Annotated in this window: 215 protein-coding genes, 6 tRNA genes, 1 other RNA gene and 1 riboswitch (2 of these 223 only partly in view); of the genes, 130 read left to right on the top strand and 92 right to left on the bottom strand. The window is 62.7% G+C overall.

From position 1 onward, the window contains the following. The 4 genes from GR138_RS06085 to GR138_RS06070 all read left to right on the top strand — a co-directional run. Positions 1 to 747 carry the 3' portion of a sensor histidine kinase gene (locus tag GR138_RS06085; protein WP_160857725.1) on the top strand. It extends 723 nt beyond the left edge of the window, so 747 of the gene's 1,470 nt are visible here — the last part of the coding sequence; the start codon falls outside the window, past its left edge; the stop codon is at positions 745 to 747. 132 nt (positions 748 to 879) lie between these two features. Further along, positions 880 to 956 (top strand) — tRNA-Arg (locus GR138_RS06080). Between the two features lie 86 nt (positions 957 to 1,042). Next, a complete protein-coding gene (locus GR138_RS06075) occupies positions 1,043 to 1,525 on the top strand; it encodes an SRPBCC family protein (RefSeq protein ID WP_160857724.1) in 483 nt (160 codons plus the stop codon). A gap of 164 nt (positions 1,526 to 1,689) precedes the next feature. After that, complete coding sequence (locus GR138_RS06070) at positions 1,690 to 2,925, top strand: alpha/beta hydrolase (RefSeq protein ID WP_160857723.1); 1,236 nt, start codon at positions 1,690 to 1,692, stop codon at positions 2,923 to 2,925. 51 nt (positions 2,926 to 2,976) lie between these two features. On the opposite strand, the gene GR138_RS06065 is transcribed toward GR138_RS06070, so the two are convergent. Both GR138_RS06065 and spdA read right to left on the bottom strand, forming a co-directional pair. Continuing rightward, complete coding sequence (locus tag GR138_RS06065; protein ID WP_160857722.1) at positions 2,977 to 3,612, bottom strand: DUF1236 domain-containing protein; 636 nt, start codon at positions 3,610 to 3,612, stop codon at positions 2,977 to 2,979. A 124-nt stretch (positions 3,613 to 3,736) separates the two neighbouring features. Then, positions 3,737 to 4,543 carry a 2', 3'cyclic nucleotide phosphodiesterase SpdA gene (spdA, locus tag GR138_RS06060; RefSeq protein ID WP_160857721.1) on the bottom strand — a complete coding sequence of 269 codons (807 nt, stop codon included), beginning with the start codon at positions 4,541 to 4,543 and terminating at the stop codon, positions 3,737 to 3,739. Positions 4,544 to 4,747: 204 nt separating this feature from the next. Here spdA and GR138_RS06055 point away from each other — a divergent pair, with 204 nt between their 5' ends. Then, a complete protein-coding gene (locus tag GR138_RS06055; RefSeq protein WP_160857720.1) occupies positions 4,748 to 5,782 on the top strand; it encodes a proline racemase family protein in 1,035 nt (344 codons plus the stop codon). Between the two features lie 54 nt (positions 5,783 to 5,836). Here the strand turns inward: GR138_RS06055 and GR138_RS06050 are convergent, their stop codons facing one another. After that, a complete protein-coding gene (locus GR138_RS06050; protein ID WP_160857719.1) occupies positions 5,837 to 6,871 on the bottom strand; it encodes a tetratricopeptide repeat protein in 1,035 nt (344 codons plus the stop codon). A 186-nt stretch (positions 6,872 to 7,057) separates the two neighbouring features. Between GR138_RS06050 and GR138_RS06045 the strand changes: the two genes are divergently transcribed. Then, the gene (locus tag GR138_RS06045) at positions 7,058 to 7,696 is read left to right on the top strand and encodes a FecR family protein (RefSeq protein ID WP_160857718.1); all 639 of its coding nucleotides are present in this window, start codon (positions 7,058 to 7,060) and stop codon (positions 7,694 to 7,696) included. Here the strand turns inward: GR138_RS06045 and GR138_RS06040 are convergent. From GR138_RS06040 to GR138_RS06030, 3 genes are all read right to left on the bottom strand, one after another. Next, positions 7,693 to 9,534 (bottom strand): CHASE2 domain-containing protein, encoded by a 1,842-nt coding sequence (locus GR138_RS06040; RefSeq protein ID WP_420853624.1) that lies wholly within the window; start codon positions 9,532 to 9,534, stop codon positions 7,693 to 7,695. The genes GR138_RS06045 and GR138_RS06040 overlap by 4 nt on opposite strands. Positions 9,535 to 9,558: 24 nt before the next feature. After that, a complete protein-coding gene (locus GR138_RS06035) occupies positions 9,559 to 10,263 on the bottom strand; it encodes a Crp/Fnr family transcriptional regulator (RefSeq protein WP_160857716.1) in 705 nt (234 codons plus the stop codon). A 118-nt stretch (positions 10,264 to 10,381) separates the two neighbouring features. Continuing rightward, positions 10,382 to 10,570: a hypothetical protein gene (locus GR138_RS06030; protein WP_160857715.1), complete on the bottom strand. Its 189-nt coding sequence runs from the start codon at positions 10,568 to 10,570 to the stop codon at positions 10,382 to 10,384. Between the two features lie 197 nt (positions 10,571 to 10,767). Between GR138_RS06030 and GR138_RS06025 the strand changes: the two genes are divergently transcribed. From GR138_RS06025 to GR138_RS06010, 4 genes are all read left to right on the top strand, one after another. Continuing rightward, positions 10,768 to 11,211 carry a DoxX family protein gene (locus tag GR138_RS06025; RefSeq protein WP_160857714.1) on the top strand — a complete coding sequence of 148 codons (444 nt, stop codon included), beginning with the start codon at positions 10,768 to 10,770 and terminating at the stop codon, positions 11,209 to 11,211. A 130-nt stretch (positions 11,212 to 11,341) separates the two neighbouring features. Beyond that, a complete protein-coding gene (locus GR138_RS06020) occupies positions 11,342 to 12,040 on the top strand; it encodes an orotate phosphoribosyltransferase (RefSeq protein WP_160857713.1) in 699 nt (232 codons plus the stop codon). Between the two features lie 66 nt (positions 12,041 to 12,106). Further along, a complete protein-coding gene (locus GR138_RS06015; protein WP_160857712.1) occupies positions 12,107 to 13,036 on the top strand; it encodes a carbohydrate kinase family protein in 930 nt (309 codons plus the stop codon). Between the two features lie 50 nt (positions 13,037 to 13,086). Further along, positions 13,087 to 14,172, top strand: a complete 1,086-nt coding sequence (locus tag GR138_RS06010; RefSeq protein WP_160857711.1) for a glycosyltransferase family 4 protein — start codon at positions 13,087 to 13,089, stop codon at positions 14,170 to 14,172. Between the two features lie 2 nt (positions 14,173 to 14,174). On the opposite strand, the gene pgi is transcribed toward GR138_RS06010, so the two are convergent. Continuing rightward, a complete protein-coding gene (pgi, locus tag GR138_RS06005; protein ID WP_160857710.1) occupies positions 14,175 to 15,800 on the bottom strand; it encodes a glucose-6-phosphate isomerase in 1,626 nt (541 codons plus the stop codon). Between the two features lie 116 nt (positions 15,801 to 15,916). After that, positions 15,917 to 17,617 carry a long-chain-fatty-acid--CoA ligase gene (locus tag GR138_RS06000; protein WP_160857709.1) on the bottom strand — a complete coding sequence of 567 codons (1,701 nt, stop codon included), beginning with the start codon at positions 17,615 to 17,617 and terminating at the stop codon, positions 15,917 to 15,919. Positions 17,618 to 17,927: 310 nt separating this feature from the next. On the opposite strand from GR138_RS06000, the gene GR138_RS05995 reads away from it, so the two are divergent. The 3 genes from GR138_RS05995 to GR138_RS05985 all read left to right on the top strand — a co-directional run bounded on the left by GR138_RS05995 (position 17,928) and on the right by GR138_RS05985 (position 20,073). Further along, the gene (locus tag GR138_RS05995) at positions 17,928 to 19,118 is read left to right on the top strand and encodes an AI-2E family transporter (RefSeq protein WP_160857708.1); all 1,191 of its coding nucleotides are present in this window, start codon (positions 17,928 to 17,930) and stop codon (positions 19,116 to 19,118) included. Between the two features lie 58 nt (positions 19,119 to 19,176). Then, positions 19,177 to 19,695: a hypothetical protein gene (locus GR138_RS05990; protein ID WP_160857707.1), complete on the top strand. Its 519-nt coding sequence runs from the start codon at positions 19,177 to 19,179 to the stop codon at positions 19,693 to 19,695. Between the two features lie 141 nt (positions 19,696 to 19,836). Beyond that, positions 19,837 to 20,073: a DUF4189 domain-containing protein gene (locus tag GR138_RS05985; protein ID WP_160857706.1), complete on the top strand. Its 237-nt coding sequence runs from the start codon at positions 19,837 to 19,839 to the stop codon at positions 20,071 to 20,073. Positions 20,074 to 20,137: 64 nt separating this feature from the next. Here GR138_RS05985 and GR138_RS05980 read toward each other — a convergent pair whose 3' ends face one another. After that, a complete protein-coding gene (locus GR138_RS05980) occupies positions 20,138 to 21,034 on the bottom strand; it encodes an omptin family outer membrane protease (protein WP_276508776.1) in 897 nt (298 codons plus the stop codon). Between the two features lie 244 nt (positions 21,035 to 21,278). On the opposite strand from GR138_RS05980, the gene GR138_RS05975 reads away from it, so the two are divergent. Beyond that, complete coding sequence (locus GR138_RS05975; protein ID WP_246200311.1) at positions 21,279 to 22,688, top strand: hypothetical protein; 1,410 nt, start codon at positions 21,279 to 21,281, stop codon at positions 22,686 to 22,688. Between the two features lie 110 nt (positions 22,689 to 22,798). On the opposite strand, the gene GR138_RS05970 is transcribed toward GR138_RS05975, so the two are convergent. Then, positions 22,799 to 22,874 (bottom strand) — tRNA-Thr (locus GR138_RS05970). A gap of 126 nt (positions 22,875 to 23,000) precedes the next feature. After that, complete coding sequence (locus GR138_RS05965; RefSeq protein ID WP_160857704.1) at positions 23,001 to 23,963, bottom strand: NAD(P)H-dependent flavin oxidoreductase; 963 nt, start codon at positions 23,961 to 23,963, stop codon at positions 23,001 to 23,003. A gap of 466 nt (positions 23,964 to 24,429) precedes the next feature. On the opposite strand from GR138_RS05965, the gene GR138_RS05960 reads away from it, so the two are divergent. Continuing rightward, complete coding sequence (locus GR138_RS05960) at positions 24,430 to 25,575, top strand: biotin transporter BioY (RefSeq protein ID WP_160857703.1); 1,146 nt, start codon at positions 24,430 to 24,432, stop codon at positions 25,573 to 25,575. Between the two features lie 12 nt (positions 25,576 to 25,587). On the opposite strand, the gene ppk2 is transcribed toward GR138_RS05960, so the two are convergent. Next, complete coding sequence (gene ppk2 / locus GR138_RS05955) at positions 25,588 to 26,469, bottom strand: polyphosphate kinase 2 (protein ID WP_160857702.1); 882 nt, start codon at positions 26,467 to 26,469, stop codon at positions 25,588 to 25,590. A 144-nt stretch (positions 26,470 to 26,613) separates the two neighbouring features. Between ppk2 and phoR the strand changes: the two genes are divergently transcribed. The 7 genes from phoR (at position 26,614) to phoB (ending at position 34,430) form a co-directional block, all read left to right on the top strand. After that, positions 26,614 to 27,915, top strand: coding sequence for a phosphate regulon sensor histidine kinase PhoR (gene phoR / locus GR138_RS05950; protein WP_160857701.1), 1,302 nt, complete (start codon positions 26,614 to 26,616; stop codon positions 27,913 to 27,915). A 189-nt stretch (positions 27,916 to 28,104) separates the two neighbouring features. Continuing rightward, complete coding sequence (locus GR138_RS05945; RefSeq protein ID WP_160857700.1) at positions 28,105 to 29,139, top strand: substrate-binding domain-containing protein; 1,035 nt, start codon at positions 28,105 to 28,107, stop codon at positions 29,137 to 29,139. Between the two features lie 174 nt (positions 29,140 to 29,313). Beyond that, positions 29,314 to 30,798: a phosphate ABC transporter permease subunit PstC gene (gene pstC / locus GR138_RS05940; protein ID WP_160857699.1), complete on the top strand. Its 1,485-nt coding sequence runs from the start codon at positions 29,314 to 29,316 to the stop codon at positions 30,796 to 30,798. Continuing rightward, complete coding sequence (gene pstA / locus GR138_RS05935) at positions 30,795 to 32,123, top strand: phosphate ABC transporter permease PstA (protein ID WP_202402532.1); 1,329 nt, start codon at positions 30,795 to 30,797, stop codon at positions 32,121 to 32,123. Before pstC ends, pstA begins: the two co-directional genes overlap by 4 nt. 14 nt (positions 32,124 to 32,137) lie before the next feature. Next, on the top strand, positions 32,138 to 32,953 hold the full coding sequence (gene pstB / locus GR138_RS05930; protein ID WP_160857698.1) for a phosphate ABC transporter ATP-binding protein PstB: 816 nt from the start codon (positions 32,138 to 32,140) through the stop codon (positions 32,951 to 32,953). Between the two features lie 50 nt (positions 32,954 to 33,003). Next, positions 33,004 to 33,732, top strand: coding sequence for a phosphate signaling complex protein PhoU (gene phoU, locus GR138_RS05925; RefSeq protein WP_160857697.1), 729 nt, complete (start codon positions 33,004 to 33,006; stop codon positions 33,730 to 33,732). 14 nt (positions 33,733 to 33,746) lie between these two features. Next, on the top strand, positions 33,747 to 34,430 hold the full coding sequence (gene phoB, locus GR138_RS05920) for a phosphate regulon transcriptional regulator PhoB (protein WP_160857696.1): 684 nt from the start codon (positions 33,747 to 33,749) through the stop codon (positions 34,428 to 34,430). A gap of 132 nt (positions 34,431 to 34,562) precedes the next feature. Here the strand turns inward: phoB and GR138_RS05915 are convergent, their stop codons facing one another. After that, positions 34,563 to 35,099 carry a GcrA family cell cycle regulator gene (locus GR138_RS05915; protein ID WP_160857695.1) on the bottom strand — a complete coding sequence of 179 codons (537 nt, stop codon included), beginning with the start codon at positions 35,097 to 35,099 and terminating at the stop codon, positions 34,563 to 34,565. A gap of 424 nt (positions 35,100 to 35,523) precedes the next feature. Here GR138_RS05915 and GR138_RS05910 point away from each other — a divergent pair, with 424 nt between their 5' ends. From GR138_RS05910 to GR138_RS05900, 3 genes are all read left to right on the top strand, one after another. Continuing rightward, positions 35,524 to 36,714 (top strand): aspartate aminotransferase family protein, encoded by a 1,191-nt coding sequence (locus GR138_RS05910; RefSeq protein WP_160857694.1) that lies wholly within the window; start codon positions 35,524 to 35,526, stop codon positions 36,712 to 36,714. A 27-nt stretch (positions 36,715 to 36,741) separates the two neighbouring features. Next, complete coding sequence (gene argF, locus GR138_RS05905) at positions 36,742 to 37,653, top strand: ornithine carbamoyltransferase (protein ID WP_160857693.1); 912 nt, start codon at positions 36,742 to 36,744, stop codon at positions 37,651 to 37,653. Positions 37,654 to 37,846: 193 nt separating this feature from the next. Then, positions 37,847 to 38,839, top strand: coding sequence for an Hsp33 family molecular chaperone (locus tag GR138_RS05900; RefSeq protein WP_160857692.1), 993 nt, complete (start codon positions 37,847 to 37,849; stop codon positions 38,837 to 38,839). A gap of 185 nt (positions 38,840 to 39,024) precedes the next feature. On the opposite strand, the gene apaG is transcribed toward GR138_RS05900, so the two are convergent. Continuing rightward, complete coding sequence (apaG, locus tag GR138_RS05895) at positions 39,025 to 39,417, bottom strand: Co2+/Mg2+ efflux protein ApaG (RefSeq protein WP_160857691.1); 393 nt, start codon at positions 39,415 to 39,417, stop codon at positions 39,025 to 39,027. Between the two features lie 123 nt (positions 39,418 to 39,540). Then, positions 39,541 to 40,725, bottom strand: a complete 1,185-nt coding sequence (locus GR138_RS05890) for an O-succinylhomoserine sulfhydrylase (RefSeq protein WP_160857690.1) — start codon at positions 40,723 to 40,725, stop codon at positions 39,541 to 39,543. A gap of 43 nt (positions 40,726 to 40,768) precedes the next feature. After that, positions 40,769 to 40,847: riboswitch (SAM riboswitch) on the bottom strand. Positions 40,848 to 40,926: 79 nt separating this feature from the next. Between GR138_RS05890 and GR138_RS05885 the strand changes: the two genes are divergently transcribed. Both GR138_RS05885 and GR138_RS05880 read left to right on the top strand, forming a co-directional pair. Continuing rightward, a complete protein-coding gene (locus GR138_RS05885) occupies positions 40,927 to 42,033 on the top strand; it encodes a 2'-deoxycytidine 5'-triphosphate deaminase (protein WP_420853623.1) in 1,107 nt (368 codons plus the stop codon). A gap of 201 nt (positions 42,034 to 42,234) precedes the next feature. Next, a tRNA-Gly gene (locus tag GR138_RS05880) sits at positions 42,235 to 42,308 on the top strand. A 109-nt stretch (positions 42,309 to 42,417) separates the two neighbouring features. Here the strand turns inward: GR138_RS05880 and GR138_RS05875 are convergent. After that, on the bottom strand, positions 42,418 to 44,361 hold the full coding sequence (locus GR138_RS05875; RefSeq protein WP_160857688.1) for a glycosyltransferase family 2 protein: 1,944 nt from the start codon (positions 44,359 to 44,361) through the stop codon (positions 42,418 to 42,420). Positions 44,362 to 44,418: 57 nt separating this feature from the next. Between GR138_RS05875 and GR138_RS05870 the strand changes: the two genes are divergently transcribed. After that, positions 44,419 to 45,297 carry a transporter substrate-binding domain-containing protein gene (locus GR138_RS05870; protein WP_160857687.1) on the top strand — a complete coding sequence of 293 codons (879 nt, stop codon included), beginning with the start codon at positions 44,419 to 44,421 and terminating at the stop codon, positions 45,295 to 45,297. Between the two features lie 20 nt (positions 45,298 to 45,317). On the opposite strand, the gene GR138_RS05865 is transcribed toward GR138_RS05870, so the two are convergent. Both GR138_RS05865 and GR138_RS05860 read right to left on the bottom strand, forming a co-directional pair. Continuing rightward, positions 45,318 to 45,980, bottom strand: coding sequence for a S24 family peptidase (locus GR138_RS05865; protein ID WP_160857686.1), 663 nt, complete (start codon positions 45,978 to 45,980; stop codon positions 45,318 to 45,320). A gap of 94 nt (positions 45,981 to 46,074) precedes the next feature. Further along, on the bottom strand, positions 46,075 to 46,980 hold the full coding sequence (locus tag GR138_RS05860; protein WP_160857685.1) for a DMT family transporter: 906 nt from the start codon (positions 46,978 to 46,980) through the stop codon (positions 46,075 to 46,077). Between the two features lie 198 nt (positions 46,981 to 47,178). Between GR138_RS05860 and GR138_RS05855 the strand changes: the two genes are divergently transcribed. The 4 genes from GR138_RS05855 (at position 47,179) to GR138_RS05840 (ending at position 51,171) form a co-directional block, all read left to right on the top strand. Further along, positions 47,179 to 48,060, top strand: a complete 882-nt coding sequence (locus tag GR138_RS05855; RefSeq protein ID WP_338091042.1) for a DMT family transporter — start codon at positions 47,179 to 47,181, stop codon at positions 48,058 to 48,060. Positions 48,061 to 48,175: 115 nt separating this feature from the next. Then, positions 48,176 to 49,672, top strand: a complete 1,497-nt coding sequence (locus GR138_RS05850) for a sensor histidine kinase (RefSeq protein WP_160857683.1) — start codon at positions 48,176 to 48,178, stop codon at positions 49,670 to 49,672. Further along, positions 49,669 to 50,115, top strand: coding sequence for a response regulator (locus tag GR138_RS05845; protein WP_069060116.1), 447 nt, complete (start codon positions 49,669 to 49,671; stop codon positions 50,113 to 50,115). Before GR138_RS05850 ends, GR138_RS05845 begins: the two co-directional genes overlap by 4 nt. After that, entirely contained in the window at positions 50,116 to 51,171 is a 1,056-nt protein-coding gene (locus tag GR138_RS05840) for a sensor histidine kinase (RefSeq protein WP_160857682.1), read from the top strand. Between the two features lie 79 nt (positions 51,172 to 51,250). Here GR138_RS05840 and GR138_RS05835 read toward each other — a convergent pair whose 3' ends face one another. Beyond that, positions 51,251 to 51,427, bottom strand: coding sequence for a hypothetical protein (locus GR138_RS05835; protein ID WP_160857681.1), 177 nt, complete (start codon positions 51,425 to 51,427; stop codon positions 51,251 to 51,253). Positions 51,428 to 51,589: 162 nt separating this feature from the next. Here GR138_RS05835 and GR138_RS05830 point away from each other — a divergent pair, with 162 nt between their 5' ends. Then, complete coding sequence (locus GR138_RS05830; RefSeq protein WP_160857680.1) at positions 51,590 to 52,018, top strand: VOC family protein; 429 nt, start codon at positions 51,590 to 51,592, stop codon at positions 52,016 to 52,018. Here the strand turns inward: GR138_RS05830 and GR138_RS05825 are convergent. Genes GR138_RS05825 through GR138_RS05800 form a run of 6 tightly spaced genes read right to left on the bottom strand, consistent with a single transcriptional unit; the run spans position 52,015 to position 58,424 of the window. Next, entirely contained in the window at positions 52,015 to 52,449 is a 435-nt protein-coding gene (locus GR138_RS05825) for an SAM-dependent methyltransferase (RefSeq protein ID WP_160857679.1), read from the bottom strand. The genes GR138_RS05830 and GR138_RS05825 overlap by 4 nt on opposite strands. 16 nt (positions 52,450 to 52,465) lie before the next feature. Further along, a complete protein-coding gene (locus GR138_RS05820) occupies positions 52,466 to 54,676 on the bottom strand; it encodes an FAD-dependent oxidoreductase (protein WP_160857678.1) in 2,211 nt (736 codons plus the stop codon). A 12-nt stretch (positions 54,677 to 54,688) separates the two neighbouring features. Next, positions 54,689 to 55,087, bottom strand: a complete 399-nt coding sequence (locus GR138_RS05815) for a YbaY family lipoprotein (RefSeq protein ID WP_160857677.1) — start codon at positions 55,085 to 55,087, stop codon at positions 54,689 to 54,691. A 2-nt stretch (positions 55,088 to 55,089) separates the two neighbouring features. Next, positions 55,090 to 56,298 (bottom strand): acetyl-CoA C-acetyltransferase, encoded by a 1,209-nt coding sequence (locus GR138_RS05810; protein ID WP_160857676.1) that lies wholly within the window; start codon positions 56,296 to 56,298, stop codon positions 55,090 to 55,092. 57 nt (positions 56,299 to 56,355) lie between these two features. Continuing rightward, complete coding sequence (locus GR138_RS05805; protein ID WP_160857675.1) at positions 56,356 to 56,595, bottom strand: hypothetical protein; 240 nt, start codon at positions 56,593 to 56,595, stop codon at positions 56,356 to 56,358. Positions 56,596 to 56,627: 32 nt separating this feature from the next. Continuing rightward, on the bottom strand, positions 56,628 to 58,424 hold the full coding sequence (locus GR138_RS05800) for an acyl-CoA dehydrogenase C-terminal domain-containing protein (protein WP_160857674.1): 1,797 nt from the start codon (positions 58,422 to 58,424) through the stop codon (positions 56,628 to 56,630). 512 nt (positions 58,425 to 58,936) lie between these two features. Between GR138_RS05800 and GR138_RS05795 the strand changes: the two genes are divergently transcribed. The 3 genes from GR138_RS05795 (at position 58,937) to GR138_RS05785 (ending at position 65,003) form a co-directional block, all read left to right on the top strand. Beyond that, a complete protein-coding gene (locus tag GR138_RS05795; RefSeq protein ID WP_160857673.1) occupies positions 58,937 to 62,830 on the top strand; it encodes a peptidoglycan-binding protein in 3,894 nt (1,297 codons plus the stop codon). A gap of 455 nt (positions 62,831 to 63,285) precedes the next feature. After that, complete coding sequence (locus GR138_RS05790; RefSeq protein WP_160857672.1) at positions 63,286 to 64,212, top strand: TSUP family transporter; 927 nt, start codon at positions 63,286 to 63,288, stop codon at positions 64,210 to 64,212. Further along, positions 64,209 to 65,003: a TIGR02186 family protein gene (locus GR138_RS05785; RefSeq protein ID WP_160857671.1), complete on the top strand. Its 795-nt coding sequence runs from the start codon at positions 64,209 to 64,211 to the stop codon at positions 65,001 to 65,003. The genes GR138_RS05790 and GR138_RS05785 overlap by 4 nt, the downstream gene beginning before the upstream one ends. Here GR138_RS05785 and GR138_RS05780 read toward each other — a convergent pair whose 3' ends face one another. Further along, positions 65,004 to 65,510 carry a winged helix-turn-helix transcriptional regulator gene (locus GR138_RS05780; protein WP_160857670.1) on the bottom strand — a complete coding sequence of 169 codons (507 nt, stop codon included), beginning with the start codon at positions 65,508 to 65,510 and terminating at the stop codon, positions 65,004 to 65,006. A 114-nt stretch (positions 65,511 to 65,624) separates the two neighbouring features. Here GR138_RS05780 and GR138_RS05775 point away from each other — a divergent pair, with 114 nt between their 5' ends. Together GR138_RS05775 and GR138_RS05770 are read left to right on the top strand one after the other, a co-directional pair. Next, on the top strand, positions 65,625 to 66,179 hold the full coding sequence (locus GR138_RS05775) for a dihydrofolate reductase family protein (protein ID WP_160857669.1): 555 nt from the start codon (positions 65,625 to 65,627) through the stop codon (positions 66,177 to 66,179). A gap of 117 nt (positions 66,180 to 66,296) precedes the next feature. Then, complete coding sequence (locus GR138_RS05770; RefSeq protein ID WP_160857668.1) at positions 66,297 to 67,514, top strand: PQQ-dependent sugar dehydrogenase; 1,218 nt, start codon at positions 66,297 to 66,299, stop codon at positions 67,512 to 67,514. A gap of 11 nt (positions 67,515 to 67,525) precedes the next feature. Here GR138_RS05770 and pdeM read toward each other — a convergent pair whose 3' ends face one another. From pdeM to GR138_RS05745, 5 genes are all read right to left on the bottom strand, one after another. Next, positions 67,526 to 68,251: a ligase-associated DNA damage response endonuclease PdeM gene (gene pdeM, locus GR138_RS05765; RefSeq protein WP_160857667.1), complete on the bottom strand. Its 726-nt coding sequence runs from the start codon at positions 68,249 to 68,251 to the stop codon at positions 67,526 to 67,528. A 13-nt stretch (positions 68,252 to 68,264) separates the two neighbouring features. Continuing rightward, entirely contained in the window at positions 68,265 to 70,784 is a 2,520-nt protein-coding gene (locus tag GR138_RS05760; protein WP_160858065.1) for a ligase-associated DNA damage response DEXH box helicase, read from the bottom strand. A gap of 97 nt (positions 70,785 to 70,881) precedes the next feature. Then, positions 70,882 to 71,130, bottom strand: coding sequence for a hypothetical protein (locus GR138_RS05755; RefSeq protein WP_160857666.1), 249 nt, complete (start codon positions 71,128 to 71,130; stop codon positions 70,882 to 70,884). 12 nt (positions 71,131 to 71,142) lie between these two features. Next, positions 71,143 to 71,778 (bottom strand): DUF6198 family protein, encoded by a 636-nt coding sequence (locus tag GR138_RS05750; RefSeq protein ID WP_160857665.1) that lies wholly within the window; start codon positions 71,776 to 71,778, stop codon positions 71,143 to 71,145. Between the two features lie 53 nt (positions 71,779 to 71,831). After that, positions 71,832 to 72,776: a class I SAM-dependent methyltransferase gene (locus tag GR138_RS05745; RefSeq protein WP_160857664.1), complete on the bottom strand. Its 945-nt coding sequence runs from the start codon at positions 72,774 to 72,776 to the stop codon at positions 71,832 to 71,834. Between the two features lie 144 nt (positions 72,777 to 72,920). Here GR138_RS05745 and GR138_RS05740 point away from each other — a divergent pair, with 144 nt between their 5' ends. The 4 genes from GR138_RS05740 to GR138_RS05725 are packed head-to-tail and all read left to right on the top strand — an operon-like array spanning position 72,921 to position 75,407. Beyond that, positions 72,921 to 73,187, top strand: a complete 267-nt coding sequence (locus tag GR138_RS05740) for a DUF6460 domain-containing protein (protein WP_160857663.1) — start codon at positions 72,921 to 72,923, stop codon at positions 73,185 to 73,187. Positions 73,188 to 73,189: 2 nt separating this feature from the next. Then, positions 73,190 to 73,681, top strand: coding sequence for a CAP domain-containing protein (locus GR138_RS05735; RefSeq protein ID WP_160857662.1), 492 nt, complete (start codon positions 73,190 to 73,192; stop codon positions 73,679 to 73,681). 33 nt (positions 73,682 to 73,714) lie between these two features. Then, a complete protein-coding gene (locus GR138_RS05730; protein WP_338091041.1) occupies positions 73,715 to 74,035 on the top strand; it encodes a putative quinol monooxygenase in 321 nt (106 codons plus the stop codon). 10 nt (positions 74,036 to 74,045) lie between these two features. After that, the gene (locus GR138_RS05725) at positions 74,046 to 75,407 is read left to right on the top strand and encodes an MATE family efflux transporter (protein WP_160857661.1); all 1,362 of its coding nucleotides are present in this window, start codon (positions 74,046 to 74,048) and stop codon (positions 75,405 to 75,407) included. Positions 75,408 to 75,424: 17 nt separating this feature from the next. Here GR138_RS05725 and GR138_RS05720 read toward each other — a convergent pair whose 3' ends face one another. The 3 genes from GR138_RS05720 to GR138_RS05710 form a co-directional block, all read right to left on the bottom strand. Continuing rightward, on the bottom strand, positions 75,425 to 75,769 hold the full coding sequence (locus tag GR138_RS05720; protein WP_160857660.1) for a DUF2934 domain-containing protein: 345 nt from the start codon (positions 75,767 to 75,769) through the stop codon (positions 75,425 to 75,427). A 135-nt stretch (positions 75,770 to 75,904) separates the two neighbouring features. Next, the gene (locus GR138_RS05715) at positions 75,905 to 76,990 is read right to left on the bottom strand and encodes a quinone-dependent dihydroorotate dehydrogenase (protein ID WP_160857659.1); all 1,086 of its coding nucleotides are present in this window, start codon (positions 76,988 to 76,990) and stop codon (positions 75,905 to 75,907) included. After that, positions 76,990 to 77,337 carry a DUF952 domain-containing protein gene (locus tag GR138_RS05710; protein ID WP_160857658.1) on the bottom strand — a complete coding sequence of 116 codons (348 nt, stop codon included), beginning with the start codon at positions 77,335 to 77,337 and terminating at the stop codon, positions 76,990 to 76,992. The genes GR138_RS05715 and GR138_RS05710 overlap by 1 nt, the downstream gene beginning before the upstream one ends. A 108-nt stretch (positions 77,338 to 77,445) precedes the next feature. Here GR138_RS05710 and GR138_RS05705 point away from each other — a divergent pair, with 108 nt between their 5' ends. Next, entirely contained in the window at positions 77,446 to 77,874 is a 429-nt protein-coding gene (locus GR138_RS05705; RefSeq protein ID WP_069060090.1) for a hypothetical protein, read from the top strand. Positions 77,875 to 77,949: 75 nt separating this feature from the next. After that, positions 77,950 to 78,603 (top strand): response regulator, encoded by a 654-nt coding sequence (locus tag GR138_RS05700; protein WP_160857657.1) that lies wholly within the window; start codon positions 77,950 to 77,952, stop codon positions 78,601 to 78,603. 2 nt (positions 78,604 to 78,605) lie between these two features. Here the strand turns inward: GR138_RS05700 and GR138_RS05695 are convergent, their stop codons facing one another. After that, positions 78,606 to 82,106: a hybrid sensor histidine kinase/response regulator gene (locus GR138_RS05695; RefSeq protein ID WP_160857656.1), complete on the bottom strand. Its 3,501-nt coding sequence runs from the start codon at positions 82,104 to 82,106 to the stop codon at positions 78,606 to 78,608. Between the two features lie 186 nt (positions 82,107 to 82,292). Here GR138_RS05695 and mscL point away from each other — a divergent pair, with 186 nt between their 5' ends. Further along, positions 82,293 to 82,733, top strand: a complete 441-nt coding sequence (gene mscL / locus GR138_RS05690; protein WP_160857655.1) for a large conductance mechanosensitive channel protein MscL — start codon at positions 82,293 to 82,295, stop codon at positions 82,731 to 82,733. Positions 82,734 to 82,781: 48 nt separating this feature from the next. On the opposite strand, the gene GR138_RS05685 is transcribed toward mscL, so the two are convergent. The 5 genes from GR138_RS05685 to GR138_RS05665 form a co-directional block, all read right to left on the bottom strand. Then, on the bottom strand, positions 82,782 to 83,669 hold the full coding sequence (locus GR138_RS05685; RefSeq protein ID WP_160857654.1) for a hypothetical protein: 888 nt from the start codon (positions 83,667 to 83,669) through the stop codon (positions 82,782 to 82,784). Between the two features lie 203 nt (positions 83,670 to 83,872). Further along, positions 83,873 to 85,480 (bottom strand): 5-guanidino-2-oxopentanoate decarboxylase, encoded by a 1,608-nt coding sequence (locus tag GR138_RS05680; protein WP_160857653.1) that lies wholly within the window; start codon positions 85,478 to 85,480, stop codon positions 83,873 to 83,875. Next, complete coding sequence (locus GR138_RS05675) at positions 85,477 to 86,667, bottom strand: pyridoxal phosphate-dependent aminotransferase (RefSeq protein WP_160857652.1); 1,191 nt, start codon at positions 86,665 to 86,667, stop codon at positions 85,477 to 85,479. Before GR138_RS05675 ends, GR138_RS05680 begins: the two co-directional genes overlap by 4 nt. Positions 86,668 to 86,698: 31 nt before the next feature. Beyond that, on the bottom strand, positions 86,699 to 87,337 hold the full coding sequence (locus GR138_RS05670; RefSeq protein ID WP_160857651.1) for a TetR family transcriptional regulator C-terminal domain-containing protein: 639 nt from the start codon (positions 87,335 to 87,337) through the stop codon (positions 86,699 to 86,701). 22 nt (positions 87,338 to 87,359) lie between these two features. Then, on the bottom strand, positions 87,360 to 88,238 hold the full coding sequence (locus tag GR138_RS05665) for a dimethylarginine dimethylaminohydrolase family protein (RefSeq protein ID WP_160857650.1): 879 nt from the start codon (positions 88,236 to 88,238) through the stop codon (positions 87,360 to 87,362). Between the two features lie 214 nt (positions 88,239 to 88,452). Here GR138_RS05665 and GR138_RS05660 point away from each other — a divergent pair, with 214 nt between their 5' ends. The 9 genes from GR138_RS05660 (at position 88,453) to GR138_RS05620 (ending at position 96,937) form a co-directional block, all read left to right on the top strand. Continuing rightward, the gene (locus tag GR138_RS05660) at positions 88,453 to 89,226 is read left to right on the top strand and encodes an ABC transporter ATP-binding protein (protein WP_160857649.1); all 774 of its coding nucleotides are present in this window, start codon (positions 88,453 to 88,455) and stop codon (positions 89,224 to 89,226) included. Positions 89,227 to 89,254: 28 nt separating this feature from the next. Further along, positions 89,255 to 90,037, top strand: a complete 783-nt coding sequence (locus GR138_RS05655; protein WP_160857648.1) for a transporter substrate-binding domain-containing protein — start codon at positions 89,255 to 89,257, stop codon at positions 90,035 to 90,037. A gap of 70 nt (positions 90,038 to 90,107) precedes the next feature. Then, complete coding sequence (locus GR138_RS05650) at positions 90,108 to 90,836, top strand: ABC transporter permease (RefSeq protein ID WP_160857647.1); 729 nt, start codon at positions 90,108 to 90,110, stop codon at positions 90,834 to 90,836. After that, positions 90,836 to 91,654 carry an ABC transporter permease gene (locus GR138_RS05645; RefSeq protein WP_160857646.1) on the top strand — a complete coding sequence of 273 codons (819 nt, stop codon included), beginning with the start codon at positions 90,836 to 90,838 and terminating at the stop codon, positions 91,652 to 91,654. Before GR138_RS05650 ends, GR138_RS05645 begins: the two co-directional genes overlap by 1 nt. A 14-nt stretch (positions 91,655 to 91,668) precedes the next feature. Next, positions 91,669 to 92,838, top strand: coding sequence for a M20 aminoacylase family protein (locus GR138_RS05640; RefSeq protein ID WP_069060078.1), 1,170 nt, complete (start codon positions 91,669 to 91,671; stop codon positions 92,836 to 92,838). Positions 92,839 to 93,387: 549 nt separating this feature from the next. Then, entirely contained in the window at positions 93,388 to 93,657 is a 270-nt protein-coding gene (locus tag GR138_RS05635) for a hypothetical protein (RefSeq protein WP_160857645.1), read from the top strand. A 231-nt stretch (positions 93,658 to 93,888) separates the two neighbouring features. Beyond that, on the top strand, positions 93,889 to 95,307 hold the full coding sequence (locus tag GR138_RS05630) for a cytochrome ubiquinol oxidase subunit I (RefSeq protein ID WP_160857644.1): 1,419 nt from the start codon (positions 93,889 to 93,891) through the stop codon (positions 95,305 to 95,307). Beyond that, positions 95,297 to 96,301 carry a cytochrome d ubiquinol oxidase subunit II gene (gene cydB / locus GR138_RS05625; RefSeq protein WP_160857643.1) on the top strand — a complete coding sequence of 335 codons (1,005 nt, stop codon included), beginning with the start codon at positions 95,297 to 95,299 and terminating at the stop codon, positions 96,299 to 96,301. The genes GR138_RS05630 and cydB overlap by 11 nt, the downstream gene beginning before the upstream one ends. A gap of 336 nt (positions 96,302 to 96,637) precedes the next feature. After that, on the top strand, positions 96,638 to 96,937 hold the full coding sequence (locus GR138_RS05620) for a chorismate mutase family protein (RefSeq protein ID WP_160857642.1): 300 nt from the start codon (positions 96,638 to 96,640) through the stop codon (positions 96,935 to 96,937). Between the two features lie 3 nt (positions 96,938 to 96,940). Here GR138_RS05620 and galE read toward each other — a convergent pair whose 3' ends face one another. Further along, positions 96,941 to 97,933 (bottom strand): UDP-glucose 4-epimerase GalE, encoded by a 993-nt coding sequence (gene galE, locus GR138_RS05615; RefSeq protein WP_160857641.1) that lies wholly within the window; start codon positions 97,931 to 97,933, stop codon positions 96,941 to 96,943. A 104-nt stretch (positions 97,934 to 98,037) separates the two neighbouring features. Between galE and GR138_RS05610 the strand changes: the two genes are divergently transcribed. Then, a complete protein-coding gene (locus GR138_RS05610) occupies positions 98,038 to 98,565 on the top strand; it encodes an AAA family ATPase (RefSeq protein WP_160857640.1) in 528 nt (175 codons plus the stop codon). A gap of 6 nt (positions 98,566 to 98,571) precedes the next feature. Here the strand turns inward: GR138_RS05610 and GR138_RS05605 are convergent, their stop codons facing one another. From GR138_RS05605 to GR138_RS05595, 3 genes are all read right to left on the bottom strand, one after another. Continuing rightward, positions 98,572 to 99,753: a pyridoxal phosphate-dependent aminotransferase gene (locus GR138_RS05605; RefSeq protein WP_160857639.1), complete on the bottom strand. Its 1,182-nt coding sequence runs from the start codon at positions 99,751 to 99,753 to the stop codon at positions 98,572 to 98,574. A 295-nt stretch (positions 99,754 to 100,048) separates the two neighbouring features. Next, positions 100,049 to 101,278, bottom strand: a complete 1,230-nt coding sequence (locus tag GR138_RS05600) for a tyrosine-type recombinase/integrase (RefSeq protein ID WP_160857638.1) — start codon at positions 101,276 to 101,278, stop codon at positions 100,049 to 100,051. Positions 101,279 to 101,281: 3 nt separating this feature from the next. Further along, on the bottom strand, positions 101,282 to 101,776 hold the full coding sequence (locus GR138_RS05595; RefSeq protein WP_160857637.1) for an Arc family DNA-binding protein: 495 nt from the start codon (positions 101,774 to 101,776) through the stop codon (positions 101,282 to 101,284). A gap of 108 nt (positions 101,777 to 101,884) precedes the next feature. Between GR138_RS05595 and GR138_RS05590 the strand changes: the two genes are divergently transcribed. The 5 genes from GR138_RS05590 to GR138_RS05570 all read left to right on the top strand — a co-directional run bounded on the left by GR138_RS05590 (position 101,885) and on the right by GR138_RS05570 (position 103,883). After that, a complete protein-coding gene (locus GR138_RS05590) occupies positions 101,885 to 102,082 on the top strand; it encodes a DNA-binding protein (RefSeq protein WP_160857636.1) in 198 nt (65 codons plus the stop codon). Positions 102,083 to 102,256: 174 nt separating this feature from the next. Further along, positions 102,257 to 102,694, top strand: a complete 438-nt coding sequence (locus GR138_RS05585) for a hypothetical protein (RefSeq protein WP_160857635.1) — start codon at positions 102,257 to 102,259, stop codon at positions 102,692 to 102,694. Further along, positions 102,691 to 103,023 carry a hypothetical protein gene (locus GR138_RS05580; RefSeq protein ID WP_160857634.1) on the top strand — a complete coding sequence of 111 codons (333 nt, stop codon included), beginning with the start codon at positions 102,691 to 102,693 and terminating at the stop codon, positions 103,021 to 103,023. Before GR138_RS05585 ends, GR138_RS05580 begins: the two co-directional genes overlap by 4 nt. Next, on the top strand, positions 103,010 to 103,198 hold the full coding sequence (locus tag GR138_RS05575; protein WP_160857633.1) for a hypothetical protein: 189 nt from the start codon (positions 103,010 to 103,012) through the stop codon (positions 103,196 to 103,198). The genes GR138_RS05580 and GR138_RS05575 overlap by 14 nt, the downstream gene beginning before the upstream one ends. A 163-nt stretch (positions 103,199 to 103,361) precedes the next feature. Further along, the gene (locus GR138_RS05570; RefSeq protein WP_160857632.1) at positions 103,362 to 103,883 is read left to right on the top strand and encodes a hypothetical protein; all 522 of its coding nucleotides are present in this window, start codon (positions 103,362 to 103,364) and stop codon (positions 103,881 to 103,883) included. 175 nt (positions 103,884 to 104,058) lie between these two features. On the opposite strand, the gene GR138_RS05565 is transcribed toward GR138_RS05570, so the two are convergent. After that, a complete protein-coding gene (locus tag GR138_RS05565; RefSeq protein WP_160857631.1) occupies positions 104,059 to 104,397 on the bottom strand; it encodes a hypothetical protein in 339 nt (112 codons plus the stop codon). Positions 104,398 to 104,564: 167 nt separating this feature from the next. Here GR138_RS05565 and GR138_RS05560 point away from each other — a divergent pair, with 167 nt between their 5' ends. From GR138_RS05560 to GR138_RS05545, 4 genes are all read left to right on the top strand, one after another. Continuing rightward, positions 104,565 to 105,794: a hypothetical protein gene (locus GR138_RS05560; RefSeq protein WP_160857630.1), complete on the top strand. Its 1,230-nt coding sequence runs from the start codon at positions 104,565 to 104,567 to the stop codon at positions 105,792 to 105,794. 360 nt (positions 105,795 to 106,154) lie between these two features. Beyond that, positions 106,155 to 106,814, top strand: coding sequence for a hypothetical protein (locus GR138_RS05555; RefSeq protein ID WP_160857629.1), 660 nt, complete (start codon positions 106,155 to 106,157; stop codon positions 106,812 to 106,814). Positions 106,815 to 106,822: 8 nt separating this feature from the next. Then, the gene (locus GR138_RS05550; protein WP_160857628.1) at positions 106,823 to 108,082 is read left to right on the top strand and encodes a plasmid recombination protein; all 1,260 of its coding nucleotides are present in this window, start codon (positions 106,823 to 106,825) and stop codon (positions 108,080 to 108,082) included. After that, on the top strand, positions 108,075 to 108,461 hold the full coding sequence (locus tag GR138_RS05545) for a putative Ig domain-containing protein (RefSeq protein WP_160857627.1): 387 nt from the start codon (positions 108,075 to 108,077) through the stop codon (positions 108,459 to 108,461). Before GR138_RS05550 ends, GR138_RS05545 begins: the two co-directional genes overlap by 8 nt. A 68-nt stretch (positions 108,462 to 108,529) precedes the next feature. Here GR138_RS05545 and GR138_RS05540 read toward each other — a convergent pair whose 3' ends face one another. The 6 genes from GR138_RS05540 to GR138_RS05515 form a co-directional block, all read right to left on the bottom strand. After that, positions 108,530 to 108,880 (bottom strand): hypothetical protein, encoded by a 351-nt coding sequence (locus tag GR138_RS05540; protein ID WP_160857626.1) that lies wholly within the window; start codon positions 108,878 to 108,880, stop codon positions 108,530 to 108,532. Positions 108,881 to 109,134: 254 nt separating this feature from the next. Next, positions 109,135 to 109,362 carry a hypothetical protein gene (locus GR138_RS05535; protein ID WP_160857625.1) on the bottom strand — a complete coding sequence of 76 codons (228 nt, stop codon included), beginning with the start codon at positions 109,360 to 109,362 and terminating at the stop codon, positions 109,135 to 109,137. Positions 109,363 to 109,601: 239 nt separating this feature from the next. Next, positions 109,602 to 109,904 carry a hypothetical protein gene (locus tag GR138_RS05530; RefSeq protein WP_160857624.1) on the bottom strand — a complete coding sequence of 101 codons (303 nt, stop codon included), beginning with the start codon at positions 109,902 to 109,904 and terminating at the stop codon, positions 109,602 to 109,604. Beyond that, the gene (locus tag GR138_RS05525; protein WP_160857623.1) at positions 109,904 to 110,218 is read right to left on the bottom strand and encodes a hypothetical protein; all 315 of its coding nucleotides are present in this window, start codon (positions 110,216 to 110,218) and stop codon (positions 109,904 to 109,906) included. Before GR138_RS05525 ends, GR138_RS05530 begins: the two co-directional genes overlap by 1 nt. A gap of 207 nt (positions 110,219 to 110,425) precedes the next feature. Further along, a complete protein-coding gene (locus GR138_RS05520) occupies positions 110,426 to 111,187 on the bottom strand; it encodes a hypothetical protein (RefSeq protein ID WP_160857622.1) in 762 nt (253 codons plus the stop codon). 126 nt (positions 111,188 to 111,313) lie between these two features. Further along, positions 111,314 to 111,946, bottom strand: coding sequence for a recombinase family protein (locus tag GR138_RS05515; protein WP_160857621.1), 633 nt, complete (start codon positions 111,944 to 111,946; stop codon positions 111,314 to 111,316). A 211-nt stretch (positions 111,947 to 112,157) separates the two neighbouring features. On the opposite strand from GR138_RS05515, the gene GR138_RS05510 reads away from it, so the two are divergent. Both GR138_RS05510 and GR138_RS05505 read left to right on the top strand, forming a co-directional pair. Next, positions 112,158 to 113,180, top strand: coding sequence for an SIR2 family protein (locus GR138_RS05510; protein WP_160857620.1), 1,023 nt, complete (start codon positions 112,158 to 112,160; stop codon positions 113,178 to 113,180). A gap of 6 nt (positions 113,181 to 113,186) precedes the next feature. Continuing rightward, entirely contained in the window at positions 113,187 to 114,929 is a 1,743-nt protein-coding gene (locus tag GR138_RS05505) for an ATP-binding protein (protein ID WP_160857619.1), read from the top strand. Between the two features lie 112 nt (positions 114,930 to 115,041). Here the strand turns inward: GR138_RS05505 and GR138_RS05500 are convergent, their stop codons facing one another. The 12 genes from GR138_RS05500 to GR138_RS05445 all read right to left on the bottom strand — a co-directional run bounded on the left by GR138_RS05500 (position 115,042) and on the right by GR138_RS05445 (position 126,281). Further along, positions 115,042 to 117,636, bottom strand: a complete 2,595-nt coding sequence (locus GR138_RS05500) for a DEAD/DEAH box helicase (protein ID WP_160857618.1) — start codon at positions 117,634 to 117,636, stop codon at positions 115,042 to 115,044. Positions 117,637 to 117,639: 3 nt separating this feature from the next. Then, complete coding sequence (locus GR138_RS05495; protein WP_160857617.1) at positions 117,640 to 119,799, bottom strand: site-specific DNA-methyltransferase; 2,160 nt, start codon at positions 119,797 to 119,799, stop codon at positions 117,640 to 117,642. A 475-nt stretch (positions 119,800 to 120,274) separates the two neighbouring features. After that, positions 120,275 to 120,350, bottom strand: a tRNA-Phe gene (locus tag GR138_RS05490). A gap of 174 nt (positions 120,351 to 120,524) precedes the next feature. Next, positions 120,525 to 120,734 (bottom strand): DNA gyrase inhibitor YacG, encoded by a 210-nt coding sequence (gene yacG / locus GR138_RS05485; RefSeq protein WP_160857616.1) that lies wholly within the window; start codon positions 120,732 to 120,734, stop codon positions 120,525 to 120,527. Position 120,735: 1 nt separating this feature from the next. After that, positions 120,736 to 121,356: a Maf-like protein gene (locus tag GR138_RS05480; protein WP_069060069.1), complete on the bottom strand. Its 621-nt coding sequence runs from the start codon at positions 121,354 to 121,356 to the stop codon at positions 120,736 to 120,738. A 79-nt stretch (positions 121,357 to 121,435) separates the two neighbouring features. After that, positions 121,436 to 121,654, bottom strand: coding sequence for a translation initiation factor IF-1 (gene infA, locus GR138_RS05475; RefSeq protein ID WP_069060068.1), 219 nt, complete (start codon positions 121,652 to 121,654; stop codon positions 121,436 to 121,438). A gap of 145 nt (positions 121,655 to 121,799) precedes the next feature. Continuing rightward, complete coding sequence (locus GR138_RS05470) at positions 121,800 to 122,261, bottom strand: arsenate-mycothiol transferase ArsC (RefSeq protein ID WP_160857615.1); 462 nt, start codon at positions 122,259 to 122,261, stop codon at positions 121,800 to 121,802. Positions 122,262 to 122,265: 4 nt separating this feature from the next. Next, positions 122,266 to 122,742 (bottom strand): UPF0262 family protein, encoded by a 477-nt coding sequence (locus GR138_RS05465; RefSeq protein WP_160857614.1) that lies wholly within the window; start codon positions 122,740 to 122,742, stop codon positions 122,266 to 122,268. A gap of 4 nt (positions 122,743 to 122,746) precedes the next feature. Then, a complete protein-coding gene (hisD, locus tag GR138_RS05460; RefSeq protein ID WP_160857613.1) occupies positions 122,747 to 124,045 on the bottom strand; it encodes a histidinol dehydrogenase in 1,299 nt (432 codons plus the stop codon). 47 nt (positions 124,046 to 124,092) lie between these two features. Further along, positions 124,093 to 124,530 (bottom strand): DUF2948 family protein, encoded by a 438-nt coding sequence (locus GR138_RS05455; RefSeq protein ID WP_160857612.1) that lies wholly within the window; start codon positions 124,528 to 124,530, stop codon positions 124,093 to 124,095. A 101-nt stretch (positions 124,531 to 124,631) separates the two neighbouring features. Then, on the bottom strand, positions 124,632 to 125,924 hold the full coding sequence (gene murA / locus GR138_RS05450; RefSeq protein ID WP_160857611.1) for a UDP-N-acetylglucosamine 1-carboxyvinyltransferase: 1,293 nt from the start codon (positions 125,922 to 125,924) through the stop codon (positions 124,632 to 124,634). A gap of 168 nt (positions 125,925 to 126,092) precedes the next feature. Continuing rightward, the gene (locus tag GR138_RS05445) at positions 126,093 to 126,281 is read right to left on the bottom strand and encodes a hypothetical protein (protein WP_069060062.1); all 189 of its coding nucleotides are present in this window, start codon (positions 126,279 to 126,281) and stop codon (positions 126,093 to 126,095) included. Between the two features lie 145 nt (positions 126,282 to 126,426). On the opposite strand from GR138_RS05445, the gene GR138_RS05440 reads away from it, so the two are divergent. From GR138_RS05440 to GR138_RS05395, 10 genes are all read left to right on the top strand, one after another. Further along, positions 126,427 to 126,501, top strand: a tRNA-Thr gene (locus tag GR138_RS05440). A gap of 242 nt (positions 126,502 to 126,743) precedes the next feature. Beyond that, positions 126,744 to 127,901, top strand: coding sequence for a fumarylacetoacetate hydrolase family protein (locus GR138_RS05435; protein ID WP_160857610.1), 1,158 nt, complete (start codon positions 126,744 to 126,746; stop codon positions 127,899 to 127,901). Between the two features lie 3 nt (positions 127,902 to 127,904). Continuing rightward, positions 127,905 to 128,372 carry an Lrp/AsnC family transcriptional regulator gene (locus tag GR138_RS05430; protein WP_160857609.1) on the top strand — a complete coding sequence of 156 codons (468 nt, stop codon included), beginning with the start codon at positions 127,905 to 127,907 and terminating at the stop codon, positions 128,370 to 128,372. A 162-nt stretch (positions 128,373 to 128,534) separates the two neighbouring features. Continuing rightward, positions 128,535 to 131,996 (top strand): indolepyruvate ferredoxin oxidoreductase family protein, encoded by a 3,462-nt coding sequence (locus GR138_RS05425; RefSeq protein WP_160857608.1) that lies wholly within the window; start codon positions 128,535 to 128,537, stop codon positions 131,994 to 131,996. Between the two features lie 38 nt (positions 131,997 to 132,034). After that, positions 132,035 to 133,183, top strand: a complete 1,149-nt coding sequence (locus GR138_RS05420; RefSeq protein WP_202402551.1) for an isovaleryl-CoA dehydrogenase — start codon at positions 132,035 to 132,037, stop codon at positions 133,181 to 133,183. Continuing rightward, on the top strand, positions 133,183 to 134,790 hold the full coding sequence (locus GR138_RS05415; RefSeq protein ID WP_160857606.1) for a carboxyl transferase domain-containing protein: 1,608 nt from the start codon (positions 133,183 to 133,185) through the stop codon (positions 134,788 to 134,790). Before GR138_RS05420 ends, GR138_RS05415 begins: the two co-directional genes overlap by 1 nt. 11 nt (positions 134,791 to 134,801) lie before the next feature. Next, positions 134,802 to 135,185: a RidA family protein gene (locus GR138_RS05410; protein WP_160857605.1), complete on the top strand. Its 384-nt coding sequence runs from the start codon at positions 134,802 to 134,804 to the stop codon at positions 135,183 to 135,185. Between the two features lie 15 nt (positions 135,186 to 135,200). Then, complete coding sequence (locus tag GR138_RS05405; RefSeq protein ID WP_160857604.1) at positions 135,201 to 137,186, top strand: acetyl-CoA carboxylase biotin carboxylase subunit; 1,986 nt, start codon at positions 135,201 to 135,203, stop codon at positions 137,184 to 137,186. Continuing rightward, positions 137,183 to 138,058: a hydroxymethylglutaryl-CoA lyase gene (locus GR138_RS05400; protein WP_160857603.1), complete on the top strand. Its 876-nt coding sequence runs from the start codon at positions 137,183 to 137,185 to the stop codon at positions 138,056 to 138,058. Before GR138_RS05405 ends, GR138_RS05400 begins: the two co-directional genes overlap by 4 nt. Positions 138,059 to 138,097: 39 nt before the next feature. Beyond that, positions 138,098 to 138,898 (top strand): crotonase/enoyl-CoA hydratase family protein, encoded by an 801-nt coding sequence (locus GR138_RS05395; RefSeq protein WP_160857602.1) that lies wholly within the window; start codon positions 138,098 to 138,100, stop codon positions 138,896 to 138,898. Positions 138,899 to 139,066: 168 nt separating this feature from the next. Here the strand turns inward: GR138_RS05395 and pbpC are convergent, their stop codons facing one another. Further along, positions 139,067 to 141,151 carry a penicillin-binding protein 1C gene (pbpC, locus tag GR138_RS05390; protein WP_160857601.1) on the bottom strand — a complete coding sequence of 695 codons (2,085 nt, stop codon included), beginning with the start codon at positions 141,149 to 141,151 and terminating at the stop codon, positions 139,067 to 139,069. Positions 141,152 to 141,164: 13 nt separating this feature from the next. Beyond that, a complete protein-coding gene (locus GR138_RS05385; protein WP_202402550.1) occupies positions 141,165 to 146,615 on the bottom strand; it encodes an alpha-2-macroglobulin family protein in 5,451 nt (1,816 codons plus the stop codon). A gap of 519 nt (positions 146,616 to 147,134) precedes the next feature. Here GR138_RS05385 and GR138_RS05380 point away from each other — a divergent pair. Then, positions 147,135 to 148,079, top strand: coding sequence for an AEC family transporter (locus GR138_RS05380; RefSeq protein ID WP_160857599.1), 945 nt, complete (start codon positions 147,135 to 147,137; stop codon positions 148,077 to 148,079). A 66-nt stretch (positions 148,080 to 148,145) separates the two neighbouring features. Here the strand turns inward: GR138_RS05380 and GR138_RS05375 are convergent, their stop codons facing one another. Further along, positions 148,146 to 148,889 (bottom strand): c-type cytochrome, encoded by a 744-nt coding sequence (locus GR138_RS05375; protein ID WP_160857598.1) that lies wholly within the window; start codon positions 148,887 to 148,889, stop codon positions 148,146 to 148,148. Positions 148,890 to 149,041: 152 nt separating this feature from the next. On the opposite strand from GR138_RS05375, the gene GR138_RS05370 reads away from it, so the two are divergent. After that, positions 149,042 to 149,797, top strand: coding sequence for a 3-deoxy-manno-octulosonate cytidylyltransferase (locus GR138_RS05370; RefSeq protein ID WP_160857597.1), 756 nt, complete (start codon positions 149,042 to 149,044; stop codon positions 149,795 to 149,797). 15 nt (positions 149,798 to 149,812) lie between these two features. Then, positions 149,813 to 150,664 (top strand): prephenate dehydratase, encoded by an 852-nt coding sequence (locus GR138_RS05365; RefSeq protein WP_160857596.1) that lies wholly within the window; start codon positions 149,813 to 149,815, stop codon positions 150,662 to 150,664. Positions 150,665 to 150,692: 28 nt separating this feature from the next. Here the strand turns inward: GR138_RS05365 and GR138_RS05360 are convergent, their stop codons facing one another. Continuing rightward, the gene (locus GR138_RS05360; RefSeq protein WP_338091040.1) at positions 150,693 to 151,346 is read right to left on the bottom strand and encodes a TetR/AcrR family transcriptional regulator; all 654 of its coding nucleotides are present in this window, start codon (positions 151,344 to 151,346) and stop codon (positions 150,693 to 150,695) included. Between the two features lie 73 nt (positions 151,347 to 151,419). Between GR138_RS05360 and GR138_RS05355 the strand changes: the two genes are divergently transcribed. Further along, positions 151,420 to 152,193, top strand: a complete 774-nt coding sequence (locus tag GR138_RS05355; RefSeq protein WP_160857594.1) for an SDR family oxidoreductase — start codon at positions 151,420 to 151,422, stop codon at positions 152,191 to 152,193. Between the two features lie 50 nt (positions 152,194 to 152,243). On the opposite strand, the gene nudC is transcribed toward GR138_RS05355, so the two are convergent. After that, entirely contained in the window at positions 152,244 to 153,218 is a 975-nt protein-coding gene (gene nudC / locus GR138_RS05350; protein ID WP_160857593.1) for an NAD(+) diphosphatase, read from the bottom strand. Continuing rightward, positions 153,215 to 153,652: an HIT domain-containing protein gene (locus GR138_RS05345; RefSeq protein WP_202402530.1), complete on the bottom strand. Its 438-nt coding sequence runs from the start codon at positions 153,650 to 153,652 to the stop codon at positions 153,215 to 153,217. Before GR138_RS05345 ends, nudC begins: the two co-directional genes overlap by 4 nt. Positions 153,653 to 153,740: 88 nt before the next feature. Here GR138_RS05345 and ffs point away from each other — a divergent pair. The 4 genes from ffs (at position 153,741) to GR138_RS05325 (ending at position 156,763) form a co-directional block, all read left to right on the top strand. Further along, an RNA gene (gene ffs, locus GR138_RS05340) (signal recognition particle sRNA small type) lies at positions 153,741 to 153,837 on the top strand. Between the two features lie 44 nt (positions 153,838 to 153,881). Then, entirely contained in the window at positions 153,882 to 155,768 is a 1,887-nt protein-coding gene (locus GR138_RS05335) for a DNA polymerase III subunit gamma/tau (RefSeq protein ID WP_160857591.1), read from the top strand. Positions 155,769 to 155,793: 25 nt separating this feature from the next. Further along, on the top strand, positions 155,794 to 156,117 hold the full coding sequence (locus GR138_RS05330; RefSeq protein WP_069060033.1) for a YbaB/EbfC family nucleoid-associated protein: 324 nt from the start codon (positions 155,794 to 155,796) through the stop codon (positions 156,115 to 156,117). A 34-nt stretch (positions 156,118 to 156,151) separates the two neighbouring features. Further along, entirely contained in the window at positions 156,152 to 156,763 is a 612-nt protein-coding gene (locus GR138_RS05325; RefSeq protein ID WP_160857590.1) for a LysE family translocator, read from the top strand. Here the strand turns inward: GR138_RS05325 and GR138_RS05320 are convergent, their stop codons facing one another. Further along, positions 156,764 to 157,375 (bottom strand): MOSC domain-containing protein, encoded by a 612-nt coding sequence (locus GR138_RS05320; protein WP_160858061.1) that lies wholly within the window; start codon positions 157,373 to 157,375, stop codon positions 156,764 to 156,766. It abuts the gene before it with no gap. A gap of 56 nt (positions 157,376 to 157,431) precedes the next feature. Between GR138_RS05320 and recR the strand changes: the two genes are divergently transcribed. Continuing rightward, positions 157,432 to 158,037 (top strand): recombination mediator RecR, encoded by a 606-nt coding sequence (gene recR / locus GR138_RS05315; RefSeq protein ID WP_160857589.1) that lies wholly within the window; start codon positions 157,432 to 157,434, stop codon positions 158,035 to 158,037. Between the two features lie 16 nt (positions 158,038 to 158,053). Next, on the top strand, positions 158,054 to 159,301 hold the full coding sequence (locus tag GR138_RS05310; protein ID WP_338091050.1) for a lytic murein transglycosylase: 1,248 nt from the start codon (positions 158,054 to 158,056) through the stop codon (positions 159,299 to 159,301). Positions 159,302 to 159,304: 3 nt separating this feature from the next. On the opposite strand, the gene GR138_RS05305 is transcribed toward GR138_RS05310, so the two are convergent. Continuing rightward, complete coding sequence (locus tag GR138_RS05305) at positions 159,305 to 160,933, bottom strand: MFS transporter (protein ID WP_160857588.1); 1,629 nt, start codon at positions 160,931 to 160,933, stop codon at positions 159,305 to 159,307. Positions 160,934 to 161,180: 247 nt separating this feature from the next. Between GR138_RS05305 and rimP the strand changes: the two genes are divergently transcribed. From rimP to GR138_RS05250, 11 genes are all read left to right on the top strand, one after another. Beyond that, entirely contained in the window at positions 161,181 to 161,789 is a 609-nt protein-coding gene (gene rimP / locus GR138_RS05300) for a ribosome maturation factor RimP (protein WP_160857587.1), read from the top strand. A 134-nt stretch (positions 161,790 to 161,923) separates the two neighbouring features. Beyond that, on the top strand, positions 161,924 to 163,522 hold the full coding sequence (gene nusA, locus GR138_RS05295) for a transcription termination factor NusA (protein ID WP_160857586.1): 1,599 nt from the start codon (positions 161,924 to 161,926) through the stop codon (positions 163,520 to 163,522). Positions 163,523 to 163,589: 67 nt separating this feature from the next. Further along, the gene (locus GR138_RS05290; RefSeq protein WP_246200307.1) at positions 163,590 to 164,243 is read left to right on the top strand and encodes an RNA-binding protein; all 654 of its coding nucleotides are present in this window, start codon (positions 163,590 to 163,592) and stop codon (positions 164,241 to 164,243) included. Positions 164,244 to 164,347: 104 nt separating this feature from the next. Beyond that, complete coding sequence (gene infB, locus GR138_RS05285) at positions 164,348 to 167,005, top strand: translation initiation factor IF-2 (RefSeq protein ID WP_160857584.1); 2,658 nt, start codon at positions 164,348 to 164,350, stop codon at positions 167,003 to 167,005. 72 nt (positions 167,006 to 167,077) lie between these two features. Continuing rightward, on the top strand, positions 167,078 to 167,488 hold the full coding sequence (gene rbfA / locus GR138_RS05280) for a 30S ribosome-binding factor RbfA (protein ID WP_160857583.1): 411 nt from the start codon (positions 167,078 to 167,080) through the stop codon (positions 167,486 to 167,488). A 108-nt stretch (positions 167,489 to 167,596) separates the two neighbouring features. Further along, positions 167,597 to 168,532, top strand: coding sequence for a tRNA pseudouridine(55) synthase TruB (gene truB, locus GR138_RS05275; RefSeq protein ID WP_160857582.1), 936 nt, complete (start codon positions 167,597 to 167,599; stop codon positions 168,530 to 168,532). Between the two features lie 226 nt (positions 168,533 to 168,758). Continuing rightward, positions 168,759 to 170,411, top strand: a complete 1,653-nt coding sequence (locus GR138_RS05270) for a sensor histidine kinase (RefSeq protein ID WP_246200306.1) — start codon at positions 168,759 to 168,761, stop codon at positions 170,409 to 170,411. Between the two features lie 40 nt (positions 170,412 to 170,451). Then, the gene (locus GR138_RS05265; protein WP_160857581.1) at positions 170,452 to 170,790 is read left to right on the top strand and encodes an SH3 domain-containing protein; all 339 of its coding nucleotides are present in this window, start codon (positions 170,452 to 170,454) and stop codon (positions 170,788 to 170,790) included. A gap of 163 nt (positions 170,791 to 170,953) precedes the next feature. Then, positions 170,954 to 171,223, top strand: coding sequence for a 30S ribosomal protein S15 (gene rpsO / locus GR138_RS05260; RefSeq protein ID WP_160857580.1), 270 nt, complete (start codon positions 170,954 to 170,956; stop codon positions 171,221 to 171,223). A 343-nt stretch (positions 171,224 to 171,566) separates the two neighbouring features. Beyond that, positions 171,567 to 173,708, top strand: a complete 2,142-nt coding sequence (pnp, locus tag GR138_RS05255) for a polyribonucleotide nucleotidyltransferase (RefSeq protein ID WP_160857579.1) — start codon at positions 171,567 to 171,569, stop codon at positions 173,706 to 173,708. A gap of 91 nt (positions 173,709 to 173,799) precedes the next feature. Beyond that, positions 173,800 to 174,816, top strand: a complete 1,017-nt coding sequence (locus tag GR138_RS05250) for a class I SAM-dependent methyltransferase (protein ID WP_160857578.1) — start codon at positions 173,800 to 173,802, stop codon at positions 174,814 to 174,816. Positions 174,817 to 174,929: 113 nt separating this feature from the next. Here the strand turns inward: GR138_RS05250 and GR138_RS05245 are convergent, their stop codons facing one another. Next, positions 174,930 to 175,388 (bottom strand): Lrp/AsnC family transcriptional regulator, encoded by a 459-nt coding sequence (locus tag GR138_RS05245; RefSeq protein WP_160857577.1) that lies wholly within the window; start codon positions 175,386 to 175,388, stop codon positions 174,930 to 174,932. A 130-nt stretch (positions 175,389 to 175,518) separates the two neighbouring features. Between GR138_RS05245 and GR138_RS05240 the strand changes: the two genes are divergently transcribed. Continuing rightward, positions 175,519 to 176,121, top strand: a complete 603-nt coding sequence (locus GR138_RS05240; RefSeq protein WP_160857576.1) for a LysE family translocator — start codon at positions 175,519 to 175,521, stop codon at positions 176,119 to 176,121. A gap of 67 nt (positions 176,122 to 176,188) precedes the next feature. Beyond that, the gene (locus tag GR138_RS05235; protein ID WP_160857575.1) at positions 176,189 to 176,416 is read left to right on the top strand and encodes a hypothetical protein; all 228 of its coding nucleotides are present in this window, start codon (positions 176,189 to 176,191) and stop codon (positions 176,414 to 176,416) included. Between the two features lie 50 nt (positions 176,417 to 176,466). On the opposite strand, the gene fabI is transcribed toward GR138_RS05235, so the two are convergent. From fabI to fabA, 3 genes are read right to left on the bottom strand one after another with little or no spacing between them, the layout of a single operon-like run. Further along, entirely contained in the window at positions 176,467 to 177,273 is an 807-nt protein-coding gene (fabI, locus tag GR138_RS05230; RefSeq protein WP_160857574.1) for an enoyl-ACP reductase FabI, read from the bottom strand. 5 nt (positions 177,274 to 177,278) lie between these two features. Further along, complete coding sequence (gene fabB, locus GR138_RS05225; protein WP_160857573.1) at positions 177,279 to 178,502, bottom strand: beta-ketoacyl-ACP synthase I; 1,224 nt, start codon at positions 178,500 to 178,502, stop codon at positions 177,279 to 177,281. 53 nt (positions 178,503 to 178,555) lie between these two features. Next, positions 178,556 to 179,071 (bottom strand): 3-hydroxyacyl-[acyl-carrier-protein] dehydratase FabA, encoded by a 516-nt coding sequence (gene fabA, locus GR138_RS05220; RefSeq protein ID WP_160857572.1) that lies wholly within the window; start codon positions 179,069 to 179,071, stop codon positions 178,556 to 178,558. A 313-nt stretch (positions 179,072 to 179,384) separates the two neighbouring features. Between fabA and irrA the strand changes: the two genes are divergently transcribed. Beyond that, on the top strand, positions 179,385 to 179,804 hold the full coding sequence (irrA, locus tag GR138_RS05215) for an iron response transcriptional regulator IrrA (protein WP_160857571.1): 420 nt from the start codon (positions 179,385 to 179,387) through the stop codon (positions 179,802 to 179,804). 7 nt (positions 179,805 to 179,811) lie between these two features. Here the strand turns inward: irrA and GR138_RS05210 are convergent, their stop codons facing one another. Continuing rightward, positions 179,812 to 180,447, bottom strand: coding sequence for a TRIC cation channel family protein (locus tag GR138_RS05210; protein ID WP_160857570.1), 636 nt, complete (start codon positions 180,445 to 180,447; stop codon positions 179,812 to 179,814). A gap of 148 nt (positions 180,448 to 180,595) precedes the next feature. On the opposite strand from GR138_RS05210, the gene GR138_RS05205 reads away from it, so the two are divergent. Beyond that, positions 180,596 to 181,069 carry a hypothetical protein gene (locus GR138_RS05205; RefSeq protein ID WP_160857569.1) on the top strand — a complete coding sequence of 158 codons (474 nt, stop codon included), beginning with the start codon at positions 180,596 to 180,598 and terminating at the stop codon, positions 181,067 to 181,069. A gap of 2 nt (positions 181,070 to 181,071) precedes the next feature. On the opposite strand, the gene GR138_RS05200 is transcribed toward GR138_RS05205, so the two are convergent. Further along, on the bottom strand, positions 181,072 to 181,863 hold the full coding sequence (locus GR138_RS05200; RefSeq protein WP_160857568.1) for an ElyC/SanA/YdcF family protein: 792 nt from the start codon (positions 181,861 to 181,863) through the stop codon (positions 181,072 to 181,074). A gap of 37 nt (positions 181,864 to 181,900) precedes the next feature. Continuing rightward, positions 181,901 to 183,070 (bottom strand): TMEM43 family protein, encoded by a 1,170-nt coding sequence (locus GR138_RS05195; protein ID WP_160857567.1) that lies wholly within the window; start codon positions 183,068 to 183,070, stop codon positions 181,901 to 181,903. A gap of 171 nt (positions 183,071 to 183,241) precedes the next feature. Here GR138_RS05195 and GR138_RS05190 point away from each other — a divergent pair, with 171 nt between their 5' ends. After that, positions 183,242 to 183,511, top strand: coding sequence for a DUF2934 domain-containing protein (locus GR138_RS05190; protein WP_246200305.1), 270 nt, complete (start codon positions 183,242 to 183,244; stop codon positions 183,509 to 183,511). Positions 183,512 to 183,551: 40 nt separating this feature from the next. Here GR138_RS05190 and GR138_RS05185 read toward each other — a convergent pair. Then, positions 183,552 to 183,627, bottom strand: a tRNA-Ala gene (locus GR138_RS05185). 146 nt (positions 183,628 to 183,773) lie between these two features. Further along, complete coding sequence (locus GR138_RS05180) at positions 183,774 to 184,166, bottom strand: TIGR02300 family protein (protein ID WP_160857565.1); 393 nt, start codon at positions 184,164 to 184,166, stop codon at positions 183,774 to 183,776. Positions 184,167 to 184,424: 258 nt separating this feature from the next. Here GR138_RS05180 and aroA point away from each other — a divergent pair, with 258 nt between their 5' ends. The 4 genes from aroA (at position 184,425) to rpsA (ending at position 189,042) form a co-directional block, all read left to right on the top strand. After that, a complete protein-coding gene (aroA, locus tag GR138_RS05175; RefSeq protein WP_160858055.1) occupies positions 184,425 to 185,780 on the top strand; it encodes a 3-phosphoshikimate 1-carboxyvinyltransferase in 1,356 nt (451 codons plus the stop codon). Positions 185,781 to 185,788: 8 nt separating this feature from the next. Then, positions 185,789 to 186,592 (top strand): hypothetical protein, encoded by an 804-nt coding sequence (locus GR138_RS05170; protein WP_160857564.1) that lies wholly within the window; start codon positions 185,789 to 185,791, stop codon positions 186,590 to 186,592. Next, complete coding sequence (cmk, locus tag GR138_RS05165) at positions 186,589 to 187,221, top strand: (d)CMP kinase (RefSeq protein ID WP_160857563.1); 633 nt, start codon at positions 186,589 to 186,591, stop codon at positions 187,219 to 187,221. Before GR138_RS05170 ends, cmk begins: the two co-directional genes overlap by 4 nt. A 114-nt stretch (positions 187,222 to 187,335) precedes the next feature. Next, positions 187,336 to 189,042: a 30S ribosomal protein S1 gene (gene rpsA / locus GR138_RS05160; protein WP_160857562.1), complete on the top strand. Its 1,707-nt coding sequence runs from the start codon at positions 187,336 to 187,338 to the stop codon at positions 189,040 to 189,042. 77 nt (positions 189,043 to 189,119) lie between these two features. Here rpsA and GR138_RS05155 read toward each other — a convergent pair whose 3' ends face one another. Then, positions 189,120 to 191,066, bottom strand: a complete 1,947-nt coding sequence (locus tag GR138_RS05155; protein ID WP_160857561.1) for a hypothetical protein — start codon at positions 191,064 to 191,066, stop codon at positions 189,120 to 189,122. Between the two features lie 389 nt (positions 191,067 to 191,455). On the opposite strand from GR138_RS05155, the gene GR138_RS05150 reads away from it, so the two are divergent. After that, the gene (locus GR138_RS05150) at positions 191,456 to 192,838 is read left to right on the top strand and encodes a nicotinate phosphoribosyltransferase (protein ID WP_160857560.1); all 1,383 of its coding nucleotides are present in this window, start codon (positions 191,456 to 191,458) and stop codon (positions 192,836 to 192,838) included. A 57-nt stretch (positions 192,839 to 192,895) separates the two neighbouring features. Then, positions 192,896 to 193,231, top strand: coding sequence for a DUF6665 family protein (locus tag GR138_RS05145; protein ID WP_160857559.1), 336 nt, complete (start codon positions 192,896 to 192,898; stop codon positions 193,229 to 193,231). A gap of 3 nt (positions 193,232 to 193,234) precedes the next feature. On the opposite strand, the gene GR138_RS05140 is transcribed toward GR138_RS05145, so the two are convergent. From GR138_RS05140 to GR138_RS05130, 3 genes are read right to left on the bottom strand one after another with little or no spacing between them, the layout of a single operon-like run. Further along, positions 193,235 to 194,485, bottom strand: a complete 1,251-nt coding sequence (locus GR138_RS05140; protein WP_160857558.1) for a hypothetical protein — start codon at positions 194,483 to 194,485, stop codon at positions 193,235 to 193,237. Between the two features lie 49 nt (positions 194,486 to 194,534). Continuing rightward, positions 194,535 to 195,407: a DUF817 family protein gene (locus GR138_RS05135; RefSeq protein ID WP_160857557.1), complete on the bottom strand. Its 873-nt coding sequence runs from the start codon at positions 195,405 to 195,407 to the stop codon at positions 194,535 to 194,537. A gap of 8 nt (positions 195,408 to 195,415) precedes the next feature. Further along, a complete protein-coding gene (locus GR138_RS05130; RefSeq protein WP_160857556.1) occupies positions 195,416 to 196,042 on the bottom strand; it encodes a ribonuclease D in 627 nt (208 codons plus the stop codon). Between the two features lie 110 nt (positions 196,043 to 196,152). Here GR138_RS05130 and GR138_RS05125 point away from each other — a divergent pair, with 110 nt between their 5' ends. Further along, positions 196,153 to 196,431, top strand: coding sequence for a hypothetical protein (locus GR138_RS05125; RefSeq protein WP_160857555.1), 279 nt, complete (start codon positions 196,153 to 196,155; stop codon positions 196,429 to 196,431). Positions 196,432 to 196,485: 54 nt separating this feature from the next. Beyond that, entirely contained in the window at positions 196,486 to 197,517 is a 1,032-nt protein-coding gene (locus GR138_RS05120) for a hydroxyacid dehydrogenase (RefSeq protein ID WP_160857554.1), read from the top strand. 55 nt (positions 197,518 to 197,572) lie between these two features. Here the strand turns inward: GR138_RS05120 and GR138_RS05115 are convergent, their stop codons facing one another. The 3 genes from GR138_RS05115 to GR138_RS05105 form a co-directional block, all read right to left on the bottom strand. After that, positions 197,573 to 197,827 (bottom strand): GlsB/YeaQ/YmgE family stress response membrane protein, encoded by a 255-nt coding sequence (locus GR138_RS05115; RefSeq protein WP_160857553.1) that lies wholly within the window; start codon positions 197,825 to 197,827, stop codon positions 197,573 to 197,575. 95 nt (positions 197,828 to 197,922) lie between these two features. Further along, on the bottom strand, positions 197,923 to 199,215 hold the full coding sequence (rhaI, locus tag GR138_RS05110) for an L-rhamnose catabolism isomerase (RefSeq protein WP_338091039.1): 1,293 nt from the start codon (positions 199,213 to 199,215) through the stop codon (positions 197,923 to 197,925). A gap of 7 nt (positions 199,216 to 199,222) precedes the next feature. Next, complete coding sequence (locus GR138_RS05105) at positions 199,223 to 201,322, bottom strand: bifunctional rhamnulose-1-phosphate aldolase/short-chain dehydrogenase (protein ID WP_160857551.1); 2,100 nt, start codon at positions 201,320 to 201,322, stop codon at positions 199,223 to 199,225. 221 nt (positions 201,323 to 201,543) lie between these two features. On the opposite strand from GR138_RS05105, the gene GR138_RS05100 reads away from it, so the two are divergent. The 20 genes from GR138_RS05100 to visR all read left to right on the top strand — a co-directional run bounded on the left by GR138_RS05100 (position 201,544) and on the right by visR (position 221,890). Beyond that, a complete protein-coding gene (locus GR138_RS05100; RefSeq protein WP_160857550.1) occupies positions 201,544 to 202,356 on the top strand; it encodes a DeoR/GlpR family DNA-binding transcription regulator in 813 nt (270 codons plus the stop codon). Between the two features lie 35 nt (positions 202,357 to 202,391). Then, on the top strand, positions 202,392 to 203,378 hold the full coding sequence (gene rhaS, locus GR138_RS05095) for a rhamnose ABC transporter substrate-binding protein (RefSeq protein WP_069059991.1): 987 nt from the start codon (positions 202,392 to 202,394) through the stop codon (positions 203,376 to 203,378). A gap of 223 nt (positions 203,379 to 203,601) precedes the next feature. Beyond that, on the top strand, positions 203,602 to 205,098 hold the full coding sequence (locus tag GR138_RS05090) for a sugar ABC transporter ATP-binding protein (RefSeq protein WP_160858053.1): 1,497 nt from the start codon (positions 203,602 to 203,604) through the stop codon (positions 205,096 to 205,098). Then, positions 205,095 to 206,078 (top strand): ABC transporter permease, encoded by a 984-nt coding sequence (locus tag GR138_RS05085; protein WP_160857549.1) that lies wholly within the window; start codon positions 205,095 to 205,097, stop codon positions 206,076 to 206,078. The genes GR138_RS05090 and GR138_RS05085 overlap by 4 nt, the downstream gene beginning before the upstream one ends. Next, positions 206,071 to 207,075 carry an ABC transporter permease gene (locus GR138_RS05080; RefSeq protein WP_160857548.1) on the top strand — a complete coding sequence of 335 codons (1,005 nt, stop codon included), beginning with the start codon at positions 206,071 to 206,073 and terminating at the stop codon, positions 207,073 to 207,075. Before GR138_RS05085 ends, GR138_RS05080 begins: the two co-directional genes overlap by 8 nt. A 2-nt stretch (positions 207,076 to 207,077) precedes the next feature. Continuing rightward, positions 207,078 to 207,392 carry an L-rhamnose mutarotase gene (rhaM, locus tag GR138_RS05075; RefSeq protein WP_160857547.1) on the top strand — a complete coding sequence of 105 codons (315 nt, stop codon included), beginning with the start codon at positions 207,078 to 207,080 and terminating at the stop codon, positions 207,390 to 207,392. Between the two features lie 4 nt (positions 207,393 to 207,396). Next, complete coding sequence (locus GR138_RS05070; protein WP_160857546.1) at positions 207,397 to 208,767, top strand: FGGY-family carbohydrate kinase; 1,371 nt, start codon at positions 207,397 to 207,399, stop codon at positions 208,765 to 208,767. 550 nt (positions 208,768 to 209,317) lie between these two features. After that, complete coding sequence (locus tag GR138_RS05065; protein ID WP_246200304.1) at positions 209,318 to 210,919, top strand: globin-coupled sensor protein; 1,602 nt, start codon at positions 209,318 to 209,320, stop codon at positions 210,917 to 210,919. Positions 210,920 to 211,048: 129 nt separating this feature from the next. Next, positions 211,049 to 211,348, top strand: a complete 300-nt coding sequence (locus GR138_RS05060) for an STAS domain-containing protein (protein WP_160858051.1) — start codon at positions 211,049 to 211,051, stop codon at positions 211,346 to 211,348. Then, positions 211,345 to 211,710 carry a chemotaxis response regulator CheY1 gene (gene cheY1, locus GR138_RS05055; protein WP_069059983.1) on the top strand — a complete coding sequence of 122 codons (366 nt, stop codon included), beginning with the start codon at positions 211,345 to 211,347 and terminating at the stop codon, positions 211,708 to 211,710. Before GR138_RS05060 ends, cheY1 begins: the two co-directional genes overlap by 4 nt. A 23-nt stretch (positions 211,711 to 211,733) precedes the next feature. After that, positions 211,734 to 214,019 (top strand): chemotaxis protein CheA, encoded by a 2,286-nt coding sequence (locus GR138_RS05050; protein WP_160857545.1) that lies wholly within the window; start codon positions 211,734 to 211,736, stop codon positions 214,017 to 214,019. A 4-nt stretch (positions 214,020 to 214,023) separates the two neighbouring features. After that, positions 214,024 to 214,488: a chemotaxis protein CheW gene (locus GR138_RS05045; protein WP_160857544.1), complete on the top strand. Its 465-nt coding sequence runs from the start codon at positions 214,024 to 214,026 to the stop codon at positions 214,486 to 214,488. After that, positions 214,485 to 215,390: a protein-glutamate O-methyltransferase CheR gene (gene cheR, locus GR138_RS05040; protein ID WP_160857543.1), complete on the top strand. Its 906-nt coding sequence runs from the start codon at positions 214,485 to 214,487 to the stop codon at positions 215,388 to 215,390. Before GR138_RS05045 ends, cheR begins: the two co-directional genes overlap by 4 nt. Then, entirely contained in the window at positions 215,387 to 216,442 is a 1,056-nt protein-coding gene (gene cheB / locus GR138_RS05035; RefSeq protein ID WP_160857542.1) for a protein-glutamate O-methylesterase CheB, read from the top strand. The genes cheR and cheB overlap by 4 nt, the downstream gene beginning before the upstream one ends. Continuing rightward, positions 216,442 to 216,831, top strand: coding sequence for a response regulator (locus tag GR138_RS05030; protein ID WP_069059978.1), 390 nt, complete (start codon positions 216,442 to 216,444; stop codon positions 216,829 to 216,831). The genes cheB and GR138_RS05030 overlap by 1 nt, the downstream gene beginning before the upstream one ends. Then, positions 216,828 to 217,382: a chemoreceptor glutamine deamidase CheD gene (gene cheD, locus GR138_RS05025; protein ID WP_069059977.1), complete on the top strand. Its 555-nt coding sequence runs from the start codon at positions 216,828 to 216,830 to the stop codon at positions 217,380 to 217,382. Before GR138_RS05030 ends, cheD begins: the two co-directional genes overlap by 4 nt. Before the next feature lie 100 nt (positions 217,383 to 217,482). Further along, positions 217,483 to 217,872 carry a chemotaxis protein CheT gene (cheT, locus tag GR138_RS05020; RefSeq protein WP_160857541.1) on the top strand — a complete coding sequence of 130 codons (390 nt, stop codon included), beginning with the start codon at positions 217,483 to 217,485 and terminating at the stop codon, positions 217,870 to 217,872. Positions 217,873 to 218,139: 267 nt separating this feature from the next. After that, positions 218,140 to 219,834 carry a flagellar basal-body MS-ring/collar protein FliF gene (gene fliF / locus GR138_RS05015; protein ID WP_160857540.1) on the top strand — a complete coding sequence of 565 codons (1,695 nt, stop codon included), beginning with the start codon at positions 218,140 to 218,142 and terminating at the stop codon, positions 219,832 to 219,834. A 557-nt stretch (positions 219,835 to 220,391) separates the two neighbouring features. Continuing rightward, positions 220,392 to 221,135 carry a transcriptional regulator VisN gene (gene visN / locus GR138_RS05010; RefSeq protein ID WP_160857539.1) on the top strand — a complete coding sequence of 248 codons (744 nt, stop codon included), beginning with the start codon at positions 220,392 to 220,394 and terminating at the stop codon, positions 221,133 to 221,135. 11 nt (positions 221,136 to 221,146) lie between these two features. Further along, on the top strand, positions 221,147 to 221,890 hold the full coding sequence (gene visR, locus GR138_RS05005) for a transcriptional regulator VisR (protein WP_160857538.1): 744 nt from the start codon (positions 221,147 to 221,149) through the stop codon (positions 221,888 to 221,890). Between the two features lie 42 nt (positions 221,891 to 221,932). On the opposite strand, the gene GR138_RS05000 is transcribed toward visR, so the two are convergent. From GR138_RS05000 to GR138_RS04980, 5 genes are all read right to left on the bottom strand, one after another. Then, positions 221,933 to 222,376, bottom strand: coding sequence for a hypothetical protein (locus tag GR138_RS05000; protein ID WP_160857537.1), 444 nt, complete (start codon positions 222,374 to 222,376; stop codon positions 221,933 to 221,935). Between the two features lie 5 nt (positions 222,377 to 222,381). Further along, positions 222,382 to 223,461, bottom strand: coding sequence for a flagellar biosynthesis protein FlhB (gene flhB, locus GR138_RS04995; RefSeq protein WP_160857536.1), 1,080 nt, complete (start codon positions 223,459 to 223,461; stop codon positions 222,382 to 222,384). Positions 223,462 to 223,572: 111 nt separating this feature from the next. Continuing rightward, entirely contained in the window at positions 223,573 to 224,613 is a 1,041-nt protein-coding gene (fliG, locus tag GR138_RS04990) for a flagellar motor switch protein FliG (RefSeq protein WP_160857535.1), read from the bottom strand. 28 nt (positions 224,614 to 224,641) lie between these two features. Further along, positions 224,642 to 225,229, bottom strand: coding sequence for a flagellar motor switch protein FliN (gene fliN / locus GR138_RS04985; protein ID WP_160857534.1), 588 nt, complete (start codon positions 225,227 to 225,229; stop codon positions 224,642 to 224,644). A gap of 62 nt (positions 225,230 to 225,291) precedes the next feature. Further along, a protein-coding gene (locus GR138_RS04980) for a FliM/FliN family flagellar motor switch protein (RefSeq protein ID WP_160857533.1) crosses the window boundary here: on the bottom strand, positions 225,292 to 225,440 show its final stretch. 796 nt of this gene lie beyond the right edge of the window; only the last 149 of its 945 coding nucleotides appear in the window; its start codon lies off the right edge, out of view; it ends in the stop codon at positions 225,292 to 225,294.

Raw genomic sequence — 225,440 nt, 5'->3', positions numbered from 1 at the left:
CTCGCCGCCATGCAGCAGACGCTGCAACGCACGCTGAAGGAACAGAAGAACCTCGCCGATCTCGGCCTCGCCGTGTCGAAGATCAACCACGACATGCGCAACATCCTGTCCTCCGCCCAGCTCATGTCCGACCGCCTGTCGGATGTCGATGACCCGGTGGTCAAACGTGTCGCACCGAAGCTTTTGCGCAGCATCGACCGGGCCGTGGGCTACACCAACGAGGTGCTCTCCTACGGCCGCATGCGCGAGCCGGAGCCGCGCCGCCGCTTCGTGGCGCTGCGCCCGCTGGTGCAGGAGGTCTCGGAGGTGTTGGCCCTCGATTCGCGCGGCGATATCGAGTTTACGCTTCAGGTCGAGCCAGGCCTTCAGGTCGATGCCGATAGCGAGCAGCTCTTTCGCGTCATCCACAATCTCTGCCGCAACGCTGTGGAAGCACTTTCGCAGGGCAATGGCGTCGAGCGGCGCACCGTCCTGGTCACCGGTCTGCGCACCGGCAGCGTCGTCTCCATCGCCATCGACGACAACGGCCCCGGCATGCCGGCCAAGGCCCGCGAAAACCTTTTTGCCGCCTTCCGCGGTTCCGCGCGCTCTGGCGGCACTGGGCTTGGCCTGGCCATCGCGCGTGAACTCGTGCTTGCCCATGGCGGCACGATCGCGCTGGTCGAGAAGGTGACGCCGGGAACGCTCTTCCGCATCGAACTCCCGGACCGCCCCGTCCCCCTCGACGCCTTCCGCCACCGCGCCTAACCCCGGCATTCCGGGCGGGATGTGACGGCACGATGAAAAAAGTACATTTTTTCTCAGAAAGACGCTTGCAATAAACCGGCGCACCCTTTAGGAACCGCCTCGCAGCCGGGCAGTAAACACCCCGTTGCCAGCGCACCCGTAGCTCAGCTGGATAGAGCACCAGACTACGAATCTGGGGGTCAGGAGTTCGAATCTCTTCGGGTGCGCCATTTCTTTCCCAATCCCATTCTCGACCTGTTAGTGTGCCGCGACAGCGTGCCTGGTGGTTGGCGTCGCTGCCCGGGTGGAGAGCGACTTGTCTTCGACTGCGCAAACACGGGTTGATCGTGCCTCGCGGGTTATTGCGGCGCCGGCGCTTGCGCTCTATCGAGCCCTTGTCGATTCGGTCGCCCTTGCCGTCTGGCTGCCGCCGGAGGGCATGACGGCGCGGGTCGAGGTGTTTGATGCGCGCGAAGGCGGGCGCTTTCGTCTGGTGCTCGTCTATTCCGAGCCGGGCGCGGGCAAAAGCGCGGCCGACAGCGATATTGTCGAAGGTCGGTTTGTCGTGCTGGTGCCAGGTGCGCGTGTCGTTCAGGATATCGACTTCGTTTCTGACGATCCGGCTTTTGCCGGGACCATGCGAATGACCTGGTCTTTCACGCCCCATCCCGGCGGTACGCTAGTCGCGATTGCCTGCGAACATGTGCCGACAGGCATTCGGCCGGAGGATCATGACGTCGGTCTGCATTCCAGCCTCGATAATCTCGCGGCCTATATGCGCGGGCGAGCAGGGACCTGAGCAGGGTGAACGTGGCGGATATGACACGCGCTGTCGCCTCTGATCCTTGCCCCGACGTTCCTGCCGCCTCGCGTCCCTTCAAAACCATCCGCCACTCGGCTAAGCAAGCAGGAACGGTGTCTCCATAGCGCCGGCGAAACAGGAAGAGCGGAAGGAAGCGGGACATGATGAACCGCGCATTGCGTCGCGTGGTGCTCGCCGGATTGCTGGTGCTGGCGAGCTGTGCCGGACGGCCGGAAGGCGTGCTGGTGCCGAGCGGCGAGACACCGGCAGGGGTCTCGACCGTCGATCTTTTGGTCGCCACCACGCGCGCGCGGTCCAGCGAGCCGGGCGTGCTGTTTTCCGGTGAGCGCGGCTCCGATCTCCTGATGAACGACATCGTCGTCTCCATCCCGCCGGAAGACAAGCGCGAGGTCGGACAGGTGCAGTGGCCGGAGAAGCTACCCGCCGACCCGATGAAGAACTTCTCGACCGTCAGCGTGACGCCGGTCGAGGGTGCCAAGGCCGGCGGTGCCTGGCTTGACCAGAACCTGCCGAAAAGCCGGCGCGTACTCGTCTTCGTGCACGGCTTCAACAACCGGTATGAGGATGCGGTCTACCGTTTCGCGCAGATCGTGCACGATTCCAAGACGGACGCCGCACCGGTGATCTTCACCTGGCCGTCGCGCGCCAGCATCTTTGACTATTCCTACGACAAGGAAAGCACGAACTACTCGCGCGATGCGCTCGAGGAGTTGCTGCGGGCGGCGGTCAATTCGCCGAAGGTCGGTGAGATCACCATCATGGCCCATTCCATGGGGACGTGGCTCGCCGTCGAAACGCTGCGCCAGATGGCGATCCGCGACGGGCATGTGCCGAAGAAGATCCAGCAGATCATCCTGGCCTCGCCCGACCTCGACGTGGACGTCTTCGGCCAGCAGTTTCGTGCCCTTGGCAAGGACAAGCCGAAATTTACCCTGTTCGTTTCGCGCGATGACCGGGCGCTGACACTCTCGCGCCGCATCTCCGGCAATGTCGACCGGCTCGGCCAGATCAATCCGGCGGAGGAACCCTACCGCTCGATGCTGGAAAAGCAGGGCATCACCGTGCTCGACCTGACAGCGCTGAAATCCGGCGACCGCCTCAACCATGGCAAATTTGCCGAGAGCCCCGAGGTCGTGCGCCTCATCGGCAATCGCCTGATCGATGGGCAGGCGGTCACGGATTCGCAGGTCGGTTTCGGTGAGCGGCTCGGCGCCGTCGCACTCGGCACGGCGCAAACGGTGGGCAGTGCCGCGAGCATCGTGGTGTCCACGCCGATCGCCGTCTTCGATCCGGTGACGCGCAAGAACTACGACGATCAATGGCGGCGCTTCGGCAACGCCGTCGAAGATACGACGACGACCGCCGTCGGGCAATAAATAAAAAGACGGCCCGTGCGGGCCGCCTTGCCGTTTGGTCGTGCCGGGTGATTAGCGGACCCAGATCACTTCACGGGTGCCGCGGTCCACGAGAACCGGACGGTCCTGGACATAGATGTAGCCGTAGTTCGGGTTCTCCGGAACTTCGACGATCTGCACGGTGTCCGGGATCACGACCCCGGCCTCGACCGGGCCTTCCAGCATCACCGGCTCAAGCCGGTTGCGTTCGACATAGGTGATGGTCGTTTCCGGGATGTCGGAAGAAATGCTTGCCGTCGTCTCGACCTCCGGCGCGTAGATCACCTGGCGGCTGTCGGTCCGCACGATCACCGGGCGGTTGTCGATATAGACATAGGCGAGATCAGGGTGATCGGGGATCGGTGTCAGCGTGACGGTGTCGTCGAAGCGCGTATCGGCGGTCACCTGACCGTTCAGGACGACCGGCGGTGTCGGGTTTTCCATCACATAGGTGCGGGCGTCATTCGGAACAGCGGCCTCGGCGCCGATGGCGAAACCGGCCACACCGCCGATAATGGCACCGGCCGGGCCGCCGACGACGGCACCTACGGTTGCACCGGCAGCGCCGCCGGCGGCACCGCCGAGAACCTCCTTGTCACCATCGTCCGCCTGGGCAACGGTGGCGCCGATGAGTGCGAGGGCCGCACCAGCCATGAGAATCTTGCGCATGTCTTTCTCCTTCGAAAGTTGGGTTTCCCACCCCTTCGGCGGAGACAACGTGACATGGCTGGCTCTGTTCCGCCCCACCAGCGGCGCGGCATGTCACGTTGTGTAACGCGCGTTAACCTGTTTCTCAGGCGATTTCCGATTCGCGTTTTGCGATTTCGTAGTCCTCGTGGTGCACCTGCAGGCCGTCTTCCGTGACGACGACGATGCCATAGGCGGCCGGTTCATCGACCGCGAGCGAGGCGTTCGGCGCATCGAAAGGCATCGGCTGCTGGTGCACAGGGCTCTTGAAGATCGAGAAGGGAATGCCGCGATGCGAGCCGCCGATCGTGCGGTGCACATGGCCGGCGAAGATGTGGCGGACATTGCCGTGTTTCAGCACGAGATCGTAGAAGGCGTCCTCATTGCCGAGCCGGATCGCATCCATGCCGCTAAAACCCGTCTTGTGCGGCGGGTGGTGCATGAAGAGGAGGACCGGCAGGCCATTCGCGCTCGCAAGCGTGCGGTCGAGCCAGGCGAGGCGCTTTTCGCAGAGATAGCCGGCATGGCTCATTGGATAGTCGTAGGGTGGCGCAAACAGCGTGTCGAGCAGCACGACGCGGCAATCGTCAAAGTCGATTGCCTGCTGGACGAAGCCGTCCTCGTCCGGCGTCACCTGGGTAAAGGTTTCGAGGAAACGGTCGCGATAGTCGTGGTTGCCGATGGTGATCGCCGCCGGTGGCGTGAGCAGAGAGAGCAGGTCGCGCAGGCGTTCATAGGACTGGGTGTCGGCGCGGTGCGTCAGGTCGCCGGTAAAAATCACCCGGTCGGCATCCGCATGGTAGCGGTTGACGTGCTCAATGCCGGCACGCAGCCGGTGATAGGGATCGAGGCCGATGATCGTCGAGCCCTCGGGCACCATGTGCAGATCGGTAAAGACAATGAGTTTGGTCATGGAAAGGTCTCTTGGCGGGGTGATGTTTCGCGCCCCAGGAACGTTTGGGCCGAAAGCCAGTCGTAGCGCGCAATCCTGTCGCATGAAAAGCAGTTGGAACGCATGACAATCTGATATATCAGAAAGACGAAGCCAATCGATCCCCGGCACGGGCCGCGCGGGACAGAAAGAGCCGGCAAACCGGCGCAGACGGAGCACGACGACATGAGATGGAAGCGCACGATCCAGCTGCTGGACGTTCATTGCGAGGGCGAGATCGGCAAGGTGGCGATCGGCGGCGTGCCGAAGATCCCCGGCAACACGATCGCCGAGCAGCTCAACCACATCAACACGGTCGATGACAGCCTGCGCCGCTTCCTGTGCCTGGAACCGCGCGCGGCGGCGACCGGCTCGGTCAACCTCCTGGTGCCGGCCAAGCGCCCGGAAGCCGATGCCGGCTTCATCATCCTCCAGGCCGACCAGGCGCACGCCTCCTCCGGCTCCAACTCGATCTGCGTCACCACGGCGCTGCTGGAATCCGGCATCGTCGAAATGAAGGAGCCGGAAACCATCGTCGTGCTCGACACGGCCGCCGGCCTCGTCAAGGCGACTGCGACCTGCCGCGACGGGCGTTGCGAGAAGGTCAAGCTCACCATGGTCCCGTCCTTTGTCGAGGCGCTGGATGTGGAGATCGACACGCCGCATTGGGGCCGCGTGCGCTTCGACATCTCCTATGGCGGCATCTTCTATGCGCTCGTCGATGTCGACCAGATCGGCACGAAGATCGAGAAGGCCAATGCGCGCGCTTTGGTCGACGCCGGCATGGCGCTGAAGGACCTAATCAACAAGTCGATGAAGGTCGTGCACCCGGAAATCCCGGAAATCAGCGGCATCGCCTATGTCATGTTCCGCGATCGCGATCCGGATGGCCTCGTGCGCACCGCCACGACCATGTGGCCCGGCCGCGTCGACCGTTCGCCCTGCGGCACAGGAAATTCCGCCAATCTGGCGACGCTGCACGCCCGCGGCCTGGCCAAGGTGGGGGATACGTTCCGCTCGCGCTCGATTATCGGCTCGGAATTCGAGGTGGGGCTGGACGCGGAAACCGTGGTTGCGGGCCGCAAGGCCATCATCCCCACCATCACCGGTCGCGGCTGGACCTTTGGCCTGCACCAGATCGCGCTCGACCCGACGGATCCGCTGGCCAACGGTTTTGCCATGACCGACACCTGGGGTCCGCAGGCCGGCGAGATCAGCTGAAGCAGGAAAAAAGCTCCAAAGCGGCAACACGCCGCTTTGGAACCGCGTCAGGGCTTATTTCGCCGCGTAATGCTTTTCGATGGCGCCCAGCGTGATCGGATCGATCTCCGCATTGCCGGCCGCGTCGATCAGGTCGCGCTCGACCAGAACCCGCTTGATGGCGAGGCGGGCATCGGCGCTCAGCTGTTCCGGCTGGTCGCGCAGGATGACTTCGAGATCGACGTCGCGCATCTCGAAGGCGGCAACGAGACTGTTGACCGCCTGCTCGATGTTCTTGACGATGCCGGTGCCGCTTTGCTGCATGAGGCCGAATTTTAGCTTGCCATAGCTGTCACCCTGATCGGCGGCCTGCTTGAAGTAGCCGGCTGCGGCCGTGAGATCCTGCTCGACGCCCTCACCGGATTCCAGCATGAGGCCAAGATTGATCATCGCATCGATGCTGCCGCCTTTCGCCGCAAGTCCATAGAAGGCTGCGGCCCGCGCGTTGTCCTCATCGACCAAGCTGCCGTCGTCGAGCAGTACGCCGAGATTGAAGGCCGCGGTCTCGTCGCCGGCCGCAGCCGCCTTGTCGAACCAGCGTGCCGCTTCCGCGCCGTTGATCTCCGTGCCGATGCCGTCGCGATAGGCGACGCCGAGATTGTAGGCGCCCAGCGTGTCGCCCATTTCCGCAGCCTTCTTGTAGTGGCTGAATTCGGCGGCGGGGTCGCCGCGCTTGCCGAGCATCGCACCGTAATTGACCATGGCCACGGTATGGCCAAGGGCTGCGGCCTCTGCATAGAGCTTCATGGCATCGAGGTCCTGGCCGGCGCGCTCCAGCGCACGGGCCAGCTGGAACGCCATGCGTGCGCCGCCGCCGGCATTGTAGGCCTCGCGGCAGGCGGAAAGGGCGGCACCGATCTTGATATCCGCCAGCGCGACCGGCGCGAAAGCCTTGTTGCGCGTGCTGTCGTACTGGCTGCCGGCATTCCGGTCGCACTGGGCCTCGATGGAAAGCGTGTTCGCCTGGGCGCCGCTTGCGGCACCAATAAGAAGGACCGCGAAGAAAAGGGCGCGGCCAGCCGTCTTTATACCTGTGGATCGTGTGATCATGATCCGTCTCCCTTCGTTGAATGACCGCACCTTAGACGACTGGCGCAGACAGGCTGTTTCCACGGGAACAGAGGGAAGGGCGGGAGCGGCGCATAACAGATGCAGCACAGGCGGCTTGTGCGATTGACGAGCCGACCCTATCAGTTCAAATCCATCCGACGGGTCATCCCGTGCGAAAGGTGTGTCATGCGAACGCTCAACTCTCTCCGTCCGGTCACTCTCAGCCGCAGGCTGTTCATAGCGGGCAGTGCACTGGCGCTGACGGGCATCGGCATCCGCGCGACGCAGGCCAATGCGATCATCGGCAAGGCGGTGGAAATCACCGGTGAGGTTACCCGCAAGCAGGAGGATCATCTGGAAGGCCTGAAGGCCGGCGCCAGCCTGATGGACCACGATTTCGTCAAGACCGGTGCCAAGAGCTTTGCCTCATTGGAACTCGGCGATGACACCAGCCTGTTGCTCGGCAGCGACACGGAGCTGCTGATCGACACCTTCATCGCCGGGCAGGGCGGCACGATCGAACTTGGCACCGGGCAGATGGTCTTCGACCGGCCGGAGGGTCTTGCCAAGATCGACCTCACCATGCGCACCGCCTTCGGCATGATCGGCGTGCGCGGCACGAAATTTTTCGCCGGTCCCAGCCGCGGCGTCTTCGGCGTCTTCGTCGAACACGGCCTTGTCGAAGTCACCGGTGGTGGCGTGACGCGCCAGGTCGGCCGCGGCCAGGGCGTCGATATCGCCACGCCGGGTGCGGCGCCGAGCGAGGTCGCGCAATGGGGTGGCGCCCGCATCCGCGAGGCCTATGCGAGCGTCGGTGTCCGCTAGTCGAAGGTAAACAGCTCGACCTGGCCGAAGCCGCGGATTTCGTGGCTGCCGATGGCGCGCAGCGGTCGTGTCGTCTCGCGCGCCGCCTGTGGGCCGACGCAGATATGCGTCCCTAGAAACTTGTTGGCATCCTGAAGACGCGCGGCGAGGTTCATCGAATCGCCATGCGCCGTGTAGTCGAGCTTGCCGCCGACGCCCACTTCTCCCAGCACCACCATGCCTGTCTCGATACCGATGCGCGTGCGGCCGAATTCCTGTTCGACGAAGGTCGGGCGGCGGCGCATCTCTTCCGTCAGCGTGCGGATCTCGTCCGCGCAGGCGAGCGCCTTGTCCACATGGTGGTCGAGATCATCCGGCGCGTTGAAGAGCGCGTGCACGGCGTCGCCCACCACCTTGTCCACCATGCCGCCATGGCGAGCGACGAGCGCGTTCACCTCGGTGTAGTAGACGTCCAGCAGCTTGACGAGGTCATGCGGGCCGAGCCTTTTTGACAGCGTGGAAAAACCCTCGATGTCGGTAAACACCGCCGTCACCTGGCGCTCCTCGCCGGCCACGCGCCCAAGGTCCGGGTTGTCGATATAGCGCGAGACGACGGATTGCGGCAGATACTGCGCGAAACGCTGGCGGGCGGTGGCTTCGGCGCGGCGCACATGGGCGAATTGCAGGAGACCGGTAACGAGCGCCGCCGTCGCGACGATCAGCGACACGCCGACCGCATCGGAGAGCAGCGCCGTCTGCATATAGAGCAGGGCCGACGCGCCGAACACGAGGCCGACCAGCCCGAGACCGGCCATTGCACCCCAGAGCGGACGAAGCCGTGCCGCCGCGAGCGCCGCCGCCGCCCCTGCCGCAAAGGCCAGGCCCGCTTCGATCGGGATGAGGCCGGTATCGCGCATCGGGATGTGGTCGGTCAGGATGGAGTTTGCCACGTCCGCATGGATCTGCACGGAGGGTTCGAGTGTCATGGAGGCGCTGGTCCTCAGCCCCCCGAGATTGGGCAGGCTGCTGCCGATCAGCACGACCTTGCCGGCGATCCTGTCCGCGGGAACCCGGCCCCCCACGACATCCGCGGCGGAAAAGGTGCGCGCGCCAACCGTGTCGGCGCTGCTCGCCACGAAGCGCAGGCTACCGTCGTCGTCGAGCCGCAGGATACGGGAATCGTGCCGCACCCAGGCGGGATTGCCGCCGAGAACCGGTGCGCGTGCGCCGGCCGCCAGTCGCGCCGCCTCGACGCCGAGCGATGGATAGGCCGCATTGCCGAGGATCGCATAGGCCTGCACGCGCCGCACGACGGCATCCTCGTCGCCGACCAGGAAGGCTGCCGCGGCCGCCGTCGCCTTGTCCTGCAGGAAGGCGCAGGAGCTTTCCGTGCCATCGATGAACCAGAGGTCCGGGATGCTGACCGGCCGTTGCAGGGCGAGCGCGGGAACCGGATGCGGCGCCCCGTCCGTCGCTTCTCCGATGAGGAAGCCGAGAATGGTCGGCGTCTTGCCGATGGCGCTGGCCAGGGCGGCATTGGCGGGCTCATCCGCTGCGCAATCGGTGGAGAAGATGAAGTCGAAGGCGATCGCCGTCGGTTTGGCAGCGGCAAGCTGCTCGATCAGCGCCGCCGTCTGCGCGCGCGTCCAGTCCTTGTCCGGCACGCTCTGGAAGGCCTTGCGGTCGATATCGACCACGACGATGCGGTCGCTCTGGAGGGCGGGCACTGTTTGCGTCAGCGCATCGAAATAGTATTCACGCTGCTGCTCCAGCGCCGTCTCGCCGAGAGAAAACAGCGCCAGCGCGCCGGCCAGGCTGGCCACGAGGCCGGCGATGAGTGGTCTGTATTTCTTGGCGATCATGGGGCCGCTCCCGATGGCGGCCTAGTCGTCATCCGGCTCGGCGATGCCGTAGAGCCGGCCGATATGGCAGTGGATGATGCCGTCATTGCGCCGGATCGCGCCGGCCTCCTCCAGCGCCAGGATCGAGCGGTTGATCTTCGGCCGGCTGGCGCCGACGATGCTGGCGATTTCCGTCTGGCTGAGCGAGAGCTGGAGGTTCGCGCTGTCGGGCAGTTCCTCGCCGTGGATGTTGCGCAGTGTCGCGAGGAAGAAGCGGGCGACGCGGGCATCGAGATCGTAGAGCGCGATGGTCTCGAGCTGCTCCGTCGTTTCGCGTAGCTTGGTGCAGAGATAGTGGATGATCGCCTGGGCGGCCGTCGGATTGCGGGTCAGGATGTCGAGAAAATCGCGCTTGGAAATGACATAACCTTCCGTCGCCACGACGGCGGTCGCATCCGCCGAGCGGGGCTGGCCGTCGAGCAGCGCCATTTCACCCAGGATCGAACCGGCTTCGAGCTGGCGCAGCGACAGTTCCTTGCCCTGCGGCGTGATGAGCGACAGCTTGATGCGGCCGGAGACGAGCACGATGAGATAGGTGCCCTCGTCGCCGCGCTGGAAGATCACCGTGCCGGGCGACCATTTGCGCCAGGTCGCAATGCCGGCGATCTCGCCCAGCGTTTCCTTGTTGAATCCCTCGAAAATCGGGAAAGAACGCCAGAACGCGGCACTCTTGTTGATCTCGTTCATATCCGGTTCCCCCGACCGCCGCAGACGAAACAAACACGCGCCGCTCGGCCGAAATCTTCGCCCACCCGCCGTGCGCTTGCAACAGAAAAGAACGGAGAGCTTTGGGCCGGTCTTGCCGTTACTGGCAGATCCGCACGCGCTTGCTGATCGCCTTGCCATGCTGGTCCGTCGTCTGGACGCGCTTGGTGATGCAGGTCTGCGGATCACGGCCATCGGTGCCGTGCGTCACGGATAAGCCGGCATGACCGGTCGCGGTGAAGGCGAGGGAGGCGGCGGCAAGCGCGAGGGCGAGGAGATAATGGCGCATGAGGGATCCGGGGAGGAGGAGGGGCGGGCTGCGGTGATCCTCTTGTGGCACGGTCCGGATCGCCCCTCTGTTCCGCCGGGAACAGGAGTGTCGTTCACAAAAAGCGAACGATCTGTATCCCGATCGCCCGTCTAGTTTGACGACGGAAAACTGATATCTCTCTGCCAACGCAAACAGCCAAGCCTCAGGAGCTTATCATGCAACAGAACGCCGTCGTCCTTGTCGGACGCATCCTTCTCGCCCTCATGTTCATCACGTCCGGTTATCCGAAGCTCATCGATCCGTCGGGCACTGCCGGCATGATCGCCGGTGCCGGCCTCCCGGCCGCAACCGCCCTTGCGTACCTCGCCGGTCTCTTCGAGCTCGTCGCCGGCCTCTTCATCCTCGTCGGCTTCCAGACGAAGATCGCCGCCTACCTTCTCGCTGCCTTCAGCGTCTTCACCGCGCTCGTCTTCCATAGTGGCGCGATCAACGTTCCGGACTTCCCGGAAGGCGCAAACGGCCTGCTCACCCTCTTCAACGGCCTGATGATGTGGAAGAACATCACGATCGCCGGCGGCTTCCTCGTGCTCGCCGCCTTCGGCCCGGGCGCCTTCTCGATCGATGCCCGCTCCGCTGCCGGCAAGACCGTTGCCGCCTAAGCGCGCAAAACTCTGATCCTCCAGAAACCCTTCCCGGCCTCCGGGGAGGGTTTTTCGTTTCCGGCCTGCTGGAAAGCCGTCCCTCTTGCTGCTATGCGCTCGGATAAGACAGCCACGTGGAGAGACGCCGATGTTTTCCAATTCCTTTCCGGACAAAGATGTGATGGCGGAGCTGATGGCCCGCATGCTTTGGGAGATCAAGGCGGTGCATTTCCGCCCGGAAGAGCCCTACAAGCTCGCCTCCGGCATGGCCTCCCCGGTCTATATGGATTGCCGCAAGCTGCTCTCCTACCCGCGCATCCGCTCGGCGATCATGGATTTCGCCGCCGCGACCCTCACCCGCGAGGCCGGCTTCGAGCGCTTCGACGTGATCGCCGGCGGCGAGACGGCCGGCATTCCTTTCGCCGCCCTCCTGGCCGACCGTCTCGGCCTACCGATGATCTACGTGCGCAAGAAGCCGAAGGGCCATGGCCGCAATTCCCAGATCGAAGGCGTGATGCAGGAAGGCGCGCGCGTGCTCGTCATCGAGGACCTCGTGACGGTCGGCGGCTCGATGTTCACCTTCATCGATGCGATCCGCGCGGCGGGCGGTGTGGTCGATCATGGCATGTCGCTGTTCTACTACGGCATCTTCAAGGAAGCCGAGGCCCGCTATGCGAATGGCGGGGTAAAGCTGCACCACGTCGCCAACTGGCGGAACGTGCTGGCGGTTGCGAAGGCGGAAAAACTCTTCGATGATGCGACGCTCGCCTCGGTCGAATCCTTCTTCGATGCGCCGCTCACCTGGTCGGCGGCTCATGGCGGCGTCGCGGAACTGCCGACGTCGTAAAAGGCTCTGGCGCTTTCCGGCGCGATCGTTTAAATCGATTGAAAGTCCGCTTGGGAGGAAATGCTGATGATCCTGTGTTGTGGTGAAGCCCTGATCGACATGCTGCCGCGCACATCGACGCTCGGGGAGGATGCCTACGCCCCCTATGCCGGCGGGGCGATCTTCAACACGGCGATCGCGCTTGGCCGCCTCGGCGTGCCGACCGGCTTCTTCACCGGCCTTTCCGACGATATGATGGGCGACATCCTGCGCAAGACGCTGGGGGAAAGCGGCGTCGACTACAGCTACTGCGCGACCCTCTCGCGCCCGACCACCGTCGCCTTCGTCAAGCTCGTGCACGGCCATGCCACCTACGCCTTCTACGACGAGGGCACCGCCGGCCGCATGATCACCGAAGCCGAGCTTCCGGCTCTGGGCGATGCGTGCGAGGCGCTGCATTTCGGTGCGATCAGCCTGATCCCGGAACCCTGCGGCTCCACCTATGAGGCGCTTTTGAAGCGCGAGCACGACAAGCGCGTGATCTCGCTCGACCCGAACATCCGTCCCGGCTTCATCAAGGACAAGGACGCCCATATGGGCCGCATTCGCCGCATGGCGGCGATGGCGGATATCGTAAAATTCTCCGACGAGGACCTCGCCTGGTTCGGCCTCGAGGGCGACGAGGACGCGCTTGCCCGCCACTGGCTGCACCATGGTGCGAAACTCGTCGTCGTGACGCGTGGCGCGGAGGGTGCAGTCGGCTATAGCGCCAACCACAAGGTCGTGGTGCCGAGCGAACGCGTGAGCGTGGTCGACACGGTCGGTGCCGGCGATACGTTCGATGCCGGCGTGCTCGCCTCGCTGAAGATGCAGAACCTGCTCACCAAGGCGCAGGTGGCCAAGCTGAATGAAGAGCAGATCGCCAAGGTGCTGGCGCTCGGCGCCAAGGCCGCCGCCGTCACCGTCTCGCGCGCCGGCGCAAACCCGCCCTGGGCGAAGGAAATCGGGCTGGCGTAAGCTCCTGGAGGCCTTCATTCGCCTGTCATCGCTGCATGGTCAAAGGGGCCATGCTCGATCACACCACCCCAGATTCGCTCGCCGCCGCCCGTTCCGATGGACGGGCTCCCACCATTCTTGTCGTGACGGATGCCTGGCGCCCGCAGTTGAACGGCGTCGTGCATACGCTCGAGGAACTCGCCCGCTCCATGGCGGAGGAGGGCATCGACGTCGTCTTTCTGACGCCGCAGGAGTTCACGACGGTGCCGCTGCCGTCCTATCCGGAAATCCGGCTCGCCATCACCTCGAAGCGCCGGGTGCTGGCCGAAATGGAGAGGATCGCGCCGGACTATATCCACATCGCTACCGAAGGCCCGCTCGGCATGGCGGCGCGTAGCGCCTGCCTCGAGCGCCGGCTGCCCTTCACCACGGCCTATCACACACGGTTTCCCGAATTCATCAGCGCCCGCCTGCCCATTCCCGAAAGCGTCAGCTACTGGTGGCTGCGCCGTTTCCACAATTCCGGCAACGGCATGATGGTGGCAACCAAGTCGCTGGGGGCCGAAATGGCGGCGCGGGGCTTCGTGCGCATCAAGCGCTGGTCGCGTGGAGTCGATACCAAGCTGTTCGATCCGGCCAAGCGCCGCGATCTCGGCCTGCCGCGCCCGATCTTCCTGAATGTCGGCCGCGTTGCGGTGGAGAAGAACCTGCCCGCCTTTCTCGGCCTCGATCTGCCGGGCAGCAAGGTCGTCGTCGGCGACGGGCCGGACCTGGCGATGCTTCGCCAGCGTTATCCCGACGTGCACTTCCTCGGCCGCAAACTCGGCGAGGATCTGGCCTCCGTCTATGCTTCAGCCGACGTCTTCGTCTTCCCGAGCCGCACGGATACGTTCGGCAATGTCATGCTGGAGGCGCTGGCCAGCGGTGTTCCGGTTGCCGCCTTCCCGGTCACTGCGCCGCGAGACGTGCTCGGCGAGGCCGGGGCGTTATCGGAAAACCTGCGGGAGGCAGCATTTGCCGCGCTCGGCATCCCGAAGGACATCGCACGCGACCGCGCCATGACCTATAGCTGGCGCGCCTGTGCGCGCGAATTCCTCGGCAACCTCACCCGCGTGCCGCGCGGTGCTTTCGCGGCACGCCATCTCAGCCTGCGCTGAGCTTACTTCGCAGCCTTCAGCAGCGCGGCAACCAGGCCGGCCGTCGATGAATCGTGGCCATCGGCACTTTCCTTGCCTTCGACGACCGGCAGCAAGCCCGTCGCCAGTTCCTTGCCGAGCTCCACGCCCCACTGGTCGAACGAATTGATGTTGAAGAGCACGCCTTCGACGAAGACGCGATGCTCGTAGAGCGCAACCAGCCGGCCGAACGAAAACGGCGTCAGGCTGTCATAGACCATGGTGATCGACGGGCGGTTGCCGGAAAACACGCGATGCGGCGCGATCTTGTCGGCCTTTGCCTCGTCCATGCCCTTGGCGGTCAACTGCGCCCTGGCTTCCGCCAGCGTGCGGCCCTTCATCAGGGCTTCTGACTGCGCCAGGCAGTTGGCGATCAAAAGCTGATGCTGGTGGCGCAATTCCTTCTCGTGGCCGTTCGCCGCGATCATGAATTCGGCCGGGATGATCGTCGTACCCTGGTGGATGAGCTGGTAGAAGGCGTGCTGGCCGTTCGTGCCGGGCTCGCCCCAGACGACGGGGCCGGTCTGGCCCTCGACCGGCGTCGAATCCATGGTCACGGACTTGCCGTTCGATTCCATGTCGAGCTGCTGGAGATAGGCGGGAAAACGCGACAGGCGCTGGTCATAGGGCAGGATGGCGCGCGACGGATAACCGAGCACGTTGCGGTGATAATAGCCGATGAGCCCGAGCAGCATCGGGATGTTCTCGCGGACCGGCGCCGCGCGGAAATGATTGTCGACGGCGTGGCCGCCGGCCAGGAACTCGGCAAAATTTTCCTTGCCGATGGCGATCATCAGCGGCAGGCCGATCGCCGACCAGATCGAATAACGCCCGCCGACCCAGTCCCAGAAACCGAAGACACGCTCGGCGCCGATGCCGAAGGCCGAAACCTTGTCGAGCGCCGTGGAGACCGCGCAGAAATGGCTGCCGACCGCCGCATCGCCCAGTGCATCGGCGATGAATTTGCGCGCGGTCGCGGCATTCGTCATCGTTTCGATGGTCGTGAAGGTCTTGGACGCGACGATGAACAGCGTGGTTTCGGCGTCGAGCAATTTCAGCGTATCGGCAATGTGCGCGCCGTCGATATTCGAAACGAAGTGAAGGTGCGGGCCATCGTGGAAAGGGGCCAGCGCCAGCGTTGCCATGACCGGGCCGAGATCCGAGCCGCCGATGCCGATATTGACAACGTCGGTGATCGCCTTGCCGGTGGCGCCCTTCAGCGAACCCGAGCGGATGCCGTCGGCAAAGGCGCCCATGGCGTCGAGCACACCGTTGACGTCGGGCATGACGTTCTTGCCGTCGACCAGCACGGGCGTGTTGGCGCGGTTGCGCAACGCCGTGTGCAGCACGGCACGCTCTTCGGTGATGTTAATGATCGCGCCGGCGAACATCGCGTCGCGCTTTTTCTCGACGCCGGCATCCTTGGCCAGCGCTTCCAGCCCGTCGAGCACGGCATCGTTGACCGCGCATTTCGAATAATCGAACAGGAAATCGTCGAGTTTGGCACTGTAGCGGGAGAACCGCTCGGGGTCGGCCGCAAAGGCGGCTCTGATGTCTGTGGCGTTGGTATCGCGGGCGATGGATTTCAGCTTTTCGACAAGCGCGTTCATCGGCGTCTTCCTTGGCTTTGGACGATGCCGGCTAGCTAGTCGCTTTGGCATGTGCAAATCAAGACCGCAAACGCGACTCGCCCGAAAAAATTAAATCGGTTTAACCGGGGCTGGCATCAGCCCCGGAGATCCTTGCGCAGAATCTTGCCGACGTTCGATTTCGGCAGCTCGGTGCGGAACTCGATGAATTTCGGCCGCTTGTAATTGGTCAGGTTTGCCGCGCAATGCGCCTTCACGTCCGCTTCGGTAAGCGCCGGATCCTTCTTCACGACGAACAGTTTTACCGCCTCGCCGGAATGTTCGTCCGGCACGCCGATCGCCGCGCATTCGAGAATGCCGGGATGCGACATCGCCACTTCCTCGATCTCGTTGGGGAAGACGTTGAAGCCGGAAACGAGGATCATGTCCTTCTTGCGGTCGACGATCTTGGTAAAACCTTCCGCCGACATGAAGCCGATATCGCCGGAGCGGAAGAAGCCGTCCGGGGTGATCGCCTTGGCCGTCTCGTCCGGCCGCTGCCAGTAGCCGGCCATGACCTGCGGACCGCGGATGCAGATCTCGCCCACTTCGCCAAGCCCCAGCGTCCTGCCGTCGTCGTCGCGGATTTCGATATCCGTCGAGGGCAGCGGCAAGCCGATCGTGCCGGTGAATTCCGCGCGGTCGAAACGGTTGGCGGTCGCCACCGGCGAGGTCTCCGACAGGCCATAGCCCTCGATGACGGCGCAGCCGGTCATCTTCTGCCAGCGTTCGGCGACGGGTCGCTGCACCGCCATGCCACCGCCGAGCGTCAACAGCAGGTCGGACAGGTCGAGCTTGGCGAAGTCCGGGTTGTTCATCAGCGCATTGAACAGCGTGTTGAGGCCTGGGAAGATGTGGACGCGGTATTTCCCGAGCTCCTTGACGAAGGCGGGAATGTCGCGCGGATTGGCGATCAGCACATTGTGGCCGCCGAGCGCGATGCCCATCAACCCGTTCACCGTCAAGGCGAAGATGTGGTAGAGCGGCAGCGCGCAGATGAAGACGAGCTGGTCCGGCCGTTTCTTCAAATGGAAGATCGGCTCGATCCACAATTTGATCTGCTCCATGTTGGAAAGCAGGTTGGCGTGGGTGAGCGTCGCACCCTTCGACACGCCCGTCGTGCCGCCGGTATATTGCAGGAAGGCGGTATCGCCCGGCGCAACGCTGACGGGCTTGATGGTGTCGCGCGCGCCTTCCGCCATCGCCTGCTTGAAGGGGATATGGCCCGGCAGCGACCAGGCGGGCACCAGCTTCTTCACCTTGCGCACGACGAGATTGACGATCAGGCCCTTGAGGCCGAGCATGTCGCCCATCGTGGTGACCACGACGTGCTTGACCGCGGTGCGCGCAACGACCTGCGCGACGGTGTTGGCAAAGTTTTCCAGAACGAACAGCGCCTTGGCGCCGGCATCCTTCAACTGATGCTCGAGTTCGCGCGGCGTATAGAGCGGGTTGACGTTCACCACGACGAGGCCTGCACGCAGGATACCGAAGATGATCACCGGGTTCTGCAGGATGTTCGGCATCATCACCGCGACGCGGTCGCCCTTTTCAAGGCCACGTGCCTGGAGCCAGGCAGCGATGCTGCGGGTTGCGGCCTCGAATTCGCGGAATGTCAGCGTCTTGCCCATGCTGGTGAAGGCGGGGCGGTCGGCAAATTGGGCGCAGCAGCTTTCCACCATCGCACCGATGGACGGATAGCCGAGCGGCGCGATATCGCCGGCCATGCCCTCGGGATACGAGGCAAGCCAGAAGCGGCCGGACGGCTGCGTGGAAGGGTCCTGAACTGTGACCGACATGCGTGCTCCTCCTCATTGGGCGCGGGCATCATCCGTCCCGCCGGCACCGAAGGTTCCTCCAACCGTTCGATGCGGACAAGATATGCTTTTAGCATGCGCCATCAAGACACATGGCTATATTACATTGACGTAAACGTCAACAATCTGCCGTCCGCCTCGCTATAGCTTTTGCGTAAGCCGCGGCAATCGCTGGCCCTGCGGCGTCTCATCGCGCTTTGGTCTAAAATATCACGTATATGTTTAACAATCTTGGAGTACAGCTTATCTAGGCAGTCTCGGCTGGACGACGGCCGCATTGGAGTGAACGCGCTTGCTGCATTCGGAACACCGCAGAAATGAGCCCCGGTTTCTCGGCGCTGCCCGCCCGAGCAGCGTCGCGCTCATATCGCCGATCTCGGCCGCGCGCTGGCTCCTCGTCCTCGTCGTCTTCGCCGGCATCTACTTCTTCCATGGCTTCGTCGTGCCGGTGCTGGCGGCCCTCGTCATCGCCTTTGCCAGCTGGCCGCTCTATTCGCGCCTGCTGGCGCAGGTAAACGGCAACCGCACACTCGCGGCCTCCATCGCCATTCTTCTCATTCTTGCGTTCATCATCGGGCCGATCATGATCGCCTCGACCTATGCCTTCCACGAAATCCGCGACTGGATCGGCTGGGCCGTGGAGACAAACCGCACCGGGGCGGTAACGCCGGACTGGATCCGCGCGCTGCCGGTCGTCGGCGGCTGGCTCGACATGCAGTGGACGCGCTTCATCGATCATCCGGGCGCCATTGGTGAGCTGACCCAGATCGTCAGCGGCGCCAATATCGGCAATATCTATCGCGTCGCGCTCGCCGCCGGCGGCAAGGCCTTCGGCCTTTTGCTCGCCATGCTCTTCATGCTGATCGCGCTGTTCTTCATCTACCGCGACGGCCAGTCCTTCGCCGGCCAGGTCGATCGCCTCGGCGAGCGCATCCTGCCGATGCGCTGGGAGCGCATTTCCCGCATCGTGCCGGCGACAATCAGTTCCACCGTCACCGGCATGACGCTGATCGCCATCGGCGAAGGCATCGTTCTCGGCGTCGCCTACTGGATTGCCGGTGTGCCATCTGCAGTCACGCTTGGCGTGCTGACCGGCATCATGGCGCTCTTTCCCGGCGGCGCGCCGCTCTCCTTCACGCTCGTCTCGGTCTATCTCGTCTCTAGCGGCTCGCCTGTAGCCGGCCTCGCGCTCTTCATCTGGGGGTCGGTCGAACTCTTCATCGTCGACAAGACGTTGCGGCCCCGCCTCGTCGGCGGCCCGATCAAGCTGCCCTTCCTGCCCACCTTCTTCGGCCTTATCGGCGGCGTGAAGACCATGGGCTTCCTCGGCCTCTTCATCGGCCCGGTGCTGATGGCGCTGCTCGTCGCAATCTGGCGGGAATGGATCCGCGAAGTCGACACGACGGAATCGCCGTCGCCGATCATTCTCGATCCCCATGCGGCACCGCAGGGCCAGGCCGATCAGGAGCGCAATGTCGGCTGAGCCGACGCCTCTCGACTCACGGCTGTGGATGAGCGATTGTCTCAGTGAGGGACAATCAATGCGCATCTTCGGCATCATCGCGGCAATATCGACGCTCGCCATGGCCACGCAGGTCGCGGCGCAGGATTTCGATGCCAGCGGGCCGACGGGGCCACGCGTCAGTCAGAATGAGGCCCAAGCCGAAATCGACCGCCTCAAGGCCGTGATCCGCGAACTGGAACGCGAGATTTCCCGGCTTCGCGACAATGCGTCGACAGCAGAGAGCGTGCCGCAGAAGGATAGTCTCATTGGCACGTGGCTCGGCGGCGTCTCCTGCGGTCGCCGCCAGTTCTCGGTCACCTTGTCGGTCGGCGAGCAGTTCGGCAGGGTGGCCAAAGGTTCGTTCGCCTTCACCGGTGCGGGAACGGGAACCGACGAAGCGCAGATAAGCCCCATGCCGACCGACGATGCACCCGATTCCTACATCATCGTCACCGCGAAGGCGAATACGTACGATTATGTCGTCAAGATTGCCGCCGACACGATGTCCGGCAAATCCACGAGCAGAAACTGCACGATCCGTTTGGAGCGTGAGTGAACCCTTTCCCCAGCGGCACCTGCGCAGGGCCAAGTCGATGATCTCTTCCCCACCCGGCGTTGCTGCTTGCGGCCTTGCTAAGATTGGCGCGCGTGCCATAGGTTGCCCCCGCGCATTCGCGCATTTTTGGGGGATTAAAACATGACGACCACATTGCGGACAGGGCTTGCTGCCCTCGTCCTCGCGACTGCCTTTACCGCATCCACCACCTCGGCGCTGGCTTGGGGCTGCATCGCCGTCTCCGAGGAGGGCAGCTACGGCTACAGCTACAGCTATGATGACGAGGGTGACGCGCGCGAAAAGGCGCTGACCGAATGCGCGAACCGCACCACGGAAGAATCCGTGTGCGAGATCACCGAATGTGACGAAAACGACTAGGGAACCTGCGCCCGGAAAGCCCGCCGAACCGGCGGGCTTTGCCCCGGCTGCCGTTCTGCGTGGGTTAGAACTGGCCGCGAAGGCCGACTTGCAGCGACATCGTCTTGAAGGAAGCGCCGGCAGCATCCCTGTAGAGGGTCGCGATGCCGGTGGATGTGTCCGTCGAGGTCAGGTCGCCGCGTTTGCGGAAGACATTCTCGAAATTGCCGGCGAGGTAGATCGAAGCCGTCTCCGTCAGCCGATAGTCGATGGCCGCATTGAGCATAAGGACCGGTGCGGCCTTCATGTCGCCGAGCGACCGGGTGCTGGTGAGCCAGTGGTTGTCCGTGTCGTCGATACCGACCGTCATACCGCCTTTGACGCCGCCAGACAGGGTCAGTCGGTCGATGCTGGTCGAGCCATCGAAGCCGAGGAACAGCGTCGGTATGTTCTGCTGGTAGGTAATGCCGCGCAGGCCATCCGGGATCTCGCCAATATCGTTGCGGAAGCCCCCATCACTGTAGATGTATGAGCCACCGAAGGCGTCCCAGCGCACCTGGCTGTATTTGATGCCGCCGCCGAAGCTGACAGTGCTGCGCTCGTCGGCGAAGACGTTCCGGCCGATTTCGAATGTCCCGCTGAAATAATAGTCGAGGCGTGTGTCGGGGTGAATGGAGCGATCGCTCCAGCCATCCATGCTCTGATCGACGGCATAACCCGGCACCCAGTCATAGTCGACCATGTGGCCATCGCCGCCAAAGCCGAAGTCGAGCTTGCCCTTGACGTGCCAGTCGCTGCCGAGGTCAGCGCCGGCCGCCACCGTGTAAAGGACGACCCCGTTGCTCTCCCAGTCGAGCTGGCTCGCTTTGTCGTTGCCCAGATAGACGTATTCGTGGGCTTCGATGGTCATGAGACCGACGCCACCGGACAACCAGAAACTACCGTCAGCAGAACGTACAGCGGCATCGCCTGCATGCGCCATGGACGTGCCAAGCGCCAATGCCACCAGCGCAGATCGAAGTATCGGAAAATTCATATGTGACCGCCCCGGAGCAAGAACAGGCCTGTTTCTGCCATAGTCGGAGTGAGTCGTAACCGCGTGAATTATCTGAAGTTGAGAATACGGAGCCTCGTTGCAAATCGGCACTAGTGGTTGCTGCTCACGTTGAGGACAAAAGCGTGCACTCCAGCGAACGCGCTGGTTCCCGCGCACGCTGCGACGTGCTATGCGCCCGGCCTGCCAGCTGATCCGGCAGCCGCAATTCCGACCCAAAAACCTGTTCGATGCCCTCGGCATGTCGTCGGCCGGGACCGATACAACGATGCCGAAGGGCGTGCCGGCTTCCGACGACTGTAAACTTGACGACGAGACGCACCATCCACTGATCACCGGCTCCACCGCGTCGGCGGCATTTGGCGAACGCGATCTGCCAACCAACCATGCTCTCGGCGCGGAGCAGCCGCAGGACAATATGACAAAAGCAATAAACCGACGCGTCGTGGTGCATTTTCCCGGATTCGAGCCCATGACCGCCCGGGCACATCACGGCCGCTTCAAGCGATCCGTTCAATTTTCCTCCAAGGTCTGGGCGTATACCGCGGACGTATCGCCGCTCGCCGACGAAGATGTCAGTCCAAATTTCACGGTCTCAAGCGATGTCGAGGGCTGGAAAACATCCACGACCGTCCACCTGTGCGATCACAAAGCATTGCTCGAACGCCTGACCGAGAAACCGATCCTGCACCGTATGCTGGCGGGCTTTCTCAGCGCCGCCCAGGTCGTCTTCTATGGCGCGGCGGCCGGCTACTTCCGCCACGCATGGCGGTTCGGGTTGTTCTTCGTATTTCCCTTCCTGTTGATGGGCCTCGCACTCGCTGCCTGCCTCTTCGTGGCGGCGACCCCTTTCTGGCTGGATCTGCGCCCCTGGCACTATGGCTGGAGCATCCCGCTCGCCTGGCTGTGTTTTCACTACGTGCTCTTTCCGCTTTCCGAGCGGTTTCTCATCCTTCATCTCTTTGCCGACTGGCAACTGGCCGTGTCGGCCGCCCGCCTTGACGATCCTGACCTCGCCATATGGTTGGAGCAAAGCGCTGTACGGCTCGCCAAGGCGCTCGACGAGCCCGCCGACGAATATGTCATCAGCTCCCACAGCATGGGCTCGACGCTTGCAGCCCATGTCTTCGGAATGGTGCTGGAAAACAATCCAGCACTCATGGCCGGAAAAAAGGTCGTCTTCCTCACCCTCGGGGGGGCGATCCTGCAATGTGCGCTTCTCAGGCCTGCGGCGAGGCTGCGCGCGAGAGTGGGAGCGATAGCGCGCATGCCCGACGTGTCCTTCGTTGAAGTGCACTGCCTGACCGACGTGATCCATTTCTACAAATGCCCGGTCGTCTCCCTCTGCGGGCACCCGGATGCCCCCCAGGCGGAGCAGATGTATATCCGCGTGAAGCAGCTCCTCGAGCCCGAGCGCTACAAGCGAATCAAGCGCGACTTTCTCCGTGTCCATCGCCAATACGTGCTTTACGGCGACAGGCGCGGCACCTTCGACTTCAGCCTTCTCACCGTTAGCCCCTTTCCGGCACACCGGACGGATGACGTTTCGAAGCGAGACTTCACGACGCTGGAACAGGGCTGAACGCGTAAGCGCGGTGTCATCGCGCCTTTCGCGTTCCATCAAGACGCAGCTCGTCACCTGCACCAGTCTTTGAAAGGTGCGGCATAGGGCATCGGGATTTTCAAGGGAAATGGTGCCGCTTACGTGACTCGAACACGTGACCCCGTCATTACGAATGACGTGCTCTACCAACTGAGCTAAAGCGGCCTTCAAACGATCCCGAAGCGCGTCGGGACCGGAATTGGTGCGCTGATAACCGCAATGGGAAGAGATTTCAAGCGGGGAGTTTCAACTTCCGCATTTTTCCCGGTGCGATTCTTCGCCGTGCAGCGTTCAGGTGGCGGCGATGCGGTGTTTTGCGGCGCTGTATTCGCGCTCCAGCCGGGCGACGAGATGTTCGACGGGCGCGACCTCCTTGATGGCGCCGATACCCTGGCCGCAGCCCCAGATGTCTTTCCAGGCTTTGGCGCCGGTCGTTGCCGCTTCGAAGTCCATCTTGGTCGGGTCGGCTTCCGGCAGATGCTCCGGGTCCATGCCGGCGGCGGTGATGGAGGGTTTCAGATAGTTGCCGTGGATGCCCGTGAAATAGTTGGAGTAGACGATGTCCGCGGAGGCGCTGTCGACGATCATCTGCTTGTAGGCGTCGCTTGCGCGCGCCTCGGTCGTGGCGATGAAGGGCGAGCCGATATAGGCCATGTCGGCGCCCATCGCCTGAGCCGCGAGGATCGCGCCGCCGGTGGCGATCGCGCCGGAGAGGAGGAGGGGCCCGTCGAACCATTCGCGTATTTCCTGGACCAGCGCGAACGGGGAGAGCGGGCCGGCATGGCCGCCGGCGCCCGCCGCGACGGCGATCAAGCCGTCCGCGCCCTTGCGGATCGCCGAATTGGCATGCCGGTTGTTGATCACGTCATGCAGCACGATCCCGCCATAGGAATGGATCGCGGCGTTGACCTCCGGCACGGCGCCGAGCGAGGAGATCACCACGGGGACCTTGTACTTCACGCACATCATCAGATCGTGCTCCAGCCGCTTGTTGGAGCGGTGGACGATCTGGTTGACGGCGAAGGGGGCGGCGGGGCGGTCGGGGTTTTGCGCGTCGTGCGCGGCGAGACCTTCGGTGATTTCCGCCAGCCACTCGTCGAGTTGCGATTCCGGACGCGCGTTCAGCGCCGGGAAGGCGCCGATGACGCCGGCCTTGCACTGTGCGAGGGTCAATGCGGGATGCGAGACGATAAAGAGCGGCGCGCCGACGACGGGCAGGCGCAGCTTGTCCTTGAGGATCGCGGGCAGGGCCATGGTGGAAGTCCAGTCCAGTTTTGACGTTTACGAAAACGTCAAAACTATATCAGCGGGATTTCTCTCTGAAAAGGGGTGGCGAGACCAAGGGCAAAGTATCCGGCTGCGCGCCGGGAGATGCCGGCCGTATCGATTTTTCCGGGGAGTTTTTGGGGGCGCGCGACGTTTCGAAAATCCCGCCGTGACCACAGGAATTCCCACCGACCGTCCGTCGCCACGTGTCCGGGAGGCTTCAAGGCGCTCGATGATCAACGGCGCTGATCGCCGTGCTGGCCGGGCCTGCGGGCCGATTTGGTGGCCTTCCCCTGAGGCTTATCCCCGGCGGCGCTTGGGCAGTTTCGGCCGGAAGACTTGCGCAAAGCCCCGGCAAACGTTACGCAAAAGCTAACAAAGACTGGAACGTAGGGCTCTTTCTACAGATGTATCGTGACGGCCGCGTCAGGCGGCTCCCGCAGAAGGGGTGGATGTGAGCGGACTGGAAACGGCAATCAGAAACGCGCTGGCGCGTTCCGAACGCGCCAATGCCGAAGTTCGGGCGCGCATCTACCAGTCGGCGCGCAATGCGCTGGAAGCGGGCCTGCGCAAGCAGGAAATCAACGATCCCGAGACGATTGCCACACAACGCCACCGGCTCGAAGCGACCATCCACGAGATCGAGGCGGAAGAACGGGCACAGCTCGCGGCAGCGCCCGCACAGGATGTTCGTGTGGAGCCCGTCATCGAGGCGCGTCCGGAGCCGGTGCTAAGCGCCGAGCGGGAGGTACGCCCCGAACCGACGCTCGACGCCGAACCGCGCATCGACGCGCATCAGCCGGCAGCGACAGGCGATTTCGGCGCCATTCGCCCCGAGCGTGCCGATGGTTTTGCCAAAAGCACCAAGACGACGGCATCCGCAAGCGCCGCGGCAACCAGCGAAGCTTCGGATTTCCGCCCGGAACGCGTCGCCAAGGCGCGCAAGCGTCGTGGCCGGGTTTTTTCGTTCCTGCTCGTCGTCGCAACGCTGATCGCGGCCTTCGGCGCACTCGCCTGGTGGGTTGAGACGAGCGGGCTTCTCGACGAGTTGCGGAATAGCAGGGATGGCTCGACGCCGCCGGCCACCGTTTCCGGCGAGGATTTTTCCGGCGAGGATCCGATCAAGAAGGCGCTCGATACGCAGAGCCGCTTCTCCTCCGACTGGCGGGCGATCTTCTCGCCGGCCGATACGGCAAAACTTTCGGCGGGTTCGGCCGGCCGTTTCGAGGCTGTCAGCACCAATGACGGTCCGGCGGTGCGTGTCACCTCCACCAATGCCGAGCGCGACGGTTCGGTGCTGATCGAGGTGTCGCCGGACGTGCTGGGGGAAATGGGTGGCAAGACCTCGACGGTTGCGCTGACGCTGCAATCCGTCAACGGCAAGCCGATCCAGGTCTCGGTCGAATGCGACTTCGCGACGATGGGCGGCTGTGGCCGCCATCGTTTCACGGTGTCGGAGCGCACCGACATCCTGTTCCAGGTGGAGTTCGACCGTTCGCTCTCGCCGAGCGGAGCGGGGCATCTGGTGCTGAACAGCGACATGACGGGTGGGGATGCGGCCGTGAACCTCTATGCCGTCCGCATCCTGCCGGGCGAATGAGCCTCCAGGTCCCTATTTGACGAAGCCGGGACCTGATCCGACAATCTTGTCGTCGATCTTGCCGATCGCTTTCTCGTCCTTGCCCTCGTAGTCGAGCGTCGTCAGGATGTGCCGGATCAGGTTGATGCGCGCGCGGCGCTTGTCGTTGGCGCGGATCACCGTCCAGGGCGCCCGGTCGGTATGGGTCGCCTTCAGCATGCGATCACGCTTTTCCGTGTAATCGTCCCACTTGTTGAGCGCGGCGATGTCCATCGGCGAGAGCTTCCAGACCTTCAGGGGATCGTGCCGGCGATCGTGGAAGCGCTTCAGCTGCATCTCGCGGCCGATATTCAGCCAGAACTTGAAGAAATGGATGCCTTCGGAGGCGATCATCTTCTCGATGCGCGGCGTCGCTTTCAGGAATTTCTCGTATTGTTCCGGCGTGCAGAAGCCCATGACCGGCTCGACGCCGGCGCGGTTATACCAGGAACGGTCGAACAGCACGAACTCGCCGGATGTCGGAAAGGTCGCGACATAGCGCTGGAAATACCATTGGCCTTGTTCCGTCTCGGTCGGCTTGGTCAGCGCGACGATGCGGGCGGAACGCGGGTTCATGTTGGACATGGTGGCGTGGATGGCGCCGCCCTTGCCGGCCGCGTCGCGTCCCTCGAAGATCGCCATGATGCGCGCGCCGGTCTTCTGCTGCCAGAACTGCACCTTGACCAGTTCGACCTGAAGGGCTTCGAGCGCTTCTTCATACTCGTCTTCATCGAGTTTCTTGTCATAGGGAAAGTCGTCAGACTGGAATGCCTCCTTGTCGATCCAGTCGGGAAGTTTTGGATCGTCGATATCGAAGACCCGCTTCTTACCGTCAATATCCAGCTCCACAGCCCGGCTTTCGGCCTTTTCCACCATCGTCCACTCCTTCAGAAACGGTTGCGACGCATGCCGCGGACCTCAGAGGTGGCCACAACCGGATTGCGAATTCAAGCGCACCGTGGAAAACATGTCATGAAGTCGCGCTATCCATGGAGAATCGATGGAGGTGCGGAGGATACGATGCTTGCAAGGGAATGGGTGGCTGTGACGGATCAGCGGACGAGCCTCGGCTGGCTGACGGCGCAACTGTGGGGTGAGCGCGTTCTCATCGCGTCGGCCGTTTTCGTCGGCTTCATGATGTGGCTTGCCGGCCTCCATCTCGGCTGGGTGTCGTTCGCCGTCCTCCTGCTCATTATCGCCGGCCTCCTGCGCGTGGAGCGTCGGGTGGTCGAGGCCAGCAGCGCGGCGGTGACCGGCCTCGCCGTTCCCGTTCCCGTGCAGCCGGCCGTCGAGCCAGCCTCAGCCGCCGACGATCTCACGCCCATTGCCGCCGTTCTCGGCGCGCTCGATGCGCCGGCGCTGCTTTTGTCGGCGCGCGAAACGGTAAAGCTTCAGAACCGTGCGGCGGAGTCCATCTTTGGCCCGATTCCGCAAGGCAGCGATCTCGCCGGCCGAATTCGTGCGCCCGGCATTCTCGACATGGTGCGCGATGCCATCGGTTCCGGCCAGCCGCGCGAGACGGAGCATGCCGAGCGCCTGCCGTCCGAGACGGTGTATGTCGTGCGCATCGCCCCGCTTGCCGGCCCGACGACGGAGCCGCTGTGGCTGCTGACCTTTCGCGACGTCTCCCATGCGCGCCGCATCGACCGCATGCGCTCCGACTTCATCGCCAATGCCAGCCATGAGCTGCGTACGCCGCTTGCCTCGTTGCGCGGGTTCATCGAGACCCTTCAGGGACCGGCCAAGAACGACGTCAAGGCGCATGAACGGTTCCTCGTCATCATGCACGAGCAGGCGACGCGCATGAGCCGCCTCGTCGATGACCTTCTCTCGCTCTCCCGCCTCGAGCTGCGCTCGAACCTTGCGCCGGAACAGACGGTCGATCTCGCGCCGTTGCTCGGCCATGTGCGCGACAGCCTACAGCCGCTGGCGTCGGATCTTGGGGTCGAAATCAACCTCGATCTGCCAAAACATCCCGTCCTTGTTCCGGGCGACCGCGACGAATTGGTCGAGGTTTTTGAAAATCTCATCGAAAACGCCTGCAAATATGGCCAGGAGGGCAAGCGCGTGGACGTCGTGCTCTCCGGAGGCGGCGACACGCCCGTCGAATTCAGCGTCACGGACTATGGCCCCGGCATCCCGCCGGAGCATGTGCCGCGGATAACCGAACGTTTCTATCGGGTTAACGTCGAGGCGAGCCGTTCCAAGAAAGGCACAGGTCTTGGCCTGGCGATCGTCAAGCACATCCTCACCCGCCACCGTGCCCGCCTTGTGGTGAAGTCCGAAGTGGGCAAGGGGACGGTCTTTACCGTCAAGTTCTGACACAAAAAGTCGTACTTCTTTTGCATTGATTGAAATTACGTAATAATTTCAGGCGCTTGATGTGTCACAAATGTTTCGTCAAACTGACATAAAAGAGAGGGCGATCGGGGTTTAGAGAAGAGCCGCCGGTCAACGGCAGAGAGCGCAAGAACAGCGCTTCCCATATATGTCCTCTTCGGGAGAACCCAGATGAAATCTCTTAAGCTCACTGTTGCGGCGCTTGTTGCTTCCGCCGCTTTCGCAGGCGTTGCCGTTGCGCGCGACCAGGTCCAGATCGCCGGCTCCTCCACCGTTCTTCCCTACGCCAAGATCGTCGCTGAGACGTTCGGCGAGACCTTCCCTGACTTCAAGACCCCGATCGTCGAATCCGGCGGCACGGGCGGTGGTCTCAAGGAATTCTGCAAGGGCGTCGGCCCGGACACCATCGACATCGCCAATGCATCGCGTGCGATGAAGGCTGACGAAGTCGAAGCCTGCAAGACGGCCGGCGTAACGGAAATCCAGGAAGTAAAGATCGGCTACGACGGCATCGTCTTCGCAACCGACGCCGGCAATGCCGACCTGAAGCTCGAGCCGAAGGACCTCTACCTGGCGCTCGCCGCTGAAGTTGTCGTCGATGGCAAGCTGGTCGCCAACCCCTACAAGAAGTGGTCGGAAGTCAACGCCGCTCTGCCGGAAGCTGAAATCGCCGCCTACATCCCGGGCTCCAAGCACGGCACGCGCGAAGTCTTCGAAGAGAAGGTCCTCGCTCACGGCTGCAAGGACTCCGGCGCTCAGGACGTCATTAAGGCTGCTATCGCCGACGCCAAGGAACAGCTCGCAAAGTGCGTAGCCGTTCGTAAGGACGGAATGGCTGTCGACATCGACGGCGACTACACGGAAACGCTTGCCCGTATCGCTGCCAACAAGTCCGGTATCGGCGTGTTCGGCCTGTCCTTCTACGAAAACAACGCCGACAAGCTGAAGGTCGCCACCATCAACGGCATCGTTCCGTCGACGGAAACGATCGCTTCCGGCGAATACCCGGTCTCGCGCCCGCTGTTCTTCTACGTCAAGAAGGCACATCTCGGCGTTATCCCGGGCCTGAAGGAATATGTCGAGTTCTTCACGAGCGACGACATGATTGGCCCCGACTCCCCGCTGGCTGAATACGGTCTCGTCTCGGCACCGGACGCAGAGCGCGAAGAAATCCGTAAGGCTTTCGTCGACGGCAAGATCATGTAATTCGACTTGGCCGGCGCGGCATTTCCTTGAGAAACACCGCGCCGGCCGCTCCCTATCGGGCGGCCTTTCGCCCACGTCATATTCTTCGACCGGGAATGGGGCGCCTTGTCGAACGGTCGGGGCGGGCGATTTTGCGCGTCCAGGGCGGATGATCTCGCCGGGAGAATTTCCTAAATGAGTATTTCCTTTCTTTTGCTCATCGTCGCCATCATCGGCGTGGCGGGCTATCTGATCGGCAGCTGGCGCGCCAACGCGCTTGCCGGCGGCAAGCTTTCGAGCCTGCATTCCCGGCCAGGCTATTACGGCTCCTACGTTGCCGTATGGTCCATGCTTCCTGCGGTCGTCGTTCTCCTGGTCTGGATCGTCGCCAGCCCGATCTACATCAGTTCGACCGTCCGCGCCGGCTTCCCCGAAGAGGTGAAGGCGACGTCGCAAGCTGAGCAGAACCTCGGCTACAACATGATCAGCGCCATTGCGCGGGGCCTGAGGGTCCTGGCGCCGGAAGAGCGCGAAGCGATTTTCAAGGACGGCAGCACGGCCCGCACTGTGCTCGCCGGCAAGGGCGTGCCGCTCGCCGCCGATCCTGCACCCTATATGCTGACCTCGGCCGACAGCCTCAATCGCATGTCGCAGGCGAGCAGCACCTTCCTGGCGATCGTCGTGGTCCTCACGGCTCTGGCCGGGGCGGTTTTCTCCTACCGCGTGATCGCGCCAAAGTTCCGCGCGCGCAACCGCGTCGAAGGCGTCATGCTGGTTGGTCTCATCGCCGCATCGTCGATCGCCATCCTGACGACGGTCGGCATCGTGGCCTCCATGCTGACGGAAGCCGTTCATTTCTTCAACAGGGTTCCGGCCTGGGAGTTCTTCTTCGGTACGGTCTGGGATCCGCGTTTTGCCGCCGCCGGTTCGACGGATTCGTCCGGCCAGTTCGGCCTCATCCCGCTGCTCGCCGGCACGCTCTATATCGGTTTCGTCGCCATGCTGGTTGCCGTACCGGTCGGTTTGTTCGCGGCGATCTACATGTCGGAATACGCCTCGCGTCATGTCCGTTCGGTCGCAAAGCCGCTGCTTGAGGTGCTGGCCGGCATTCCCACCATCGTCTACGGCTTCTTCGCTCTCGTGACGGTGGGTCCGTTCCTGCGCGACCTTTCCGCCCAGCTGAGCGGTCTCGTTACCGGCGATTATTCCAACTTCATCCAGGCACAAAGCGTACTGACGGCGGGTTTCGTTATGGGCATCATGTTGATTCCCTACGTCTCGTCGCTGTCGGACGACATCATCACGGCCGTGCCGCGTGCCCTGCGTGACGGTTCGCTCGGCCTTGGTGCCACCCGCTCGGAGACGATCAAGCGCGTCATCCTGCCGGCCGCGCTGCCGGGCATCGTCGGCGCGCTCCTGATGACCGCCTCGCGCGCCGTCGGCGAAACGATGATCGTGGTGCTTGCGGCCGGTGTGGCTGCCCGTATACAGATCAACCCCTTCGAGCCGATGACGACCGTGACGGTCAAGATCGTCAGCCAGCTGACGGGCGATCTCGAATTCACCTCGCCTCAGACGCTGGTGGCCTTCGCGCTCGGCATCACGCTGTTCGTCATCACACTTTGCCTCAATATCTACGCCCTCTATATCGTGCGCAAATACCGGGAGCAGTACGAATGAGCCAGGTCTCCACGAGCCCTTCGATGGCCGCCCTTGGCGCCACCGCCAAACCCGAACGCCGCGATATCGGCCTGCGCGGTCGCTATGCCGCCGAACGCCGCTTCCGCCTCTACGGCATGGCCGCAATCGCTTTTGGCCTTGTCTTCCTGTTCCTGTTGCTGTTCTCGGTGGTCTCCAAGGGCTACACCGCATTCCAGCAGTCGATGATCACCATTCCGGTCGAGTTTTCGGAACAGATCATCGACAAGGACAACGAGCGTGCCACCAATCCGCAGAAGCTGGTCTCGGCCAACTATCCGGTCGTTGCCCGCAATGCGCTTGCCAAGGTGCTTGGCGTCAGCGAGGACGATCGCCAGGGCCTGCGCGCCATCAACGGCATGATCTCGGACAGCGTCCGCACGCAGCTCCGCGATCTTGTCACGGCCGATCCGTCGATTATCGGCACCACCCGGACTGTGAGCTTCCTGGCGCACGGCGATCTCGATTCCGCCTTCAAGGGGCAGATCGATCTTTCGGTTGCCGAGAACAACCGCAAGATTTCGGACAAGCAGATCGGCTGGATGAACCAGCTCGCCGAAAGTGGCGCGCTTGCCAAGCACTTCAACACCGGCATCTTCGTCAACGGCGCGTCGAGCCGCCCGGAAGCCGCTGGCGTTGGGGTTGCTGCCGTCGGCTCCCTCTACATGATGCTGATCGTGCTCGTACTGGCGCTGCCGATCGGCGTCGCGGCCTCGATCTACCTCGAGGAGTTTGCGCCGAAAAACCGCTTCACGGACCTTATTGAGGTCAACATCAACAACCTCGCTGCCGTACCGTCGATCGTCTATGGTCTGCTCGGTCTCGCCGTCTTCGTGAATTTTGCCGGCTTTCCGCGCTCGGCATCGCTTGTCGGTGGTTTGGTGCTGACGCTCATGACGCTGCCGACGATCATCATCGCGACGCGTTCCGCGCTGAAAGCCGTGCCGCCGTCGATCCGAGCCGCGGCGCTGGGCCTTGGCGCCTCCAAGATGCAGACTGTATTCCACCACGTGCTGCCGCTCGCCATGCCTGGCATCCTCACAGGCACGATCATCGGCCTTGCGCACGCGCTCGGTGAAACGGCACCGCTGCTGCTGATCGGCATGGTCGCTTTCGTCGCCGATATTCCTTCGACGCCGCTCGAGCCCGCAACGGCCCTGCCGGTGCAGATCTACATGTGGGCGAACGAGGCGGAGCGCGCCTTCGTGGAGCGCACGTCGGGAGCGATCATCATCCTCCTCATCTTCCTCATCCTCATGAATGTGGGTGCAATCCTGTTGCGCCGCCGTTTTGAACGGCGCTGGTAGAAGGTTATAGACAGATGAACATCATGTCAGAAGCAGCAGTCGAGAAAGCGCTGGACAAGAAAATGAACGACATTTCCTACAAGATGATCGGCAAGGACGTTTCGGTCTATTACGGCGACAAGCGCGCGCTCTACGACGTCAACCTCAATGTCCGCGAAAACACCGTGACCGCCCTCATCGGTCCGTCGGGCTGCGGCAAGTCCACGTTCCTGCGGACGCTGAACCGCATGAACGACACGATCGAAGGCTGCCGCGTCACCGGCCGCATCACACTCGATACGGATGATATCTACGATCCGAACATCGACGTGGTGGAACTGCGCGCCCGCGTCGGCATGGTCTTCCAGAAGCCGAATCCGTTCCCGAAATCGATCTACGAGAACGTCGCCTATGGCCCGCGCATCCATGGCCTTGCCAAGGCGAAGGCCGATATGGACGGGATCGTCGAGTCCAGCCTGCAGAAGGCCGGCCTCTGGAACGAGGTGAAGGATCGCCTTCACGAAGGCGGTACCGGCCTCTCCGGCGGCCAGCAGCAGCGTCTGTGCATCGCCCGCGCCGTCGCCGTCAGCCCGGAAGTCATCCTGATGGACGAGCCCTGCTCGGCGCTCGATCCGATCGCGACGGCCAAGGTCGAAGAATTGATCCACGAGCTGCGCGCCAACTTCACGATCGTCATCGTGACGCACTCGATGCAGCAGGCGGCCCGCGTTTCGCAGCGTACCGCCATGTTCCACCTCGGCAACCTTGTCGAGGAGAATGACACCGACAAGATGTTCACCAACCCGGATGACCAGCGCACGCAGGACTATATCATGGGCCGCTTCGGCTGACGTTGCCGTCGCCAAAGCCCTGAAAACCCGAGCGCATTAAGGACAGAACCATGTCATCGACCCATATTGTCTCGATCTATGACGAAGAATTGAAATACCTCTCCCGCCGCATCTCTGAGATGGGCGGCACGGCCGAGCAGATGGTCGCGGATTCCGTCCGTGCGCTCGTCACCACCGATGGCGCGCTGGCGCAGAAGGTGATCTCGGAAGACGTCATCCTCGACAATGCCGAACGCCAGATCAACGAGAAGGCGATCGTCACCATCGCCAAGCGCCAGCCGATGGCGGCGGACTTGCGCGAAATCATGGGTGCGATCCGTATCGCCGCCGAACTGGAGCGCGTCGGCGATCTCGGCAAGAACACCGCCAAGCGCGTCATCGCCGTGCAGAGCTCCGGCATGCCGCGCACGCTCGCCCGCGGCCTCGAGCACCTGGCCGAACTCACGCTGATCCAGCTCAAGGAAGTGCTCGACGTCTACGCGACCCGCTCGGTCGAGAAGGCCAAGGCGATCCGCGAGCGCGACGACGAGATCGACGCGATCTACACGTCGCTGTTCCGGGAACTCCTGACCTACATGATGGAAGATCCGCGCAACATCACGCCCTGCACGCACCTCCTGTTCTGCGCCAAGAACATCGAGCGCATCGGCGACCACGCGACCAACATCGCGGAAACCATCTACTACATGGCGACCGGCTCGCAGCCCGAGGGTGAACGCCCGAAGGACGATACCACGACGTCGGTCGTCACTGCCGACGTAACCGACGCCTCCGAGTAAGGAGTTTCCCCTCCATGGTGCCCAGAATTGCCGTCGTCGAAGACGAGGAGGCGCTCAGCGTCCTCCTGCGCTACAATCTCGAGGCCGAAGGTTTTGAGGTCGATACGATCCTGAACGGTGACGAGGCCGAGGTCCGTCTGCAGGAGCGCCTGCCGGACCTTCTTATCCTCGACTGGATGTTGCCGGGCGTTTCGGGCATCGAGCTGTGCCGGCGGTTGCGCCAGCGTCCGGAAACCGAGCGTCTGCCGATCATCATGCTGACGGCACGCGGCGAGGAGAGCGAGCGCGTGCGCGGGCTCGCGACCGGCGCCGACGACTATGTTGTCAAGCCGTTCTCGACGCCGGAACTCGTCGCCCGCGTTCGCGCCATGCTGCGCCGGGCCAAACCCGAGGTCGTCTCGACGGTGCTGCGCTGCGGCGATATCGAGCTCGACCGCGAGACTCATCGTGTGCATCGCCGTACCCGCGAAGTCCGCCTCGGCCCAACGGAATTTCGTCTGCTGGAGTTCCTGATGACCTCGCCCGGCCGCGTCTTCTCGCGCTCTCAGCTTCTCGACGGCGTCTGGGGCCATGACATCTATGTCGACGAACGCACCGTCGACGTGCATGTCGGGCGCCTGCGCAAGGCGCTCAACTTCGCCAATATGCAGGACGTCATCCGCACTGTCCGCGGTGCCGGCTATTCGCTGGAAACCTGAGCCAGATGTTTCCTCCCAAGGACGGAAATGGGCCCTTCGGGGCCTGTTTGCGTTTTGGAGCCTCGCGCCTGCCTCACCAGCCAAAGAAAAGGGCCCCTTCGGGCCCTCATCGCATTCCGTTTTTCGCGTCTGCTAGCGCATCCGGCGCCGTTCGGCGGAAGGCTGGTAGGCCAGGCGCTGGTGGTAGGTGCAGTAGGGCGAGTTGTCCGGGGACTCGTTACCGCAGAAATGGAAGTCGTCGTTCAGCGGATCGCCGATCGGCCACTTGCAGGTGCGCTCGGTGAGCTGGGTCAGTTCCAGCTTACGCGACATCGGCACGACCACCTTGTTGCCGTTGGCGGGAACCGGCAGCTGTTCGATCTGTGCGTCAAAATCGGCGTCGATGTCTTCCTTGGCGACGATCGCACCAGCCGGGCGCGCCGCAACGCGGGCGGGGACCGGACGGGCCGCGAAGTTCGAGGGCCGCGGCGTTGCAACGGCCGGGCGCTTCGGGCGGGCGGCGCTCGGTGTGCCGCCGGCCTTTGCGCGACCCGGTAGGTTCAGCCGGTGCACCTTGCCGATGACGGCGTTGCGGCTGACGCCGCCGAGCTGTGCTGCGATCTGGCTCGCGCTCAGACCTTCGCTCCAGAGCTTCTTGAGTTTCTCGACCCGCTCGTCTGTCCAGTTCATCTTCTCGTCTCCGTTCGACGCTCGCGATGCGGGAATCCCTCATCGCGTTCCGGATGGGTCCGGAACTTGAACGCCCTAACTCTTTTGGTGACTAGTTCCGCCGCTTGCAGTCTAGTAATTGGTCTTTAACCTAGAGTTCGGGGGACTCTGTGACAAGAGTCGCAGGAATCGGTGCGAATCGATTTCGGAGTTTTCCCCAACTTGCTGCCCTGGTGTGACTCAAGAGCGACACCTTGCGCGCGTACCGTGAATCCTCACGTTGCGGTAGGTTCAGCGGCATTTCAGACGCGCATTTCATTGACATTGCAGGGGGAAATGCCGATAGTGCGGCATGCCGCCGAAAGGCGGTTTTTGATTTTTCCGGAGCCTGGAAAAGTCAAGTCGTAAACGAATCTTTCCGCATCTCTTTTGGAGGATCCGCGCCATGGCCGATGCCGCGCCGCTCTATGAAACCTATATGCGTGCGCCGCTCCGGTTCACGCGGGGGGAGGGCGTCTGGCTGATCGCCGAAAATGGCGAGCGATATCTCGATTTCGCCGCCGGCGTCGCCGTCAATTCGCTTGGCCATGCGCATCCCCATCTCGTCGCGGCCCTGAAGGATCAGGCCGAAAAGGTTTGGCACCTGTCCAACCTCTACGAGGTTCCGGGCCAGGAAAGCCTCGGTCGCCGGCTGACGGAAGCCACCTTCGCCGACAAGGTGTTCTTCACCAATTCCGGGGCGGAAGCGCTGGAATGCGCGATCAAGACCGCGCGCCGCTACCATTTCGCCAATGGCCACCCTGGCAAGTTCCACATTATCACCTTCGATGGCGCCTTCCATGGCCGCACGATCGCGACGATCGCCGCCGGCGGGCAGGAGAAGTACATCGAGGGCTTCGGCCCGAAGGCGCCCGGCTTCCTCAAGGTTCCCTTCGGCGACCTCACCGCCGTCAAGGATGCGATCACCGAGGAAACGGCCGCCATCCTGATCGAGCCCGTGCAGGGCGAGGGCGGCATCCGCCCCGTTCCGAAGGAGTTCATGCAGGAACTTCGCCAGCTCTGCGACGAATACGGCCTGCTGCTGATCCTCGACGAAGTGCAGTCCGGTGTCGGCCGCACGGGCCGCCTGTTCGCCCATGAATGGGCGGGCATCACGCCGGATATCATGGCGGTCGCCAAGGGCATCGGCGGTGGCTTTCCGCTCGGTGCATGCCTTGCCACGAACGAGGCGGCCGCCGGCATGGTCGCCGGCACGCATGGCTCCACCTATGGCGGCAACCCGCTCGCCATGGCCGTCGGCAATGCCGTGCTCGACGTCGTGCTGGAAGACGGGTTCCTCGATCACATCCGCGACGTTGCCCTCGTCTTCCGCCAGGGCCTTGCAGCACTCAAGGACCGTTTCCCCGAGATCATCGAGGATGTCCGTGGTGAAGGCCTGATGCTCGGCATCAAGGCAAAGATCCCTGTCGCGGATCTGCTGAAGGCCGTGCGCGCGGAACAACTGCTCGCCGTGCCCGCTGGCGACAATGTGCTGCGGCTGCTGCCGCCGCTCACCGTGACAGCGCAGGAGGCACGCGAAGGGCTCGCCCGCATTGAGCGCGCAGCCGAAAAGCTGACGGCGGCGAAGGCCGCATAAGCAGGACCGGGACAGACAGGACATATCATGGCCAAGCATTTTCTCGACCTTTCCGCCGTTTCGGAAAGCGATCTCCGCGTCATCATGGACGATGCGCACACGCGAAAGGCCGCCCGCAAGGCCGGCACGGAAGAAAAGCCGCTCGCCGGCAAGATGCTCGCGATGATCTTCGAGAAGCCCTCCACGCGAACGCGCGTCTCCTTCGATGTCGGCATGCGCCAGCTCGGCGGCGAGACGCTGTTCCTGTCGGGCACGGAAATGCAGCTCGGCCGCGCCGAGACAATCGGCGACACGGCCAAGGTCCTGTCGCGCTATGTCGATGCCATCATGATCCGCACGACGGACCATAACCGTCTGCTGGAGCTTGCCGAACACGCCACCGTGCCTGTCATCAACGCGCTGACGGATCTCACGCATCCCTGCCAGATCATGGCTGACATCATGACCTTCGAGGAGCATCGCGGCTCGACGAAGGGCAAGACCTTCGCCTGGACGGGTGATGGCAACAATGTGCTGCATTCCTTCGTCGAGGGCTCGGCCCGCTTCGGCTACACGATGAAGATGGCCGTGCCGATGGGCTCGGAGCCGGACGACAAGATCCTCAATTGGGCGCGCGACAACGGTGGCAACATCCTGCTCGGCCATGATCCGGACGCCATCGTCGATGGTGTCGATCTGGTCGTCACCGACTGCTGGGTCTCGATGAACCAGGAACACCGTGCCCGCGGCCACAACATCTTCCAGCCCTACCAGGTCAACAAGCAGCTGATGGCGCGGGCGAACGACGATGCACTCTTCATGCATTGCCTGCCGGCGCATCGCGGCGAGGAGGTCACCGATGAGGTGATCGACGGCCCGCAGTCGGTGGTCTTCGACGAGGCGGAAAACCGCCTGCATGCGCAAAAATCGATCCTTGCCTGGTGCCTGGGCGCCGTCTGACGGCCGTCTTGAAAAACACGGCGACCGACACGATCTAGGGGCCATCACGAAGCGCTGAAGGGCGCTTTCTCTGGCGCATGCCCGCCCGGTATGGAATGATCGGGCAATAGCGCTGAATCACGGTAGAATGCCGGTCGAAAGCAGCCGGGCCCATGGCCCGGTGGCTTCCCGGTGTGCAAGGAGCAGAATGATGATGGCTGACAACGCCCTGAAACTCGGTGAGCTCGGTTATTCCGGCGACGACCATATCCTGCCGTTTCAGGTGGAGGGTCTCGACGTGCGCGGCCGTGCCGTGCAGCTCGGCCCGATGCTCGACGGTATTTTGGGCCGGCACGATTATCCCGCGCCCGTCGCGCGCCTGCTCGCCGAGGCGATTACGCTGACCGTCCTGCTCGGCACGTCGCTGAAGTTCGAAGGCAAGCTGATCGTCCAGACGAAGAGCGACGGCCCGGTCGACTTGCTTGTCGCCGATTTCTCCGCACCGGAAAACGTGCGCGCCTATGCCCGCTTCAACCAGGCAGCCCTCGATGCTGCCATCGCCGCCGGCACGACGGAGCCGCACGAATTGCTCGGCAAGGGCATTCTGGCCTTCACGATCGACCAGGGTGCGCACACGCAGCGCTACCAGGGCATCGTGCCGCTGGATGGCGAGACGCTGGAAGAGATTGCCGGCGTCTATTTCCGCCAGTCGGAACAGATCCCGACCAGGGTGCGCCTTGGCGTCGCCGAACTCTTCGACCGCGACGAGGCGGGCAAGGCACGCCATCGCTGGCGGGCCGGCGGCATGGTCGCACAGTTCCTGCCGCAGGCGCCGGAGCGCATGCGCCAGGCCGACCTGCCGGGTGGCGATGGTGACGATGTCGGCCACAAGATCGATGACGACGACAACTGGGCCGAAGCCAAGGCGATGGTCGAGACGATCGACGCCGACGAATTGACCGACCCGACTGTCGGCACCGAGCGGCTGCTGTTCCGTCTCTTCCACGAGCGCGGCGTGCGCGTCTACGAGCCGCAGCGGGTCTTCGACCGCTGTTCCTGCTCGCGCGAGAAGCTGAAGAGCGTGATTGCGGGCCTCAGCGCCGAGGACATCGCGCACACGGCGGATGACAAGGGCGAGATCGCGGTCACCTGCGAGTTCTGCTCGACGACTTACCGCTTCGAAGCGGCGGAAGTCCTGCCGCAGTAAGGCAGCGCATGCCCCTCATCCGGCTGCCGCCACGTTCTCCCCGCGAGCGGGGAGAAGGGAAGGATGCGAGGTTTGGCCTTGCTCTGAAGGATGATGTCAGGAAAACAGATCGGTTTTGCCCCTTCGCCCCGCTTGCGGGGAGAAGGTGGCCGGCAGGCCGGATGAGGGGGAAATCCCCGCGTCGCTCAGTTCAGCGTGCGCGGTTGCCCCGGTGTATCCAGCGAAAAGGCCGGAATGGCGACGTCGAAGGCTTCGCCATTCTCCGCTTCCATGTGGTAGCGGCCGAACATGATGCCCGATGGCGTTTCCAGCGGGCATCCGGAGGAATATTCGTACGTATCACCAGGACGCAGCGTCGGTTGTTCGCCGATGACGCCGGGGCCGTTGACCTCGTCGACCTGCCCGTTCTGGTCGGTGATGTGCCAGTAGCGCGTCATCAGCCGCACGGCGATGTCGGAATGGTTGGATATGACGACCCTGTATCCCCAGACATACCGGCTGTCGTCGGGGTCTGATTGGTCGGCCAGATAATACGGCTCGACGGTCACTTCGATGTCGCGGGTCAGCGCACGATACATAGGCAAGCCTTGAACTGATTAGCTCCTGCTATTCTACAGGATTGTGGTTTCGTCAAGGATAAGCAAAGAGGCACCGGCCTCGTCGGCCGGTGCCTCCGCATTTGTCCGTTCTGTAAGCCGCGATCAGGCATTGACCTTGGAGAGCGCGCGCGAAAAATCCTCGAGCAGGTCTTCGCTGTCCTCGATACCGGCGGAAAAGCGAACCGTGCCGGCCGACATGCCGAGCTCGGCGCGTGCCTCGTCCGTCAGGTTCTTGTGCGTCGTCGTCGCCGGATGGGTGATCAGGCTCTTGGCGTCGCCGAGATTGTTGGAGATTTTTACGACCTCCAGTGCGTCCTGCAGCGCGAAGGCCGCTTCCTTGCCGCCCTTCAGTTCGAAGCAGACGAGCGTCGAGCCGCCCGTCATCTGCTTGGCGACGATATCGGCCTGCGGATGGTCCTTGCGGCCCGGATAGATCACGCTGGCGACCTGCTTCTGCTCGGCGAGGAAATCGGCGATGCGGCTGGCATTCTCCGTCTGCTGCTTGACGCGCAGCGGAAGGGTTTCAATCCCCTTCAGCAGCGTCCAGGCATTGAACGGCGACATGGCCGGGCCGGTGTGGCGGAAGTAGTCATGCAGATGTTCGTTGATCCATTCCTTGTCGGACAGCACGACGCCGCCGAGGCAGCGGCCCTGGCCGTCGATATGCTTGGTGGCGGAATAGACGACGACATGCGCGCCAAGCTCCAGCGGCTTCTGGAAGAGCGGGGTTGCAAACACGTTGTCGACGACGACCTTGGCGCCGATCTGGTTGGCGAGCTTCGCCACGCCGGCAATGTCGATCACTTCCAGCGTTGGGTTGGTCGGGCTTTCGAGGAAGAACACTTTTGTGTTCTTCTGAATGGCCCTTTCCCAATTGGAGAGGTCGCGGCCATCAACCAGCGTGCATTCGATGCCGTATTTCGGCGCGAGCGTCTCGACCACCCAGCGGCAGGAGCCGAAAAGCGCGCGGGCCGCGACGATATGGTCGCCGGCCTTCAGCTGGCAGAGGATCGCGGCCGTCACGGCTGCCATGCCCGAGGCGGTGGCGCGGGCATCTTCGGCACCTTCCAGCAGGCACATGCGCTTTTCGAACATGTCGTTGGTCGGGCTGCCGTAACGGGCGTAGATGAAGCCGTCCGTCTCGCCCTTGAAACGGGCTTCGGCCGCAGCCGACGTGTCGTAGACGAAACCCTGCGTGAGGAAGATGGCTTCCGCGGTTTCGCCGTGCTGGGAGCGGGTGGTTCCGCCGTGAACGAGTTGGGTGGCAGCGCGCCAGGACTTGCTCATGTGATCGTCGCCTTCAAACAAAAAAACCGGCCGCAAAAGCAGGCCGGTTTCAAACCCGGCCTTTTTAGCTACTTGTTTTACGTGGCTGCAAGCCGGCCGGCCAAATCACCACGGGATAACCTTGTTATTACTGCGCGGCCGTGCTTGCGTCAATTGCCGGCATTTGGTTTTGTGCGGGCCTTCTCACGGGACGGTATGATGATGGCTTCTGCGGTGCGCAGCACGGGCATTCTGGCGGACACCGCCATTCGCGGCTTGTTCGACAGCGGACGGCTGAAGAGCGAGGCGTCTCTCGACGACGACCAGATCCAGCCGGCAAGCCTGGACCTGCGTCTTGGCGCGGTGGCCTTTCGCGTGCGCGCCAGTTTCCTGCCCGGCCCGGCCCATCTCGTCGCCGACAAGCTCGATCGGCTGAAACTGCACGTCATCGATCTGTCCGAGGGTGCGGTGCTCGAGACGGGCTGCGTCTATATCGTGCCGCTGATGGAAAGCCTCGACCTGCCGGCGGAACTCGCCGCCTCGGCAAACCCGAAAAGCTCGACCGGTCGCCTCGATATCTTCACCCGCGTCATCACCGATCGCGCGCAGGAATTCGACAAGATCCCGGCGGGTTACTCCGGTCCGCTCTATCTCGAAATCTCGCCGCGCACCTTCCCGATCGTCGTGCGCCGCGGCTCGCGCCTGTCGCAGATCCGCTTTCGCAAGGGCAAGGCGCTGCTCGGCGAGAGCGAACTTTTGGCGCTGCATGTGAGCGATACGCTGGTTGCCAGCGAAACGCCGAATGTCTCCGGCGGCGGCATTGCACTGTCGATCGACCTCAAGGGCACCGGACCGGATGGCCTGATCGGCTACCGCGGCAAGCACCACACCTCCGTCGTCGATGTCGATCGCAAGAACCAGCACGACATCTTCGATTTCTGGGAGCCACTGTTCAGCCGCGGCCGCAACGAACTGATCCTCGATCCGGACGAATTCTACATCCTCGTCTCGCGCGAAGCCGTGCACGTCCCACCGCTCTATGCCGCCGAAATGACGCCCTTCGACCCGCTCGTGGGCGAGTTCCGCGTGCATTATGCCGGTTTCTTCGACCCTGGCTTCGGCCACGCCCCGGCCGGCGGTTCCGGTAGCCGCGCCGTGCTCGAAGTGCGCAGCCACGAAGTGCCCTTCATCCTCGAACACGGCCAAATCGTCGGCCGCCTCGTCTATGAACACATGCTGGACACGCCGGAGGGCCTCTACGGCTCCGGACTCGGATCGAACTACCAAGCGCAAGGGCTGAAGCTCTCGAAGCATTTTCGCGTCGGGTGAAGCTGCTCGCGAAGGCCTTTCTGTCGCGTGCCTTTATGCGACTTATTCGCCCGACAAAGCCTCTGACCTGTCAGGCGGCGTTCGGCGGAATTCCGGATGCCATCGGAGCGTGAAGCTCTTTCGCCTCGATTAGGTGGTGCCGCGCTCCTCCGCTTGACACGCCCCGCGAACTGTTGAATGACTGCGCCATCGCGCTGCCCTGCGGGTATGATGTAATGGTAGCCTGTCAGCTTCCCAAGCTGAACGCGCGGGTTCGATTCCCGCTACCCGCTCCAGCCCGATTTTTCTGGATATCGCGCGACATTTAAGCCGATCCTGTTTCGGACGATTCTACAGGAAGTTTTACAGCTTCCATTCTTGTTGTGGCCCTGTCTGCATTTTCCCTTAAACAGTTCCGGTTGCTGATGGGCTCTCTGGCGCCGGTTGCGTCGGGCGATGGGTCGTTTTGTTCCAGAAGAAGGGGTTGCTGCGCAGTTCGCCGACCGCGCGCCATGCTGCCCGGGAGACGAGCAGCCAGTAGACGGGTGTCATCGTCCAGCGCCAGCCGACTGCAGCCCGCTGCTGGGGTGTCATGCCTCTGCGGCCGAGCGCTATGAAGACGGCGTAGCTCCCGAAAATGTTGATGATGTCCATCACAAAGAGGGTGAGGTGAAGCGGCCCGGCAAGGTAGGCCTGTTGGGAGGCGAGCTGCCAGGCGATGAGGCCGAGATAGCCGACAATCAGCGGGTGGGCCAGCGATGACAGAATAAGCCCGCCGATCAGCACCTGGAAGACAAGGTAGGGCCCCAGCCCCATGTCCCGTACGACCTGTGCGGGTTGGCGCATCAGCACCAGCCAGGTTTGCAGCCAGCCCTTGAACCATCGTGTGCGCTGGCCGAGCCAGGCCTGCACCGTGGTGGGCGCCTCTTCACAGGTCGGCCGGCTGATCGTGCCGCAGCGATATCCCAGCCGGTAGAGCCGAAGGCCCAGATCGGCATCCTCCGTCACATTGTAGGGATCCCATCCGCGCACCTGCTTTAGAACGCGGGTGCGAAAATGGTTCGACGTACCGCCAAGCGGCATCGGCAGGCGGGCGGCGGCAAGACGCGGCAGAAGCACACGGAACAGCCCGGCATATTCCAGGGCGAAGAGCGCGCTCAGCCAGCTCTCGCGTGCATTGGTGATAACGAGCGGCGCCTGCAAGCAGGCGACATCCGGCGAGCCGGCCTCGAATGTGCGCCAGGCTTCTTCGAGCTGCAGAGGGTCGATCCGGTCCTCGGCATCGTAGATCACCAGATAATCGCCGCGCGCCGCGCCGAGCGCATAAGACAGCGCTTTCGGCTTTGTACGGGGGTGACCGGGCGGGACTTCGACCACCTCGTATTGCCGACCGAGGCGGATGGCGGCAAGCGCATCGAGCGTTTCCTGGTCGTCGGCCTCGCAGATCAGTTTGATGTCGAGACAGGCGGCCGGCCATTCCAGCCGGTTCAGCGTGTCGATGAGTTGCGGCACAACGGCGGCTTCCCGGTAGAGCGCGACGAAGACGGAGTAGACGGGGCGCCGAACCGCCGGCGGGCGGGGAAGGGGTCGGTTTCCGGTGCGTTTGCCGGCGCGCAATGCTGCCAGGCGAATTGAAAACGACGCGAAGAAGAAGAAGCTGAGCACGATATGCAGCAGGAGCAGCGCGATCTCCGGCTCGGCGATGGTCAGCACAAGCATGATCGACAGCGCCGCGCCGGTATAAAATCCCTGCTGTCCCCACAATGTGATACGGGCGCTCGCCTCGGGCATGCCGCGATAGAGCTGGTCGACCGTCTCGCGAAGGCGCCGCTTGTGGCCAGCCTGCCACAGCGCGGCACGCAGGGCGGTGGGCGTGGTGGCCGCCAGCATCGAGCGCAGGGCGGGAGAGAAATGCAGGCTTTCGCCCAGATAGCTGAGCCTTTCGGCGCTTGGCACGATCACCGTGAGGGGCGCGCGGGTGGGGTGGCGAACGCGGACGATCGTTGGCTCGATCAACTGCGTGTCGGCGTCAGGCAGATCTTCGATCTGCTCTGGATCCAGGTGCGGCAGGAACGGCAGGTCCAGGATTTCGGCGAGCGCTTCATAATATGTTGCCTCGCACACCGCGCCGCTGGCGAGGAGTTCGGCCTCAAGCGTCGTTCCATGCCGGCCCGCCTGCACCAGCATCGTCGAGATCAGCGTTTTGGAAAGACCCAGCCTGCGGAAGAGGCGGGCTTCCGACATCAGACGCGGGGGAACATGCAGTTCGGCCTGTGGCGCCGGGCATACGGGCGCGATGCCGATTGCAGTGGCGAAAGCGACGTCGTCGGGATATTCTGCCAATCGCATGCAGCCACCACTGCCGTGCAAACGGCAGCGCCCTATTGAAACCCCAAGTTGATTGTAATGGTGTACAACGGAATTTCATCCTTTAAATTACACTGGCTTCTTGCGCTTTGCCTGTTGATAGCGGTGGGCCCGCCGGGTGCTGCCGCGCAGGAACGGCCGTCGGTCGATCTGCCGATCCTCTTTGACACGCGTGAACGCATCGCCCGCCCGGACCTTTCGGGGATCGTCCGTCTGCGCTTTCTGACCACCGTGGATTTCCCGCCGTTCAATTTCATCGACCAGACAGGCAAGCTCGCCGGCTTTCACGTGGATCTCATTCGTGAAATCTGCCGCGAACTCGCCCTGACGGACAAATGCCAGGTCCAGGCCGTGACTTTTCCGGAACTGGAGAAGGCGCTGGTCGACGGCAATGGCGAGGCGGTCGCCGCGGGCGTGGCCGTCACGGCAGCGCTGCGGGAGCGTTTCGTCTTTTCCCGGCCGTTCATGCGCCTGCCCGCCCGCTTCGCGGTGGCAAAGAAGACAGCGCCGGCCGATGAGACAGCCGCGGCGCTCTATGGAAAACGGGTGGGTGTCATCGCCGGCAGCGCGCATCAGGCGATGCTGGGCACGTTCTTCCCGCGCATTCAGCCGGAGGCGTTTCCCGATCGTGCGGCGCTGTTTTCCGCCATGAAGGATGGCAAGGTGGAGGCCGTCTTCGGCGATGGCCTGCAACTGGCCTTCTGGACGAACGGGACGGATTCCGCCAATTGCTGCCGCCTCTTTGACGGTCCCTACCTGTCCGAACTGTTTCTCGGCGAAGGATTGGCCATCATGGTCCGCAAGGAGGACGCCGTGCTGGCCGAGGCGATCGACCATGCGCTGCTGGCCCTGTCGCGCAACGGCCGCTTGCAGGAAATCTACCTGCGGTATTTCCCGATCAACCTCTACGGCGGCTGAGTGAGGGTTTTTCCAGCCGGTTACTGGCTCGCCCAGATGATGCGGGCGATCCAGTCGATATCGTCCATCTCGAAGTTGCGGTTCGGGTGCTCCGGATTCAGCGAGACGAGCTCGATGGTGCGCGGGCTCTGGCGGTGCAGCACCTTGGCCATGACCTCGCCCTCCCGGGTCTTCACGACGACGCGGTCGCCGCGCCGCACCTGCGCACCCGGCTCGACGATCAGCACGTCGCCGTCGCGATAGAGCGGCATCATGCTGTCGCCCTGCACCTCAAGCGCATAGACGCCCGCCTTGCGGTCCGGCGAGGCGGGAAATTCCACCACGTCCCAGCCCTGACCAGCGGGAAAGCCGCCGTCGTCGAAAAAGCCGCCGGCGCCTGCCTGAGCGAAACCGAGCAGGGGAATGGTGCCGATCTGGGGAGGAAAACTGTCCTGCGGCAGAACGGCCTCGCGCACCGCATCGGTGTGCGTGAAGAACTCGTCAATGGAGGCGCCCGTCGCGTCGAGCACCTTGGCGATCGATTCGGTCGAAGGCCAGCGCTGGCGGCCGTCCGTGCCCTGGCGCTTCGATTTGTTGAAAGACGTCGGATCAAGCCCGGCACGGCGGGCAAGCCCGGACGGGGAGAGTCGGTTGCGTTCGGCAAGGGCGTCGATCGCGGCCCAGATCCGGTCATGGGAGAACATGTTGTAAAACCCTGCCAAGGCGGCGGACCGGCCAGTGCCGGTCCGATTGATCGGAAGCATAGCCAAGGACGGTTTGCGAGTAAAGAAAAAAGGATTATTTTCCTGTATCGTTTTCCGCCCGATTTTCGGCTGCGCGCCGCCGCGCCACGACGCTTTCGCGCCAGATGGTGAAGATGCCGGCGGCAACGACGATGACGGAGCCCAGAACCATATTGAAGTTCAGCGTTTCGCCGAAGATGCTGACGCCGATAATCGCCGCCAGCACGACCTGCAGATAGGTCAGTGGCTGGACGGCGGCGGCGTCGAGCAGGTCGTAGGCCCGGATCAGGAAATAGTGGCTCGACATGCCGGTGATGCAGAGCAGCCCCATCCAGAGCCAGTCGACAGGGGCAAGATTGGTCCAGAAGAAAGGGCCGACGAGGGAGATTGCCGCAGCCCCCGCCACGCCGGTGTAGAAGAAGCTTGTCGAAGCCGTGTCATCCCGGCTGACAAGGCGCGTTGCGATCACATAGAGCGCAAACATCAATGCAGAGACGAGCGGCAGCAGAACGGGGAGGTCGAAGTCGCTGCCGGCGGGGTTAAGGATGACCAGCACGCCACATAGGCCGACGCCGATCGCTGTCCAGCGCCGCCAGCCGACACGCTCGCCGAGCAGCGGCATCGAAAGCAGCGCGACGAAGATCGGCCCCGATGCCAGGAGCGCCTGCGAATGGGCAAGGCCAACGATGGTGAAGGCGGTGATGGTGATGACAATCTGGACGGCGAGAAGAATGCCGCGCAGGATTTGCAGGACCGGCCGTTTCGTCGCCGCCACGACTTTCAGGCCGCCCGGGCTGCGCGCGCCCAATGCCATGACGAAGATGGCAAAGGCCCAGAAGCGCAGCATCGCGATGAAGACAGGCGGATAGGCGCTGCCGAGATGTTTAGAGATGGCGTCCTGCAGGCTGAAGATCAGGATCGCCAGCAGCGTGAAGCCGTAGCCGAGTCGTTTGGAATCCATGGTCCGCGCATATACCCGTCCCGCCCTGCTTGCACGTGCAAACTTGCGCCTCACCGGACTTTTCGTGGTGGTTTACGCGGCAAGGCGCAAAGAGGGAGAAAAATTTCCTACCCCCTGATTTCCAGCCACTTTCGCGGCGGCGAACGGCGCGCTATCAAGGCGCAGGCGCGCTTTCGCTGCGCCGTCGAGGTTCATCCCGTGCACAAGACTGTTTCTTCCGGCATTTTGTTGACGTCGTTTGCCTATTTCCTGTTTTCCGTGCAGGACGCTTCCGTCAAATGGCTCGTGGTGGCCCTGCCGGTCTGGCAGATCCTTTTCGTGCGCAGCGTCACGATCTTTTCGCTCTGCTTCGCCTTCGGTGGGCCACCGGTCCTCAAGGCCGCGTATCGTTCGCCGGTGCTGAAGCCGCTCTTCCTGCGCAATCTCCTGCTGCTGGCAGCCTGGCTTTCCTACTATACGGCGGCACGCGATCTCGGGCTCGCCGAGTTGACGACGCTGTACTACGCCTCGCCGGTCGTCATGACGATCCTGTCCGTACCGATCCTCGGCGAGAAGGTGCCGGGCTATCGCTGGCTTGCCGTTGCGACCGGTTTCGTCGGCGTGGTCATCGCCTGCGGAGTTGCGGTCAAGGGGCTGGAACTGTCGCTGCCCGTCTATCTCGCCCTGCAGGCCGCCATCTTCTGGGCGATCGCGACGGTGCTTCTGCGCAAGACGGCGCTGCAGGAGCGCACGCAGGTGCAAATGGTCATATCGAGCGGCCTGTTCGTCCTCTACACCGCCCTGGTCGTGCCCTTCGTCTGGCAGCCGATATCGTCCCTCGACCTCGTGTTGATGGCGGGAACGGGCGTGCTTGCCGGTATTGGCCAGTTTGCCCTGTTCGAGGGCATGCGCCGGGCGCCCGTCTCGGTGCTGGCGCCGTTCGAATATTCCTCGCTCATCTGGGCCTTCGGGCTCGGTTATCTCATCTGGAGCGACGTGCCCGGCTCGAATGTCTTTGTCGGTGCTGCGCTGATCGTTTCCGCTGGCTTGATCATCATCGCCACCGAGCGTTTTCGTGCCCGTTTCGGGGTGCCCACATGAGCGCTAAGTTGCGAAACAACCAAAAGAATCCTTGATTTTCGTTTTTCGTCGGTTGCGTACACACCGCATGACGATATTGTCGCCGTCGAGCTGGCAGCTTTAACCGGGGGGTGGAATGCCAATATCGAACGCCGCATTCGTGCGGTCGACCATCATCCTGTTGGTAGCAGGCATGATCGCGTTGCTCGGCATTGTCGGCACGTCGCTTTGGCTTGTCAGCAAGGTGCAGACCTATTTTGCCGAACTGGTCGATGTGCGTGAAGTGCGCAGCTCCGCCGCCGATCTGTTGTCCACGCTGAAAGACGCCGAGACGGGCCAGCGCGGTTTCGTCATCACTGGTGAGGTGAGTTTCCGCGAGCCCTATGATGAGGCATTGAAGGCCGTGGCCGAACGGCAGCGGCTGCTTGGCGAAAAGGCTGCCGGCTTTCCCGCCTATGCCGAGCGTATCCCCGAGATAAATCGCCTCGTTGCCGACAAGCTCGCGGAGCTTGCCGAAACGGTTGTTGCTGTCGAAAGCGGGCAAGCGGCGAATGCCGTCACGCTCGTCAAAACCGACCGTGGCCGCCTGCTGATGGATCAACTCCGTGACCAGCTCGGTGACATCATGGCCGACGCGGATCGCCGCCTGGAAGCGGGCGTGATCGACACGCTGTGGTCAGCCGGTGCGCTCCGATGGACGACGGTCATCGGGGCGATTGCCATCATCGCCGTGCTGGGCGGCGCTGCGGTCATCGTTGCGCAATATACCCGCGACATCGTCGTCGCGCGCCGCGAGGTCGAGACGCTGAACGCCACGCTGGAAAAGCGCGTCGACGAGCGGACGGAGGAACTGATCCGCGCCAACCAGGAAGTGCAGCGTTTCGCCTATATCGTCACGCACGATCTGCGCGCGCCCCTCGTCAACATCATGGGGTTCACCAGCGAGCTGCAGGCCTCGCTTGCCGCCATCCAGGGCTACGTGCTGGCCGACGAAAAGCCGCCAAGCGTCGATGATATCCTCGAGGCACGTCGCGCCGTCTCCGAGGATCTGCCGGAGGCAATCGGCTTCATCCGCTCCTCCACCAAGAAGATGGACGGGCTCATCAATGCCATCCTGAAGATTTCGCGCGACGGGCGACGCGAACTCAAGATCGAGCGCGTCGACATCAAGACGCTCATCGAGACGGGGGCCGCAGCGGTCAATCACCAGGTCAGCGAATCCGATGGCGAGATCACCATCGATGAAAAACTGCCCACCGTCATTTCCGACCGGCTGTCGCTCGAGCAGGTGTTCGGCAACCTCTTCGACAATGCCATCAAATATCAGTCGCCGGATCGGCCGCTGCGCATTTCCGTCACGGCGCGCAATGCGGGCCGGGCCGGTTTCTATATCGAGTTCACCGACAATGGCCGCGGCATCGCGCCGGAGGATCACGAGCGGGTGTTCGAACTGTTTCGTCGCTCCGGCACGCAGGATCGGCCCGGTGAAGGCATTGGCCTGGCGCATGTGCGTTCACTGATGCGCAATCTTGGTGGTGATATTGTTGTCAAATCCGAACTCGGGCAGGGGACGACCTTCGTGCTTCGTCTGCCGCCCGACCTCAGCAAAGTTGTCAGGAGTATGCAGGCATGAACGGACTGGGCAAGGAAGTCACCATCGTCATGATCGAGGATGATGAGGGCCATGCGCGCCTCATCGAGAAGAATATCCGCCGCGCCGGCGTACACAACGAGGTCGTGCCCTTCACCAACGGCACGGAGGCCCTCGATTTCGTGCTCGGCAAGGATCGCTCGGGTCTTGCCAGCGCCGGACGGTTCCTGCTCATCCTGCTCGACCTAAACCTGCCGGACATGTCGGGCATCGATATCCTGCAGAAGATCAAGACCAACACCCACACCAAGCGCCTGCCGGTCGTCATTCTCACGACGACGGACGACGAGCGGGAAATCCAGCGCTGCTACGATCTCGGTGCCAATGTCTACATCACGAAGCCTGTCGAATACGAGAGCTTCGCGCATGCGATCCGCCAGCTCGGCCTGTTCTTTTCCGTGATCCAGATTCCCGAGACGCAGTAAATGAAGGAAGGCCCCGTCCGCATTCTCTATATCGACGACGACCCGATCCTTGCCCGGCTCGCCGAGCGGGCGCTTGGCCGTCTCGGTTACGAGGTGTCGCATGCGGAGGACGTGGAGCGGGGCCGCGCGCTTTTTGCCGAAGGTGGTTTCGATGCCGTCGTGCTGGACCATTTCCTGAAATCCGGCACGGGCCTGTCCTTCCTCATGGAGCTTGCGGATGCGCCCGGCGCCGTTCCGGTCGTCTATGTGACGGGGTCCAGCGATGCCCAGGTTGCCGTCGAGGCGCTGAAGGCCGGAGCGGCGGACTATGTCATCAAATCCGTCGGTGACGACTTCATGCCGCTGCTCGCCAACGCGCTCGGCCAGGCGCTGGAGAATGCGGAACTGAAACGGGCAAAGCAGAGGGCCGAACAGGAAATCCGCGCCGCCAAGGAGCGGGCCGAAGTGCTGCTCGCCGAGGTGAACCACCGTGTCGGCAATTCGCTGGCGCTCGTCGCGGCCCTGATCCGGCTGCAGATGTCGAGCGCATCCGACGCGGCGGTGAAGGACGCGCTCGCCGAAACGCAGGCCCGCATCACCGCCATCGCCGGTATTCACCGTCGGCTCTATACGTCCGAGGATGTGCGCAACGTCGACATGGGCGCTTATCTCTCGACGCTGTTGTCCGAACTCGACACCTCGATGAAGAGCCAGAGCCGGAACGTGCGCCTCAACCGCATGCTGGAGCCGCTGCATATCCCGACCGACCGCGCCGTCTCGCTCGGCGTGATCGTCACCGAGCTCGTCACCAATGCCTTCAAATACGCCTATGGCGAGACGGGCGGCGAGGTGCGCGTCGGCTTCACCCGGCTCGATGCGCAAAACGCGCTGCTCTTTGTCGAGGACGATGGCATCGGCTGGCGCGGCGAGGGGCCTGTGCGCGGCACCGGCCTTGGCTCCAAGATCATCGGCGCGATGGCCGGCAGCCTCGGCGCCAAGCTGGAATATGCCGCGCGCGCTGCCGGGACACGGGCAGAGCTGCTGGTCCGCATGGGAGACGCCACCCGCCCGGCGTGAGTTTTGTTTGCCGCGCAAGCAAACGACCCGGATGCAGGGGAACATCCGGGCCGTCCTGGGAGGTCAGTGACGATGCGGCTTACTTGCAGACCTTGATCCGCTTGATGATGACATTGCCGTAGTAGTCGTAGGACTTGATCTTCTTGATGAAGCAATAGGGCTGGTAGTCGTAGCTGTAGTAGCCGGCCTGCGAGGGAGCGGCGAAGGAAACCGCGGCAACGAGGGCAACGGTGGCGGAAACGATGAACTTGCGCATGGGGTCTCTCCTGATCTCTGGTTGGGGATGAGCCTCTCTCATCCAGTGATCAGACTGTCCCACATCGCCTTCCATCGCGCTGTTCCGTATGGAACAGGCGCCGTTGACGCGCGGCGCGGCTGACCTAGCTAGAGGGTTTTCATCGTCAAAGGAGCGTCAGGCATGGAAACGCAGGAACTCCATCGCGGTCGTCTCATCGACCATATCCAACTCGTCGTGCACAATCTGGCCGCAAGCCGCCGCTTCTACGAAGCGGTTTTCGACGCGCTGAAAATTCCGATAGCCGGCACGGGTGCGGATTATTTCTGGGCGGATGAGGTGTTCATCTCGAGCATCGACAGCGAAGCGGCGGCCGGAAAGCTGACCGGGCGGCACCACCTGGCCTTTCAGGCCGCGGACAAGGCCATGGTCGAAGCGTTCCATGTGGCTGGCCTGGAGGCCGGCGGCAAGGACAATGGCGGACCGGGCGAGCGGCCCTACCATCCCGGATATTTCGCCGCCTTCCTCATCGATCCCGACGGCAACAATATAGAGGCGGTCTATCACGGCGATGCGAAACGCAGCACGCCGTCCGTGAAGATCACCTTCTAGGCGTCGTCGAGCGCAACGGTTTTCAGCGGCTTGCCGCCATCGATGAAGAGCTGTCCGCTGGCCACAAGGGCTTTTGCGATCCGAGCCCGGGCAAGTCGACCGGCCTCGGGATGGCGCCTGTCAAGCGCGCCGACACGGATGGCAACGGCAAGATCGAACGGCACTTCGCCGGGTTCGAGCACGAAATCTTCGGCGGCGACGCAGCGATAGGCGAGGCAGCCAGAGGCGATTTCGGCTTCCGACCCGGCAACGGCCTGCCGGATCGCGGTTTCGGAACGGTCGATCGCCAGGACGTGTCCGTCGCCGATGCGGCGGGCGATCTCACGGGCCATGGCGCCCGGGCCGCAGCCGATTTCGAGAACGCGTTGCCCCGGTTTAAGGGGCAACGCTTCGATGATTTCCAGGAGACGGGCCGAGAGGTCCCGCGTCATGGCCGGGAAAGGCGGCTCAGGCCGCCTTCTTCTCCTGCGGGGCGAAGCGGCTGTAGAAGGTCTCGCCCTTGGCGGCCATGTCCTTCAGCAGCGGCGTCGGCTGGAAATGGCTGCCGTATTTCGCGGCAAGCGTTTCGCACAGGTCCACGAACGTCTTCACGCCCATGCCGTCGATATAGGACAGCGTGCCGCCGGTATAGGGCGCAAAACCGAAGCCGAGGATGGAGCCGACATCGGCCTCGCGCGGGTCGGTGACGATACCCTCTTCCATGGTGCGGGCGGCTTCCAGCGCGATGGTGACGAGCAGGCGCTCCTTCAGCACCTTGACGTCGACATCCTCCGCTTTCTGCTGCGGGTAGAGGTCCTTCAGGCCCGGCCACAGCTTTTTCTTAGCCGGCTTCGGCGGGTAGTCGTAGAAGCCCTTGCCGGCCTTGCGCCCGAGGCGGCCTTCGCCTTCGACCATCTTCGTCACGAGTTCCATGTGGCGCGGATCGACCGACTGGGGGCCAAGATCGGCGATGGAGGCCTTGAAGATCTTGTAGGACAGATCGACGGCGACCTCGTCGTTGAGCGACAGCGGGCCGACCGGCATGCCGGCCATCTTGGCGGCATTCTCGATCATCGCCGCCGGCACGCCTTCGATCAGCATGTCATAGGCCTCAGCCATGTAGCGGAAGACGCAGCGGTTGACGTAGAAGCCGCGCGTGTCGTTGACGACGATCGGCGTCTTCTTGATGGCGGCGACATAGTCGAGTGCCGTGGCGAGCGCCTTGTCGCCCGTCTCCTTGCCGAGGATGACTTCGACCAGCATCATCTTGTCGACCGGCGAGAAGAAGTGGATGCCGATGAACTGGTTCGGGCGCTTGGAATTCTTCGCAAGACCGGTGATCGGCAAGGTCGAGGTGTTGGAGGCGAAGATGGCGTCCTCGCGCAGCACGGCCTCGATCTTTTCCGTGACCTCCTTCTTGACGTTCCGGTCCTCGAAGACGGCCTCGATGACGAGGTCGGCATCGGCGAGGCTGGCATAGTCGGGTGTCGGCGTGATGAGGGAGAGCAGCTTTTCGCCATCCTCCTTCGACATGCGGCCCTTGCCGATAGCGCCGGTGACGAGGCCCTCGGAGTGTGCCTTGCCCTTGTCGGCGGCCTCCTGGTCGCGGTCGATCAACACGACCGGAATGCCCGCAGCGGCGGTGACGTAAGCGATGGAGGCGCCCATGAAGCCGGCGCCGACGACGGCGACCTTCTTGATCTCCGACTTCGGGACGCCGGCCGGGCGGCGTGCGCCCTTGCCGAGCTCCTGCATGGAGATGAACAGCGACCGGATCATCGAGAAGGCTTCGGTCGTCTGGAGGATATAGGTGAAGTAGCGCTGCTCGATCTTCAGGCCCGTCTCGAAGGGCACTTGCAGGCCTTCATAGACGCATTTCAGGATGGCGAGCGCGCCCGGATAGTTGCCGGCGGTCTCGCGGCGCAGGATTGCCGGTGCCGCTGGCCAGAGCTGGGCCGAAGCGGGCGTCCAAATGCCGCCGCCGGGAGCCTTGAAGCCCTTTTCGTCCCACGGCTGGACCGGCTTGAGGCCGTCCTTGATCATCTGCTTGGAGGCCGGGATGAGCTGGTCGGGCTCGACCACCTGGTGCACGAGGTTCATCGCCTTGGCGCGGGCGGCCGTCAGCGACGAGCCGGTCGTCATCATCTGCAGCGCGTCCTGCGCATTGGCAAGGCGCGGCACGCGTTGGGTGCCGCCAGCGCCCGGGAAGATGCCGACCTTGACTTCAGGCAGGGCGATCTTGACGGACTTGGCATTCGAGGCAACGCGGCCGTGGCAGGCGAGCGACATTTCAAAGGCGCCGCCCATGCAGGTGCCGTTGATGGCCGACACCCAGGGCTTGCCGCAGGTTTCGAGCTTGCGGAACAGCCAGGTCATGCGGCCGGTGGCTTCGAACAGTCTCTGCACGGCGGTCGCGGGATCGGTCGCGCGTGCGTCCTTCAAGAGGTCGAAGCTCGCCTTGATCATGGAGAGATCGGCGCCGCCGGAGAAGGAGGACTTGCCGGAGGTGATGACCACGCCCTTGACGGCGCTGTCTGCCACGACCTGGTCGATGATGGTGTCCAGCTCGTCCATCACCTCGATGGTGAAGACGTTCATCGACTTGTCGGGCATGTCCCAGGTGACCAGAGCAATGCCGTCGGCGTCGGTCTCGATGGTGAAATTCTTGTATGCGCTCATGGGTTCTCCCCCTCAGTAGAGAATGGGTTCGATGTGCAGCGAGGCTTTGCCTTCGCCGCCATACGCCTGTTTCGTCGTGTTGATCGCAATGAGCCGGCCGTCACGCTCGAGGCGGATGGTGAAGCCCGGTGCGACCGCCTTGCGGAGCGCCGAGCGATTCACCCGCATCGAAAAGCGGATGGAATGCCGATTGCCCCTGCTGATGACTGTGGTCTGAGCGATGCGCTGCGCCGGGGCATCCATGATGCCCTGCTCCTCCAGCCGGATCGTTAGCCGGCCAACAGGAACGGGACCGCTCGCCACATTGGTGACAGTGCCCGACAGGACGAAGCGATCACCGGCCTCGGCGGAGGAGGTGATGAGACCTGCCCCGATGAGGGTGAGGAAGCTGCGGCGGGTCGGGTTCGCCATGGTCAGACCCGTTCGATGATCGTCGCCGTACCCATGCCGGCGCCGATGCAGAGCGTGACGACGGCGGTGTTGAGGTCGCGGCGCTCCAGTTCGTCGAGCACGGTGCCGAGGATCATCGCGCCGGTCGCGCCGAGCGGATGGCCCATGGCGATGGCGCCGCCGTTGACGTTGATCTTGTCGTGCGGGATGTCGAAGGCCTGCATGTAGCGCAGAACCACGGCGGCGAAGGCTTCGTTGAGCTCGAAAAGGTCGATGTCGGAAAGCTGCATGCCGGCACGGGCGAGCAGTTTTTCCGTGACGTCGACCGGGCCCGTGAGCATGAGCGCCGGATCGGAGCCGATATTGGCGAAGGCCTTGATGCGGCCGCGCGCCGTCTTGCCGAGGATGTTGCCGCCCTCCTTCGAACCGAGCAGCACGGCGGCGGCGCCGTCGACGATGCCCGACGAGTTGCCGGCGTGGTGCACGTAGTTGATGCCTTCGATTTCCGGATGGGCCTGGATGGCGACGGCTTCGAAGCCGCCCATTTCGCCGGGCATCTGGAAGGAAGGGTTGAGCGAGGCGAGCGCCTGCATGTCGGTGCCGGGGCGCATGTGCTCGTCATGGGCGAGGATCGTCAGGCCATTGATATCCTTCACCGGCACGACGGCGTTCTTGAAATAGCCCTTTTCCCAGGCGTGCGCCGCGCGCTTCTGGCTCTCGACGGCATAGGCGTCGACGTCGTCGCGGGAAAAACCGTATTTGGTGGCGATCAGGTCGGCCGAGACACCCTGCGGCATGAAGTAGGCCGGGAAGTTGACCGAGGGGTCCATGAACCACGAGCCGCCCGACATGCCGAGGCCGACGCGGGACATGCTCTCGACGCCACCGGCGATGACGATATCGTCCGCACCCTGGGCGATCTTCGCCGCACCAAGGTTCACGGCATCGAGACCGGAGGCGCAGAAGCGCGACAGCTGGATGCCCGGCGCCTTGGTCGAATAGCCGGCCTCGAAGGCAGCGGCCTTGGGGATGACCGAGCCGGCATCCATGACGGGATCGACGCAGCCCATGACGATGTCGTCAACCTTTGTCGTATCGAGCCCGTTGCGGTCGCGCACCGCTTCCAAAACCTTGGCGGCGAGACGGACGGACGGCACTTCGTGCAGCGAACCGTCCTTCTTGCCGCGCCCGCGCGGGGTGCGCACATGATCGTAGATGAAGACGTCGGTCATTTCAGTTTCTCCTCACTGCGGCCATTCGGTCGCTATCGGTGCAGGCGCACCCGAAATTCACTTTAAGGTCCACTTGCCTCGCCGATCATCTTCGGCAGAGACAAGCCGTCCCTTCTTTCTCAACTCGGTCGCCGCCCATCGCATGTCATATTGCCATGAATAGAACAGTTCGCTTTCGCGAAGTTCCTTTTCGTGGTGCGACCAAATGTGTTGTGCGACGAAGAGGATCGAAGCCGTGCCATTGTTGGCTTTAAGAGCTTCGACCACCCAATCAGTCAGATCAGCTTTCGTTGCCATTTCTCCCCCCGAAGATGCGGCTTACTTGTGCTTCAGAACGCCTCTGCCGCCAGTTCCATCGTCGTGTCCGCACCGGCCTCGATGCGGGTCTTGCGCAGAGCGGTTTCCGGCATCAGGCGCTCCATGAAGAACTTTGCCGTGGTGAGCTTGTTCTTCAGGAAATCCTCACGCTCGCCCGCACCGTTTGCAAGGCCTTCCTCGGCCGCCTTGGCGATCTTGGCCCACATGTAGCCGATGACGACGAGGCCGAAGAGGTGCATGTAATCGGTCGAGCCGGCGCCGGCATTGTCGGGCTTGGCCATGGCGTTCTGCATGAACCACATGGTTCCGGCCTGCAGGTCGTTCAAGCCCTTCTTGAGGCTCTTGGTGAAAGCGGAGAGCTTTTCGTCATTGCGGTTCTCCTCGCAGAAATCGCCGATTTCCTTGAAGAGGGCCATGACGGCGCGGCCGCCATTCATGCCGAGCTTGCGGCCGACGAGGTCGAGGGCCTGAATGCCGTTCGCGCCTTCATAGATCATGGCGATGCGCGCATCACGCACATACTGGCTCATGCCATGTTCTTCGATATAGCCGTGGCCACCAAAAACCTGCTGGGCCATGACGGCGTGGTCGAATCCCTTGTCGGTCAAGACGCCCTTGAGGATCGGCGTCATCAAGCCGAGGATGTCGTCGGCGTCCTGGCGTTCCTTTTCGTCCGTGGCGCGGTGGGCGATGTCGGATTTCAGCGCGGTCCACAGCGTGAAGGCACGACCGCCCTCGGTCCAGGCCCTGATGGTCATCAGCGTGCGACGGATGTCCGGGTGCACGATCAGCGGATCGGCCTTGCCGCCCGGGTTCTTGACGCCGGAAAGCGAGCGGCCCTGCAGGCGCTCGCGGGCATAGCTGGCGGCGTTCTGGTAGGCGACCTCGGCAATCGACAGGCCCTGCAGGCCGACGCCGAGACGGGCCTCGTTCATCATGACGAACATGGCGTTGAGGCCCTTGTTCTCCGCGCCGATGAGGAAGCCCTTCGCTTCGTCATAGTTCATGACGCAGGTGGCGTTGCCGTGGATGCCCATCTTGTGTTCGATCGCGCCGCACGAGACGCCGTTCTTGTCGCCCGGCGTACCGTCGTCCTTGAGCAGGAACTTCGGCACGATGAAAAGCGAAATACCCTTCACGCCCTCCGGTGCGCCCTCAATGCGGGCGAGCACCAGATGCACGATGTTCTCCGACATGTCGTGGTCGCCGGCGGAAATGAAGATCTTCTGGCCGGAAATCTTGTAGGAACCGTCGCCCTGCGGCACGGCCTTGGTGCGCAGCAGGCCGAGGTCGGTGCCGCAATGGGGCTCCGTCAGGTTCATCGTGCCGGTCCAGGTGCCTTCCACCATCTTCGGCAGATAAGCGGCCTTCTGTTCGTCGGAGCCGTGCACGAGGATCGCGGCGATCGCGCCCTGCGTCAGGCCCGGATACATGGTGAGCGCCATGTTGGCAGACGACATGTATTCGCCGACGGCGGTGTGCAGCACATAGGGCAGGCCCTGGCCGCCGAATTCTTCCGGCACGGCGAGGCCCATCCAACCGCCCTGGCGGTAGAGGTCGTAGGCTTCCTTGAAACCCTTCGGCGTCTTCACGGTCGCGTCGTCGTTGCGCACGCAACCTTCCTGGTCACCCGAAAGGTTGACCGGGAACAGCACTTCCTCGGCGACCTTCGCGGCCTCGCCGGCAATTGCCTCCACCATGTCGCCCGTCGCGTCGGCGAAGCCGGGCAGGTTGTTGTACCGCTCCAGCGCCAGAACGTCGTTCAGGATGAAAAGCGTGTCATTCACAGGGGCCTTGTAGATCGGCATTTTTCGCGTTCCTCACCTATCCCGCGGACATGAGTCCGGTCCTTGGAGCGGGATACTATAAAACTTTGACGTTTGCGTAAACGTCAAAACGCAAACGGCCGCGAATTTTTCCTTGGGGCGAATGGACTGTGAGGTGGGCGGTGCGCGCGACCGCGCTGGATATGCCTCCCATCGACGACCGCGGCTGTGCCGCAACCGGTCGTCTTTCCCTCCAAAGAGCATTCTATGAGCAAATCGTTAAAAAAATTCCGGGGCGGTTAACCCCTTGTTTACCACGTTTCATGAATTGTGGCGCTTGAGGGCGTGGGATCGGGAATCATTCGTTTCCCCCTGTGAACCCCGGGCGGCAGGTCCGGATTAGACAGGGACGATGCTGTTTCCCCACTGCGCATGCGGTGTTTGACGGCGGTCAAGAAACCTCCCGCCGAAATGGAATTAAGGGCGCAGCCGGGCGGCAGTGCCTTCAAGGGTATCTCCCGGCAGGCCGGACGGCCGCCAAAGTGAGGCGAAAGATGAACGGATCGCGAAACCCGCAACGCCCAGGCGAAAGATCCTCGCTGGATGCGCTCAATCGCACGATCGAAGGGCTCGAGGCCCGCATCGAGGGACTGATGGCGACCGGTCGCGACACACGCGGCCGCGGTGAGGAGCGTCTTGCGCCGCGCGGCGAACAGGCGCGTTACGAACCCACGCGCACCATCCCGCTGCGGGACGACCCGGTCTCCGAAATCATGCAGCGCCAGCGCGCCATCGAAGGCGGTCGTGATCGTGTCGCCCAGCGTGTCGAGCGTCGCCCGGTTTCCGGCGATCATTATGCTGCGGCCCAACAGGCCCATGCCGCCTATGGCGGCCACCAGGCTGCCGCGCCCGCCCGCGCCGAAGGGTCCGTCGAGGACATTGCCAAGGCGCTCGTTTCGCTGCGCCAGGACCTGAAGAAGGACATTGCCGACGGGCTGGAGCGCGAGATGCAGTCGCTGCGCTCGGAAATCCGCGGCATCCGCCAGACGGCCGAAGGCCGCGGCAACAATGATGACCTGCGCGAGGAGCTGCTCAGGCTCTCCACCGGCATCAACCAGCTCGGCCGCCAGTCTGGCCAGACGGAAGGGCTGCGCGTCGAGTTCGACGAACTGCGTTCCGTGCTCGACGGGCTTGCCCGCGAGGATTCGGTTCGCCGCATGGAAGACCGCTGGACGGGCGTCGAAAAGAAGCTCTCGGCTTTCGACCAGACCCGCGACGACGAACTGGTGGCGCTTGCCTATCGGCTCGATGAATTGAAGAACCAGATCGGCGCGGTCAGCGCCACGCCGGCGATCCACGCGCTGGAAGGCAAGATGGAGACCATTGCCCGCGCCATCGACATGCTGGCGCGCCAGGCCAAGCCGGAAGACAGCCGTTTTGCTTCCGCCGTCACAACGCAGTTCGAAGGACTGGATGCGCGCCTCGACGAAATCAGCCGCGCGATTGCCGCCGCCGGCCGCATGCAGCAGTCGTCTGCCGCCGACAACCCCATGATGCAGCGTCTCGAAAGCCGCATCGCCGACCTTGCCGGTCAGCTCGACGTGATCGCCCACCGCCCGGCGCCCGTGCAGGAACAGGGCCTTGGCCTGCGTCTGGATGCGCTCGCCGGCCGCATCGAGGAACTGTCGAACGAGCGTGCGGCGCTGCGTCTCGAAGAGCGCATCGAGCAGCTTTCGCTGATGCTGGAACAGAGCCAGCAGGCCGCTCCCGTCCGCGAAAACGAAGACCTTGCTCTCTATCTCTCCGACATTTCCCGCAAGATCGACGCCCTCGACCAGGGCAGCGTCAACGACCAGCTGGCCGAACGCCTGGACGCACTCGCTCGCCGCATCGACGGCCTCGACACGCCGGTCGGCTCGCCATTCCAGGAGGATCGCTTCTCGCATATCGAAGGCCGGCTCTCGGCCATCGCCGATCGGCTGGATGCGACCCGCGTCGCGCCTGCCGGCGACCAGGAAGCGTTGCGCGGCCTCGAGGCGCAGATCGCCCATCTGTCCACGCTGATCAGCACGCCGTCTTCCACGGTCGCCGCCATGCCCAACGAGTTCGAGAGCCGTCTGGCGACGATCGAGGACTACATGGCGACCAATGACGAATATATCGTCGAGGCCGCCCGCCAGGCCGCCGAAGCGGTGATGGAAGCCTATCGCCATGCCGGCCCCGCGGCATCCGCCTCGACTGACATGGACGCGATCGCCGGCCTTGCCGACGACCTGCGCGCGCTGGAAGAGCTGACCCGCTCGAGCGAGGACCGCACCGCCCGCACCTTCGATGCCCTGCACGACACGCTGGTGCAGATCGCGGGCCGCCTGGAACAGCTCGATGCGCCGCGCGAAACCTTCGGCCGCCGTGAGACCGCGCTCCCGCGTGCAGAAATGCCACGCGCCGACATGCCGGCCATGGATTTCGGCCGCGCCGCCGAGTCCGCCACCAACGCGTACGGTAACGACTACCCTTTTGACGACGACGGCTTCGGCTCGCGCGAGACCCGCCAGGCCGAAGTCGAGGAGCCGCGCGAGGAAAGCCGCTACGCCGAGATCGAGGTCGAGAACATCCCCGTGCCGGAGCGCCCGGAGCTGGAAGAGACCGTCGTGGAAGAGGCAGCCGGCCTTGCGAAGGACCAGCCCGCCGGCGCCCAGCCCAAGGTCGGCCTGCTGGCCGGCCTGAAGCGCCGCCTCGTGCCGGGCCGCAAGGACGCCACGCCACCAACCGAGCGCCGCCAGATCGATCCGACACCCTCGATCGATCCCACCGACGAGCTGGCGCCGGAAGAAGCGAACCAGTTGCTGGAGCCGGGCTCCGGCGTGCCTGACGTCCGCCGTATCCTGGAGCGCGTGCGCGCCGGTCAGGCCTCGGGCAATCGTCCGACAACGGGCGTCGATGGCGACAAGGCAGCCCAGCAGATCGCCGCCGCCCGCCGTGCCGCAAAGGTTGCCGCCGAGGAAACCGACGCGATTTCCCGCGTTGCCCCGGCCAAGAAGGACGACAAGGTGGCGAAGGGCGAAAAGCCGGCCTCCGCCCTGTCGCGTCACCGCCGGCCGATCCTGCTTGCCGTCGGCGCCGTGCTTCTGGCGATCATGTCCTATCCGCTGGTCAGCACGCTGGTGACGGGCGACGAGGCTCCTGTTGTCGTCGAGCAGACCGTGATCGACACGAACGAGACCGCACCGGTCGAAACCACGACCGGCTCGGGCGAAGCCGTGACCGCCAACACCGCCGCTGCACCGGTTGCCGGCGAAGAGGCGGTGACCGATCCGACCCCTGCCGAGGGCGCGGACGAGCGCGGCCTTTCCGGCACCGAGACGCAGCAAAGCACGGAGACGGATCCTGTCATCGAGACGCCGCCGACACATACCTCGGCAACCGGCTCCGACGCCCTGACGGCTCCGGCCACGACCGACGGCAATGCGACGGCAGGTTTCGAGCCGGTCACGACGCCGGAAGCCGAGCCGCTTGCGGACACCAAGGACACCGGCGCTGCTGCCGAGACCGCACCGGTCAACCAGACCCAGACGGCGGCGATCGTCGTTCCGGACGTCATCACCCCGGCCTCGCTCTCCAAGGCGGCGACCGAAGGCGATGCGCTGGCACTGTTTGAGATCGGCGCGCGCTATACGGAAGGCCGCGGCGTGGCGATGGATCTTGCGGAGGCAGCCCGCTGGTACGAGCTGTCCGCCGCCCGTGGCTTTGCACCGGCGGAATATCGTCTCGCCAACCTTTATGAAAAGGGCCAGGGCGTCGAGCGGGACCTTGCCCGCGCCCGTGAACTGTACGAAATCGCCGCCAACAAGGGCAATGCGAGCGCCATGCACAACCTCGCGGTTCTGCTCGCGACCGGCATCGGCACGGCGCAGCCAGACTTCGACGGTGCGGCAAAATGGTTCCAGAAGGCATCCGAACTCGGTGTCCGCGACAGCCAGTTCAATCTGGCGATCCTCTATGCGCGCGGCAACGGCGTGAAGCAGGACCTGGAAGAATCCTACAAGTGGTTCGCCATCGCCGCCCGCGACGGTGACAAGGACGCCGCGGAAAAGCGCGACGAAGTGGCGAATGCCATGCGGCCGGAACAGCTGACGAGCGCCAAGGCGAAGATGGAGCTTTGGAAGCCGCAGCCGCTCGACGAGAAGACCAACTCCGCCGACCTGCCGGACGAATGGGTCGGCAAGCCGACGAAGACCGCCAGCGTCGACATGAAAAAGGCGATCCGCAACATCCAGGCGATCCTCAACAACAACGGCTTCAACGCCGGCACACCCGACGGCGCGATGGGCAAGAAGACGGTCGCCGCCATCAAGTCCTTCCAGAAGTCGGTGGGCCAGAAGGAAACCGGCGAGATCGATGATGCGCTGGTGACGGAATTGCTGAAGCGCAACAAGCAGCCGAGCTGACGTTCAAGCGCCGGGGAGCCGCGAAAGCGGCCCTCCGGTTGACCTGACCATACCCCCCACGGGCATGACGCTCCCCACAGCACCGCGTGTCGTTAATGATACGCAAAGGTCGCTGTGGCATTTTGTATGCGCTGCACGTCTTATCCTTAAATCGGCCCTGATTACGGGAATTATGCAGTAGAAAAATTATGTGTCGCCCCAAGATGATACGCGTCCGTCAGACGTCTTATCCTAGAGGGTGGCAACGGCGCGCCGCATTGGCGGCGCCGATTGACCGATCCTTGCGCGATGCAAGGCGCGACCGGCCGATGGAGGGGGCCTCCCTTCCCGCGGCGCGGCGCTTCCGTGCATCCGCAGCTTGCCGATGAGGTGCCTCGTCGGGAGGCAATGAAGGTGAATGCGACTGCGAGAATAAGTCCGCGCGTGCGGGAAAAATTGCCGATCGGGGTATTGTTGTGACTGTATATCTGCCCATTGCAGAGCTCTCGGTGAATATCTTCATCATTCTCGGCATGGGCGCGGCCGTCGGTTTCCTGTCCGGCATGTTCGGGGTGGGCGGCGGCTTCCTGATCACGCCGCTTCTGATCTTCTACAACATCCCGCCGATCGTTGCCGTGGCGACGGGCGCCAACCAGGTCGTCGCCTCGTCGGTCTCGGGCGCGCTCTCGCATTTCCGGCGCGGCACGCTCGACATCAAGCTCGGCACCGTGCTGCTTGCGGGCGGCCTTGCGGGTGCCACCGTTGGCATATGGATCTTCGCGCTGTTGCGCAGCGTCGGCCAGCTCGATCTCGTCATTTCGCTGCTCTATGTCGTGCTGCTCGGCACGGTTGGCACGCTGATGCTGCTGGAAAGCATCCGGGCGCTGCGCCGCGCGGCCACCAACCAGCCGGTCTCGCTGCGCCGCCCCGGCCAGCACAGCTGGGTGCACCGCCTGCCGCTGAAGATGCGTTTCAAGAAGTCGAAGATCTATCTCAGCGTCATTCCGGTGGTGGGCCTCGGCTTCGGCATTGGCATCCTGACCTCCATCATGGGTGTCGGCGGCGGCTTCATCATGGTGCCGGCGATGATCTATCTCTTGCGCATTCCGACCAATGTGGTTGTCGGCACCTCGCTGTTCCAGATCATCTTCGTCACCGCTTATACGACCGTCGTGCAGGCGACGACCAACTATTCGGTCGATATCGTGCTGGCCTTCATCCTGATGGTGGCGGGCGTGATCGGCGCGCAATATGGCGTGCGGGTCGGCCAGCGGCTGCGCGGCGAACAGTTGCGCGCGCTGCTGGCGCTGCTGGTTCTCGCCGTCGGCGCCCGCCTTGCGATAGATCTCGTCGTCACGCCGCGGGATCTCTATTCCGTGGTCAGCGAGGGGGTCTATCGATGAGAGCGATCCCCGCCCTTCTGCTGGCGCTTGGTCTCGCCTTTCCCGCCGCCGCCCAGGTGCTGGAAGACAGGCCGGTGGAGTTTCCCGAAAAGCTCGAAATCGGCATTTCGACGGACGAGATCGCCATCTCCTCGGATTTCCGCGGCGCCGACCTGACGATCTTCGGCGCGATCGAAAGCTATGATCCCGCCCTGCTGACCCAGGGCAAATACGACATCGTCGTGGCGCTCGAAGGACCGAAGGACAACAATACGGTGCGCGTGAAGGAGCGCGTCTTCGGCATCTGGGTCAACCGCCGCTCGATGACCTTCGAACTGGTGCCGGAATCCTATTCACTGTCGAGCACGCGCGATGTCGAGACGATCGCCGAGCCTGCCATGCTGAACGGCGTGGGTGTCGGCATCCAGCATATCCGCCTGTCGCCGGTCGGCTATCTCGGCGACGGCAGCAATCTCACCGAATTCCGCGACGCTTTCCGCAGACTGAAGGAGAGCGGCGGGTTCTACCAGAAGGATCCGGGCGGCGTGCAGTTCATCAGCGCCAGCCTGTTCAAGGCGACGGTGAAACTGCCGGCAAGCGTGCCGAACGGCACCCATGTCGTGCGCGCGCATCTGTTCCGCGACGGCGTGTTCATTGCCGAAAAGGCGTTGCCGCTCAGGGTGATGAAGACCGGCATCGAGCAGATGATCTCCAATGCCGCCTACAACAACTCGCTGGCCTACGGCGCGTTTTCCGTCTTCCTCGCCCTTGTCACGGGCTGGCTCGCCAGCGTCGTCTACCGCAAGGATTGATCAGCCCGCGGCCTGCGCCCGCATTCCGGCCACGGTCGCCTCATAGGCGGCCTGCAACTCGCTGAAGACCGAGCGGGCGGGTGGCGGCGTGCCCAGATGGATGGCGCGCAGCTCCTCCATGAAGGCGTCCCACATGGCCGGCCCGCCATCCTCCAGCAGTTCGGCACGGATCGACAGGTCCTCCGTCACCGGCAGGAAGCGCCGGCCCCAGGCGCCCATCATGGCGAAGACCGGCACCAGCGCGACACCCATTTCCGTCAGGCTGTAGAGTGCCTTCTGCTTGTGGCTCGGATCATCCGCCTTGCTGATCAGGCCTTCGTCGACAAGCCGCCGCAGCCGGTCCGCCAGGATATTGGAGGCTATGCCTTCCTCCGATTTCGTCAGCAGTTCACGGAAATGGCGGCGGTTGCCGAACATCATGTCGCGCAGGATGATCAGGCTCCAGCGGTCGCCGAGGATTTCCAGCGTCAGGTTGATCGGGCAGCCGGAACGGTGGGTGTCTTTCATCATAATCTCCAAAACCGCTTGCAGAATACAAGCGGTTTTGCTATTCATCAACCAGTTGCAAATCGCAACTGGTTAGAGGTGGCGTGGCATGCGCCCGCAACGGAGGACATGCAGATGGCAAAGCTAATCGTCTGGAACCTCGTGACGCTCGACGGCTTCTTCGAGGGTGAGAAGAAATGGGACCTCGACTTCCACAACCGCGCCTGGGGGCCGGAACTGGAAAAGCTCAGCAGCGACTTCGGCAGATCCGCCGGCCTGCTCGTCTTCGGCCGCGTGACCTATGAAGGCATGAAGGTCTATTGGACGACGGCGGAGGACGAGGGCGAGGTAAAGGCATACATGAATGCCCTGCCGAAGCTTGTTGCCTCGCGCACGGTCACCTCGTCCGACTGGAACAACACGGAAGTGACGGCCGACATTGTCGGTGAACTCGCGAAGCGCAAGCAAGCGCTCGACAAGACGATCTATGTCTTCGGCAGTGCCGACCTGACGGATTCGCTGTTGAAGGCCGGGCTCGTCGACGAGGTGATGCTGGCGATCGTGCCGGTGCAGCTCGGCAAGGGCACGCCCTTCTTCAAGGAAGGCGACCGGCGCGATTTCGACCTCGTCGAGGCCAAGCCGTTGTCGAACGGTGCAATTCTCGCACGCTATGCGCCGGCGAGCGCCTGATAAACATTTCTTGAAGAGATGTGTTGAAACAAATCTCGGTGTTGACCCTTTGCGGCGCTAAGGCGGGTTGTGACGCGCAACCCGCCGTCTCGTTTGCGATCGAACAAGGGAACCCACATGCGCACGAACACATGTCTCGCCGGAACCATGCTCGCCGCCACGCTTCTGGCTGCTCCCGCTTTCGCCCAGACGGCAAAGACGGCCGAAACCGAAAATGCCAATGCACCGGACCAGACGCCGGCCTTTGAAAACCAGACGCGTGCGGCCCTTCCTGATGTCGTGCCGCAGATTAGCGTCGATGTCGTGGCGGATGGCCTGCCGCATCTCTGGTCCATGGAATTCCTGCCGGACGGCCGCATTCTGGTGACGACCAAGGGCGGCGCCATGCATGTCGTCTCGCAGGAAAACGGCGAGGCGAGCCCGCCGATCGAGGGCGTGCCGGCGGTGATGTCCGAGGGGCAGGGTGGTTTGCTCGACGTGGCGCTGGCGCCCGATTTCGAAAGTTCGAGCCGCATCTATTTCTCCTTCTCCGAGCCGCGCGAGGGCGGCAACGGCACGTCGGTCGCCTCGGCGCGGCTGACCGAGGAGGAGGGCAAGCTGGCGCTCCAGGACGTGAAGGTCATCTTCCAGCAGATGCCGACCTATGACGGCGACAAACATTTTGGCTCGCGGCTGATCTTCGGGCCGGAGGGACAGCTCTATGTCACGGTCGGCGAGCGCTCGGACCGGGAGACGCGCGTCGGCGCGCAGGATCTCGGCAGCGGCTTCGGCAAAGTTTTCCGTATCGATGCGGAGGGCAAGGCGCTATCGGACAATCCCTTCGCCAAGCAGGAAGGCGCGCTGCCGGAAATCTGGAGCTATGGCCACCGCAACCTGCAAGCCGCGACGCTCGATGGTCAGGGACGACTGTGGACCGTCGAACATGGGCCGAAGGGTGGCGACGAGCTGAACCGCCCGGAAGCGGGCAAGAACTACGGCTGGCCGAAGGTGACCTACGGTATCGAATATAGCGGCGGCCCGGTCGGCGAGGGCATCACCACGCTACAGGGCACCGAGCAGCCGGCCTATTACTGGGATCCGGTGATCGGCCCCTCAGGCATGGCCTTCTACAACGGCGACGCCATCCCCGAATGGAAGGGCGCTTTCCTGATCGGTGGCCTCGTCAGCCAGGGCCTCGTCGTGCTGCATATGGAGGGCGACAAGGTGGCGCGCGAGGAGCGGGTGCCGCTCGACGCCCGCATTCGCGACGTGAAGGTCGCGCCGGACGGCACGGTGTTTGCTGTGACGGAGCAGCGCGGTGGCGAGTCGACGATCCTGCGGCTGGTGAAAAGCTAAACGGCGACGCCTCAGCCGATCAGGTTGGCGAACCGCACCGAATAGATGCGGTCACGGCCGAGCATGTGGGCGACGAGGCTTGGCCGGTTGAAGAGGCCGGTCATCGCCTTGTGGCGCAGGTCGAGGCCGCCGGTCATGAGGCCGAAGGCGGGCATCAGCAGCCGCCGCCCGTCCGTCGCGAAACAGGGGCGGCGCACCGCCTTCTCGCGGCGGATGACGGTGGCGGCAGGATGCAGATGTCCGGCGATCTCGCCGGCGGGGGAAATCAGCGATGGCTCATGGCGGAAGGCGAGGCCGGCATAGTGCAGCTCATCGGCCGATTGGCCGGGCAGATCCACCGTGCCATCCGGATCGTGGTTGCCGTTGATCCAGATCCAGTCGCGCCCGCGCGCCAGTTCCGCGATCTTGCTGCGGAAGACATCCGGCAGATGGGCCGAGCCGACGCGGTCGTGAAAATTGTCGCCGAGGCTGACGACGATGGCCGGATCGTGCCGGGTGATGACGGCTTCCAGCACCTTGAGCGTCGCGAGCGTGTCGTAGGGCGGCAGCATCATGCCCCGGCGCGCGAAGGCGGCGCCCTTTTCGAGATGCAGATCGGAGACGACGAGCAGTCGGGTTTCCGGCAAGTAGAGCGCGCCGAGCGGATCGCACACGGCCTCGACGCCGGCGACGACGGTGCGCGCCGAGACGGCGCCGAAATCCTGTATGTCAATCGATGCCAGAGCCAGCCTCTGCATGCGCGTTCTATTCCTAAATCTGTGTCTCGCCCATCGCCTCGGCGATCAGGTCGTCTGCCGCTTCCGCCAGCAGCGAATCCTGCGCCTCGCCTGCCACCGGCTCCTTGCCGATTTCCAGCATGATCGGCACGGCGAGCGGCGAAATGCGGTCGAGCCGCCGATGCGTGATGTGGCCTTTGATTCGCATCAGCATATCGCCCAATCGCTGAATATCCAAAAGCCCGGCCGCTGCATCGTTGCGCGTCGCTTCGAGCAGGATGTGGTCCGGCTCGTGGCTGCGCAGCACGTCGTAGATCAGGTCGGCGGAGACGGTGACCTGCCGCCCGGTCTTTTCCTTGCCCGGATGGCGCTGCTCGATCAAACCGGCAATCACGGCGCAATTGCGGAAGGTGCGCTTCAGCATGAAACTTTCGTCGAGCCAGGCCTCCAGATCGTCGCCCAGCATGTCCTCGTCGAAGAGGTTTTCCAGCGACGGGCGTTCGACGGCGAACGAATAGCCGAGATCGTCGAGCGCCCAGACGGCGAGCGAATAGTCGGTGGCGACGAAGCCGAGCGGCCGGCGGCCGGCGCGCTCCAGCCGGCGCGTGAGCAGCATGCCGAGGGTCTGGTGCGCCAGCCGCCCCTCGAACGGATAGGCGACCATGTAGTGCCGGCTGCCGCGCGGAAAGGTTTCGATCAGCAACTCGTCGCGCTTCGGCAGCGCGGAAACGTCGCGTTGCAGGGCAAGCCAGTCGCGCACCTGTTCGGGCAGCGCGCCCCAGCGCTGCGGGTCGTCCAGCATCGAGCGCACCTGATCGGCGAGATAGGTCGAGAGCGGGAATTTGCCGCCGGCATAGGCGGGCACCTTCGGGTCGAGCGAGAAGGCCTGGGAAACGAGGCATTCGTTCTCGCGGATGCCCTCGAAGCGCAGCACCTTGCCGGAAAACAGGAACGTGTCGCCGGGCGCCAACATTTCGAGGAAATATTCCTCCACCTTGCCAAGCGACGCGCCGCCGCGGCCGACGGCGCCGCGCGCGCCGCGCTTGACCATGCGCACGTTCAGCATCGGCATTTCGACGATCGTGCCGAGGTTGAGGCGGTATTGCTGCGCGACTTGCGGGTTGGAGATGCGCCAGAGCCCGTCGATCGTCTTGCGGATGCGGGCGTAGCGTTCGTAGGTTTTCAGTGCATAGCCACCGGTGGCGACGAATTGCACGATGCGGCCGAATTTTTCGCGGGCAAGCCTTGTATAGGGCGAGGCGGAGATGACCTCGGCAAAGAGCGCATCCTCGTCGAACGGCGCAGCACAGGCCATGCCGAGCACGTGCTGGGCGAGCACGTCGAGCGTACCCTCGCCGACCGGCGGCGTGTCCTGCGCGCCGAGATAGTTGGCGTCGAGCGCCGCCTGGCACTCCATCACCTCGAAACGGTTGGCGGGAACGAGGATGGCGCGGCTCGGCTCGTCCATGCGGTGGTTGGCGCGGCCGATGCGCTGGGCCAGCCGCGAAGCTCCCTTCGGCGCGCCGACATGGATGACGAGGTCGACGTCGCCCCAGTCGATGCCGAGGTCGAGCGTCGAGGTGGCGACGACGGCGCGTAGCCGGTTTTCCGCCATGGCGGCCTCCACCTTGCGGCGCTGGCCGACATCAAGCGAGCCGTGGTGCAGCGCAATCGGCAACGTGTCCTCATTGATGCTCCAGAGTGCCTGAAAGAGGATTTCCGCCTGGCTGCGCGTGTTGACAAAGAGCAGTGCGGTGCGGTGCGCCTTGATTGCCTCATAAACCTCCGGCATGGCGTATTTCGCCTGATGGCCGGACCACGGCACGCGCTCCTCGCTCTTGAGGATGGTGATGATCGGCTTTGCCCCACCCGGTGCCGTGACGAGACCGGCGTGGTTTTCCCTGTCCGGCGACTGTGCGACAAGCCAGCGGCGCAGATCCATCGGCTCGGCGACGGTGGCGGAAAGCCCGATGGTGCGAAGGTCCGGCGCGAGGCGGCGCAGCCTTGCGAGGCCGAGCGACAGCAGATGGCCACGCTTGGAGGTGGCGAGCGAATGCAGCTCGTCGAAGATCACGTATTTCAGGTCTTTGAAGAAGCGCTCCGCCTCGCCGTTGGCGATGAGGAGGGCGACCTGTTCTGGCGTCGTCAGCAGGATGTCGGGCGGATTGAGCCGCTGCCGCTGGCGCTTGGCCTGTGGCGTGTCGCCGGTGCGGGTCTCGACGGAGATCGGCAGGCCCATGTCCGAAACGGGCTTCATCAGGTTGCGTTCGATATCGACGGCAAGTGCCTTGAGCGGCGAGATATACAGCGTGTGGACGCCGGTGAAGGCGCTGCCGGGCGGGATTTTTCCGCGGCGCGTCAGGTCGGTCAGGGCAGGGAGGAAGCCCGCCAGCGTCTTGCCGGCGCCGGTGGGAGCAATCAGCAGCAGGCTCTCGCCGGCCGTCGCGCGGGCCAAAAGCTCCATCTGGTGCGCGCGCGGCTGCCAGCCCTTGGCCGCAAACCAGTCGGCGAAGGGGGAGGGAAGGAGGTGGAGGCCGGCGGCAGAATCGATGATGCTCACCGGGCTAAGCTAGTCGTCGCCGGGGGAATGTGAAGCAGTCGCCCGAAAAATAGCTGACGGCCGCAAGCCCATGCTGACGGAGCGACGGCGGTCAGTCGCGAAACGCGAGGATCACCATGAAAATCGGCGTGCCGATCACGGTGCCCGCGATGGAAAACAGCGGCCCGTAAATCAGCGCGCTCAACGGAATGCCGGAAAGGCACGTCGCAACGCCGTCGTTCAGGCAATTGTATGGCCCACCTTCGAAGATGCCATAGACCGGCAGAAACAGTCCGGCCACGATCAGGCTGGTTACAAACGACAGCACGGCGGACAGCAGGAGGCGGCCAAAGGTCTTCATCTCTCAGGGCCGTCACATGGCGATATAGCGGTCGGCGCGGTGGTTGACGGTGAGGAAGAGGTTCAACACCACGGCGCCGACGACCGAGCAGAGCACGATGAAGGGCGGGGCGACCAGGAAGGCGGCGACCAGCACGAAAAGGTCGAAGGCGAGCTGCACGAGGCCGGCGCGGATGCCGAAGCGCTCCTGCAGATAGACCGCGAGCACGCCGACCCCGCCGAGGCTGGCGCGGTGACGGTAGAGGCCGAGCAGGCCGAAACCGAGCAGGATGCCGGCCAGCACCGCCGTCCACATCGGATCGATGCTCTCGATGCGCACGAAATGCGGCTGCAGCTCGGTGATGGCGGAGGTGAGGGAGACGGCGATGATCGTCTTGATCGTGAAGGCCCAGCCGAGGCGCTTCAGCGCCAGCACGTAGAAGGGGATATTCACGACGGTGTAGAACAGGCCGAAGCTGTAGCCGGTGAGATAGTGCAGGATGAAGGCGACGCCGGCCGTGCCGCTCGCCACCAGCCCGGCGCTGCTCATCAAGGCAAGGCCGAGGGCGGCGATCATACTGCTGGCGAAGAGGCCTTGCGCATCTTCCAGCGGGGTATGGCGGGTCGGGGTGGGGTTCCAGAAGCCGAAACGCCGCTTATCAACGTCCATGCCTGATCTCCGGTGGTCTGTGTGTTGTATCGGGTCGCGCCGTCCGTGCAAGCCTATCCCTGCCGCCGCGCGAGGAAGAGCAGACCGTGCACCGGCTGACCGGCATCGCGCCGGATGACGCTTTTTTCGAGCGCGACGAAATCAAAACCGGTTTCCGCCATCCGCCGGCGGATGAAGGTTTCCGGATGCGCATACCGCAGCGACGGGCGCAGCAAAGGGGCATCGGCTTCACCGCCATCCTCGACCGAAAAGGCGAAGAGACCACCAGGTTTGGTGAGGAGCGCAGCACTCGGGAAAACCTCCGCCAGATCGCCGAGATACATCAGCACGTCGGCGGCGCTGACGAGGTCGGCGCGCGCTTGCCCCGCGTCATCGGCGAACAGGCCGCTTATTTTTGCCGGGAGTGACAGGTCGGCCTGTGCCAGACGGTCGTAGACCGCTTTGTCCTGTGCCTTGGCCAGCATGCCGGCGGAAAGGTCGAAGCCTTCGAGGCGGCCGGCATGGGCGCGGATTTCTGCGCCGAACAGGCCGGTGCCGCAGCCGATATCCGAGACGAGGTCGAAATGGGCGTTTTCACCCGCATGTTTGCGCACGAGCCGGGCCAGCGTCTGCGGCACGGTATAGTCCAGCCGCTCGACGAGGGCCGTGTCGAAGCGGTCGGCGTAGTCGTCGAAGAGGCGTTCGACATAGGAACTCGGGGGCGTGGCGGGTGCATCTTTCGCGCCGAGCACGGCGAGTTTCAGGCCAGCGCCGAAAATGTCGGTCGGGTCGAGAGCCACGACTTTTTCGAGTGCGAGGGTCGCCGCCTCCTTGCGGCCTGATTTTTCGGCATATTCGGCGAGCCGGAACCAGCCGGCGGCCCAGGTCGGCACCTGTTCGAGCGCCTGTTCCATGACCTCGTGCGCCTCCGCGAACTCGCCCGATTCCGCAAACATGCGGGCGTAGTCGGCGCGGCGGTCGGCGATGAGATCGCCGGAGGAGAAATGCGGGCTCGTCATGGGTGCTCGAAAATGGGGAAGCTGGCGCAGCTACATGGCAGGGCCGCGGCAAAAGGCAAGCGAATTCTCAGGGCGCCGCCTTTGCTTGCGGTAGAGGGGCTGACCGCTTATCTGAAGGAATACGAGTTTTTGGAGAATCAGCGGATGTCGAATGGCGTGAACGGGTTTCTGGGCGATAGCCCCCTGCGCGTGCTCATCAAGCTCCTGATCCTGTCGGTGGCCGTCGGCTTCCTGATGTCGATCTTCGGGCTCTATCCGGATGACATTCTGTTTGCCGTGCGCGATTTCTTCCTCGATCTCTGGAACACCGGCTTCAAGACGCTCGGTCGTCTCGGCGATTACCTGCTGCTTGGCGCCGTCATCGTCATCCCGGTCTTCATTCTCATCCGTCTCTTCAGCTACCGTCGTTGAACATGCTGTTTTCCCGCCGATCCTTGCTTGCCGCTTCCGCGGCGACCGTCGCAGCGCTTGCTGCGGGCTGCTCCACCACCGGCGTTTTGAGCCCGTCGGCCGGCACCGGAAGCGACCAGACGCCGGCCTCGCTTGCGCTTGTCAACAAGCTCAGGGCCGATCGCGGCGTGCCGGCGCTCGTCATCGACAAAGCGGCGCAGCAGGCGGCGATGGACCAGGCGAGCCGGATGGCCTCTGCCGGCAAGATGGAGCACAATATCGGCTTCGGCGCGAACTTCGCCAAACGCATGAAGGGCATGGAGGTGGCGCTGCCGGCTGCGGAAAACATCGCCGCCGGACAGGATAACGCGACGGACGCTTTCGATGCTTGGTACCGGTCGCCAAAACATCTGGAAAACATGCTTGGGACGCGCTTCCGGGGTCTCGGCGTTGCGGTCGTTTCCAATCCGGCAACCGGCAACCGGCCTTATTGGGCGATGGTGCTGTCGGGCTGAGTTTGCCCATATTCATAGCCAAGAGAGGGACGCGTGGAGCGAGGTCGAGATCAGCGGATTGTCCGGATTGCCGAACTCGAGATCGATCCCGCTCAACTCGACGCGTACAACGCCTTGCTTGCGGAAGAGATCGAGGCTTCCGTTCGCCTCGAACCGGGCGTCCTGATGCTGCACGCGGTGGCGCTCTTCGAAGCGCCGGAGAAGATCCGGCTGCTGGAAGTCTATGCCGATGAAAACGCGTATCAGGCCCATCTCGCCACGCCGCATTTTCAGAAGTACAAGATGCTCACGGCCTCCATGGTCCGTGCGCTCCGCCTCGTGCCGGTGACGCCGATCCTGATGAGCGCCAAGTAGAGGGCAGGGCATGAGCGCTACGGCAGCAGGCGAGAACGAGGGGGCAGGCCCCTTCGAGGTGACGCATCGGCTGGTGCTGGCGATCGCCATTCCCATGACGCTCGGCTTCCTGACGACGCCGCTGATCGGGCTCACGGATACCGCGGTTGCCGGCCGGCTCGGCTCGGCGGACGCCCTTGCCGGCCTGGCCATCGGTGCGGTGATCTTCGATCTTCTGCTTGGCAGCTTCAATTTCCTGCGGGCCTCCACCACCGGGCTCGTTGCACAGGCTTTCGGCCGCGGCGACCGGCGCGAGGAACAGGCGGTCTATTGGCGCTCGCTCATCATCGCGCTCTGTTGCGGGCTTGCCATTACGCTGCTCTCGCCATTGCTTTTGTCGGCCGGGCTCGTCCTGATGGCGCCGTCGCCGGGCGTGGCGGACGTGACATCGACCTATTTCACGATCCGCGTGCTGTCCGCCCCCATGGCGCTCGCCAACTATGCGCTGCTCGGCTTCGTGCTGGGGCGCGGGCAGGGCATGACGGGGCTGCTGCTGCAGGCGATCATCAACGGCATCAACATCGTGCTGTCGATTGGGCTTGGCCTCGGGCTAGGCTGGGGCATTGCCGGCATCGCCTGGGGCACCTTTGCCGGCGAGACGATCGGCATGCTGGCAGGCCTGCTCATCGTCGTGTCGCGCTTCGACCGCGCCCATCGTCCCGCCCGGGCCGAGATCTTCTCGCGCGACCGGCTGCGGGCGCTGTTTTCGCTCAACCGGGATATCATGATCCGCACCTTCGTGCTGATCGGCGCCTTCGCCATCATGACCCGCATCGGTTCGTCCATGGGGCCGCTGGTGCTTGCCGCCAATGCGGTGCTGATGAACATCTTCCTTGTTGCCGGCTATTATCTCGACGGCCTCGCCAATGCGGCGGAGCAACTTGTCGGCCGGGCGTTCGGTGCGAATTTCCGGCCGGCTTTCGACCGCGCCGTGAAGCTCACCATGTTTTGGTCGTTCGGGCTCGGCGCGATCACGACGGCCTTGTTCCTTGTGTTCGGCGCGGACGTGATCGGCCTGCTGACGACAACGGAAAGCGTCAGGACGGAGGCGGCAAAATACCTGCCCTGGGCGGCACTGACGGCGATTACCGGGGCGCTGGCCTTCCAGATGGATGGCGTGTTCATCGGCGCGACCTGGTCGTCGGCCATGCGCAACATGATGCTGGCAGCCTTTGCCGGCTATCTGGTGGCACTCGCCCTTTTCGTGCCGCTCTTCGGCAATCACGGGCTCTGGCTGGCGCTCAATCTGTTTTTGGCGTTCCGAGGAGTTTTTCTTGCTCTTCGCGTGCCGGCGCTGACGGCGCAGCAGTTTTCCGAGACGGGCCGGAGCTAGGCTCCGACCCTGGCCGTTCAGAACGGTTCGTCAAGCTGGGCGTCGATATCCCGCGCATCCAGCGGCTTTTTCACCTGTCCCGGCTTCAGCCGGACGATACGGTCGGGATTTTCTGCCGTCGGATTTTCCGGCACGGTTCCGGGTGGAAGCGCGTTGAGGGCTATGTCGGCCTTGCTCGTGCGTTCCATGGCCTGGCCCGAAGGCTGGTCCCGGCGCTGCGCAAGGCCGATTGCCTCGCCGTCCTCTTCCTGAATTTCCGCACGGGCGCGCAGCCAATGCGAATATTCCCGGCCTTCCGGGCGACCTTCCTCTTCCCAGATGTCGTGGGCTCTTTGCCGGATCCGTTCGTCGTGATCATCCATCCTATCGTCCCTTCCCGGCCTTTTCGGCCGTTTGAGGCGGGATCGGTGCAGGCTACCGTCGATGCGAATCGGCTTTTGCCGAACACTCCACCCGCGAGAAAGGAACCCGCACGGCGGCCTTTGGTTCCCTTGTGATCAGAGGGGACGGTCCGCCCAATGGCCAGTGCGCGTGCCGCGCAGCGCGGAAATCGAGGCGATCTGTTCGCGATCACAAAGGCGCGAGAGACCGTTCACGATCTCGCCCGGCAGGGTGGGGCCGGCATAGACCATGCAGGAATAGAGCTGCACGAGGTCCGCACCGGCGCGGATCTTTTCCGCCGCCGTCTCGGCCGAGGAGACGCCGCCGACGCCGATGATCGGCAGGTTTTCGCCGACGCGCCTGCGCATCTTGGCGAGCACGACCGTCGATTTTTCGAAGAGCGGCTTGCCGGAAAGACCGCCTGCCTCGCCGGCATGGCTGGTATTGCGCAGGCCGGCGCGCGACAGCGTCGTGTTGGAGACGATCAGGCCGTCGAGCGGATGGGCAAGGGCGACTTCGGCGATGTCGTCGAGGCCATCCTCCGTCAAGTCCGGTGCGATCTTCAGGAAGACCGGCACCTGGCGTCCGCTGCGGGTCGCTTCCTCGGCGCGGGCGGCCAGCACCGCGGAAAGCAGCGCATGCAGGCTATCCTTCGCCTGCAGGTCGCGCAGGCCCGGCGTGTTGGGCGAGGAGATGTTGGCGGTGAAGTAGCGGGCGACGTCGTAGAAGGTGCGGATGCCGGCGACATAGTCGGCGACGCGGTCGGTACTGTCCTTGTTGGCGCCGATATTGACGCCGATCAGCGCATCGCGCTGGCAGGCCTTCAGGCGTTCGAGCGCTGCCGCATGGCCGGCATTGCTGAAGCCGAGGCGGTTGATGACGGCGTCGTCTTCCACCAGGCGGAAGATGCGCGGCTTCGGATTTCCCTCCTGGGCGCGGGGCGTGACCGTGCCGATTTCCGTGAAGCCGAAACCGAGCCGCAGCAGGGCTTCGGGCACTTCGGCATTCTTGTCATAGCCGGCGGCCATGCCGATCGGGTTGGGAAAGGTGAGGCCAGCAATGGTCTGTGCGAGGCGCGGATCGGCCTTGGCCGGGCAGGCGGGCACGATGCCGGTCTTCAGCGCGGCAATCGACATTCCGTGCGCGGTTTCCGGGTCGAATAGGAAGAGGCCCTTGCGGCCAAGGGTCGAAAGCAGCGACATCAGAGGGGCATCTCCGGAAACTGGTGGGTGCCGTCGGGGCCAAGCGGCAGGGGCTTTTCCCACAGCACGGCGAACAGCGGCAGGGTGGCATAAAGGTGCGGGAAGAGATCGCCACCGCGCGATGGCTCGTAGACGAGTTTTTCGCCGAGGGAGCCGCCATCAACGGCGATGAGGAGAAGATCGCTCTGCCCGGCGAAATGACGGGCCGCTGTTTCCCGCGCCTGGGCGGCGGTGGAGAAATGGATGAAGCCGTCAGCGAGGTCGATCGCGGCGCCCTCGAAAATCCCGGTCTCCCTGGTTTTTTGCCACAGACTTGCCGGAACGATCTTGTAGATTGTTTTGGCCATCTCGCCCGTTTCTCCCAAGGCTACCGCATTCAAGGGTAGCGCTTGCCGCAAAGAACGGCGAATGTCCACCGGCGACAGGCCCGGAAACCGGCTCTTGGAGGATTTTGCATGCGAATTTGCTCTCTGCCAGTGATTGTCGCCGCCACCCTTCTGGCGGGGTCCGCCCATGCCGAGGGCGAGGGGCGTTATCGCATGGAGAAGACCGAGGGCGGTTTTGTCCGCCTCGACACCACGACCGGCGAGGTTTCGTTGTGCCGCGAGCAGGATGGCCAGATCGTCTGCCGCATGGCCGCCGACGAGCGCGCGGCGTTCGAAAAGGAACTCGATCTGCTCACCAAGCGCGTCGAAGCCCTCGAAAAAGGCGGTGCAACCGCACTGAGCGATGCAAAACCCGCACTACCGACGGATGAAGAGATTGACCGGACGATGAGCATCATGGAAAAGATGATGCAAAGGTTCATGGGCATCGTGAAAAACCTGGAGGACGGCGAGGAGGAAACCGCCCCCGGGAAGGACACGATCCCGCAGAAGACCTGACGGAGCAACCCGCGCCGGCCGAGACCGTGCTGCCTGCCTCCGTTACGAGGTCCATATACTCTTGGGAGGGAGCGCATGGCATCGGCACTCACGATCATCATAGCGGATGACCATCCGCTGTTCCGCGGTGCGTTGAAACAGGCGCTGACCGGAATGGATGGCAATCCCGATATCGTCGAGGCGGGGGATTTCGAGGCGGCGCGCAAGGCGGCCGAGAGCAATCCCAATGCCGATCTGCTGCTGCTCGACCTCGCCATGCCGGGCGTCAGCGGCCTTTCCGGCCTTATCTCGCTCAGGGCGGAGTTCCAGAGCCTGCCGGTCGTCATCGTTTCGGCAAGCGACGACCCGGCTACCATCCGCCGCGCGCTCGATCTCGGCGCCTCCGGTTTCATCTCCAAGTCGGCCTCCATCGAGGACATCCGCGAGGGCATCAGCCTGGTGCTGGAGGGCAATATCTATACGCCCGGCGGCTATGTGCGCGGTCCGGAGCAGGACAGCGAGGTGGCGGATCTCATCGCGCGGCTGCGCACGCTCACCCCGCAGCAGTCCCGCGTGCTCGCCATGCTCGCCGAGGGCCTGCTCAACAAGCAGATTGCCTACGAACTCGGGGTCTCCGAGGCGACCATCAAGGCGCATGTCTCGGCGATCCTCCTGAAACTCAATGTCGACAGCCGCACCCAGGCGGTCATCCAGCTCGGCAAGATCGGCGCCGCACAGGCGGCGGCCTGATCCTATTCCGCGGCCTCGCGCTGCATTGTCGAAAGCTGCGTCAGCCAGGCCCGCATGGATGCGGGGCGGACAGGCTTGTTCTGCACGATGATATTGTCGCGCTCGGCCTCGGCACGCACATCCGGCGTGCGGTCGGCGGTGACCAGCAGGGCCGGCACCTCGCGACCGAGCGCCGCACGCAACTTTCCGATCGCCGCAATCCCGGTGCCGTCGCCGAGGTGGTAGTCGGCAATCACCGCATCGACTGGGGGCGCACCGCTTGCGACCATAGCCTCGACCGCCGCAACCGATTCCGCCAGTGTGACCGTGCAGCCCCAGCCGGACAGCAACAGCCGCATGCCGTCGAGGATTTTCGGCTCGTTGTCGATGCACAGCACACGAAGCCCCTTCAGCGGCTCATCGCTCACGGGCACCCCCGCGGGTTTGTCAGCGACGTGGCGGCTGGCGGCGGCGTCGATTGGTGCGCGCACCTTGAAGCTGGTCCCGCGACCCGGCGTCGATTGCAGCTCGACCGGGTGGGAGAGGACACGCGAGATGCGGTCGACGATGGAGAGACCGAGTCCTAAGCCCGGCGCCGTGCGCGCGCCTTCGTCGAGACGGGCGAATTCCTTGAAGACGGTACGGAACTTCGATGCGGGAATGCCGATGCCGGAATCGAGCACCTGGATGAAGGCGTGGCCGCCCTTGCGCCGCACACCGACCAGCACCTTGCCGGAATTGGTATACTTGATGGCGTTGGAGACCAGGTTCTGCACGACGCGGCGCAGCAGGTTTGGATCCGTGCGGATGGCGAGCGACGAGGGGAGCACCGTGAACTTGAGGTTCTTCGCCCGCGCCATCGGAGCAAAGTCGGTCTCGATGCGCTTCAGCAGATCCTTGAGCGGGACCGTCTGCACACGCGGCTTCATCGCCCCCGTATCGAGGCGGGAAATGTCCAGCACCGCACCGAGGATCGCTTCCACCGATTCCAGCGAGGAATCGATGTTGTGGATCATCTCGCGATTTTCCGTTTCGCCGAGCCGCTCGACCAGCGAGGAGGAGTAGAGGCGCGCCGCGTTGAGAGGCTGGAGAATATCGTGGCCGGCAGCGGCGAAGAAGCGCGTCTTGCCGATATTGGCTTCTTCCGCCGCAGCGCGTGCCTCGGCAAGCTCGGTGTTGACGCGGGTGAGTTCGACGGTGCGCTGTGCGACACGCTGCTCCAGCGTTTCGTTGACCTGCTTCAGCGCCCGGTCGGCCGCCACACGATCGGTGATGTCGGTATAGGTGGAAACAAATCCCTTTTCCGGCATGGCATTGGTGCGGATTTCGACGATGCGCTCGCCACCGCCGAGCACCAAGGCAAAGGGCTCGTCAAACGTCATGGTGCGGGTAATCGCCGATTCTCGATCGGTCTCGGCGATGTCGCCGCGCTCGACGAGGATTTCGACGATGTCGGAGAGCGGAAAGCCGACCTGGCCGACATATTCCGGCAAATCGAGCAACTGGCGGAAACGGCGGTTCCAAACGGTGAGGTTGCCGGCGCTGTCGAAGACGGCGATGCCCTGGTCCATCTGGCCAAGCGCGGTCTGCAGCATGTCCTGATTGTATTGCAGCGCTTCGCTGGCCTGGTCAAGCAGCCAGTCGGTATCCGTCGGCGTGTCATCGATGCGCTGGAGCACCAGCGAGAGCACGAGGCGGGCGGACGAAGAGCCGATGGCACTGCCGAGCAATTGTTCCGAGAAATGCACGATGGCGGCGTCCGCCGGCGCATTGTCCTCCAGCCAGCGGCCGACCTGCCGCTCATAGGTGTGGAAGGAGCGTTGCATGCGCTCCTCGCCGAGATATTTGGCGATCGTGGTCTTGAGGTCGCGCACGGTCACCTTGGTGCGGCGGCCACGGAAGGCGCGCTCGAGGCGCGGTTTCGAGCGGATGAAGGTTCCGGCCTGCAGGCGTTCCAGCGAGGTCGGATTGCGCGTCAACGAGCCGATCACATAGGCGCCTATATTGACCATCATGGCGAGCAGCGTCGCATTGACCAGCGGATCGGCCGCCTCGCCGGTGAAGATGGTGGAGCCGGGAAACAGGAAGCCGAGCACGGTTTCGGCGACATAGGCGTTGTCGGCGACGCCGATGCTCGGCAGGAAGAGCAGATAGGCCCAGACGACGAGGCCGCAGATCATGCCGGCCATGGCGCCGCGTGCATTGGCATTGCGCCAGAACAGGCCGCCCAGCAGCGCCGGCGCCACCTGCGCCACGGCGGCAAAGGCCAGCAGGCCCATCGAGGCGAGGCCGGCATTCGCCGTCGCCGCACGATAATAGGCATAGCCGAGCAGCAGCACGAAGAAGATGGCAAGGCGGCGGATGCGCAGCAGCATGCGCGAAAGGTCTTCCTGCTGCTCGACCCCGCCGATGAGGTTGCGGCGCAGCACCACCGGAATGACGATGTCGTTCGACACCATGATCGACAGCGCCACCGAGGCGACGATGACCATGGCGGTCGCCGCCGAAAAGCCGCCGATGAAGGCCACCAGCGTCAGCACCGGCTGGTCGAGCGCGACGGGCAGGGTCAGCACGTAGAGATCGGGATCGCCCGTGCCATTGAAGGTCAGCACGCCGCCGATGGCGACGGGCAGCACGAAGAGGTTGATGGCGATGAGATAGAGCGGGAAGAGAATGCCCGCCGTGCGCAGCTCGCCGGCCGTGCGGTTTTCCACCACTGTGACGTGGAACTGGCGCGGCAGCATGACGATGGCGAAGGCGGAGAGCGTAATCAGCAGGATCCAGCGCGCGATCGGCGTCTCGTAGGTCAACGCCTGCATCATACGCTCGTTTTGGGATGCGCGCTGCCAGAGGTCGCCCGGGCCGTCGAACATCACATAGATGACGTAGAGGCCGACCGAGGCGATGGCGATGAGTTTGACCAGCGATTCCATCGAAATGGCGAGAATGAGGCCGTCCTGGTGCTCGGTCGCGTCGGTGTGGCGGGTGCCGAAGACAATGGCGAAACAGGCGAGGAACAGCGTTACCACGAGTGGCAGGTCGATGAGCCCGCCCGAGGCCGCGATGCCGAAACCGGTCGTATCGACCATGGCTGAGACGGAGCTGGAAACCGCCTTCAGCTGCAGTGCGATATAGGGAATGTAGCCGATCAGCGAAATGAGGGCGACGACGGCTGCGACGCCCGGATTCTTGCCGTAGCGCGCGGCGACGAAGTCGGCAATCGAGGTGAGGCGTTCGGATTTGGCGAGCGTGACGATGCGGCGCAGAAGCGGCATGCCGAGCGTGAACATCACGATCGGGCCGATATAGATGCCGAGGAATTCGAGGCCATGGGTGGTGGCGAGACCGACCCCGCCGAAATAGGTCCAGGACGTGCAGTAGATCGCCAGGCTCAGCGCATAGACCAGCGGCCGGCCCTTCGATGTGTGCCCGGAGCGTTTGGCCTTCCGGTCGCCGTAACTTGCGACCGCGAAGAGCAGGAGCAGGTACGCGAGCGCCAAGGCGAATATCAGCGAACCCGGCATGCTTCCTCCCGCAGTCCTTCGGCCGTCTTCCGGCAGAATAGGCCAAAGCGGTGCGGAAGGAAATTGCAGCTAAGGTAGGGTCCCGAAGACACCTTGTGTAAACCCGTAAATATTGATTGGATTGCAGTTTCCTCTTGCGAAAAACTAAACTAGTTTGCTTTTGCGTCGCAGCAAAAGGAGACCCTCATGCTCAATGAGTTCAAGGCGTTCATCGCCCGCGGCAATGTCATGGACCTCGCCGTGGGTGTCATCATTGGTGCAGCCTTCAACAAGATCGTCGAATCCATCGTCAACGATCTCGTCATGCCGATTGTCGGTGCCCTGACGGGTGGCGGTTTCGACTTTTCCAACTACTTCATTGCACTGTCGGGCAATGTGACGGCGACGTCGCTTGCGGCGGCCCGCGAACAGGGTGCGGTCTTTGCCTATGGCAGCTTCATCACCGTCCTGATCAACTTCCTGATCCTCGCCTGGATCATCTTCCTGATGATCAAGGGCGTGAATCGTATGCGTGCGTCGCTGGAGAAGGAAAAGGCTGCCGGTGCCGCCGAACCCGCGCCGCCGCCGGAAGACGTGCTGCTTCTCACCGAAATTCGCGATCTGCTGAAGAGCCGCCCAGCCGTCTGAGGCGCTGCTCTCCCGTTTTCGAACGAAAGGCCCGGCTCGCCGGGCCTTTTATTTTACGGGCCATCCCTTCAGGCGGGCGCGCTTGATCGTGGCAAGCAGGGCTTCCTCCGGAGAAAGTCCCAGGCGCTCGGAGCGTCGCAGCAGCCAGCCGGCATGAACGAGGCGGATTTCGACGGGAACACTGTCGATACCGAGGGCAAGTGCTGCCGCCATGCGGTGCTTGCCGCTGGTGTGGCGCACAAGGCGTCCGCTGGCATCGATCGCAACGCCGATGTCGCGTTCGGCGAGATCCTGCCACAGCGAACGTGTCCAGCGGTGCCATTGGCTGGTCTGGTCCTTCAGGCCGAGATCACCACGCGGCACGATCCCATTCTCCTCGATGTTCTCGATAAGGGCGAGATAGTACTCGAAGTAGCTGTCTAGCTTGTCGATCGTATTGATGGTCACGCGATTTCGCCGCACCGCTACGCCGCTGTTGATGTTGTCGGCATAACGGCGATAGCAGAGGCCTTCGCGAAAATTCCGACGCAGCTGGCAGATCTCCACGATTTCCTCATGGGAGAACGATCTGTTGATCGGCTGCAGGATCGGTCTCCAGTCGCCGCCATCGAGAAAATGCCGGCCGATCCACCGTGGACGGTTGCCGTCGAAAAAGTTGTCGCGCAGTCGCGTGCGCACGATTTTCGGATCGATCGTTAGGAACAGGGCATCGCCAAAATGGAAGTGGCTCTGCGCGGCGGACAATCCCGACCCGCCTTCCGTGGCGAGGCGTGCGACGGTGCGGTTGAAGCGGCTGGTAAAACCGGACCGGGCCGCCATAAAGTCATGCACCGGTATCCAGTCGAGAAAACGCTGGGCAAGCGACGGCGACGGCGGCCGCATGTCGGGCGGCAGCCGTTTGTAAACCGGTCCTGGAAACGTGTATTGGTTGGCCACCCCTGTATCCGACTTGCTTTCGATTACCGCGCGCGCGGTTGGGCGGCAGACAATGCCGCATCCATGACAAATAAAACACGATTTGCAAAGGCGCAGGTGAGCCCGCCAACAGGGTTTCCCGCGCTCATGGGTCACTCCAGAGGGCGCGTGCGCACTTTCACGGACGGCAGCCGTACACTGCTGCCGTCAACGGAGGGGAGAGACTACGCCGTCGCTCCGATTGTTTTCGTCTGGTGGATTTCGACGAGGCTCGGGCCCGTCCGAGCCGCGGCCCGCTCCAGGGACGCCGGGAGATCGCGCACGTCGGCCAGGCGTTCGGAGGGCAGGCCGTAGGCGGCGCCGATCGCGATGAAATCGGGTGCCGAGGGTTTTACTCCCTCCGGCGTGATGCCGGCATCGACCATGTAGTTCTCGATCTCCTGGTAGCCGTCATTGTTCCAGACAAGGAAGACGACGCAGGCTCCCGCATCCACCGCCGATCCGATTTCCGAAAGCGAGAATTGCAAGCCGCCATCGCCGACGAGGCAGATGACCGGTGCATCGGGTTCGGCGAGGGCTGCGCCCACGGCCGCCGGCGGCGCGAAACCGAGTGCGCCATAACCGGTCGCTGCGTTGAACCAGCTGCGCACACGCGGCGCATCGCAATAGTAGTTGCCGGCATAGACGGCCTGCGTGGAATCGCCGACGATGATCGCCTTCGGCAGCGTTTTCCAGATCGCATCGATGACGCGCACTTCCGACTGCATTTTCGCCGTCAGCTCGTTCCAGGCGTTTTTCCGCACGGTCTCGGCACGCGCCGCGCCATTGCTGATCGGCTTGTGGCCCTCGAGGAAACCCAGCATGCCGGCTGCTGCCGTCTTGGCGCTGGAGAAGATCGACAGGGCGGATTGCGGCGTGCGGGCAAGCTGGGCGGCGTCGATATCGATGCGGATCAATGTCTTGAGGCGCGGGAACCCGCCATCGACATTGATGTCGTAGTCGGTCGGACCGAACTCCGTGCCGAAGGCGACGACGAGATCGGCATCGGAAAGAAGCCGCCGCACGGCCTTCAGGCTGGGGCTTGCCGGGATGCGTAGCGGATGGCCGCCGAGCAGACCGCGTCCATTGACCGTGGTGACGACGGGCGCACCGATGCGCTCGGCGAGTTCACGGATTTCCTCTTCCGCCGTGATCGCGCCGCCACCGGCAAGAATGACGGGGCGGGATGCGTTGGTGCAGAGGATCGCGGCACGCTGAAGCGTTTCGGCATCGGCGCGCGGTCGGGTCGCGACGGTCGCGGGAAAGCTGCCGGTCTCGATGGGTTTTGCCATCACGTCGGTCGGGATTTCGATATGCACCGGGCCGGGCCGACCGGAGAGCAGAACCGCGAAGGCGCGCTCCACGACGAGCGGCAGGTCGGCGGGGTTGAGTAGCGTGTGCGAATAGAGCGCCAGCGTCTTCATCATGCCCTGCTGGTCCGGCAGTTCATGCAGCAGGCCACGGCCATGGCCAAGCGAATCGCGCCGGTTGACGCCAGAGATGACCAGCATCGGCACGGAATCCTGCCGCGCCTGCGCCATGGCGGTGATCGTGTTGGTGAGGCCGGGGCCGGTGATGACGAGGGCAACGCCAGGCTTGCCCGAGACGCGAGCATAACCGTCGGCCATGAAGCCGGCGCCCTGTTCGTGGCGCGGCGTGATGTGGCGGATTTTTGAGGCGGCGAGCCCGCGATAGAGCTCGACCGTATGCACGCCCGGAATGCCGAAAACCACCTCGACGCCATTGGCTTCGAGCAGGTCGACGAGAACTTCGCCTACGGTTTTCGTGGTCATGCGCGGCGCTCCTTGGGGCTTGCGGATCGGGCGGCGAGCGCTGCGATGCGCCGGCAGGCCTCGTCGATATGGTCGTCGGGCACGGTCAGGCTGAGGCGGATATAGTCTGCCGCCGCGTCGCCGAACGACGATCCCGGCATGACGGCGACCAGTTCCTCGCGCAGCAGCGCCCAGGCGAAATCCTCACCGCTCAGGCCTGTTCCCGCGACGTCTACGACGATGAACATGCCGGCTTCCGGCGGCAACGGCACGAGACCGGGAGCCTTGGCGAGCGCCGTGGCGAACCGGGTGGCGCGCCCCTGGTAAATCCGGCGCATCGTGGCGGCGGTGGTGATCGGGTTGTCGAGCGCATAGGCTGTCATGTCGGCGATGAAAGGCTGGCCGCCGAACAGCATGGTTTCGGATACCGAAAGCAGTCGCGTGCAGAATTCAGACGGCCCGATCGCCCAGCCACTGCGGAAGCCCGGTGCGGCATGGGATTTCGAGATGGAAGAGACGACGATGGTGCGCTCGGCGAGGTCCGGATTGTCGAAGGGCGAGGCAAAGGCGGCGCCAAAGACGAGCTGTTCGTAGACCTCATCGCAGACGATCCAGAGATCATGTTTGCGGCAAACGGCACCGATCTCGGCGATTTCTTGCGCGCTCAGCACCGCGCCGGTGGGGTTGTGCGGCGTGTTGAGCAGCAGCGCGCGGCATTCGGGCGTGATCGCGGCCTCAAGATCGGCGGCCTTCATGTGGAAACCGTTTTCCGGGCGCAGCGGTACAACAATATGCTCGGCGCCAGTGGAGCGGATGACGCCTTCGTAGGTGGCATAAAGCGGGTCGCCGACGAGCACGGTATCGCCCGCCTCGACGAGGCCGAGCATGACGGCGAAGAGGGCGGTCTGGGTACCCGGGAAACACAGCACGTTTTCGGCGGTCACATCGCTGCGGCGCTTGCGGTATTTTCGCACGAGGGCGTCCACGACGGAGGGCTCTCCCCGGCCGTTGGAATAACGGTGGCGGCCCGCCTGCATGGCGCGCACGGCCTCGGCGAGCAGCATCGGGTCCGGGGCGACATCCGGCTCGCCGATGGTGAGCTCGATGATGGCCTTGCCGTCCTTCTTCATCCGCCGGGCTTCGGCATGGATGGCCCATTTTTCCGAGCCGAGATTGGCAAGCCGGTCTGTGATGGAAGCGTAGCGCATGGCCGTCCTCTGCATTTCAATTGGGTGTGGTTTAGCGATCGGCGCTCGCAGCGTCGACCGGCCTGAGGGGTAATCCAAGCAGGGTTTCGATCGAGGTCAGGGCGACCTCGACAAGTTCGCTCTCCCCGAAAAGTTCGCCGGCGAGGCAACCCTCCAGCCAGAGGCCATCGAGCAGCCCGTTGACGGCGATGGCGAGCTTGCGGCAGCGCTCCGGCGAGGCATCCGCGCCGCGGGCAGCGAGGAAATCGGCGAGCAGGCTTTCGAGCGCGTTGCGAAAGCTCAGATAACCTTCCCGGTGGATCGCGGCGAGTTCGGGATCGACGCTGACCCGGCTGATGAACGAGGCCCAGAGCGAGAGGCTGCGGCTGTTGGCGACTGGCTCCGTCAGGTTGATGACGATGAAGTCGCGCAGGCGCGTTTCCGGATCGCCCGTCACCCGCTCGGCCTTTTCGGTCAGCCGCGCGATGACGAGGCGGTAGGCCTCCTGGAGGATATGCTCCTTGGACTGGAAATAGTGCCGGATGAGCCCTGCCGTCACACCCGCCTTGATGGCGATCTGCCGGACCGTTGCGCCCTGCAAGCCGTATTCGGCGATGCAGTCGAGCGTCGCCTCGATCAGATCGTGGCGGCGTTCGGCCTCTGGGGCGCGGTGGAAGGTCCGGCGGGCCATCTTGTCCTCGTTCGTTGGTGCCTTAGGCGGCGCGGCGCAGCACCGGCCGAGTCAGGCAGGTCGGGCCACCTTCGCAGGCGATGCAGAGCGCGTCGGCTTCAAACACCTGTACCGTGCAGCCAGCCGCTTCCATCGCCGCCTTGGTGGCCGGGAATCCTTCCACCATGATGACCTCGTAGGGCCGCGTCGGCAACACGTTCAGCGACAGGCCGTTGCTCGCATGAAATTCGTCGGCCGGCGCCTCGATGAGGCGGATGCCGCGCTTCTTGAGCAATTGGTAGAAGGCGGCCGGCAGCAGCGGCGCGAAGACCAGCGCCAGGTCTTCGGCAAGCGGGCTCATCACGCTCATCAGGTGCAGGCAGGCTTCCTCGCCGTGCCAGAGCGGCAGGTCATAGGCGAGCACGGTGACACCATGCGGCGCCAGGATCTTCGAGATCTGGTCGATGCCTTCCTGGTTGGTGCGCACGCCGCGGCCGATGACCAGCGTCTTGGCATCGAGCCAGATGCAATCGCCGCCTTCGACGGTGCCGTCGCCCTCGATGCGGCCGAGGATCGGGATCTGGCGCTCGGCGTAGGCTTTTTCATGCAGGGCGGTTTCCGCCACGCGCAGCGGCTTGCCCATGCGCAGCAGGATCGCGCCGTGGTCGGACATCAAGGACGGATCGTGGGTGAACATCGCATCTGCGAGGCCGTCGCCCTCGTCTTCCAGCCAGATGATCTCGGTACCGGACTTTTCGACCAGCTCGGCGAAGGCCTTGTACTGGTGCACGGCGCGCGCGCCATCGAACGTCGGGCCGTAATGCCACTTGGCGGGATCGGCAGCCTTCAGGCTGTTGCCGGGGCGGCGCATCAGAACGCGCATCAGGGGGGCCGACATTTCCTGCGAACCGTAGGCGGTCATTCAATGCTCCTGCTGGAAAATGGATCATGGGTGGGCGCTGCCGGAAAAGTCAGCGGTTGGTCTATTATACGCTTGAATAATTTCTTAACAAGTGCCACGATGCTTTCAACAAGACGACACGACGGGCCGAAGATGCCCGCGGGAACGCTGGAAAACAGGGGAAGTTTGGCATGATCCATGCATCGATTTTCCGTGCGCTGGAGACCTCTCCACGATGACGGAACGTGCCGAGGCAATCGCGGTCCGGGACCTGCACAAGCGCTTCGGGCCGCTTGAAGTTCTCAAGGGGGTTTCGCTCACCGCGCATGAAGGCGACGTCATCGCCATTATCGGCGGTTCCGGTTCCGGCAAGTCGACATTTCTGCGCTGCATCAACATGCTGGAGCTGCCGAGCGCCGGCTCGGTGACCATCCACGGCGAGACCATCGCCATGAAGGCGGACGGCCATGGCGGCATGATGCCGTCCGACCGCAAGCAGGTACAGCGCCTGCGCTCCCGCCTCGGCATGGTGTTTCAAAGCTTCAATCTCTGGCAGCACATGACCATCCTCGAAAACGTCATCGAGGCGCCGGTGCACGTGCTCGGCGTCAGGAAGGACGAGGCGATCGCCCGCGCCGAGACGCTGTTGCGCCGCGTTGGCCTCTACGAGAAGCGCGACGCCTATCCCGCCTTCCTCTCCGGCGGCCAGCAGCAGCGTGCGGCGATTGCCCGGGCGCTCGCCATCCAGCCCCATGTCATGCTTTTCGACGAACCGACCTCTGCGCTCGACCCGGAGCTGGTCGGCGAGGTGCTCTCCGTCATCGGCGACCTCGCCAAGGAGAAGCGCACGATGATCCTCGTTACCCACGAAATGAAATTTGCGCGCAACGTCGCGAGCCACGTCGTCTTTCTGGCGAATGGCGTCATCGAGGAACAGGGGCCGCCGGACGAACTGTTCGGAGCACCGAAATCGGAGCGGCTGAAGAAATTCATCAGTTCCATCCACTGAGATCAAAAAAACCAACAGAGGGAAGATCATGAAGAGTGCCTTGAAGACAATCGCCCTTGCCGCCGCAATCGGCCTTGCCGCCGTCTCCGGTGCCGCCGCCCAGCAGGTTCGCGTCGGTTTTGCCGCCGAGCCCTATCCGCCCTTCACCTCGCCGGACGCCTCGGGCAACTGGCAGGGCTGGGAAGTCGACTTCATGAAGGCGATCTGCGCCGAAGCGAAGCTCGATTGCGTCATCACGCCGGTCGCTTGGGACGGCATCATCCCGGCGCTGACCACCAATAAGATCGATATGATCATCGGCTCGATGTCGGTCACGGCAGAACGCCAGCAGACCATCGACTTCTCAGACAAATACTACAACTCGCTTCCCGGCGTTATCGGACCGAAGGACGTCAAGTTCGAGCCGACGCCGGAAGGCCTCAACGGCAAGACGCTCGGCGTGCAGGTGGCGACCATCCACCAGGTCTATGCCAACAAGTATTTTGCGCCCGCCGGTGTGACGGTCAAGGAATACCAGACGCAGGACGAGGCCAACAACGACCTCGCCGCAGGCCGCATCGATGCGGTGCAGGCCGACTCCGTCGCCATGCTGGAATTCCTCAAGAGCGAGCAGGGCGCTGCCTGCTGCGACATGAAAGGCATGGTCAAGGACGATCCGGAGGTCCTCGGGCTCGGCGTCGGCGTCGGCCTGCGCAAGGGCGAGACGGAGTTGAAGGACAAGATCAACGCCGCGATCAAGGCGATCCGCGCCAACGGCACCTACGACACCTTCTCGAAGAAGTATTTCGACTTCGACATCTACGGCGGCTGATCGTCTGCCCTGTGCCTGATGCCGGCGGTTTTCGCCGCCGGCTAATCTCCTCGAACGGACACGAGACCCTATGGCCGATGCCGGATCGCTGATCAACTGGAGCCTGCTTGCCTTTGACCCACCCGGCTGGGGCGGGGTAATGCTGGCGGGGCTCTGGCAATCGCTCCAGATTGCCGTCGGCGGTTATACGCTCGGCCTGATCCTCGGTACCGGCGGCGCCATGGGCAAGCTCTATGGCGGCCCGGTCACCAAGGACCTACTCGAGATCTACACGACCCTGGTGCGCGCGGTGCCGGAACTCGTGCTGATCCTCATTCTCTATTATGCCGGCACGGATGTGCTGAACCAGTTCTCCGCGCTGGTCGGTTTCGGCCCGGTCGATATCAGCGGCCTTGCGGCCGGCATCTTCGTCATCGGCGTCGTGCAGGGCGCCTATTCGACGGAGGTGCTGCGCGGCGCGATCAAGGCGGTGCCGGCGGGACAGATCGAGGCGGCGCGCGCCTATGGTATGGCGCCCACGCAGATCATGCGCCGCATCACCCTGCCGGCCATGCTGCCGCACGCCATTCCCGGCCTCTCCAATCTCTGGCTGATCGCCACCAAGGACACGGCGCTGCTCGCAGTCGTCGGCTTCAGCGAGTTGACGCTGGTGACGCGCCAGGCGGCGGGCAGCACCAAGGCCTACCTGCTGTTCTTCTGCGCGGCCGGCGTGCTCTACCTGATGATCACGCTGGTCTCCAACGTGCTGATCGGCCTGATCGAGCGCCACTACCGGCGCGGCATGGCGAGGGCCGCCTGATGAGCGATCCGACCATTTCCGCCCTCGCGCTGACCGAACTGCCGACGAAAGCGAGCATGTTCAAGCCGCATCGCATCGTGCTGATGGCGATCGCCGCTCTTCTGGTCTTCTGCGTCATCTGGTTCATGCGCTGGGACTGGGTGCCGAAATATTCCGACCGTCTCGTCCATGGCGTCGGCGTGACCTTGCTGATGCTCTTCAGCACCTCGATCCTCGGCTTCTTCCTCGCCGTGCCGATCGGACTGGTGCAGGTGACGGGACCGTGGCCGCTGAAGGTTGCTGCGCGTGTTTTCTGCACCGTCATCCGCGGCACGCCGCTGCTGCTCCAGCTCTGGCTGCTCTATTACGGCCTCGGCTCGCTGTTCCCGCAGTTTCCGGGAATCCGCAGTTCCTTCCTCTGGCCCTATCTGCGTGAGGCCTGGCCCTATGGCGTGGCGGCGCTGACGCTGTCCTTTGCCGCCTATGAGGGCGAGGTGATGCGCGGCGCCTTTGCCGGTGTGCCGCCCGGCGAGCTGGAAGCCGCCCGCGCCTATGGCATGAGCCCTTTCACCGTCTTTCGCCGCATCTGGCTGCCGCGTGCCGTGCACCGTGCTCTGCCGACGCTGAACGGCGAAACCGTGCTGCAGTTGAAGGCGACGCCGCTGGTGGCGACGATTACCGTCATCGACCTTTATGCCGTCATCTCCAAGGTGCGGCAGGAAACCTACATCACCTATGAGCCGCTGCTGCTGCTTGCCCTCATCTATCTCTGCCTGACCGCTATCCTGGTGGTCGCCTTTCGCTATTTCGAAAGCAGAATTCCCACACGCGGTGCCTGAAAACGGACAATGACATGACAATCCATACGACTCTCAAGAACTCCATGCCTGAAATGGTGGCGATCCGCCGCGACCTGCACGAACACCCGGAACTGGGCCTGGAAGAAGTGCGCACCTCTGATGTCATCGCGCGCCATCTGGAAAGTTATGGCTACAAGGTCACCCGTGGGCTCGCCAAGACCGGCCTCGTCGCGACGCTAACGAACGGCACCAGCCGCAAGTCGATCGGCATCCGCGCCGATATCGATGCCTTGCCGATCTTCGAGGAAACCGGCCTTCCCTATGCCAGCAAGACGCCCGGCAAGATGCATGCCTGCGGCCATGACGGGCACACGACCATGCTGCTCGGTGCCGCCAAGGCGATCGCCGAAAGGCGCAATTTCGATGGCACCGTGCACCTGATTTTCCAGCCGGCGGAAGAGAATTTCGGCGGTGCAAAAATTATGGTGGAGGAGGGGCTGTTCGACAAATTTCCCTGCGATGCCGTCTTCGCCCTCCACAACGAGCCCGGCCTGCCCTTCGGCCAGTTTGCGCTCCGCGAAGGCCCGATCATGGCGGCGGTCGACGAGGCCCGCATCACCGTGAACGGTGTCGGCGGCCACGGTGCGGAGCCGCAGGAGACGCTTGATCCGATCGTCTGCGGCGCCTCGATCGTCATGGCGCTCCAGACCATCGTCTCGCGCAACATCCACCCGATCGATCCGACGGTGGTAACGGTCGGCTCGTTCCATTCGGGTTCGGCGAGCAATATCATCCCGAGCCGAGCGGAAATCGTCGTCGGTATCCGCTCCTTCGATCCGAAGGTGCGCGACGAGCTGGAGCGTCGCGTCCGCCTCATTGCGGAACGCCAGGCTGAAAGCTATGGCATGAGCGCCACGGTGAACTACCAGCGCTTCTATGACGCGACGGTCAACCACAAGGCCGAGACCGATCTGGTGCGCGAACTTGCCACGCGCTTTGCCGGCGCCGACAAGGTCGTCGACCTCGAACGCCCCTTCATGGGCAGCGAGGACTTTGCCTATATGCTGAAGGAGCGGCCGGGCACCTATTTCTTCCTTGGCGGCAAGAGTGGCGAAAACGACCATTCGCTCCACCACCCCGCCTACAATTTCAACGACGACCTGCTGCCCGTCGGTGCGGCCTTCTGGACGGAACTGACGGAACATTACCTGCGGGCGGCCTGACGCCCGTGCAGCCGTTTCGGCGACGCGAGTGGGACCCGGTCCACAGGGCGGTTTCACCACAATTTTGCCACGATTCATTCCGTGTTTTGGCGGCTTTCGGCTCTGATTTTTTGAGTGTCACACATTCGTGAAACTCTTGAAATCGGTGCCGAGCCGTTTAGTGCCTCAATCCTTAACGCTCCTGCCGTTCGCTGCATCCTCGGCGTGCTTGCGTGGATTCGCATATTTAAAATCCCCGCCAAATCAATACCTTGAGATGTCATTTCCCTTTTTACAGAAACCGTCCTGATGGACGGTTTCTTGGTTTTTGGCGCCCCCGGTTGTGCGCGGGAGTAACGATTTTCATTGTTCGAAAAACGTTGACGACTGTTTCCAATTTGAGACCCTTGCGGCCCACAAAATGAGGGACCATCTTTATTTGACGAAAGCGGCAATACCCGCTTCCGGAGATAAGCGAAGGGAATGGCGATGTCGTAACCGATGCCGAAAAGCCTGGCTGAAACTCCCTTCAAGCTTTGATGCAAAGCACATATGAAAAGGACCAAGACAATGACCAAGACCATTAACGCAGCTTTCGCAACCGCTCTTTTTGCCGCTTCCGTTTTCGGTGGCTCGGCCGCTCTCGCCGGCGGGGACTACTATAAGGGCGCCTATCCGGAATCGGAGCAGAACCAGAAAATGGATAGCCAGAGAATCGATCGCGTCCGCACCAACAGCATCGGCAGTGGTTATGCCGCCGACGGTGGCTACCGCCAGAGCGTGAAGGTCGGCCCGGCGAACGGTGACTATTATCAGGGCGCGAACCCCAATGCCCGCTAAGGCATAGTGCCACGTTCGACGCCTTCGCGAAGCTCCCGGTGTGCCCCCGCCGGGAGCTTCGCTCGTTTCGGCCCTGCCAAGGTCGGGGCGGAAATGCCGCACGCGGGCGATTGTCGCGCTGCGGCAACGTGGGTGTACGGACGGAATTGACCTTTGCCTGTTTTGCGCCGCATTCTTTGAGGCGACCGCAGCCTGATTGGGATTGCGGCGGCTTCAGAAAGGTCGTGGCCAATGTTCGAATCGCTGGACGCAACACTGCTTGCCCGCTTCCAGTTCGCCTTCACCGTCTCCTTCCACATCGTCTTCCCGGCCTTCTCGATCGGGCTGGCGAGCTATCTCGCGGTACTGGAAGGCCTGTGGCTCTGGACGAAGGACGAGGTCTATTTTTCGCTCTTCAATTTCTGGAAGACGATCTTTGCGCTCGCCTTCGGCATGGGTGTGGTTTCCGGCATCGTCATGTCCTACCAGTTCGGCACGAACTGGAGCGTCTTTTCCGACAAGGCCGGGCCGGTCATCGGGCCGCTGATGGGCTACGAGGTGCTGACGGCCTTCTTCCTTGAGGCGGGTTTCCTCGGCGTCATGCTGTTCGGCCTCAACCGCGTCGGTCCGAAGCTGCACTTCTTCGCGACCCTCATGGTCGCCGTCGGCACGTTGATCTCGGCCACCTGGATCCTTGCCGCCAATTCCTGGATGCAGACGCCGGCCGGTTTCGCCGTCAACGATGTCGGCCAGTTCGTGCCGGTCGACTGGTGGGCGGTGATCTTCAACCCCTCCTTCCCCTACAGGCTCGTGCATATGGTGCTCGCCGCCTATCTCACGACCGCTTTCGTCGTCGGCGGTGTCGGCGCCTACCACCTGCTGCGCGGCGATGCGCCAAAGCGTGCCGGTAAGATGTTCTCCATGGCGATGTGGATGGCGGCGATCGTCGCACCCATCCAGATTTTCGCTGGCGACATGCACGGGCTGAACACGCTGGAGTATCAGCCGGTCAAGGTCATGGCGATGGAAGGGCACTACCAAAGTCATCCGGACGGGGCGCCGCTCATTCTGTTCGGCATTCCGAACTCAGCCGAGCAGCGTGTCGATTATGCCATCGAGATTCCGAAGCTTTCGAGCCTCATCCTGAAGCATGACCTCAACGCCCCGCTCGCCGGGCTGGATTCCGTACCGAAGGAATTGCATCCGCCGGTCGGCATCGTCTTCTGGTCCTTCCGCATCATGGTCGCCATCGGCTTCGCCATGCTCTCCATCGGGCTGTGGTCACTGTGGTGTCGGTGGCGGGGCACGCTCGGCGAAAACCGCTGGCTGCACCGCGCCGCTGTCCTGATGGGTCCCGCCGGTTTCGTCGCCGTGCTTGCCGGCTGGGTGACGACGGAGGTGGGCCGCCAGCCCTATACGGTCTACGGCCACCTGCTAACGGCCAATTCCGTCGCCCCCATCGATGCACCGGCCGTCGCGACCTCGCTGATCGCCTTCATCGTCGTCTACTTCTTCGTCTTCGGCGCCGGCACCTTCTACATCCTGCGCCTGATGGGTCGTCTGCCGCGCGATCCGATGCCGGACCTCCAGGATGGTCCTCTCCGCACCGCCGGCATCACGCCGGCCGCCGCCCTTGCCAGCAAATCCGGGAGCCACCACCATGGCGTTTGACCTTCCCTTCATCTGGGCGGCGATCATCGCCTTTGCCGTGCTCGCCTATGTCATCCTCGATGGCTTCGATCTCGGTGTCGGCATCCTCTTTCCCTTCTTCAAGGAAAAACATGACCGCGACGTGATGATGAACTCCGTCGCGCCCGTCTGGGACGGCAATGAGACCTGGCTGGTGCTTGGTGGTGGCGGGCTGATGGCTGTCTTCCCGCTCGCCTATGCGACGATCCTGCCGGCGCTCTACATGCCGCTCATCCTGATGCTACTCGGCCTCATCTTTCGTGGCGTCGCCTTTGAGTATCGCTGGCGCACGCGGCGCGGCGAGTTCCTCTGGGACATCGCCTTCGCCGGCGGCTCGATGGTCGCGGCCTTTACCCAGGGCGTGGCGCTGGGTGCGCTGGTGCAGGGTATCCCGGTGGTCGACCGCGCCTATGCCGGCGGCTGGTGGGATTGGCTGACGCCGTTTTCCATCGCAACGGGTTTTGCCCTTCTCATCGGCTATGCCTTGCTTGGCGCAACCTGGCTGGTGATGAAGACGAGCGGCGACCTTGCCGCCCGCGCCCGCGGCTATGCGCTCAAGGCCGGCATCGGCACGCTTGGCGCCATGGGTGTCTTCAGCCTTTGGACACCCTTCATGGAGCCGCTCTATTTCGACCGCTGGTTCGGCTGGCCGACCCTTGCCTTCAGCGTCCTGGTTCCGCTGCTGGTGCTCGGCTGCTTTGCCCTGCTGATCCACGGGCTGCGCACCGAACACGATTCCCGACCCTTCATCGCCGCCCTCGGCCTCTTCGTGCTCGGTTTTGCTGGCATCGGCATCAGCTTCTATCCCTATATCGTGCCGGCTTCGCTGACGATCTGGGAGGCGGCTGCCCCCGAGGAGAGCCTCGCCTTCCTGCTCGTCGGCGCCCTGGTGCTCGTGCCGATGATCCTCGGCTACACGGCCTACGCCTACTGGGTTTTCCGCGGCAAGGTCGATCCGGAGGAGGGCTATCATTGATGGCGGAAAATTCGACGGGGCGGAAATTGCTGTGGTTCGTGGGCCTGTGGGCGGGCGGCGTGCTGGCGGTCACCGTTGTCGGCTTTGCCATCAAACTGGTGATCGGGACATGACTTCACGTAACGTGACATCATCCAGCTTCGCGCCAGCTTATATGCCTAGGTTCCGCCTCGGCCAGCATGCAGGCCCGCAAGTGAAAGACAGGACCGCACCCTCCTTTCGCTTAACCCCCGGGCCTGCATGTGGCCTCGACCGTGACCGAGTGTCTCGCGGCGGAGAGATGCCTTCCCCCCCAAACATTCCTCTGCTATCCGGGTGCCCATGAAGGAGACCGGAATGGCGAAGATTGCGGCAGACTGCACGACGATGGCGGAAATCCGGGAAAACATCGACCGGGTCGACCATGCGCTGATGGCGCTCTTCGCCGAGCGCTGGAGCTTCATTCGCCGTGCAGCCGAGATCAAGGCCGGCCTCGGCATCCCCGCCGACGTTCCCGAGCGCGTCCGGGAAGTGCGCGACAATGCGCACCGCAATGCCGAGACGCACGCCCTCGACGGGGATTTCTACGAAGAGATCTGGGCACAGCTCATAGAGCACGCCATCGCCTACGAGAAGGCGCAGCTCGGCGAGGCTTGAGGGTCAGCGCTGGTTGCGCTTGCCGAGGTGATCTTCCCAGTCGAGCGCGGTGCGCACGATGAAGGTGAGGTCGTCATGCTCCGGCTTCCAGTCGAGTTCCTTCATCGCGACCGAGGGGTTGGCGACGATCAGCACCGCGTCACCTGGCCGGCGGCCGGCGACCCGCACCGGGAAATCCACGCCGGATACCGCCTTCACCTGATCCAAAACCTCCAACACCGAGAAGCCGCGGCCATAGCCGCAATTGGCGACGATCGAACCGCCGCCTGCGCGCATGCGCTGCAGCGCCTTGAGATGCGCATTGGCAAGGTCGCTGACATGGATGTAGTCGCGGATGCAGGTGCCGTCCGGCGTCGGGTAGTCCGTGCCGTAGACATCCATGCCGTCGCGTTTGCCAAGGGCTGCCTGGCTGGCCACCTTGATGAGATGCGTGGCGCCGGCGCTGGACTGACCGGTTCGACCGCGTGGATCGGCGCCGGCGACGTTGAAGTAACGCAGCGCCGTATAGGTGAAGTCATGCGCGGCTGCGGTATCGCGCAGCATGATCTCGGTCATCAGCTTGGAGGAACCGTAGGGCGATTCCGGTCGCAGCGCGGCCGTTTCCAGCACCGGCTCGATGCCATCCGGCGTGCCGTAGACGGCGGCGGTCGAGGAGAACACGAAATACGGTACCTTCGCCGCGACGGCGGCGGCGATCAGCGCCCGTGACTTGACCGTGTTGTTCTCGTAGTATGAGAGCGGCTCGGCGACCGATTCCGGCACGATGATCGAGCCGGCAAAATGAATGATCGCGTCGATAGCGTTTTCGGCGAAGATTTGTGTGGTGAGCGCGGCATCGGCGATGTCGCCTTCATAAAACCGCGCTTCCGGCGCTACTGCCCAGCGAAAGCCGGTGGAAAGCCGGTCCAGCACCACCACCTCTTCGCCGGCGTCGATGAGCGCCCAGACCATGTGGCTGCCGATATAGCCCGCGCCGCCCGTGACAAGAACCGCCATGCACCCCTCCGAATCGCCTGAATTTCAGGCATATCACCTTGCCGACCGGCAAGACGCAACCGCAATCGCGCCCCGCCGTTTTCCCGTTCCAGAAAGGCAACATCATGTCCGACCGCTTCATCGTGCTTTCCGGCTGCTCGGGTGGCGGAAAATCGACCTTGCTCGAAGAACTTCGCCGGCGCGGCCATGCCGTCGTCGAGGAACCGGGGCGCCGCATCGTGCAGAAGGAGCTGGCAAGCGGCGGCCAGGCCTTGCCGTGGCTCGACATGACTGCCTTTGCCCGCCGCGCCATGGCTATGGCGCTTACCGATCGCGAGGCGATGCGCGACCACCCGGGGCTTGTCTTCTTCGACCGTGGCTTTGTCGATGCGGCATCGGCGCTTGAAATATCCGGAGGTGAGCCGGTCCAGGACGACCTGGCGGCCGTCCATCGCTACAACAGGCGCGTCTTTCTCACCCCGCCCTGGCCGGATATCCATACCGGTGACGCCGAGCGTCGCCATGGCTTCGATGCCGCCCTGGAGGAGTATGAGCGGCTCGAGAAGACCTATCCGGCCCTTGGATATGAGGTGATTGTCCTACCCAAAGTGTCGGTGGTCGAGCGCGCCGACTTCGTGCTCGACCATCTGTGAGCAGCCTCAGCGCGCCGCGATGTACCGCGCGAGCCGGTCGGCCGCTTCCTCGACCTGTTTGGGATCCCGCAGGAAACAGGCGCGCATGAAAAGTTCGCCGCCGGGGCCGAAGGCCGTGCCGGGCGCGAGGCCGACATTGATGCGGTCGACGATATCGAGCGCCGCCAGCCGTGAATCCGTCACGCCGTCGATCTTGAGGAAGGCATAGAGCGCGCCGTCCGGCTTCAGCGTCTCCACCCGATTGGTGGCGATCAGCGCATCGCAGAAGACGTCGCGGTTCCTCGCCGCCTTGTCGATATTCGCCTGCACGAAGGCATCACCCTCATCGAGTGCGACAATCGCCCCCTTTTGCAGGAATTGCGGCACGCCGGAGGTGGAGTACTGCACGAGGTTTTCCAGCACCTGGCCCATCTCCGGCGGCGCGACGATCCAGCCGACACGCCAGCCCGTCATGGACCAGTTCTTCGAGAAGGAGTTGACGAAGATGACGCGGTCGCCGTCCTCCATCACATCGAGGAAGGAGGGCGCCCTGCTGCTGGAATGGTGGCCACCGGCATAGTGATATAGCGCATAGATCTCGTCAGCCATGATCCACAGATCGTGGCGCCGCGCGATGGCGAGGAGGTTCGCAAGGTCCTCGCGCGTCGCTGTCCAGCCGGTCGGGTTGGACGGCGTGTTGACGAAGAGCACGCGGGTCTTCGGCGTGATCGCCGCCTCGATGCGATCGAGATCGACCTGCCAGCGCCCGCCGGTAAAATCGAGTTGCACGGCAATCGGGTTGGCGCCGGAAAGCTCCGCCGCCGCCGCGAAATTCGGCCAGGCCGGCGTCAGATACACCATGTCGTCGCCCGGTGAGACGAGCGCCTCGATGGCAAGCTTGATCGCCTGCATGCCGGAGCCGACGACATAGAAGTGCTCGGCCGGCAGAACCTTGCCGAAGCGTCGGGCATAATAGCGCGACAGCGCCGCCCGAAGCTCGGGAATGCCGCGCTGCCACGTATAGAACGTCTCGCCGCCGAGCAGTGCGGTGGACGCTGCCTGCGCAATGAACTGCGGCGTCGGCAAATCCCCTTCGCCCACCCAAAGCGGGATCAGCCCCTCGCGCCCGCGCGCATAATTGACAACTTCGACGATCCCGCTCTCCGGCGCCCGCAGCGATCGGGGGCTAAGGCTTTCGACGATGCTCATGAAAACTCCGCAAACTGGACCCCGGCCATCGCCAGGAGAGGCGAAGCGGCAAAGGTCTACCCGGTTTCGCGAGACCGTTCACGCGAGTTTCGCTGACGGATGTATCGAATTCTGTGATGGGAGGAGGCGTGTGGAATAGGAACCCGAATTTATCGATCTGTCGATTTCGTGACGATCAAACGGGAAGCGAATGGTGCCCGGAGGCGGATTTGAACCACCGACACGCGGATTTTCAATCCGCTCAAAGGCCCTGAAAAGGAGGGGCCATTAGCTTCCATGTCGCAGTCATGTTGCACTAAGCAAAGAAAGCCGCTTCTGCCTGCGCCATTTCATCCGTTTCATTGTTTCTCGGGAAGAGGTGACCGTAAGTGTCCATAGTTAGCGCGATTGTGGCGTGACCTAAGCGTTCCTGTACCACCTTTGGAGGAAGCCCGAGACCACCATCTTCTTTGCGGTTGATGCACCAGGAGGCATAAAAATGCCGAAGCGCGTGCATACCACTGTACTTAGCTTTGAAGATTGGATGCCCCTGTTTGTCCACCCTACCGCTGTCGTACCTGAGACCAGCTGCTACCATCATGGGACACAGCCCTCGATTGATAATATTCGCCAAGCTTTGAATTTTCCCCGCTCCATTGGGAAAAACCAAACCCACATTTTCGCGTGGCGCGACGCCCCCCGTATCCCGCTTTTCACTAAGGGTCAGCTTCCATTCTTGCAACGTTTTTGCGACGACTGGGGGGATTGGGATAAAACGTTCCCCCGCTGCAGATTTCGGCTTACCCAACGAGTTGTAACGATCAGCGCGCTCCACTACGTGGATTTGCCTCTTTTCCAGGTCAACAGCACTCCATTTGAGGCCGCGCAACTCAGACGCTCGCATACCCGTGAAAATTGCAGTCAGCAGAATCGCTCGCCATGGGCCATTGAGGGCGCTAACGAAAGCCTTCGCCTCCTCAGGCGTTGGTATATCTACCCCAACCTTGAGCTTGCCCTTCTGACGCTTTACCTGCGCGGCGTTGTGGCCCGAATTTCGTCGGGCCTTCATTTCTCTAACGGGATTCCGGCCAATTAAACCTCGCTCCATCGCATCCGACATAATGGAACTGAGACTCGTCGTGACCTTACGAACCATCGCAATCGATCTGCCACTGTTGCGCAGTTGATCTTGGAAGGCTCTCGCGCCCGGAACGCTGAATCTAGAAAGAAGCACGCTCCCTATGAAAGGTTTTATATGGAGGTCAACGTGTTGCCTTCGTTGATCCAAGGTGCTCAATTCTAACTCTTCAATCCCTCCACCCTTGATCCACAATTCCGCCGCCTCTGCTATCGTGGCACTCGCGGCATCTGCTACGTGCGTTCCCGCTCGCACCTCAACCGTGGCAATTGCCGCGAAGGCATCGGCTTCCTTTTTCAGACGGAAAGTCTTTTGCCGCCGAGTACCTGAAACGTCAAAGTAATCGACAATCCAGGCCGACTTCCGTTCGCCGCCCTTGGTGACCCAGTCGCGCTTTCGAACTGACATTCTTCATATTTCCGTTGAATCAAGTGTAGCACTTTGCTCGGCGAGCTTACGAATAATGTCGAAGGTGGGGTCTCTCGTGCCCATGCCTGCAAGTGTTGAGGCAGCATGCTCCTCAGCTTGCCTAGCGGTCGCAAGAACGTCTGGAGTTGGCTTGCGGTCCAGCTTTTGAATCAATCCGGAGAGTATCTGGACCATACCCAGATGCAGTGAAAGCTGGCTCTTAAAGAGACCAGCTAAATCTCTCAGGCCTTCAGCATTCTCTGCCATTTTTGCATAGAGTTCTTCCAATCTATTTCTAAGAGCGTGTTCATCTTCGAACCGCCTTCTCCATTCGAACGCATCTTTTCCGCCAGTCTCGTAAGCCTCGATGCGCGCAACTATCTCAGCATTCATAGACCGGCCATTTCTGTCAGCCGCATCGCTGATCATGTCACGCATTCCGTCAGGCAATCGTAGGGGGAACTGGTCCGACCCTCGTCCCGGTTTGTTTCCAGCCACGTACTATCTCCGTCATTTTTGATATCACTGTAATTTCTTTCCTATTGACACGCAATGAAATCACGGTAATTTATATTACGGTGATTTCGCAAAAGTGTGGTGTAGTGAATGTATGAATCGAAAGAAATTGTGCGTGTTGACCTCGACCTGGTTTGGGGCGGGGAGGATATTGCGAAACTCATCGGGCGCTCGCGTCGCATTACTTTTCATCTGCTGGAAAAGGGTGAGCTGCCCGCAAAGAAGGTGGGCGGCCGCTGGGTTGCAGAACGCGGCCGCCTTGTAGCTTTCTTCAAACAAATGAACTGACAGAGCAGTGCTCGAAGCACGGGCTGGGACCTAGACTCAGGCAGCCTGGAACCCGCGTGTAGCCAATATTCAATCGGCTCTGCTGGCCGCAAGTGCGGCCATTTACCCAAATGAAAAGTGGAGAGCTTCCTCATGCGGAAGGCATCGAAGCTTTGCCAATCGAAAGGACTGTAGATGAAACAAACAGCAACCAAATTGCCACGCCATGGCTTTCGCCTTGATGACGCCGATGGCGGATGCGCAGATTATTTGAAGCAGGTGAATGGAAAGGCGGAGAAGTACGCCTACCACCTTAGCGACTTGCGCCGTGTGGCGCTGAATCTGGAAAAGGCGCTTGATGGCGCGGGTATTGCGACAAGCAAGCGCTCGGGGATCACCGCTGTTGCACGTAGCGCCGGGCCTGATCGGTCGCGCAAAACGGCTCGTTGGACGCCGCAGGCTACAGGCACCGTCGCCCATCTTCGGCGTTATGATGGCGGATGGCGGCTTATGACGGCTGATCGCGTGACCGTGTACGCGGGACAGGCTGAGAAGCACAAGATTGCTATCCAACGTAGCGAGTACGTCGCCATCCAAGAGCGGGCAGTCTCAAATTTTGAGGTTGCGCCATGACACACCACCGGAAAACCCATGACGCCTCTCACATGCTCCGCATGGTACGCGAGAAAATCGCTGAAATCGAAGCTGGCGAATACCGTCTTCGCTACGATGAAATTCCGGGCAGCACCACCATAACCTACACTGTGGGTTTCGCGTTGGATCGCTTCGAGGAAATGGGAAGCAGTCGCTCCACGCAGGGCGCGTTTGACACGCTCAACGCGGAACAGATTCGTGTTTGCCAAATCATCCGCAAAGAGCGCGGCCTGCCGCCGCTCCAGTATCACCAAAGCCACCACCTCCACGGGTTTGGCTACTCAGGAGGTCAACATGGCGGCAAATGAAATCGACTTTGGCGAATTCTACGCACGCTGGCGCACGGAGCGGTTGGCCAAGCTGGTCGCCGGGCAACCGCCCGAATTTTGGGCGGCTGTCGGCGAAAAGCTCGATAGCTCACCAGACGAAACAATAACCATGGATGAGCTTGTAGCATTGCTGCATGACCGGGAATTGGAATGATGTTCATACAGCTTTTAAAGGACGACAAGTCCATCCGTCACGACAGCGTATAGGCTCGACCGACTAACCGCGCCTACGGCCTCACAACCTCCGAAACTTTACGCGCCGCAAAGCCTTCCGCATGGGGAGGACAGCGAAGCTTTGCCAACGAAAGGAAATAAAAATGCACCGTCAACTCCAGATAAGCAAAGTCTCCATCACTTGCCACGATTTGGGTAAGGCTATCTTCTTCGATTTGAAAATTGGCACTGCTAAATCAAAGCCCTCGCTCGCATGGCTGACAGATGATCTTAAGCTTAAAAGCCCTTCGGAAAGCAACATGCGCGACTGGAACGAACTTTCCGAGGACGAGGTTGCAGAAGTCCGTGCGCGCCTTGAAGAGCATCTTGAAATGCTCTTGGGGCCGCTTAGGAATGAAACTCGGGTCGAAGCAAAACCCGTTCGGGACCATCTGACGATTGAAGCTATGCCACATCTGTCCAAAGTCCGACGCGAGATACGCTACCTGGGCAGAGAGTTCGATTATCTGCAAACGATGCTGATGTCGCCGAGCACAGTCTGCGTAGACCGCTATCAGCTGGCAGGTGAGCAAATTAAGGGCGTCGAAGCTGCGATGAGCTTCCTTTTGAACCGTATTCAGCACAACGACTATCTCGATGATGTCGGATCGGTTCCACATGAATAATTTCGGGCAATGTAAGGTCGGCTCTTGGAGATGCGGGCAAACGCCACGCTTTGACAATGTCCTTTTCGTCGTTGGATTCGCTCAGAAGAATACAGCTTATTGTGTACGATACTCGGATGAGATGGATTTCCTGGAGTGGCTTTCGGAGCACGCGGAACGCAAAGGGTTTCCTCGCTTAACTGATCACGATGGCGACATCTGCGAAGCGGCTTACGATCACCTTGAGCGGATCGGGTGTGACGTCACCCAACACGAATTCATTCTCTGACTTCTTGGAAAATCGGATCGGCGGTTGACGCCGACTCCGCCTGCTCTCACCATTAAAAAAGACGCCATCACAGGGCTGGAACCCTCCGGCGTCTTTTAGGAACGTATTCATATGATTGCTGATGGCGAAATCATTGTAAAGCTCCACCGCGTTGCTCGGTGAGCGGCGGGCTGGCAAATAGCCCAGCCCCAAAACATCAGCCAGACGATTTTCCAAAAAGAAATGTTGACATTTTTTCGGAGCCACAAGGTTTCGACTACGGCACGTTCGGTGCGCGCCAGCACATTGAAAATCTCCATCCGGACAATTCACGCGGCGGCCTCCGAAATGGGGTCGTCAGTTTCGCGCAGCGGGTGCGATGGCGGGAAAGACCGTGGAAGGAATGGACCGTTCCAGTTGGCGGCGGCGCGATAATGGAAGCCGAACGGCTCCTCCAGCAAGACAATCGGACCGACTTGTACGTGTCGCAAGCAGCTTTCTGGAAATGGCGCTCCATCTCGCAGTTGACGGCGATTGGCGCGTGTTACGCTGACCTCGACTATCACAACGTAGCTCGGTGGCGCGCCAAAGCCCCCAGAGATGTTGCTGGTGCCGTTCTAGGTTATCTGGAGGAGGCGATGATCCCGCATCCGTCCTACATTTTATCGACGGGCCGAGGTCTTGTTTGTGTTTGGTTGTCGGAATTGCTGCCTCGTACTGCCCTGCCTCGGTGGAATGCCGTCCAGAAGCGCCTAGGATTGATTTTAGAGCCCTTCGGAGCGGACAAGCGGGCGTTGGACGCTGCACGGGTATTCCGGCTTGCAGGTAGCGAAAATTCCAGTGCAGATCGAGATCGGTGCAAAGTCGGCATGGTTTGGTGCCACGGTGCGCCTGACACACCGACACGTCACGATTTCGGGACGCTTGCAGATGAAGTCCTGCCCGTCACCCACGCTGAATTGATTTCTCTCCGTGCTGAGCGGGCTAAACGTAAGGCGGAGGGAAAAGATAAGACGCGTCCCGTCCTAACCTTGTCAGGGGCGACATATTGGGAATCCGTCTTGAGTGATTTGCAACGCCTCCGCGCGCATCGCTGTCCAGAAGGTTCATTGCCGGAAGGGCAGCGCGATTCCTGGCTGTTTATTGCAGGTGTGGCGATATCATGGATTTCACCGGCAGAAGTCCTTGGTCGGGAAATCATGTCGCTCGCAAGGGAAGCAGCGGGATGGCGCGATAGCGAAACGAAATCCCGTATGTCCGCCATAATCAAGAGGGCGCGGCAAGCCGCCGATGGGCAGAAGCTGGATTTCGGCGGACGTGAGGTTGACTGCCGTTATCGGATGAAAGCCAACACGATTGTCGAGTGGCTGAGCATCGATCCGGCAGAACAACGTGCGGCAGGACTCCGGGTGCTGGTCGATGAAGACCGGAAACGGGAGCGTTCAGTTGAACGCACTGAAAAGTCGCGGCGTGAGAGGGGCGTGAAGGATCGGACGGGACAGCAGACGGCAAGGCTTGAGATGGGCGGTATGGCGCTATATCTGCAAGCGACGAAGGGCATGCGCCGTGATGATCTTGCAGCGCATTTCGGCGTGTCTGCCGGGCAAATTTCCAAGGCCATGTCAGAGGCACGGCAGGCGCGCCAAAGACAAGCAAAATCTTGATTTTCCCATGACTGGGGGACAAAGCCCCCCAGACCCCGTGGAAGGTAAACACCATACACCGCATCACTTCGTGACGAACGCTGATTTTCCAGCGGTTCGGCTTGTCAGCCACGGGCTGGCAATGGGGCCATGTGGCCTGAGCGTGATCGCCTCCCGGCGAAAGAGGGGGCAGTCGGCAGACCCTCGACGGCGTTATCTCCATGAAGTGGTCCGGCTGAAGGCCTCCTCGAAGAGCCGACACTATCGAAGATAGTGGTAGTCGGTCACTACATCTTTGATTCCGGTACCAAAATCTGCTTTCCGCCCATTGTTTTTGCTCTCACACTTGAAGGAGTATTTTCCTATCTCTGGAGCAGACTGATGAAAGAATACGAACGTGATGTCACTGTTGTTGGAGGCGATGTTCGATTTCCTGCGCGGCTCAAGGTTATTCGCTTGCCTCGATCATGGTATGGCGTGGTCTGGTCCGACGACTTGAATTACGCTTCGTTCTCCCAAGACGCGACCGAAGTAAACGGCGGCATTGCGTACATGTCCGACAAACAGTTCCTCGTCCGCGTACAACTCGTCGCGGCTTGGAAGGGCGGCGTCAATTTCGAGTATGCGCCGGAACCCTCGGCATCTGATGATGATAAGCGTTCCTTAGATGGGCTCCAGGCTGTCGATCACCAAATCCGTTGTATTGTCGACCTCGACATGCACCATATCGCCGTTGCCTCGGAACTCTATATGACGATGTGCGATGACGATCCGGCGCTGGCCAGGACGTGGATGGAGCTTGATGCCGACGAACGGAGCGATTGGACAGCCGAGGATACGCTAAGACGAATTACCATGTTCTCCCAAGCTTTTAGGGTGCTTAGGAGCCATCCGCGATACGGATATGTCGCTACGTGGTTGCGGGGATGGGGCGATGAAGCTTGCGCCTTGAAACAGCAGGTCGCTTTACAACTGGGCGGAGACTGGGCGAAGGTCGAGGACCTGCTTAACGCCGAGTTGGATCACCGCCGCGTGGGCTGAGGCCTATTATGGGCTATCAGTTCATTCATTTGGATTCGTTTTCCCGAAAGCCCGATGCCCAGGGGCGGGGCACAGATTTTATTTTTGCCGAGGCGTCCCGCAAGCCTAACGCCTCAGTCCATGTCTCGAATCCGTCTCCTCCTGTTTTGGTGCACGGTGTCGGCGTCGAGACGGTTCAGGAATTACACGACTCGGCTGTCGCATCCGCCACCGTCGAGGTGAAGGGTGGTAAATCGCGAAAAATACGACAGGACCAAAAAACGGTGCATACGGTGGTCGCCTCGCATCCCTACACCATGGACGAGATCAGAGCCGACCCCACAAAGCGCCGAGAAGCTGAAGAGTGGGAGCGTCGCACAGTTGCGTGGTTGAGGGATCAATATGGCGACGACCTGAAAAGCGTGATCAGGCACGAAGACGAAAGCCACTGGCACATTCATGCTTATATCCTGCCGCTATCCGATCCTGCTCTCAAGGCAGCTAGATATCATCCGGGGATGACTGCCAAGCGTGCCGTTATGGATGCCGGTCCCATTGCTGGGGAGGACCAAAAGGCGCTCGGGAAGCGGGCTGACGCCCAATACAAAACTGCGATGAGGCAGTGGCAGGACTCTTATCACGAGGCAGTCGCCATTCCGTCTGGCCTTACCCGTCTCGGCCCTCAGCGCCGCCGCCTGTCAAGGGACGAATGGCAACGGGAACAGGTCCAGGCCAAAGCCCTGCAAAAGACCGTCCAGCGCGCACGTAAGGTCAAGGCGGATGGTGAGGCGTACATAGGCCGCACAAAAGCTGACGCCGCAAAGATCGCCGCTAATGCCGCCACAATGCGGGAAACAGCTCAAAAGTCCACCGTTGCCGCTCTGGCTTTGCAAGATCGCGCTCGGAACGATCAAGTGCATGCACGCGCAGCACTGGCCGATGCAGCCAGGTACAGCGGGTGGGCCGGTCGCCTCCGGGCGGTTTGGGATGGCCTGCGGAAATCAAAACTAGCCGAAAGAATCCGGTCTGAGCTGAAGGGCGAAATCGACCGCTGGCGGGATGTCGCGCAGACTGCCGAGCGAAAGCTACTTGAGGCCGAGCGCCAGCGCTATGAAACCGAACAGAAGGCACGGGCAGCGCAGGATGCGGCGTTCCGGGCAGGCGTCGAGCGTGATCGCCTCCGGTCGATGCTTTCGCCTGTCGCCGCCCAGTCCACGCCAGAGCTTTCACCTGCGCCGAGGCTGGCTTTGAAGCCCAATTTTACAAAAAAGGGAAAACGTGATGCTTAAACTGATATTTGCCGCCACGATTCTGATCGCGTCCAACGCCTCCGCTGGCAGTATCATCTTCCGGTCGCCTACGTCTGGCACGCTGGCCGCTATTGCCGATCCTGCACCAACGCAGCCGGAACCGGAGCAACCTGCTTTCGGAATTCGTTACCAGCCTATCCAGGTTGCCGCTGGTGCGTCTATCAGTATCATGCCGATTGGGGATGTCAGCGGCTACACATTCGCGGCGCGAAATCCACTGCCACCCGCTCTGGCGCTCGATGCAGCAACCGGTAAAATCATCGGTCTCGCAGTGGTCGCAGGTATCTATAACATCACTATACGGGCGGCAAAGGACAGTGCCTCTTCTGACTTGATGCTGTCGATAACCATTTCCTGAAGCGCTCAGTGGCTCGAAACACAGCGATGCCGGGGGCGATTGGAGCGGCCCCGGCATCCTCAATAGGCCTAACGGGCATTTATAGCCTGGCGCACTTTCTTTAGCATTTGCTTCTGCCACGCTTCTCTTCGCCAGAAAGGCACACCCGGCAAGCTATCTTCGGCCGGATAGTACGATCCCCAAGCCGCTACTGGTTCGCCGGTTCGCGTCAAAACCGCCTCGGCAATCACTTCGGGCTTTATCCATCCAAAGAATATGTACCATGTTCGCGCCGCATCGCCTCCCGCCTGTTCGAGCCGATGTCTGGTAAAGGCGGTCACTCGACCTTCAGCCCAGTTGTCCCACTGCCAGAGTGGCCGACCATCGGGGACTTCAACGGTCAAGCGAACCGCCTTTTTATCGACGGCGCTGCCTTCCAAGCCGTGTCCATCGGGTTCCGGGTTTGTGGTCAGTCATACGCCGATTTTCCCCGTCTGGCGTTCGAGACAAGTCGGAACGTCACCGATAGTCAGACCGTGGCGATGGATGCCATTCAGATGGGCAAGTGATGTAAAATGGAAAAGCTTCATGACGATCCTGTTCCTGGAAGTGATCGATTTTAGTGGGAGCCGAGGCTCGTGAAAGCGTGGCTGTCAAGGACAGCGGCAATGACTGTGAATACTGGAAGGTTCAATCAACGCGTGTCGATGCTATGAACCCGCTCGGTCTTCAAGCTCGCCACATCCACTTTCACGTGGCGGACGCGGCGGATTTTCATCGTCGGCAACATAGCCGCGACCTGCAAAGCAAGATCGCGGTCTGCCTCGGAAATCTTTGCCCACAACCCCGTAACGCTCGATATGAGACCGGGCAGTTCATCCGTCTCCGGCGTCTTCCAGACGTTCGCGCCGATTTCCTTCAATCTGATACCAGACATATAGACATACTCCTTCGTTATGACGCCACGGTACCCCCTGTAGCGTCAGCCAAGTTTCTCGAATTGTTGGGATGGGTTAAGCGAGCCTAAAGGCCGCAAATTTCAAGCTTTGCCAACGGTGCAAGCGATGGCAAAGGCATCTGTTGATATTTGCGGGCGAACGCATCCTGCCCGCGCCGGTCAGGGATACTGTCCTCCACAGCTCAATGCCATAAAATGCTGATTCATTTCATCTTCCTTCTGTTGTTGCTGGCTAGGTGTAAAAACAGGGTGCCGCTCTCCACCGAGACTTTCGGCCATCCCTTCAAACTGCAATCGCCGCACCTCGCCGACCCGACGCTCTTCGCATCCATCACTGTGAATGGCTCGCTGTCAGTCACGGCTTGCTGCCAGTTTTCTAAAACCTGCCTTCTGACGATGCTCGGGATGATACAAAGGCTGCATCGCTTGTACCGGCTCCGGTAAATCGAGAACCGAGTGATGATCTTGCTTCTGGCAAGATCGAACTCAGGTGGCAGCGCTGCCATCAGATCGCGCCTTTCAGCAGTCGCAGCACCTGGTTGACTTCGGCAGGTTGCACAACGCCAGCCATTGACCGCACCAGCGCCCCGATCTCGGCAGCGGGGATCGGTGTGAATGGAATTTTCGGCTGCGTCATCTCCGCCTCAGACATCAGATAGATCGAGCCGTTTGCAGCCGTGATGCGGATGTCCGCCTTTTCGTAACGGAAAACGGTCTCCCGTCGCTTCGGCTTCCAACTGCTGAAAACCGCAATCGCGTCACCAGTGTAGAGCATCGAATTCTGGATCACGTCCGCAGAGATGTAGATTGTATTCATCATGCCCAAGCTCCCTTTCGTTGTGGACGACGAATAGGTAGGTTAGCAAAATCATTCCGTCAATAGGTAATTTTAAGCAAAGGAATTCTTCTAAAAATTCAAAATAAATAATTTTCTTCCAAATTCCTTTGGCGAAGTCGAATTTTCAAGAAATTCCTTGCCACGAATAATCGGCAGGTCTCCGATCAAGGAATTCTCTGAAAAATTCCTTCAATTTGGCCTGGGAATTCCTTGGTCACCGTCGCTTTTTCGCGATAATTCTTTGTCGCGTTTTGTTTCTTCGGCTTCGCGGCGCTTGCGTTCCTCCCACAAAATGGCGCGGTTCTGGAACGCTTGGACAATGTCGCTGTCACGATCCGCGAGGCACTGGCGAAGATCGCTGGGGTCAGTTGCGTATGCCTCATCGAGATATTTGTGCGTCTCGACAGGCGTCAATAGCTTAATCGCTGCGAAGGCATCGGCCCGCCAATATGGCGCTGCGAGATCGTACATGAGCTGGCCGATGTATGGCTTGTGGCCCCAAAGTTGATAGCGTTCTGGAAAAAACTCGCGCTCCGGATCGGCTTCCCAAGCCCCTTGAAGCTCTGCCTTGCGACTGAGCTTGATACCGCGCTCATTCAGCATACGCGTCCACTGCTCGTAACTGTAGCCGTCGCAGTAGTCATCGTTATCTGGCGCGGGCGCATAGTCGTTCCTTGGATCGGGCGTCCAATCACGCTTTGGGTTGGGGTCGGGCCAATCGATATGCGAGCGCCGAAATGTGGCCAGAATCGTTTCCTGCATGGCCAGGATCGCCAGCAGAAGCAGCAGCATGAGGCGCTGGCGTCGTTTGCGGGCATCTTCGATCAGGCGGCGGAGGCGTTCGATGCGCCTGCGGTACTCGTCCGCTCGCCGTTGTCGTTCGCGGCGGCGACGTTCTTCACGTTTTTTGATTTTTGCTTTTTGGGCGGGTGTAAACTGGTGTGGCTGCATAGCGATCTCCTTTCGTTGAAGATCGCGTCTGGCGTTGCATAGGACGAACTAATACAAGACCGCCACATAATGGGAGTTGAGGGCAGAAATCCCCTGCAGAGCATATTTATCTGATGACTTGACTAGTCACAGCCTCCATCGCGTTAGGGCCGCTTCCGCTGCAACGGGATCAGTCTTGATCCGGAGAATTGTCTGCCTCGACAATCCTGTTTCCCGTGCGATGAAAGACGCCCCCGAACCAGCCACCAGCATCGCTTGTACGGCTTCAAAATCGTGACGAGTGTAGCTCGGTTTTTTGCCGGGGTACTTGTGGCTATCGGATTTCGCCGCCGCGATACCGGCCTTCTGCGCTTCCTTCGTCACCTCTGCTTGAGCCTGGGCCATCGCAGCCATGAACGAAATGAGCGAATCCCGCACCGCCTGTTGCATGGGGTCCGAAGTCGCGCCGTCGAATGTCATGCCATTTATCACTGTTCGGATGATGACGCCCTGGCGGATGAAGTGGCGGATTGCATCGGTTACGTCCCGGTAATTGCGACCGAGGCGGTCAACCCACCGGACTACGAGGGTGTCGCCCGCCCGGAGCTTGTCGAAGAGCCGCCTTCCTTGCGGACGCTCGGAAAGACTCGTGCTGACCCCCGATACTCCATGGTCGGCAATGACTTCATCAATAACGAAACCGGCTGCTTGAGCTTGGGCAATCTGGTGATCTAGGTTTTGATCTGCCGTGGAAACGCGAGCGTAGAAAATGACGGACATGGGACCTCCGGACTGTCCGATTGAATGATGTCCAGAGCCTCGAATGTCCGAATGCAAGAAACAACCTTTACGGACGCCTCTCGGGCCGATGCTGCGATTGTTCGCAGGGGCATACCCAAATCACCCACCGGCTAACTCAAATATGCGATTTCCGTTGCGCGCCTCATCTGCTCGCTTAAATTGAAGTGACAATCAAAACGCTGAGTCGCTGATGCTGGAAGACGATGTAGCCAAAATTGCCCAGTCGTGCTTTGCTAGCAGCCCGGTGGTTGTGCTCGGCAGTGGGGCGTCAGCCAGTCACGGGCTGCCGGGAATGGGGGCTCTCAAAGATTTTCTGCTGGAAAAAGTTACCACCGACGGCGACGAAGAGGCCGAAGGTTGGGCGAAGGTCACCGAAGCGTTTGCAGCTGGGGAACACCTTGAGCAGGCCTTAACCGGTAAAGCTTTACCAGCGCTCCTCACAAGAAAAATTGTGGGACACACCTGGGAATGCATCAACAATTCTGACAAAGTCCTATTTTCCAGAGCGGTTCGGGCAGAAGAGAATTTTCCGCTCGGCCGATTGATACTTGCCCTACTCGCAAGCAGCCAAAAAGTGCTCGACATCGTCACGACAAACTATGATCGGGTAGCGGAGTACGCGTGCAATTCCGTTGATGTTATCCACTCGGTAGGCTTCACTCCAGGCTACCTGCAACGGCGTGAGGGTAGTTACCCGATTTCCTTTGTGCAGGCGGGAAAAAGCCTTCGAACCGTGAAGATTTGGAAGGTTCATGGCTCGCTTGACTGGTTCGAACGAAGTGATGGTACCGCCCTGTCAGCACCGCTTTACGAACTACCGGAAGCCGGACTACTGCCTCTCATTGTCACGCCTGGCTTTAATAAATACGAGCGTACTCATGACGAGCCGTTTCGGTCTGCGATTCAAGGTGCGGATCGTGCTTTGGAGCAATCTGACGGTTACCTTTGTTTGGGATTTGGCTTTAGGGATGCTCATATCGAACCAAAAATTCTTGAGCGCTGTCGGCTCAAGAAAGTTCCGGTAACGGTCGTCGCACGCACCCTGACTGACGAGGCCAAGACCTTTCTGCAACAAAAGGCAGGGCCGCTTTTTCTCGGTATCGAGCAAAGTGCGAAGGGCTCGCGGGCATATTTTCACGCTTACCCGGACGGCATCGATATTCCCGGCGTCGACTACTGGTCGGTCGACGGATTTCTCAATTTAGTGACGTGAGGAACGATGAGCATTTTCAACTATGTTGATGAAGAAGCACTAGGATGTGTCATCTCTGTTGACACGGCCACTGTTACCATCCGCGTTGACGCAATGGATCGCTTGCGCCGAGTCCAGGTGAACCGACTGACGGTTTTGCAAAGTAGCCGTGCTGGTCAATACCTTATCGGAATTGTAACACGGATCACGCGTAAAGCTGACGAAAGCAAGCCTGCTGGAAGCGAAGACCCTGCGGAAGAAATCCTTCCCGAAAACAATCTCGTCCGAATCACGTTGATTGGTACCCATCACGACAGAGTCGGCATTCAACGAAACGTCTTTAGGCGGACTCTGGAAACCGTTCCCGAGATCGATGCCAATTGCTTTGCTCTCGAAGGTGAGCGTCTAACCAAGTTCATGCAAGTGATTTCCAACGTGGCGGATGATGGGCCCCGACTTTCACTAGGGACATTTACCCTGGATGATGATGCCGAAGCCTTTTTAAATGGTAACAAATTGTTCCAACGCCATGCTGTCATCGTCGGCAGTACGGGATCAGGAAAATCTTGGACGACCGCGCGGCTTCTCGATCAAATCGCGCAACTTCCCCAAGCAAACGTGATTCTTTTCGATATACATGGAGAATACAAGCCGCTTGTCGGCGATGAATTTCGACATATCCGCATCGCGGGGCCAGTTGATATCGAGCGCCGATCAGGCTTGGCAGAGGGAGTTCTGCATCTCCCCTACTGGCTGCTTGGCTACGAAGCTTTAGTTTCTCTTTTTGTCGACCGGAGTGATCAAAACGCGCCGAACCAAGCAATGATGATGAGTAGGTGCATCACCGACGCCAAAACGGCGACACTCGTCGCGGCCGACGAAAATGAAATCCTCCAAAATTTTACCATTGATAGTCCCGTCCCTTTCAGCATTGACGCTGTGTTAGCGGAGCTAGAAAGGCTGAACGTGGAGATGGTGGCCGGTGCCAGAGGCGAGAAACAGGGGCCGTACTTCGATAAGTTAAGCCGAATGATTGCTCGGCTTGAAGCCAAGAAGAACGACAGGAGACTCGGCTTTCTGTTTCAAGCACCCGACGAATGCATGGAGATGGCGTGGCTTTCGACAATTGCACACTGCCTTATCGGTGGCCGAGGAGCCCAACCAGACGCTTGCGGCGGCATCAAGATAATCGACTTTTCTGAGGTTCCTTCAGACGTTTTGCCTCTGATGGTTAGCCTGTTGGCACGACTGATCTTTACGACCAGCCAATGGACCGAGCAGCAACACCGACACCCGGTGGCGTTGTTTTGCGACGAGGCACACCTCTACATTCCTGAGAGAGCAAATACAGACAGTTCCGATGCGGTGTCGGTGCAGATTTTCGAACGAATTGCTAAGGAAGGGCGAAAATACGGGGTTGGTCTTGTCGTCATCAGCCAACGCCCAGCTGAAGTGAATCGCACAGTCTTGAGTCAGTGCAACAACGTAATTGCGATGCGCCTTACCAACGGGGACGATCAAAGCGTAATCAGGCGACTGTTGCCTGACAGCTTAGGAAGTTTCGGTGACTTGCTCCCGATCCTCGATCTAGGGGAAGCGCTTGTTGTTGGAGATGCAAGCCTTCTACCTACTCGCGTCAGAATTGCTGAGCCACGCCACCGCCCGAACAGCCAGACGATTGAGTTTTGGAACTGCTGGAATGATCCCGATCCGAAGGCGGATACCGTGAACGCTGTAAACGCTTGGCGTCGGCAAAGCTTTCAACGTTGAAATAGGAGTGAGAATACCGGAGGATCGTACTTCCTCACGGCTTCACCCATGACGTCCCGCTCGTGGAAAAAAGCATCGATAGTAAACCAGACAGCGATGCCCCTTGTCTACGCTAAGCAACGTAATCGCTCGCAGCGGCACTGTCGTAAGCTTCCACCACTGTCGCCGCCACCGCGATGGCCGCTCTCGCGGCAGCCTCGGTTAGGTCGATGACGCGATTCTTACCTCTAATTTTCGCGAATACTTCGATCCGTCGATACACGCCCGCCTGCTCTTCTGCGTACTTCGCCAGGCCCTTCAACTTTGGAAGCGCATCGCCAAACTGAACCCCGTGGGGATCAACAATATCGGCCGCAACTGTTCCGTCAGGCATCCGCACGAAGAAAATGAAGTCCGGACGTACAATCTTGACCTCGCCTCCGTCCTCGTAGGTTACTCCAAGGGAGTCCTGACTTGCACGGGCTGGGTTCCGGTACCAGCCGATAGCCCCGTCGCGCTTGATTTCGTTACTTACGACCTCTGCCTCCCAGGTGTTGAAGTCGCCCGGGAAGACCCCGTTCTCGTCACAAAGAAGGTGCTTTTCGAAGCGCGGGAGTTGTTCTTCTGTCCCGTCGGCCTTTTTGACCGTAGTCATCTGTAGCCATGTGTTGGGACGCGCGAGATCGACGGGTAGCGGATCGGCACTCATTTCGCGAATTTGCCGGAATACTTCCTGTCGCTCGTCTGAAAGGCTCTTAATCGACACGCGGTATTGCGATAGCAATTGATTGGATTGCTTCTCCGCTGCCGTCTCCAGGTCATCCTTTATGCCGCCGACAAGCCCCATCGCCGCGATGACGGTGTGCGCCTCGATAAGCGCATCTTCGGTGTCCTCAAAATTTGAGAACTTGCATGCAAGATGTTCGCTGTAGCTGGTCGCCAGATCAGGGCTGATGACACGGGCAGCACGCTTGTAGGCGTCCTCGATGACCACATAGTCTGCCGCTTCAACAAAGTCGTCGAACGTCATCCCCTTAGTTTTCACGTCAGCTTTCACCGTCTTGCCCTCGACGCTCAGGACCGACGTGCGCGCCTTTTGTATCTCTTCGGCGTAGCGGACTTGGGCACCATCAAGTACCTTATGCATCTCTGCATGTACCTTTTTGCCCGCGTCGGACAAAAGGTCATCAAAAGCTAGCTCGTGAGCTAGTCCGGTCAACCGCTTAACTGGACGTGCCTGCCGCTTCGGCAGGGTTTCAGAAGGCAAGGAAAGTAGCTTCTGCCAGACGTCCTCCGGAATGGTAGGGTTCGGCTTCATCTCGCCTGGATTCATGAGAATGCGACGACCCGTCAGCGGTTCCCCTGTGTCACCGCCCGACATGAGTGCCGTTACGACGGCTTCGACTGACTTCTTGTCGAAATGCGGAAGCAAACAGTCCACCGCGTTCAATCGGTCATTGCCGGGGATGCGCCGAGCTAAGGGCGTGCGCACCATTCGCCCCAGAAGCTGGGTGATGTGGGTCTTGTCGGAAGCTGCCCGGAACGAAACCATGACCTCCGCGCGCGGGCAGTCCCAACCAGTGCTGATGGCATCCTTCGCAATGAGAATACGGACCCATCGAGATTCCTGAACACGCTCCGGCGGAATGTAGGGCGCGGAGTACCTACCAAAGTTCTCCGCCTTATGTTCACCGAAGACATTCGCGACGCAATCATGCGGGAGTTCTGGCCATTGCTCATAGACCGTATCAAGCCATTTACCGATTTCGGCATGGTCGGGCGAGTTCGGCACCTGGAGGACCATAAGCGGCAGGACCAAATTGGAATCGTCCTGTTGCTTTGCATACTCCGCCCAGGCATTGGAAATTTCCCGGAGCTTCGTCGTACCGCGCCGCAGAAGTACGGTCTGAAAATTTCCGTCTTCGTCCGGCACGTCCAGATTGATGGTATCTTTGAGAAGACCTGAATCCTGGACCCTCTTAGCATCAACGACAACATTCGGCAGTGTGCTTCGGCCCTGCATGCCGGTCACGGCATCGTTGAAACGCTGTACCGTCGCCGATATGCCCCAAACAATGGGAATCCCTGGTGTACTGCCGGAACCGTTCATAAGCTGTCGGACAATCGTCGGCTTCCCGTCCCCACTGGACCGACCGCCTTCCTTCATACCCCGATGGGCTTCATCGAGAACGAGGTAGAGTGTTAGGTCGGGGTCCTCGATAGTGTTTCTAATCGTATCCCAAATTGTGTGAGAGCGCATATCAGGCATTATTTGCTGCCCGTCCGCCGTTTCAAGGGCCGGATCGTCAGCGTCATGGCCGCGTACCAGAAGGCTATTTTTTGAGAGTTTCTGGGTGTTGAGGAAGTAGACCTTTCCAGGCTGGAATCTATCGCTGCCGAAAGCGTTTCCAACGGTAACCAAATCGGAGATGGTGAGCTTGTCGGACGCCTCGTGAAGACGCCATCGGGACTGCTCGTTAAGTGACGGGTCATCGCTGAACCAAATCACGACTGCGCCGGGGTCCGGTTCGAAATCGTGATCATCATTTCCGAAAAATAGCGCCTCAAATACCGCTGCCGCCATAACAGTTTTGCCTGCGCCGGTCGTCGCGGTAAGGGAAAAGGCGTGCTTGTCACCGTCTTCGTGCCAACGCCTGCGAGCCTTCTTCATACGGTCAAGTACATCTCCGACCGCAGCATCCTGGTAGTCCTTCAGGGTGAACTTCATACCTTATCGCCCCATCGAAAATCGGAAGTTGGTCAAATAAGATTCGTAAAGTCGTACTGGCTCGACGGCAGCAGGGAGTTGGCGAGCCACCGACTGGAAGCGTCGCTCATTATCAGTCACGACGTAAGCGATCCGGAAGTTGCTTTTCGTTTCGACTGCGTTGCAAAAAGGTGCAGTCTTATCCAAGTCGACTAGAAGCCCATACGTATCCGCAACCGCCCAGCCCTCGGCTGGGACAACATCGATACGGCAGCCCTCGCTGCCAGCTCGCATCCAAAGAAGCGGCGCGATCCGCGAGAAGGCCCGGTTATGGCTGACGGCGACGGGGGTCTCATAGGTAAGGGTAAAGAACTCGGCGTTTTCGTCAAAGCCTTCGGACATCGGGAATTCATTGAAAAATTTGTAGTCGCCCTCGATGTCCTTACCATTCGGTGTCTTGCCGGTGATTGCTGCGGCAATCCGAGGTTTGGTGATGTAGTCGCAGATGCCCCACTCCTCCCATTCTGAATCACCTGGTCTCAACCCAGCTTTGCGGAGTGCTGCCTGCTCCTCAGCAGCAACTTCATTATTCGTCACAGAGATACACTGCCGTCGTCCACCGTCCTGACGGTTCAGCCTCATCACAGCGTGCGCGGTCGTGCCAGAACCAGAAAAGAAGTCGAGGACTATGGCGTCCGCCTTTGACGCAACGAAGAAACGAAGGCTGTCTTCGACGGCATAAAGTGATTTTGGAAAGGGAAAGTTCCTACCAGGTATTATTTGTCTAATAAGGGAAGAACCATACTCGCTTGCACTATGTGATGTCTTATTCCACATTGTCTTGGGGTTCTCAGAAGCTGAAGCATCATTCGAGAACGAAAGTAAGACGGCACCTCGGTCGTCTTTGCCGGTGATTTCGATCTCACCCGCAGCGATCTGCTCGAAAAGCTTGTCAGTGACATAGCTGAACGAAACGCGGTCGCCGCCATTAAACCTACCGATGGAAACGAAGCCTTGTTCGAATAACTCTCGGAGTCGATGGTGACCGACTTGCCAGCGTCCTTCTGAGCCGTCCTTTCTTATGGGCCACACGGCCACGGTCCCGGCTGGAGGCACTATTATGGATCGGTCTGCCGTTACCGGAAGCAGCGGTTCGCCGACGCTGTGTAAAGTTCCTTTACTTGCATCCAAGTAGATCGGATAAAACTGGTGTTTTCTATCTGTCCGTTTGGCGTCGGTGCCGCTTCTTAACAGGTTCCCCCACCTAACATTGACGGACTTAGGCGAGCTGTCGGCCTCGGCTGCATCATTTCTTTTGCCTGTAAGAATCATAGGGTCGTGCGCTTTCGTCACGGACGCCGCACCTACAAAAACGAAGAAAACGTACTCCTCCACGCGATAAAATTCATTGCCACGTGCTACGCCCTTGGGATTTATCAAAGTCGTAATCATTTGGATTTTGGAATCCGGAAACACTTGCTCAAGAAGCATACCGAGCCTAAGATATTCCTTCTCATCGATAGTCGCTATAAGGACGGATTTTTCGCTGTTAAGCAATTCTTTGGCGACTTGCAGTCTGCGCTCTATCATCGCCAGCCATTTAGAGTGACGATATAGGTCATCCTTTTCAACGTAATCGTTATTATACTTCCAGTCCTTTGCTCCCGAATTATAGGGAGGATCAATATATATGGCGTCTATTTTACCGCGATGCGTGTAAGTGAGCGCCTCAAGTACATGGAAGTTCTCACCGTTGATGACCGTGTGGAAAGGTTTGTGGCCGCCGCGCTCTACTCGTCCGGTACTGACAAGTCCCGGGTAGATGTAATCACGGAATTCTGCAACGACAACCAAGTCCTCAAGCGAAACCGACGCAGCCTCTGGCTCACCATTCCCGATCAATTCCAATTGCGCCAGCCGAGCGCCGTTCTCCCGGTCAAAGCCGAGGACCTTCCATATCCGCTGATCACCTTTCACCGTCGACCCGCGCGGCGGCAGTACCCGCACCTTGTCGCCCTTCCGGACAGGACGGCCAGGCAGCTCGACATTTTCGGGGCGATGGCGCTCAAAATTGAGGCCGAAGGAACGGCGGGCCGAAAGAACTTTGAATTCGCGCTCTAGCTCTTCACCTAAAGCAGCATCCTTCTTCCTCGCTTGTGCGATCAGATCAGTTAGGCGTGACAAACGAGGCCTCATCTCATTTTTTTTGCACGAGGCCACAAAAACTCAAGCTGTGGATCGAGCACATTCTTTGAAGGCCGTTCTGACACAGAAATCTGGAGGGGCAAAGCTCTCTTGAGACTGAGCGACCTACTGACAACCGATTCTTCCAGATAGGGACAGTGGAACCGCGCGCAATCACATTGGTTAGTGATCCTGCGAAACAAAGCAATTCCTACTCGCCGCGCGCTTCCATTGCGCTGTAGCGGGGATAGGGGTTGCGGGCGAGGGAAAACAGCGGGACTAGAGCCGTATCACATAGAGTTCCAAGCGTTCACCGAACCCACTTATGTCGCAGAACATGTCGCACGGATTCGCCGGAACCACATGAAAACTCCTGAAAACCCAGGAGTTTCGCTTGCAACGCTGTGCGGCATGAAAATCTAGACGGCACCCTAATAAAATAAGGGCAAGCCATTGAAATTGTTTATTAAATTAATGGTGCCCGGAGGCGGATTTGAACCACCGACACGCGGATTTTCAATCCGCTGCTCTACCAACTGAGCTATCCGGGCATCTCGGTGGATTTCGCGAGGAAATCCGTGGGGCGCTTGGTTTCGCCCCGGGAGCGAGCGGGGTTATAGCATCTTGCAAAAATGTGTCCAGCCCTATGGGCGGTTTTTTGCGGGAAAAATGACGGGTCTTGCAAGCTGTGGAAAAGATTGTGTTTTTGCCGTGTGACAAAGGCGTCACATGTCGTCTTCTTTGGCCTTCGTTTCGTCATCGGCGACGGGTATGGCGTAGGAACCGGAGAGCCAGCGGTTGAGATCGACATCACGGCAGCGGGGTGAGCAGAACGGATAGTGCTCACGTGCCGAGGGGCGCTTACAGATAGGACAGGGCACGGCCTTGCGCAGCGGGGCGACCGTCGCGGCCGGGTTTTTACTGTCGTCCGCCATGTCAGGCGTCCGCCCAGCCGGCATGCACGTCAAAACCCTCGCCGGACAGCAAGGCGAGCGTCTCGTAGAGGGGCAGGCCGACGACGTTGGTGTAGGAGCCGGCCAATTTGACGACGAAGCTGCCGGCAATGCCCTGGATGGCGTATCCACCCGCCTTGCCGCGCCATTGGCCGGAGGCGAGGTAGCGTTCGATATCCGTGGTCGAGAGACGCTTGAAGCGCACCTTGGTGTCGATGACTTTCTGGCGCACGGTGCGGTCCGGCGTGATCAGGCACACGCCGGTGAAGACGCGGTGGCTGCGGCCGGAAAGAAGGTGGAGTGCGCTGGAGGCCTCGTCGATCATCTCGGTCTTCGGCAGGATGCGGCGGCCGACCGAGACGACCGTGTCGGCTGCCAGGATGTAGCTGCCGGCAAAGGCGGGGTCGCCCTTGATGGCGGCAAGGGCGGCCTGTGCCTTGCCGGTCGACAGGCGTCGTGCCAGCGAGCGGGGATGCTCGGCACGCTTCGGCGTCTCGTCGATGTCCATGGGCATCAGGCGCGTGGGCTCGATGCCCGCCTGCGCGAGCAGTTCGACGCGGCGCGGCGAGCCGGAGGCAAGGATGAGCGTGTCGGTCTGCGCCATGGGGTCTCCGGGAAAGCTCCGGGGGGGCGCCGGTCTTCGCTCTGCGGCCTCAGCCGGGCGAGGGCGCGGCCCCTCTGGCTTACTTGAAACGGTAGGTGATACGGCCCTTGGTGAGGTCGTAGGGGGTCATCTCGACCAGGACCTTGTCGCCGGCCAGAACGCGGATGCGGTTCTTGCGCATGCGGCCCGCGGTATGCGCGATGATCTCGTGCTCGTTTTCGAGCTTGACGCGGAACGTTGCGTTCGGGAGCAGTTCCGTCACGGTGCCGGGGAATTCGAGGACTTCTTCTTTTGCCATCTTGTGATGATGTTCCTGTAGGGTGGATGAGGGCGAGCCGGATGCTCGCCTCGAAAAATTTGCCGGAAACTACACAATCCCCGGTGCTTTGTGAACACCGAAGCGCCGGGTTTCTGCATTTGCCGAAAATCGGGCTTCTGGAGGTTCAGCCCGGATCTTTCAGGCGCTTCTCTATCAGAGTTTTCAGAAGTTCGCGAACGTCGCGGTAAGAATTCAGAATTTGCTCGCGCGTGCCGGTCGCAACCGTCGGATCGGGCGTCGGCCAATACATGACGTCGACCGCCATGGAGCGGGTCAATTCGAGGGCGGCGTGATGCGCCTCCGGCGCCAGCGTCACGATGAGGTCGAAGTAATCGTCCTCCAGCTCATCGAGCGACCGCGGCGCATGGCGGCCGAGCGAGAGGCCGACCTCGTCGAGCACGGCATCGACGAAGGGATCGCGTTCCCCGGGGCGCACGCCGGCGGAAGCGACATAGGTGCCGGGCAGCAGGCTGCGGGCGATCGTCTCGGCCATCGGGGAGCGCACGGCGTTCATACGGCACATGAAGAGGAGCGACCGGGGTGTCCGCGACCGTGTTTCCTGATGTGCCGGGGAAACGCCCTCCATCCGCTCACCCGCGCCAATAGAGAACGCAGACGAGCGTAAAGAGGCGGCGGGCGGTGTCGAAGTCGAACTTGATCTTGCCCGAGAGCCGGTCCACCAGCGTCTGCGAACCTTCGTTATGGATGCCGCGCCGGCCCATGTCGATCGCCTCGATCTGGCTGGGTGTCGCCGAGCGGATCGCCTGGTAATAGCTCTCGCAGATCAGGAAATAGTCCTTCACGATGCGCCGGAACGGCGTCAACGAAAGGATGTGGGTGGCGACATCCTCGCCGGCCTCGGTGCGGACGGTGAAGACCAGCTTGGAATCGAGCAGCGAAATGTTCAGGCGGTAGGGCCCACCGGCATGGCCGATCGGCTCGAAGGTGTTTTCCTCGATGAGGTCGAAGATGGCGACGGCACGCTCGTGCTCCACATCCGGCGTGGCGCGGCCGATCGTGTCGTCCAGCACCACGTCGCAGAGGCGGAAGCTGCCCTTCGTGCCCATGGCCTCATGTCTCCAGATTGAGCCGGATGGCGACGGAGCGGGCATGGGCGCCGAGCCCTTCGGCTTCGGCCAAGGTGATGGCGGCAGGGCCGAGCGCGCGCAACTGATCGGCACCGAGACGCAGGATGGAGGTGCGCTTCATATAGTCGAGCACGGAAAGGCCGGAGGAAAAGCGGGCCGAGCGTGCGGTCGGCAGCACATGGTTCGAACCACCGACATAATCGCCGATGACTTCCGGCGTGTGGCGGCCGACGAAGATCGCGCCGGCATTGCGGATCTGCGGCAGCAGCGCGTCCGGGTCGGCTGTGGCGATCTCCAGGTGCTCGGCGGCGATGCGGTTTGCCAGCGGCACGGATTTCTTCAGGTCCGGCACGAGGATGATGGCGCCGAAATCGCGCCAGCTGGCAGCGGCTGTTTCCGAGCGCTCCAGCGTCTTCAACTGCCGTTCGACGGCGGCCTCGACGGCATCGGCAAGGGCCGGGCTGTCGGTGACGAGGATCGACTGGGCGCCGGCATCGTGTTCGGCCTGCGCAAGCAGGTCGGCGGCAAGCCAGTCCGGATCGTTGTCGGCATCGGCGATGACGAGCACTTCGGAGGGGCCGGCGATCATGTCGATGCCGACGGTGCCGAAGACCTGGCGCTTGGCGGCGGCGACGAAGGCATTGCCAGGGCCGGTGATCTTGGCGACGGGCGCGATCGTCTCGGTGCCGTAGGCAAGGGCAGCGACAGCCTGCGCGCCGCCGATGCGGTAGATTTCGTCGACACCGGCAATGCGGGCAGCGGCAAGCACGGCGGGGTTGATCGCGCCTTCTTTCGCCGGCACGACCATCACGATGCGCGGCACGCCGGCGACCCTCGCTGGTACGGCGTTCATCAGCACGGAGCTCGGATAGCTTGCCGTGCCGCCCGGCACATAGAGGCCGACGGCATCGATTGCCGTCCAGCGCGAGCCGAGGCCGACGCCGATATCGTCTTCGTAAATGTCGTCCTTCGGCTTCTGGCGGGCGTGATGTTTCTCGATACGCTGTGCGGCAAGTTCGAGTGCGGCGATGATCCTGGCATCGACCGCATCGAAGGCGGCGTCGATCTCTTCCAGCGATACGCGCATGGAGGTGACGGAAAAGTCGAGGCCATCGAATTTTTTGGAGTAATCGGCGAGCGCCTTGTCGCCGCGATTGCGAACGTCGTCGATGATCGTGCGAACGATGGCATTGACGTCTTCGGAGACCTCCCGCTTGGTCGTCAGGAAGGCAGCGAACCGGCTTTCGAAATCGCTGCTCTGGTAGTCAAGTCTGATCGCCAAGTCGTCTGTCCCTGTCGTCTCCCGGCGAAAAGCGCCGGATCCATGCCTCAAACCGCCGGATGGCGGGGTTTCAGACTGGTTTCCCACGCTCCGCCGGTATCTGCAAGCTGAACTTCGACGCATTCCACATCGAGCGCGATGGACGCGTTGCCGGACAGGACAACCTCCAGCGTGCCGTCCGGCCCGTCGTCCTTCTGGGTGAAGTTCACGGCGAGCAGGGAGAGGACGGCGTCGCCGTCCTTGCGGTCGATGCCGAGCGAGCGCACCGCATTGACGCGCTTGAAGGCGACAACCGCACGGCGACGTTCGAAGGCCTTGCCGCGGCCACCCGCCTTCTCCCAGACGAAGCGATTGACGACAACCGAGAAGACGTGATGGCGGGCGTCATAGCCAAGGCCATCGGTCTTGAAGACCGCGTCCTGCAGATGGGCAGAGACGACGGAGAGATCTTCGGTGTCGAGAGCAAGCAGTTTCAGGCTGTCCATGGTGCTGTCCTTCCCGGGGATACCGCGGATATGTGGTATCCCGAATATTCGACTACGAGATAGGACGGCGCGCGGCGGACTGCAACCGCCGCGCGGGTCGATCAGTCGCTGACGCGCTCGACGATGGCGCCGCAACGGGTGAGTTTTTCCTCCAGCCGCTCGAAACCGCGGTCGAGGTGGTAGACGCGTGACACCATCGTCTCGCCCTCGGCAGCAAGGCCGGCGATGACGAGGGAGACGGAGGCGCGCAGGTCCGTCGCCATGACCGGGGCGCCGCGCAGCCGCTCGACACCTTCGATCTTGGCCGTCTGGCCGGACAGCGAGATCTTCGCGCCGAGGCGGGCAAGCTCCTGCACGTGCATGAAACGGTTTTCGAAGATCGTCTCGGTGATGTGCGAAATGCCGCTCGACTTGGTCATCAGGCCCATGAACTGTGCCTGCAGGTCGGTCGGGAAGCCGGGGAAGGGATCCGTCACCACGTCGACCGGCTTGATGCCGCCACCATTGCGTACGATGCGCAGGCCGCTCTCCGTGGAGGTGATCTCCGCGCCGGAGCGACGGATCGCCTCAAGCGCGGTGTCGAGGAGGGAGGCGTCGGTGCCTTCCAGCACGACATCGCCACCAGTCATGGCGACCGCCATGGCATAAGTGCCGGTCTCGATGCGGTCCGGCAGGACGCGGTGGCGCGCGCCGGAGAGCTGGTCGACGCCTTCAATGGTGATCGTCGCGGTGCCGGCACCGGTGATCCTCGCGCCCATGGCGTTCAGGCACTTGGCAAGGTCCTGCACTTCCGGCTCGCGGGCGGCGTTGCCGATCACCGTCGTGCCGCGGGCGAGCGTTGCCGCCATCATGAGAACATGCGTGGCGCCGACGGAAACCTTCGGGAAGGTATAACGCGCGCCGATCAGGCCGCCCTTCGGCGCCGTCGCCTCGATATAGCCGCCGTCGATCTCGATGTTCGCGCCAAGGGCCGCAAGCGCCTCGATGAACAGGTCGACCGGACGCGTTCCGATGGCGCAGCCGCCCGGCAGCGAGACACGGGCCTTGCCTTCGCGGGCGAGCAGCGGGCCGATGACCCAGAACGAAGCGCGCATCTTCGAGACCAGCTCGTAGGGCGCGGTGGTGTCGACAATATTGCGCGAGGTGAAATTGACCGTGCGGGAATAGCCTTCACCCTGACGCTCACGACGGCCGTTGACGGAAATGTCGGCGCCGTGGTTGCCGAGGATGCGGATGAGCTGCTCGACATCGGCGAGATGCGGTACGTTTTCCAGCGTCAGCGTGTCGTCCGTCAGAAGAGACGCGATCATCAGCGGCAGCGCAGCGTTCTTGGCGCCGGAAATCGGGATCGTGCCCCGCAGTTCGTTGCCGCCTACAATTCGGATACGATCCATGTGCGATTACGGGCCGGGCCCGCCTTTCTCAAAGAATATCGGCTTTCGGAGATGGCGGCTCTTTAGAACATCGCGAGCGAAAAATGAAGAGCATGCCCGCCGCCCGTTTTTTCCGCGCGCCCGGTTCGCAAACCACCCCCTTGGCCTTCATGGCGAAGACAAGCCTGACTAACCGTCCGATTCGTCTTTTTTTGCGGCAGGCAGTCCGGTCGTTTCATCCGCCGCGCCGGAGCGCCGGGCGCGTGCCTGCTGCTTTCGGCGCTGGAGATTGTCGCGCAGCGTCTTTGCCAGCCGCTCCGCACGGATCTCCGCCTCGGTCCTGATCTTCCTGGTTTTCGTCTCTTCCTTGTCGGTCATGCATACTCTCTGAATGAATCCGACCCCGTATAAAAGTGGCTTCGCATCACATTTGTTGCGCCAATCGCGAAATCGCCGCTTGCACTGCCGGGTGAGCTATGGCAATAGGCCCTCGCTTACGCGAAATAGCCTTGTTTCGCCGGACGCTGCTATAGCTCAGGGGTAGAGCACTCCCTTGGTAAGGGAGAGGCCGAGAGTTCAAATCTCTCTAGCAGCACCATTTTTCTCTGATTTTTCTATTCTCCGCGGTGTTCTTATCAATGGCGTGACGAGTGTCTTCGTCGCCAGCGGCGTCGTGCTGTTCCTTGCCGCTCGCACTATCGTCTCGGCCGTACGCACCCGGCCAGCATGACGCGTGACGGCGGCATTGATGGACCATCGTCTCTTCTCTCGCCTCGTCCCTATTCGCCGCCGCCTTTTTCAGTCTAGAACTCCAGACGAGAAATTCGGGAGGAATGGCGCGTGACGCTGACGGCAGGAGATTTTTCGCGGGGAACCTTTGTCGGGCGCATCTGGCGCCCGGATGTGGAGGGCCCGGCGCTTGTGGTTCTTAGGGATGGCGCGCTTTTCGACATCACCTCCACAGACCTTCCCACCATGCGCGATCTGCTGGAACGGGACGATCCGACGGCCGTTGCCCGCGCGGCGCCGGCAGAATCCCTTGGTACACTCGATGGAGTGCTCGGAGCTTTCGTCGAGGGCGCGGGTGATTTCTCCCGGCTTCATCTTCTCGCCCCCTGCGATCTTCAGGCGGTAAAAGCCTGTGGCGTCACCTTCGCGCGCTCGATGGTCGAGCGGGTGATCGAGGAGAAGGCGGCGGGTAATCCGGCTTTGGCGGAGAAGGTGCGCGGCCGCGTCACCGCGATCATCGGCGACAGTCTGCGCGACCTGAAGGCGGGCTCGGAAGCCGCGGCCAAGGTCAAGGCGGCGCTGATCGAGGAGGGTGTCTGGTCGCAATATCTCGAAGTCGGCATCGGGCCGGACGCAGAGGTCTTCACCAAGGCGCCGGTGCTGGCCTCGGTCGGCTGGGGGGCTTCGGTCGGTCTGCATCCGATTTCCAAGTGGAACAACCCGGAGCCGGAAATCGTGCTCGCCGTGGACAGCAAGGGCCGCGTCAAGGGCGCGACACTCGGCAATGATGTGAACCTGCGCGATGTCGAGGGCCGCTCGGCATTGCTTCTCGGCAAGGCGAAGGACAACAATGCTTCGTCCGCCATCGGCCCCTTCATCCGCCTGTTCGACGAAACCTATTCGATCGACGATGTGCGCAAGGCCGATCTCGACCTGTCGATCGAAGGCGAGGACGGCTTCGTGTTGAAGGGCCGCAGCACGATGCGCGAGATCAGCCGCGACCCGCTCGACCTCGTCGCCCAGACGATCGGCAAACATCATCAATATCCAGACGGCTTCATGCTGTTCATGGGCACGCTCTTCGCGCCGGTCGAAGACCGCGACGCGCCGGGGCAGGGGTTTACCCACAAGGTCGGCGACCGGGTGACGATCTCGAATGCCGAGCTTGGTGCGCTGGTCAACACAGTCCGCCTCTCCACCGAATGCCCGCCCTGGACGTTCGGCATGGCCGCGCTGATGCGTAACCTCGCCTCCCGCGGGCTGCTCTAGGTCATGGCCGAGGGCGCGATAGACGAGACGAGCCGCAAGATCCTGCGGCTGTTGCAGAGCGAACCGGATTTGACGGTCGCCGAAATCGGTGCGCGGGTAGGGCTCAGCCACACGCCGTGCTGGCGGCGTATCAAGGAGATGGAGCGGCTCGGCATCATCCGCGGCCGCATCGTCGCGGTCGATCCGAAGCTCATCGGTTTCGATGTCTCGGTCTTCTGCTTCGTGCGGTTGAAACAGCACGATGAAGCGACCCTTCTCGAATTCGAGAAGGCGGTGAAGAACATGCCGGACGTCGTGCAGTGCTACTCGATGACCGGCGAGCATGACTATGTGCTGCGTGTCCTGACGAGCAGCGTGCGGCAGTACGAGGAGATATTGAAGAAGGCCTTGCTGCGCTTGCCGGGCGTCGGTTTCGTCAATTCGAGCTTCGCTCTCGATGAGCTGAAGAACACGCACCGCGTGCCAATCTAGGCCCACTAGGATGGCTTTGCGTTCGCAGGCCCAATTTGCGGACGCCATCCCTAAATCGTGATGCTGCAACGAGAAAATAAGGACCCGCTCCTCCCAATCCAGGCGTAGGCTCCTAGATATGGAGGATGGCTTTCGTGGAGGAGGGCCATCGAGGAGGAAGTCATGCTCAAGCAGAGCTTTTCTCTCGAGGACAAGTATACGGCGGAGGAGGGAAGGGTCTTCCTTTCCGGCATCCAGGCACTCGTGCGCCTGCCCATCGTTCAGATGCGGCGCGACCGTGCCGCGAGGCTGAACACCGCTGCATTCATCTCGGGTTATCGTGGGTCGCCGCTCGGCAACTACGACCAGCAGCTGGCGAAAGCCGGCAAACATCTGGCGGCGCACGACATCGTGTTCCGGCCGGGCGTCAACGAGGATCTGGCCGCCGCCGCCGTCTGGGGCACGCAGCAGCTTCACCTCTCGCCGGGCGCCCGCAAAGATGGCGTCGCCGGTTATTGGTACGGCAAGGGTCCGGGCGTCGATCGCTGCGGCGACGTCTTCAAACATGCCAATGCTGCCGGCACCTCGAAGCAGGGCGGCGTGCTCTGTTTTGCGGGCGACGATCACTCGGCAAAGTCGTCGTCCATTCCGCACCAGTCCGATCACGCCTTCATGTCGGCTTTGATGCCGGTGCTCTATCCGTCATCGATCCATGAATTCGTCGAATATGGCCTGCTCGGCACCGCCATGTCGCGTTATTCCGGCTGTTGGGTCGGCATGAAGTTCATCTCCGACACGGTCGAGACGACGGCCTCCGTTGATCTCGCCGGTGAGCGCCGCCAGTTCGTCCTGCCCGAGAATTTCGAGTTGCCTTCGGGCGGCCTCAGCCTGCGCTGGCCGGATCCTCCGCTGCCGCAGGATGAACGGCTGCAGACATATAAGGGCTATGCTGCCATCGCCTTTGCCCGCGCCAACAAGGTGGATGAGGTCACGCATGACGTGCCGCGCGCCCGCTTCGGCATCATTGCGTCCGGCAAGGCTTATGAGGATGTGCTTCAGGCCTTGAAGGAGCTTTCCCTCGGTCCGGCGGAAATGGCCGAGATCGGCATGCGCATCTACAAGGTCCGCATGCCCTGGCCGCTGGAGCCGGAGGGCGTGCGCGAATTTTCGCAGGGCCTGGAAGAGGTGCTTGTGGTGGAAGAGCGCCGCGAGATCATCGAAAACCAGATCAAGCAGCAACTGTTCAACTGGCATCATGGCGAACGGCCGCGCATCATCGGCAAGTTCGACCATGAGGACAACCCGTTCCTGCCCCTGTCGCAGGCGTTGACCGTCGGCGTGGTCGCCCGTGCCATCGCCGCCCGGCTGCTGCACCTGGAGTTCGATGCCGGCCTGAAGAGGGTGATCGCCGACGAGCTCGCCTACCTGCTGGAGCGCGAAAAGATCCGCAAGGCGCATGCGGCGCCCATCGAGCGCGTGCCGTATTTCTGCTCTGGCTGTCCGCACAACACCTCCACCAAGGTGCCGGAGGGAAGCCGTGCTGCGGCCGGCATCGGCTGCCACTACATGGTGCAGTGGATGGATCGTGAGACGACGACCTTCACCCATATGGGCGCCGAGGGTGTGCCGTGGTCCGGCATCGCGCCGTTTACCGATGAAAAGCACATGTTCGTCAATCTCGGTGACGGCACCTATTACCATTCCGGCATCCTGGCGATCCGCCAGTCGGTCGCGGCGGGCGTCAACATCACCTACAAGCTGCTCTACAACGACGCGGTCGCCATGACCGGCGGGCAGGTTGTCGATGGGCCGCTCAGCCCCGAGGCGGTGACGCGTCAGTTGCACGATGAGGGTGTCGCACCGATCTACCTGGTGTCCGACCATCCCGAAGCCTATTCGCCGTCCATGCTGGCACCCGGTGTCATCGTGCACCATCGTGACGAGATGGACCGGGTGATGCGCGACATACGGGAGGCCCCCGGCTGTTCGGCCATCGTCTATGTGCAGACCTGCGCCGCCGAAAAGCGTCGCCGCCGTTCGCGCGGCCTGATGGAGGATCCGCCGGTCCGTCTGATGATCAATCCGGCGGTCTGCGAAGGCTGTGGCGACTGTTCCACCCAGTCGAACTGTGTCTCCGTCGAGCCGCTCGATACGGAACTCGGCCGCAAGCGCAAGATCAACCAATCGACCTGCAACAAGGACTATTCCTGTCTCAAGGGGTTTTGCCCCTCCTTCGTGACGGTGGAGGGCGGGCGGCTGCGCAAGACGGCACGCTCGAACCCGGATCTGGCCGGCATTCCCGAGCCCGAGATCGTCCAGATCGGTGACCGATCCTACAATGTCGCCATCGCCGGCATCGGCGGCACGGGCATCCTCACGATCAGCGCGATCCTCGGCATGGCCGCCCATCTCGATGGCAAGTCGCCGATGATCCTCGACATGGCGGGCCTCGCCCAGAAGGGTGGCGCCGTGATGAGCCACCTGCGCATCGGCCTCAAGGATCAGGACGTTTCCTCGCCGCGCATCATTACCGGCGGCGCGGACCTGCTGATCGCCGCCGACGATGTGGTGGCCTCCTCCAAGGATGCCGTCACGCTCTGCGACCACCACCGCACGACGGGCGTGATCAACACCAGGCTGACCCCGGTCGCCGACTTCGTGCGCAAGCGCGACTTCGACTTTCGCCGCCGTGATGTCGAGGACACGGTGCGGGCCGCATTGCGGGCGCCGTCGCACCTGCTCGATTTCACCACGGTCGCCGAAAAGGTCGCCGGCAATGCGATGGCGACGAACATCCTGATGACCGGCTTCGCCTGGCAGAAGGGGTTGATCCCGCTCACTCGCCAGGCGATCGAACAGGCGATCGTGCTGAACGGTGTCGCCGTCGACGCCACGCTTTCCGCCTTTGGCTGGGGCCGGCTGATTGCGGCCGATCCGGCCCGTGCCGAGCGCCTGCTGGAGCCGGGCAAGCGGACCGCGACGCTGGAGACCATGGCGACGGAAGATCTCGTCAGCCATCGCATGACGCATCTGACGGCCTACCAGAATTCCGCCCTCGCCAACCGCTACAAGGCGCTGGTGGACCGCGTAAGGGAAGCCGAAAAGGCGGTTGTCCCGGACGACCGGCTGACACGCGCCGTCGCGCATGTCTACGCCCAGCTCCTTGCCTACAAGGACGAATACGAGGTGGCGCGGCTCTTCACCGATCCGGCGTTCAAGGCGGGGCTCGCGCAGCAGTTCGAGGGCAACTACCGCATCGCCTTCAACCTCGCGCCGCCGTTCCTCAAGGGTGACGATGCGAACGGCCGGCCGCGCAAGCGCCGCTTCGGGCCGTGGATGCTGCCGGCCTTCGGTGTGCTCGCAAGGCTCAAGGGCCTGCGCGGCACGGCTTTAGACCCGTTCGGCCGCACCGTAGAGCGTCGCATGGAGCGCCAGCTCATCACCGATTACGCGGCTTTGGTCGAGCATGTGGTCGAAAACCTCTGTCGCGAAAACCTCGACGCGGCCGTTGCGCTTGCCTCGCTTTACGGCGAGATTCGCGGCTATGGGCCGGTCAAGGAGGAAGCCGCGCAGCGGGTGAAGGCGCGTGAAGCGGAAATGCGTGTGGCCTTCGATCGGACAGAACGACAGAAGACGGCCGCCTGAGGCGGCGACAGGGGAGGATGGACATGTACGACGCTGGCATGAGCTTCGGGCTCGGGGAAGACATCGAGGCGCTGCGCGAAAGCGTGCGACGGTTTGCGACGGATCGCATCGCGCCGCAGGCGGCTGAGATCGACCGCACGAACAATTTCCCCATGCCGCTCTGGCGGGAGTTGGGCGATCTCGGCCTGCTTGGCATTACCGCGCCGGAATCCTATGGCGGTTCCAGCATGGGCTATCTCGCCCATTGCGTGGCGATGGAGGAGATCAGCCGGGCCTCGGCGTCGGTGGGCTTGAGCTACGGCGCCCATTCCAACCTCTGCGTCAACCAGATCATCCGCAACGCCACGCCCGAACAGCGCCAGAAGTACCTGCCGAAGCTGATCTCCGGCGAACATGTCGGCGCGCTCGCCATGTCCGAACCGGGTGCGGGCTCCGACGTCGTCTCGATGAAGCTGCGCGCTGAAAAACGCGGCGACCGCTATGTGCTGAACGGCAACAAGATGTGGATCACCAACGGGCCGGATGCTGACGTGCTTGTGGTCTATGCCAAGACCGATCCTGAAGCCGGTTCGCGCGGCATCACCGCCTTCCTGATCGAAAAGGGTTTTGCCGGCTTCTCGACCGCCCAGAAACTCGACAAGCTCGGCATGCGTGGTTCCAACACCTGCGAACTGGTTTTCGAGAATTGCGAGGTGCCGGAGGAGAACGTGATGGGCACGGTCGGGCGCGGCGTCAACGTGCTGATGTCCGGCCTCGATTATGAGCGCGTCGTGCTGTCCGGGGGCCCGCTTGGCATTATGGCCGCCTGCCTCGACGTGGTGGTTCCCTACATCCACGAGCGCAAGCAGTTCGGCCAGTCGATCGGCGAGTTCCAGCTGATGCAGGGCAAGGTCGCCGACATGTATGTCGCGCTCAATGCCTGCCGCGCCTATGTCTACGCCGTCGCGAGCGCCTGCGACCGCGGCGAAACGACCCGCAAGGACGCCGCCGGCTGCATACTCTATTCCGCCGAGATGGCGACGAAACTGGCGCTGGAAGCCATCCAGTCGCTGGGCGGCAACGGCTATATCAACGACTACCCGACCGGCCGGCTGTTGCGCGACGCCAAGCTCTACGAGATCGGCGCCGGCACGTCTGAAATCCGCCGCATGCTGATCGGCCGCGAAATCTTTCAGGAGACGCTTTGATGCCGGTCATCCCCTCGGCCGTGAACACCCGCAGCGAGACCTTTGCGACAAACCGCAAGGCGATGCTCGATGCGCTGAGGCTTGTGGAAGAGGCCGCCGGCGCGGCCATGGATGGCGGCGGGGCGAAAGCGCGCGAGCGCCATGTCGCGCGGGGAAAGCTATTGCCGCGTGACCGCGTCGCGCAATTGCTCGATCCCGGTTCGCCCTTCCTCGAAATCGGCCTCACCGCCGGCCACGGCCTCTATGACGGCGCCTCGCCCTCGGGTGGCATGATCGCCGGCATCGGCCGGGTTTCCGGCCGCGAATGCATGATCGTCTGCAACGACGCCACCGTAAAGGGTGGCACTTACTATCCCATCACCGTGAAGAAGCACCTGCGCGCGCAGGAAATTGCCGCGGAGAACCGGCTGCCCTGCATCTATCTCGTCGATTCCGGCGGTGCCAACCTGCCGAACCAGGACGAGGTTTTTCCCGACCGCGATCATTTCGGCCGCATCTTCTATAACCAGGCGCAGATGTCCGCCGCCGGCATTCCGCAGGTCGCTGTCGTGATGGGAAGTTGCACGGCGGGCGGCGCCTACGTTCCGGCGATGAGCGACGAGACGGTCATCGTCGAGAACCAGGGCACGATCTTCCTCGCCGGCCCGCCGCTGGTGAAGGCCGCGACGGGCGAGGTGGTGACGGCCGAAGACCTCGGCGGCGGCGATGTGCACACCCGCCTTTCCGGCGTTGCCGACCATCTTGCGCGCGATGATCGGCATGCCTTGTCGATTGCCCGGCAGATCGCTGCGAACCTCAATACGCGTAAGCGGGAAATGACGAAAAACGGCGATGGCGACGCGCCGCTCTACGACCCGGAAGAACTGCTCGGCATCGTGCCGGCCGATACGCGCACGCCCTATGATGTGCGCGAGGTCATTGCCCGCGTGGTGGACGGCTCCCGTTTCGACGAGTTCAAGGCCCGCTTCGGCACCACGCTCGTCTGCGGTTTCGCCGCGCTGCACGGCCTGCCCGTCGGCATCATCGCCAACAATGGCGTGCTGTTTTCCGAAGCCGCGCTGAAGGGCGCGCATTTCATAGAGCTCTGCGCCCAGCGCGGCATTCCGCTGGTCTTCCTGCAAAACATCACCGGCTTCATGGTCGGCCGCAAATATGAGGCGGAAGGCATCGCCAAGAATGGTGCCAAGCTCGTCACGGCGGTCGCGACCGCAAATGTGCCGAAGCTCACCGTGCTGATCGGCGGTTCCTATGGTGCCGGCAACTACGGCATGTGCGGCCGCGCCTACTCGCCGCGTTTCCTCTGGACCTGGCCGAACAGCCGTATCGCCGTGATGGGCGGCGAGCAGGCGGCCGGCGTGCTGGCGACCGTCAAGCGCGAGGGCATCGAGCGCACCGGCGGCCGTTGGAGCAGCGAGGAGGAGGCCGCGTTCAAGCAGCCGACCATCGATATGTTCGCCCGCCAGAGCCACCCGCTCTATGCCTCGGCCCGGCTCTGGGACGACGGCATCGTCGATCCGCGCAAGACACGCGATGTGCTGGCGCTCTCGCTCTCGGCGGCGCTCAACGCGCCGATCGAGCCCACCCGTTTCGGCATTTTCCGGATGTAGAGGAGGAAGTCATGAAGCGCGAAACCATCAATGCCAAGAACGCTCCCACCCCGCGGGGCGGCTATTCGCAGGCCGTGAAGATCGAGGATTTCAAGACGCTGCTGTTTATCAGCGGCCAGATTCCCGTCTCCGACGACGACAAGGTGCCCGAGGGCTTCGAGGACCAGGCGCGGCTCGTCTGGCGCAACATCGATGCCCAGTTGAAGGTCGCCGGCATGTCGAAGGCCGATCTCGTCAAGGTCACGACCTTTCTCGCCGACCGGCATCACACGCTGGCCAATCGCGAAATCCGCAGCGAATACCTTGGCGGCGTCGCGCCGGCTATGAGCGTCGTCATCGCCTCGATCTTCGACGAAAAATGGCTGCTCGAAGTCGAAGCGATCGCCGCACAATAGAAAGCCGAAGCGCGCATGTTCAGGAAAATCCTCATCGCCAATCGCGGCGAAATCGCCTGCCGCGTCATCCGCACCGCCAGGCGTTTGGGCGTCGCGACGGTCGCTGTCTATTCCGATGCCGACCGGGATGCGCTGCATGTCGAAATGGCCGACGAAGCCATCCGCATCGGCCCGGCGGAGGCGGCGAAGAGCTACCTGAACATCGCGGCCATCCTCGACGCGGCGAAAGCGAGCGGGGCGGAGGCGGTGCATCCCGGTTACGGCTTCCTGTCGGAAAACCCCGCTTTCGTCGAGGCGGTGGAAGCCGCCGGCCTCGTCTTCATCGGCCCTTCGGCGAATGCCATCCGCGCCATGGGCCTGAAGGATGCCGCAAAGGCGCTGATGGAAAAGGCCGGCGTGCCCGTGGTGCCAGGCTATCACGGCGAGAAACAGGATGCCGCCTTCCTTGCCGGCGAGGCGGACACCATCGGCTATCCCGTGCTGATCAAGGCGCGCGCCGGCGGTGGCGGCAAGGGTATGCGGCGGGTGGAGCGGCCTGCCGATTTTGGCGCCGCACTGGAAAGTGCCCGCCGCGAGGCCGAAAGCGCCTTCGGCGATGGCCGCGTGCTCGTCGAAAAATACATGGCCAAGCCCCGCCATATCGAAGTGCAGGTCTTTGGCGACAAACACGGCAATGTCGTGCACCTCTTCGAACGCGACTGCTCGCTGCAGCGCCGGCACCAGAAGGTCATCGAAGAGGCGCCCGCACCCGGCATGACGGCGGAAATGCGCGCGGCAATGGGAGCGGCTGCGGTGCGCGCAGCGGCGGCGATCGGCTATAGCGGTGCCGGTACGGTCGAGTTCATTGCCGATGTTTCGGAAGGCTTGCGGCAGGATCGCTTCCACTTCATGGAAATGAACACGCGCCTGCAGGTCGAGCATCCGGTGACGGAGGCGATCACCGGCCTCGACCTCGTCGAATGGCAGTTGCGCGTCGCTGCTGGCGAACCCTTGCCGAAGCGACAGGAGGAGCTTGCCATCAATGGCTGGGCCTTCGAGGCGCGGCTCTATGCGGAAAACCCGGCGCGCAATTTCCTGCCCGCGACCGGCCGCCTCTCGGTTTTCGACCTGCCGGATGGCGCCCGCATCGATTCCGGCGTGCGGGCCGGAGATCTCATCACGCCCTTTTATGACCCGATGATCGCCAAGGTCATCACGCAGGGCAGCACCCGCGCGGAAGCTCTGGCGAAGCTGGAAACGGCACTGGAACAATGCCGCGTTGGTGGCGTGACGACCAATGCCGGCTTCCTTGCCCGCCTCTGCCGGCTGCCCGCTTTTGCCGCCGGTGATGTCGATACCGGGGTGATCGGCCGGGCGGGTGAAACATTGCTGGCCGAACCCGATGCGCCGGAGGAGGCCTTTGCACTGGCGGCCCTGTCGGCGCTCGGCTTTCTCGGCGCGCCGGCCGATGCGGATCCGTGGGGCGAGATCCGCAGCTTCCGCCTGTGGGGTGAAGCTGCACAGACGGTTTTTCTGGATCACGGCGGCGCGGAGCATGCCCTGCGCGTCACGACGCTCGGCCAGGATCGCTTCCGCATCGAACGCGATGGCCTGGCAACGGATATCCGTCTTTGCGTTTCGAACGGCCGTTCCCTGCAGGTGGACCTCGATGGCCATGTTCTGCCGGCAATGGTGCACAGCGAGCGTGCCGACATCGTCGTCTTCTTCGCCGGCCACAGCCATGCCTTCGCCCGTGCCGAACAGGCAAGCCACCATGGCGAGGCGGCGGCCGGCGGCGACCGCCTCTCGGCGCCGATGCCTGGCCTGGTGCGCATCGTCTCGGTGGAACCGGGGGCGCACGTGGCAAAAGGCGATCCGCTCGTCACCATGGAGGCGATGAAGATGGAACTGGTGCTGGCCGCACCGCGTGATGGCGTGGTGGCCGCGGTGCCGGTCGCGGTGGGCGACCAGGTGGCCGAGGGCGCGCTTCTGCTCGCGCTGGAGCCGGAGGAGGCCGCATGAGCCGGCGCATCGAAATCGTCGAGATGGCGGCCCGCGACGGCTTGCAGAACGAGAAGGCGATCATCCCGTCTGCCGACAAGATCGCGCTGATCGACCTGCTGTCCGATTGCGGTTTCGCTCGCATCGAGGCGACGAGTTTCGTCAGCCCCAAATGGGTGCCGCAGCTTGCCGATGGCGCAGAGGTCATGGCCGGCATCAAGCGCCGGTCCGGCATTTCCTATGCGGCTTTGGTGCCCAACATGAAGGGGTACGAGGCGGCGAAGGCGGCAGGAGTCGATGAGGTCGCGGTCTTCCTGTCTGCGTCGGAAGGGTTTTCGCGCGCCAATCTCAACTGTTCGATTGCCGAAAGCATCGAACGCGCGCGGCCGGTCGCAGAGGCCGCGAAGGCGGACGGCATTCCGCTGCGCGGCTATGTCAGCTGCGTCGTGCAATGCCCCTATGATGGTCCGGTCGAACCCCGCGCGGTGGCGGCGGTGACGGAACAATTGCTGCGCCTCGGCTGCCATGAGGTAAGCCTTGGCGACACGATCGGCCGCGCCCGCCCCGGCGAGGTCGCGGTCATGCTGGATGGCGTGCTTGCCGTCGCCGCCCCGGAAGATCTTGCCGGCCATTTCCACGATACGGGCGGTTTGGCGCTCGACAATATCCGCGTTGCGCTCGATCATGGGCTGTCCGTCTTCGATGCCTCGGTCGGCGGGCTTGGCGGTTGCCCCTATGCGCCCGGTGCCCGCGGCAATGTGGATACGCTCGCCGTCGCTGACATGCTGGCGGCGGAAGGCTATGAGACAGGGCTCGACCGGGCGAAGCTGACGGCGGCCGCGGCCTTTGCGCGGCAGATCACCGGCAAGGGCGAGCACCGGAAAAGTGGCTAGCGGTTTGCGTTTGCAATCGTGCTAGAGATGGAGGGTGTCATGAATTTCGAGACGATTTCCGTATCCGTCGACCGGCGCGGTGTCGCAGCGCTGACGCTGCGCCGCCATGCGCAGCACAATGCGCTGTCCGGCCTGATGATCCGCGAACTGACCGCCGTCGCCGGTCTGCTGGGCGATGACAGGGCGGTGCGCGTGGTCGTGCTGACCGGTGAGGGCGAGAGTTTTTGTGCGGGGGGTGACCTCAACTGGATGAAGGAGCAGATTGCGGCCACCCGCGAGGAGCGCATCGCGGAGGCGCGTCGGCTGGCGCTGATGCTGAAGGCCTTGCGTGACCTGCCGAAGCCGCTGATCGCCCGCGTCAACGGTCAGGCCTATGGTGGTGGCGTTGGCCTCATCAGCGTCTGCGATGCGGCGATCGCCGTGGAGGGTAGCCGCTTCGGCCTGACGGAGACCCGCCTCGGCCTCATCCCGGCGACGATCAGCCCCTACGTCGCCGCCCGCATCGGTCCCGCCGCCTTCCTGCGCTTCGCCACCTCTGCCCGGCTGTTCGACACCCCAACCGCCCGCGATATCGGCCTGGTGAGCGGTATCGTCGCGGCCGACGGGCTGGATGCGGCGATCGAGACGGAGATTGCGCCCTATTTCGCCGCGTCCCCGGAAGCGATCGCGGCCACCAAGTCGCTGGCGCATGCGCTGGCGCTGCCGATCGACGACAAGCTCATCGAAATGACGCTGACGCGGCTTGCCGATACCTGGGAAACGCCCGCTGCGGCGGACGGTATTGCGGCGTTTCTGGAGAAGCGCAAGCCGGGCTGGGTGCCGGTGGAATCCGGCAAATGATTGCGGACGTGCGGACGGATTTGAAATTTTTTGCCCCCCGCCGGGGTAAGTGAACGTTGCCCTTGGCACGACGTCATGGCCGTCGAGCCCCTTCTCCCCGTGGGGAGAAGGGAATGCGGCGCGTGTCGACATTCCCATCGCCATTGAAACGATGGCAGGCGGATCGTGTTACTCGATGAACACCCGCACGCTCGCCGCCCGGCCGGCGGCGTCGATCACCGTCAGCGTCGAAAAACCTGCGCCTTCCGGCAGCCACTGCGTCGTGCGTCGGCGCGCGGCATCCGGCAGCACCTTGCCATTGGCGAGCCAGCGGAAGGGCGCACGGCCGCCCTGGAGTTTCAGGACGAGGGGTGAGACCTCGGTGCCGGCGGTGGCGCCGAGTTCGACATGGGCGCCCTCCGGCGGGTAGATGATTTCCGGTGCCGGTTCGCGTGCCGCCGTGGCGACAAGACCGTTGGCGGTGATCGCAAAGCGGCGCAGGCTTGCCGGCAGTTCCGATTGCGCGATCCGCACCGCGCCGGCCGGCGCGCGCGGCAGCGCAGTGATGGCGACGCCCGAGCGGGAAAAGGCCTCAAAGAGAATGGGGGCCGCGGCGCCATAGCCGGTCAGGCCGGGTACTGCGCCATTGTCGGCGCGACCGACCCACACGCCGAGCACATGGCGGCCGTCATAACCAACGGACCAGGCGTCGCGGTAGCCGTAGCTCGTGCCGGTCTTGTAGGCGATGCCGAGGCGGCGGCTGCCGGTCGGCGGCGTGACGGCTGACAGCACATCGGAGACCTGCCAGACGGCGACAGGATCGAGCAACGGGTCGCCGACGATTACCTTGGCATCATCGGTAATGCCGTCGCCGAGCTTGACCGGCATGCCGCGATTGGCGAGCGCGGCATAGAGCTGGGTCAGATCGCGCAGCGTGATGCCGAGGCCGCCAAGCCCGATGGCAAGGCCCGGCGTTTCCCCCGGCGGCAGCACCGCCTGCACCTCGGCGCGGCGGAAACGCACCATCAGCCGGGTCGGGCCGACGGCCTCGAGCAGGCGCACGGCGGGCACGTTCAACGACAGTTGCAAGGCCTTCCGCACGCTGACATCGCCCTGGTAGGTCATGTCGAAATTGCGCGGCCGGTAGCCGGAAAAGTCGGAGGGCCGGTCCTCGACGATCGTCTCTTGTGCGACAAGCCCCTCCTCGAAGGCGAGGCCATAGATGAACGGCTTCAGCGCCGAACCGGGCGAGCGGCGGATGCGCGTCATGTCGATCCAGCCGGCGCGGCTGCCGTCGAAATAATCCGCCGAACCGACCTCGCCGAGGATTTCGCCGGTGCGGGCATCCGCCATCACCATGGCGATGGAGATTTTCGGACCGAGCCGCTCGGCCGCTTCGCGCGCCACGGCTTCGAGACCGTCCTGCACGGTGAGATCAAGCGACGTCTCGTGCTTGATCGCCTTGGGGTCCTTGCGTAGCGCCAGTTCCGAAAGGTGGGCGGCATAGGAGGGAAGCTGCCGGCGACGATCGGGCACGGCGTCGAGGCTCGCGCGTTCGGCCTCGCCCTCGCCGATCACCTCGGAAACGGCGAGACGGTTCAGCACGCGCTCGCGGGCCTTTTCCGCAACCGCGCGGTGGCGGTCCGGGCGGCGTTTTTCGGGAAGCTGCGGCAGGGCCACGAGAAGTGCGGCTTCGGCGACCGAAAGCCGCTTCGGCTCCTTGCCGAACCAGGCGAGGCTTGCCGCACGCACACCCTCCAAGTTGCCGCCATAGGGGGCGAGCGTCAGGTAGAGGTCGAGGATCTCGGCCTTGGAGAGCCGCCGCTCGAGCTGCACGGCGCGCGCCATCTGGCGCAGTTTTGCCAGCATCGAGCGGTTTTCGCGCGGTTCGATCAGACGGGCCACCTGCATGGAGAGCGTCGAGGCGCCCGAGACGATACGGCCATTGGTGACGAACTGGCCGGCGGCGCGCAGCAGCGCCAGCGGGTCGATACCGCCATGCTCCTGGAAGCGTCGGTCCTCATACGCCACCAGCATGCGCAGGAACTGGTGGTCGACATCCGCCGCCGTTGTCTTCAGTCGCCACAGCCCGTTCGGCGTCGCGAAGGCGCGCAGCAGGCGGCCGTCGCGGTCGAGCACTTCCTTCGAGACGGTTTCCGCCACCGCGATCGGCGGCGGGTAGGTCTTGTCCGCATAGTCGAGCCCGAAGGCGAGGGCGGCAATCGCTGCCGCCCCGCCAAGGGAGCCTATGAGGAGCTTGCGCCAGAGCGCCATCGGCCGGACCTTCCTACTCGGCCTTCACGACCTGCATGCGGCCGGTCGCCGTGCGGGCGGAATACTGCGGACGGTACATGTCCTCCACCTGGGCGGCCGGCAGATCGTAGATGCCGGGGGTTACGGCGCGCACGACATAGGCAAGGCTGACCTCGCGGTTGTCGCCCGCACTGCGGTTGAAGGCCGCGACGAAGCGGTCATAACGGAATTCCGTATGCGCCGCCTCGGTCTCGCCGAGCCAGTCGAAGTTCGAAAGCTTGGCGCTGTCGACGAGGCTCGGATTGTCGATCTCGAAACCGGCCGGCAGCAGGTCCGTGATGATGATGCGCGACGGCCAGTCATTGTGCTCCGTCACCTTCAGCACCACGACGTAGCGTTCGTTCTGCTGCGCCTCCGTGATGTTCGCCTCCTCGCCGTCGAGCGTGTAGTAGGTGCGCTCGATGGCAAAGCCGTCGCCGCCGGCCGGCAGTGGATCGGCGGGGGCGGCGACCGTCGTCAGCACGGCCGAGACCGGCTCGCCGGTGCGGTTGGCGATGGTCAGTGGGTTTTCAAGCAGGGACTTGCCCGTCATCTGCGCGGCATAGCCGCCGGCGCGCTCGGCACCGTTGATTTCGAGCTTCAGGTCCTTGTCGGCATCCCTGACCGAACGGGCGGCGAGCAGCATCCAGGTCTGTTCCTGCGTGCTGGTCCAGCGCTTGTCCTCCCATTGCTTGGCGACGAGCTTCGTCAGTTCCGGAATGACGTTCGGCACCGGCCGGCTTTCGGCGGCAAGCGCGAGGATTGCGGCGCCGTCGCGCAGCGACGAACCGTAGTCGGTGCGCGAGAGGCTGGCATTCAGGATACTGTCGCGCGACAAGCCGAGCGCATTGGAGAAGATCGTCATCGAGCGCTGGGCATCGCCGTAGAGGCCGAGCGCGCCGGCGAGCTGCGCACGGGCGAGCGGCGAGGAGAACTCCGAGAGCTTCGTGTCCGCATAGTAGCGCAGGTCGCTGATCGCGGCCTTGCGGTTGCGGGCAAGCACATAGAGCGCATAGGCGATCTCGGTGCCCTGGGTCGAGACATTGACCTCATAGGATATGGAGTTCTGCAGGTTGGAGAGCGCCTGCAGCATGGCCTGCTCCGGCACGTCGAACTTCTGTTCGCGGGCTCGTGTCAGGAAATCCGTCACGAAGGCATCGAGCCAAAGGTCGCCATAACCCGGCGACCAGAGGCCGAAGCTGCCGGACGAGGACTGGTTGGCAAGCACGCGGTAGATCGCGTCCTGCACGCGCTTCTGCGTTTCCGTGTCCTCCGGCAGGCCGGATTGCTTGGAAAGCTCGCTGAGATAGAGCAGCGGCAGCGCGCGGCTGGTCGTCTGCTCGGTGCAGCCATAGGGGTAGCGGTCGAGCGCCATCAAGAGCGCCGGGATGTCGAAGGCGGCGGCACGCGAGACGCTGAGGCTGACGGATGCGCCGGCAAGCTGGCTGTCGGCCAGAAGCTGGTCGTCGATCGTCAGACTGCCGTTGGCGGCGATCTCGATCGGTCGGCGCGTGGTGATCGGCATGGCGGCCGGGCGCACCGGCACGTTCAGCGCCTGTTCGAGGGACAGGCCGTTGCCATTCGACAGTTTCACGGTGATGAGACCATCGCCCTCTTCGCCGCCGATCAGCGGCAGGGTGAGCGCCGACTTGCCGCCGGGCTCCAGCTTGACCGTCTGGCCCGCACCGGTCTGTTCGACCATCACGGATGCATTGTGCGTGACCTCGACCATGTAGTCGCCAGCCGGTGCGTCCGTATTGGCGATATCGAGCCTCAGATCCGCGCGGTCCCCGGGCGCGAGGAATTTCGGCAGGCTTGCGGTCACCACGATCGGATCGCGGATGATGACGTCCTTCGACATGCTGCCGACGCCGGTCTTCGTCCAGGCGACGGCCATGACGCGGGCCGTGCCGTTGAACTGCGGAATATCGAAGCTGACCTTGGCCTTGCCGTCCGCGTCGAGCTTCACGGGGCCGGCGAAGAAGGCGACCAGCTTTTCCGTCGGCGGCTTGCCCGAGAGCGCGCCTTCGCCACCGTCACCGCCGGTGCGCAGGCGCCCGGTGGTGCCGAGAGAGCCGTCGATCAGGCGGCCATAGAGGTCGCGGATTTCCATGCCGAGCCGGCGCTGGCCAAAGTACCAGTCGGCCGGATCGGGCGCTTCATACTTGGTGAGGTTGAGAATGCCGACATCGACGGCGGCGACCGTGATGTAGGCTTCTTCATCGGCACCAGCACCCGCCACCTGCAGCGAAATGTCGAGCGGCTGCCGCGGCAGGGTTTTTTCCGGCACGTCGAGGGCGACATTGAGCTTGCGTTCAGCCGGATCGACCTTCAGCCAGGTGATGCCGATGGCGCGCATCGGCATGCGGCTTTCCTGGTCGGAGCCCGGGCGGAAAAGCGTCGCGGTGACGTAGGAGCCCGGTCCCCATTCCTTGGTGATCGGGATCTCCACCTCGCCTCCCTCGGCGCCGATGGCGGCGGTCTGGGTTGTGATCAGGCTTTCCGCGCCGACGGTGATCAGCACTTGGCCAGCATGGCGCGACGAGATTTTCAGCTTCGCCGTGTCGCCGACCGCGTAGTTTTCCTTGTCGAGCGAGATTTCCAGCGCGTCGGGCGTTTCCGTCGAGGTGGCGGCGACATACCAGCCGGCGTCGAACTCGGTGCTTGTTGCGGGACCATCCGGCTCGGGGCTTTCGACCTCAAGGCGGTAGCGGCCCCAGGTGACGGGAACAGAAATCTTGCCACCGTCAGCCGTGACGTCCAGCGTGCCGTTGGCGAGCTGCTTTGTCGCAAGCACCGGCTCGTAACGCCAGGAACTGCCGTCGCGATACCACTGGTAGTTCCGCTCGACGGAAAGCAGCTTCCAGGGCAGGCCCTGCATCGCCAGTTTGGCACCATCCGGGCCGACCGCGACGACGTGGAAGTTGGCGATACCGTTTTCCGAGAGCTCACCCTTGAATTCCGGCTTCACGCCGATCATCGGTCCGGTCGCCTTGACGGGCAGGGTCAGCGAGCGTTCGACGGCGCGGCCACCGGCCTCCATCATGCGCAGCGTCACCAGCGCTTCGAGGCGCTGCGTGGTCGAGGGGAGATCGGTGAGGGTCACGTCGAAGGTTGCCTTGCCCTCGTCGTCGAGCACGTCCAGGCCTTCGAGCGGGATGCGGCTTTCCTCGATCGCTTCTTCGTCCGTCAGACCGAAGACGTAATCCGGATAGGCCGGGTCGGCGCGCGTCGGCTTCAGCGCGACATCACCTTCGATTTCAAGACCGGCACCCGGCGCGCCGTAGAGATAACGGCCTTCGACGGAAACCGGGGCCGGGACGCCGGTCTCGATATCCTTCGCTTCGCTCGTCATGTCGAATTCGATGCGATCCGGCACGAAATCGTCGACGAGGAAGGTCTTCTCGGCAATCGCCGTGCCCTTCGGGTCGGTGTAGATCTGCATCGTCCAGGTGCCGCGCATGCTGTTTTCCTGGAGGGCCAGGTCGATCGCATGGCCGCCGAGGGCAGCGCCGTTGGACACCAGGCGACGGTCTTCCACGCCGTCCGGCCGGTTGAAGACGAAGGTGAGCGGTAGTTTTTCTACGGCATTCGCTTCGATGTCGCGGGCAAGCGCGGTGGCATGCACCGTCTCGCTGGCGCGGTAGATGCCGCGTTCGGTCCAGGCGAGCACGTCGATGGCGCCCGGTGCCGGGCGGCCGGTGACGCCACGGTCGGAAAGGTCGAAGCCGGCGCGTGTCATGTCGAGGAAGACGAAGTCGCCTTCGCCCTTCTTGGCGAGGATGACGGCCGGCGTCATGGCGGCGGTGCCGCGCATCAGGCCGGCGGTGAAGGTCGCGCGGCCGTCCGCATCGGTGGTCGCCGTGCCAAGCACTTCGTTGTTGGTGGCGATCAACTGGAGGTCGACGCCTTCCAGCGGCGTGGCACTATCGAGCGAGCGGGCGAAGACGTTGAGGCCGTCGGTGCCGGCATAGGTGGTGAGGCCGACATCCGAGACGACGAACCATTGCGTGGCCTTGGCGTCCCATTCGTTGCTGCGGCCGTTGGAGGCGGCGGCGGTCAGCACATAGACGCCGGGCTTGCGCTCCGGCAGCGCCTCGTCGACCGGGAAGCTGGTGACGACGTCCTTGTTGAGCTCCGGCGAGATGTCAATCTTGCCCTGCCAGACAAGCTGGCCGTTCTGGCTTTCGATGCGCTCGGCGGAATAGCCGTCGAGCTGGGTGAGGAACCGGCTGTCGGCGAGAAGCCCGGCAATCGCGCGGTCGCCGACGCGGTAGAGCTTCAGGTCGGCGCTGTCGGTGTTGACCGAGACGATCGGAATGCCGCGGCGCACGCTGCCGGGCAGCACGAAGCCGTCGCCGGTGAAGCGGACCATCGCGGCACGGTCCTGCACGTAGATGTCGAGGTCGACAGCCGCTTCCAGCGGCTCATCGACGGCAGACGGCAGGCCGGGGCGGAAGGCGATCTTGTAGCGCTGGCCGTGGTTCAGGCCCTCGACGCAGATCTGCCGGTCCTTGGCCTCGACCGCCTTGGGTGCCGCACCATCCAGCGTGACGAAGGAGGCATAGTCCGCGCCCGACTTGACGAGCGGTTCGGAGAACTCGACGCAGGCCCGCGGCGTCGCGCTGTCGGAATCGATCGTGTGGTTGACGATGCGGAAGCCTTGGCGGGCGCGAAGACCGAGATAGGCGGAACGGACCGCGACATCGTCCTTCAGGTCCAGGCTTGCCCTGTAGGCGTTGATGCCGGCGCGGTAGTTGCCCGACTTGTCGAGCGTATCGGCGAGAACGGCAAGCGCGCGCGCGCGTGTCTCCGTGGTGCGCGAGATCTGGTAGGCGTTGATTGCCGCAAGCGCGCCTTGGCCGGCGAGATAGCTGTTGCTGACGGCGCGACCCATGGATTCGGCTGTCTCGATCCAGAGATAATAGTCATCCGGCGCAAGCGAGAGCGCGCCCTTGTAGGCGATGAGCGCCTGGTCGAAGCGGCTGGAGGCGGATTCGATACGGCCGAGCGAGGCAAGGCTTTCGGCGCCCTGGCCGGTATGTTCGGTCGCAAGGGTGAGGCCCTCGCGGAAGGCGCGGGCGTCGCTCGCCATATATTCGCTGATGAAGGGCATGGCCGGCGGCGCGCCGATATCGGCGGCATTGTCGGCCTTGATGATCTTGCCGGCAATCGCTCCCTGGAAATGGTTGAGCTGGTTGAAATCGCTCTTCAGGAAGCACCACTTTACCTTAGGATTATAGGTGAAGGCGCGGCAGGACAGGTCGTCGACGCAATCGGTCTTGCACTGGTCCAGCGTCACATCCTGCACGGTGCGCAGGTCGAAGCCGAAATAGTCGCTGTTTTCCGTCGTCACGACGGTGCGGGTCTCCTCGGCATGGGCGGGAAGGGGAGGAGAGGCGACGGCCGCTAGAAGAAGTGCCGAGAAACCGAAGAATGCGCGCATAGACATCAAGTCCTCCTAACGCTGCCCGTCTCGTTGCCGCCCCACTGTCCAGACCCGGTATCGGCTTGTCAATCGAAAGACGCCGCTGTCGGGGAGGCCGGAAAGGGAGGTGGCGCATGGAACCAGGGGGAAGACGTTTCAGGCCCATCGTTCAATCGCCGGAAATGCGAAAATTTTTGGCCCAAGGCGCGTTAACCTTTTGTTAACCATATGCGCGCAGACTCCAATCCATCAACGAGCGTTCTTCTGTCATACCGCTGTAAGAGCGGCTCGCTAGAAACCTCGTCAGACACGAAAGTCGTGTTTCGCATCGCAGTGACCACGGATGTACTGGCACTGAGCGGGACACTTCCCTGGCCAAGCCGGGATGAGGAAGCGGGGGTTCAGCCCTCGCTTTTTTCATTTACGGTGTTTGCCGGACATGTCGTGCTGGACCCCTCCCGACGATTGCTCTACCGATGAAACCCGCCCTCGAGACGGTTCTCTCGCCGTCCCTCCATTCTCCTTCGGGACGGTTTCATGTCGGATGTCGCTCTCAACGTTTTGCCTGTCTTCGCGCTGATCCTGATCGGCTGGGTGCTCGTGCGCACCGGCTATCTGCGGGAGGAGCTGGGCGAGGGGCTTGGCGAGTTCGTCTTCCGCGTCGCCGTTCCGCTGCTGCTGTTTCGCACCATCGCGGAAGCTGATTTTGCCGGCGAAGCGCCGTGGCGCATCTGGGTCGCCTATTTCGGCGCCGTCGCCGTAACATGGACAATCGCTCATCTGGTGGCGACACTCGGCTTCAAGCGCGATCGGCGGATCGGCGTTCTCGCCGGCGTCTCCTCGGCGTTTGCCAATACCGTCTTCATCGGTCTGCCGCTCGTCTCGCGCATCGTCGGCGATGAGGGGCTGGTGGCGATCTCCGTTCTGCTGTCCGTGCATCTTCCGGTCATGATGATTGCCGGCACCGTCCTCATGGAACGGGCAGAGCGGAAGGAGGGCACGCGCGAGCCGCAGAGTTTCGCAGCCCTTTTGCTCGGCATCGGCAAGAGCCTGCTGCGCAATCCTCTGGTGATCGGCCTCGCCGTCGGTGCGCTGTTTCACGCGGGCGGCGTGCCGCTCACAGGTCCGGTAAAGGTGGTTGTCGACCAACTGGCGGCGATGGCAGCCCCCGCTGCCCTCGTTTCCATCGGCATGGCGCTCAACAAGTACAAGGTCGGCGGCAATGCCGGCATTGCGCTGGCCATGACCAGCCTCAAACTTCTCGTGCTACCCGGGTCGGTCTACGTCGCCTGCCGGCTGCTCGGCCTCAGCCCGGAATGGACGGCCGCCATGGTGCTGACATCCTCGGTGCCGACCGGCGTCAATGCCTGGCTGCTCGCCAACCATTTCGGCGTCGGCCACGCGCTCGCCTCCTCGACGATCACCATGACGACGGCGCTCGGCGTCTTCACCGTGTCCTTCTGGGCCTGGCTGCTCGGCTGATTGAGAACAACAAAAAACCCGGCTCGAAGGCCGGGTTTTCCTTGTCTGTGTTTTGCCGCTGGCTTGTTACTGAGCAGCCGGCTGTTCCGTCGTGGTGCCGCCTTCGGCCGGGGCTGCGCCCTCGGTCGTGGTGGTCGCAGCGCCGCCCTCGGCCGGGGTCGTTGCACCTTCGGTCGTCGTGGCTGCCGCGCCGCCGTCAGCCGGAGCCGCACCCTCGGTGGTGGTCGCACCACCTTCGGTCGTTGCGGCTGCGCCTTCGCTCGATGCGGTCGGCAGAGCGGCCGGGTTGTCGGACAGCGTGCGCAGGTAGGCGATCAGGTTGGCGCGTTCGTCGTTCTTTTTCACGCCGGCAAAGCCCATGGCGGTGCCCGGGACGTGCTTCTTCGGCGCTTCGATGAAGAAGCTCAGGTGATCGTAGTCCCAGACGACCTTATGGCCTTCGGAGAAGGTGGTCATGCCGGCGGAATAGCTGAAGCCTTCATGCGAAGCGATCGGGCGGTTCACGATGTCCCAGAGGTTGGGGCCGACCTTGTTCGGTCCGCCCTTCTCTGGGGTGTGACAGCTCGCACATTTCTTGAAGACCGTTTCGCCGGCACCGGCATCGGCAGTGGCCAGCAGGGTTGCGATCGGAACAGTTGCAGGAGCTTCGCCACCGGCTGCTTCGCCGCCTGTTTCCTCGGCAACGATCGCGAAACCTTCCTTCTCGGGCTCGCCCGAATGGAAAATGCCTTCAGAAGCGATCGACACGGACATCAGTACGAATACGGTGCCCAAAAGGGCACCCACGCCCATGTTCACATAAGAGTTCATCCAAACGCTCCCCTAGGGACCGACGGACATAACGCCGGCCAGTCTTGAAATCGCGCGGAACCTATGTCTTTTGCTGCTTCGTTGCAACAGTGATTGTAGCCCCCGCACTGAGACGTTTTGACACTTTTCCCGGGGGTTTTGAAGGGCCTGCGATGAATCCCGCCAATTTTGACAAGACCCTCGTGCTCATTCCGGCGCGCATGGCGTCGACCCGCCTTCCGGGCAAGCCGCTCGCCGATATTGCCGGCCTGCCGATGATCGTCCAGGTGGCGCGACGGGCGGCTGCCGCCGAGGTGGGGCGCATCGTCGTTGCCGTCGATCATGCGGATATTCTTGACGCGGTTGTGGCAGCCGGCTTCGAGGCGGTGATGACCCGCGTGGACCACCAGTCCGGCTCCGACCGTATTCATGAGGCGCTGACGAAGAGCGACCCGGCCGGTCGCGCCGAGTTTGTCATCAATGTGCAGGGCGATTTGCCGACGATCGACCCCGAGACGATCCGCGCCGCGCTGCGCCCGCTGGAAAATGCCTCGACCGACATTGCGACGCTGACGACGGAAATCCGCGACGAGGAGGAGAAGACCAATCCGAATGTCGTGAAGGTCGTCGGCGCGCCGCTCGGCGACAGCCGTCTGCGCGCGTTGTATTTCACGCGCGCAACCGCGCCCTACGGCAAGGGTCCGCTTTACCATCACATCGGCCTCTACGCGTATCGCCGCAAGGCGCTTGAAGCCTTCGTCGCGCTCAAGCCCTCGACCCTGGAAAAGCGGGAATCGCTGGAGCAGTTGCGGGCGCTCGAAGCCGGCATGCGCATCGATGCGGAGATCGTTGACACCGTTCCGCTCGGTGTCGATACTCCTGCCGACCTCGAAAAGGCCCGCGCGATGCTCGCGGCCCACCCTGTTTGATACGGATTCCCTGCCATGATCATGAAAACCAACAAGATCGCCTTCCAGGGCGAGTACGGCGCCAATTCTGACATGGCCTGCCGCGACATGTTTCCGACCATGGAGCCGCTGCCGTGCCAGACCTTTGAGGATGCCTTCCTCGCTGTGGAGAATGGCGATGCCGATCTCGGCATGATTCCGATTGAGAACACGATCGCCGGCCGCGTCGCCGACATTCATCACCTGCTGCCGGAATCGCGCCTTCATATTGTCGGCGAATATTTCATGCCGATCCGCTTCCAGCTCATGGTGCTGCCGGGTGTCACGAAGGACGAGGTCCGAACAGTGCACAGCCATATCCATGCGCTCGGCCAGTGCCGCAAGATCGTCCGCCTCAACGGCTGGAAGCCGGTGATTGCCGGTGATACGGCGGGCGCCGCCAAGCTCGTCTCGGAAACCGGCGACCGCTCCATGGCGGCGCTTGCCCCGCGGCTCGCGGCCGATCTCTACGGTCTGTCGATCATCGCGGAGAATGTCGAGGACACGGAGAGCAACGTCACCCGCTTCGTGGTGCTGTCGCGTGACGAGAAGAAAATCGAGCAGGATGGCGAGGGCATCATCGTCACGACGTTCGTCTTCAACGTGCGCAACATTCCGGCCGCGCTCTACAAGGCGCTCGGCGGTTTTGCCACCAATGGCATCAACATGACGAAGCTGGAAAGCTACCAGATCGACGGCAAGTTCACCGCAACCCAGTTCTATGCCGATATCGAAGGCCATCCGGATGAGCCGCATGTGCGCCGGGCGCTGGAGGAACTGCGCTTCTTCTCCGAAAAAGTCCGCATCCTCGGCACCTACCGCGCCCATCCGATGCGCAGCGCGTTTTAAGGCGGGCATACGCTCGCCCGGCATGCGCCTATGCCTCAGGCTTCGGATTTCGATAGGCCGGATCGCCGGGCCACGCTGACAGCGCTATGTCTGCCAGTTGGGTCAGTTTTTCCCGGCATGCCCCGTCATAGGCCTGGGCCGACATGCCCTGCACGACAGCCGTATAGAAACGCGCGAGCGTATCGGTGTCCGTGTCGGTTGGAAGCTCGCCTTCGCAGACGGCGCGGTCAAAGCGCGTTTTGATAGCCTGCATCGCAGCCTCACGGCGTGCGGCGACGTCCCGCGCGACAGACTCGTTTTCCTCCGAATGCTGAAGGACGGCGGTGGACACAATGCAGCCATGCGGCTTGTCCGGCTGGGTGATGCCTTGCACGACGTCGTGAAGGTAAAATGCGATCGCCTCGTAGGCCGTCTCTTCGGTCTGCAACGCCTCGCCGCGGCATTTGCCTTCCCGCTCGATACATTGGTCGAGCGCTTGCCTGTAGAGTTCTTCCTTCGAACCGAAGGTTGCGTAGAGGGAGGGAGGCGTGATCCCCATGGCCTTGGTCAGGTCGGCGATCGAGGTTCCCTCGTAGCCATGCTCCCAAAACAGCCGCGCCGCGACATCAAGCCCGACGTCCCGGTCCAGTACCCGAGGCCTGCCGCGTTTCCGCGCGGGCACATCTGTTTTTATATCGATCACTATAATAATCCTTGACGGGCTCTTTCCGGCATTTATTGTATCGATCATTATAAAAATATCAATGGAGCGAACGATGTCTGGAAAACTGTCGAATAAAACAGCCCTTGTGACCGGAGGTTCGCGCGGTATCGGTCGTGCTATCGCGCTTGCCTTCGCGAAGGAGGGTGCGGCCCTCATCGGCGTGCACTACGGCAGCAACGCCGACGCCGCCGAAGCGACCATCCGCGAGATCGAGGCTCTCGGAGCAAAAGGCGTCGCGATCAAGGCGGACCTGAGCAAGGGCAAGGAAGCCGCAGACAGCCTGTGGGGCCAGTTCAAGACCGCAGCGATTGCAGCGACCGGCGAGCCTGGCCTGGATATTCTCGTCAATAATGCGGGTATCGCCCAGGCGGTTTCCCTGGCGGAAACCAGCGAATCGTTCTTCGACGAGACGATGACGATCAACTTCAAGGCGCCGTTCTTCCTGATCCAGGCAGCCGCCGACCATATTCGCGACAATGGACGGATCATCAACATATCGACGGGTTTCACGCGCATCGCCGCGCCGAGCCATCCGGCCTATGCAGCATCGAAGGGCGCGCTTGAAACGCTGACACTGGCGCTCGCGCCGGACTTCGGTCGCCGTGGCATCACGGTCAACGCGGTCATGCCGGGTGTTACCGACACGGACATGAATGCGGAGTGGCTGGCGCAGCCGGAGGCGCGCGCCGGCGCTGAAGCGATGTCGGTCTTCTCACGTGTCGGCACAGCCGCGGATATTGCCGATGTCGTCGCGTTCGTCGCGTCGAGCGAGGCTCGCTGGACAACGGGGCAAATGATCGACGCCACCGGCGGTGCCCGTATTTGATCGCACCGTTGACCGGGGCACCATTCACGGCCAAAACCGGGCTGTGTTGATCAGCCCTTCCAGTCGAGCCAGTCGCGCATCAGCCGGTGCGCGATGGCGCCCTTCGGCGGTGGCATCGTGGTGCCGGGTGCTGCACCCGCCATGGCGCTGCGCTCGATCATCGCCGCGGTCTCCTCGCGGGTGAACCAGCGGCAATCCTCCAGTTCGGTCTCGTCGCGGCGGATGTCGAAGGAGATCGCCTCCCCATAGCAACCGATCATCAGCGAGTGCGGCATCGGCCAGGGCTGCGAGGCGTGGTAGCGCACGCGGCCGACCTTGATGCCGGATTCCTCGAGGGTTTCGCGGCGCACCGTGTGCTCGATCGTCTCGCCCGGTTCCAGGAAGCCGGCAAGGCAGGAATACATGCCCTCCGGGAAATGCGGCGAGCGGCCGAGCAGGCAAAGATCACGCTCGATATCAATGACCAGCATGATCGCGACCGGATCGGTGCGCGGGAAGATCGTGTGGCTGCACGCCTCGCACACCCGGCGATAGCCGCCGATTTCCGAGCGGGTCGGCGAGCCGCACTTGCCGCAGAAGCGGTTGTTGCTGTTCCAGGTCATCAGGCTGGAGGCCTGGGCGAACTGGCCGAGCAGATCGTCGTCGAGCATCTGCTGGCGGTAGAGTGTGCGCCCGTCGGTGGCCTTCAGCGGTTCCTGCAAGGTCTCTGGATCGGCCCGCACGGGAATGGCCAGCCGGGGTTCGCCGTTCTTCAGGTAGCCGAGCAGGATCGATTCTTCCGGGATCGGATCGAGTTCGGCGAGTTCATAGGGCGCAAACAGCGGATCGATGATCTTCTCGTCATGCTTGACGACAAGTTTGCCGCCGGCAAGCGCGAAGGCGTGCACCGTCTCGGCCTTGAAGGCCTGTTCGAGGCAATCCGGCGCACGGTGCTCCGACTGGCGATCCAGGCTGTTTTCCGCAAACGCCACCATGGTGCTCGGTTCGGGGTGCGGGCGGTAGAGATCGAAAAGCGATGGCTTCATGGTGCGAGCGCGTCCAAAAGCTTGGCGGCAAAGGCCTTGGTTTCGTCGGCCGAGCGCGGCTCGGCGGTGCCGTAGCCCCAGACGGGACCGGGCCAGTTCGGGTCACCTTCGCTGCGGGCGATGATGTGGACGTGAAGCTGGCGCACAATGTTGCCGAGCGCGCCGATATTGATCTTCGTTGCCCCCGTCACCGTCTTCAGCGCCTCGGAGACCAGAACCGTCTCGAAGGTCAGCATGGTCTGGTCGAGCGGCGTCAGGTCGAAGATCTCGCTGACATCCGGGCGCTGCGGCACGAGCACCAGCCACGGCCAGCGGCTGTCCTTCATCAGGCGCAGTTCGCACAGGCCGATCTTCGTCAGGAGATCGCTGTCGCGCGCCAGCCGTTCGTCGGGTCGAAAATCGCTCAAGGGGTTCTCCCGAAATGCTTCTTTCATAGAGTCATGCCATGGCATCCAAATTCCCCCAATAGTTTTTTGTCGGTCGCGCTTGCATTCGGTTGGAATATTGCCGATATGGGGGACGGGAGGTTGGTGGTGGACGAGCCACTCGCCAACCGGGTCAGGTCCGGAAGGAAGCAGCCCCAACGAGCCCGGCACGGGTCATCGTGCCAGCCTCCCACCTTTCCGTCCTGTCGGGACAGACGTTCTATCAACGGCAGGGTCTATGAGCGACGAAACCCCAAAACCGTCCAGCGAAAAGCCAGCCGCCTACCGGGTGCTCGCGCGAAAATACCGTCCCAAGGATTTCTCCGACCTCATGGTCGGCCAGGAGCCGATGGTCCGCACGCTGACCAACGCGTTCGAGACCGGGCGTATCGCGCAGGCCTATATGCTGACGGGTGTGCGCGGCGTTGGCAAGACGACGACGGCCCGCATCCTTGCCCGTGCCCTCAACTACAAGACCGCCGAAATCGACAAGCCGACGATCGACCTGCGCGCGCCCGGCGAACATTGCCAGGCCATCATGGAAGGCCGGCACGTCGACGTGATCGAGATGGACGCCGCCTCCCATACCGGTATCGACGATATCCGCGAGATCATCGAGCAGGTGCGCTACCGCCCGGTTTCGGCGCGCTATAAAGTGTATATCATCGACGAAGTGCACATGCTGTCGACACAGGCCTTCAACGGATTGTTGAAGACGCTCGAGGAGCCGCCGGAGCATGTGAAATTCATTTTCGCGACGACGGAAATCCGCAAGGTTCCGATCACCGTTCTGTCGCGCTGCCAGCGTTTCGACCTGCGCCGCATCGGCGCTTCCGACCTCGTCGGCCTGTTCACCACCATTCTGGGCAAGGAAGGCGTCGACGCCGAGCCGGATGCCCTTGCCATGATCGCGCGTGCCGCCGAGGGTTCCGCCCGCGACGGTCTTTCGCTGCTCGACCAGGCGATCGCCCATGGCGGCGGCAGCGTCGAGGTGAATGCCGTGCGCTCGATGCTCGGCCTTGCTGACCGCGCCCGCATCGTCGATCTCTTCGAGCATATCGTGAAGGGCGATGCCGCGGCAGCGCTCGCCGAATTCGCCGCACAATACGAGGCCGGCGCCAGCCCGCCTGTCGTTTTGACCGATCTTGCCGATTTCACCCATCTCGTCACCCGCATGAAATACGTGCCCGATGCCACCGGCGACCAGTCGCTGAGCGAGATCGAGCGCGTGCGCGGCGTCGAGTTTGCCAATTCGCTTGCGGTGACCGTACTCTCGCGCATGTGGCAGATGCTGCTGAAGGGCATTCCGGAAACGGAAGCCTCCAGCCGCCCGGCCGGTGCCGCCGAGATGGTCATCATCCGCCTCGCGCATGCGGCCAATCTGCCGTCGCCGGAAGACGCCGCGCGCCGCCTTGCCGAGCTTTCGGCTAGCGATGGCGGCGGCAATGGTGGACGTGTTGCGCAATCATCCAGCACGCTCGGCGGCAATAGCGGCTCTTCGGCGTCGGTCTCCGCCGTCTCGCGGCAGCCCGACGCTCCGGCGCAGCGCGTTCAGTCGGGCGGCGCGACCGTGACCATGCTGCGGCCCGTGCCGCAGGCCGATCCGGTGCCAGCACCTGTCGGGCGCATCGAACCGGTCGAGGCTCCGCTGCCGGCGGCAACACCCAAGGTGCCGGTCAATTCCCTTTCGGATCTTGCCGATCTCTGCACCAAGAACCGCGATATTCGCATCCGTGCGCTGCTGCGCGCTTTCGTGCGTCCCGTGAAGATCGAGCCCGGCCGGCTGGAAATCAGCCTGGCGGACGATGCGCCGAAGTCGCTTGTCTCCGAACTCCAGAGCCGGCTGCAGGAATGGACCGGCGCGCGCTGGATGGTGATCCTGTCACGCGAAGCTGGCGGCCCGACATTGGCCGAAGCCGAAACGCAGGCGCAGGAGGCGCGCGTCGCCGATGCGCGCCAGGATCCGGACGTCGCAGCCATCCTGCAGCGTTTCCCGGGCGCCAAGATCACCGACGTGCGCATCAAGGTGCAGGAAACCGAAGACGAACCCGAGACCGTCGAGGCTGCGGCTGTGGCGGAATCCGCCGAGGGCGATATCCTGCCCGGCGACGATATCGAACACTAAGAGCCAGATAAAAGAGGAGAGACCGATGCGCGACATCATGGGCATGATGGGCAAGGTCAAGGAAATGCAGGCCAAGATGGAGAAGATGCAGGAGGAGATCGCAGCCCTCGAGGTGAACGGCACCTCCGGCGGCGGGCTCGTCTCGGTCACCCTCGATGGCAAAGGCAACCTCAAGGGCCTGAAGATCGATCCCTCGCTCTTCAAGGAAGACGATGTCGAAATCCTCGAAGACCTGATCGTTGCCGCCCACAAGGATGCCAAGGACAAGGCCGAGGCCGAGACCGCGGAACGCACCAAGGCGCTCACCGCCGGCCTGCCGATCCCGCCAGGCTTCAAACTGCCGTTCTGATTCGATAAGGTCAGGCTTTCGAGGAGGAATTCCGATGAGCCTGATGACCCTGCTTGTCTTTGCCGGCGCGCTGATGATGGCGGCCGGTTCGCCCGGTCCGAGCATCGCGGCGCTGGTCGCCCGCGTGCTGTCGCGCGGCGCCAAGGACGTGCTGCCCTTCCTCGCCGCCATGTGGATCGGCGAAGGCATCTGGCTCACCTTTGCCGTGCTTGGCCTTGCGGCGATCGCCGAAACCTTCCACGCCGCTTTCGTCGTCATCAAATGGCTCGGCGTCGCCTACCTGCTCTATCTCGCCTGGAAAATGTGGTTCGCCCCGACCGATACGGGCGACGCGGCCTTGCCGGAGGCGCGATCCGGCCTGAAGCTGTTCTTCGCCGGGCTGACGGTGACGCTCGGCAATCCGAAGATCATGATGTTCTACGTGGCCCTTCTGCCGGCGATCGTCGATCTGGGCGCCGTCACGCTCGTCGGCTGGGCGGAACTGGTGGTCACCATGTTCGTGGTGCTGGTGGCAATCGATCTCGCCTGGGTCTTCCTTGCCTCGCGCGCCCGTCTCTTCCTGAAGAGCCCGCGCGCCGTGCGCATCGCCAATCGTCTCAGCGCCGGCACCATGGCCGGGGCTGCAGCCGCCATCGCCGCCCGCTGATCAGCCGGTCAGCGCGGCGCGCAGCTTGTCGTTGATGGGGGCTGCGAGGTAGCGGATGCGATCTTCCTCGGAAATGTTCTTGCCGTAGGTGCGCAGCAGTTCCGGCATGCTGACCGGCTCGCCGTCGAAGGGTGTGTAGGTCACGGCATCGCCGGCCTGGATCACGCCATCGCGCAGCACGCGGCAATAGAAGCCCGGACGGCCCGCCTGCATGAAGCGCCGGGGGAAAGCCGGATCGCCCATGCGCGCGGTCAGCGTGTTGCAGGGAATACGCGTCGAGGTGACTTCCAGAAGCACGCTCTCGGTCTCGAACCGGTCGCCGACGGAGACGGCGCGACTGTCGACGCCCTCGATGACAAGGTTTTCGCCGAAGGTGCCGGGCTCGATCGTGCGGCCGAGTTCCTTCGACCACCAGTCGAGGTCGACGGAGCCGAGGCCATAGACGGCCTGCTCCGCCCCGCCGTGATGTCTGCGGTCGCAGATCGCGTCACCAAGCAATCCCTCGCGGTCGACGACGATCGCCGCATCGGTCGGCGTCTTGAAAATGCCGGTCTTGTAGCTTTTGCCGGGGACTGGGCGGGCCACACCCGTGCAGACCGCGAGGATTTTGATCAAGCGTTGGCCCTCCCGAGATTCCGTTTCCCCTTGATATGGGGTAGATACCGGCAATGGCAAAACGAGTCACCGGCCCCGAAATCGAAAAACTCATCCAGCTTCTGGCGAAGGTGCCGGGCCTCGGGCCCCGTTCGGCGCGACGTGCGGCGCTGCATCTCGTCAAGAAGAAGGACCAACTGCTCGGCCCGCTCGCCGACGCGATGGGCGAGGCGCATCGCAAGGTGCGGATCTGCTCGTGCTGCGGCAATGTCGATACGAGCGATCCATGCACGGTCTGCACCGATGTGCGGCGCGACCACACGATGATCATCGTCGTCGAGGACGTTTCCGATCTCTGGGCGCTGGAGCGTGCGGGTGCCATGAATGCCGCCTACCATGTGCTCGGCGGCACGCTCTCGCCGCTCGACGGCGTGGGGCCTGATGACCTCAACATTCGCGGCCTCGTCGACCGCGTGGCGAAGGGCGGCGTGCGCGAACTCATCATCGCGGTCAACGCGACTGTCGAGGGCCAGACGACGGCGCACTACATCACCGATCAGCTTTCCGGTCTCGACGTGAAGATCACGCGGCTGGCCCATGGCGTGCCGGTCGGCGGCGAGCTCGATTATCTCGACGAAGGCACATTGACGGCCGCATTGCGCGCCCGCACGGCGATTTGAGGAGACCATCTTGATCATAAGCAGAGCCTTCAAGGCCGCCGCCAGCGTCGCACTTCTCTCTTTCGCCTTTACGTTTCCAGCCGCGGCGGCCTCTAAGGCTGAAGTCGAAACGATGTTCCGGAGCTGGATCGACAAGGATCTGTGGCCGGCGGCGCAAAAGACCGGCGTCAGCGAGAAGACCTTTCGCGCGGCGATGGAGGGCGTGACGCTCAACTGGGACCTGCCCGATCTCGTGCCGCCCGGCTCCAAGCCGAAGAAGGAGCAGTCGCAGAGCCAGGCGGAATTTTCGTCGCCCGGAGCCTATTTCTCGGAGAAGCGCCTGCAGGGCCTGGCCGGCAAGGGCAGCAGTCTCGCCAAGACCCATGCCGCCACGCTGCGCAAGATCGAGCAGCGTTTTGGCGTGCCGGGCGAGATCGTCGTTGCCGTGTGGGGCCGTGAATCGGGCTTCGGCAGCGCGAAAATCCCCTATTCGGCGGTGGAAGTGCTGGCCACCAAGGCCTTCATGTCGACCCGCAAGGACATGTTCCGCAAGGAGCTGATCGCGGCGCTTCATATCGTCGACGGCGGTGACCGGACGGTGGCGCAGCTCAAGGGCTCCTGGGCCGGCGCGCTCGGCCAGCCGCAGTTCATGCCGACCAGCTTCCTGCAATATGCCGTCGATTTCGATGGCGACGGCGTGCGCGATATCTGGGGCTCGGTGCCGGACAGTCTCGCCTCCATTGCCAACTACCTCGCCAAGAAGGGCTGGCAGGCTGGTCGAGGCTGGGGCTACGAAGTGACGATCCCGGCAGGCGTCTCCTGCGCGCAGGAAGGGCCGGACCTCGAAAAACCGATCTCGGCCTGGGCCGCGACGGGCATCACGCGCATTTCCGGGAAGGGGTTTTCCTCCGGCGAGGCGAAGGCGTCCGGCATGATGCTGGTTCCGGCCGGCACGCATGGGCCGGAATTCATCGTCACGCCAAATTTTTACGTACTCAAGGAGTACAACAACTCTGACCTCTACGCCCTGTTCATCGGCAATCTCGCCGATCGCATCGCCTATGGCAGCGGCCCGTTCCGCGGCGAGTGGGGCAATGTCGGCAAGATGCTGCGCTCGGATGTGCTGGCCATGCAGAAGGCGCTCGTCACCAAGGGCTACGATGTCGGCAAGGTCGATGGTCTGCCGGGCTACAAGACGCGGCGCTCGCTGGGCGACTGGCAGGCGAAGGCGGGCCTCGCATCAACCTGCTATCCGGATGCCTCGCTGAAATCCAAGCTCCGCTAAGGATTAGTGGATTTCCACCTGCTGCTTGAACCGCTCGTATTCGTGCGGGATGATCGTCTGCCGCTCGATCATACGGTGAACGCGCGGGTCCTCCGCCCCGCTATGCAACTGGCGTAGCTTCTCGCCATTGGCGGCATCCGCATGGGTGCGACGCTGGTTGTGGCGCACATATTCCACCCAGGTCGGCACGTGGTAGGTCTCGGTCCAGATCGTCGGGTTTTCCAAGTCGCGCATCAGCGCCCATTGGCCGGCCCCGTCGCGGATACGGATACGCCGCCGCTCGGTCATCGCCTCCAGGAATTCCGGAATGTCGCCTTCGGCGATCTCGTAGTCGATTAGGATTACGATCGGGCCGCTGCGCGGTTTCAGGTCGAGCGGCAGGTCCGGTTCGCTGAAGCGGTTGAGCGGGTCGACATTCAGGCTCTGCAATTCCGGCAGGCCGAAGCGCAGGCCGAGTGCCGCACCCGCGATCATCACGACGGCGGAGGCCAGCAGGGCGGTCTGCGCGCCATGCGTATCGGCCGTCGTTCCCCAGATCCAACTGCCCGCTGCAATGCCGCCGAAGGTCGTCGTCTGGTAGAGCGAGAGGGCGCGTGCCACCACCCAGCGCGGCGTCGAGAGCTGCACGGTCGTGTTGAAGAGAGACAGGGCCATCACCCAGGACGCTCCCGCGATCAAGAGGACGGCGCCGGTCAGAAGGGCCGTCGTGCTGAGCGCCGAGACGGTCGCGCTGATGGCAAAGCCGGTAAAGGCGAGGCGGGCGATGGTCTCGCTCGTGAAGCGCTCGCGCAGCCAAGCGTTCATCAGCGCGCCGCTGATGGCGCCAAGCCCGAAACAGCCAAGCAGGATGCCGTAGGTCAGCGGCCCGCCGGCAACGAGGTCGCGGGCTATCAGCGGCAGCAGCGAGAGGATGGAGCTTGTCGCAAGGCCGAAGGCGCAGCCGCGCAGCAGCACCTTGCCGATATTCGGTGACATGGAGACGTAACGCAGCCCCGCCGAGATCGCGCGGCCGAAATCCTCGCGCGGCAGGCTGCTGGGGGAAACGGCCGGTTTCCAGCGGAAAAGGGCGTAGAGTAGCGCGAAATAACTGAGCGCATTGGCGGCGAAGGCGGCGGCCGCACCCGCCGCTGCCACGATTGCGCCGCCGATGGCCGGGCCGACGCTGCGGGTCAGGTTGAAGCCCATGCTGTTGAGCGACACGGCGGCGGGCAGGTCCTCGCGCGGCACCATATCTCCGACGGAGGCCTGCCAGGCCGGGTTGTTGAGCGCCACGCCGCAGCCGAGCAGGAAGGTGAAAGTGAGAAGCAGCCAGGGCGTGATGACGCCGTACCACGTACAGAGGGTCAGGCCGATCGCGACGACCAGCATGAAACACTGGGCCGTCAACATCAGCTTGCGCCGGTCGAAATTGTCGGCCAGCGCCCCGGCGGCGACGGAAAACAGCATGATCGGCAGCGAGGTCGAGGCCTGCACCAGCGCCACCATATTGGCCGAAGGCGTGATGGAGGCCATCATCCAGGCCGCACCGACGGACTGGATGAGGCCGCCGAAATTGGAGACCAGGCTCGCCGCCCAGATCAGCCGAAAGGTTTCGTTTCGGAAGGGGGCGAGGGGGGATTTCCGGTCCGGCACGGTGGGGCACTCATTCTCGACGCAGTGATCTCATGCAATCTAGCCCAAAGAACAAAAGCGGCAAGGCGATGATGCGCAAATCACTCGCCCACAGGCGCTTTCGAGCCCGACCTTGCATTTATGACGAACCCGGTCTATATCACCCTCAAATTCTTGATCGTCAGATGAAGAGTGGGCCCGCGAGGACCCGCTCTTTTTTATTGCCCCGATCAGGCGCATGATAACGACCATCCCGGGAGGGCATGTCATGTCCGACACGACCCAGACAGAAAATGCAGCCATCGAGCCGCGCCTGATCGTCGAGACCGGCCTCGACCGCCGCGTTGCCGACATCATCGAGCCGACCATCGAGCAGATCGGTTATCAGTTGGTGCGCGTGCGTCTTTCGGCGCAGAATGGTGCCACGCTGCAGATCATGTGCGAGCGCCCGGACGGCACCATGACCGTCGAAGACTGCGAGAAGGTCTCGATGGCCGTCTCGCCGGTGCTCGACGTTGAGGATCCGATCGACAAGGCGTATCATCTCGAAGTCTCATCGCCCGGCATCGACCGGCCGATGGTCCGCAAGTCGGACTTTTCACGCTGGCTTGGCCATTTGCTGAAATGCGAGACGTCGATCCTCGTCGACAGCCGCAAGCGCTTCCGCGGCAAGATCCTTGCTGCCGACGAAAACGGCTTCACCCTGGAGCGGGACCAGCCCGCCGCCGGCGACGAGCCGACGGTCGTCATCCCCTTCACGGCGCTGGCCGAGGGCAGGCTGATCCTGACCGACGAGCTGATCCGCGACGCGCTGGCCGCCGACAAGAAGGCGAAGGCCGCGCAGGCCGCCAACCAGAACGGCGAAGACGAAGAATAAGTTTGTGAGTACGGTCCGTCCCGGGGGCGTTTGCCCTGATCGCGGACGGAGCGGAGAGGACGGAACCGGAGCGGTCAATCCGCTCCCCAGCGCCGGCGGCAATTGCGCCGGCCAGACCATGGAGACCTGAGACAATGGCAGTCAGTGCGAACCGGCTTGAGCTTCTGCAGATCGCGGATGCCGTGGCCCGTGAAAAGGTCATCGACCGCGAGATCGTGCTTGCCGCGATGGCCGACGCCATCCAGAAGGCAGCCCGCTCGCGTTACGGCACGGAATCCAACATCCGCGCCGACATCAATTCCAAGACCGGCGAAATCCGCCTTCAGCGCCTGCTGGAAGTCGTCGAGCACGCCGAAGACTATTCCACCCAGATCCCGTTGGAGCTTGCCCGCGACCGCAATCCGGACGCCAAGCTCGGCGACTTCATCGCCGATCCCCTGCCGCCGATGGACTTCGGCCGCATCGCCGCCCAGTCGGCCAAGCAGGTCATCGTGCAGAAGGTGCGCGAAGCCGAGCGTGACCGCCAGTTCGACGAATACAAGGATCGCATCGGCGAGATCGTCAACGGTACGGTCAAGCGCGTCGAATACGGCAACGTCATCGTCGACCTCGGCCGTGGCGAAGGCATCATCCGTCGCGACGAGATGATTCCGCGCGAAAACATGCGCTACGGCGACCGTGTGCGCGCCTTCGTCTACGACGTGCGCCGCGAGCAGCGTGGTCCGCAGATCTTCCTGTCGCGTACCCATCCGCAGTTCATGGTGAAGCTGTTCACCATGGAAGTGCCGGAAATCTACGACGGCGTCATCCAGATCAAGTCGGTCGCCCGTGATCCGGGTTCGCGCGCCAAGATCGCCGTCATCTCGAACGATTCGTCGATCGATCCGGTCGGCGCCTGCGTCGGTATGCGCGGTTCGCGCGTCCAGGCCGTCGTCGGCGAATTGCAGGGCGAGAAGATCGACATCATTCCGTGGTCGCAGGATCCGGCGTCCTTCATCGTCAATGCGCTTCAGCCGGCCGAAGTCTCGAAGGTCGTTCTGGATGAAGATGCCGAGCGCATCGAAGTGGTCGTTCCCGACGAGCAGCTCTCGCTCGCCATCGGCCGCCGCGGCCAGAACGTCCGCCTTGCCTCGCAGCTGACCGGCTGGGATATCGACATCCTGACGGAAGCCGAAGAGTCCGAGCGTCGCCAGAAGGAATTCAACGAGCGCACCGCGCTGTTCATGGATTCCCTCGATGTCGACGAGATGGTCGGCCAGGTCCTCGCCTCCGAAGGCTTCGCCGCCGTGGAAGAGCTGGCCTATGTCGATCTCGGCGAAATCGCCGGCATCGAAGGTTTCGACGAAGACACGGCCCAAGAGCTCCAGACCCGCGCCCGCGAGCATCTCGACCGTCTCGAAGCGGCGATGGATGCCAAGCGCAAGGAGCTTGGCGTTTCCGACGAGCTGCGCCAGATCGACGGCCTGACGAGCCAGATGCTCGTGGCACTCGGCGAAGACGGCATCAAGACGATGGAAGACTTCGCAGGCTGCGCGGCTGACGATCTCGTCGGCTGGTCGGAGCGCAAGGATGGCGAGACGAAGAAGTTCGAGGGCCTGTTCGCGAAGTTCGAGGTGTCCCGTGCCGAAGCCGAAGCCATGATCGTTCAGGCCCGCCTCGCGGCCGGCTGGATCACGGAAGCGGATCTCGCCACCGAAGAGCCGGTCGTCGAAGGCGGTGAGCAGGACGCCTGACCGGCGTCCCGCAACTTCCAGAAAAAATACGGCTCGCGGTTTTGCGTCCGGAATGGCGGGAACCTATATGAGTAAGAAGGACGACGGCGTGAACGATCGCATGTGCATCGTGACGCGCGAAAAGGGCGAGGCGGATGAGCTGATCCGCTTCGTTGCTGGCCCGGACGGCAATATCGTGCCGGACCTCAAGCGTCAGCTTCCCGGACGTGGCTGCTGGGTGAAGGCGGAACGGGCAATCGTCGACAAGGCGGTCGCCAAGAAGCTTTTCGGGCGTGCGCTGAAGGCGGAAGCCAAGGCGGGGCCGGAGCTCGGTGCCGAAGTGGACCGGCTGATGGCCGCCCAGCTCGGCGGCATGATGAATATGGCGCGCAAGGCGGGCCAGTTCATCACGGGTGCGTCCAAGGTCGACCAGGCGGTGCGTGCATTGGCAGCGCTAGCGGTCTTCCATGCGACGGATGCGGCCGCGGACGGCGTCAGAAAGATAGACCAGGCGCGGAAGGCTGCGAGCTTTCTCACCGACGATGAAACGGAAATACCCTCCTTCAGGCTCTTTTCCGAGAGCGAATTGGAGGGGCTTTTGGGAAGTAATGCTTTTATCCATGCCGCAGCGCTTGCAGGGCAGGCGGGTGAGGGTGTAGTGAAGCGCGCAATCATGCTCGAGAAATACCGGGGCGATAGCCGGATGATGGCACAAGGTGGCGCTGGCCAGCCAAACCAATGACGCGGTTACCGGCATTCTGCCGGCCGAAATCGCATTGGATGAACACAATTGAACGACAGGGCCTGGTGATACGCATCCGGCTCTGATCTTAGGAACGGAACGGAATGACCGACAACGAAGACGACAAGACGATCAGTGTGGCTGGCAAGAAGACCCTTAGCCTGAAGCCCTCGGGGGTTCAGCAGGGAACCGTGCGCCAGGACATGGGTCGTGGCCGCACCAAGGCCGTCGTGGTCGAGACCCGCACAAAGCGCCATTTCAGCCGCCCGGGAGACGAACGCCCGGCGCCGACACCTGTCGCGCCCGTGCAACGTGCACCCGAGCCCCAGCAGGCGCGTCCCGCGCAGCAGCCATCGCGGCCTGCGCCGCAGCCGCAGCGCGTCGAGCAAAGCCGCCCGCGCGTCGGCGTCGTGCTGAACCAGCTTTCCCCGGATGAGGTCGAGGCCCGTCGTCGCGCGCTTGCAGAAGCGCAGATCCGCGACGCCGCTGAAGCCAAGCAGCGCGCGGAAGACGAAGCCCGCCGCAAGGTGGAAGAGGAAGCCCGCCGCAAGGTCGAGGAAGAAGCCCGTCTTCTCCGCGAAAAGGAAGAAGCCGAGCGCCGCGCCAGTGAGGCTGCCGCTCCCGCTCCAGTCGTGGAAGAGGTTGTCGAACAGCCGGTCGCCGCAAGGCCGGCCGCTGTCGAGACCCGTCCGCAGCCTGCGCGCACGACCCCGGCTGCAACGCCGGCCCCCATTGCCGGTCGCGGTCGCCGCGAAACGGAAACGGAAGAAGTCGCCCGTCCGCGTGGCGGTGCTCCTGTCAACCGTGGCAAGGTCGCGCGCCCGGAACCTGCAAAGGTTCCTGCCCGTCCGAAGGCCGATGACGGTCGCCGCCAGGGCAAGCTGACGCTGACGACGGCCTCGACCGACGAGGACGCCACGCAGCGCGGCCGTTCGCTCGCCGCCATGCGTCGCCGCCAGGAGAAGTTCAAGCGCAGCCAGATGCAGGAGACCCGTGAAAAGGTCATGCGCGAGGTCATCCTGCCGGAAACCATCACCATTCAGGAACTGTCGCAGCGTATGTCTGAACGCGCCGTCGACGTCATCAAGTTCCTGATGAAGGAAGGCCAGATGATGAAGCCCGGCGATCTGATCGACGCCGACCTGGCGGAACTCATCGCCGTCGAATTCGGCCATACCGTCAAGCGCGTATCGGAATCCGACGTCGAAGAAGGCATCTTCAATGTGACCGACGATGCCGGCGATCTGGAATCGCGTCCGCCGATCGTGACCATCATGGGTCACGTCGACCACGGCAAGACCTCGCTGCTCGATGCCATCCGCCATGCCAACGTCGTCGCTGGCGAAGCCGGCGGCATCACGCAGCATATCGGCGCCTACCAGGTCGAGCACAACGGCCACAAGATCACCTTCATCGATACGCCCGGCCACGCAGCGTTCACCGCCATGCGTGCCCGTGGTGCGCAGGCGACGGACATCGCGATCCTCGTGGTCGCGGCCGACGACAGCGTGATGCCGCAGACGATCGAATCCATCAACCACGCCAAGGCGGCGGGTGTGCCGATCATCGTGGCGATCAACAAGATCGACAAGCACGAAGCCGACCCGCAGAAGGTGCGCAACCAGCTGCTTCAGCACGAAGTCTTCGTCGAATCCATGGGCGGTGAAACGCTCGACGTGGAAGTATCGGCCAAGAACCGCGTCAATCTCGACAAGCTGCTCGAAGCCGTTCTGCTGCAGGCTGAAATTCTCGACCTCAAGGCCAACCCGAACCGCACCGCGGAGGGCGTCGTCGTCGAAGCCCAGCTGGATCGCGGTCGCGGCTCTGTCGCAACGGTCCTCGTCCAGACGGGTACGCTGAAGCCCGGCCAGATCATCGTGGCCGGCGACCAGTGGGGCCGTGTGCGCGCGCTCGTCAACGACAAGGGCGATCACGTCAAGGAAGCCGGTCCGTCCATGCCGGTCGAGATTCTCGGTCTCTCCGGCACGCCGGCCGCCGGCGACAAGTTCGCCGTCGTCGAGAACGAAAGCCGCGCTCGCGAAATCTCGGAATACCGCCAGCGTCTCGCGCGCGAAAAGCAGGTAGCCCGCCAGTCCGGTTCCCGTGGCTCGCTCGAACAGATGATGAGCCAGCTCCAGAACACCGGTCTCAAGGAGTTCCCGCTGCTCATCAAGGGCGACGTGCAGGGCTCGATCGAAGCCATTGCCGGCGCGCTTGAAAAGCTCGGCACGGATGAAGTGCGGGTGCGCATCGTGCATTCGGGCGCCGGCGCTATCACCGAATCGGACATTTCGCTTGCCGAAGCGTCCAACGCGGCGATCATCGGCTTCAACGTTCGCGCCAACGTGCAGGCTCGTACGGCTGCCGAGCGGGCCGGCCTCGAAATCCGCTACTACAACATCATCTACGATCTGGTGGATGACGTAAAGGCAGCGATGTCGGGCCTGCTCTCGCCGGAACGCCGCGAAACCTTCCTCGGCAATGCCGAAATCCTCGAGGTGTTCAACATCACGAAGGTCGGCAAGGTCGCAGGTTGCCGCGTTATCGAAGGCAAGGTCGAGCGTGGTGCGGGCGTCCGCCTCGTGCGCGACAACGTCGTCATCCACGAAGGCAAGCTCAAGACACTCAAGCGCTTCAAGGACGAAGTTGCCGAAGTGCCGATGGGCCAGGAATGCGGCATGGCCTTCGAGAACTACGAAGACATCCGCGCCGGCGACACGATCGAGTGCTTCCGCGTGGAGCACATCACCCGCACGCTGTAAGCGTCCGGCGATCAGACAATCGTGCGAGCGCCGGATCGTTTCGGCGCTCGCATTTTTTTGAAGGTGACGACCATGACAAGAGCAACATCCTCTGCACCGTCGCAACGCATGCTGCGCGTGGGCGAGCAGGTGCGCGCGGCGATCACCCAGGTCCTTCAGCGCGGCGATGTGCGCGACACGCTGATCGAGAAGACCGTGATTTCCATCTCGGAAGTCCGCATGTCGCCTGACCTGAAGCACGCGACGGCCTATGTGACGCCGCTCGGCGTCAAGGATCATGACGCGGTGATCGAGGCGCTCAACCGCAATTCGAAGTTCATTCGCGGCCGTCTCGGACCGCATCTGCGCCAGATGAAGTATATGCCGGACGTGCGCTTCCTCGACGACACGAGCTTCGACAACTACAAGAAGATCGATGAACTCCTGCGTTCGCCGGAAGTCGCGCGTGATCTCGCCGCCGAAGACGGCGAAGACGACAAGTAATTCCAGCAAGGTGCGTCGCGGTTGGTGCTCGCACATGCGTACAACACATAGAAAGGGCAGGTGAGCGAGCGGCAGCGAGCACACCTGCTCTGACAATTCAGGAACAAGATGTCCAAACCCCGCAAACCCAAGGGCCGGCCGGTTTCCGGCTGGCTGATCCTCGACAAGCCGTTCGATTTCGGCTCGACCGAAGCCGTTGCCAAGATCAAGTGGCTGCTCAAGGCTCAGAAAGCCGGTCACGCCGGTACGCTCGATCCGCTGGCCTCCGGCATGCTGCCGATCGCGCTCGGCGACGCGACCAAGACCGTGCCCTATGTCATGGATGGCCGGAAAATCTACGAATTCACGGTCAGTTGGGGTGAGGAGCGCACGACGGACGATCTTGAGGGCGAGGTGACGCAGAGCTCCGATACGCGTCCGTCTGCCGAGGCAATCCGGGCGATCCTCGGTGAATATACCGGTGTCATCCAGCAGATTCCGCCGCAGTTTTCCGCAATCAAGATCGCCGGCGAACGTGCCTACGATCTCGCCCGCGAAGGTGAAGTCGTCGAGATCCCGTCGCGCGAGGTGGAAATCCACCGCCTGACGCTGATCGGTTGCCCGGACGAGAACACCGCGGAATTCGAGGTCGAGTGCGGCAAGGGCACCTATGTGCGTGCGCTCGCCCGCGATTTCGGCCGCCAGCTCGGCTGCTATGGCCATATTTCCGGGCTGCGCCGCACCTTCGTCGCGCCCTTCGGCGAGGATGACATGGTGCCGCTGGCAGACCTCGTGGCGCTGGAAAAGATCGAGGACGAGACCGAGCGGCTGGCCGCCCTTGACGCCTTCCTGATCGATACGGGCGAAGCACTGTCCAGCCTGCCGCAGATCGTCATCAATGACGATCAGGCGCACCGTCTGCGCATGGGCAACCCGATCATCCTGCGCGGGCGCGATGCGCCGGTGGAGGCCGATGAGGCCTATGCGACAGCGCGGGGCAAGCTGGTGGCGATCGGCGAGATCGGCGGGGGCGAGTTCCGCCCGAAGCGGGTCTTCGGCGGCTAAATTTGATAGGGCGGAACCAATCGCTGCCGACTTGATTTCACCACAAGCTACAGGCTTTATGGGCCGGCGAGGTTCGCTTGGACGCGGGCTGGGCGGCGCTTTGCCGTCACGGCCGCTTTCGGGCGAAGGGTGAAAGGGCTGGCCGTTGAGGATTGCGCCGACTGACAGAACGGTGTCCGCCGAGGATGCGGGCGACGGAGCCAGCCGCGTTCAGAGCCGACGGCGCTTGCATCATCCGGTCGTCTTCTACCTCGTCTGCCTCATCCTCGTCATCGTCATCCCCTCGTTCCTCTTCTCGATCGTCGTGCTGAAACGCACCACCGAGGCGCAGGAACGCATCTTCGAATCCCTGCTGCGGACATCGACGAGCGCCGTCAACCGCGCGGTCGAGCGCGAAATCTCCGGCATGTTCTCGACGCTGAATTTCCTGTCGACATCGGACGGTCTTCAGAAGGGTGACTATTCCGCGCTGTATGGGCAGGCGCGCAAGGCGCTGGAAGGCACGGACACCTATTTCCTCATCATCGACCAGACGATGCGCCAGCTTCTCAATACGCGCGTTCCGTATGGCACGCCGCTTAACGTGACCTCCGAGCCGGTTTCCGCGCGGCTGGCGCTGTCGCGTGGCGAACGCATGGTCTCCGACATCTTCTTCGGCAAGACGGCGCAGCAATGGGTGTTCAACGTCTACCAGCCGATGCAGCTGGCAAACGGCCGGCGCATTCTCCTCACACTGACGAAGAATGCCGAGGCACTGCGGCGGGCGGTCAATCCGGACATCCTCTCCCCCGGCTGGAATGCCGCCGTGCTCGATAGCCAGGGAACGGTCATCGTCTCGACGGACGAGAAGCAGAAAGCGGGTGAAACGTTCTTCCTGCGTGTCGTGCCGTCGCTGCGCCTCGGGGTCAGCCCGATGCAGCAGGGTGGCGTCGACTATCAGGTCGTGACGGAGTTTTCGTCGCTTGCCGGCTGGCGCATGATCGCCTGGGCAAAATCCTCGGACGTGCAGGCGCCCGCCGTTTCCTCCTTGCTATGGTTGACGATCGGCGGCGTGGTTTTTGCCCTTCTCGCCGCCGCCAGCGCCGTCGGCATCGCCCGCGTTCTGTCGCGAGACGTCCGGCTGCTCGCCTCCGATGCCCGCCGGCTCGGCCATGGCGAGCGGATCGCCACGCGCCCCTATGCCATCACGGAACTCGAAACCGTCTCGCGGGCCTTGTCGGAGGCCGCGGATGCACGCGTCAAATCGGAAAACGAGGTCCGATTCCTGATGCGCGAAGTGGCGCACCGTTCGAAGAACCAGCTTACCGTCATCCAGGCGATGTTGAACCAGTCAGCGGCGGGTGCGGAAAATGCGAGCGACTTTGCCGAAGCGTTCCGCAAGCGCGTCGCAGGCCTTGCCCGTTCGACGGACCTGATGATCGCCAATGCGACCCAGGGGGTAAACCTTGCGGAGCTTGCGAAGAACCAGCTCAAGCCCTTCACGCCCGATGACACGGCACGCGTGCGCATTGCCGGCCCCGTCGTGTTGCTCGACCCGCAGGCCTCGCAGACGCTTGGCATGGCGTTGCACGAGCTCTCGACCAATGCCACGAAATACGGCGCGCTTGCCAACGAGACCGGGATTGTTTCGCTAAGCTGGGTCACGTCCGGGGAGGACCTGAACCTCGTCTGGCGCGAAAGCCGGGCGACGATCGACCGGCAAGCCATCGCTGCCAGCCGCAAGGGTTTCGGCAGCGTGGTGCTGGAGCGCATGCTCGGCATGGCGCTCGATGCCAAGCTGGATTTCATCGTGCATGACGACGGCATTGAATGGCGTGTGACGATCCCGCTTGCCCGGCTGCGCGACGAGGACGTGCACCAGCAGGGCGCCGCCGAATGACAGGCGTGGTCCTTTCCAGTTATGTGAGCAGGTGCATTTCATGACGTCGTTTCTGCGCATACTTGCCGCTTCAGCCTGCCTTTCCGTTGCCTTTTCCGCCCCATCCGCATCCGCCGCTGGATCCGGCCAGTGCCTGGTCGATGACCCGACGGGCACGCCGCTCAACGTGCGTTCCGCGCCGAACGGGACGATCCTGACGACGCTGGCCAATGGCACGGCGGTCGAGGTTGTCGAGGAGATGAAGATCGGCACCAAACGCTGGTTCTTCGTCGCGCGGCAGGGAGAGCGTCTCGGCTGGATCTTCGGGGCCTACGTCGTCTGCAAGCAGGCCGGCGATGCGCGCGAGGCCGCACCGAGTCAGCCGGCGGAGCAGCGCTAGGCCCGCAGGAGAGGCCTGCAATGACGGCTCTTCCCTTTCATAAGGGAATGGTTTATAGGCACCGCCAGCAATGGGGGCTTATGCCTCCTTGCATTCACGGCCATCGCTGGACGACATCCCGGCTTTTGGCGACCTTAAGTTCTCCATCATGAAAGGACATACGATGTCGATCACTGCTGAGCGCAAGGCTGCGCTGATCAAGGAATATGCAACGGTCGAAGGCGACACCGGTTCTCCGGAAATCCAGGTAGCGATCCTGACCGAGCGCATCAACAACCTGACCGGCCACTTCAAGGACCACAAGAAGGACAACCACTCCCGTCGTGGCCTTCTGACCATGGTTTCCACCCGTCGCTCGCTTCTTGATTACCTCAAGAAGAAGGACGATGCCCGTTACAGCAAGCTGATTGCTGCTCTCGGCATTCGCCGCTAAGCCTTTTCGGCGGGCGCTCCCACGAGCGCCCGCCGCTTTCTTTTGCGGAAGAGAATTCCGCCATACCGCTTCGCCTGTGCCGGTTGCGACCGCCTCGTGAAACGGATCTTCCAGCAGGCCGGAAGGGCCGGCCCTGCGGAACCAACCGATGACCTGTCATGGGGCAGGATTGCAGGATGCTTCTTCGGGAGCAATTCCAGGAAACTGTGAAGCGGTTTTCGCCCGGAATTGCAGCCAGTAAAACACGAAGCCTCCCGTTGTCTTGCCCATGATGCGTCATAAAGCGGATAGACCACCTGCGCCTTCTGGCGGCGGTGCGCGTATCTGCCAAGAAGGACAAGACATGTTCGATACCCATACGGTTGAAATCGAATGGGCGGGCCGTCCGCTCAAGCTGGAAACCGGCAAGATCGCCCGTCAGGCTGACGGCGCGGTTCTCGCGACCTACGGCGAAACCGTCGTTCTCGCCACCGTCGTTTCCGCCAAGGCGCCGAAGCCGGGCCAGGATTTCTTCCCGCTGACCGTCAACTACCAGGAAAAGACCTACGCCGCCGGCAAGATCCCGGGTGGTTACTTCAAGCGCGAAGGCCGCCCGTCGGAAAAGGAAACGCTGGTTTCCCGCCTGATCGACCGTCCGATCCGCCCGCTCTTCCCGGAAGGCTACAAGAACGACACGCAGGTCGTCGTCACCGTCGTCCAGCATGACCTCGAAAACGATCCCGACGTCCTGTCGATGGTTGCCGCTTCCGCAGCGCTGACGATCTCCGGCGTGCCCTTCATGGGCCCGGTCGGTGGCGCGCGCGTCGGCTACATCAACGGCGAATACGTGCTGAACCCGCATCTCGACGAGATGGACGAGTCGGTTCTCGACCTCGTCGTCGCCGGCACGCAGGACGCCGTCCTGATGGTCGAATCCGAAGCCAAGGAACTGAACGAAGACGTCATGCTCGGCGCCGTCATGTTCGGCCACAAGGGCTTCCAGCCGGTCATCGACGCGATCATCAAGCTCGCTGAAGTGGCTGCCAAGGAACCGCGCGACTTCACCCCGGAAGACCATTCCGAACTCGAAGCCGAAATGCTCGGCCTCGCCGAAACCGAACTGCGCGCCGCCTACAAGATCACCCAGAAGGCCGACCGCTACGCCGCCGTCGACGCCGTCAAGGCCAAGGTCAAGGCCCACTTCTTCCCGGAAGGCGTCGAGCCGAAGCACACCGCCGAAGTCATCGGCGCCGTCTTCAAGCACCTGCAGGCCAAGATCGTTCGCTGGAACATCCTCGACACCAAGAGCCGCATCGACGGTCGCGATCTCGACACCGTTCGCGCCATCGTCTCGGAAGTCGGCATCCTGCCGCGCACGCACGGCTCGGCTCTCTTCACCCGCGGTGAAACCCAGGCTGTGGTCGTTGCCACGCTCGGCACCGGCGAAGACGAGCAGTATGTCGACAGCCTGACCGGCATGTACAAGGAACGCTTCCTGCTGCACTACAACTTCCCGCCCTACTCGGTCGGTGAAACGGGCCGCATGGGCTCCCCGGGCCGCCGCGAAATCGGCCACGGCAAGCTCGCCTGGCGCGCAATCCGCCCGATGCTGCCGACGGCGGAACAGTTCCCCTACACGCTGCGTGTCGTCTCCGAGATCACCGAGTCGAACGGCTCGTCCTCGATGGCCACGGTCTGCGGCACCTCGCTCGCACTGATGGACGCCGGCGTTCCGCTTGCAAAGCCGGTTGCCGGTATCGCCATGGGCCTCATCCTGGAAGGCGAGCGCTTTGCGGTTCTCTCCGACATCCTCGGTGACGAAGACCACCTCGGCGACATGGACTTCAAGGTCGCCGGCACCGCCGACGGCATCACCTCGCTGCAGATGGACATCAAGATCGCCGGTATCACCGAAGAGATCATGAAGGTCGCGCTCAGCCAGGCCCAGGGCGGCCGCAAGCACATCCTCGGCGAAATGGCCAACGCCATCTCCGAAGGCCGCTCGCAGCTCGGCGAATTCGCGCCCCGCATCGAAGTCATGAATATCCCGGTCGACAAGATCCGTGAAGTCATCGGCACGGGCGGCAAGGTCATCCGCGAAATCGTCGAAAAGACCGGCGCCAAGATCAACATCGAAGACGACGGCACGATCAAGATCGCATCGTCCTCCGGCAAGGAAATCGAAGCGGCCCGCAAGTGGATCCACTCGATCGTCGCTGAGCCGGAAGTCGGCATGATCTACGAAGGCACGGTCGTGAAGACCGCCGACTTCGGCGCCTTCGTCAACTTCTTCGGCCCGCGTGACGGCCTCGTGCACATCTCGCAGCTCGCTCAGGAGCGCGTTGCCAAGACCTCCGACGTCGTCAAGGAAGGCGACAAGGTCTGGGTCAAGCTGATGGGCTTCGACGAGCGCGGCAAGGTTCGCCTCTCCATGAAGGTTGTCGACCAGGCAACCGGCAAGGAAGTCGCTGCCGAGAAGAAGGGCGACGGCGAAGCCGCCGAGTAACCCTATCCTTACGCATAAAGGGGCGCGGAGCGGCACGTTCCGCGCCCCTTTTCTTTGATCTACTTTCTCTCTCGCCCGCCGAAAGCCGACCATGACCCGCGACGCCCTGAAAACCCTGTTCCATCCCTTTGCCGCCGGCACGCTTGCCCTTCCGGGCGCGGACGAGCGTTATCTCTTCCTCGGCGCAGAGGCCGGGCAGCGTCCGCCGGAAGGGTTTGAGGCGATGCTCGACGCGGTACAGCCGCTGCGTTCGCTGTATCGTGGGCTGGAGGCCGTGCGCGTGCCGGTCAAGCCGGTCATCGAGGGCGAGGATTATGACGGCGCGCTCATCCTTATCAACAAGCATAAGGGCGAGAATGAGAACCGCATTGCCGAAGCGCTGCGTCGCGTGCGCACCGGTGGCCTCATCGTCGTTGCCGGCAGCAAGGAAGATGGCGTCCAGTCCATGCGCAAGCGCCTGGACCAGCTCGGCCTCACCGGCGATTACATGCCGAAGTACCACGGCCTCGCCATCTGGTTTGCGCGTCCGGAAGATCCTGCCGAGGCAATCGCCAAGCTGGCGGCAAAGCCGGTGCGCATCGTCGGCCGCTTCACGGCCGCTCCCGGCATATTCTCGCATGATCGCATCGACGACGGCTCCGAACTGCTCGCCACCCGCATTCCGGAGGATTTCCATGGCCACGCTGCCGATTTCGGCGCCGGCTGGGGCTATCTCTCGGTGATGCTCGGTTCCCGCGCGCCGCAGGTAAAGGGCATCGATCTGTTCGAGGCGCATTATGACGCGCTGGAAGCCGCCAAGGAGAACATGGCGGAGAACTGCCCAAACATTCCGGCACGCTACTACTGGTTCGACCTGACAGCCGAGACGCCCCGCGATCACTACGACCTCATCGTCATGAACCCGCCCTTCCATGAAGGCCACGCGGCCGATCACGGCCTGGGCGGCGCGATGATCCGCGCGGCGGCGAAGGCACTCAAGGTCGGCGGCCGCCTGCTGATGGTCGCCAATCGCGGCCTGCCCTACGAGCCGGTGCTGAAGGAAGCCTTCAAGGAGAGCGGCGAAGTCTGCCGCAACGCGCGCTTCAAGGTTCTATGGGGCCGTCGCTAAAGCATGTCGCGCAAAAGTGCATAGCGGTTTTGCGATAACGACATGCGAAAAATCAAAAAGCTAAAGCGCAAGGAGCGAATCTGAAAGATCGCGACACGCTTTAAGGCTTTCCCTCAGAGCGGCAGCGCAAAGGTCTGCTTGATCGTCTCGCTCGGCACGTCCGTCTTGACGGTCTGGATGCCGTTCTTGCGGGTGAGGTTCGCCGCCTGGAAGCGGCGATAGTCGGCGAGATCCGAGACGACGACGCGCAGCAGCGCGTCGCTCTCGCCGAGCATGATGTAACACTCCACCACCTCCGGCAGCCGCTTCATCGCCGCGATGAACTGGTCGATCGTCTCTGCATCCTGCGCGGTCAGCGAGACGCGGGCGAACATCGAAAGCTGCAGGCCTACCTTCGCCTGATCGACCACCGCGACATAGCGGCTGATCACGCCCGCATCCTCCAGCAGCTTGACCCGGCGCAGGCAGGGCGAGGGCGACAGCCCGACACGCCTAGCCAACTCGATGTTCTGCATCCGGCCATCCTGCTGCAGTTCGCGAAGGATGCGGCGGTCTATGTCGTCGAGCTGCATTGGAATCCTCACGATCGTTCAAGCCAGTCGCCGGCATTGAATGCCAAACTCTTCCCCAAGCCTGGCATCTTGGCAACCCCGTTGCGCCGGAGGTCGGCTAGGCTGTTCTGGTTTCGATGAGGAGAGCGACATGGATTGGGCCTGGATTCTGGCGGCAACGGGCTTTGCCTTCGCCATGGCGGGCACGCCGGGGCCGAACAATACGATGGTCACGGCATCCGGGGCGAATTACGGTTTTCGTCGCACGCTTCCCGTTGCGACCGGCATGGGTATCGGCGTCGCCGTCATCATCTTCCTTGTTGCGGCGATGGGGGGATCAATCGTCGCCGATCCAAGGGTGCATCTCGTGTTGAAATGGCTGGGCGTCGCCTATCTTCTCTGGCTGGCCTGGCGCATCGCCAATGCGGCGCCCGTGGGGATCGCAGCAGAGAGTGGCCGGCAGCGGCCGTTCACCTTCGTCGAGGGCGCGCTGCTGCAACTCGTCAATCCAAAACTCTGGGTGATGGTGGCCGGCGCAGTTGTGACCTATGGCAGCGGCAGCGCCGGAGATCTGGTCATCCCCACAGCATTCGCAGCCATTTTCGGCGGCGCGACCGTCGCCAGCACCGTGGCCTGGACATGGGTCGGCGTCGGGGCATCACGCTTCATTGCAAGTGAGCGCGGCCTGAAACGCTTCAATCGGGCAATGGCACTGCTACTGGTGCTTTCCCTTGTGCCTGTCGTGTTCGAATAGGAGCCGATTGCCATTTCACCCAAAGAGGTCCACCATCGCCGGACTGTTCCTGTTCAGGAGACCCGTAATGGCTTTTGGACCAGCAAGACCGCCAATCACGGAAGACGTGGCGGAAGTCATCGCCAAGGATGTGAAGGAAGGGGAGGGGCATACGCCAACCTCCGAGGTGCCGCTCGCCTTCTTGCGGCGCAGCACGGCCGGCATAACGCCGGAGATGAACAGCCGTGTCCGCACGCTGTTCTTGGGCATTCTCGCCGCGGTGATCCTGCTTGTTGTCGTGCTGATGGCGCTTTGAGCGCGGAAGGAAACGGCGCGAGGCGTTTCGGCGTCCGCGCCGCCACGACCTTATTCGCTGTCGGCCTTGGCGAGGCGCTCCAGCGTCGGCATGGAGGTGATGTTGTAGCCGGCATCCACATAGTGGATTTCGCCGGTGACGCCGCTCGAAAGGTCGGAGAGCAGGTAGAGCGCCGAATTGCCGACATCCTCGATGGTGACGGTGCGACGCAGCGGCGCGTTCTTCTGCTGCCAGGAGAGCATGGCGCGCGCATCCGAGATGCCGGCACCCGCCAGTGTGCGGATCGGGCCGGCGGAGATCGCGTTGACACGGATATTGCGCGGGCCGTAGTCGCCGGCAAGATAGCGCACGGACGCTTCCAGCGCCGCCTTGGCGACACCCATGACATTGTAGTTCGGCATGATGCGCGTCGAGCCGCCATAGGTCAGCGTCAGCATCGATCCGCCGTCGGTCATCAGCTCTGCTGCGCGTTTGGCGATTTCCGTAAACGAGAAGCAGGAAATGACCATCGTGCGGGAAAAGTTGTCGCGCGAGGTGTCGGCATAAAGGCCCTTCAGCTCGCTCTTATCGGAAAAGCCGATGGCGTGCACGACGAAATCGAGCTTGCCCCACTTTTCCTTGATCGCCGCGATCGTCGCATCGACCGACGCGATATCCTCGACGTCGCAGGGAATGACGAAGTCGGAGCCGAGTTCGGCGGCAAGCGGCTTCACGCGCTTGCCGAGCGCCTCGCCCTGGTAGGTGAAGGCGAGTTCGGCGCCCTGGGCTGCGAGCTTCTGGGCGATGCCCCAGGCAATAGAATGGTTGTTCGCGACCCCCATGATGAGGCCGCGCTTACCGTTCATGATCCCCGTCATGCCTGTCATCCGTTGCGGCGCTGGAAGACCAGCGTGGCATTGGTGCCACCGAAGCCGAACGAGTTGGAGAGAACCGTATCGATCTTCGCGTTGTCGATGCGCTTGCGCACGATCGGCACGCCGTCGAATTCCGGGTCGAGTTCGGTGATGTGGGCGCTTTCGCCGATGAAGCCGGCCTGCATCATCAACAGGCCATAGATCGATTCCTGCACGCCGGCAGCGCCGAGCGAATGGCCGGTCAGCGACTTGGTCGACTGGATGTGCGGAATCTTGTCGCCAAACACTTCGCGGATGGCGCCGATTTCCTTCGAATCGCCGACGGGCGTCGAGGTGCCGTGCGTGTTGATATAGTCGACGTCGCCCTTCACGGTGGCAAGCGCCTGACGCATGCAGCGCATAGCGCCTTCACCCGAGGGGGCCACCATGTCGTAGCCGTCGGAGGTCGCGCCATAGCCGACGATTTCGGCATAGATCTTGGCGCCGCGCGCCTTGGCGTGCTCCAGCTCTTCCAGAACCAGAACGCCGGCGCCGCCGGCGATGACGAAGCCGTCGCGGCTGACGTCATAGGCGCGCGAAGCGGTGGCGGGCGTGTCGTTGTACTTGGAGGACATGGCGCCCATGGCGTCGAACAGGTTCGACATGGTCCAGTCGAGGTCTTCGTGGCCGCCGGCGAACATGATGTCCTGCTTGCCCCACTGGATCATTTCCGCGGCATTGCCGATGCAGTGCGCCGAGGTCGAGCAGGCCGACGAGATCGAATAGTTGACGCCGTGGATCTTGAACCAGGTGGCAAGCGTCGCCGATGCCGTGGAGGACATCGCCTTCGGCACGGCGAACGGGCCGATGCGCTTGGGCGAATTGTTCTTCAGCGTGATCTCGGCCGCTTCGATCAGCGTACGGGTGGAGGGGCCGCCCGAACCCATGATGATGCCGGTGCGCTCATTGGCGGCGTAGTCCGCCTCCTCGAGGCCGGAATCGGCGATCGCCTGCTTCATCGCGACATGGTTCCACGTGCCGCCCTGCGAGAGGAAGCGGGCCGCGCGACGGTCCACCATTTCGGTCGTGTCGATGTTCGGCGAACCCCAGACCTGGCACTTGAAGCCGTGGTCGGCGAAATCCTGGCTGAAGCTGATGCCGGAGCGCGCATCACGCAGCGACTGCGTCACTTCGTCAGCATTGTTCCCGATGGAGGATACGATCCCCAGACCCGTGACAACAACCCGTCTCATGATTCCTGACCTTTTCTAGAACGTCTCATTGTGAAGGCGGCGTGGCGCCGCCCTCAGGCTTCCTTGTCCTTCGACAGGCCGACGCGCAGGTCGGTCGCCTGATAGATAGTCTCGCCGTCGGCCTTCAACCAGCCGTCCGCCGTGCCGAGCACGAGGCGGCCGCGCATGACGCGCTTGAAGTCGATGCCGTATTCGAGGAGCTTCGTTTCCGGGCGCACCATGCCCTTGAACTTCACTTCGCCGGTGGACAGCGCCATGCCGCGGCCCGGTTCACCCAGCCAGCCGAGGAAGAAGCCGGTCAGCTGCCACATGCCATCGAGGCCGAGGCAGCCCGGCATGATCGGGTTGCCCTGGAAATGACAGGGAAAATACCAGTCGTCGGGCTTCACGTCGTATTCGGCGCGGATATAGCCCTTGTCGAAGGCGCCGCCGGTTTCGGAAATGTCGGTGATGCGGTGGACCATCAGCATGGGCGGCAGAGGAAGCTGGGCATTGCCGGGGCCGAAAAGCTCACCGCGGCCGCAGCGCAGAATTTCCTCATAGTTGTAGCTGGATTGCCTGGTCGTCATCGAATGTCTCATCCCCGGTCTGAACACGCTGTGTAAGCGTTAGATTTAGGAAGGTACGGCGCGAATTGAAGCACCCGGTCCTTCCCCTTTTTGTCGCCTCACCTGTTTTGGGCGAGAGGTTATTTCAGCAGTCCGCATACATGATGCTTGCCGTGACAGCCAGTGCAAAGTGTTGTGGTGAAAGCAAAGGGCCCGGTTTTCCGCATGTTGCACGCCATTCAAGTGCCGTAATCCTATTGAATCCCGGCGAGGCTAAAGTTATATCGAAACGTCAAGATTGTTGTTCAAGGCCAGCCAAGCGGATCCGTCACCCATGACGCATACACACGAGATGCCCATCGAAGAGCGCCTGCGCCACTGCGGCCTGCGCCCGACGCGCCAGCGCGTGGCACTCGCCGCCCTGCTGTTCGCCAAAGGCGACCGCCACCTGACGGTCGAGGAACTGCACGAGGAAGCCGTCACCGCCGGCGTCCCGGTCTCGCTTGCAACCGTCTACAACACGCTGCACCAGTTCACCGAAGCGGGCATGATCCGCGTTCTGGCGGTGGAGAGCTCGAAGACCTATTTCGACACCAACGTATCGGATCACCACCATTTCTTCATCGAGGGCGAGAACCACGTGCTCGACATTCCGGTGAGCAACATCGCCATCGGCAACCTGCCGGAGCCGCCGGAAGGCATGGAAATCGCCCATGTCGACGTGATCATCCGCTTGCGTCCGCGCAAGGGCTGAGCCCTCCCTACATTACATCGTCCGGATGCCGCCCTGGCCGCGGCTTGTAGACTGGAAAACACCAGCCGAATCGCAGCGCGCCGCCGCGCACGATGAACGCGCTGCCGATGCCGATTGCCGAAGCGAGCCAGAGCGGCGCACCCGCAACGGTCGCCGCCGTGAAGCCGGCGGCACCAATGAGCGCTGCGGTGATGTAGATTTCCGGCCGCAGTAATACGGAGGGTTCTCCGGCAAGCAGGTCCCGTATGATCCCGCCGAAGCTCGCCGTCAGCACCCCGGTGGTGATCGCCACGGTCGGCGAGCCGGTGGCGGCAAATCCCTTCGCGGCCCCCATGACGCAATAGGCGGAGACGCCCATCGCATCGAGCCACAGCAACAGGCGGTAGCGTGACTCGATCCGGTGGGCGAGCACGAAGACCAGAAGCGCGACCGCCACGCAAACGATGAGATAGGTCGGGTTCACCACCCAGAAGACCGGGGTTGCGCCGAGGATGACGTCCCGGAGTGTGCCGCCGCCGATGCCGGTTGCCGCGGCCAGGAAGAGAAAGCCGATGATATCGAGCTGCTTGCGCGAGGCGGACAACGCGCCAGTGGCGGCAAAGACCGCGACGCCAGTATAATCGAGCAATTCCAGAATCGGCACGCGTCCCCTCCTTGCGGGCTAAGCCAGCCCAAGCCTCGCGACAGCTTTGCCGCGCTAGAGTGCGCGCCCATAGGTCCGGGCAGAATCAGGCAGCGCGCCGGCTCGTCCGCATAATGACCGAATCGCCTGCCATGGAAAGGTTTGAGAGATGGCTATCCGCATCAGAATCCTTGCGCTCCTCTCCGCCGCGCTCGTTTCCACCGTCCTGCCGGCTCGCGCCGCGGAAATCGTCCCCGATGCGCAGGCAGTCGTGCAGGCTGAGGTCGCCAAACGCTGCAAGACGACGGTCTATGGCGAGGATTTCGCCGACAATGTCGATTTCAACAATGACAAGCTTGTCGATGCGATCTTCAATCTCGGCGCGGTCAATTGCGACGGCGTGCCCGGCGGCCTCTGCGGCAATGTCGGTTGCCCGCATGAGTTCTACATCCAGGTTGCCGAAGGCGGTTATTTTCTGGCGGCCAACGCCGATCTCTACGGCTATGAATTGAAGCAGCGCTACGGCAACAAGGTGCTGGAATTGAAAGCCAATGCCGCAAGCTGCGGGCGCGACGATTCAGAATATTGCGTCATGACGATCCGCGTGCGCGGCGCGCAGTTCGATACGATTTCCAAGAAATAGGCCTATTCCGGGAAGAGCGCGTGAGTGCGGCCGGCAATGTAATAGACCAGCAGCCCCGTCCATTCCCTGAGCGCCGTCGTCGTCAATTGACTGTTGGTCGATGGCTGTGTGAAGTCGAGCGCGAGGCTGGCGCGGCCCGTCGTGCGGAAATCCGTCGGCCAGGGCAGGACGTCGAGGCCGAGCTTGCGGAAAAGACCGACCGAGCGCGGCATATGGAAGGCCGAGGTGATGAGCAGGCAGCGATCGAGGCCGTTGGCGGTGAGAAGCGCTTTGGTGTTTTCGACATTCTCGAACGTCGTGCGTGAGTCCGTTTCGCGGATCAGCCGGTCGGCGGGCACGTCGAAGGCCTCGAAGAAACGCGTTGCGACAACCGCATCCCCCTCATAATTGCCGCTGAACGAGCCGTCGCCACCGGAAACCAGAATGCGCGCTGCCGGGAATTCACGCGCAAGCCGCAGCGTCTCGATGAAGCGGTCGCCGGCCTGGTTCATCTCGAAACCGCCGCGGGCCGCGATCACTTCCGCTTCCACGCCGCCGCCGAGCATGATGATGCAGCCCGGTCCGCCGGCCGGCAGTGCCGCCCGGGGAATGCGGTCCTCCAGTGCCTGCAGCAGGACCGAGCCGGTCGTGGTAAAGAGCGTCAGGAAGAGGATGAGCGTGGCGGCGATGCTCGCCCAGGTTCGAAGGCGGTTCCATTTCAAGAGCCCGACCAGCAGGCTGAAAACGAGTAGCAGCAGAGCGAGCGACAGCGGTTGGGCCGCCAGCCAGAAGATCTTCGAGGCGTAGTAGGTCACGCGTTACCCGCTGTTCGTTGTCATGCCGCCGTCTGCGTCAGGCCCGGCCCAAAGCCGGTGCCGCCGTCTTGCCGCGCCGCAGATAGAGGATGCCTGCCGCAAGCGCAATGCCCGCGACGATAACCGCTATGGCAATGAACGGACGATAGGCGATCCAGGCAATGGCGATGACGGCCGGGCCGATCAGCAAGGTGAGGATGAGGGCAATCGCCGTCGTGCCGAAATTGACGATCGAGCCGATGAAGGGGATGACGTCGGCAATGACGCCGAGGATAGACAGGATGAAGGCGAAGCCGACAAAGATACCGACGAGGCCGCCGATGCGGACAAGCCAGGTGATGATGGTGTTCTCGCTCTGCGCCGCGTCGAACATAGCGGGCGCATCGACGATGCCGGCATCGCTGAGGAACAGGTCGCGCCCGTTCGTCGTCTTGTAGGGCGTCACCCCGCTGCCACGCTGCGCGCCGACGAAGCTCGCCTCGGCAATGTCGGAGCGCTCGAAGCGGATGCGGATGTCGCCGATCTGCGGGTCCTCGGGATTGAACGAGAAGACCGCCTGGCCGGCGATCGTCGAGATGGGCTTGCCAAGCGTTACGGCCTCACCCATGCGGTTCGCCTCGATGGCGGTCAGCGGCACCGGCCGCTCCTCGCCGAGGCGGGCGACCGCGCGTCCATCGATGCTGAAGGCACCGATCGTGGCGGATTTCACCGGGAAGCTTGCATCGTCGATCGGCTTTTGCGGGTTGTCATGGCCCGACTGGCGGAAGTTGCCGGAGTTGACCTCGTTCTGCTTCCATTCCTTGTGATAGGAATAGGTCGTGACGGTTTCCTCGCTGCCGCCGAGCTGCTTGCGCGTCTCCGACTTCGAGCTCTCGATCCATTGGTACATTTCGACGATGCGCTCGAGACCCGCAGCACCCTGCGCCGATATGCCAAGCACGTCGTCTTCCGGCACGCCGACCGGCTTCACCGGCCCTGAAATATGCACCAGCTTGCCGTCATTGCCCGGGTCGACGCTGCCATTGTCGACGGAAACAACGAGCCCCGCCCCCTCGACGAGCGCGCGATAGGTTTTTACCGAGCGGCCCTCGTTCCAGAAGAGAAGCCAGATGCAGGCGATCAGAAGGATGAAGCCGATCACGATCTTGATCAGCGCACCCTTCAACCTGGAAAACCAGGAGGTGGTCGTCGTTTCCGTAAAGCTCATGATGTCCCCCGACAAAGCGTGCGTTCTAGCCTGAGACGCCCGGCAGGCCATGCTTATTCGCGGTTCCTGAACTGTGCAAGCGGGGATATGATGGTCGGTGGGCGAGCGGTGGGGTGGCGGAACATTTCACACCCTCTCTCGTTCGTTGCAGGTATGGAAGGGAGCATGTCCATGACCGATGATCGTGACGAGAAAATCCGCAAACGGGCCCATGCGCTCTGGCAGCAGGAAGGCCGGCCGGAGGGCAAGCCCGACGAACACTGGTATCAGGCCGAACGCGAAATCGACCAGGGCGTCGGCGAGATCGAGGGCGACGACGTCCCGAACCTCGCGGCACTGCGCGAAGCTGCGCGCCAGCACAATGATGTGTTCTTGGTGAAGACCGATCTGGAAGACGCCGATCAGCGCGAAGCAACACCGGGCATGCGCGAACAGCCCTAAAGCTTTCGCGCTCTAACAACTATCTGCCTTGGAGAAGATTTGGTGGAGCTAAGCGGGATCGAACCGCTGACCTCTTGCATGCCATGCAAGCGCTCTCCCAGCTGAGCTATAGCCCCATAACGGGTCCGGCAAGGCCGGTTTTCCGGGAACCGAAGCGGTGTTTCCGTTCGGTGTGCGGCTTATTACTTCCGGTGATCGGAGATGGCAAGCCGAAAAATGAAATCCGGCCGGTTTTTTTGAAACCGGCCGGAAAAACAACGTCTTATGCTTCGTCTTCGTCGCCGGTGACGCCGATCAGGCCGGTCATGTCGTCATCGTCGTCATCATCGTCCTGTTCCAGGAACGTATCGTCTTCGTCGCCGTCGATTTCGACTTCGTCGTCGCCCAGATCCGGCAGGTCGTCGCCGCCCGCTGCTTCGTCATCGGCATCCTCGAGCGAAACGAGTTCGACTTCGGTGTTCTCCGTATCGACTTCGTTGACGTCCTCTTCTTCGGCGGCCTTTTCGAGAACCGCGACCGCTGCCGTCTCTTCAAAGAAGGAAAGCGGGTAGGACTTGCCGGTATAGGGGGAGACGATCGGATTGCGGTTCAGGTCGTAGAATTTCTTGCCCGTTTCCGGGTCGATGCGTTTGGTTCCGAGTTCCTGTTTCGCCACAGTCAAAGCCTCTCAGGTGCCGAATATTTCCGGCGGGGCCGGGGGTCCCGGCGCGTTGGACGTAGAATGATTAGCCGGTCCCCATAATCGTCTTGGGCAATCCTGTCAAAGCCAAACTTCGGGAGGAGCGGGCCCGTGCCCGCAGACGAATGTTTTTCGGCAAGATGATGACGCTTTAAATCGTTTGTGATAGCAAGCCCGCGTTCTCCCCGGCGGGCACCGTTGAGGGAGCGGTGGATGTATATAAGGAAGACGCTCATGTCGCACGGCGCCAGTGCACGGCCCGCAATCGCCCGCAAGTCCTCCGGCCTTTCCGGGACCGTTCGCATCCCGGGTGACAAGTCGATTTCTCACCGTTCCTTCATGTTCGGCGGCCTTGCCAGTGGCGAGACGCGCATCACCGGGCTGCTCGAAGGCGAGGACGTCATCAATACGGGCAAGGCGATGCAGGCCATGGGCGCCAAGATCCGCAAGGATGGCGACACCTGGATCATCAACGGTGTTGGCAATGGCGCGCTGCTGGCGCCGCAAGCGCCGCTCGATTTCGGCAATGCCGGCACCGGCTGCCGCCTGACCATGGGCCTCGTCGGCGTCTATGATTTCGACAGCACCTTCATCGGCGACGCCTCGCTCACCAAGCGCCCGATGGGCCGCGTGCTGAACCCGCTGCGCGAAATGGGCGTGCAGGTGACGTCTGACGCCGGCGACCGCCTGCCGGTGACGCTGCGCGGTCCGAAGACGCCGACGCCGATCACCTATCGCGTGCCGATGGCGTCTGCCCAGGTGAAGTCGGCCGTGCTGCTCGCCGGCCTCAACACGCCCGGCATCACGACGGTCATCGAGCCGATCATGACGCGCGACCATACCGAAAAGATGCTGCAGGGCTTTGGCGCCAATCTCACGGTCGAGACGGATGCAGACGGCGTGCGCACGATCCGGCTTGAAGGCCGCGGCAAGCTCACCGGCCAGGTCATCGATGTGCCGGGCGATCCGTCCTCGACGGCCTTCCCGCTGGTCGCCGCCCTTCTGGTTCCGGGCTCCGACGTCACGATCCTCAACGTGCTGATGAACCCGACCCGTACCGGTCTCATCCTGACGCTGCAGGAAATGGGTGCGAACATCGAGGTGCTGAACCCGCGCCTTGCCGGCGGCGAGGACGTGGCGGACCTGCGCGTGCGCTCCTCCGAGCTCAAGGGCGTGACGGTGCCGGAAGATCGCGCGCCGTCGATGATCGACGAATATCCGGTGCTTGCCGTCGCCGCCGCCTTCGCTGAAGGCACCACAGTGATGAATGGCCTCGATGAGCTGCGCGTCAAGGAAAGCGACCGCCTCTCGGCCGTCGCCATCGGCCTCAAGCTCAACGGCGTCGATTGCGACGAGGGTGAAGCCTCGCTCGTCGTGCGCGGCCGCCCGGATGGCAAGGGCCTCGGCAACGCCTCGGGCGCCGCCGTCGCCACACACCTCGACCACCGCATCGCCATGAGCTTCCTCGTCATGGGCCTCGTTTCGGAACACCCGGTGACGGTGGACGACGCGACGATGATCGCAACAAGCTTTCCGGAGTTCATGGACCTGATGGCGGGTCTTGGGGCGAAGATCGAGCTGAACGCCTAGAACGCTCGATGCGTCTTCTGGGCGTTGCGCTTCTCTTCGGGCTTTTAACCGTTCTTACGCAGATCGGCGGCGTGGTGTACCTCGTGGCACGCTGGCTTTCCCGTAAGGCGAAGATCACGGGCCTTGCAGCGCGTCTTGCGATTTTCGTTACGCTGTACGTTTCGGCAACTGCCGCCACGCCTTTTTTGGCGCCGGCATTCGGTCGCATCGCGCTGTCATGTTTCGAGCGCGGGAGTTTGCAGGTTCAGTCGCCACTTTATTGCATCCTCAACCGCAACTACCTGACGCCCGTTGCAAAACGGGCGGCGGAAGCACTGTCCGTCGCAATGGAGCAGAAGCATCCAGGGACCGTGACACTCGTTCTCGATGCCAATTTTCCCTTTTTGGGTGGCTTTCCACTTCTCCCGCACCTGTCGCACAATGATGGGCGCAAGCTCGATGTTGCGTTCTACTACCGGGACGAAGCCGGAGGCGTCTTAAACCGGGTGACACGATCCCCGATCGGCTATTTTGCTTTCGAAGAGCCCGTTGCCGATGCCGTTTTACCGTGTCGCGGCCGTACCGATCTCTTGACACTTCGGTGGGATATGGGGTTTCTGCAAGGGCTTTTTCCCGCATGGACGCTGGATGAAGTCAGAACAGGTGCAGCCTTGCGTTGGCTGGCATCGGAGGGACAGGAATTCGGGGTGGAGCGAATCTTTATAGAGCCGCATCTGTCGCAGCGCCTCGGTGTCTCCGGCCAGAATTTAGGGTTCCAAGGGTGCAGGGCGGCTCGGCATGACGATCACATCCATTTTCAGGTAAGAGAATGACCTTCACAATTGCCATCGACGGTCCTGCGGCTGCCGGCAAGGGAACGCTGTCGCGCCTTATCGCGGAAGACTATGGCTTTCATCATCTCGACACGGGCCTGACCTACCGGGCAACGGCGAAAGCATTGCTGGATCGCGGCCTGCCGCTTGACGACGAGACTATCGCCGCCGACGTCGCGCGCAATCTCGATCTCGGCGGGCTCGACCGCTCCGTGCTTTCGGCCCATGCAATCGGCGAGGCGGCATCCAGGATCGCCGTCATGCCTTCGGTGCGTCGTGCGCTCGTCGAGGCGCAGCGCAGTTTTGCAGGGCGTGAGCCGGGTACGGTGCTCGACGGTCGCGATATCGGCACCGTCGTTTGCCCGGATGCGCCGGTAAAGCTTTATGTCACTGCCTCGCCGGAGGTGCGCGCGAAGCGTCGCTACGACGAAATCCTCGCCGGCGGTGGGGTGGCCGATTTCGAGACGATCCTCGACGATATCCGCCGGCGCGACGAGCGCGACATGGGCCGGGCCGACAGTCCGCTGAAGCCCGCTGACGATGCGCACTTGCTTGATACCTCGGAAATGAGTATAGAGGCGGCGTTTTCGGCGGCAAAGTCGGTCATCGACGCCGCGCTTAAGCAATAGAACGAAGCCTGTCCCCGCGCCGGATTTGCTGCCTTCGTGGCAGCGGACAGAGTTTTGTTTATCATCAACGCTAACCCCCGGCGCCCGTGCCCGAGAGGCACACCAGGAGTTTTCATGTCTCAAGCAAACCCCACGCGCGAAGATTTCGCAGCCCTGCTGCAGGAATCTTTTGCCACCAACGATCTCGCCGAAGGCTATGTTGCCAAGGGTATCGTTACGGCCATCGAGAAGGACGTCGCCATCATTGACGTCGGTCTCAAGGTCGAAGGCCGCGTACCGCTGAAGGAATTCGGTGCCAAGTCCAAGGACGGCACGCTGAAGGTCGGCGACGAAGTCGAAGTCTATGTCGAGCGCATCGAAAACGCGCTGGGCGAAGCTGTTCTGTCGCGCGAAAAGGCTCGCCGCGAAGAGAGCTGGGCCAAGCTCGAAGTCAAGTTCGAAGCTGGCGAGCGCGTCGAAGGCGTCATCTTCAACCAGGTCAAGGGTGGCTTCACCGTCGATCTCGACGGCGCCGTTGCCTTCCTGCCGCGTTCGCAGGTCGACATCCGTCCGATCCGCGACGTCACCCCGCTCATGCACAACCCGCAGCCCTTCGAAATCCTCAAGATGGACAAGCGTCGCGGCAACATCGTTGTCTCGCGCCGTACGGTTCTCGAAGAGTCGCGCGCCGAGCAGCGTTCTGAAATCGTTCAGAACCTCGAAGAAGGCCAGGTTGTTGACGGCGTCGTCAAGAACATCACCGATTACGGTGCGTTCGTTGACCTCGGCGGCATCGACGGCCTGCTGCACGTCACCGACATGGCCTGGCGCCGCGTCAACCATCCGTCGGAGATCCTGTCCATCGGCCAGCAGGTCAAGGTTCAGATCATCCGCATCAACCAGGAAACCCACCGCATCTCGCTCGGCATGAAGCAGCTCGAGTCGGATCCGTGGGATGGCATCGGCACCAAGTACCCGACCGGCAAGAAGATCTCCGGTACGGTCACGAACATCACCGACTACGGTGCGTTCGTCGAGCTGGAGCCGGGCATCGAAGGCCTGATCCACATCTCCGAAATGTCCTGGACGAAGAAGAACGTTCACCCCGGCAAGATCCTGTCCACGAGCCAGGAAGTTGACGTGGTCGTTCTCGAAGTCGACCCGACGAAGCGCCGCATCTCGCTCGGTCTCAAGCAGACCCTCGAGAACCCGTGGCAGGCCTTCGCGCACAGCCACCCGGCTGGCACGGAAGTCGAAGGCGAAGTCAAGAACAAGACCGAATTCGGTCTGTTCATCGGCCTCGACGGCGACGTGGACGGCATGGTGCACCTCTCCGACCTCGACTGGAACCGTCCGGGCGAGCAGGTCATCGAGGAATACAACAAGGGCGACGTCGTCAAGGCTGTCGTTCTCGATGTGGACGTCGACAAGGAGCGCATCTCGCTCGGCATCAAGCAGCTCGGCAAGGACTCTGTCGGCGACGCCGCAGCATCCGGCGACCTGCGCAAGAACGCCGTCGTTTCGGCTGAAGTCATCGCGATCAACGATGGCGGCATCGAAGTGAAGCTCGTCAACCACGAGGACATCACGTCGTTCATCCGCCGCAACGACCTGTCGCGTGACCGTGACGAACAGCGTCCGGAGCGTTTCTCGGTCGGCCAGACCGTTGACGCCCGCGTCCTGAACTTCTCGAAGAAGGATCGCAAGATCCAGCTTTCGATCAAGGCTCTGGAAATCGCTGAAGAGAAGGAAGCCGTCGCACAGTTCGGTTCGTCCGACTCGGGCGCTTCGCTCGGCGACATCCTCGGCGCGGCTCTGAAGAACCGCAACAACGCCGAGTAAGCCTTGTTTGCCTGAACAATAAGAAGCCCGCGGAGAGCGATCTCCGCGGGCTTTTTCGTTCCGGATCTTTCGGGCGCTCAGGCCCAGTAGTCGCCGAGCTTCTGGTAGAAGATGAGGCCGGGTTCGATGACGCCGACCATCTCCGCCGTCTTTTCCCGCTTGCGCGCCATATCCGCGCTTTCAGGCCCGTTATCGGAAGAACCCGCTTCGGCGTCCTGCTGTGCAGCGCTGTCGCCCTCGGCTTCATCCTCGGCCGCGTCTTCATCGCCGGGTTCGTCGTCTTCCGGCTTCCGGTTATCCGACCATTCGAGGTCTTCCTCGGCCGGCCGGTAAGGAACGAAGGCGAGCGGTATTCCGTCACGCGGCATCGCTGGCGGGAGCAATCTGTCCGGCGTCACATCGACCACCGTTGCCGGTTGGGCAGCCGGGCGCGCCGGCATCGGCAATGCCTCGTTTTGCTCTGTAGCCTGCCGTGGCGAGGAGAGGGCATTTTCAGGCTTTGCGTTGGTGCCTTCAGCCGCCGTTTCGGTCTCGATGGCCTGCTGTCCGCTCTCCTCCGGATGGGCGGTCTCAGCGCGTCCGAGTTCCTGCTCGACCAGCGCATCGAGCGGCCGTTCCAGCAGCGTACGAAGAAAGCTCGCCTCCTCGGGCGAGAGGTTCTCGACCAGATGCGCCACGGCCTGCATCAGCAAAGCTGGCGGCACATCGCGTGCCACGGCTTGCAGCACGCTGCGGGCCAGCGCCTGTCCCGTCGCGTTGACAGTCTGCGCCTTCGCGGGCAGGTCCTCCCGCTTTGCGGTCGGTGTCGCGGTTTCGGCTTCTTCCGCGTGGTCGCCGTGGCGGACGACCGTCTCGACGGCTTCGACGGGCTGCTGGTCGCCGCGTCTGGTGACGGGCACTGGCGCTTGCTGCTCTGTGCGCGCTGGAGCATTCGCATCCGCGGGCAAACGGTTCGCCTGGGCGGGCTCCTGCCGGCCGGCAACGGCCTCTGTTGGGCGTGCCACCCCGGTGCGCGGTTTACTGCTGCCGTCGGCGTCGAAGATGCTTTTCAGTGCCGCTTGCAGCGCACGCGCATCCCCGGATTGCCCAGCCTGTTGCGTGCCTTGGCGTCCGATGGCGATAAGTTGCTGGGCGGTCAGGCCGCCTGGCTTGCGCTCCGCACCGGCAGCATGAAGGTTGTTGTCGCCCTGGTCGAGATCGAAATTCGCAAGGAGAGCGGCGAGTTTTTGCGCTTCCGGCCCGCTCGGATTGCGCAGGATCTCGGCAAGCGCGCGCGCCGGAATGGCAGAGAGCAGATTGCCCTGGCGGCCGACGATACCTAGCTGCTGGGCGGCAAGACCCGCTGGCTTCTGCTGGAGGTCCGCTCCGCCTTCGTCGGCAAGCGAAAGGCTCGCTGCGATCAGACTGGCAAGCTTTTGCGCTTCCGGTCCGCCTGGATTGCGCAGGGCCTCGGCAAGCACGCGCGCCGGAATGGCAGAGAGTACATTGCTGTCCTGGCGGTCGAGAATGGCGAGTTGCTGGAGCGTCAGGCCAAGCGGCTTCTTCGGGTACTCCGTTTTTCCGCCATTAACGTCGCCACCGTCCGGAAGCGCAAGGCTTGTTGCGATCAGGGTCGCGAGTTTCTGTGCCTCCGGGCCGTTCGGGTTGCGAATGATTTCGATGAGGCTGCGGGTGGGCATGGAGGAGAGCACGGTGCTGATCAGCTTTTCCACGCTCGGGCGGAGTTCCGGCGGAAGCTTGGCGAGAATATCGGCAAGCTTGCGACCAGTCTCGCCTTCGCGGCCCGGCAAGGTCTTCAGGGCGACGAGCAATGTCTCCAGCAGGTCACGGCTCGGGTTCGCCTCGGCGCTCGGCGGCATGTGCTTGAGCATGGTTTCGATAAGCCGGAGCAGCACGTCCGCCCGAAGATTGGCGAGGGCGGCGGCGGAGAGCTGTGGCCTGGCGATCGCATCGACCGAGCTGCCCGCCGGAAGGGTGGGGGAGGGCTGCGAAGTCCCGGTCGTCGTTGCCACGCGCGGCAGCATGCCTGCCTCCTGTTGTCCATCGCCGATGCGATCCCGCATCGCAAGGCCTGCCAATGTTCCATCGTCCGTCGGATGGCGCATCATGCGCGACGCTGCAAAGGGTAAGCTTTCGGCCCGGACGAACCGGACATTTACGCGGAGGCGGCGGGCAACCCGGCAAGCACTGAACCGCTCGACTGTACCGGACGGGAGAAACCCTGAACTCCGAACATCTACTGATTCTTACAATTGGCATTTTATGGTTAATGAAATCCTAATTCAGATGGAAATCCTTCGCACCCGCAGCACCGGAAGGCTGGATTTCACCACTTCCACGGGTCTTGCCCCTTATGCTCAGCTCGCGTAAATCTTGCCGGCACTGTTGGCCGCGGACGCGGCGGAGACCCTTGATGAACCTCACCAATCTCATCCTCAACACCGACAGCTACAAGTTCAGCCACTATCTGCAATATCCGCCGGAAACCTGTGCCATTTCCTCCTATGTCGAGGCGCGGGGCCATTCCGAGCAGCCGGAAGTGCTGTTCTTCGGGCTGCAGATGTTCCTCAAGGAATACCTGTCGAAACCGGTGACGAAAGGGGATGTGGACGAGGCCGAAGCGATCGTGACGGCGCACGGCCTGCCGTTCAACCGGGCAGGCTGGACGCATATCGTCAACAAACATGGCGGTTTTCTGCCGCTCTCCATCGAGGCGCTGCCGGAGGGCACATTGGTGCGCCGTGGCGTGCCGGTTGCGCAGGTGGTCAACACGGATCCGGCCTGCTACTGGCTAACCTCCTATATCGAGACCTCGCTTCTGCGCGCCATATGGTACCCGAGCACAGTCGCGTCCAATTCGCGCAAGGTGAAGCAGATCATCCAGCCGATCCTCGACAAGACCTGCGACGACCCGGCCGCCGTCCTGCCTTTCCGCCTGCACGATTTTGGCGCGCGTGGCACGACGAGCTTCGAGCAGGCGGGCATCGGTGGCGCGGCCCATCTCGTCAATTTCATGGGGACCGATACGGTCAGCGCCGTGCTCTTCGCGCGCCGCTACTACGGCGCGGACATGGCCGGGTTCTCGATCCCGGCATCCGAGCACTCGACCATGACCTCCTGGGGTCAGGAACATGAGGCGGACGCCTATGGCAACATGATCGACCAGTTCGGCGCCAAGGGTCTCTACGCGGTCGTGTCGGACAGCTACGACATCAACAATGCCGTCACGGAAATCTGGGGCAAGCAGCTCAAGGCGCGGGTGCAGTCCGCGGGTGGCACGCTGGTCGTGCGTCCGGACAGCGGCGATCCGGTGGAAACGCCGGTGCAGGTCGTGCGCCAGCTCGCCTATGCCTTTGGCACGTATCTCAATGCCAAGGGTTACAAGGTGCTGGACAACAGCGTGCGCGTTATCCAGGGCGACGGCATTTCGCCAGCCGATATCGGCCTCATCCTCGGCCGGCTGGAGGCCTTCGGCTTCTCGGCAGAAAACATCGCCTTCGGCATGGGCGCGGGGCTTTTGCAGAAGGTCAACCGCGACACCTATTCCTTCGCCATGAAGGCCAATGCGCGGCAGGATACGCAAGGCGCCTGGCACGACGTGTTCAAGCGCCCGGCGACCATGAACCTCAAGGCCTCGAAGGGGGGGCGGCAGGCCGTGGTGGCAGGCGTCGGCGGCCTGGAGGCCGCCCGCATCGACCAGCTGGTGGGCCGCGAGAATCTGCTGCAACCGGTCTGGCGCGACGGCCAGCTGCTTCGCGACTGGGCCTTCGACGAGGTCCGCGCCCGCGCCGCCTGACCTCTTGCAACGGCACGCGTGCCGCGCCATCTTTCGCTCGTTGATTGGAGACGAGAGATGACGGTTCGCCCGCCACAGGCCCTCGCCCCCTCCTTCACCAAGGAAACGGGGCTCAATATCCTTGAATACGAGCTGATGTCCGAGCGGGCGGATGCGCTCGGCTGGCACGGGCTGAAGGTCGAGAAGGCTTTGGCGCTGCTCGCTGAACGCCTTGGTGCGGGGTGCGGCGATACCGAACGCGAAGACCTGCTGAACGACGCGGCGGACAAGGTATGGGCCTTCTTCATCCAGCGGGAGATGTGCGGCCTGCGCAGCCAGAAGGACGCGGTCCGCCGCTACGGCATTCCGCCCGAGGTCATTGCAAGGCTCGGCATCGTGCGGCGGAAGGCGTAAGCGTCAGGCGACGAGCTGGCGCGTGATCAGATCGTAAATGCCGTTGTCATCGACGCGCAGCGCGAAAACTTCCTTCTTTGCCGCTTCCCGCTCTTCCAGTTCGCGGGTGCTCGCCGCATCAAGATTGCGGACGGCTTCACCGGTGGTTTCGGCCGTGGCTTCCTTGTTCTTGAACAAGGTGTCGTCGGTTTTCGCAGGCGCTCTATCGGTAATCGCGGTGGCTTCCGCGCCGGCGGCGAGCAACTGGATGGTGTCGAGCGCGGCGGCGGACGGTTCGGTGGCCTTTTTGTCCTTCGTCTTGCCGGCGCTCACGTCCTCGTGGGCTTCGCCGACGGCGTCCTGAAGCGCCTGGACATCCTCGAGCTTCTTGCCCGCTTCCAGCTTGCGGATCGTGTCTTCGCGCTCTTTGCGCGTTTCCGCGTCCTCGACGCGGGTCGGGTCCCGCCGGGTGCGGTCGAGCTTCAGTTCCTCGATCGATTTCGGGTTCGCCGCGTCTTCCAGACGGGCAAGCACCTTCTGCATCTCCGGCGTCAGCGCCTTTTCAGCCTGCGCCTTCTCGGCCAACGCGTCTTTCACCCGCTCGGCTTCGGTGCCGTAGGGATTGCGGATTGCGGCAACCAGATCGCTCGCTGCAAGGCCGAGCTCGGAGAGGCCGGTCTTCTTTTCGAGCGTCGCGATATCGGCCGGCAATTCGCCGCGCTGGCGCGTCAGCATGCTGGAGAGGCGCTGTTCGAAATCGGCGTCCGTCTCGTCTTCACCCTGCGTCACGTCGGCCGTCAACGCAAGGCGCGCGACGAGGTTTGCCGTCGCATCGTCGGATGGGCCGCTCATCGCCTGTTTGACGGCGGTCAGCGTTGTGCCGAGCGAGCCGAGGGTAACGTTGAGCGTGCTTCCCTTGGCGGGAAGGGCGATGCCGTCGATGAGCGTCAGTTGGTCGGCAAGACGCTGGGCGAACTGGCGGCTGGACTCACCGTCCTGCTGTGTCAGGCCGAGTGCATCGCTGAAACGGGAAACCAGCTTGGCAAGCGTGTCTTCGCTGCCGGCATTGCTGCCGAAGAAATGTTCGTTGATGCGGGCGTTCGCCTGGCGTGCCGTGTCGTCCGAGCGCAGATGGGTCTGCTCTCGGATTTCGTCGGGCTTGCGCCCGCTCGCCTTCTCCGCTTCCTGGCGCTGGCGTTCCTCCAGCGTTTCGACGATCGACTGCATCGCCGAGACGGCGGCAGTGGATTGCGCGCTCTGCAGGGGTGTCAACATGGCAACCTCCGGTCTTGTCGGAGGATAGGGCGGGTCGATTAACCGGGCGTTAATCCTGTGCCCGTCGGATTTCAGGGGTATCCGGCGGCTGTGGCCGGCACACCACCGTTACCAGCACGAAGCTGACATAGAGCAGCAGATACCACGAGCCGAGCTTGGTGAAAGGCACCATGTGCCACGTCTTCTGGCCCGGATAGAGCCACACACCCGTCGCAGTGCCGATATTCTCGGCGATCCAGAGGAAGATGCTAGTGAGGAAGGCGGCCACGACGAGCGGCATCCAGCGCGGCCTCTCCTCCACCGTGTAGTAGATGCGCACCCGCCAGAACAGCAGAACGGTCGCGGCGAACAGCACCATGCGGATATCGAAGATGAAGTGGTGCATGTAGAAATTGACGTAGATGGCGATCGCCAGCAGCGCCGTCGCCCAGAACGGCGGATAGTGTGTGAAGCGCATGTCGAAGATGCGGATGGCGCGCGCCATGTAGCTGCCGACAGAGGCATACATGAAGCCGGAAAACAGCGGCACGCCGGCGATGCGGATGACGGCCTCCTCCGGATAGACCCATGAGCCCATATGGACCTTGAAGATCTCCATGGCCGTGCCGACGAGGTGATAGATCAGGATGACCTTCGCCTCCTCCAGGCTCTCCATCTTCAGCCTGAGGAAGGTGACCTGGATGGCGAGCGCCATCAGGAAAAGCGCATCGTAGCGATGGATCGGCCAGTCGGGCTGCCAGACGAGTTTCGTCAGGATGATCAGCCCGAGCATGAGGGCGCCGAACAGGCAGGCCCAGGCCTGTTTCAGGCCGAACAGGATGAACTCGGCAAGCCCGGGCGGGAGGGCCGCAAGCCGGCCGCGGATCAGCCGCCGCAGCGGTTCGAGCGCCGGTCCGGTCTGGTGTTGCTGTCCGTTTTCCACGGACCGCCTCAGCTATGCGCGAAAATGTCGGTCTCTTCCCAGCCAAGAAGGTCGAGCTTGGCACGGGTCGGCAGGAAGGCGAAGCAGGCATCCGCATGGGCAAGCCGGCCGTCGCGCACGAGGCGGGCATTCAGTTTGTCGCGCAGTGCGTGGAGGTGGAGAACATCGGATGCGGCATAGTCGAGCTGCGCCTGCGACAGCGTTTCGGCCGCCCAGTCGGAGGATTGCTGATGTTTGGAAATATCGATTTCGAGCATTTCCTTGAGATTGTCCTTCAGCCCGTGCCGGTCGGTATAGGTGCGCGTCAGGCGTGAGGCGATCTTGGTGCAGAAAACCGGCGTGGTCGTGACGCCGAAGGTGTGGAACAGCACGGCGATGTCGAAGCGGCCGTAGTGAAAAATCTTCTGGCGGCTCGGGTCTTCCAGCATGGCGACGAGGTTCGGCGCTTCCTTCTGGCCGGCGGCGATGCGGATGACGTCCGCCGTGCCGTTACCCGGCGAAAGCTGTACCACGCACAGCCGGTCGCGGCGCGGGATCAGGCCGAGCGTCTCGGTATCGATGGCGATCGCGCCGGTATAGCGGGCCGCATCTGCTGCCGAGATGTCACCTTCGTGATACCGGATTGCACTTGCCATGAAAAACCCCATCTAAGCAGCAGGAATATCCGCAGGCCTATAGCGCAAGTTTCTGCCCTGCGGTACCTCTTTATGGATTGCGAAGGATCGGCCGCCGGCCGGAAGAGACGATGACGATACGATTGACCCTTGCTGCCCTTGCCATGCTGACAATCGCGCCGACCGTCCAGGCGCAGGTTTTTCATGACCTGCCGGGTGTCGTGACGACAGAAGAGCATGAGGCCGAAGAGCGTGTGACATGCGAGCCGCGTTATGTCCCTCCGCCGGAAAACAGTTCCAGGCAGATATGGGGCCACACCGTCTATGATTGCGTGCGTGGCGGCGTGACGATCACCGGCAGCGGTCAGCCGCTGTCGCGCGAACGCAACCTGCGTGGTCTCGACTGGTAAGACACACGCCTCTTCGTTTCGCCGATCCCATCGAGACTGTCATCCGGAGGAGCCATGACCGACGATACCCTGCCGCTGGTGATCAGCGCGCCCGATCCGCGCACGCTGGACCTCATCTTCACCCCGGCGGCGGAGGCCGAGCTGCGCAGGACGTATCGTCTTGTCGAAGCGGATCCGGAAAACATTGCGGGGCTCGGTGACGATGTGCTGGCGGAAGCGCGCTACATTCTCGGCCAGCCGCCGCTGTCGGCGCAAACGCTGGCCCGCATGCCAAAGCTGCGGTCGATCCTCAATGTCGAAAGCAACCTCCTCAACAACATGCCCTACGAGGTCCTGTTCGAGCGCGGCATCCATGTCGTGACGACGGGGCAGGTCTTTGCCGAGCCGGTCGCCGAACTCGGCCTTGCCATGGCGCTCAACCTGGCGCGCGGCGTGATCGATGCGGATGTCGCCTTCCGCGATGGGCAGGAATTGTGGGGCGGGGAGGGCAACCAGTCTGCCCGCCTGTTGTCCGGCTCGGAGATTGGTATCGTTGGCTTTGGTGATCTCGGTCGCGCGTTGAACCGCGTGCTTTCCGGCTTTCGCGCGAAAATACGCGTCTTTGATCCCTGGCTGCCGCCATCCATGCTGCGCGAGGTTGGTGTCGAGCCGGCGTCGCTGTCGGAAGTGCTGGCGATGAGCGATTTCGTCTTCGTCGTCGCGTCTGTGACGAGCGAGAACAAGGGTTTTCTCGGTGCCGAGGCCTTTGCCTCGATGCGCAAGGGTGCGGCCTTCATCCTGCTCAGCCGGGCGGACGTCGTCGATTTTTCAGCATTGATGGCAGCCGTCGAATCCGGCCATATCGTTGCGGCAAGCGATGTCTATCCCGAGGAGCCGCTGCCGCTCGACCATCCGGTGCGCGCGCTCAAGGGCTTCGTGCGCTCGGCGCATCGTGCCGGCGCGCTCGATAGCGCCTTCAAGAAGATGGGCGACATGGTGCTGGAAGACATGGCGCTGATGGATCGAGGTCTGCCGCCGATGCGCTGCAAGCGTGCCGAGCGCGAAACGGTGTCGCGCATGCGGTCGAAACCGGTCAGCGTCAACTGAAAGAAAAAGGCCGTGACGGGAAACCGCCACGGCCTTTTCGATTCGTGACGCGCGATCAGGCGCGTTTGATGACCTTGATAAGCACGAGCAGGATCACTGCGCCGATCGTAGAGTGGATGATGGCGGCGATGATGCCGCTGCCGAGGCTGATGCCGAGGGCCGGGAAGAGAAACCCGGCGATGAAGGCGCCGACGATACCGACGACGATATTGCCGACGAGGCCGAAGCCGAAGCCCGAAACGATCAGGCCCGCAAGCCAGCCCGCTATGGCGCCGACGATGAGGAAAACGAGAATGCTTTCAATGCCCATGCTGTGCTCCCTTTAGACAGTCTCATTCTGTCTGGACTCAATCTGGCAGCCGTATTGCGGAAAGCAAGGGGTGCTGAAAACTTCTCTTCAGCGGCTCAGACGATGCCGCCACCCCCGCTTGCAACCGCTGGCCGTTCGCCCGTCACCTTTGCCCGGTAGCCGGCCGACCGATAGGTCGCGACCGGATCGATCGCGCCGCCGGCGTCCAGCCGTGCCATGGCGAGGATCGGCTCGACATCGGTGCGGAAGCCGGCCTTCAGCGTTTCGGAGGCCATCAGCGCGTCGTTGCCGTCCTGGTAGCCGGCCAGCGCCGCGCGATCGACGATCAGCCCCTGCGCATAGGCGCGGCACACTTCCATGGCGCTGCGCATCAGGCTTTCGATCGGGTCGGTGACATTGTGGCTCTGGTCGAGCATATGCGCGGGCGAAAAGCCCTCGGCTTTCCGCACTTCCGCATCGACCAACTCGTTGAAGACGAGGAAGAGCCGGTAGGGATCGATCGATCCCGTATCGAGATCGTCGTCGCCATATTTTGAATCGTTGAAATGGAAGCCGCCGAGTTTCTTGAACTGGATGAGGCGCGCGACGATCATCTCGATATTGACGTTCGGCGCATGGTGGCCGAGATCGACGAGGCAATAGGCCTTGGGGCCAAGCTCCTGGGCGATCAGGTAGTTGCTGCCCCAGTCCTGCACCACCGTCGAATAGAAGGCCGGCTCGTACATCTTGTGTTCGGTGAAGAGGCGCCAGTCGTCCGGCAGGCCCTTGTAGATGTCCTTCATCGCGTCGAGATACCGCTCGAAGCTCTTGGTGAAGTTCGCCTGCCCCGGAAAGTTCGTGCCGTCGCCGATCCACACCGTCAGCGCCTTGGATCCCAGCGCATTGCCGATGGCGATGCATTCCAGATTGTGCTCGACGGCCTGCTGGCGCGTTGCGGCGCTGGCATGCGACAGCGAACCGTATTTGTAGGAGTGCTCCTGCTGCGGCGCGTCGGAGAAGGTGTTGGAGTTCATCGCGTCGAAGCCGAGGCCGAGGGCCGCGCCCCGTTCCTTCAGCTCCTTGAGGTCCGGCACCTTGTCCCACGGAATGTGCAGGGAGACGGTCGGCGTGGCGCGCGTCAGTTCCTGGATGACCGCGCAGTCCTCCAGCTTGTCATAGATATTGCGCGGCTCGCCCTCGCCGGGAAAGCGGGCAAAGCGCGTGCCGCCGGTGCCGACACCCCAGGAGGGTACCGCGACCGCATAGGCCGCGACCTTCGCCTTCACCGCATCGATATCAACACCGCGGCGGGCAAGCTGCGCGCCGAGATGCGCGTAGTCACTCTTCAGGTCGGCGAGACGCCTGTCGTTCTCGCGCGAAACGACGTCCTCGGAAATCATCGTCATCACAAATTCCTCAGCGCGTGAAAGACTGGGCGTTGCCCGCGTCGACATTGACAATATTGCCGGTCGATTTCGCCGACATGTCGGAGGCGAGGAAGTAGATCGCCTCGGCGATATCCTCCGGGAAGACCGAGAGTTTCAGCATGGAGCGTTCGCGATAGAGCGCCTCCAGGCCTTCCGTGTCGGTCTTGTAGATGGCGGCGCGCTGTTCCTTCCACTCGCCGGTCCAGATTTTCGAGCCGCGCAGCACCGCATCCGGGTTCACCACGTTGACGCGGATCTGCTCGGATGCGCCTTCGAGCGCGAGGCAGCGGGCGAGGTGGATTTCGGCGGCCTTCGCCGTGCAATAGGCAGACGCGCCGGGGGAGGCGGCAAGGCCGTTCTTCGAGGCGACGAACACCACATTGCCGCCCGCCTTCTGCCGGCGGAAAATGCGGAAGGCTTCGCGTGCGACCAGGAAGTAGCCGGTGGCGAGAATGCCGATATTCCTGTTCCACAGCTCCAGCGTCGTCTCCTCGATGACGGCGGAGGAGGCGAGGCCGGCATTGGATACCAGGATGTCGAGGCCGCCGAACTCGACGAGCGTATCGGCAAAGCTCTTGGCCACCAGCGCCTCGTCGGTCACGTTCATGGCGACCGAGCGCACGACATCCTTGCCGTAGCGGGCGGCCAGTTCGCTTTGAGCGGCGGCAAGCGCCGTCTCATCGATATCGGCCAACACCACGCAGGCGCCCTCCGCCATCAGGCGGTTTGCCGTCGCCTTGCCGATGCCGCCGGCACCGCCGGTGACGAGGGCGATTCGGCCGGCAAGGCTCTTGGGTTTCGGCATGCGCTGGAGTTTCGCCTCTTCGAGCAGCCAGTATTCGATATCGAACGCCTCCTGCTCCGGCAGGCCGACATACTCCGAAACGCCGGACGCGCCGCGCATGACATTGATGGCGTTGACATAGAATTCGCCGGAAATGCGCGCCGTCGCCTTGTCCTTGGCAAAGGTGATCATGCCGACGCCGGGCACCAGATAGACGACGGCGTTGGGGTCGCGCATGCCGGGGCTGTTGTCGCGCTTGCAGCGCTCGTAGTAGGCCGCATAGTCGGCGCGATAGGCCGCAACGGCGTCGGCAAGGCCGGCGAGCGTCTTGTCGACGTCGGGGCTGGCAGGATCGAAATCGACGACCAGCGGCCGGATCTTCGTGCGCAGGAAATGGTCCGGGCAGCTCGTGCCCAGTGCTGCCAGTGGCGCAAGGTCCCTGGACGTCACGAAATCCAGTACGGCCTCGCCATCGTCGAAATGGCCGACCTTCTTTTCATCCTGGCTGATCATGCCACGAATGACCGGCATCAGCTTTTCCGCGACCGCGCGGCGTTCGGCAGCAGCCAGAACCGGCTTCACCGCGCCACCGAAGGCCGGCACGGTGTTGTTTCCTTCGAACCAGCCGATCGCCTTGTTGATGATCTCAACGGTCGTTTCGTAGCATTCCTTCGCCGTATCGCCCCAGGTGAAGAGTCCATGGCTCTCCAGCACGAGGCCGCGGGCATTGGGGTTTTTCAGGCAGAATTTCTCAAGCCACAGACCGAGTTCAAAGCCCGGCCGCTTCCAGGGCAGCCAGCCGATATCCTCGCCGAAAATCTGTTGCGTCAGCTCGCGGCTGTTCTTCGCGGCGGCAATGGCAATGATTGCATCGGGGTGCATGTGGTCGACATGCTTCTTCGGCACGTAGGCATGCAGCGGCGTGTCGATCGAGGCGGCGCGCGGGTTGAGATTGAAGGTGCAGTGGGGGAGGTAGCCCACCATCTCGTCCTCATGCTCCAGGCCGCGATAGAGGCCCTTCAGCGCATTCAGCTTCTCCATGTAGAGGGTGGCGAAACCGTCCATCTTGATCGTGCCGACATCGCCGCCCGAGCCCTTGACCCAGAGGACTTCCACCACGCCCGCGCCGAGCGGGTCCGCCTCGATCACCTTCGCCGAGGTGTTGCCGCCGCCGTAATTGGTGATGCGCTTGTCGGAGCCGAGCAGGTTCGAGCGATAGAGCAGCCGCTCCGATTCGCTCATCGTCGACGCCTTGGCGTCATCCCACAGGTTTGCAAGGCGTGCGCCCTGGTTCTTCTCCAGCATTGGCATTTCCTCCCGGTGTTTCTCATGCGCAAGGCGATGGTTCTCATTCCCAAGGCTATCGCCGCGCTTGAAGGCATGCTTTCAGATCACATGAGAGTTTCGCCGATGTCAATCATAAACGATCAAAAACAATCATATTGCGCTGCACAATGAAAAAATATGATTGATTGTGATTGACATTGCGCGATCGCGATGGAAGCATTGCAAGCACTGGAGGAGCCATGCACGAGAAGGAAAGACATCGGATCATTCTGTCCGCGGTTCAGGAAAAGCCGGTCATCACCGTGCCCGAGCTGGTGGACCTGACCGACAGTTCCGAGGCGACGATCCGCCGCGACATCGCAGCACTTCACGTGCAGAAGAAGCTGCGCCGAGTGCGTGGCGGCGCCGAGGCGCTGCATCCGCCGCAGTTCGTCGGCCTTGCCGGCCGACCCTTCACGGTGAACGAGACGCTGAACACCCGCCAGAAGCAGGCAATCGCTAAAGAGGCCGTCGGGCTCTGCGAGGATGGCGACCCGATCATCATCAATGGCGGTACGACCACATTCCAGATGGTGCACTTCCTGACCAACCGCCGCATGCAGGTCTTCACCAACTCGTTCAACATCGCCGAACACCTGCTGAAACATTCGAAGAACACGATCATGCTCTCCGGCGGCACGATCTACCGCGAGCAGAACATCGTGCTCAGCCCCTTCGACAACGACGTGACGCGCAATTTCTATGCGCGCCGCATGTTCATGGGCGCACAGGGCCTCGGGCCGCTCGGCCTGATGGAGGCCGATCCGCTGCTCATCCAGGCGGAACAGAAGCTGATCGATCAGGCGGACGAACTCATCGTGCTGATCGATTCCACAAAATTCAAGAAGCGCTCCAGCCTCATTCTCTGCGGGCTGAAGCGCATCGCAACCGTCATCACGGATTCGGGCATCGAGGACAGGGATGCCGCGATGCTGGAGGAGGCCGGCGTCAACCTGATCGTTGCAAACGTTCAGACGGACGCCAGAACGCAGACTGCACCCTCCTCGGCATGACGCCGGAGGGTTGATTTTCACTGGGAGGAAACGTCGTGAAAATTCTGAAGACATTGCTTGTGACCGCGGCCGTCTCGGTCGCGATGATGGCAACCGCGCAGGCGGAAACCAAGAAGATCGCCCTCGTCGTCAAGGCGCTCGGCATCGGCTTCTTCGAAGCCGCCAACAAGGGCGCGCAGGAAGCCGCCAAGGAACTCGGCGACGTCGAGGTCATCTATACCGGCCCGACCACGACGACCGCCGAAGGCCAGATCGAAGTGATCAATTCGCTGATCGCCCAGAAGGTCGATGCTATTGCCGTTTCGGCCAACGACACGAATGCCCTTGTACCGGCCCTCAAGAAGGCCATGGACCGCGGCATCAAGGTCATCTCCTGGGATTCGGGCGTCGCGCCGGAAGGCCGCTCGATGCACCTCAACCCGTCGTCGAACCCGCTCATCGGCAACATGATCATCAAGCTTGCCGCCGACAACCTGCCTGATGGCGGCGACGTCGCGGTTCTCTCCGCAACGGCCACCTCGACCAACCAGAACGTCTGGATCGAGGAGATGACCAAGGTGCTGCCGAACTACAAGGGCATCAACGTGGTCGCGACCGTCTATGGCGACGACCTGGCCGACAAGTCCTACCGTGAGACGCAGGGCCTCATCCAGTCGCATCCGAACCTGAAGGCGATCATCGCGCCCACCTCCGTCGGCATCGTTGCTGCAGCCCAGGCCGTCACCGACGCCGGCAAGGTTGGCCAGATCAACGTCACCGGTCTCGGCCTGCCGTCCGAAATGGCCGGCCATGTGAAGTCGGGCGCATCAAAATCCTTCGCGATCTGGAACCCGATCGACCTCGGCTACTCGGCAACGATGATCGCCTACGACCTGATCGGCGGTGCGGAAGCCAAGCCCGGCGCGGAACTGAAGATGGGCCGCATGGGCACCGTCAAGCTCGACGACAAGAACGAAGGCGCCATGGCCGATCCGTTCATCTACGATGCCAAGAACGTCGAAGAGTTCGCCAAGATCTTCTGATCTGGCGGTCTGAAGGGAGATTGCCCCTCATCCGGCCTGCCGGCCACCTTCTCCCCGTGAACGGGGAGAAGGAAACTTGCCACAGCGTTTCATCCCCTCTCCCCGCTTGCGGGGAGAGGGCTAGGGTGAGGGGCAGCCCAGCCCAGCCCGCATTGCTCACTATCGAGCACAATAAACCCAACCGGTGGACCGAGACTTGCTGCAGGACACGACCACATCGCGGATGAAGCCCGCCATCGCACTCGAAGGGATCTCGAAATCCTTTCCCGGCGTGCGCGCGCTCGCCGAGGTCTCGCTCGCGCTCTATCCAGGTTCTGTGACCGCGCTCGTCGGCGAGAACGGTGCCGGCAAGTCAACGCTCGTCAAGATCCTCACTGGCATCTATCAGCCGGATGAGGGGGAAATCCGCGTCGATGGCGTAGAGACGCGTTTTCCGACCGCCACGTCCGCCGCCAAGGCCGGTGTCACCGCCATCCATCAGGAGACCGTGCTGTTCGACGAGCTGTCGGTCGCCGAAAACATTTTTTTGGGGCACGCCCCACGCACCGGCCTCGGCCTCATCGACTGGAAAAGGATGAACGCGAATGCGCGTGCGCTGCTGTCGCGCGTCGGTGCGGATCTCGATCCGTCGATCCGCCTGCGTGATCTCGGCATCGCCAACAAGCACCTCGTCGCCATCGCCCGCGCGCTCTCCATCGACGCCCGCGTCGTCATCATGGACGAGCCGACGGCGGCGCTGTCTCACAAGGAAATCCACGAACTCTATGAACTGGTCGACCGGCTGAAGGCGGATGGCAAGGCGATCCTGTTCATCAGCCACAAGTTCGACGAGATTTTTCGGATCGCCGATCGCTACACCGTCTTTCGCGACGGGCGCATGGTGGGCGAGGGGCTGATCGGCGAGACGACGCAGGACGATCTCGTCCGCCTGATGGTCGGCCGCGATGTCGGCCAGGTTTTCCCCAAACAGGAGGTTGCGATAGGCGAACCGGTGCTCACCGTCTCCGGCTATCGCCATCCGACGGAATTCGAAGACATCAATTTCGAACTGCGCCGCGGCGAAATCCTCGGCTTCTATGGCCTCGTCGGTGCCGGCCGCTCCGAGTTCATGCAATCGTTGATCGGCATCACCAGGCCCTCGGCCGGTGCGATCAAGCTCGACGGCGAGATCAAGGTCATCCGCTCTCCTGCCGAGGCGATCGAGGCCGGTATCGTCTATGTGCCGGAGGAGCGCGGCCGGCAGGGTGCGATCATCGGCCTGCCGATCTTCCAGAACGTCACGCTGCCGTCACTTTCGCGCACCGCGCGCGCCGGCTTCCTGCGCATGGCGGAAGAGTTCGCCTTGGCGCGGGAATACACTGCGCGCCTCGATCTGCGCGCCGCCTCGCTGGATCAGGATGTCGGCACGCTGTCGGGCGGCAACCAGCAGAAGGTGGTAATCGCCAAGTGGCTCGCGACGCGGCCCAAGGTCATCATCCTCGATGAGCCGACCAAGGGCATCGACATCGGTTCCAAGGCTGCCGTGCACGCCTTCATGAGCGAACTCGCCGCCTCGGGCCTCAGCGTCATCATGGTCTCCTCGGAAATCCCGGAAATCATGGGCATGGCCGACCGGGTCATCGTCATGCGCGAGGGCCGCATCGCCGGCCGCTTCGAGCGCGCGGACCTCACCGCCGAAAAACTCGTGCGCGCCGCCGCCGGCATTCAGGAGGCCGCATGAAACTCTTGCTGAAAAACCGCGAAATGCTGCTGGTCGTGGCGATCGTCGCCCTGGTGGCGCTGATCGCCCTTCGCTTCCCGCCCTTCGTGACGCCGGGAAATCTCGCCAATGTCTATAATGACACGTCGATCCTGATCATCCTGGCGCTCGGCCAGATGGCCGTCATCCTGACGCGCTGCATCGACCTCTCGATGGCCGCCAACCTCGCGCTGTCGGGCATGGTGGCGGCGATGATCAATGCGGCGATGCCGGGGCTGCCGATCCCGCTCGTCATCCTGATCGTCATGGCGCTCGGCGCCGTACTCGGCTCGATCAACGGCCTGCTCGTCTGGAAACTCGACATTCCGCCGATCGTCGTCACACTCGGCACGCTCACCATCTATCGCGGCCTGATCTTCCTCCTGTCCGGCGGCGCCTGGATCAATGCGCACCAGATGAGCGATGCCTTCAAGGCATTGCCGCGTACGGCCGTGCTTGGCTTTCCGCTGCTCTCCTGGCTTTCGCTCGTCATCATCGGCATCATGGTCGTGGTGATGCGCCGCACGCCGCTCGGCCGCGCTTTCTTCGCCGTCGGCGGCAATCCGCATGCGGCGGTCTATACCGGCATCGATGTCGGCCGCACGCGCTTCTTCGCCTATTGCCTGTCCGGCACGCTGGCCGGCCTTGCCGGTTATCTCTGGGTGTCGCGTTATGCCGTCGCCTATGTCGATATCGCGGCCGGCTTCGAACTCGACATCATCGCCGCCTGCGTCATCGGCGGCATCTCGATTGCCGGCGGCATCGGCTCGGTCGGCGGTGCCGTGCTCGGGGCGCTGTTCCTCGGCGTCATCAAGAATGCGCTGCCCGTCATCAACATCTCGCCTTTCGCTCAGATGGCGATCTCCGGCACGGTCATCATCATCGCCGTTGCCGTGAATGCGCGCGCCGAAAAGCGCAAAGGCCGGGTCATTCTCAGGAAAGCGGAGGCCGCCCATGGCTGAGACCCAGATGGTGGCGCGCCACATTCCCGACCGGCTGGAAGGCCGCGGCGCGCGGCTGGTGAAGAGCTGGGAGACGCTGCTGGTCGCCGTGGCGCTGGCGATCTTCCTCGTCAACTCCTTCGCCTCGCCCTATTTCCTTGACCCGTGGAACCTGTCGGACGCCACCTTCAACTTCACCGAAAAGGCGATGATCGCCTTTGCCATGGCGCTCGTCATCATTTCCGGCGAGATCGACCTTTCCGTCGCCTCGATCATCGCGCTCACCTCCACCGCGATGGGCTACGCCGTACAGCTCGGTTTCGATACGCCGGCCTTGGTCATGGTCGGCCTCGCCACCGGTCTTCTCTGCGGCGCCTTCAACGGCCTGCTCGTCACCGGTCTCGGCCTGCCGTCCATCGTCGTCACCATCGGCACGATGAGCCTCTTCCGCGGCCTCTCCTTCGTCATCCTCGGCGACAAGGCGTTTACCGGCTACCCGGAAAGTTTCTCCTGGTTCGGCCAAGGCTACGTCTGGTGGGTCTTCTCCTTCGAACTCTGCCTCTTCGTGGTCCTCGCGGTCATCTATGGCGTCGTGCTGCATAGGACGAGTTTTGGCCGGACGATCTATGCGATCGGCAACAACCAGACGGCAGCACTTTTCTCCGGCGTGCGGGTCGGCCGCGTCAAGTTCGTGCTCTTTCTCCTGACCGGCCTGATGGCGGCGATCGCCTCGATCTGCCTGACCGCGCGCCTCGGCTCGACGCGGCCCTCCATCGCCATGGGCTGGGAGCTGGAAGTGGTGACGATGGTCGTGCTCGGCGGCGTAAACATCCTGGGTGGCTCGGGCACCATTCCGGGTGTCGTGCTGGCAGCGCTCATCATGGGCATGGTGACCTTCGGCTTCGGCCTGCTCAACGTACCGGGCATCGTCATGTCCATCTTCATCGGTCTGTTGTTGATCTCCGTCATCGCGCTGCCGATCCTCTACCGGCGCTTTCGCGGCCGCAGGAGCCATTGACCATGCAGAAATACGCGTTTCGCATGCGGCTCAACCCCGGCTGTTCGGGAGAATACAAGGCGCGGCATGATGCGATCTGGCCGGAGCTTTCCGCGCTGTTGAAGGAAGCCGGCGTCTCGGACTACTCCATCCATCTCGACGAAGAGACGAACCTGCTCTTCGGCGTGCTCTGGCGGCGCGAGGACCACACCATGGCGGACCTGCCGGACCATCCCGTGATGAAGCGTTGGTGGGCACACATGGCTGACATCATGGAGACGAAGCCGGACAACGAGCCTGTCGCGGTGCCGCTCGTCACCGTCTTCCACATGGACTGACCCGATGACCGCGCCGAAAACCATTGCCGTCGTCGATATCGGCAAGACGAATGCCAAGGTCGTGCTCGTCGATGGTGAAAGCTTTCAGGAGATCGCCGCCCGCACCATGCCGAACAGCGTGGTGACTACGGCGCCCTATCCGCATTTCGACACGGAAAAGCTCTGGGCCTTCATCGTCGAAAGTCTGGGTGCGCTCAATCGAGAGCGTCCGATCGACGCGATCTCCGTCACCACCCATGGCGCCACCGCCGCACTGGTCGGTGAGGATGGCGACCTTGTGCTGCCGGTGCTCGATTACGAACATGACGGACCACAGGCGCTTGCCGACGCGTATCGCGCCGCCCGCCCGCGCTTTGCCGAAAGCGGCACCCCGATCATGCCGATGGGCCTCAATGCCGGCCTGCAAATCTACTGGCAGTCGAAGCGTTTCCCCGAGGCCTTCGCGAAGGCCCGCCACATCCTGATGTATGCGCAATACTGGACCTTCCGCCTCACGGGCATCGCCGCGAGCGAGGTGACGTCACTCGGCTGCCATGCCGACCTTTGGGAACCACGCAACGGACGCTTCTCCAGCCTGGTCGAGGGGCAGGGTTGGACGAGCCTTATGCCGCCGGTGCGGAAAGCGAGTGACGTGCTCGGCCCGATCCGTCCGGATATCGCGGCGGCGACCGGCCTGCGTCCCGATGTTCCCGTTCATTGCGGCATCCACGATTCCAACGCCTCTCTGCTGCCCTACGTGCTGACGCGAAAGGCGCCCTACGCAGTCGTCTCCACCGGCACCTGGGTCGTGGTGATGGCGATCGGCGCGCGGTCCGTTACGCTGGACGAGGCGAGGGACACGCTGATCAACGTCAACGCGCTGGGGGACCCGGTGCCGTCGTCGCGCTTCATGGGTGGTCGGGCCTTCTCGCTGCTCGGCGGTAAGTCGGGCGACCTGCCGGCTGCGGCTGTAGCCGAGGTGCTGGAGCGTGGCGCCATGCTGCTGCCGTCGCTGCCGGAAGAATCCGGGCCGTTCCCTGGCCACAAAGCGACGTGGACTGTGCCCCGCACGGATTTGAGCGAGGATGCCGCGCAGGCCGTCATCGCCTTCCACCTTGCCCTGATGACCGCGACCTGCCTCGAGCTGATCGGCGCGGAAGGACCGACCATCGTCGAAGGCCCTTTTGCTGCCAACACGGCATTCCTGATGATGCTGAAGGTGGCGATAGATCGCCCGGTGCTGGCCGGTGGCAGCGCGACCGGCACGAGCATCGGTGCCGCCTGCCTTGCGGCGGGCAGGGCACCCGAGCCGGTGCTTGTATCTATTGCGGAAGAATTGCCGATGGGAGCGGCGGGTTACGCCGCGCGCTGGCGCTTGCTCGCCGGGCAAGGGTAGAACCCGTTAGCCGCCATGCTCAGAAAACGCGGGCCTTGGCTAGCGCGCGCGCCGCTTCGATATCAAGAAGAAGATAGATGGCGGCGAGTGTTGCGGAAGCAATCACGGTCGCGCCCAATGCCAGAACAATCATTGCTCTTTCCCCCTGACCTCATTGTCAGTTCATGGCCAGACCCTACGCGCGCGAGCTTGCGTGTAGCTGACGTTACGGCGGTTCCGGTTAATTTTAGCAATGCCATAAGCAAGCTATGAACTATTAACCTTCAGGCAAGGAATTAACCATAAACATTGAACTACGCGTCGGAATGGGAAATTCTCCGTTTCTCACCCAGGCATGATGCCGACCCGCCGTACCGGATTTGAACCGGTATTCGAGTTTCACCGAATTTGATCATGGATCGACGGGTGGCATCGCGTGCGCCGGTTTGCCGGCACACACTCCCCTTTGAGCACGGCCGGCCAGCCAACCTCTCCTCCATGCGAGAATTCAGTCGGTCACCCGTTTCGGGTGGCCCGGCATTGTTGCTTTGGGAGCGATTTGGTGCAGGAAATGCCAGCAGAACAGGCCCGAGCGGGACAGGCAACCAGCCTGCGCGACCGTTTGCGCTTTGCCGGCGTCGAAAGCAGCCAGGGCGATACGCTCCGCCGGCATCGCCAGACGCTCGAACGGCACGTCGAAACGGCGCTTCGTGATCTCTTCCAGCGTTTCCAGACCTTTCCCGATGCCGCGCGTCATTTCCAGAGCGAGCGCCAGATCGACCGCCTGCATGACCTCCAGAGTTCCCACTGGAGCGTGCTGACCGATGCGCGGTTCGATGCGCTCTATGCCGAGCGGGTCAAAGTCCTCTCCGACAGCGAAAGCCAGATGGGGCTCGATCCGCGCTGGCGCATCGCCGGCCATTCGGTCGTCGTCGAAACGGTCGTCAGCGGCCTGATCGAGGAATATTGGCCGAAATCCATCTTTTCCGGATCCGGCAAGGCGCGCCGCAAGGAACTGACCGACCTCGTTTCCGCCTTCCTGCGTACCGCGATGGTCGACATGGAGATCGGCGTCTCGTTGCGCTTCAACGAATTGCGCCACGCTCACCAGCGGGCGCTCGGCGAACAGCGCCGGGAGGATCGTGCCGAACTCGACCGTGTGTTCGGTGACACGATCCGCGGCCTCTCGCAGTTCGATTTTACCCAGCGTGTTTCCGGCGAGATGCCTGATGCCTGGCGCGATCTTGCCGAGACGCTGAACGGCGCACTCGACGAAATCCAGTCCCGCCTCGCATCGGCAGCCGACCGCGCGACGGAAAGCGACCGCCTTGTCGGCACGCTTGCCTCGGGTGCCGGCGCGCTGTCGGCCCGCTCTGTCGAGCAGTCGGCGAACCTGATCGAGACGGCGAATGCCCTGGGCACCCTTGTCGAACGCGTCCGCCAGACACTCGCCGAAACCCGCAAGGCCCAATCGGCCGCCGCCAGCACGCAGCAATCCGTGACCCAGAGCGGCAATATCGTCGGCGAAGCCATGTCGGCCATGGCCGATATCGAGGCTTCGGCGGAAAAGATCGGCCAGATCATCGGGGTGATCGACGAAATCGCCTTCCAGACGAACCTCCTGGCGCTCAATGCCGGCATCGAGGCCGCGCGGGCCGGCGACAGCGGCCGCGGTTTTGCGGTCGTTGCACAGGAAGTACGGGCCCTTGCGCAGCGATCGGCGGATGCGGCACGTGAGATCAAGCAGCTCGTCACCAGCACCAAGTCGCAGGTCGAAACCGGCGTCGAGCACGTCCACCGCACTCAGGACGCAATCGGCAACATCGTGCGCCAGGTCGAAGGCATCAACGACGCGATCACCGGCATCGTGCGCGAAAGCGCCGTCGACGTGGATGGGCTCGGCGGTGTGACTGCCGATATCGGCCGTGTCGGCCGCGCACTCGAGGCGGACGCTTCCGATGCAGGCCGCCTCGGCGAGACGGGCAGCGATCTGCATAGCGTCATTCTCGAACTCGGTCGGACCATCCGGGAGTTCCATGTTTCCTCAAGCCGCGACTTTCGGCGTCCGGGCCGCCCGGCATCGACGGAACAGCGCGTGCCGGCCGATCGCAGCGAAGCGCAGGCGTCCCCGCTCGATTTCCTCTCGGCGCGCGCCGTCGGTTTTGGAGGCTGAGATGACGAACACGCAACCCCGGCATTGGTTCTCGACGGCACGCAGCCGGCTTTCGGAAGAAAGCCATCCGCGCGCGGCGCCGAACAGGGCAACGATGATTTTGGACAGACGCAGACAAGGAACCCGGTAATGGCGAGCAAGAAAGCCGCTCAGAAAAGTTTAAGCCTTGCCCCCGTTCTCGATCTCAACGAGGCGACGGCGCTGCACACCCAGCTCATGGGCCTCAAGGGCAATCCGCTCGTCATCGATGCTTCGGCGGTCGAGCGGGTCGGCGCGCTCTGTGCCCAGGTGCTGATGGCGGGCGCCAAGAGCTGGGAAGAGGACAAGCAGCCTTTCACCTTCGGCAAGGTTTCCGACCCTTTCATGAAGACAATGCAACTTATCGGCGTGAACATTGATCACTTGCTGGCACAGGAGATTCGGCAATGAAGAAAAAAGTCCTCACCGTGGATGATTCCCGGACAATCCGGAACATGCTTCTGGTGACCCTCAACAATGCAGGCTTCGAAACCATCCAGGCCGAAGACGGCATCGAGGGCCTGGAAGTCCTCGAAAACGCCAACCCCGATGTCATCGTCACCGACATCAACATGCCGCGCCTCGATGGCTTCGGCTTCATCGAGGGTGTGCGTCGCAACGAGAAGTACCGCGCGATCCCGATCCTGGTTCTGACCACCGAAAGCGATGCCGAGAAGAAGAACCGTGCCCGCCAGGCTGGCGCCACGGGCTGGATCGTCAAGCCTTTCGATCCGACCAAGCTGATCGACGCAATCGAGCGCGTAACCGCCTAATTCACTAGTCCAGGATTCTCCCGATGGATATGAACGAAATCAAAGAGATCTTCTTCCAGGAATGCGAGGAGCAGCTCGCCGAACTGGAATCCGGTCTCTTGAAGCTGAACGACGGGGATCGCGACCCGGAAACGGTCAACGCCGTGTTCCGTGCCGTGCATTCGATCAAGGGCGGTGCCGGTGCATTCGGCCTCGATGACCTCGTTTCCTTCGCCCATGTGTTCGAAACGACACTGGATTGCGTTCGATCCAACAAGCTGGAGCCGACCCAGGACGTCCTGAAGGTCATGCTCAAGTCCGCCGACGTCTTGGCGGACCTGACCAATGCGGCGCGCGACGGCGGAAGCGTCGACGAGGCCCGCAGCCGCACCTTGATCCGCGAACTCGAAGCGCTGGCGAACGGCGAAACGCCGGCCGCCACCGAAGCGCCTGCGCCCAAACCTGCAGCCGCTGCTCCCAAGGCGGCCGCACCTGCGCCGGTCGTGGAAAAGCCGGCGGTCAACGACGAAGGGTTTCAGCCGATCCCGTTCTCGTTCGGCGATTTCGACGAGGAGCCGGCTGCGCACTACGTTCCGACCTGCCAGATCCTCTTCAAGCCGAAGAAGGACCTCTACGCCAAGGGCAATGAGGCCGTGCTGCTGCTGCGCGACCTTTCCCGCCTCGGCGAGATGAGCGTCTACTGCGACATGGATGCCTTGCCGACGCTCGACAAGATGAACCCGGAGGAGGCCTACTTCTCCTGGAAGATCTCGGTCACGACCGACAAGGGCGAGGATGGTGTGCGCTCCGTCTTCGAATTTGCCGAATGGGATTGCGACCTCGACATCCATACCATCGAGGAAGACGTCGTCAGCGAGGCGACGGATGACGAAGAGCTGCCGATGCAGCCCGTACCGTTCGACCTGTCGATCCTTGACGATGGCGGCTCCGTCGCCGCCGAGGATGAGCCCGCAGTCATCGAAAGCGATGCCGCGGCCGCCGTTGCCGCCGCGGAAACCGCAAGCAAGGTCGCGCAGGTCGCAAGCCGCGCCGCCGACAATGCCAAGGCCGCTGCCGCCGCATCGGCTGCAAGCGCCGCACAGGCCAACCAGGCTGCCGCCGCCGGCCAGACCATCCGCGTCGACCTCGACCGCGTCGACCGCCTGATCAACCTCGTCGGTGAGCTGGTCATCAACCAGGCGATGCTCTCGCAGAGCGTCGTCGAGAACGACAGCAACGGCACGTCCTCTATCAATATGGGCCTCGAGGAGCTGCAGCAGCTCACCCGCGAGATCCAGGATTCGGTGATGGCGATCCGCGCGCAGCCGGTGAAGCCGGTCTTCCAGCGCATGGCCCGCACCGTCCGCGAAATCGCCGACATCACCGGCAAGTCGGTCCGTCTCATCACGGAAGGCGAGAACACCGAAGTCGACAAGACCGTCATCGACAAGCTCGCCGAGCCGCTGACGCATATGATCCGCAACGCGGTCGACCACGGCCTCGAAATGCCGGAGAAGCGCGAGGCGCTTGGCAAGAACCCGGAAGGCACGGTTCGCCTGACGGCAAAACACCGTTCCGGCCGCATCGTCATCGAGCTTGCCGACGACGGCGCCGGCATCAACCGCGAGAAGGTGCGCCAGAAGGCCATCGACAACGATCTCATCGCGGCCGATGCGAACCTGTCGGACGAGGAAATCGACAACCTGATCTTCCACGCCGGCTTCTCCACCGCCGACAAGGTCTCGGACCTGTCCGGCCGCGGTGTCGGCATGGACGTGGTCAAGCGCTCGATCCAGGCGCTCGGCGGCCGCATCTCGATCTCGTCGAAGCCCGGCCAGGGCTCCGTCTTCACCATGAGCCTGCCGCTGACGCTCGCCGTTCTCGACGGCATGGTGGTCACGGTCGCCGGCCAGACGCTCGTCGTGCCGCTGACGGCCATCGTCGAGACGCTCCAGCCGGAAGCCTCCGCCATCCACTCCTTCGGCGCCTCGCAACGGCTCATCTCGATCCGCAACTCCTTCTGCCCGCTGGTGGATGTCGGCCGGATCCTCAACTTCCGCAACATCCAGGCCAACCCGATGGATGGCGTGGCACTTCTCGTCGAATCGGAAGGCGGCGGCCAGCGCGCGCTCATGGTCGATGCGATCCAGGGCCAGCGCCAGGTCGTCATCAAGAGCCTTGAGGCGAACTACACGCACGTTCCGGGCATCGCAGCCGCGACCATTCTCGGCGACGGTCGTGTGGCTCTCATCCTGGACGTCGACGCAGTGGTCGCGGCATCGCGCGGCCATTCCCTGAGACAAGACATCTCGCTTGCTGCAACCGGTTGAGACGATGACGTACGCAGGAAAGAACATCATGCACGGGCGCGAACTGATCGCGTTCAGGATCGCCGACCAGGAGTTCTGCGTGAACGTCATGTCGGTTCGGGAAATCCGTGGATGGACCCCGGCGACAGCGATGCCGCACGCGCCATCCTATGTCCTCGGCATGATCAATCTGCGCGGCGCCGTCCTGCCCATCGTCGACCTGTCTCAACGCCTCGGCATGAAGGCGGCGGAGCCGACCGACCGTCACGTCATCATCGTCGCCCAGGTCGGGCTGAAGGTGGTGGGCCTGCTGGTCGATGCGGTGTCCGATATCCTCACCGTCACCGACGAGAACATCCAGCCGACGCCGGATATCGCGAACGAAGCGGAAAAGGGCTACGCGCGCGGCATCCTCGCCATGGAAGGTCGCATGATCTGCCTCATCGAACTCGATTCCCTCTTCCCGCATACGGAAAGTGAAGCCGCATGACCTATTCCCCGGCCATCGACACGAGACAGTCTCCGGACGAGTGCCTGGCGAGCGGCGAATATCCGCTGACGCGCAAGGATCTCTCCGAGATTGCGGCCATGATCTATGCGGATGCCGGCATCTATCTCAACGAGACGAAGGCCTCGCTTGTCTATTCGCGGCTGTCGAAGCACATCCGCCAGCTCGGCCTCAAGGGGTTCAAGGAATATTGCGAGCTGGTGTCGTCGCCGGCGGGTGCGGGTCCGCGCAAGGAAATGCTGTCGCATCTGACGACCAATTTCACGCGCTTCTTCCGCGAGAACCACCATTTCGACCACCTGAAGAGTGATGTGCTGCCGGACCTTCTGGCGCGGGCCCGCAATGGCGGCCGCGTGCGCATCTGGTCGGCCGCCTGTTCGGACGGGCAGGAGCCGTACTCCATCGCGCTCACCGTGCTCTCGCTGATGCCGAACGCCGCCGACTACGACTTCCGTATCCTGGCGACGGATATCGACCCGAAGATCCTGGCGATCGCCCGGGCCGGCGCCTATGACGCGACGGCGCTCGAAACGGTCAATCCCGCCATGCGCAAGCAGTTCTTCCGCGAAACGGATGTCGGCGGCCGGCAGAAATGGCAGATCGACGACCGGGTGAAGCGCCTCATCACCTTCAACGAGCTGAACCTGATGGCGCAGTGGCCGTTCAAAGGCCCGTTCGATGTCATCTTCTGCCGCAACGTCGTCATCTATTTCGACGAGCCGACGCAGGTGAAGATCTGGTCGCGTTTCGCCGGCATGCTGGGTGATAACGGGCACCTCTATATCGGCCATTCGGAGCGCGTCTCCGGCGAGGCGAAGAACCAGTTCGATAATATCGGCATCACAACCTACCGCTATACCGGCAAGCACAGGAGGAGCGCATGATGGCACCCGCGCGCGTACTCGTCGTCGACGATTCGCCGACCATGCGCGGCCTGATCACGGCCGTGCTCAATGCCGACCCTGACGTCAATGTCGTGGGCCAGGCCGGCGACGCCATGGAAGCCCGCAACGCGATCAAGCAGCTCAATCCGGACGTCGTGACGCTGGATATCGAGATGCCGAACATGAACGGGCTCGAATTCCTCGACAAGATCATGAAGCTCCGGCCGATGCCGGTCATCATGGTCTCGACGCTGACCCACCGCGGCGCAGAAGCCTCGCTGATGGCGCTGGAAATCGGCGCCTTCGATTGCGTCGGCAAGCCGCAGCCGGGCGACGCCCGTCCGTTCGGTGATCTTGCCGAAAAGGTAAAGGCGGCCGCCCGCTCGCAGCGCCGGTTCCATGCCGACCCGCCGCCGCTTGCGCCGACCGCCGCCAATGTCAATCCGGTTGCCAGCTACCGGCCCGGCCGCCGGGTCGTCGCCATCGGTTCCTCGACGGGTGGCGTCGAAGCGCTGATCGCGGTGCTCCAGAAATTCCCGGTCAATTGCCCGCCGACCGTCATCACGCAGCATATGCCGCCGACCTTCACCAAGAGTTTTGCCGAGCGGTTGAACCGGCTCTGCGCGCCGGTGGTACAGGAAGCGACCGACGGCGCGCGGCTCGAAATCGGCAAAATCTATCTGGCGCCCGGCGGCGAGCGCCATCTCCAGATCGCCAACGTGCATGCGCCTTGCTGCCGGTTGGTGGAACGCGATCCAGTCAACGGCCACCGTCCTTCGGTGGATGTGCTGTTTGATTCGGTTGCCGAACTAGCAGGCCGCAACGCCGTCGGCGTCATCCTGACCGGCATGGGCCGGGACGGAGCAAGCGGCCTATTGAAAATGCGTCATGCAGGCGCACGGACCATCGGTCAGAATGAAAAAACCTGCGTCGTGTATGGAATGCCAAGAGTGGCTTTCGAGCTGGGTGCCGTCGAGCACCAGTTTCCGCTCTCCTCCATAGGGGAGGAAATCTTGAAGATCACTGCGGCCCGTAGAGAAGGAAGCGAATAATGTCTATCGCTGAAAAAATCAAAGTCCTCATCGTCGATGATCAGGTGACCAGTCGCCTGCTGCTGGGCGATGCCCTGCAGCAACTCGGCTTCAAGCAGATCACGGCAGCCGGTGACGGTGCGCAGGGCATGGCCATCATGGCCCAGCAGCCGCACCACCTCGTCATCTCCGACTTCAACATGCCGAAGATGGATGGCATCGAGTTCCTCCAGGCGGTGCGGTCCAACCCCACCACCAAGAAGGCGGCCTTCATCATCCTGACCGCGCAGGGCGACCGTGCCCTCGTGCAGAAGGCGGCGGCGCTCGGTGCGAACAACGTTCTCGCCAAGCCGTTCACCATCGAGAAGATGAAGGCAGCCATCGAAGCTGTGTTCGGGGCATTGAAATGATAGCAGAAGCCGGGACGCGCCGCGTCCATGTCATTCAGGGCGAATACAAGGTCCTCAACGATCCGAATGTGGTGCTCACCACCATTCTCGGTTCGTGCGTGGCCGCCTGCATGCGTGACCCGGTCATTGGTGTTGGCGGTATGAACCATTTCCTGCTGCCGGGCTCGGCCGAGGCCATGGCCTCGGGCGGCGATGCCACACGCTACGGCGTGCATCTGATGGAACTGCTGATCAACGGTCTGCTCAAGCAGGGCGCGCGACGCGACCGGCTGGAAGCCAAGATCTTTGGCGGCGCGAAGACGATCGCGCGCTTCTCCAATGTCGGTGAACAGAATGCGCTGTTTGCCCGGCAGTTCCTGATGGACGAAGGCATCAAGGTCGTCGGCGAAAGCACGGGCGGTGAACACGGGCGCAAGCTGGAATATTGGCCGTCGAGTGGCCGCGCGCGGCAATATGCGCTGACCGGAGTCGAGACGCAGAAGACGGTGGCGCTGGAACAGCGGCCCGTTCCTGTCGCAAGGCCCGTCGAAAGCTCGATCGAATTCTTCTGATCGGGCAATCGCGCCCGAAGGAAGCGAAGTACCAAAGTATGTGCGTTGCCGGTTCTGATCATCGATCTGCCGGCCCCGCACGGGGGCAAAAGGGTTACCCATGCAAGCCGAGTATCTGAGTGCAGCGACTGCCATGGAGGAAGCCCTTCCGGACGTCCTGATGCGTATCGTCTCCGAACTGCACGATGTCGCCTATCTGATCGAACGCATCGAGCCGCAACTGGCCGCCGTTCACGGCGAAACGGCGGCGCATGCGGCAGAACGCATGATGGTGCTGCAAGGCATCGACCTTGCCGTGCAGAAGACACGGGGCCTGGCCGAGTTCATCGACACGATCACCGGCAACATTCCGGAAAACTGGGTCGTCGACGTCACGACGGCGCTCAATCTGGTGAAGCTTGCCGATATGCAGAAGGCGTTGAGCAACGGAATGCGCCACGGCCACTCTCAGCCGATCGGCAAGGCGGTCGGCGATTTCGAAGCTTTCTAGTTGATTTGAAAGCATAATCGTCTTTTCAAATGGCGCCCTCGCGGCGCCATTTTTCGTTGCTGCCTGCCCCTTCCTCCCGCAGGGCAACGACATGTTCGCGCAAGTTTCACGGTCTAGTCTCCATCTCGGGTCGGTCAGATCCGCGTATTCCATGGGGCAGGCGGCGCGTGCGGAAATGTGCCGGTTTCGTCCCACGAGATTGAAAATTTGTCTGATAGCGCCGGCATGTTGGCCGGTGTCCAGGCGACTAGTCCGTGCGGGAACAGAATGAATCTGTTGGAACAGTTGACGAAAGTCTACAAGAACCTGGCTTCGCTGGGGCAGGCGAAACTTGCGATGCTGGCGGGAGCCGCCGTCGTTTCGGTCGGTCTCGTGCTTGCAGCCGGGATCCTGGTGAACAAGCCAGCCTATGAGACGCTCTACGTCGGACTGGAAAAGACCGACGTCAACCAGATCAGCCTGGCGCTCGCCGAAGCCAATATCGATTTCACCACCGGAACCGCAGGCGACAGCATCGAGGTCCCGGTCGGCCAGACCGGCAAGGCGCGGCTTTATCTCGCTGAACGCGGCCTGCCGAACAGCGCCAATTCCGGCTACGAACTTTTCGACAAGGTCGGCTCGCTTGGCCTCACCTCCTTCATGCAGGAAGTGACGCGCGTTCGCGCCCTTGAAGGCGAAATCGCCCGCACCATCCAGCAAATCAGCGGCATCGCCGCCGCCCGCGTGCACATCGTCATGCCGGAGCGCGGCAACTTCCGCAAAGCCGAACAGGTGCCGACCGCCTCCGTCATGATCCGTGCAGGCGCGCAGGTCGGCCGTGAATCATCGGCCGCGATCCGCCATCTGGTGGCAGCCTCGGTTCCGGGGCTTGAAGTCGATGGCGTGACCATCCTGGATTCTGCCGGCCAGCTTCTCGCCTCCGGCGACGACGCGGAGAACGGCGCGGTCAACCGGTCACTGACGGCCGTGCAGACCATCCAGAGCGAAGTCGAGCGCAATATCGAGAAGGCGCTCGCCCCCTTCCTCGGCATGGAGAATTTCCGCGCCAGCGTCACCGCGGCACTCAATATGGATACGCAGCAGATCCAAGAGACGGTCTACGATCCGGAATCGCGCGTCGAGCGCTCCGTCCGCGTCACGCGCGAAACCCAGAAGTCCGAGCAGCAGGCCGCCAACAAGGCCGCGACCGTCGAGCAGAACATTCCGCAGGGCGGTCCTGACGGCCAGGAAACCGGGCAGAAGTCCAGCGACGCGGCAGACAAGAAGGAAGAGCAGACCAACTACGAAATCAACAGCAAGACCGTCGCGACCGTTCGCAACGGCTATGCGCTCGAAAAGCTGTCCGTGGCGGTCGTCGTCAACCGGGCTCGCGTGGCGGCCATGGTCGGCGAGCCGGCGGACCAGGCGAAGATCGACGCCTATATCGCGGACATGCAGAAGATCGTCTCCTCGGCAGCCGGTCTCAACGGCGAGCGTGGCGACGTCGTGACCATCACCGCGATGGAATTCCTTGATCACGAGTTGCTCAACGAGGCCGTGCCCGGACCGGGCGTCATGGAAGTGCTGACGCGCAATCTGGGTGGCATCATCAATGCGCTTGCCTTCATCGGCGTCGCCTTCCTGGTGGTCTGGTTCGGCCTTCGCCCGGCGGTCCGCTCCGTCACCGGTGGCGGTGCCGCGGCCAATGCGCTGGAAAGCGATGCGGCTGGTCTCGAACTGCCCGACTTCTCGCCCGCTGCCGGTATCGGTGGCCCCGGCGCCACCCTCATGGACGGCTTCGGCGCGGACTTCGGCTTCGACAGCACGGACGATCTGCTCAATGCCGGCGACGAGAGCGATGGCACCTTCAATCGCCGCGTCAAGGAAGGTCCGGAACGCCGCCTCGGCCGGATGGTGGACATCAGCGAGGAACGCGCTGCGAAAATCCTGCGCAAGTGGTCCGCCGAGAAGGAAGCAGCCTGACGGCTCCACTTGTAAGACGAATAAAAACGCGGCCCGAAGGGGCCGCGTTTTTGTTTGCCGGAAGAACGGCGCTCGCCGTTCTTTGAGGCCAGCCTGTCGCTTTTTGGCAACGATTGTTCAGTGCGCGCGCAGCAATTTCGCCCATTCGGGCGCCCTACGTCGGCGGGCGAGTTCACGGCCGTGTGATTGCTGAAAAAAAATTACCACCACATTGGTTGAGGGCGGCATGCGCAAATCGCAATTTTCACTCGAATTAGCGGAGGCTTTTGTTCGGGCGACAGCGAATAACACATGGTTAACAATCGCTTAACGTTACGGCTTCCAGCAAGAGCAGGCAAGCAAATCACTCTCGTCACGCCGACTCACAGAAGGCCGCAAAAGTAAATCCCGAGAAGATGGCGGTGGTTTTTAGCGATAGCCGATGTACACTTTAGTTACTGATTCGTTTGGTGATTCTTGCCGATGCGGCCTGAGCGGGAAGGGGTTTGGATGGTTCCAAAACCCTTGACGGGAAGGAGGCGGGAATTTTCCGTTCGGAATCGGAACAGGGGGCTATCATGGAAACGATCCGGTCGGATGTCGCGACCCGGGAATCCTATGGATTCTCCGCGGAAGCGAATGAGCGTAAGAGTGCGCGTGAGCTTCTGGTTCAACATCTCGGCCGCTGTGCAAATCGCGCCGGCCTTTCCTCCGGTCTGAAAGCGCTGACCGACTATGTAAGCGCTTCGCATTATCTTCTCGTTCGCCACGACGTCTCGCCCGAAGCGGGCCTCGAAACCGTCGTCGCCTCGGATTGGCCTTTCGACATGGTACGCATCATTTCCGGTGCCGTCATCGCCAGCCAGTCCCGCATGAGTGAGCTGGACAAGTGCCTCGGGCTCCTCAAGCCCTGCTTCCATCACCTCGCCGATGACGTCGCTGTGCCGCGAGGCACGAGCCGTGAATATTGCGTCATCGCCTTCCATGTCGGCCGGGTGCGCATGTCGCTGCTGCTCCTCTTTCCGGAGCATTTTATCCTCTCGCAGAGCAAGCTGCGTGATGTCGGCGTCATGACCGGCTATTTCGCCAGCGTCTGCTGCCAGGGTGTGATCCTTCGTCACGACCGCGAGATGGAGCTGACGGAACGCGAGATTGAGTGCCTCTACTGGATCGCCGAAGGCAAGACGAGCGACGAGATCGCCGTCATCCTTGGTATCTCACGCAATACGATCAACAATTACATCACCAGCGTGATGCGAAAGACCGCGACGAAGACGCGGTCGGAAGCGATCGCCTGGGCCGTTCGCAACAGCCTGGTCTGAGGAGAACTGCCATGAACATCCAGCTTTCCGCTCCCGCAGCCCTTGAGGTGGAAATCCGGCTCGCGCGGCCGTCGAAGACGGCGCGGGCGTCGGATTTCGTTGCCCGCCTACAGATGATGCAGACGGTCATCGGGGCCGAGAACTTCGCGGTTCTCCGGGTTGCCGGCCATGGTCTTCCTTCGGCGCGCAAGCTGATGCTTTCGCTGCACAACTGGGGCCGTGACGTCGGCGCGAACACCCGTGCGCTCCTCGACGCCTATGGCGCGACGATGCTTGCTCACCTCGAAGCCTCCATGCTGCCGTTGATCTGGGAAGGTGCTGGCAACAATCAGTTCGCCGAATCGGGCGCCGAACCCTTCACCACGCGCCTCCCGGCGCAACTTCTGCCGTGGTCGGGTATCGCCTTCCCCATCCGGCTGGGTGTGCATGGCAACGGTTATGTCGTCTTCATGGGCGCTTTCATTTCGCCGTCCAGCGACCTGATCGTCGATATACATATGAAAAGCTGCCAGATGCTCATCGACATGCTGGCCTGTGAGGAAAAGAAGCTGGCGCCGTCCGAAGCGCTCAGCGAGCGCGAGATTGCCTGCCTGCAAATGGCCGGTGATGGCTGCATTTCAGAAGCGATCGCCGAGAAGATGGGCCTGTCGGTGCATACCGTGAACGCCTATCTCGGCACGGCCACAACGAAGCTCGACGCGGTAAACCGCATCCAGGCGATCGCGAAGGCCATTCGTCTCGGCTACATCACCTGACAAACGAACGCGGCCATGCCTGGCATGGCCGCTGCCTTTTCGTCAATGGGCCTGTTGCGGCGACGGGCTGGACTTCACGTACCGCGCCTCTGCCAGGCTCTTGCGCAGGAAGGCCGTGTTGTCGTCCGGGTCGGCCGCCGGATTGTTGAAGGCGACGTGGGTGACCTCCACGCCGGCGGTATCCTTCTGAAGCAGAAGTTTCGCATAGACCGTCACGCCCTGCGGGCGGATTTCCATGTCCAGCGTCACTTCCGGCTCCGTATCCCAATCGAGGCGATAGTCGCCACCGGCGCCGAAATTCACCGTGCCGGGCAGGAAATACAGTTCTGCGGCGGAGGAGACCAGATCGGCCAGATTACCGTAGCACTCGAAACGCAACAACGAGACAAGATCGGCAGCATCGAGCAATCTGAGCTCAGTGGCGACCGGGCAGATTGCTTCTGCAACAATCTTCTCGCGTTCGGCGGAATAGGTGCATTTTCTCATCGGATCTAATTTACCCGTCTGGTCTGGGGCGAAGCTGCATATACCCGGTGAATCAGTTCCGCCACAGCTTTATAGAACACCGGTGGAATGACACTATCCACCGAGACTTGCGCAAACATTGAGCGTGCGAGCGGCGGGTCTTCAAAAACGGGAATTCCGTTTTCTTCCGCGATCTCGCGAATCTTCAGGGCGACAAGGTCCTGCCCCTTGGCGACGATCACCGGTGCGTCGCCTTCTTCGCGCACGTAACGCAACGCAACGGCGAAGTGAGTCGGGTTGGCGATGACGAGAGTGGCGCGCGGCACGGCGGTGATCATGCGCCGGCGGGCGCGGTCGCGCTGGATCGAGCGCATGCGCGCCTTGACGATCGGGTCGCCCTGCGACTGCTTCATTTCCTCCTTCACTTCCTGCTTCGTCATCATCAGTTCGGAGAACCAGTGATGGCGGGTCCAGGCGAAGTCGAGGCCGGCGATGATCGCGGTGGCGAAGAGGATGATCAGCAGCACCTTGTTGACATCGGAAATCATCAGGTAGATCAGCGTCGCCGGCTCGGAGAACATGGTGTCGAGCGAGGCGAAATAGTTGCCGCGCATGGCAAGCGCCACGACCAGCGACACGATGATGATCTTGATCAGCGATTTGCCGAATTCGACGAGGCCCTGCTTGCCGAACAGGCGGCCGAGACCCTTTACCAGGCTGAGGCGGGACATCTGCGGGCGCACGCGTTCCAGGACGGGGGTTGGCAGGTTCTGTAAGACGGACGAGGCCACGCCGAAGACCATCATCATCACCAGAATGGGCAGCAGCAGCGCGCCGGCCTCCCAGCCAAGGTGGCGGAAGATGGCGATGACATCCGTGCCGGATTTGAGGTTCCAGGCCTCCGGCTGCTCGAAGAAGTCGCGCAACGTCTCGTTCATGCGGGCAATGCCGCCCGGCATGAAGAAGACGAGGAAGAGATAGATCGCCAGCGTCGAGGCGAACAAGGTGATCTCGCGGGAGAAAGGCGTATTGCCCTTCTCCATCGCGTCCTGGATTTTCTTCTCTGACGGGAGTTCTGTTTTACTGTCCTTGTCCTCGTCGGACATGTCGCGCTCCCTGGTGGCCCCGACGGGCCAAAAACAAACGGCCCGAACCCCTTTTTAGGAGATTCGGGCCGCAGATACGCTCCGCCTGTGGCGCCAACGTGTCAAGGAGGGTCAGGCTGCCTGCCGCTCTTCTTCCTTTTCCTTCAACTGGATTTGTCCGGCCGCCGCGAGGCGGATGGCTTCCTGCGTGATCGAGCGACGGGCAATCGCCACTTCGCGCGGGTTGACGCCCTGGTCGCCGGCGGCGAGATCGGATTCGATCATGCGGCGCTGGCGTGCGCCGATGCAGGCGAGGATTGCTTCGCGCAGTTCCATCGTCGTGCCGCGCAGCGCGGAGGTGATGATGTCGCCGGAGACGTCGTTGAACAGCGAGACGCGGCTCTTCTGCGGCATGTAGAGCACGTCCTCGAAGAGGAAGATCTTCGGGCGCACCTTCTTGACCGATTCGGTCGAGACCGTTTCGAGCGAGGCGAGCATTTCGTCGACCTGCGACTTCTCCAGCTCGTTCATGAGATCCGCGACCTTGTTGGTGCCGACCGCGTTGCGATCCGCGTCCAGCGCGTTGATCATCTCGATGACGCGCGCCTCGACGATCGCGGTCGCCTTCGGGCTCGCGTCCTTCAGGTTGACCGTCCGGTTGATGATGTCGGCGCGGCGGTCTTCCGGAATCTCGAGCAGCACCTTGGCGCCGAAGGCGGAAGGCATCATCGACAGGATATAGGCGATCGTCTGCGCATGTTCATTGAGCAGGAATTTCGCGACGAAGACCGGATCGGCATCCTGCAGGCGGTCCCAGATCGTCGTCTCGAAGGCCTGGAAGGCGGCGCGGCGGCCCAGCAGGCCATCGACTTCGTCCGGCGTCAGGCCCTCTTCGAGAATGCCTTCCATCATCTTGGCATTGTCCATCAGCCCCGCACCTTCGGTGAACAGGTCTTCGAACTCGTTGACGAGGTCGATCAGCTCATGGGGCGGGATGGCGCGCAGGTTCTGCGCGGCGGCGATGATCGCCTGGAGTTCGCTCTGGGTAAAATACTTCAGCAGCTTGCCGGCAACACCCTTGCCCATGGCGAGAAGGACGGCTGCTGCCTTCTCAACCGGCGAAAGCGGTGTTCCAACCGCTGTCGAGGTGCCGAAATTTTCGAAATCCATCATGGATCATCCTCCTGAAACCTCAGCGGTATCAGACCTTGCGTGTACTCTTCACTTCGATGAGCTTCACCCCGAAGCGGGTGTCGTCGTTTTCAAGAACAGTGATTTCGCCCCGGCCGATCACGCGGCCGTTGACCATGACCTCGACGGGTTCACCGATGCGCCGGTCAAGCGCGATCGTGGCACCCTCGCTGAGGTTCATGAGGCTGGAGACCTGCATCTGCGACGAGCCCAGAACGATCTGCAGATCGATCGGGATGTTCATGATGAGGTCCATGTTGGACTCGAGCGCGCTGCCCGGCTTCGAGGCTTCGCCAAGGTCCGCGGAGAAATCGTTGCCAGCACCGAAGTCGGAGCCGCCGAAATCCGACCCGCCGAAGCTTGTGTCGGCGCCGAAATCGGATGTCGCGCCACCGCCGAAGTCGGAGCTGCCGAAATCGCCGCCGAAAGCGGCGAGCGGGTCGCTGTCCGTGGTCGCGGGCAGGCCTGCGCCCATTGCGCCGGAAGCAGCATCCTTCTGAAGAACGCCGCGCAGGTCGTCGATCGCCTGCTCCAGTTCCTGGTCGCCAGCGTTGAGGGAAGGCGTCATGTCGTCAAGGGGTGTTTTCTTCGGTGCCATATGACCACTATTCCATTCGAAACTTGCCTGAGGCGTTCCGCTCGACAGGCTTAATGCCTAAACTATCCGATGATGTGCTGGAGAATGTCGTCCTCCGAGCCATAGGTATCCTTGACGCGAACCGTGTAGCGGGCGCCGGACCGGCCGAATTCGCAAACATAGAGATTGCGGCCGTTGGCGTTCACCTCCACGCGCACGTCCCCCGATTCGT

The sequence above is a fragment of the Shinella kummerowiae genome (genome assembly GCF_009827055.1).
In the GTDB taxonomy this organism is placed as follows: Bacteria; Pseudomonadota; Alphaproteobacteria; order Rhizobiales; family Rhizobiaceae; genus Shinella; species Shinella kummerowiae.
The sequence above is the reverse complement of the archived record's forward strand: the minus strand, read 5'-3'. Positions and strand labels throughout refer to the sequence as shown.

What these genes read in the sequence shown, in the direction of transcription:
- rbfA (WP_160857583.1), top strand. Translation starts at nt 167,078, where the DNA reads ATGACAAGAGCAACATCCTCTGCACCGTCGCAACGCATGCTGCGCGTG.
- GR138_RS05575 (WP_160857633.1), top strand. Translation starts at nt 103,010, where the DNA reads ATGGCGGCAAATGAAATCGACTTTGGCGAATTCTACGCACGCTGGCGC.
- pdeM (WP_160857667.1), bottom strand. Translation starts at nt 68,251, where the DNA reads ATGCAGAGGCTGGCTCTGGCATCGATTGACATACAGGATTTCGGCGCC.
- GR138_RS05620 (WP_160857642.1), top strand. Translation starts at nt 96,638, where the DNA reads ATGGCGAAGATTGCGGCAGACTGCACGACGATGGCGGAAATCCGGGAA.
- GR138_RS05550 (WP_160857628.1), top strand. Translation starts at nt 106,823, where the DNA reads ATGGGCTATCAGTTCATTCATTTGGATTCGTTTTCCCGAAAGCCCGAT.
- GR138_RS05125 (WP_160857555.1), top strand. Translation starts at nt 196,153, where the DNA reads ATGACGATACGATTGACCCTTGCTGCCCTTGCCATGCTGACAATCGCG.
- rpsA (WP_160857562.1), top strand. Translation starts at nt 187,336, where the DNA reads ATGTCTCAAGCAAACCCCACGCGCGAAGATTTCGCAGCCCTGCTGCAG.
- GR138_RS05780 (WP_160857670.1), bottom strand. Translation starts at nt 65,510, where the DNA reads ATGAAAGACACCCACCGTTCCGGCTGCCCGATCAACCTGACGCTGGAA.
- GR138_RS05430 (WP_160857609.1), top strand. Translation starts at nt 127,905, where the DNA reads ATGGCCGAGGGCGCGATAGACGAGACGAGCCGCAAGATCCTGCGGCTG.
- GR138_RS05775 (WP_160857669.1), top strand. Translation starts at nt 65,625, where the DNA reads ATGGCAAAGCTAATCGTCTGGAACCTCGTGACGCTCGACGGCTTCTTC.
- ppk2 (WP_160857702.1), bottom strand. Translation starts at nt 26,469, where the DNA reads ATGGTGGAAAAGGCCGAAAGCCGGGCTGTGGAGCTGGATATTGACGGT.
- GR138_RS05835 (WP_160857681.1), bottom strand. Translation starts at nt 51,427, where the DNA reads ATGCGCAAGTTCATCGTTTCCGCCACCGTTGCCCTCGTTGCCGCGGTT.
- GR138_RS05235 (WP_160857575.1), top strand. Translation starts at nt 176,189, where the DNA reads ATGGCTTTTGGACCAGCAAGACCGCCAATCACGGAAGACGTGGCGGAA.
- GR138_RS05510 (WP_160857620.1), top strand. Translation starts at nt 112,158, where the DNA reads ATGCTGGAAGACGATGTAGCCAAAATTGCCCAGTCGTGCTTTGCTAGC.
- GR138_RS05890 (WP_160857690.1), bottom strand. Translation starts at nt 40,725, where the DNA reads ATGAGCAAGTCCTGGCGCGCTGCCACCCAACTCGTTCACGGCGGAACC.
- GR138_RS05570 (WP_160857632.1), top strand. Translation starts at nt 103,362, where the DNA reads ATGCACCGTCAACTCCAGATAAGCAAAGTCTCCATCACTTGCCACGAT.
- GR138_RS05560 (WP_160857630.1), top strand. Translation starts at nt 104,565, where the DNA reads ATGGAAGCCGAACGGCTCCTCCAGCAAGACAATCGGACCGACTTGTAC.
- GR138_RS05090 (WP_160858053.1), top strand. Translation starts at nt 203,602, where the DNA reads ATGAAGCCCGCCATCGCACTCGAAGGGATCTCGAAATCCTTTCCCGGC.
- GR138_RS05150 (WP_160857560.1), top strand. Translation starts at nt 191,456, where the DNA reads ATGAACCTCACCAATCTCATCCTCAACACCGACAGCTACAAGTTCAGC.
- cheB (WP_160857542.1), top strand. Translation starts at nt 215,387, where the DNA reads ATGATGGCACCCGCGCGCGTACTCGTCGTCGACGATTCGCCGACCATG.
- GR138_RS05290 (WP_246200307.1), top strand. Translation starts at nt 163,590, where the DNA reads ATGAGTAAGAAGGACGACGGCGTGAACGATCGCATGTGCATCGTGACG.
- fliF (WP_160857540.1), top strand. Translation starts at nt 218,140, where the DNA reads ATGAATCTGTTGGAACAGTTGACGAAAGTCTACAAGAACCTGGCTTCG.
- GR138_RS05000 (WP_160857537.1), bottom strand. Translation starts at nt 222,376, where the DNA reads ATGAGAAAATGCACCTATTCCGCCGAACGCGAGAAGATTGTTGCAGAA.
- GR138_RS05195 (WP_160857567.1), bottom strand. Translation starts at nt 183,070, where the DNA reads ATGAGCTTTACGGAAACGACGACCACCTCCTGGTTTTCCAGGTTGAAG.
- GR138_RS05910 (WP_160857694.1), top strand. Translation starts at nt 35,524, where the DNA reads ATGGCCGATGCCGCGCCGCTCTATGAAACCTATATGCGTGCGCCGCTC.
- GR138_RS05750 (WP_160857665.1), bottom strand. Translation starts at nt 71,778, where the DNA reads ATGGACGTTGATAAGCGGCGTTTCGGCTTCTGGAACCCCACCCCGACC.
- GR138_RS05380 (WP_160857599.1), top strand. Translation starts at nt 147,135, where the DNA reads ATGTCGGATGTCGCTCTCAACGTTTTGCCTGTCTTCGCGCTGATCCTG.
- GR138_RS06015 (WP_160857712.1), top strand. Translation starts at nt 12,107, where the DNA reads ATGATCCTGTGTTGTGGTGAAGCCCTGATCGACATGCTGCCGCGCACA.
- GR138_RS05745 (WP_160857664.1), bottom strand. Translation starts at nt 72,776, where the DNA reads ATGACGAGCCCGCATTTCTCCTCCGGCGATCTCATCGCCGACCGCCGC.
- GR138_RS05355 (WP_160857594.1), top strand. Translation starts at nt 151,420, where the DNA reads ATGTCTGGAAAACTGTCGAATAAAACAGCCCTTGTGACCGGAGGTTCG.
- apaG (WP_160857691.1), bottom strand. Translation starts at nt 39,417, where the DNA reads ATGTATCGTGCGCTGACCCGCGACATCGAAGTGACCGTCGAGCCGTAT.
- nudC (WP_160857593.1), bottom strand. Translation starts at nt 153,218, where the DNA reads ATGAAGCCATCGCTTTTCGATCTCTACCGCCCGCACCCCGAACCGAGC.
- GR138_RS05425 (WP_160857608.1), top strand. Translation starts at nt 128,535, where the DNA reads ATGCTCAAGCAGAGCTTTTCTCTCGAGGACAAGTATACGGCGGAGGAG.
- phoR (WP_160857701.1), top strand. Translation starts at nt 26,614, where the DNA reads ATGCTTGCAAGGGAATGGGTGGCTGTGACGGATCAGCGGACGAGCCTC.
- spdA (WP_160857721.1), bottom strand. Translation starts at nt 4,543, where the DNA reads ATGACCAAACTCATTGTCTTTACCGATCTGCACATGGTGCCCGAGGGC.
- GR138_RS05545 (WP_160857627.1), top strand. Translation starts at nt 108,075, where the DNA reads ATGCTTAAACTGATATTTGCCGCCACGATTCTGATCGCGTCCAACGCC.
- phoU (WP_160857697.1), top strand. Translation starts at nt 33,004, where the DNA reads ATGTCATCGACCCATATTGTCTCGATCTATGACGAAGAATTGAAATAC.
- GR138_RS06020 (WP_160857713.1), top strand. Translation starts at nt 11,342, where the DNA reads ATGTTTTCCAATTCCTTTCCGGACAAAGATGTGATGGCGGAGCTGATG.
- fliG (WP_160857535.1), bottom strand. Translation starts at nt 224,613, where the DNA reads ATGATGGATTTCGAAAATTTCGGCACCTCGACAGCGGTTGGAACACCG.
- GR138_RS05610 (WP_160857640.1), top strand. Translation starts at nt 98,038, where the DNA reads ATGTCCGACCGCTTCATCGTGCTTTCCGGCTGCTCGGGTGGCGGAAAA.
- GR138_RS05060 (WP_160858051.1), top strand. Translation starts at nt 211,049, where the DNA reads ATGGCGAGCAAGAAAGCCGCTCAGAAAAGTTTAAGCCTTGCCCCCGTT.
- GR138_RS05965 (WP_160857704.1), bottom strand. Translation starts at nt 23,963, where the DNA reads ATGGCCCTGCCCGCGATCCTCAAGGACAAGCTGCGCCTGCCCGTCGTC.
- GR138_RS05520 (WP_160857622.1), bottom strand. Translation starts at nt 111,187, where the DNA reads ATGCAGCCACACCAGTTTACACCCGCCCAAAAAGCAAAAATCAAAAAA.
- GR138_RS05465 (WP_160857614.1), bottom strand. Translation starts at nt 122,742, where the DNA reads ATGGGCACGAAGGGCAGCTTCCGCCTCTGCGACGTGGTGCTGGACGAC.
- GR138_RS05875 (WP_160857688.1), bottom strand. Translation starts at nt 44,361, where the DNA reads ATGCGATTGGCAGAATATCCCGACGACGTCGCTTTCGCCACTGCAATC.
- fliN (WP_160857534.1), bottom strand. Translation starts at nt 225,229, where the DNA reads ATGGCACCGAAGAAAACACCCCTTGACGACATGACGCCTTCCCTCAAC.
- GR138_RS05405 (WP_160857604.1), top strand. Translation starts at nt 135,201, where the DNA reads ATGTTCAGGAAAATCCTCATCGCCAATCGCGGCGAAATCGCCTGCCGC.
- GR138_RS05770 (WP_160857668.1), top strand. Translation starts at nt 66,297, where the DNA reads ATGCGCACGAACACATGTCTCGCCGGAACCATGCTCGCCGCCACGCTT.
- GR138_RS05245 (WP_160857577.1), bottom strand. Translation starts at nt 175,388, where the DNA reads ATGCAGCTCGACGACATAGACCGCCGCATCCTTCGCGAACTGCAGCAG.
- GR138_RS05820 (WP_160857678.1), bottom strand. Translation starts at nt 54,676, where the DNA reads ATGAGCGCATACAAGAATTTCACCATCGAGACCGACGCCGACGGCATT.
- GR138_RS05470 (WP_160857615.1), bottom strand. Translation starts at nt 122,261, where the DNA reads ATGGAGGGCGTTTCCCCGGCACATCAGGAAACACGGTCGCGGACACCC.
- GR138_RS05680 (WP_160857653.1), bottom strand. Translation starts at nt 85,480, where the DNA reads ATGACCACGAAAACCGTAGGCGAAGTTCTCGTCGACCTGCTCGAAGCC.
- GR138_RS05375 (WP_160857598.1), bottom strand. Translation starts at nt 148,889, where the DNA reads ATGAACTCTTATGTGAACATGGGCGTGGGTGCCCTTTTGGGCACCGTA.
- GR138_RS05755 (WP_160857666.1), bottom strand. Translation starts at nt 71,130, where the DNA reads ATGAAGACCTTTGGCCGCCTCCTGCTGTCCGCCGTGCTGTCGTTTGTA.
- GR138_RS05155 (WP_160857561.1), bottom strand. Translation starts at nt 191,066, where the DNA reads ATGCTGCCGCGCGTGGCAACGACGACCGGGACTTCGCAGCCCTCCCCC.
- cheY1 (WP_069059983.1), top strand. Translation starts at nt 211,345, where the DNA reads ATGAAGAAAAAAGTCCTCACCGTGGATGATTCCCGGACAATCCGGAAC.
- recR (WP_160857589.1), top strand. Translation starts at nt 157,432, where the DNA reads ATGGCAAAACGAGTCACCGGCCCCGAAATCGAAAAACTCATCCAGCTT.
- GR138_RS06050 (WP_160857719.1), bottom strand. Translation starts at nt 6,871, where the DNA reads ATGATCACACGATCCACAGGTATAAAGACGGCTGGCCGCGCCCTTTTC.
- cheD (WP_069059977.1), top strand. Translation starts at nt 216,828, where the DNA reads ATGATAGCAGAAGCCGGGACGCGCCGCGTCCATGTCATTCAGGGCGAA.
- pbpC (WP_160857601.1), bottom strand. Translation starts at nt 141,151, where the DNA reads ATGGCGCTCTGGCGCAAGCTCCTCATAGGCTCCCTTGGCGGGGCGGCA.
- GR138_RS05365 (WP_160857596.1), top strand. Translation starts at nt 149,813, where the DNA reads ATGATCATGAAAACCAACAAGATCGCCTTCCAGGGCGAGTACGGCGCC.
- GR138_RS05900 (WP_160857692.1), top strand. Translation starts at nt 37,847, where the DNA reads ATGGCTGACAACGCCCTGAAACTCGGTGAGCTCGGTTATTCCGGCGAC.
- GR138_RS05065 (WP_246200304.1), top strand. Translation starts at nt 209,318, where the DNA reads ATGCCAGCAGAACAGGCCCGAGCGGGACAGGCAACCAGCCTGCGCGAC.
- cydB (WP_160857643.1), top strand. Translation starts at nt 95,297, where the DNA reads ATGGCGTTTGACCTTCCCTTCATCTGGGCGGCGATCATCGCCTTTGCC.
- GR138_RS05345 (WP_202402530.1), bottom strand. Translation starts at nt 153,652, where the DNA reads ATGAAAGAAGCATTTCGGGAGAACCCCTTGAGCGATTTTCGACCCGAC.
- aroA (WP_160858055.1), top strand. Translation starts at nt 184,425, where the DNA reads ATGTCGCACGGCGCCAGTGCACGGCCCGCAATCGCCCGCAAGTCCTCC.
- GR138_RS05205 (WP_160857569.1), top strand. Translation starts at nt 180,596, where the DNA reads ATGGCTATCCGCATCAGAATCCTTGCGCTCCTCTCCGCCGCGCTCGTT.
- GR138_RS05190 (WP_246200305.1), top strand. Translation starts at nt 183,242, where the DNA reads ATGACCGATGATCGTGACGAGAAAATCCGCAAACGGGCCCATGCGCTC.
- GR138_RS05130 (WP_160857556.1), bottom strand. Translation starts at nt 196,042, where the DNA reads ATGGCAAGTGCAATCCGGTATCACGAAGGTGACATCTCGGCAGCAGAT.
- yacG (WP_160857616.1), bottom strand. Translation starts at nt 120,734, where the DNA reads ATGGCGGACGACAGTAAAAACCCGGCCGCGACGGTCGCCCCGCTGCGC.
- GR138_RS05500 (WP_160857618.1), bottom strand. Translation starts at nt 117,636, where the DNA reads ATGAAGTTCACCCTGAAGGACTACCAGGATGCTGCGGTCGGAGATGTA.
- cheT (WP_160857541.1), top strand. Translation starts at nt 217,483, where the DNA reads ATGCAAGCCGAGTATCTGAGTGCAGCGACTGCCATGGAGGAAGCCCTT.
- irrA (WP_160857571.1), top strand. Translation starts at nt 179,385, where the DNA reads ATGACGCATACACACGAGATGCCCATCGAAGAGCGCCTGCGCCACTGC.
- GR138_RS05670 (WP_160857651.1), bottom strand. Translation starts at nt 87,337, where the DNA reads ATGGCCCGCCGGACCTTCCACCGCGCCCCAGAGGCCGAACGCCGCCAC.
- GR138_RS05045 (WP_160857544.1), top strand. Translation starts at nt 214,024, where the DNA reads ATGACGTACGCAGGAAAGAACATCATGCACGGGCGCGAACTGATCGCG.
- GR138_RS05080 (WP_160857548.1), top strand. Translation starts at nt 206,071, where the DNA reads ATGGCTGAGACCCAGATGGTGGCGCGCCACATTCCCGACCGGCTGGAA.
- GR138_RS05105 (WP_160857551.1), bottom strand. Translation starts at nt 201,322, where the DNA reads ATGCTGGAGAAGAACCAGGGCGCACGCCTTGCAAACCTGTGGGATGAC.
- GR138_RS05265 (WP_160857581.1), top strand. Translation starts at nt 170,452, where the DNA reads ATGACGTCGTTTCTGCGCATACTTGCCGCTTCAGCCTGCCTTTCCGTT.
- GR138_RS05800 (WP_160857674.1), bottom strand. Translation starts at nt 58,424, where the DNA reads ATGCCGATCTACAAGGCCCCTGTGAATGACACGCTTTTCATCCTGAAC.
- GR138_RS05515 (WP_160857621.1), bottom strand. Translation starts at nt 111,946, where the DNA reads ATGTCCGTCATTTTCTACGCTCGCGTTTCCACGGCAGATCAAAACCTA.
- GR138_RS05980 (WP_276508776.1), bottom strand. Translation starts at nt 21,034, where the DNA reads ATGGCGCATGCAGGCGATGCCGCTGTACGTTCTGCTGACGGTAGTTTC.
- GR138_RS05605 (WP_160857639.1), bottom strand. Translation starts at nt 99,753, where the DNA reads ATGAGCATCGTCGAAAGCCTTAGCCCCCGATCGCTGCGGGCGCCGGAG.
- pstA (WP_202402532.1), top strand. Translation starts at nt 30,795, where the DNA reads ATGAGCCAGGTCTCCACGAGCCCTTCGATGGCCGCCCTTGGCGCCACC.
- galE (WP_160857641.1), bottom strand. Translation starts at nt 97,933, where the DNA reads ATGGCGGTTCTTGTCACGGGCGGCGCGGGCTATATCGGCAGCCACATG.
- GR138_RS05850 (WP_160857683.1), top strand. Translation starts at nt 48,176, where the DNA reads ATGCCAATATCGAACGCCGCATTCGTGCGGTCGACCATCATCCTGTTG.
- fabI (WP_160857574.1), bottom strand. Translation starts at nt 177,273, where the DNA reads ATGACGGGGATCATGAACGGTAAGCGCGGCCTCATCATGGGGGTCGCG.
- GR138_RS06030 (WP_160857715.1), bottom strand. Translation starts at nt 10,570, where the DNA reads ATGCGCCATTATCTCCTCGCCCTCGCGCTTGCCGCCGCCTCCCTCGCC.
- GR138_RS05140 (WP_160857558.1), bottom strand. Translation starts at nt 194,485, where the DNA reads ATGTTGACACCCCTGCAGAGCGCGCAATCCACTGCCGCCGTCTCGGCG.
- GR138_RS05325 (WP_160857590.1), top strand. Translation starts at nt 156,152, where the DNA reads ATGAGCCTGATGACCCTGCTTGTCTTTGCCGGCGCGCTGATGATGGCG.
- GR138_RS05715 (WP_160857659.1), bottom strand. Translation starts at nt 76,990, where the DNA reads ATGTCGCTGCTTTCGACCCTTGGCCGCAAGGGCCTCTTCCTATTCGAC.
- GR138_RS05635 (WP_160857645.1), top strand. Translation starts at nt 93,388, where the DNA reads ATGACCAAGACCATTAACGCAGCTTTCGCAACCGCTCTTTTTGCCGCT.
- GR138_RS05115 (WP_160857553.1), bottom strand. Translation starts at nt 197,827, where the DNA reads ATGGGCATTGAAAGCATTCTCGTTTTCCTCATCGTCGGCGCCATAGCG.
- GR138_RS05400 (WP_160857603.1), top strand. Translation starts at nt 137,183, where the DNA reads ATGAGCCGGCGCATCGAAATCGTCGAGATGGCGGCCCGCGACGGCTTG.
- GR138_RS05590 (WP_160857636.1), top strand. Translation starts at nt 101,885, where the DNA reads ATGTATGAATCGAAAGAAATTGTGCGTGTTGACCTCGACCTGGTTTGG.
- GR138_RS05845 (WP_069060116.1), top strand. Translation starts at nt 49,669, where the DNA reads ATGAACGGACTGGGCAAGGAAGTCACCATCGTCATGATCGAGGATGAT.
- rhaM (WP_160857547.1), top strand. Translation starts at nt 207,078, where the DNA reads ATGCAGAAATACGCGTTTCGCATGCGGCTCAACCCCGGCTGTTCGGGA.
- GR138_RS05735 (WP_160857662.1), top strand. Translation starts at nt 73,190, where the DNA reads ATGCTGTTTTCCCGCCGATCCTTGCTTGCCGCTTCCGCGGCGACCGTC.
- GR138_RS05795 (WP_160857673.1), top strand. Translation starts at nt 58,937, where the DNA reads ATGAACGGATCGCGAAACCCGCAACGCCCAGGCGAAAGATCCTCGCTG.
- GR138_RS05580 (WP_160857634.1), top strand. Translation starts at nt 102,691, where the DNA reads ATGACACACCACCGGAAAACCCATGACGCCTCTCACATGCTCCGCATG.
- GR138_RS05675 (WP_160857652.1), bottom strand. Translation starts at nt 86,667, where the DNA reads ATGCGCTACGCTTCCATCACAGACCGGCTTGCCAATCTCGGCTCGGAA.
- GR138_RS05530 (WP_160857624.1), bottom strand. Translation starts at nt 109,904, where the DNA reads ATGGCAGCGCTGCCACCTGAGTTCGATCTTGCCAGAAGCAAGATCATC.
- visR (WP_160857538.1), top strand. Translation starts at nt 221,147, where the DNA reads ATGAACATCCAGCTTTCCGCTCCCGCAGCCCTTGAGGTGGAAATCCGG.
- pstC (WP_160857699.1), top strand. Translation starts at nt 29,314, where the DNA reads ATGAGTATTTCCTTTCTTTTGCTCATCGTCGCCATCATCGGCGTGGCG.
- infA (WP_069060068.1), bottom strand. Translation starts at nt 121,654, where the DNA reads ATGGCAAAAGAAGAAGTCCTCGAATTCCCCGGCACCGTGACGGAACTG.
- GR138_RS06035 (WP_160857716.1), bottom strand. Translation starts at nt 10,263, where the DNA reads ATGAACGAGATCAACAAGAGTGCCGCGTTCTGGCGTTCTTTCCCGATT.
- GR138_RS05555 (WP_160857629.1), top strand. Translation starts at nt 106,155, where the DNA reads ATGAAAGAATACGAACGTGATGTCACTGTTGTTGGAGGCGATGTTCGA.
- GR138_RS05860 (WP_160857685.1), bottom strand. Translation starts at nt 46,980, where the DNA reads ATGGATTCCAAACGACTCGGCTACGGCTTCACGCTGCTGGCGATCCTG.
- GR138_RS05990 (WP_160857707.1), top strand. Translation starts at nt 19,177, where the DNA reads ATGCGCATCTTCGGCATCATCGCGGCAATATCGACGCTCGCCATGGCC.
- argF (WP_160857693.1), top strand. Translation starts at nt 36,742, where the DNA reads ATGGCCAAGCATTTTCTCGACCTTTCCGCCGTTTCGGAAAGCGATCTC.
- GR138_RS05335 (WP_160857591.1), top strand. Translation starts at nt 153,882, where the DNA reads ATGAGCGACGAAACCCCAAAACCGTCCAGCGAAAAGCCAGCCGCCTAC.
- GR138_RS05650 (WP_160857647.1), top strand. Translation starts at nt 90,108, where the DNA reads ATGGCCGATGCCGGATCGCTGATCAACTGGAGCCTGCTTGCCTTTGAC.
- GR138_RS05975 (WP_246200311.1), top strand. Translation starts at nt 21,279, where the DNA reads ATGCGCCCGGCCTGCCAGCTGATCCGGCAGCCGCAATTCCGACCCAAA.
- GR138_RS05525 (WP_160857623.1), bottom strand. Translation starts at nt 110,218, where the DNA reads ATGATGAATACAATCTACATCTCTGCGGACGTGATCCAGAATTCGATG.
- GR138_RS05585 (WP_160857635.1), top strand. Translation starts at nt 102,257, where the DNA reads ATGAAACAAACAGCAACCAAATTGCCACGCCATGGCTTTCGCCTTGAT.
- GR138_RS05385 (WP_202402550.1), bottom strand. Translation starts at nt 146,615, where the DNA reads ATGCGCGCATTCTTCGGTTTCTCGGCACTTCTTCTAGCGGCCGTCGCC.
- GR138_RS05145 (WP_160857559.1), top strand. Translation starts at nt 192,896, where the DNA reads ATGACGGTTCGCCCGCCACAGGCCCTCGCCCCCTCCTTCACCAAGGAA.
- GR138_RS05705 (WP_069060090.1), top strand. Translation starts at nt 77,446, where the DNA reads ATGCGAATTTGCTCTCTGCCAGTGATTGTCGCCGCCACCCTTCTGGCG.
- nusA (WP_160857586.1), top strand. Translation starts at nt 161,924, where the DNA reads ATGGCAGTCAGTGCGAACCGGCTTGAGCTTCTGCAGATCGCGGATGCC.
- GR138_RS05865 (WP_160857686.1), bottom strand. Translation starts at nt 45,980, where the DNA reads ATGTTCTCCCATGACCGGATCTGGGCCGCGATCGACGCCCTTGCCGAA.
- GR138_RS05985 (WP_160857706.1), top strand. Translation starts at nt 19,837, where the DNA reads ATGACGACCACATTGCGGACAGGGCTTGCTGCCCTCGTCCTCGCGACT.
- infB (WP_160857584.1), top strand. Translation starts at nt 164,348, where the DNA reads ATGACCGACAACGAAGACGACAAGACGATCAGTGTGGCTGGCAAGAAG.
- GR138_RS05410 (WP_160857605.1), top strand. Translation starts at nt 134,802, where the DNA reads ATGAAGCGCGAAACCATCAATGCCAAGAACGCTCCCACCCCGCGGGGC.
- GR138_RS05740 (WP_160857663.1), top strand. Translation starts at nt 72,921, where the DNA reads ATGTCGAATGGCGTGAACGGGTTTCTGGGCGATAGCCCCCTGCGCGTG.
- GR138_RS05870 (WP_160857687.1), top strand. Translation starts at nt 44,419, where the DNA reads ATGGTGTACAACGGAATTTCATCCTTTAAATTACACTGGCTTCTTGCG.
- GR138_RS05810 (WP_160857676.1), bottom strand. Translation starts at nt 56,298, where the DNA reads ATGACCGACGTCTTCATCTACGATCATGTGCGCACCCCGCGCGGGCGC.
- GR138_RS05840 (WP_160857682.1), top strand. Translation starts at nt 50,116, where the DNA reads ATGAAGGAAGGCCCCGTCCGCATTCTCTATATCGACGACGACCCGATC.
- GR138_RS05660 (WP_160857649.1), top strand. Translation starts at nt 88,453, where the DNA reads ATGACGGAACGTGCCGAGGCAATCGCGGTCCGGGACCTGCACAAGCGC.
- GR138_RS05240 (WP_160857576.1), top strand. Translation starts at nt 175,519, where the DNA reads ATGGATTGGGCCTGGATTCTGGCGGCAACGGGCTTTGCCTTCGCCATG.
- mscL (WP_160857655.1), top strand. Translation starts at nt 82,293, where the DNA reads ATGCTCAATGAGTTCAAGGCGTTCATCGCCCGCGGCAATGTCATGGAC.
- GR138_RS05640 (WP_069060078.1), top strand. Translation starts at nt 91,669, where the DNA reads ATGACAATCCATACGACTCTCAAGAACTCCATGCCTGAAATGGTGGCG.
- GR138_RS05100 (WP_160857550.1), top strand. Translation starts at nt 201,544, where the DNA reads ATGCACGAGAAGGAAAGACATCGGATCATTCTGTCCGCGGTTCAGGAA.
- GR138_RS06000 (WP_160857709.1), bottom strand. Translation starts at nt 17,617, where the DNA reads ATGTCGGTCACAGTTCAGGACCCTTCCACGCAGCCGTCCGGCCGCTTC.
- GR138_RS05120 (WP_160857554.1), top strand. Translation starts at nt 196,486, where the DNA reads ATGACCGACGATACCCTGCCGCTGGTGATCAGCGCGCCCGATCCGCGC.
- GR138_RS06055 (WP_160857720.1), top strand. Translation starts at nt 4,748, where the DNA reads ATGAGATGGAAGCGCACGATCCAGCTGCTGGACGTTCATTGCGAGGGC.
- pgi (WP_160857710.1), bottom strand. Translation starts at nt 15,800, where the DNA reads ATGAACGCGCTTGTCGAAAAGCTGAAATCCATCGCCCGCGATACCAAC.
- GR138_RS05915 (WP_160857695.1), bottom strand. Translation starts at nt 35,099, where the DNA reads ATGAACTGGACAGACGAGCGGGTCGAGAAACTCAAGAAGCTCTGGAGC.
- GR138_RS06025 (WP_160857714.1), top strand. Translation starts at nt 10,768, where the DNA reads ATGCAACAGAACGCCGTCGTCCTTGTCGGACGCATCCTTCTCGCCCTC.
- GR138_RS05830 (WP_160857680.1), top strand. Translation starts at nt 51,590, where the DNA reads ATGGAAACGCAGGAACTCCATCGCGGTCGTCTCATCGACCATATCCAA.
- GR138_RS05655 (WP_160857648.1), top strand. Translation starts at nt 89,255, where the DNA reads ATGAAGAGTGCCTTGAAGACAATCGCCCTTGCCGCCGCAATCGGCCTT.
- phoB (WP_160857696.1), top strand. Translation starts at nt 33,747, where the DNA reads ATGGTGCCCAGAATTGCCGTCGTCGAAGACGAGGAGGCGCTCAGCGTC.
- GR138_RS05050 (WP_160857545.1), top strand. Translation starts at nt 211,734, where the DNA reads ATGGATATGAACGAAATCAAAGAGATCTTCTTCCAGGAATGCGAGGAG.
- GR138_RS06065 (WP_160857722.1), bottom strand. Translation starts at nt 3,612, where the DNA reads ATGCGCAAGATTCTCATGGCTGGTGCGGCCCTCGCACTCATCGGCGCC.
- fabA (WP_160857572.1), bottom strand. Translation starts at nt 179,071, where the DNA reads ATGACGACCAGGCAATCCAGCTACAACTATGAGGAAATTCTGCGCTGC.
- fabB (WP_160857573.1), bottom strand. Translation starts at nt 178,502, where the DNA reads ATGAGACGGGTTGTTGTCACGGGTCTGGGGATCGTATCCTCCATCGGG.
- GR138_RS05420 (WP_202402551.1), top strand. Translation starts at nt 132,035, where the DNA reads ATGAGCTTCGGGCTCGGGGAAGACATCGAGGCGCTGCGCGAAAGCGTG.
- GR138_RS05700 (WP_160857657.1), top strand. Translation starts at nt 77,950, where the DNA reads ATGGCATCGGCACTCACGATCATCATAGCGGATGACCATCCGCTGTTC.
- GR138_RS05505 (WP_160857619.1), top strand. Translation starts at nt 113,187, where the DNA reads ATGAGCATTTTCAACTATGTTGATGAAGAAGCACTAGGATGTGTCATC.
- GR138_RS05395 (WP_160857602.1), top strand. Translation starts at nt 138,098, where the DNA reads ATGAATTTCGAGACGATTTCCGTATCCGTCGACCGGCGCGGTGTCGCA.
- cmk (WP_160857563.1), top strand. Translation starts at nt 186,589, where the DNA reads ATGACCTTCACAATTGCCATCGACGGTCCTGCGGCTGCCGGCAAGGGA.
- truB (WP_160857582.1), top strand. Translation starts at nt 167,597, where the DNA reads ATGTCCAAACCCCGCAAACCCAAGGGCCGGCCGGTTTCCGGCTGGCTG.
- GR138_RS05805 (WP_160857675.1), bottom strand. Translation starts at nt 56,595, where the DNA reads ATGGCAACGAAAGCTGATCTGACTGATTGGGTGGTCGAAGCTCTTAAA.
- GR138_RS05330 (WP_069060033.1), top strand. Translation starts at nt 155,794, where the DNA reads ATGCGCGACATCATGGGCATGATGGGCAAGGTCAAGGAAATGCAGGCC.
- GR138_RS05815 (WP_160857677.1), bottom strand. Translation starts at nt 55,087, where the DNA reads ATGGCGAACCCGACCCGCCGCAGCTTCCTCACCCTCATCGGGGCAGGT.
- rimP (WP_160857587.1), top strand. Translation starts at nt 161,181, where the DNA reads ATGTCCGACACGACCCAGACAGAAAATGCAGCCATCGAGCCGCGCCTG.
- murA (WP_160857611.1), bottom strand. Translation starts at nt 125,924, where the DNA reads ATGGATCGTATCCGAATTGTAGGCGGCAACGAACTGCGGGGCACGATC.
- GR138_RS05370 (WP_160857597.1), top strand. Translation starts at nt 149,042, where the DNA reads ATGAATCCCGCCAATTTTGACAAGACCCTCGTGCTCATTCCGGCGCGC.
- pnp (WP_160857579.1), top strand. Translation starts at nt 171,567, where the DNA reads ATGTTCGATACCCATACGGTTGAAATCGAATGGGCGGGCCGTCCGCTC.
- GR138_RS05085 (WP_160857549.1), top strand. Translation starts at nt 205,095, where the DNA reads ATGAAACTCTTGCTGAAAAACCGCGAAATGCTGCTGGTCGTGGCGATC.
- GR138_RS05455 (WP_160857612.1), bottom strand. Translation starts at nt 124,530, where the DNA reads ATGGACAGCCTGAAACTGCTTGCTCTCGACACCGAAGATCTCTCCGTC.
- GR138_RS05070 (WP_160857546.1), top strand. Translation starts at nt 207,397, where the DNA reads ATGACCGCGCCGAAAACCATTGCCGTCGTCGATATCGGCAAGACGAAT.
- GR138_RS05665 (WP_160857650.1), bottom strand. Translation starts at nt 88,238, where the DNA reads ATGACCGCCTACGGTTCGCAGGAAATGTCGGCCCCCCTGATGCGCGTT.
- GR138_RS05695 (WP_160857656.1), bottom strand. Translation starts at nt 82,106, where the DNA reads ATGCCGGGTTCGCTGATATTCGCCTTGGCGCTCGCGTACCTGCTCCTG.
- GR138_RS05825 (WP_160857679.1), bottom strand. Translation starts at nt 52,449, where the DNA reads ATGACGCGGGACCTCTCGGCCCGTCTCCTGGAAATCATCGAAGCGTTG.
- flhB (WP_160857536.1), bottom strand. Translation starts at nt 223,461, where the DNA reads ATGTCCGACGAGGACAAGGACAGTAAAACAGAACTCCCGTCAGAGAAG.
- GR138_RS05630 (WP_160857644.1), top strand. Translation starts at nt 93,889, where the DNA reads ATGTTCGAATCGCTGGACGCAACACTGCTTGCCCGCTTCCAGTTCGCC.
- GR138_RS05030 (WP_069059978.1), top strand. Translation starts at nt 216,442, where the DNA reads ATGTCTATCGCTGAAAAAATCAAAGTCCTCATCGTCGATGATCAGGTG.
- GR138_RS05170 (WP_160857564.1), top strand. Translation starts at nt 185,789, where the DNA reads ATGCGTCTTCTGGGCGTTGCGCTTCTCTTCGGGCTTTTAACCGTTCTT.
- GR138_RS05645 (WP_160857646.1), top strand. Translation starts at nt 90,836, where the DNA reads ATGAGCGATCCGACCATTTCCGCCCTCGCGCTGACCGAACTGCCGACG.
- GR138_RS05885 (WP_420853623.1), top strand. Translation starts at nt 40,927, where the DNA reads ATGGCTTCTGCGGTGCGCAGCACGGGCATTCTGGCGGACACCGCCATT.
- pstB (WP_160857698.1), top strand. Translation starts at nt 32,138, where the DNA reads ATGAACATCATGTCAGAAGCAGCAGTCGAGAAAGCGCTGGACAAGAAA.
- GR138_RS05725 (WP_160857661.1), top strand. Translation starts at nt 74,046, where the DNA reads ATGAGCGCTACGGCAGCAGGCGAGAACGAGGGGGCAGGCCCCTTCGAG.
- GR138_RS06010 (WP_160857711.1), top strand. Translation starts at nt 13,087, where the DNA reads ATGCTCGATCACACCACCCCAGATTCGCTCGCCGCCGCCCGTTCCGAT.
- GR138_RS05445 (WP_069060062.1), bottom strand. Translation starts at nt 126,281, where the DNA reads ATGACCGACAAGGAAGAGACGAAAACCAGGAAGATCAGGACCGAGGCG.
- GR138_RS05785 (WP_160857671.1), top strand. Translation starts at nt 64,209, where the DNA reads ATGAGAGCGATCCCCGCCCTTCTGCTGGCGCTTGGTCTCGCCTTTCCC.
- GR138_RS05600 (WP_160857638.1), bottom strand. Translation starts at nt 101,278, where the DNA reads ATGTCAGTTCGAAAGCGCGACTGGGTCACCAAGGGCGGCGAACGGAAG.
- cheR (WP_160857543.1), top strand. Translation starts at nt 214,485, where the DNA reads ATGACCTATTCCCCGGCCATCGACACGAGACAGTCTCCGGACGAGTGC.
- GR138_RS05250 (WP_160857578.1), top strand. Translation starts at nt 173,800, where the DNA reads ATGACCCGCGACGCCCTGAAAACCCTGTTCCATCCCTTTGCCGCCGGC.
- GR138_RS05480 (WP_069060069.1), bottom strand. Translation starts at nt 121,356, where the DNA reads ATGGCGCAGACCGACACGCTCATCCTTGCCTCCGGCTCGCCGCGCCGC.
- visN (WP_160857539.1), top strand. Translation starts at nt 220,392, where the DNA reads ATGGAAACGATCCGGTCGGATGTCGCGACCCGGGAATCCTATGGATTC.
- GR138_RS06045 (WP_160857718.1), top strand. Translation starts at nt 7,058, where the DNA reads ATGCGAACGCTCAACTCTCTCCGTCCGGTCACTCTCAGCCGCAGGCTG.
- GR138_RS05710 (WP_160857658.1), bottom strand. Translation starts at nt 77,337, where the DNA reads ATGGCCAAAACAATCTACAAGATCGTTCCGGCAAGTCTGTGGCAAAAA.
- GR138_RS05720 (WP_160857660.1), bottom strand. Translation starts at nt 75,769, where the DNA reads ATGGATGATCACGACGAACGGATCCGGCAAAGAGCCCACGACATCTGG.
- rpsO (WP_160857580.1), top strand. Translation starts at nt 170,954, where the DNA reads ATGTCGATCACTGCTGAGCGCAAGGCTGCGCTGATCAAGGAATATGCA.
- GR138_RS06070 (WP_160857723.1), top strand. Translation starts at nt 1,690, where the DNA reads ATGATGAACCGCGCATTGCGTCGCGTGGTGCTCGCCGGATTGCTGGTG.
- GR138_RS05415 (WP_160857606.1), top strand. Translation starts at nt 133,183, where the DNA reads ATGCCGGTCATCCCCTCGGCCGTGAACACCCGCAGCGAGACCTTTGCG.
- GR138_RS05945 (WP_160857700.1), top strand. Translation starts at nt 28,105, where the DNA reads ATGAAATCTCTTAAGCTCACTGTTGCGGCGCTTGTTGCTTCCGCCGCT.